Annotated in this window: 194 protein-coding genes, 3 rRNA genes and 3 pseudogenes (2 of these 200 running past the window's edge); 83 read left to right on the plus strand and 117 right to left on the minus strand. The window is 73.8% G+C overall.

What is annotated here, in order from left to right; all coding sequences use genetic code 11:
- Positions 1–1,577 carry the 3' portion of an ABC transporter ATP-binding protein gene (locus BS73_RS09385; protein ID WP_063836947.1) on the plus strand. It extends 565 nt beyond the left edge of the window, so only the last 1,577 of its 2,142 coding nucleotides appear in the window; its start codon lies beyond the left edge, outside the window; the stop codon is at positions 1,575–1,577.
- 14 nt (positions 1,578–1,591) lie between these two features.
- Here the strand turns inward: BS73_RS09385 and BS73_RS09390 are convergent, their stop codons facing one another.
- A complete protein-coding gene (locus BS73_RS09390; protein WP_037571052.1) occupies positions 1,592–2,836 on the minus strand; it encodes a sensor histidine kinase in 1,245 nt (414 codons plus the stop codon).
- Complete coding sequence (locus BS73_RS09395; RefSeq protein WP_037571054.1) at positions 2,833–3,507, minus strand: response regulator transcription factor; 675 nt, start codon at positions 3,505–3,507, stop codon at positions 2,833–2,835. The genes BS73_RS09390 and BS73_RS09395 overlap by 4 nt, the downstream gene beginning before the upstream one ends.
- 140 nt (positions 3,508–3,647) lie before the next feature.
- On the opposite strand from BS73_RS09395, the gene BS73_RS09400 reads away from it, so the two are divergent.
- Genes BS73_RS09400 through BS73_RS09415 form a run of 4 tightly spaced genes read left to right on the plus strand, consistent with a single transcriptional unit; the run spans position 3,648 to position 7,372 of the window.
- Entirely contained in the window at positions 3,648–4,181 is a 534-nt protein-coding gene (locus tag BS73_RS09400) for a hypothetical protein (RefSeq protein WP_152617560.1), read from the plus strand.
- A 4-nt stretch (positions 4,182–4,185) separates the two neighbouring features.
- Positions 4,186–5,439, plus strand: a complete 1,254-nt coding sequence (locus BS73_RS09405) for a peptidoglycan-binding protein (protein ID WP_051939744.1) — start codon at positions 4,186–4,188, stop codon at positions 5,437–5,439.
- Positions 5,436–6,170 (plus strand): ABC transporter ATP-binding protein, encoded by a 735-nt coding sequence (locus BS73_RS09410; protein WP_051939745.1) that lies wholly within the window; start codon positions 5,436–5,438, stop codon positions 6,168–6,170. The genes BS73_RS09405 and BS73_RS09410 overlap by 4 nt, the downstream gene beginning before the upstream one ends.
- Positions 6,167–7,372: an ABC transporter permease gene (locus tag BS73_RS09415; protein ID WP_037571055.1), complete on the plus strand. Its 1,206-nt coding sequence runs from the start codon at positions 6,167–6,169 to the stop codon at positions 7,370–7,372. The genes BS73_RS09410 and BS73_RS09415 overlap by 4 nt, the downstream gene beginning before the upstream one ends.
- Before the next feature lie 104 nt (positions 7,373–7,476).
- Here BS73_RS09415 and ppk2 read toward each other — a convergent pair whose 3' ends face one another.
- On the minus strand, positions 7,477–8,358 hold the full coding sequence (ppk2, locus tag BS73_RS09420) for a polyphosphate kinase 2 (protein ID WP_084703929.1): 882 nt from the start codon (positions 8,356–8,358) through the stop codon (positions 7,477–7,479).
- 87 nt (positions 8,359–8,445) lie between these two features.
- Positions 8,446–9,438, minus strand: a complete 993-nt coding sequence (locus BS73_RS09425) for an ArsR/SmtB family transcription factor (RefSeq protein WP_037571056.1) — start codon at positions 9,436–9,438, stop codon at positions 8,446–8,448.
- 156 nt (positions 9,439–9,594) lie between these two features.
- Between BS73_RS09425 and BS73_RS09430 the strand changes: the two genes are divergently transcribed.
- Positions 9,595–10,758, plus strand: a complete 1,164-nt coding sequence (locus BS73_RS09430) for an MFS transporter (RefSeq protein ID WP_037571057.1) — start codon at positions 9,595–9,597, stop codon at positions 10,756–10,758.
- 33 nt (positions 10,759–10,791) lie between these two features.
- Here BS73_RS09430 and BS73_RS09435 read toward each other — a convergent pair whose 3' ends face one another.
- Positions 10,792–13,455 carry a hypothetical protein gene (locus BS73_RS09435; protein WP_051939746.1) on the minus strand — a complete coding sequence of 888 codons (2,664 nt, stop codon included), beginning with the start codon at positions 13,453–13,455 and terminating at the stop codon, positions 10,792–10,794.
- A 205-nt stretch (positions 13,456–13,660) separates the two neighbouring features.
- Here BS73_RS09435 and BS73_RS09440 point away from each other — a divergent pair, with 205 nt between their 5' ends.
- The 3 genes from BS73_RS09440 to glnII all read left to right on the plus strand — a co-directional run bounded on the left by BS73_RS09440 (position 13,661) and on the right by glnII (position 16,364).
- A complete protein-coding gene (locus BS73_RS09440) occupies positions 13,661–14,497 on the plus strand; it encodes a DeoR/GlpR family DNA-binding transcription regulator (RefSeq protein ID WP_037571058.1) in 837 nt (278 codons plus the stop codon).
- Between the two features lie 132 nt (positions 14,498–14,629).
- Positions 14,630–15,244 (plus strand): SRPBCC family protein, encoded by a 615-nt coding sequence (locus tag BS73_RS09445; protein WP_084703930.1) that lies wholly within the window; start codon positions 14,630–14,632, stop codon positions 15,242–15,244.
- Positions 15,245–15,338: 94 nt separating this feature from the next.
- Entirely contained in the window at positions 15,339–16,364 is a 1,026-nt protein-coding gene (gene glnII / locus BS73_RS09450; RefSeq protein WP_037571059.1) for a glutamine synthetase, read from the plus strand.
- Between the two features lie 111 nt (positions 16,365–16,475).
- Here glnII and BS73_RS09455 read toward each other — a convergent pair whose 3' ends face one another.
- Complete coding sequence (locus BS73_RS09455) at positions 16,476–17,576, minus strand: PLP-dependent cysteine synthase family protein (protein ID WP_037571060.1); 1,101 nt, start codon at positions 17,574–17,576, stop codon at positions 16,476–16,478.
- A 217-nt stretch (positions 17,577–17,793) separates the two neighbouring features.
- On the opposite strand from BS73_RS09455, the gene BS73_RS34545 reads away from it, so the two are divergent.
- Positions 17,794–18,390, plus strand: coding sequence for an ATP-binding protein (locus BS73_RS34545; protein ID WP_152617561.1), 597 nt, complete (start codon positions 17,794–17,796; stop codon positions 18,388–18,390).
- A 97-nt stretch (positions 18,391–18,487) separates the two neighbouring features.
- On the opposite strand, the gene BS73_RS09465 is transcribed toward BS73_RS34545, so the two are convergent.
- The gene (locus tag BS73_RS09465) at positions 18,488–18,877 is read right to left on the minus strand and encodes an SHOCT domain-containing protein (protein ID WP_051939748.1); all 390 of its coding nucleotides are present in this window, start codon (positions 18,875–18,877) and stop codon (positions 18,488–18,490) included.
- 120 nt (positions 18,878–18,997) lie between these two features.
- Positions 18,998–19,762, minus strand: coding sequence for an SDR family oxidoreductase (locus tag BS73_RS09470; RefSeq protein ID WP_037571061.1), 765 nt, complete (start codon positions 19,760–19,762; stop codon positions 18,998–19,000).
- A gap of 101 nt (positions 19,763–19,863) precedes the next feature.
- Here BS73_RS09470 and BS73_RS09475 point away from each other — a divergent pair, with 101 nt between their 5' ends.
- Complete coding sequence (locus tag BS73_RS09475) at positions 19,864–20,715, plus strand: helix-turn-helix transcriptional regulator (RefSeq protein WP_037571062.1); 852 nt, start codon at positions 19,864–19,866, stop codon at positions 20,713–20,715.
- Between the two features lie 34 nt (positions 20,716–20,749).
- Here BS73_RS09475 and BS73_RS09480 read toward each other — a convergent pair whose 3' ends face one another.
- A complete protein-coding gene (locus tag BS73_RS09480) occupies positions 20,750–21,970 on the minus strand; it encodes an ROK family protein (protein ID WP_235215360.1) in 1,221 nt (406 codons plus the stop codon).
- A 26-nt stretch (positions 21,971–21,996) separates the two neighbouring features.
- Between BS73_RS09480 and BS73_RS09485 the strand changes: the two genes are divergently transcribed.
- Positions 21,997–23,268, plus strand: a complete 1,272-nt coding sequence (locus BS73_RS09485; RefSeq protein ID WP_084704610.1) for an MFS transporter — start codon at positions 21,997–21,999, stop codon at positions 23,266–23,268.
- A 32-nt stretch (positions 23,269–23,300) separates the two neighbouring features.
- On the opposite strand, the gene BS73_RS09490 is transcribed toward BS73_RS09485, so the two are convergent.
- A complete protein-coding gene (locus tag BS73_RS09490; protein WP_037571066.1) occupies positions 23,301–24,341 on the minus strand; it encodes a saccharopine dehydrogenase family protein in 1,041 nt (346 codons plus the stop codon).
- 108 nt (positions 24,342–24,449) lie between these two features.
- On the opposite strand from BS73_RS09490, the gene BS73_RS09495 reads away from it, so the two are divergent.
- Positions 24,450–25,505: a helix-turn-helix domain-containing protein gene (locus BS73_RS09495; protein ID WP_084703931.1), complete on the plus strand. Its 1,056-nt coding sequence runs from the start codon at positions 24,450–24,452 to the stop codon at positions 25,503–25,505.
- On the opposite strand, the gene BS73_RS09500 is transcribed toward BS73_RS09495, so the two are convergent.
- The 5 genes from BS73_RS09500 to BS73_RS09520 form a co-directional block, all read right to left on the minus strand.
- Complete coding sequence (locus tag BS73_RS09500; protein WP_037571068.1) at positions 25,417–26,190, minus strand: acyltransferase; 774 nt, start codon at positions 26,188–26,190, stop codon at positions 25,417–25,419. The two genes, BS73_RS09495 and BS73_RS09500, sit on opposite strands and share 89 nt — an antisense overlap.
- 75 nt (positions 26,191–26,265) lie before the next feature.
- On the minus strand, positions 26,266–27,024 hold the full coding sequence (locus tag BS73_RS09505) for an enoyl-CoA hydratase family protein (protein ID WP_051939749.1): 759 nt from the start codon (positions 27,022–27,024) through the stop codon (positions 26,266–26,268).
- A 50-nt stretch (positions 27,025–27,074) separates the two neighbouring features.
- Positions 27,075–28,025 carry a DUF389 domain-containing protein gene (locus BS73_RS09510; protein ID WP_037571069.1) on the minus strand — a complete coding sequence of 317 codons (951 nt, stop codon included), beginning with the start codon at positions 28,023–28,025 and terminating at the stop codon, positions 27,075–27,077.
- Positions 28,026–28,249: 224 nt separating this feature from the next.
- Positions 28,250–29,890, minus strand: a complete 1,641-nt coding sequence (locus tag BS73_RS38160) for an ABC transporter permease (RefSeq protein ID WP_037571071.1) — start codon at positions 29,888–29,890, stop codon at positions 28,250–28,252.
- Entirely contained in the window at positions 29,887–31,044 is a 1,158-nt protein-coding gene (locus BS73_RS09520; protein WP_084703932.1) for an ABC transporter ATP-binding protein, read from the minus strand. The genes BS73_RS38160 and BS73_RS09520 overlap by 4 nt, the downstream gene beginning before the upstream one ends.
- Positions 31,045–31,133: 89 nt before the next feature.
- On the opposite strand from BS73_RS09520, the gene BS73_RS09525 reads away from it, so the two are divergent.
- Complete coding sequence (locus BS73_RS09525; protein ID WP_063836949.1) at positions 31,134–31,772, plus strand: GbsR/MarR family transcriptional regulator; 639 nt, start codon at positions 31,134–31,136, stop codon at positions 31,770–31,772.
- Here the strand turns inward: BS73_RS09525 and BS73_RS09530 are convergent.
- The 7 genes from BS73_RS09530 to BS73_RS09560 form a co-directional block, all read right to left on the minus strand.
- Positions 31,750–32,415 (minus strand): response regulator transcription factor, encoded by a 666-nt coding sequence (locus BS73_RS09530; RefSeq protein WP_037578887.1) that lies wholly within the window; start codon positions 32,413–32,415, stop codon positions 31,750–31,752. The two genes, BS73_RS09525 and BS73_RS09530, sit on opposite strands and share 23 nt — an antisense overlap.
- A 30-nt stretch (positions 32,416–32,445) precedes the next feature.
- Positions 32,446–33,585, minus strand: a complete 1,140-nt coding sequence (locus BS73_RS09535) for a sensor histidine kinase (protein ID WP_084703933.1) — start codon at positions 33,583–33,585, stop codon at positions 32,446–32,448.
- Positions 33,586–33,739: 154 nt separating this feature from the next.
- On the minus strand, positions 33,740–34,915 hold the full coding sequence (locus BS73_RS09540) for a geranylgeranyl reductase family protein (RefSeq protein ID WP_037578892.1): 1,176 nt from the start codon (positions 34,913–34,915) through the stop codon (positions 33,740–33,742).
- 130 nt (positions 34,916–35,045) lie between these two features.
- Positions 35,046–35,897 carry a DUF4184 family protein gene (locus BS73_RS34550; RefSeq protein WP_051939750.1) on the minus strand — a complete coding sequence of 284 codons (852 nt, stop codon included), beginning with the start codon at positions 35,895–35,897 and terminating at the stop codon, positions 35,046–35,048.
- Between the two features lie 28 nt (positions 35,898–35,925).
- The gene (locus tag BS73_RS09550; protein ID WP_037571073.1) at positions 35,926–36,744 is read right to left on the minus strand and encodes a DUF4184 family protein; all 819 of its coding nucleotides are present in this window, start codon (positions 36,742–36,744) and stop codon (positions 35,926–35,928) included.
- Positions 36,745–36,851: 107 nt separating this feature from the next.
- Positions 36,852–37,871, minus strand: coding sequence for an NUDIX hydrolase (locus BS73_RS09555; protein ID WP_037571075.1), 1,020 nt, complete (start codon positions 37,869–37,871; stop codon positions 36,852–36,854).
- 112 nt (positions 37,872–37,983) lie between these two features.
- Positions 37,984–38,952 (minus strand): ROK family protein, encoded by a 969-nt coding sequence (locus tag BS73_RS09560; protein WP_037571076.1) that lies wholly within the window; start codon positions 38,950–38,952, stop codon positions 37,984–37,986.
- Between the two features lie 203 nt (positions 38,953–39,155).
- Here BS73_RS09560 and BS73_RS09565 point away from each other — a divergent pair, with 203 nt between their 5' ends.
- Positions 39,156–40,130, plus strand: coding sequence for a LacI family DNA-binding transcriptional regulator (locus BS73_RS09565; RefSeq protein ID WP_037571077.1), 975 nt, complete (start codon positions 39,156–39,158; stop codon positions 40,128–40,130).
- Positions 40,131–40,258: 128 nt separating this feature from the next.
- Here the strand turns inward: BS73_RS09565 and BS73_RS09570 are convergent, their stop codons facing one another.
- The 14 genes from BS73_RS09570 to BS73_RS40305 all read right to left on the minus strand — a co-directional run bounded on the left by BS73_RS09570 (position 40,259) and on the right by BS73_RS40305 (position 57,746).
- Positions 40,259–41,677, minus strand: a complete 1,419-nt coding sequence (locus BS73_RS09570) for an acyl-CoA synthetase (protein WP_037571079.1) — start codon at positions 41,675–41,677, stop codon at positions 40,259–40,261.
- Positions 41,678–41,896: 219 nt separating this feature from the next.
- A complete protein-coding gene (locus BS73_RS09575; protein ID WP_037571081.1) occupies positions 41,897–42,865 on the minus strand; it encodes an electron transfer flavoprotein subunit alpha/FixB family protein in 969 nt (322 codons plus the stop codon).
- Positions 42,866–42,901: 36 nt separating this feature from the next.
- Entirely contained in the window at positions 42,902–43,687 is a 786-nt protein-coding gene (locus BS73_RS09580; protein WP_084703936.1) for an electron transfer flavoprotein subunit beta/FixA family protein, read from the minus strand.
- A 226-nt stretch (positions 43,688–43,913) separates the two neighbouring features.
- Positions 43,914–44,243 (minus strand): TlpA family protein disulfide reductase, encoded by a 330-nt coding sequence (locus tag BS73_RS09585; protein ID WP_037571086.1) that lies wholly within the window; start codon positions 44,241–44,243, stop codon positions 43,914–43,916.
- 79 nt (positions 44,244–44,322) lie between these two features.
- On the minus strand, positions 44,323–45,666 hold the full coding sequence (locus BS73_RS09590; RefSeq protein ID WP_037571087.1) for a CoA transferase: 1,344 nt from the start codon (positions 45,664–45,666) through the stop codon (positions 44,323–44,325).
- Positions 45,667–45,739: 73 nt separating this feature from the next.
- Positions 45,740–46,603 (minus strand): helix-turn-helix domain-containing protein, encoded by an 864-nt coding sequence (locus BS73_RS09595; RefSeq protein ID WP_063836952.1) that lies wholly within the window; start codon positions 46,601–46,603, stop codon positions 45,740–45,742.
- Between the two features lie 114 nt (positions 46,604–46,717).
- Positions 46,718–46,834 (minus strand): 5S ribosomal RNA (gene rrf / locus BS73_RS09600).
- A 67-nt stretch (positions 46,835–46,901) separates the two neighbouring features.
- Positions 46,902–50,019: ribosomal RNA gene (locus tag BS73_RS09605) — 23S ribosomal RNA — on the minus strand.
- 294 nt (positions 50,020–50,313) lie between these two features.
- Positions 50,314–51,829 (minus strand): 16S ribosomal RNA (locus tag BS73_RS09610).
- The 16S, 23S and 5S rRNA genes sit together here, the layout of an rRNA operon.
- A 475-nt stretch (positions 51,830–52,304) precedes the next feature.
- Positions 52,305–53,393: a threonine aldolase family protein gene (locus BS73_RS09615; protein WP_037578903.1), complete on the minus strand. Its 1,089-nt coding sequence runs from the start codon at positions 53,391–53,393 to the stop codon at positions 52,305–52,307.
- Positions 53,390–54,178, minus strand: a complete 789-nt coding sequence (locus tag BS73_RS09620) for an SDR family NAD(P)-dependent oxidoreductase (protein ID WP_037571088.1) — start codon at positions 54,176–54,178, stop codon at positions 53,390–53,392. Before BS73_RS09620 ends, BS73_RS09615 begins: the two co-directional genes overlap by 4 nt.
- The gene (locus BS73_RS09625; RefSeq protein ID WP_037571091.1) at positions 54,175–55,584 is read right to left on the minus strand and encodes a DUF6421 family protein; all 1,410 of its coding nucleotides are present in this window, start codon (positions 55,582–55,584) and stop codon (positions 54,175–54,177) included. The genes BS73_RS09620 and BS73_RS09625 overlap by 4 nt, the downstream gene beginning before the upstream one ends.
- A 147-nt stretch (positions 55,585–55,731) precedes the next feature.
- Positions 55,732–56,466, minus strand: a complete 735-nt coding sequence (locus tag BS73_RS09630) for a polysaccharide deacetylase family protein (protein WP_037571093.1) — start codon at positions 56,464–56,466, stop codon at positions 55,732–55,734.
- Positions 56,463–57,746 carry a glycosyltransferase gene (locus BS73_RS40305; protein WP_051939752.1) on the minus strand — a complete coding sequence of 428 codons (1,284 nt, stop codon included), beginning with the start codon at positions 57,744–57,746 and terminating at the stop codon, positions 56,463–56,465. Before BS73_RS40305 ends, BS73_RS09630 begins: the two co-directional genes overlap by 4 nt.
- A 408-nt stretch (positions 57,747–58,154) precedes the next feature.
- Between BS73_RS40305 and BS73_RS09640 the strand changes: the two genes are divergently transcribed.
- From BS73_RS09640 to BS73_RS09660, 5 genes are all read left to right on the plus strand, one after another.
- The gene (locus BS73_RS09640; RefSeq protein ID WP_037571094.1) at positions 58,155–58,550 is read left to right on the plus strand and encodes a VOC family protein; all 396 of its coding nucleotides are present in this window, start codon (positions 58,155–58,157) and stop codon (positions 58,548–58,550) included.
- 162 nt (positions 58,551–58,712) lie between these two features.
- On the plus strand, positions 58,713–59,441 hold the full coding sequence (locus BS73_RS09645; RefSeq protein ID WP_051939753.1) for a DUF5134 domain-containing protein: 729 nt from the start codon (positions 58,713–58,715) through the stop codon (positions 59,439–59,441).
- Between the two features lie 56 nt (positions 59,442–59,497).
- Positions 59,498–60,490: a M56 family metallopeptidase gene (locus tag BS73_RS09650; RefSeq protein ID WP_037571095.1), complete on the plus strand. Its 993-nt coding sequence runs from the start codon at positions 59,498–59,500 to the stop codon at positions 60,488–60,490.
- A gap of 296 nt (positions 60,491–60,786) precedes the next feature.
- On the plus strand, positions 60,787–61,773 hold the full coding sequence (locus tag BS73_RS09655; RefSeq protein ID WP_084703937.1) for a DMT family transporter: 987 nt from the start codon (positions 60,787–60,789) through the stop codon (positions 61,771–61,773).
- Between the two features lie 165 nt (positions 61,774–61,938).
- Positions 61,939–62,610 carry a TetR/AcrR family transcriptional regulator gene (locus tag BS73_RS09660; protein ID WP_235215361.1) on the plus strand — a complete coding sequence of 224 codons (672 nt, stop codon included), beginning with the start codon at positions 61,939–61,941 and terminating at the stop codon, positions 62,608–62,610.
- 37 nt (positions 62,611–62,647) lie between these two features.
- Here the strand turns inward: BS73_RS09660 and BS73_RS09665 are convergent, their stop codons facing one another.
- Positions 62,648–63,514 (minus strand): helix-turn-helix domain-containing protein, encoded by an 867-nt coding sequence (locus BS73_RS09665; protein ID WP_037571096.1) that lies wholly within the window; start codon positions 63,512–63,514, stop codon positions 62,648–62,650.
- A gap of 299 nt (positions 63,515–63,813) precedes the next feature.
- Here BS73_RS09665 and BS73_RS09670 point away from each other — a divergent pair, with 299 nt between their 5' ends.
- Complete coding sequence (locus BS73_RS09670) at positions 63,814–64,281, plus strand: ATP-binding protein (protein ID WP_051939755.1); 468 nt, start codon at positions 63,814–63,816, stop codon at positions 64,279–64,281.
- Between the two features lie 234 nt (positions 64,282–64,515).
- Here BS73_RS09670 and BS73_RS09675 read toward each other — a convergent pair whose 3' ends face one another.
- Complete coding sequence (locus BS73_RS09675) at positions 64,516–64,761, minus strand: DUF397 domain-containing protein (RefSeq protein WP_037571100.1); 246 nt, start codon at positions 64,759–64,761, stop codon at positions 64,516–64,518.
- A gap of 500 nt (positions 64,762–65,261) precedes the next feature.
- On the opposite strand from BS73_RS09675, the gene BS73_RS09680 reads away from it, so the two are divergent.
- Positions 65,262–66,302, plus strand: a complete 1,041-nt coding sequence (locus BS73_RS09680) for a sirohydrochlorin chelatase (protein ID WP_037571101.1) — start codon at positions 65,262–65,264, stop codon at positions 66,300–66,302.
- Positions 66,303–66,425: 123 nt separating this feature from the next.
- On the opposite strand, the gene BS73_RS09685 is transcribed toward BS73_RS09680, so the two are convergent.
- From BS73_RS09685 to BS73_RS09705, 5 genes are all read right to left on the minus strand, one after another.
- Positions 66,426–69,353: an NHLP bacteriocin export ABC transporter permease/ATPase subunit gene (locus BS73_RS09685; RefSeq protein WP_051941368.1), complete on the minus strand. Its 2,928-nt coding sequence runs from the start codon at positions 69,351–69,353 to the stop codon at positions 66,426–66,428.
- A gap of 58 nt (positions 69,354–69,411) precedes the next feature.
- Complete coding sequence (locus BS73_RS09690; RefSeq protein ID WP_051939757.1) at positions 69,412–71,529, minus strand: NHLP family bacteriocin export ABC transporter peptidase/permease/ATPase subunit; 2,118 nt, start codon at positions 71,527–71,529, stop codon at positions 69,412–69,414.
- An 817-nt stretch (positions 71,530–72,346) separates the two neighbouring features.
- A complete protein-coding gene (locus BS73_RS09695; protein WP_037571106.1) occupies positions 72,347–73,153 on the minus strand; it encodes an HlyD family efflux transporter periplasmic adaptor subunit in 807 nt (268 codons plus the stop codon).
- A gap of 144 nt (positions 73,154–73,297) precedes the next feature.
- Positions 73,298–73,525: a hypothetical protein gene (locus BS73_RS09700; protein ID WP_037571108.1), complete on the minus strand. Its 228-nt coding sequence runs from the start codon at positions 73,523–73,525 to the stop codon at positions 73,298–73,300.
- Between the two features lie 301 nt (positions 73,526–73,826).
- Positions 73,827–74,033: a hypothetical protein gene (locus tag BS73_RS09705; RefSeq protein ID WP_037571111.1), complete on the minus strand. Its 207-nt coding sequence runs from the start codon at positions 74,031–74,033 to the stop codon at positions 73,827–73,829.
- A 386-nt stretch (positions 74,034–74,419) separates the two neighbouring features.
- On the opposite strand from BS73_RS09705, the gene BS73_RS09710 reads away from it, so the two are divergent.
- Both BS73_RS09710 and BS73_RS09715 read left to right on the plus strand, forming a co-directional pair.
- Positions 74,420–75,667, plus strand: a complete 1,248-nt coding sequence (locus tag BS73_RS09710; protein ID WP_051939758.1) for a homogentisate 1,2-dioxygenase — start codon at positions 74,420–74,422, stop codon at positions 75,665–75,667.
- Positions 75,664–76,860 carry a fumarylacetoacetate hydrolase family protein gene (locus BS73_RS09715; protein ID WP_037571112.1) on the plus strand — a complete coding sequence of 399 codons (1,197 nt, stop codon included), beginning with the start codon at positions 75,664–75,666 and terminating at the stop codon, positions 76,858–76,860. Before BS73_RS09710 ends, BS73_RS09715 begins: the two co-directional genes overlap by 4 nt.
- Before the next feature lie 65 nt (positions 76,861–76,925).
- Here BS73_RS09715 and BS73_RS09720 read toward each other — a convergent pair whose 3' ends face one another.
- Complete coding sequence (locus BS73_RS09720) at positions 76,926–77,945, minus strand: LacI family DNA-binding transcriptional regulator (RefSeq protein WP_037571114.1); 1,020 nt, start codon at positions 77,943–77,945, stop codon at positions 76,926–76,928.
- Between the two features lie 178 nt (positions 77,946–78,123).
- Between BS73_RS09720 and BS73_RS09725 the strand changes: the two genes are divergently transcribed.
- Positions 78,124–79,236 (plus strand): hypothetical protein, encoded by a 1,113-nt coding sequence (locus BS73_RS09725; protein WP_152617563.1) that lies wholly within the window; start codon positions 78,124–78,126, stop codon positions 79,234–79,236.
- Complete coding sequence (locus BS73_RS37210) at positions 79,188–79,985, plus strand: hypothetical protein (protein ID WP_152617564.1); 798 nt, start codon at positions 79,188–79,190, stop codon at positions 79,983–79,985. The genes BS73_RS09725 and BS73_RS37210 overlap by 49 nt, the downstream gene beginning before the upstream one ends.
- A 31-nt stretch (positions 79,986–80,016) precedes the next feature.
- Here BS73_RS37210 and BS73_RS09730 read toward each other — a convergent pair whose 3' ends face one another.
- The 5 genes from BS73_RS09730 to BS73_RS09750 form a co-directional block, all read right to left on the minus strand.
- Complete coding sequence (locus BS73_RS09730; protein WP_084703938.1) at positions 80,017–80,724, minus strand: GTP-binding protein; 708 nt, start codon at positions 80,722–80,724, stop codon at positions 80,017–80,019.
- Positions 80,705–81,088 carry a DUF742 domain-containing protein gene (locus BS73_RS09735; RefSeq protein WP_051941369.1) on the minus strand — a complete coding sequence of 128 codons (384 nt, stop codon included), beginning with the start codon at positions 81,086–81,088 and terminating at the stop codon, positions 80,705–80,707. Before BS73_RS09735 ends, BS73_RS09730 begins: the two co-directional genes overlap by 20 nt.
- A gap of 348 nt (positions 81,089–81,436) precedes the next feature.
- Positions 81,437–81,853 (minus strand): roadblock/LC7 domain-containing protein, encoded by a 417-nt coding sequence (locus BS73_RS09740; RefSeq protein ID WP_037571121.1) that lies wholly within the window; start codon positions 81,851–81,853, stop codon positions 81,437–81,439.
- Between the two features lie 22 nt (positions 81,854–81,875).
- Positions 81,876–85,151 (minus strand): sensor histidine kinase, encoded by a 3,276-nt coding sequence (locus BS73_RS34555; RefSeq protein ID WP_051939759.1) that lies wholly within the window; start codon positions 85,149–85,151, stop codon positions 81,876–81,878.
- A gap of 222 nt (positions 85,152–85,373) precedes the next feature.
- Entirely contained in the window at positions 85,374–86,291 is a 918-nt protein-coding gene (locus BS73_RS09750; protein WP_037571123.1) for a 1-phosphofructokinase family hexose kinase, read from the minus strand.
- Between the two features lie 329 nt (positions 86,292–86,620).
- Between BS73_RS09750 and BS73_RS09755 the strand changes: the two genes are divergently transcribed.
- Positions 86,621–88,465: an AMP-dependent synthetase/ligase gene (locus BS73_RS09755; RefSeq protein ID WP_037571126.1), complete on the plus strand. Its 1,845-nt coding sequence runs from the start codon at positions 86,621–86,623 to the stop codon at positions 88,463–88,465.
- 232 nt (positions 88,466–88,697) lie between these two features.
- On the opposite strand, the gene BS73_RS34560 is transcribed toward BS73_RS09755, so the two are convergent.
- Both BS73_RS34560 and BS73_RS09765 read right to left on the minus strand, forming a co-directional pair.
- Positions 88,698–92,051 (minus strand): arabinofuranosidase catalytic domain-containing protein, encoded by a 3,354-nt coding sequence (locus BS73_RS34560; RefSeq protein ID WP_084703940.1) that lies wholly within the window; start codon positions 92,049–92,051, stop codon positions 88,698–88,700.
- Between the two features lie 298 nt (positions 92,052–92,349).
- A complete protein-coding gene (locus BS73_RS09765) occupies positions 92,350–93,156 on the minus strand; it encodes an SGNH/GDSL hydrolase family protein (protein WP_037571129.1) in 807 nt (268 codons plus the stop codon).
- A 201-nt stretch (positions 93,157–93,357) separates the two neighbouring features.
- Between BS73_RS09765 and BS73_RS09770 the strand changes: the two genes are divergently transcribed.
- Entirely contained in the window at positions 93,358–94,578 is a 1,221-nt protein-coding gene (locus BS73_RS09770; RefSeq protein WP_063836954.1) for a PP2C family protein-serine/threonine phosphatase, read from the plus strand.
- On the opposite strand, the gene BS73_RS36005 is transcribed toward BS73_RS09770, so the two are convergent.
- The 11 genes from BS73_RS36005 to BS73_RS09825 form a co-directional block, all read right to left on the minus strand.
- Entirely contained in the window at positions 94,464–95,378 is a 915-nt protein-coding gene (locus BS73_RS36005; protein WP_084703941.1) for an alpha/beta fold hydrolase, read from the minus strand. The two genes, BS73_RS09770 and BS73_RS36005, sit on opposite strands and share 115 nt — an antisense overlap.
- 67 nt (positions 95,379–95,445) lie before the next feature.
- The gene (locus BS73_RS09780; protein ID WP_037571132.1) at positions 95,446–97,632 is read right to left on the minus strand and encodes an alpha-galactosidase; all 2,187 of its coding nucleotides are present in this window, start codon (positions 97,630–97,632) and stop codon (positions 95,446–95,448) included.
- Between the two features lie 131 nt (positions 97,633–97,763).
- Positions 97,764–99,161 carry a phosphomannomutase/phosphoglucomutase gene (locus BS73_RS09785; RefSeq protein ID WP_051939761.1) on the minus strand — a complete coding sequence of 466 codons (1,398 nt, stop codon included), beginning with the start codon at positions 99,159–99,161 and terminating at the stop codon, positions 97,764–97,766.
- Between the two features lie 17 nt (positions 99,162–99,178).
- Positions 99,179–100,756: a glycoside hydrolase family 13 protein gene (locus BS73_RS09790; protein WP_037571135.1), complete on the minus strand. Its 1,578-nt coding sequence runs from the start codon at positions 100,754–100,756 to the stop codon at positions 99,179–99,181.
- Positions 100,753–101,973: a Gfo/Idh/MocA family protein gene (locus BS73_RS09795; protein ID WP_037571137.1), complete on the minus strand. Its 1,221-nt coding sequence runs from the start codon at positions 101,971–101,973 to the stop codon at positions 100,753–100,755. Before BS73_RS09795 ends, BS73_RS09790 begins: the two co-directional genes overlap by 4 nt.
- A complete protein-coding gene (locus tag BS73_RS09800) occupies positions 101,970–103,079 on the minus strand; it encodes a glycoside hydrolase family 130 protein (RefSeq protein WP_051939762.1) in 1,110 nt (369 codons plus the stop codon). Before BS73_RS09800 ends, BS73_RS09795 begins: the two co-directional genes overlap by 4 nt.
- Positions 103,080–103,087: 8 nt before the next feature.
- Positions 103,088–104,017, minus strand: coding sequence for a carbohydrate ABC transporter permease (locus tag BS73_RS09805; protein WP_084703942.1), 930 nt, complete (start codon positions 104,015–104,017; stop codon positions 103,088–103,090).
- 1 nt (position 104,018) lies between these two features.
- Positions 104,019–104,966: a carbohydrate ABC transporter permease gene (locus BS73_RS09810; protein ID WP_037571139.1), complete on the minus strand. Its 948-nt coding sequence runs from the start codon at positions 104,964–104,966 to the stop codon at positions 104,019–104,021.
- Positions 104,966–106,261, minus strand: a complete 1,296-nt coding sequence (locus tag BS73_RS09815) for an extracellular solute-binding protein (protein WP_037571141.1) — start codon at positions 106,259–106,261, stop codon at positions 104,966–104,968. Before BS73_RS09815 ends, BS73_RS09810 begins: the two co-directional genes overlap by 1 nt.
- A 69-nt stretch (positions 106,262–106,330) precedes the next feature.
- Complete coding sequence (locus tag BS73_RS09820; protein WP_037578932.1) at positions 106,331–107,350, minus strand: LacI family DNA-binding transcriptional regulator; 1,020 nt, start codon at positions 107,348–107,350, stop codon at positions 106,331–106,333.
- A gap of 150 nt (positions 107,351–107,500) precedes the next feature.
- Positions 107,501–108,523, minus strand: a complete 1,023-nt coding sequence (locus BS73_RS09825; RefSeq protein ID WP_084703943.1) for a formylglycine-generating enzyme family protein — start codon at positions 108,521–108,523, stop codon at positions 107,501–107,503.
- A gap of 118 nt (positions 108,524–108,641) precedes the next feature.
- On the opposite strand from BS73_RS09825, the gene BS73_RS09830 reads away from it, so the two are divergent.
- The gene (locus BS73_RS09830; protein ID WP_037571143.1) at positions 108,642–109,391 is read left to right on the plus strand and encodes a class I SAM-dependent DNA methyltransferase; all 750 of its coding nucleotides are present in this window, start codon (positions 108,642–108,644) and stop codon (positions 109,389–109,391) included.
- A 396-nt stretch (positions 109,392–109,787) separates the two neighbouring features.
- On the opposite strand, the gene BS73_RS09835 is transcribed toward BS73_RS09830, so the two are convergent.
- Positions 109,788–110,210: a secondary thiamine-phosphate synthase enzyme YjbQ gene (locus tag BS73_RS09835; RefSeq protein ID WP_037578937.1), complete on the minus strand. Its 423-nt coding sequence runs from the start codon at positions 110,208–110,210 to the stop codon at positions 109,788–109,790.
- 151 nt (positions 110,211–110,361) lie between these two features.
- Between BS73_RS09835 and BS73_RS09840 the strand changes: the two genes are divergently transcribed.
- Positions 110,362–111,675, plus strand: a complete 1,314-nt coding sequence (locus tag BS73_RS09840; protein ID WP_037571145.1) for an alginate lyase family protein — start codon at positions 110,362–110,364, stop codon at positions 111,673–111,675.
- A 199-nt stretch (positions 111,676–111,874) separates the two neighbouring features.
- On the opposite strand, the gene BS73_RS09845 is transcribed toward BS73_RS09840, so the two are convergent.
- Together BS73_RS09845 and BS73_RS09850 are read right to left on the minus strand one after the other, a co-directional pair.
- Positions 111,875–112,864 carry a M56 family metallopeptidase gene (locus tag BS73_RS09845; protein WP_037571148.1) on the minus strand — a complete coding sequence of 330 codons (990 nt, stop codon included), beginning with the start codon at positions 112,862–112,864 and terminating at the stop codon, positions 111,875–111,877.
- The gene (locus BS73_RS09850) at positions 112,861–113,247 is read right to left on the minus strand and encodes a BlaI/MecI/CopY family transcriptional regulator (RefSeq protein ID WP_037571150.1); all 387 of its coding nucleotides are present in this window, start codon (positions 113,245–113,247) and stop codon (positions 112,861–112,863) included. The genes BS73_RS09845 and BS73_RS09850 overlap by 4 nt, the downstream gene beginning before the upstream one ends.
- Positions 113,248–113,429: 182 nt before the next feature.
- Here BS73_RS09850 and BS73_RS09855 point away from each other — a divergent pair.
- A pseudogene (locus BS73_RS09855) lies at positions 113,430–114,062 on the plus strand (DedA family protein); the annotation flags it as partial.
- A gap of 143 nt (positions 114,063–114,205) precedes the next feature.
- Positions 114,206–114,844, plus strand: a complete 639-nt coding sequence (locus tag BS73_RS09860; RefSeq protein WP_037571152.1) for a phosphatase PAP2 family protein — start codon at positions 114,206–114,208, stop codon at positions 114,842–114,844.
- 166 nt (positions 114,845–115,010) lie between these two features.
- Here BS73_RS09860 and BS73_RS09865 read toward each other — a convergent pair whose 3' ends face one another.
- Positions 115,011–115,655: an MBL fold metallo-hydrolase gene (locus BS73_RS09865; RefSeq protein WP_037571153.1), complete on the minus strand. Its 645-nt coding sequence runs from the start codon at positions 115,653–115,655 to the stop codon at positions 115,011–115,013.
- 30 nt (positions 115,656–115,685) lie between these two features.
- Positions 115,686–117,170, minus strand: a complete 1,485-nt coding sequence (locus BS73_RS09870; RefSeq protein WP_200886674.1) for an ammonium transporter — start codon at positions 117,168–117,170, stop codon at positions 115,686–115,688.
- Positions 117,171–117,717: 547 nt separating this feature from the next.
- Between BS73_RS09870 and BS73_RS09875 the strand changes: the two genes are divergently transcribed.
- The 6 genes from BS73_RS09875 to BS73_RS09900 all read left to right on the plus strand — a co-directional run bounded on the left by BS73_RS09875 (position 117,718) and on the right by BS73_RS09900 (position 128,186).
- On the plus strand, positions 117,718–119,928 hold the full coding sequence (locus BS73_RS09875; RefSeq protein ID WP_037571155.1) for a putative bifunctional diguanylate cyclase/phosphodiesterase: 2,211 nt from the start codon (positions 117,718–117,720) through the stop codon (positions 119,926–119,928).
- Between the two features lie 173 nt (positions 119,929–120,101).
- Entirely contained in the window at positions 120,102–121,253 is a 1,152-nt protein-coding gene (locus tag BS73_RS09880; protein WP_037571157.1) for an exonuclease SbcCD subunit D, read from the plus strand.
- Positions 121,250–124,483: an AAA family ATPase gene (locus tag BS73_RS09885; protein ID WP_037571159.1), complete on the plus strand. Its 3,234-nt coding sequence runs from the start codon at positions 121,250–121,252 to the stop codon at positions 124,481–124,483. Before BS73_RS09880 ends, BS73_RS09885 begins: the two co-directional genes overlap by 4 nt.
- A gap of 612 nt (positions 124,484–125,095) precedes the next feature.
- Positions 125,096–126,256 carry a Gfo/Idh/MocA family protein gene (locus tag BS73_RS09890; RefSeq protein ID WP_037571161.1) on the plus strand — a complete coding sequence of 387 codons (1,161 nt, stop codon included), beginning with the start codon at positions 125,096–125,098 and terminating at the stop codon, positions 126,254–126,256.
- On the plus strand, positions 126,208–127,350 hold the full coding sequence (locus BS73_RS09895; protein WP_037578942.1) for a dihydrodipicolinate synthase family protein: 1,143 nt from the start codon (positions 126,208–126,210) through the stop codon (positions 127,348–127,350). The genes BS73_RS09890 and BS73_RS09895 overlap by 49 nt, the downstream gene beginning before the upstream one ends.
- The gene (locus BS73_RS09900) at positions 127,347–128,186 is read left to right on the plus strand and encodes a sugar phosphate isomerase/epimerase family protein (RefSeq protein WP_037571163.1); all 840 of its coding nucleotides are present in this window, start codon (positions 127,347–127,349) and stop codon (positions 128,184–128,186) included. Before BS73_RS09895 ends, BS73_RS09900 begins: the two co-directional genes overlap by 4 nt.
- 227 nt (positions 128,187–128,413) lie before the next feature.
- On the opposite strand, the gene BS73_RS09905 is transcribed toward BS73_RS09900, so the two are convergent.
- On the minus strand, positions 128,414–130,879 hold the full coding sequence (locus tag BS73_RS09905; protein ID WP_051939763.1) for a Tex family protein: 2,466 nt from the start codon (positions 130,877–130,879) through the stop codon (positions 128,414–128,416).
- 134 nt (positions 130,880–131,013) lie between these two features.
- Here BS73_RS09905 and BS73_RS09910 point away from each other — a divergent pair, with 134 nt between their 5' ends.
- A complete protein-coding gene (locus tag BS73_RS09910; protein WP_084703946.1) occupies positions 131,014–131,763 on the plus strand; it encodes a TetR/AcrR family transcriptional regulator in 750 nt (249 codons plus the stop codon).
- Positions 131,741–132,373 carry an Rv1733c family protein gene (locus BS73_RS34565; RefSeq protein ID WP_051939765.1) on the plus strand — a complete coding sequence of 211 codons (633 nt, stop codon included), beginning with the start codon at positions 131,741–131,743 and terminating at the stop codon, positions 132,371–132,373. The genes BS73_RS09910 and BS73_RS34565 overlap by 23 nt, the downstream gene beginning before the upstream one ends.
- A gap of 207 nt (positions 132,374–132,580) precedes the next feature.
- Here the strand turns inward: BS73_RS34565 and BS73_RS09920 are convergent, their stop codons facing one another.
- The 5 genes from BS73_RS09920 to BS73_RS09935 all read right to left on the minus strand — a co-directional run bounded on the left by BS73_RS09920 (position 132,581) and on the right by BS73_RS09935 (position 136,481).
- The gene (locus BS73_RS09920; protein WP_037571166.1) at positions 132,581–133,543 is read right to left on the minus strand and encodes a PDR/VanB family oxidoreductase; all 963 of its coding nucleotides are present in this window, start codon (positions 133,541–133,543) and stop codon (positions 132,581–132,583) included.
- A complete protein-coding gene (locus BS73_RS38700) occupies positions 133,527–133,685 on the minus strand; it encodes a hypothetical protein (RefSeq protein ID WP_200886675.1) in 159 nt (52 codons plus the stop codon). Before BS73_RS38700 ends, BS73_RS09920 begins: the two co-directional genes overlap by 17 nt.
- Entirely contained in the window at positions 133,682–134,746 is a 1,065-nt protein-coding gene (locus tag BS73_RS09925; protein ID WP_037571170.1) for an aromatic ring-hydroxylating dioxygenase subunit alpha, read from the minus strand. Before BS73_RS09925 ends, BS73_RS38700 begins: the two co-directional genes overlap by 4 nt.
- Positions 134,747–134,831: 85 nt before the next feature.
- The gene (locus tag BS73_RS09930; protein ID WP_051939766.1) at positions 134,832–135,632 is read right to left on the minus strand and encodes an IclR family transcriptional regulator; all 801 of its coding nucleotides are present in this window, start codon (positions 135,630–135,632) and stop codon (positions 134,832–134,834) included.
- Positions 135,633–135,707: 75 nt separating this feature from the next.
- Complete coding sequence (locus BS73_RS09935; protein WP_037571172.1) at positions 135,708–136,481, minus strand: PaaX family transcriptional regulator; 774 nt, start codon at positions 136,479–136,481, stop codon at positions 135,708–135,710.
- A gap of 167 nt (positions 136,482–136,648) precedes the next feature.
- On the opposite strand from BS73_RS09935, the gene BS73_RS09940 reads away from it, so the two are divergent.
- The 4 genes from BS73_RS09940 to BS73_RS09955 all read left to right on the plus strand — a co-directional run bounded on the left by BS73_RS09940 (position 136,649) and on the right by BS73_RS09955 (position 140,471).
- The gene (locus BS73_RS09940) at positions 136,649–137,551 is read left to right on the plus strand and encodes an SDR family oxidoreductase (protein ID WP_200886677.1); all 903 of its coding nucleotides are present in this window, start codon (positions 136,649–136,651) and stop codon (positions 137,549–137,551) included.
- 13 nt (positions 137,552–137,564) lie between these two features.
- On the plus strand, positions 137,565–138,473 hold the full coding sequence (locus BS73_RS09945) for an amidohydrolase family protein (RefSeq protein WP_051939767.1): 909 nt from the start codon (positions 137,565–137,567) through the stop codon (positions 138,471–138,473).
- A gap of 66 nt (positions 138,474–138,539) precedes the next feature.
- The gene (locus tag BS73_RS09950) at positions 138,540–139,991 is read left to right on the plus strand and encodes an acyl-CoA synthetase (protein WP_037571175.1); all 1,452 of its coding nucleotides are present in this window, start codon (positions 138,540–138,542) and stop codon (positions 139,989–139,991) included.
- Between the two features lie 9 nt (positions 139,992–140,000).
- On the plus strand, positions 140,001–140,471 hold the full coding sequence (locus tag BS73_RS09955) for a MaoC family dehydratase (protein ID WP_037578952.1): 471 nt from the start codon (positions 140,001–140,003) through the stop codon (positions 140,469–140,471).
- 56 nt (positions 140,472–140,527) lie between these two features.
- Here the strand turns inward: BS73_RS09955 and BS73_RS09960 are convergent, their stop codons facing one another.
- The gene (locus tag BS73_RS09960) at positions 140,528–141,331 is read right to left on the minus strand and encodes an SDR family oxidoreductase (RefSeq protein WP_037571177.1); all 804 of its coding nucleotides are present in this window, start codon (positions 141,329–141,331) and stop codon (positions 140,528–140,530) included.
- Between the two features lie 46 nt (positions 141,332–141,377).
- Entirely contained in the window at positions 141,378–142,355 is a 978-nt protein-coding gene (locus BS73_RS09965) for an aldo/keto reductase (RefSeq protein WP_037571181.1), read from the minus strand.
- A gap of 147 nt (positions 142,356–142,502) precedes the next feature.
- Between BS73_RS09965 and BS73_RS09970 the strand changes: the two genes are divergently transcribed.
- A complete protein-coding gene (locus BS73_RS09970) occupies positions 142,503–143,414 on the plus strand; it encodes a helix-turn-helix transcriptional regulator (protein WP_037571183.1) in 912 nt (303 codons plus the stop codon).
- Here the strand turns inward: BS73_RS09970 and BS73_RS09975 are convergent.
- The 10 genes and pseudogenes from BS73_RS09975 to BS73_RS10025 all read right to left on the minus strand — a co-directional run bounded on the left by BS73_RS09975 (position 143,389) and on the right by BS73_RS10025 (position 153,563).
- Positions 143,389–144,435 carry a UbiA family prenyltransferase gene (locus tag BS73_RS09975; RefSeq protein ID WP_161789659.1) on the minus strand — a complete coding sequence of 349 codons (1,047 nt, stop codon included), beginning with the start codon at positions 144,433–144,435 and terminating at the stop codon, positions 143,389–143,391. The two genes, BS73_RS09970 and BS73_RS09975, sit on opposite strands and share 26 nt — an antisense overlap.
- Entirely contained in the window at positions 144,432–144,629 is a 198-nt protein-coding gene (locus BS73_RS38165; protein WP_037571188.1) for a hypothetical protein, read from the minus strand. Before BS73_RS38165 ends, BS73_RS09975 begins: the two co-directional genes overlap by 4 nt.
- A gap of 337 nt (positions 144,630–144,966) precedes the next feature.
- On the minus strand, positions 144,967–146,433 hold the full coding sequence (locus BS73_RS09985) for an aldehyde dehydrogenase family protein (protein WP_037571189.1): 1,467 nt from the start codon (positions 146,431–146,433) through the stop codon (positions 144,967–144,969).
- Between the two features lie 43 nt (positions 146,434–146,476).
- The gene (gene pobA / locus BS73_RS09990; protein WP_037571191.1) at positions 146,477–147,655 is read right to left on the minus strand and encodes a 4-hydroxybenzoate 3-monooxygenase; all 1,179 of its coding nucleotides are present in this window, start codon (positions 147,653–147,655) and stop codon (positions 146,477–146,479) included.
- Between the two features lie 60 nt (positions 147,656–147,715).
- Positions 147,716–148,930 (minus strand): bifunctional 3-oxoadipate enol-lactonase/4-carboxymuconolactone decarboxylase PcaDC, encoded by a 1,215-nt coding sequence (gene pcaDC, locus BS73_RS09995; RefSeq protein WP_037571193.1) that lies wholly within the window; start codon positions 148,928–148,930, stop codon positions 147,716–147,718.
- A gap of 70 nt (positions 148,931–149,000) precedes the next feature.
- Positions 149,001–150,707: pseudogene (locus BS73_RS36010) on the minus strand (lyase family protein); the annotation flags it as partial.
- Entirely contained in the window at positions 150,688–151,287 is a 600-nt protein-coding gene (gene pcaG, locus BS73_RS10010; RefSeq protein WP_037571196.1) for a protocatechuate 3,4-dioxygenase subunit alpha, read from the minus strand. The gene pcaG and the pseudogene BS73_RS36010, both read right to left, overlap by 20 nt.
- Positions 151,284–152,090 (minus strand): protocatechuate 3,4-dioxygenase subunit beta, encoded by an 807-nt coding sequence (gene pcaH / locus BS73_RS10015; protein WP_037571197.1) that lies wholly within the window; start codon positions 152,088–152,090, stop codon positions 151,284–151,286. The genes pcaG and pcaH overlap by 4 nt, the downstream gene beginning before the upstream one ends.
- A gap of 46 nt (positions 152,091–152,136) precedes the next feature.
- Positions 152,137–152,781: a 3-oxoacid CoA-transferase subunit B gene (locus BS73_RS10020; protein ID WP_037571199.1), complete on the minus strand. Its 645-nt coding sequence runs from the start codon at positions 152,779–152,781 to the stop codon at positions 152,137–152,139.
- A 2-nt stretch (positions 152,782–152,783) separates the two neighbouring features.
- Positions 152,784–153,563, minus strand: a complete 780-nt coding sequence (locus tag BS73_RS10025; protein ID WP_037571201.1) for a CoA transferase subunit A — start codon at positions 153,561–153,563, stop codon at positions 152,784–152,786.
- A gap of 142 nt (positions 153,564–153,705) precedes the next feature.
- On the opposite strand from BS73_RS10025, the gene BS73_RS10030 reads away from it, so the two are divergent.
- Together BS73_RS10030 and BS73_RS10035 are read left to right on the plus strand one after the other, a co-directional pair.
- Positions 153,706–155,544 carry an IclR family transcriptional regulator domain-containing protein gene (locus tag BS73_RS10030; RefSeq protein WP_037578953.1) on the plus strand — a complete coding sequence of 613 codons (1,839 nt, stop codon included), beginning with the start codon at positions 153,706–153,708 and terminating at the stop codon, positions 155,542–155,544.
- 419 nt (positions 155,545–155,963) lie between these two features.
- Positions 155,964–157,121, plus strand: coding sequence for a C39 family peptidase (locus BS73_RS10035; RefSeq protein ID WP_407674984.1), 1,158 nt, complete (start codon positions 155,964–155,966; stop codon positions 157,119–157,121).
- An 87-nt stretch (positions 157,122–157,208) separates the two neighbouring features.
- On the opposite strand, the gene BS73_RS10040 is transcribed toward BS73_RS10035, so the two are convergent.
- Positions 157,209–158,177 carry a YceI family protein gene (locus BS73_RS10040; protein ID WP_037571204.1) on the minus strand — a complete coding sequence of 323 codons (969 nt, stop codon included), beginning with the start codon at positions 158,175–158,177 and terminating at the stop codon, positions 157,209–157,211.
- 170 nt (positions 158,178–158,347) lie between these two features.
- On the opposite strand from BS73_RS10040, the gene BS73_RS10045 reads away from it, so the two are divergent.
- The 11 genes and pseudogenes from BS73_RS10045 (at position 158,348) to BS73_RS10090 (ending at position 171,364) form a co-directional block, all read left to right on the plus strand.
- Positions 158,348–160,231, plus strand: a complete 1,884-nt coding sequence (locus BS73_RS10045) for an ABC transporter substrate-binding protein (protein ID WP_084703949.1) — start codon at positions 158,348–158,350, stop codon at positions 160,229–160,231.
- A gap of 10 nt (positions 160,232–160,241) precedes the next feature.
- On the plus strand, positions 160,242–161,318 hold the full coding sequence (locus BS73_RS10050; RefSeq protein ID WP_084704613.1) for an ABC transporter permease: 1,077 nt from the start codon (positions 160,242–160,244) through the stop codon (positions 161,316–161,318).
- A gap of 1 nt (position 161,319) precedes the next feature.
- Positions 161,320–162,252, plus strand: coding sequence for an ABC transporter permease (locus BS73_RS10055; RefSeq protein WP_051939769.1), 933 nt, complete (start codon positions 161,320–161,322; stop codon positions 162,250–162,252).
- Between the two features lie 3 nt (positions 162,253–162,255).
- On the plus strand, positions 162,256–163,272 hold the full coding sequence (locus tag BS73_RS10060) for an ABC transporter ATP-binding protein (protein WP_037571206.1): 1,017 nt from the start codon (positions 162,256–162,258) through the stop codon (positions 163,270–163,272).
- Positions 163,273–163,349: 77 nt separating this feature from the next.
- Positions 163,350–164,401 (plus strand): annotated as a pseudogene (locus tag BS73_RS10065) (ABC transporter ATP-binding protein).
- 12 nt (positions 164,402–164,413) lie between these two features.
- Positions 164,414–165,283 (plus strand): pirin family protein, encoded by an 870-nt coding sequence (locus tag BS73_RS10070; RefSeq protein WP_235215363.1) that lies wholly within the window; start codon positions 164,414–164,416, stop codon positions 165,281–165,283.
- A gap of 190 nt (positions 165,284–165,473) precedes the next feature.
- Positions 165,474–167,978 (plus strand): beta-glucosidase H, encoded by a 2,505-nt coding sequence (locus BS73_RS10075; RefSeq protein WP_051939770.1) that lies wholly within the window; start codon positions 165,474–165,476, stop codon positions 167,976–167,978.
- A 105-nt stretch (positions 167,979–168,083) separates the two neighbouring features.
- Entirely contained in the window at positions 168,084–168,728 is a 645-nt protein-coding gene (locus tag BS73_RS10080; protein ID WP_037571208.1) for a histidine phosphatase family protein, read from the plus strand.
- A 139-nt stretch (positions 168,729–168,867) separates the two neighbouring features.
- Entirely contained in the window at positions 168,868–170,361 is a 1,494-nt protein-coding gene (locus BS73_RS10085; RefSeq protein ID WP_037571211.1) for a hypothetical protein, read from the plus strand.
- Between the two features lie 115 nt (positions 170,362–170,476).
- On the plus strand, positions 170,477–170,641 hold the full coding sequence (locus tag BS73_RS37220; RefSeq protein WP_235215364.1) for a hypothetical protein: 165 nt from the start codon (positions 170,477–170,479) through the stop codon (positions 170,639–170,641).
- Positions 170,642–170,698: 57 nt separating this feature from the next.
- Positions 170,699–171,364 (plus strand): hypothetical protein, encoded by a 666-nt coding sequence (locus BS73_RS10090; protein WP_152617566.1) that lies wholly within the window; start codon positions 170,699–170,701, stop codon positions 171,362–171,364.
- Between the two features lie 37 nt (positions 171,365–171,401).
- Here BS73_RS10090 and BS73_RS10095 read toward each other — a convergent pair whose 3' ends face one another.
- Entirely contained in the window at positions 171,402–172,097 is a 696-nt protein-coding gene (locus BS73_RS10095) for a class I SAM-dependent methyltransferase (RefSeq protein WP_037578959.1), read from the minus strand.
- A gap of 101 nt (positions 172,098–172,198) precedes the next feature.
- On the opposite strand from BS73_RS10095, the gene BS73_RS10100 reads away from it, so the two are divergent.
- Together BS73_RS10100 and BS73_RS10105 are read left to right on the plus strand one after the other, a co-directional pair.
- On the plus strand, positions 172,199–172,459 hold the full coding sequence (locus tag BS73_RS10100; RefSeq protein WP_051939771.1) for a hypothetical protein: 261 nt from the start codon (positions 172,199–172,201) through the stop codon (positions 172,457–172,459).
- A gap of 2 nt (positions 172,460–172,461) precedes the next feature.
- Entirely contained in the window at positions 172,462–173,031 is a 570-nt protein-coding gene (locus tag BS73_RS10105) for a Clp protease N-terminal domain-containing protein (RefSeq protein ID WP_037571218.1), read from the plus strand.
- Positions 173,032–173,086: 55 nt separating this feature from the next.
- Here BS73_RS10105 and BS73_RS10110 read toward each other — a convergent pair whose 3' ends face one another.
- The 3 genes from BS73_RS10110 to BS73_RS10120 form a co-directional block, all read right to left on the minus strand.
- Entirely contained in the window at positions 173,087–173,836 is a 750-nt protein-coding gene (locus tag BS73_RS10110; RefSeq protein WP_037571219.1) for an SAM-dependent methyltransferase, read from the minus strand.
- Between the two features lie 66 nt (positions 173,837–173,902).
- On the minus strand, positions 173,903–174,085 hold the full coding sequence (locus BS73_RS10115) for a hypothetical protein (protein ID WP_037571221.1): 183 nt from the start codon (positions 174,083–174,085) through the stop codon (positions 173,903–173,905).
- A 311-nt stretch (positions 174,086–174,396) separates the two neighbouring features.
- Positions 174,397–175,002 carry a GNAT family N-acetyltransferase gene (locus tag BS73_RS10120; protein ID WP_037571223.1) on the minus strand — a complete coding sequence of 202 codons (606 nt, stop codon included), beginning with the start codon at positions 175,000–175,002 and terminating at the stop codon, positions 174,397–174,399.
- 185 nt (positions 175,003–175,187) lie between these two features.
- Between BS73_RS10120 and BS73_RS10125 the strand changes: the two genes are divergently transcribed.
- Both BS73_RS10125 and BS73_RS10130 read left to right on the plus strand, forming a co-directional pair.
- Positions 175,188–175,742 carry a GNAT family N-acetyltransferase gene (locus tag BS73_RS10125; RefSeq protein WP_051939772.1) on the plus strand — a complete coding sequence of 185 codons (555 nt, stop codon included), beginning with the start codon at positions 175,188–175,190 and terminating at the stop codon, positions 175,740–175,742.
- Positions 175,739–176,590, plus strand: coding sequence for a phytanoyl-CoA dioxygenase family protein (locus BS73_RS10130; protein ID WP_037571231.1), 852 nt, complete (start codon positions 175,739–175,741; stop codon positions 176,588–176,590). The genes BS73_RS10125 and BS73_RS10130 overlap by 4 nt, the downstream gene beginning before the upstream one ends.
- A gap of 229 nt (positions 176,591–176,819) precedes the next feature.
- Here the strand turns inward: BS73_RS10130 and BS73_RS37230 are convergent, their stop codons facing one another.
- From BS73_RS37230 to BS73_RS10145, 3 genes are read right to left on the minus strand one after another with little or no spacing between them, the layout of a single operon-like run.
- On the minus strand, positions 176,820–177,476 hold the full coding sequence (locus BS73_RS37230; RefSeq protein WP_037571234.1) for a LutC/YkgG family protein: 657 nt from the start codon (positions 177,474–177,476) through the stop codon (positions 176,820–176,822).
- Entirely contained in the window at positions 177,473–178,933 is a 1,461-nt protein-coding gene (locus tag BS73_RS10140; RefSeq protein WP_037571236.1) for a lactate utilization protein B, read from the minus strand. Before BS73_RS10140 ends, BS73_RS37230 begins: the two co-directional genes overlap by 4 nt.
- Positions 178,930–179,685, minus strand: coding sequence for a (Fe-S)-binding protein (locus BS73_RS10145; RefSeq protein ID WP_037571239.1), 756 nt, complete (start codon positions 179,683–179,685; stop codon positions 178,930–178,932). Before BS73_RS10145 ends, BS73_RS10140 begins: the two co-directional genes overlap by 4 nt.
- Positions 179,686–179,874: 189 nt before the next feature.
- Between BS73_RS10145 and BS73_RS10150 the strand changes: the two genes are divergently transcribed.
- Positions 179,875–180,273 carry a hypothetical protein gene (locus BS73_RS10150; RefSeq protein ID WP_037571241.1) on the plus strand — a complete coding sequence of 133 codons (399 nt, stop codon included), beginning with the start codon at positions 179,875–179,877 and terminating at the stop codon, positions 180,271–180,273.
- Here BS73_RS10150 and BS73_RS10155 read toward each other — a convergent pair.
- From BS73_RS10155 to BS73_RS10170, 4 genes are all read right to left on the minus strand, one after another.
- Positions 180,231–181,727 (minus strand): sialate:H+ symport family MFS transporter, encoded by a 1,497-nt coding sequence (locus BS73_RS10155; RefSeq protein WP_051939773.1) that lies wholly within the window; start codon positions 181,725–181,727, stop codon positions 180,231–180,233. The genes BS73_RS10150 and BS73_RS10155 overlap by 43 nt on opposite strands.
- A 92-nt stretch (positions 181,728–181,819) precedes the next feature.
- Positions 181,820–182,545, minus strand: coding sequence for an N-acetylmannosamine-6-phosphate 2-epimerase (locus BS73_RS10160; RefSeq protein WP_037571243.1), 726 nt, complete (start codon positions 182,543–182,545; stop codon positions 181,820–181,822).
- A complete protein-coding gene (locus BS73_RS10165; RefSeq protein ID WP_037571245.1) occupies positions 182,542–183,507 on the minus strand; it encodes an ROK family protein in 966 nt (321 codons plus the stop codon). Before BS73_RS10165 ends, BS73_RS10160 begins: the two co-directional genes overlap by 4 nt.
- Entirely contained in the window at positions 183,504–184,445 is a 942-nt protein-coding gene (locus tag BS73_RS10170) for a dihydrodipicolinate synthase family protein (protein ID WP_037571247.1), read from the minus strand. The genes BS73_RS10165 and BS73_RS10170 overlap by 4 nt, the downstream gene beginning before the upstream one ends.
- Before the next feature lie 113 nt (positions 184,446–184,558).
- Here BS73_RS10170 and BS73_RS10175 point away from each other — a divergent pair, with 113 nt between their 5' ends.
- Positions 184,559–185,293, plus strand: coding sequence for a FadR/GntR family transcriptional regulator (locus BS73_RS10175; RefSeq protein WP_051939774.1), 735 nt, complete (start codon positions 184,559–184,561; stop codon positions 185,291–185,293).
- Positions 185,294–185,532: 239 nt separating this feature from the next.
- Here the strand turns inward: BS73_RS10175 and BS73_RS10180 are convergent, their stop codons facing one another.
- A complete protein-coding gene (locus BS73_RS10180; protein ID WP_407674988.1) occupies positions 185,533–185,853 on the minus strand; it encodes a DUF6158 family protein in 321 nt (106 codons plus the stop codon).
- A gap of 115 nt (positions 185,854–185,968) precedes the next feature.
- On the opposite strand from BS73_RS10180, the gene BS73_RS10185 reads away from it, so the two are divergent.
- A complete protein-coding gene (locus BS73_RS10185; RefSeq protein WP_037571249.1) occupies positions 185,969–187,129 on the plus strand; it encodes a lactate 2-monooxygenase in 1,161 nt (386 codons plus the stop codon).
- Positions 187,130–187,309: 180 nt separating this feature from the next.
- Here the strand turns inward: BS73_RS10185 and BS73_RS10190 are convergent, their stop codons facing one another.
- The 3 genes from BS73_RS10190 to BS73_RS10200 all read right to left on the minus strand — a co-directional run bounded on the left by BS73_RS10190 (position 187,310) and on the right by BS73_RS10200 (position 190,688).
- A complete protein-coding gene (locus tag BS73_RS10190; protein WP_037578969.1) occupies positions 187,310–188,878 on the minus strand; it encodes an APC family permease in 1,569 nt (522 codons plus the stop codon).
- A 104-nt stretch (positions 188,879–188,982) separates the two neighbouring features.
- Positions 188,983–189,768, minus strand: a complete 786-nt coding sequence (locus BS73_RS10195) for an SDR family oxidoreductase (RefSeq protein ID WP_037571251.1) — start codon at positions 189,766–189,768, stop codon at positions 188,983–188,985.
- Positions 189,765–190,688, minus strand: coding sequence for a LysR family transcriptional regulator (locus tag BS73_RS10200; protein ID WP_084703951.1), 924 nt, complete (start codon positions 190,686–190,688; stop codon positions 189,765–189,767). Before BS73_RS10200 ends, BS73_RS10195 begins: the two co-directional genes overlap by 4 nt.
- A 70-nt stretch (positions 190,689–190,758) precedes the next feature.
- On the opposite strand from BS73_RS10200, the gene BS73_RS10205 reads away from it, so the two are divergent.
- Positions 190,759–191,166, plus strand: a complete 408-nt coding sequence (locus BS73_RS10205; protein ID WP_051939775.1) for a YybH family protein — start codon at positions 190,759–190,761, stop codon at positions 191,164–191,166.
- Positions 191,167–191,170: 4 nt separating this feature from the next.
- Here BS73_RS10205 and BS73_RS10210 read toward each other — a convergent pair whose 3' ends face one another.
- Both BS73_RS10210 and BS73_RS10215 read right to left on the minus strand, forming a co-directional pair.
- On the minus strand, positions 191,171–192,619 hold the full coding sequence (locus BS73_RS10210; RefSeq protein WP_037578973.1) for an aromatic amino acid ammonia-lyase: 1,449 nt from the start codon (positions 192,617–192,619) through the stop codon (positions 191,171–191,173).
- Positions 192,619–193,989, minus strand: coding sequence for an MFS transporter (locus tag BS73_RS10215; protein ID WP_037571253.1), 1,371 nt, complete (start codon positions 193,987–193,989; stop codon positions 192,619–192,621). The genes BS73_RS10210 and BS73_RS10215 overlap by 1 nt, the downstream gene beginning before the upstream one ends.
- Before the next feature lie 209 nt (positions 193,990–194,198).
- Here BS73_RS10215 and BS73_RS10220 point away from each other — a divergent pair, with 209 nt between their 5' ends.
- Positions 194,199–195,923, plus strand: a complete 1,725-nt coding sequence (locus BS73_RS10220; RefSeq protein ID WP_037571255.1) for a carbohydrate binding domain-containing protein — start codon at positions 194,199–194,201, stop codon at positions 195,921–195,923.
- A gap of 7 nt (positions 195,924–195,930) precedes the next feature.
- Here the strand turns inward: BS73_RS10220 and BS73_RS10225 are convergent, their stop codons facing one another.
- Positions 195,931–199,185, minus strand: coding sequence for an acetyl-CoA carboxylase family protein (locus BS73_RS10225; protein WP_037571256.1), 3,255 nt, complete (start codon positions 199,183–199,185; stop codon positions 195,931–195,933).
- Between the two features lie 200 nt (positions 199,186–199,385).
- Here BS73_RS10225 and BS73_RS10230 point away from each other — a divergent pair, with 200 nt between their 5' ends.
- On the plus strand, positions 199,386–201,074 hold the full coding sequence (locus BS73_RS10230) for an AMP-binding protein (protein ID WP_037571257.1): 1,689 nt from the start codon (positions 199,386–199,388) through the stop codon (positions 201,072–201,074).
- An 80-nt stretch (positions 201,075–201,154) separates the two neighbouring features.
- On the plus strand, positions 201,155–202,609 hold the full coding sequence (locus tag BS73_RS10235) for an APC family permease (protein WP_037571258.1): 1,455 nt from the start codon (positions 201,155–201,157) through the stop codon (positions 202,607–202,609).
- 96 nt (positions 202,610–202,705) lie between these two features.
- Here BS73_RS10235 and BS73_RS10240 read toward each other — a convergent pair whose 3' ends face one another.
- Complete coding sequence (locus tag BS73_RS10240) at positions 202,706–203,872, minus strand: baeRF3 domain-containing protein (RefSeq protein WP_037571260.1); 1,167 nt, start codon at positions 203,870–203,872, stop codon at positions 202,706–202,708.
- A 127-nt stretch (positions 203,873–203,999) separates the two neighbouring features.
- Between BS73_RS10240 and BS73_RS10245 the strand changes: the two genes are divergently transcribed.
- A complete protein-coding gene (locus BS73_RS10245) occupies positions 204,000–204,749 on the plus strand; it encodes a dienelactone hydrolase family protein (protein WP_037571261.1) in 750 nt (249 codons plus the stop codon).
- A 20-nt stretch (positions 204,750–204,769) separates the two neighbouring features.
- Positions 204,770–205,054 (plus strand): DUF6295 family protein, encoded by a 285-nt coding sequence (locus tag BS73_RS10250; protein WP_037571262.1) that lies wholly within the window; start codon positions 204,770–204,772, stop codon positions 205,052–205,054.
- Positions 205,055–205,273: 219 nt separating this feature from the next.
- Here BS73_RS10250 and BS73_RS10255 read toward each other — a convergent pair whose 3' ends face one another.
- Positions 205,274–206,065, minus strand: coding sequence for an enoyl-CoA hydratase/isomerase family protein (locus BS73_RS10255; RefSeq protein ID WP_051939776.1), 792 nt, complete (start codon positions 206,063–206,065; stop codon positions 205,274–205,276).
- Positions 206,066–206,187: 122 nt separating this feature from the next.
- Between BS73_RS10255 and BS73_RS10260 the strand changes: the two genes are divergently transcribed.
- The 3 genes from BS73_RS10260 to BS73_RS10270 all read left to right on the plus strand — a co-directional run bounded on the left by BS73_RS10260 (position 206,188) and on the right by BS73_RS10270 (position 209,280).
- Positions 206,188–206,904 (plus strand): FadR/GntR family transcriptional regulator, encoded by a 717-nt coding sequence (locus BS73_RS10260; RefSeq protein WP_037571263.1) that lies wholly within the window; start codon positions 206,188–206,190, stop codon positions 206,902–206,904.
- A gap of 41 nt (positions 206,905–206,945) precedes the next feature.
- Positions 206,946–207,917, plus strand: coding sequence for an MsnO8 family LLM class oxidoreductase (locus BS73_RS10265; RefSeq protein ID WP_037571265.1), 972 nt, complete (start codon positions 206,946–206,948; stop codon positions 207,915–207,917).
- A 157-nt stretch (positions 207,918–208,074) separates the two neighbouring features.
- Positions 208,075–209,280, plus strand: a complete 1,206-nt coding sequence (locus tag BS73_RS10270; RefSeq protein WP_037571268.1) for a 4-hydroxybenzoate 3-monooxygenase — start codon at positions 208,075–208,077, stop codon at positions 209,278–209,280.
- An 18-nt stretch (positions 209,281–209,298) separates the two neighbouring features.
- Here BS73_RS10270 and BS73_RS10275 read toward each other — a convergent pair whose 3' ends face one another.
- The 3 genes from BS73_RS10275 to BS73_RS40925 all read right to left on the minus strand — a co-directional run bounded on the left by BS73_RS10275 (position 209,299) and on the right by BS73_RS40925 (position 210,555).
- The gene (locus BS73_RS10275; protein ID WP_037571270.1) at positions 209,299–209,682 is read right to left on the minus strand and encodes a rhodanese-like domain-containing protein; all 384 of its coding nucleotides are present in this window, start codon (positions 209,680–209,682) and stop codon (positions 209,299–209,301) included.
- A gap of 34 nt (positions 209,683–209,716) precedes the next feature.
- Positions 209,717–210,250, minus strand: coding sequence for a cysteine dioxygenase (locus tag BS73_RS10280; RefSeq protein ID WP_051939777.1), 534 nt, complete (start codon positions 210,248–210,250; stop codon positions 209,717–209,719).
- Between the two features lie 224 nt (positions 210,251–210,474).
- Positions 210,475–210,555 (minus strand): putative leader peptide, encoded by an 81-nt coding sequence (locus BS73_RS40925; RefSeq protein ID WP_407675134.1) that lies wholly within the window; start codon positions 210,553–210,555, stop codon positions 210,475–210,477.
- Between the two features lie 94 nt (positions 210,556–210,649).
- On the opposite strand from BS73_RS40925, the gene BS73_RS10285 reads away from it, so the two are divergent.
- A complete protein-coding gene (locus BS73_RS10285) occupies positions 210,650–212,224 on the plus strand; it encodes an alpha-amylase family glycosyl hydrolase (protein WP_037571272.1) in 1,575 nt (524 codons plus the stop codon).
- Between the two features lie 117 nt (positions 212,225–212,341).
- On the opposite strand, the gene BS73_RS38170 is transcribed toward BS73_RS10285, so the two are convergent.
- A complete protein-coding gene (locus BS73_RS38170) occupies positions 212,342–213,130 on the minus strand; it encodes a VC0807 family protein (protein WP_051939778.1) in 789 nt (262 codons plus the stop codon).
- 191 nt (positions 213,131–213,321) lie between these two features.
- Between BS73_RS38170 and BS73_RS10295 the strand changes: the two genes are divergently transcribed.
- Both BS73_RS10295 and BS73_RS10300 read left to right on the plus strand, forming a co-directional pair.
- Complete coding sequence (locus tag BS73_RS10295; RefSeq protein WP_084703952.1) at positions 213,322–214,884, plus strand: pyridoxal phosphate-dependent decarboxylase family protein; 1,563 nt, start codon at positions 213,322–213,324, stop codon at positions 214,882–214,884.
- Positions 214,808–215,386 carry a MarR family winged helix-turn-helix transcriptional regulator gene (locus BS73_RS10300; RefSeq protein WP_037571275.1) on the plus strand — a complete coding sequence of 193 codons (579 nt, stop codon included), beginning with the start codon at positions 214,808–214,810 and terminating at the stop codon, positions 215,384–215,386. Before BS73_RS10295 ends, BS73_RS10300 begins: the two co-directional genes overlap by 77 nt.
- A 58-nt stretch (positions 215,387–215,444) precedes the next feature.
- On the opposite strand, the gene BS73_RS10305 is transcribed toward BS73_RS10300, so the two are convergent.
- Entirely contained in the window at positions 215,445–215,888 is a 444-nt protein-coding gene (locus BS73_RS10305; RefSeq protein WP_037571277.1) for a VOC family protein, read from the minus strand.
- 74 nt (positions 215,889–215,962) lie between these two features.
- Positions 215,963–216,382, minus strand: coding sequence for a helix-turn-helix transcriptional regulator (locus BS73_RS10310; RefSeq protein WP_037571287.1), 420 nt, complete (start codon positions 216,380–216,382; stop codon positions 215,963–215,965).
- 128 nt (positions 216,383–216,510) lie between these two features.
- Between BS73_RS10310 and BS73_RS10315 the strand changes: the two genes are divergently transcribed.
- Positions 216,511–216,861, plus strand: coding sequence for a VOC family protein (locus tag BS73_RS10315; RefSeq protein WP_037571289.1), 351 nt, complete (start codon positions 216,511–216,513; stop codon positions 216,859–216,861).
- A 70-nt stretch (positions 216,862–216,931) separates the two neighbouring features.
- Here BS73_RS10315 and BS73_RS10320 read toward each other — a convergent pair whose 3' ends face one another.
- A complete protein-coding gene (locus tag BS73_RS10320; protein WP_037571292.1) occupies positions 216,932–217,720 on the minus strand; it encodes an SDR family NAD(P)-dependent oxidoreductase in 789 nt (262 codons plus the stop codon).
- Positions 217,721–217,902: 182 nt separating this feature from the next.
- Here BS73_RS10320 and BS73_RS10325 point away from each other — a divergent pair, with 182 nt between their 5' ends.
- Positions 217,903–218,907: an alpha/beta fold hydrolase gene (locus tag BS73_RS10325; RefSeq protein WP_037571294.1), complete on the plus strand. Its 1,005-nt coding sequence runs from the start codon at positions 217,903–217,905 to the stop codon at positions 218,905–218,907.
- A gap of 107 nt (positions 218,908–219,014) precedes the next feature.
- Here the strand turns inward: BS73_RS10325 and BS73_RS10330 are convergent, their stop codons facing one another.
- The 3 genes from BS73_RS10330 to BS73_RS10340 form a co-directional block, all read right to left on the minus strand.
- A complete protein-coding gene (locus tag BS73_RS10330; protein ID WP_037571298.1) occupies positions 219,015–220,550 on the minus strand; it encodes an LCP family protein in 1,536 nt (511 codons plus the stop codon).
- A gap of 643 nt (positions 220,551–221,193) precedes the next feature.
- Positions 221,194–222,117: an SDR family oxidoreductase gene (locus tag BS73_RS10335; protein WP_037571300.1), complete on the minus strand. Its 924-nt coding sequence runs from the start codon at positions 222,115–222,117 to the stop codon at positions 221,194–221,196.
- 83 nt (positions 222,118–222,200) lie between these two features.
- A complete protein-coding gene (locus BS73_RS10340; protein ID WP_235215365.1) occupies positions 222,201–222,977 on the minus strand; it encodes an SDR family oxidoreductase in 777 nt (258 codons plus the stop codon).
- Positions 222,978–223,061: 84 nt separating this feature from the next.
- Between BS73_RS10340 and BS73_RS10345 the strand changes: the two genes are divergently transcribed.
- From BS73_RS10345 to BS73_RS10360, 4 genes are read left to right on the plus strand one after another with little or no spacing between them, the layout of a single operon-like run.
- The gene (locus BS73_RS10345) at positions 223,062–223,817 is read left to right on the plus strand and encodes an enoyl-CoA hydratase family protein (protein ID WP_037571303.1); all 756 of its coding nucleotides are present in this window, start codon (positions 223,062–223,064) and stop codon (positions 223,815–223,817) included.
- Between the two features lie 2 nt (positions 223,818–223,819).
- Positions 223,820–224,704 carry a CoA transferase subunit A gene (locus BS73_RS10350; protein WP_037571305.1) on the plus strand — a complete coding sequence of 295 codons (885 nt, stop codon included), beginning with the start codon at positions 223,820–223,822 and terminating at the stop codon, positions 224,702–224,704.
- Positions 224,701–225,474 (plus strand): CoA-transferase subunit beta, encoded by a 774-nt coding sequence (locus BS73_RS10355; protein WP_037571310.1) that lies wholly within the window; start codon positions 224,701–224,703, stop codon positions 225,472–225,474. Before BS73_RS10350 ends, BS73_RS10355 begins: the two co-directional genes overlap by 4 nt.
- On the plus strand, positions 225,471–226,562 hold the full coding sequence (locus BS73_RS10360; protein ID WP_037571313.1) for an NAD(P)H-dependent flavin oxidoreductase: 1,092 nt from the start codon (positions 225,471–225,473) through the stop codon (positions 226,560–226,562). Before BS73_RS10355 ends, BS73_RS10360 begins: the two co-directional genes overlap by 4 nt.
- A gap of 202 nt (positions 226,563–226,764) precedes the next feature.
- Here BS73_RS10360 and BS73_RS10365 read toward each other — a convergent pair whose 3' ends face one another.
- Positions 226,765–227,062, minus strand: partial view of an acetyl-CoA C-acetyltransferase gene (locus tag BS73_RS10365; RefSeq protein ID WP_037571314.1) — the final stretch only. Its footprint extends 860 nt past the window's final position; the window shows 298 of its 1,158 coding nt (coding positions 861–1,158); its start codon lies off the right edge, out of view; its stop codon occupies positions 226,765–226,767.

The raw sequence follows: 227,062 nt of genomic DNA on the forward strand, positions 1-227,062 counted from the left end.
CGTTCTTCGAGGGGGCCCGCTCCTACGACCTGATCCGGCAGGCGCAGCAGGAGGCCTCCACCCGGCCGGTGACGATGATCGGCGGCGCCTTCAACCTGGTGCAGACCGGGATCACCTTCGTCGGCATGGCGGCACTGCTGCTCGGCCTCAGCCCCTGGCTGGCCCTGGTGGCGCTGCTCGCGCCGGTGCCCGCCTTCGTCTCGGACGCCCGCTACGGCATGCGCGGGTTCCTGCTGGCGCTGTGGACCTCGCCGGTGCGCCGCCGGATGGAGTACCTGTCCCGGCTGGTCACCACGGACACCTACGCCAAGGAGGTCAAGGTCTTCGGTCTGGCGCCGTATCTCACCGAGCGGTACCGGCTGCTCGGCGCCGCCTCGTACCGGCGGCTCCGCGCGACGGTGACCCGGCGCTATCTGGCCGGCGGAGCCTGGAACTCGGTGACGGTGCTGGCGGGTGCGGCGACCTACCTCTATGTGGCGATGGCCGCGGTGACCGGTCGCCTCTCGCTCGGCGACCTCACCCTCTACACCGCCGCCGCGACCTCGCTGCAGGCCGCGGTGCAGGGCATCTTCCAGGGCCTGAGCGGGATGTACGAGAACAACCTCTACCTCGACAAGCTGTACGAGCTGCTGTCCGTCCCGGTCGCCGGCGCGGACTCCGCACCGGTGCCGCTGCCCAGTCCGCTGCGCGGCCACATCGTCTTCGAGAACGTCTCCTTCCGGTATCCGGGCAGCACCGCGTACGCCCTGCGCGAGGTCTGCTTCGAGATCCTCCCGGGGCAGACCCTGGCAGTGGTCGGCCAGAACGGAGCGGGAAAGTCCACTCTGGTCAAGCTGCTCTGCCGGCTCTACGAGCCCGCGGAGGGCCGGATCCTGCTGGACGGCACCGACATCCGGGCGTACGACCCGGAGGAACTGCGGTCCGTCGTCGGAGCGCTCTTCCAGGACTTCGTCAGCTACCAGGCCACGGCCGCCGAGAACATCGGCCTCGGCCAGGTGCAGCGGCTGGCGGACTGCGACCGGCCGGAGGGGATGGCGGAGATCGAGCGCGCGGCCCGCCGGGCCGGCGCCGACGCACTGCTGGCGGGCCTGCCCGAGGGGTACCGCACGGCGCTCGGCAAGTGGTTCGCCGACGGGGTCGAGCTCTCCGGGGGTCAGTGGCAGAAGGTGGCGCTGGCGCGGGCCTTCCTGCGGGACGAGGCCGCACTGCTGGTGCTGGACGAGCCGACCTCCGCGCTGGACGCCGAGGCCGAGCACGAACTCTTCACCCGGTTGGGCGAGTTGGCCCGGGGCCGGACCACGATCTACATCTCCCACCGGTTCTCCACCGTCCGCCGGGCGGACCGGATCCTGCTGCTGGAGGACGGCCGGGCGGCCGAACAGGGCACCCATGACGAACTGATGGCCCTGGAGGGCGGGCACTACGCCCGGCTCTTCGCCCTGCAGGCCGCCGGCTACCTCTCCGGCCCGGCCGACGAGGCAGCCGGCAACGGCAGTGCGAACGGCACCGCGAACGCCGTCAAGGAGGCGAAGATCGCCGCCGCGCTCGCCGCGAAGGGCCTCTCCCGGCGGGGCTGACCGCCGGCCGCCCGTCATACCCGGATCTCGGTTCGCGTCGGGCGGGCCGGCTCCACGGCTCCGGCCGCCGGGAGGGTGGCGCGTACCGTGAGGCCGCCCAGCGGTCCCGGCTCGGCGGTCACCGTGCCGCCGTGGGCGGTGGCGATCGACCGGACGATGGACAGCCCGAGCCCCGCGGAGAACCCCAACTCGGCCGCGGGGCCGCTCGGTTCACTGCGCGGGCCGAGCCGCCGGAAGGGCTCGAAGAGTTCGGCGACCCGGTCGGCGGGGACCACGGGACCGGTGTTGGAGACGGTGAGCACCCCGCCGGAGGAGACCGAGGCGTGCACCTGCCCGCCGGGGATGTTGTAGCGGATCGCGTTGTGCAGCAGGTTGAGCGCCAACTGGGTGAGGAGCACCCGGTCCCCGTTCACCGGCGCCGGCACGGCGGTCTCCGCGCGGAGGGCGAGACCGCAGGCCGCCGCGACGGAGCGGCACTGCTCGACGGCGTCCCGCAGCACCTCGGCCAGGTCCAGCCTGCTGCGGGTGGTGAGCCCCCGGTCGCCGCCGGCCAGCATCAGCAGGCCCTCGATCAGCCGCTCGCTCCGCCGGTTGGCGTCCAGCAGTTCGCGCTGGACCTGGGGGATGTCCTCCGGCGCGGCCCGACCGAGCCGGATCTGGATCGCCGCCCGCTGCACGGCCAGCGGGGTGCGCAGTTCGTGCGAGGCGTGGGCGATGAACCGGCGCTGGCTGTCGAAGGCGGTGTGCAGCCGGTCCAGCATGTCGTCGAAGGTGTCGGCGAGGGCCCGGAGTTCGTCCTCGGGGCCGTCCAGGGCGATCCGCTCGTGGAGGTTCTCCCAGGAGAGCCGGCGGGCCGTCTCGGTGATCCGGTGCAGCGGGCGGAGCACCCGGCCGGAGATCCACCAGGCGAGCAGCACGGACAGGCCGAGGGCCACCGACAGGGCGACCGCCGAGTCCAGCAGCAGCTGGTGGAGGGTCGTGCTGCTCAACCGCAGCGCCAGATCGCGGATCTGGTCGGCGGTCAGCGAGGCGGCCGACCGGCCGGGGAACGCCGACTTCGGGACGACCGTGACGTTGACCGACCTCGCGCCGACCGTACTGCCGCCCACCGTGTCCACCACGGTCATCCTCGCGTGCTGGACGATGCTCTGCCGGCACAGCAGGTAGACGAGCGCGAGCAGCCCCGCCCCGGCGGCGAAGAACAACCCGCCGTACACCGCGGTCAGGGTCAGCCGCACCGAGCGGCGGCGCCTGCTCATGAGGCGTCCTCCGGGACGGGGATGAGGTAGCCGGCGCCCGGCACGGTCTGGATCAGCGGGGGCTCGCCCAGCTTGGCCCGCAGCTTGCTCATGGCGATCCGGACCGCGTTGGTGAAGAGGTCGGTGTTCTCGTCCCACGCCCGCTCCAGCAGTTCCTCGGCGCTGACCACCGCTCCCCGGGCGGCCATCAGCTCGCGGAGCACCGCGAACTCCTTGGGGGAGAGCCGCAGATGGCGGCCGTCCCGGGAGACCTGCCGGCGCGCCTGGTCCAGCACCAGGCCGCCGTTGACCAGCACCGGCGGCAGGGCGCGGGTCGAGCGCCGGGCCAGGGCCAGGACCCGGGCCACCAGTTCCTCGTAGTCGAAGGGCTTGCCCAGGTAGTCGTCGGCGCCCAGGGTCAGCCCCTCCACCACGTCCCCGGTCCCGGTGTACGCGGTGAGCATCAGCACCCGCGTGCGGGACCCCGAGCGGACCAGCTCGCGGCAGACGTCGTCGCCGTGGGTCCCCGGCAGGTCCCGGTCCAGCACCAGCACGTCGTAGTCGTTCACCATCAGCCGCTCGAGCGCGGTGTCGCCGTCCAGGGCCACGTCCACGGCCATGGCGCAGGCGCGCAGCCCCTCGGCCACCAGCTCGGCCAGGACCGCCTCGTCGTCGGTCACCAGTACCCGCATCCAGCCTCCCCCTTCCTTCCAAGGTCCTACCGGCTCGGGCCTTTCGCCGCCGTATCTGCAACCGGAGACGTCCCCGCAACCTGCCACCCACTACACCGGAGCTCGACACGACCTCGGCGAAGCGAAGGCAGGACCCCCACATGGTCATCTCATCAGCAAGGCCCGCTGCCGCGACAGCCCTCGGCGCCGCCGCGCTGCTCTTCGTCCTCAGCGGCTGCGGGGGCGCCTCGAAGTCCCCCGGAGTGGCCTCGGTGGGCAGCGCCAAGGCAGGGGCGACGGTCTCCGCGTCCGCGGCCGCCACCGATCGGACCGGCCAGCTCCTCCAGTTCGCCTCCTGTATGCGGCAGCACGGGGTGAACGTCGCGGACCCGCAGGCGGGCGCGCAGAACGTGCAGCTCCCGGCCGGGACCAAGGGGGACGCCAGTACCCAGCAGGCGCTGCAGACCTGCCAGCACTACCTCGGGGCGGGCAGCAAGGACGGCACCGATCCGGCGGCGCAGGCCCGCGCGGTCGCTCTGGCCCGGTGCCTCCGTCAGCACGGGGTGAACGTCGCCGACCCGCAGCCGGGTCAGCCGCTGCAGATCTCCGGCGCCGGCAACGCCAAGGCGGAGCAGGCCGCACTGGAGTGCCGGGCCGCCGCCACCGCCTCCGGCTCCCCCAGCACGGCGGGGTGAAAGGATGACGACCACTCAGGAAAGCCCTTCCGGGAGCCCGTACGAGAGCCCCTCCGAGAGCCCGTACGAGGGTCCCTCCGCGACCGGGCCGGCCGAGGAGGAGCAGGCCGCGTCGCCGCGGCGGGGCAGGCGCGCCGCCCTCGCGGCCCTCGTCCTGGTCCTGTGCGGGGCGGCCGCGGCCGGCGGGGTGCTGGCCGCCCGTCGCGGCGGCGCCGGCGGCGCCGCGCCCGCCTCCGCCCCGGTCTCCACGGCCCCGGTCACCCGCACCGACCTCCGCCAGTACCAGCAGTTCGACGGCACCCTCGGCTACGCCGACAGCTTCGACGTCCCCGCGGGCCACAGCTCCGGGACGCTCACCTGGCTGCCGTCGGTCGGCGACCGGATCTCCCAGGGGGCCCGGCTCTTCGCCGTGGACGACCGCCCGGTGACGCTGCTGTACGGAAGCGTCCCGCTGTGGCGCCCACTCCACACCGGCGTCGCCGACGGACCGGACGTCAAGGAGCTCAAGGAGGCCCTGAAGGCCCTCGGGTACGGCCCCGGCCTGGCCGACGACTCCCACTACTCGCAGGCGACGGCCGACGCCGTCCGCGACTGGCAGGGCGATCTCGGCCTTCCGCAGAACGGCACGGTCGCACCGGGAGACGCGGTCGTCGAGCCCGGACAGGTCCGGGTCACCGGGGTACGCGCGGCGGTGGGCGCACCCGCCGTGGGCACCCTCCTCTCCCTCAGTTCGACCCGTCGCCAGGTGAGCGTCCAACTCCCGGTGGACCAGCAGCAGTTGGCACACGTCGGGGACGCCGTCACGGTGGCCCTGCCGACCGGCGGCGGAACCACCGGCCATGTGCTGTCGGTCGGTACGGTGGCGACCGGCGCGGCCTCCGGCTCCGGCAGCGGCTCCGGATCCAGCGGCGCGGGTGCCGGTGCCGCGCCCGACCCCGGCAGCACCGGCGCCTCCGGCTCGGTGCAGAACGCCACGGTCCCGGTGCGGATCGGGCTGGACCACCCGTCCTCGGCGGGGAGCCTGGACGGCGCCCCGGTCACGGTCTCCTTCACCAGCCAGGTCCACCACGGTGTGCTGACCGTCCCGGTCTCCGCGCTGCTGGCCCTCGCCGGCGGCGGCTACGCGGTCGAGGAGGTGGAGCCGGGCGGGGCGACCCGCCTGCTGGCGGTCACCCTCGGGATGTTCGCCCAGGGACGGGTGGAGGTCTCCGGTGCCGGACTGGCCCCCGGCGTCCGGGTGGAGGTCCCCTCCTCATGACGGCCCCCGCAACCGCGCCGCCCGCGACGGCGGCGCCCGCGACCCCGGTGCTCGAACTCCGCCGCGCCGGCCGGCGGTACCCCGGCGGGGTCCGCGCACTCGACGACGTCTCGCTGCGGGTGGAACGCGGCGAGATGCTGGCGGTGGTCGGACGGTCCGGCTCCGGGAAGTCCACCATGCTGCAGCTGCTGGGCACCCTGGACCGCCCCAGCGAGGGCAAGGTCCTGGTCCGCGGCCACGACGTCGACGAACTGACGGACCGTCAACTCTCCGCCGTACGGGCCCGCTGGATCGGCTTCGTGTTCCAGCAGTTCTTCCTCTCCCCCGGCCTCGACGCGGTGGACAACGTCGCCCAGGGGCTGCTCTACGGCGGCGCCCCGGCCCGGCGCAGGCGGGCCGCCGCCGAGGAGGCCCTGCGCCGGGTCGGCCTCGGCCACCGGCTGCGGCACCGCCCGCACCAGCTCTCCGGGGGAGAGCGCCAGCGGGTCGCCATCGCCCGCGCCATCGCGGCCCGCCCGGCGGTGCTGCTCGCCGACGAGCCGACCGGGAACCTCGACTCGGCGGCCGGAGAGGGGATCATGTCGCTGCTGCACGGTCTGCACGCGGAGGGCTCCACCATCGTGGTGATCACCCACGACCGGTCCCTCGCGGAGCGGATGCCCGGCACGGTCGAACTGCTGGACGGCCGGGTCGTCAGGGACACCCGCGAGCGGGCGGGGGCGGCGCGGTGACCGGGCCGGTTCCGCTGCCGCGCCCCGCCCGCCTCCGACCGGCCGACGTCCTGCGGGTGGGCGTGGCCGGACTGCGCGGACGGCGGCTGCGCGCGGTGCTCTCCGCCCTGGGCATCGCCATCGGGATCGCCGCGATGGTGGCCGTCCTGGGCATCAGCGACGCGGGCAAGGCCGACCTCCTCGCCCGGATCGGGCGTCTTGGCACCAATATGCTCACCGTCTCCCCCGGCCAGGACGTCTTCGGCCGCAGCACCGAACTGCCCGCCGACGCCGAGGAGATGGTGCGCCGGATCGATCCGGTGCAGTCCGCGACGGCGACCGGCCTCGTGCAGGGCGCGACCGTCCGCCGTACCGATCTGATCGATCCGCGGGCCACCGGCGGGATCGCGGTGGCCGCGGCCCGCACCGAACTGCTCGGCACCGTCCGCGGGGCGGTGGCCTCCGGCTCCTTCCTCAACGCCGCCACCGCGCGGTATCCGGCGGTGGTGCTGGGCTCCGTCGCGGCCTCGACGCTCGGCATCGACCACCCGGGCGAGGAGGTCTGGATCGCGAACCGCTGGTTCACCGTCATCGGGCTGCTCCAGCCGGTGGCCCTGGCCCCCGAGCTGGACCGCTCCGCCCTGGTCGGCTGGCCGGAGGCGCAGCGCGAACTCGGCTTCGACGGCCGCCCGACCACCGTCTACGAGCGCTCGGCGGACGAGGAGGTGGACGCCGTCCGCGGGGTGCTCGCGGCCACCGCCGATCCCGCGCATCCGGAGGACGTCAAGGTCAGCCGTCCCTCGGACGCCCTCGCCGCGCAGCTCGCCGCGAAGTCCGCCTTCACCTCGCTCTTCCTGGGGCTGGGCGCGGTGGCGCTGCTGGTCGGCGGGGTGGGGGTGGCGAACACCATGGTGATCTCGGTACTGGAGCGCCGCCAGGAGATCGGGCTGCGGCGCGCGCTGGGCGCCGCGCGCGGACAGATCCGGCTGCAGTTCCTCACCGAGTCGGTGGCCCTCTCCGGAGGCGGCGGCCTCTGCGGCGCGGTGCTGGGCAGCGGGATCAGCGCCGGCTACGCCCTGTGGCGCCACTGGCCGGCCACCGTCCCCCCGGAGAGCCTCGCGGCCGGGGCCGGCTCCGCGCTGGTGATCGGCACCCTCGCGGGCCTCTATCCGGCCGGTCGCGCCGCCCGGCTCTCCCCGACCGAGGCGCTCAACACGGTCTGAGCCGCCGCCGCGGAACGGCCCCGCCGGGCGTACCGCCCCGGCGGGGCCGGGGGCCGACCCCGGCCGAAGCGGGCCTTCGCCAGCCGGCGTTCACCAGCCGGCCTTCATCGACCGGCGTTCACCGACCCGCCCTCATCGCCCTGCCTTCGTCGGCCTTCCTTCGCCGCCTTCCCCGATCTCCCCGGCTTCCCGGACCGCGCCACCGTCTCGGCGTGGTCGGGGACATAGGTCTGCAGATCGCGCGGCGGTCGCTGGTAGCCGTTGGCCGGCGGCCGCTCCGGGATCTTCAGCACCGGGCGCTCCACCGCCCGGTACGGGACCGTGGACAGCAGATGGGCGATCATGTTGATCCTGGCCCGCCGCTTGTCGTCGCTCTCCACCACGAACCACGGGGACTCGGGGGTGTCGGTGTAGACGAACATCTCGTCCTTGGCCCGGGAGTACTCCTCCCAGCGGGTGAGCGACTCCAGGTCCATCGGCGAGAGCTTCCAGCGGCGCATCGGGTCCTCGGCGCGCTTGCGGAAGCGCTCCTCCTGCATCGCGTCGCTCACCGAGAACCAGTACTTGCGCAGCAGGATGCCGTCCTCGATCAGCATCCGCTCGAAGACCGGGCACTGGTGGAGGAACCGCCAGTACTCCTCCTTGGTGCAGAAGCCCATGACGTGCTCGACCCCGGCCCGGTTGTACCAGCTGCGGTCGAAGAGGACGATCTCCCCGGCCGCCGGCAGATGCTCCACGTACCGCTGGAAGTACCACTGGCTCCGCTCCCGCTCGGTGGGCGCGGGGAGCGCGGCGATCCTGGCCACCCGCGGGTTCAGATACTCCGTCACCCGCTTGATGGTGGAGCCCTTGCCGGCCGCGTCCCGCCCCTCGAAGACCACCACCAGCCGGACGCCCTCGGCCTTCACCCACTCCTGCATGGTCACCAGCTCGGCCTGGAGCCGGCCCAACTCGCTCTCGTACGCCGCCCGCGGCAGCCGCCTCATCCGCGCCACCTCCTTCGCCCCCAGCAGAGCAGCACAGCGGGATGACGGCGAGCCGGCGAACGGCCCCGCTGCTCCGCCGCCCCTCCGCTACGCCTCCGCCCGCCCGCGCACCAGCGCGTCCCCCAGCGCGGTGCGCCGGTAGAGCACCGAGCGGCCGGAGCGGGCCCGGGCCAGCAGTCCCGCCCCGCGCAGCACAGCGAGATGGTCGCCCACCGCGCCCGGGGCGAGCCCGAGGCTTCGGGCGAGCTGGCTGGTACTGGCCGGGGTGGCCAGCTGGACCAGCAGCAGCGCCCGGGACCGGCCGACCACCGCGGCCAGCGCGCCGAGGGCGTCCGGGTCCGGCGCCGCCCGCTCCCACAGCACGGAGGTGCCGCGGGCCCGGTAGATCACCGCCCTCGGCCAGGGGTCTTCGTGGAAGGCGGCGATCCCCGGCGAGACCAGCACCGAGGGCACCAGCAGCAGGCCCTCCCCGGCCAGGTCCACCTCCAGGTCCGGCCCGCTCATCGGCAGGGTGAGCCGCCCGCCCCGCCAGGCGAGGGCCGGATGCAGCTCCTCCACCGCGACCTGCCAGCCGCGCGCCCCGATCACGCCGACCCGGTGCACCACGTCGCGCTCGCAGACCGCCCGCAGCTGCGGCCACTCCGGGGCGAGGAGCGCGTGCCAGGCCCGGTCCATGGCGGCCGCCACGGTCTCCACCACCTCCGCGGAGGCCAGCACCTCAGCCGCCCGGGGCTCCCGGGCCGGTGCCCGGCGGAGCAGCCCGTCGATCTCCCGCCGGGCCACGGCCGGCGGGGTGGCCCGGACCGCCGCGAGGTCCTCCTCCCAGGTCTGGGCGAGCCCCCGGGGCGGCGGGGCGATGAAGTCCGCCCCGCTGCGGGCGGTGTGGAGGGCGAGGACGGCGGCGAGGGCCGGGTCCCGGCGCAGCCGGGCGAAGACCGGGCCGAGCCGGGCCGCCCAGTCGGCCGGCAGCGCCTCGTCCCGGCCCGCCAGCCGGCGCAGCAGGCAGCCCAGCTCGAAGACCGGCGACAGCGCGAACCGGCTGCGCAGCAGGTCCTCGGCGGAGGTGGCGAAGCTGAGCACGGCACCACGATAGAGCGGCGGCGGCCGACCTTACGCCCTGGGACGAAACATTCGCGGTCCCCCGGGCGGCTCCCCCAGGCTGCTCCCCGTGACCACCGCACCCCGCCGACGGCCGCCCCGGCCGCGCCCGCCCGTCCCCGCACCGCCTACCGGGAGGTGCTGGCCGAGCCGCGCTTCCGCCTCCTCTTCCTCACCCGGGTCCTTGAGGTGACCGCCGGCTCGCTGCGGATCAGCACCTTCTCCGCGCTGGTCTACGCGGGCACGGGCTCCGCGCTGCTCAGCGCGCTCGCCTTCGGCGCCGGCTTCCTCCCGCAGGCCCTCGGCTCGCTGCTGTTCGGCGCGCTGGCCGACCGCCTCCCACCTCGGGCGCTGATCACCTGCGGCTATCTGCTGGAGGGCGCCGCCTCGGCGCTGATCGCGCTGACCCGGATGCCGGTCTGGGCGGCCCTCGGCCTGATCGCCCTGGTCGCCCTCGGCACCCCGGTGTTCAGCGGGGCCTCCGGGCGGCTGGTGGCCCGCTGGCTGACCGGCGACGCGTATGTGCTGGGGCGCTCCCTCAGCAACATGGCCGGGAGTGGCGCGCAGCTCTTCGGCCTGGCCCTCGGAGGCGCCGCCGTCGCCGCCCTCGGCCCGCGCGCCGCGCTGGCGGGGGGCGCGGCGATCCACCTCCTCTGCGCGGCCGCGATCCGGCTGCGGCTGCCGCGGATCGCGGTGGAACGCAGGGCCGCGGCGAGCGGCGGCACCCTGCGTCGCAGCCTGCGCGGGAACCGGGAGCTGCTGGGCGAGCGCCCGGTCCGCCGCCTGCTGCTCGCCCAGTGGCTGCCCAGCGCCTTCGTCGCCGGCGCGGAGGGCCTGATCACCGCGTACGCGGGCGGCCGCGGCCTCCCCGCCGGCAGCTACGCGGTGCTGATGGCCTGCCTGCCGGTCGGCATGCTCCTCGGCGACCTGCTGGTCGGCCGGTTCGTCCGCCCGGCCCGGCGGGAGCGGCTGGTGGTGCCGCTGATCGCGCTGATGGGCCTACCGCTGCTGGGGTTCGCCGCGGAGCCGGGGCGCCTCCTCGCCGCCGTCCTGCTGCTGGCGGCGGGCTTCGGCTTCGCCCACGGGCTCGGCCTGCAGCGCGAGTTCCTCGCGGCGCTGCCCGAGGAGGGGCAGGGCCAGGCCTTCGGCCTCCTCGGCTCCGGGATGATGACCCTCCAGGGCCTCGCCCCGGCCTGCGTGGGCGCCCTCGCCCCGCTCACCGGCACCGGCGGCGCGATGGCCGTGGCAGGCGTCGGCGCGCTGGGCACCGCCGGCTGGATCCTCGCCTGGCGGCGGCGCTGACGCCAGCCGGCGCCGACGCCGGCGCGGTCCGGCTCAGACCTCGCGGAGGATCCGCGCCCGCTCCTCCGCGAACCGCGGGTCCGCCTGGTAGTGGGAGTGGGCGTTGATCGGGACCGGCAGCGGGTGGCCGTCCAGGTCCCGGTCGAAGACCAGCGGGTCGACGAAGGGCTCGGCGTCCACCGGCTCCTCGCCGGCCGGCACGGCCACCCGCACGGGCCCGCCGATCGGGTCGGTGATCCGGAAGAGGTTGCGCCAGGCCGGCGCGTCCCGGTGCAGCCAGGAGAGCTGGGACGGGCCGAAGTAGGCCGGGAAGTACCGGCCGTAGAGCCGGCGCAGCGGCGACCCGTAGGTCAGCAGGGCCACCCGGCGCCGGGTCCTCGGATCCAGCTGCCAGACGGCGGAGGCCGCCAGCACCGTCCCCTGCGAATGGGCCGAGAGCACCAGCCGGCGGTCGGGGTCCTCGGCCAGCCAGGAGCTGATCCGCCAGACCAGGTCGGGGACGGCGCGCTCGGCGTAGCAGGGCGGCGCGAAGGGGTGGGCCGCACGCGGCCAGAAGGTGCCGATGTCCCACAGCACGCCGACCGTCCGCCGCACCCCCACCTTGCGGTACGCCGTCCGGCCGAGCCCGACCAGCGCCACCGCGGTGGCGGCCACCAGCCAACTGCCCAGCGCCTGGGCGGTGGTGACGGCGTAGGAGAGGAAGAGCGGGGCGTGCGCGGCGGCCTGTGAGGGGATCTGCCGGGACGCCTCGGCCCCGGCGATGGCCGCCGCCCCCAGCACGAAGGCGATCGCCGCGAGGGTGCCGAGGAGCAGCGGCCCTGCCTCGGTGAGCCGGGCACGGGCCATCGCCCCGGCGATCTCCCGGGTCCGCCGCTCCGCCTCGCCCGCCTCCACCCGGTAGGCCCGTTCCACCTGCGGGCCGAGCGCCCGCGACCGGCGGAGGGTGAGCACCACCGGGCCGAGGAGGAGCAGCGCCAGCAGCAGAAGGGCGACCGGCAGCCCGGCGTCGTTCCAGCTGAGCATGGTCGGCGGCCCGGAGATGTGGCCGCCGGGCGCGCCGGGGGTGGCTCCCCGGTCCAGCCAGTCGGCCACCCAGACCGAGACCGCGGCCGTGAAGAGCGCCCCGAGCCCCCCGCCGAGGAGCACCGTCACCGCCCCGCCGACACCGCCGAAGGCCACCCGGTCCGAGCCGCCGAACCCCTCGTCCCCGCCGGCCGCCCGCACCCCGGGACCGGGCACGACGACCGGCGCCTCCGCCGCCGCGGGGCCCGCTCCGGCCGCGTGCGTCGAGGGCGTGGCCGTCACCGCCGCGCCCGCCGAGTCGTCCGCCGGGCGCCGGCCCGCCGGAACGGCCGGGGCCGCCGGAACGGCCGGAGCCGCCGGCCGCCCCTCCGCGCCGACGCCCGCAGCGGGCCCGGCCGGCCCGGCGGACCCGCCGTGCGCGTGAGGCTCGACCGCCTCAGCTGCCTCACCGGACATAGCTGCCCCACCGGCCCCAGCTGCCTCACCGGACTCGTCGGCCGCAGCGGCCTCCGCGTCCGCCCGCGCCGGCCCCCGCCGGCAGTACGGCAGGGAGACCGCCAGCACCCCCAGCGCCAGCACCAGTTGGGCCCCGCACATGGCGACCATCGCGGCCGAGGCACCCGGCAGCGTGCCCGTGGAGACCCAGCCCGGCCGGGACCAGCCGGCGTACACCGCGGAGCCCAGCAGCGCCGCCAGCCCCGCCCACGGCAGGGCCCGCAGCAGCGGGTTCTCCCGGCCGGGGTCCAGCGCGCCCGGGCCGTCGGTCCGTCGCGACGCGACCAGGCCCGCCAGAACTCCCGCCGCCAGCAGGGCGATCACCGCCATCAGCAGCCACCCGGCGACCGCCGCCCCGCGCGAGCCGTCCGCGTCGAACCGCAGCGCGGGCAGCGCCACCTCGTACGCGACCGTCAGCAGCCCGGCCGCGACGTGCACCAGGCGCAGCCGCCGCACCACCCCGAGTCCGCACCAGAAGCCGGGTTGCTGCATCGGCCCCGCGGGCCGCCAGTCCCCGCGCCCGCCCGGCATCCGGGCCGCCTCGTACGCGGCCCAGGTGCGGTGGGAGAGGAACCACAGCAGGCCGACCACGGCCACCGGCACCGCCGCGCAGACCGCGATCCGCCGCCCCGGCTCGCTCCACCAACCGCCGTGCGCCGCCGAGAGCCAGCCCAGCCAGGACTTCCCCGAGGAGCACCACCGGCTGCCCGCGCACTGCCAGGCGGTGAGGTCGAGCGCCACCTCACCGGCCGCGCCCACCATCAGCACCGTGAGGCCGAGCCCGGCCAGCCGCGCCAGCAGTCCGTACGCCCCGGCGGCCACCCGGCCCATCCGCGCGGGCCGCATCCAGTACGCCAGATTGGCCACCATGAACGGCAGGAGCAGCAGCCAGAACGCCCGGGCGCCGCTGCCGGAGGTCAGGTTGCCCCAGGAGTAGGCCTCCTGGACCACCCGCGCCCGGGAGTCCCGCTCGTCCGCCCGCCGGTAGGTGCCGGCCACGTCGTCCCCGGTGACCCGGACCACCCGGGGGTCCTCCAGCATGTCGGCGGGGGTCGTCCCGCCGACCCCGTGCACCAGCAGCTCCAGCGCCGGATGGGCCGGGGCCCGGGCCGGTTCCGCCCCGGCCGGTCGCACCCCGGGGGCCGTCCGGGCGCCCGCCGTTGAGTCGGCCACCGTCATCGTCCGCTCCCCCGCTCCGTTCCGATCCCGCCGAGTCGTGCGACTCGTCGCAATCATCCCGGTTCCGGGGCCGCCCGGGAGGCAACATGCACGGGATCGCCCCAGGTTCCTGACAGCGTGCTGTTCCGGTCAGCGCACCCATGCGAACATTGCCCTCTCAACGCGGCAGGACGCCGCGTAGCCGAGGGAAGGCGGGGCGGCAGCGGTGGCCGAGAACAGCAACCTGCTGGCCGAGCAGCGGCGGGCGATGATCCTGGACGAGGTGCGCCGGCGCGGCGGCGTCCGCGTCAACGAGCTGACCAAGCGGCTCAACGTCTCGGACATGACGGTCCGCCGGGACCTGGACGCCCTCGCCCGGCAGGGCGTGGTGGAGAAGGTGCACGGCGGCGCCGTCCCGGTGGTCGAGGCGAGCACCCACGAGCCCGGCTTCGAGGCCAAGTCCAGCCTGGAGCTGACCGCCAAGGAGGACATCGCCCGGGCGGCCGCCCGACTGGTCCCGCCCGGCAGCGCGGTCGCCCTCTCCGGCGGCACCACCACCTTCGCCCTGGCCCACCACCTCCTCCAGGTGGACGGGCTGACCGTGGTGACCAACTCGGTACGGGTCGCGGACGTCTTCGAGCACGCCCAGCGCCAGCCCGGAGGCGCCGGCACCCGCGGCACGACGGTGGTGCTCACCGGGGGCGTGCGCACCCCCTCCGACGCGCTGGTCGGCCCGATCGCCGACCGGGCGATCCGCTCGCTCCACTTCGACCTCCTCTTCCTCGGCTGCCACGGGCTCTCCCTGGAGGCCGGGCTCTCCACCCCCAACCTCGCGGAGGCGGAGACCAACCGCTCCTTCGTCGCCTCGGCCCGCCGGGTGATCGCGGTGGCCGACCACACCAAGTGGGGCACGGTGGGCCTGTCCACCTTCGCCGCCCTGGACCAGATCGACACCCTGGTCACCGACGCCGACCTGCCCGCGGAGATCCGCGCCGCCCTCGCCGAGCAGGTCCGCGAACTGGTGATCGCCGGCGCGGAACCGGAGACCGCCGCGCAGAACTGACCCCCGGCCGACCCCCGGCCGCCCCTCCGCCGACCCCCGGCTGACGTGTACATCCCCCGGTGCGTACTGGACCGCTGACACTCCGTCACCTAAGCTGATCTCTTTCATCCCCGACGGACTGGAGGTGGCGCGATGGTACGCAGGGTTCTGCGTCCCGAACCGTTGGCCTTCGTCGAGCGAGCCCCCCTCCGGCTCATCCACACGGCCGGACTCTCCGCCCCGCCCGACGCGGTCTTCGCCGAGCTGGCCGAGCACCCGGAGGACTGGCCGCGCTGGTTCACCGCGATCCGGGAGGCCGGTTACGCCGGCAGCCCGCCCTACGGGGCCGGCACCGGCCGGGTGATCCGCCTTCGCGGCGGGGTCCGCTTCGTCGAGACGGTGATCGCCTGGGAGCCGGGCGAGCGCTATGCCTACCGGGTCGAGGAGACCAACGCCCCGGGCGTCCGCGCCCTGGTCGAGGAGTGGCGGCTGGCCCCGGGCCCGGACGGCTCCGGCACCCAGGTGACCTGGACCATGGCGGTGGACTGCGTCCCGCCCGCCGGCGCCCTCCTCGGACGGTCCCGAGGCCCGCTCCGCCGGGTCTTCGCGGAGGCCGCGGCCCGACTGGACGAGCGGGCCGGCCGCCGGGGCATCCCGGATCCCCGGACCGGCGCCGAGCCGGATTCCGAGCCGGATTCCGAGCCTGCTTCCGAGCCGGGCGCCGGCGGCGCGGCCGCCCCGGAGGAGCGGAACCAGACAGTCCGGTAACACGGTGTTCACATCAGAGCAATGATCGGGAAATCGCAGGTTGCGAGGGTGCGGGCGAAGAATCCACCCCGAGGAACCCGAGGACCCACCCACCGTGAGCTACCTGGCCGAGTACATCTGGATCGACGGCACCAAGCCGACCGCGAAGCTCCGTTCGAAGACCAAGGTCCTCGCCGACGGCGCGAAGCCCGGCACCTGGGGGTTCGACGGCTCGAGCACCAGCCAGGCCGAGGGCCACGCCTCGGACCGGGTCCTCAAGCCGGTCGCCAGCTACCCGGACCCGATCCGCGGCGGGGACAACGTCCTGGTGCTCTGCGAGGTCTTCAACATCGACGACACCCCGCACGAGTCCAACACCCGCGCCCTGCTGCGGCCGGTGGCCGAGCAGTTCGCCGGCCAGGAGCCGATCTTCGGGATCGAGCAGGAGTACACCTTCTTCCAGGGCGCCCGCCCGCTCGGCTTCCCGGAGAACGGCTTCCCGGCCCCGCAGGGCGGCTACTACTGCGGCGTCGGCGCGGACGAGATCTTCGGACGGGAGATCGTCGAGAAGCACCTGGAGAACTGCCTCAAGGCGGGCCTGAACATCTGCGGCATCAACGCCGAGGTGATGCCGGGCCAGTGGGAGTTCCAGGTCGGCCCGGTCGGCCCGCTCGAGGTCTCGGACGAGCTGTGGGTGGCCCGCTGGCTGCTCTACCGCACCGCCGAGGACTTCGGCGTCTCCGCCACCCTCGACCCCAAGCCGGCCCAGGGCGACTGGAACGGCGCCGGGGCGCACACCAACTTCTCCACCAAGGCGATGCGCGAGGAGGGCGGTTACCAGGCCATCGTCACCGCCTGCGAGGCGCTCGGCGCCGAGGGCAAGCCGGAGGAGCACATCCGCCAGTACGGCGCCGGCGTGGAGACCCGCCTCACCGGCGCCCACGAGACCGCCCCGTGGAACGAGTACAGTTACGGCGTCTCCGACCGCGGCGCATCGGTCCGCATCCCGTGGCAGGTCGAGGTGGAGAAGAAGGGCTACCTGGAGGACCGCCGCCCGAACGCCAACGTCGACCCGTACGTGGTCACCCGCCTGCTGGTGGACACCTGCTGCGCGGCCCTGGACAAGGCCGGCGAGGCCTGATCCCGGCGCGCCTGACGCACCGTCAGCACCGCGCGCCGGCAAGCGCCTCCGCATGACTCGGCCCGCCCGGGGGTCCCGTACCCGGGCGGGCCGACCGCTGCCCGGCCCCGGTCAGCCGGACCACTCGCCGGTCTTCAGGAAGTCCCGGATCACCTCCGCGTAGGGCTCGAGATCAAGGCCCTGGGCGGCGACCCACTCGTCCGAGTAGTACTTGTCCAGGTAGCGGTCGCCCGGGTCGCAGATCAGCGAGACGACGCTGCCCCGCTCGCCGCGCCGGCGCATCTCCGCGACGATCCGGAACGCGGCCCACAGCCCGGTCCCGGTGGACCCGCCCGCCTTCCGGCCCAGGGTGCCCTCAAGCGCCCGCACCGCCGCCACTGACGCGGCGTCAGGAACCTTCATCATCCGGTCGATCGCGCCCGGGACGAAGCTTGGCTCCATCCGCGGCCGGCCGATCCCCTCGATCCTGGAGCCGGTCTCGCAGCACAGTCCGGCGTCGCCGCTGCGCCAGCCGTCGAAGAACACCGAGTTCTGCGGGTCGGCCACGCAGATCCGGGTGTCGTACTGCATGTAGTGGACGTACCGGGCGATGGTGGCGGACGTGCCGCCGGTACCCGCGGTGGCCACGATCCAGGCCGGTTCTGGGAACCGCTCCAGGCGCAACTGCTGGTAGACCGACTCGGCGATGTTGTTGTTGCCCCGCCAGTCGGTGGCCCGCTCGGCATACGTGAACTGGTCCATATAGTGCCCGCCGGTCTCCGCCGCCAGCCGGGCGGACACCTCGTAGACCGTACGGGGGTCGTCGACCAGATGGCAGCGGCCGCCGTGGAACTCGATCAGGCCGACCTTCTCGCAGCTGGTGGTGCGGGGCATGACGGCGATGAACGGGACCCCGATCAGCTGGGCGAAGTGCGCCTCGGAGACGGCCGTGGAGCCGCTGGAGGCCTCGATCACCGGCCGCCCGGGCCGAATCCAGCCGTTGCACAGCCCGTAGAGGAACAGCGACCGGGCGAGCCGGTGCTTGAGGCTGCCGGTCGGATGCGTGGACTCGTCCTTGAGATACAGGTCCACCCCCCACTCCTCGGGCAGCGGAAAGCTCAGCAGATGGGTGTCGGCGGAGCGGTTGGCGTCGGCCTGCACCCTGCGCACGGCGTCCTTGAGCCAGGCCCGGTACGAGGGATCGGTCCGGTCCTCGTCGAGAGTGGATTCCATAACGAGGATAATAACCGAGTGTGACAACCGAACACTATAAGTAGCCATTTTTGGAATTGTGAAAGCCGCTTATGCCAAGACCATTTCCGTGCGACTTGCGCGGAATCGATCCTGGCTTCAGGCTGTAGCCGTCGCTATTCGTCGCGACCCAATCACTCTGCGCGTTCGGGGCACTGGGCGCGGAGTCGGCCCCACTTCGGAGGGAGTCGTGCTCGTGATGGAGGATCAGGACAGGACGTATGAACTGCGGCTCACCGCGGAACCCGCGAGGTTCGGCATGGTGCGCCGCATCGTCCAGGCCCACTTGAGGTACTGGGGACTCACCCCGCTGATCGACCAGGCCCTGCTGGGCCTCAGCGAACTGCTGAACAACGTGCACCAGCACGTGGCCGACGACCCCGAGTGCGTACTCGGTCTCAGCACCAGCGGTGGCACCCTCACCGTGTCGGTGCACGACAACGACCCCACCCTGCCGTGCCGGCTCGAGTCGGACGCCTGGGAGTCGGTCGGCCGCGGGCTGGCCGTGATCGCCGCACTCAGCAAGGAGTGGGGCGCCATCCCCGAGAGCGCCGGCAAGACCGTCTGGTTCTCCCTCGAACCGGTCACCGCCTCGCTGGTCGAACCGCCCGCGGTGCCCCGCGCCGAGCAGGGCCTGCCCGTCCAGACCAGCGGGCAGACCACCAGCCGCTGGCTGCTGGAGCATCCGGTGCTCCATCTCACCCCGCTGGCGATGCCGCAGGCGGCGCCGGACGACGCCGATCTGGGCGCCGCCGAGCCGGAGCTCAGCCGGGCCCGTCCCGAGCTGACCCGGTAACCGGGGAGCACGTCGGCGAAAGCGCGCCGGGCGCGGACCACTTCGGTCCGCGCCCGGCGCGCTTTCGCCGTGGCGGGCAGCGCCCGCCGCGGTTTCCTCACCTCTCCGTCGGCGGGTCCTGCGGGGCGTCCGCGGGCGGCGCCGCCTCGGTCCCGGTGACCGTCGGCCCCGGCGCCGCCGGGTCCTCGTCGGTCAGGACGCTCAGCCGGGCCCGGTACTCGTACTCGTCCAGCTCGCCCTCGGCGTAGCGGCGCTTCAGCACGTCCACCGGTTCCGGGACGCCGCCCCGGAAGAACTGCTGGGTGCCGGCCGCTCCGGCCGCTCCGGCCTGCCGTACGGCGGCCCACGGCGGGCCGCCCCGCCACCCCCTGGACCGGCGGACCAGCGTCACCACGCCGAACACCACGGCGGCCCAGAAGAGCGGCACCAGCAGGATCCACGGCCCGGGACCGCCGTGCCAGCCGTCGGCCAACAGGGTCTGGTACATCGCGTGCTCCTCGCTCTCAGCCGCGCCCTCCGCGGCTTCCTGACATCGAGGCTCGCGCGTTCCGGCGCCCGGGGCGTCGGCCCCCGGCAGACACTTCCGCTACCACCCGGGGAGTACGGACTACTTGCCGTGGGGGTCCGCCTGGTTGAGGGTCGCGACCACCTGGTCGTAGTCGCCGCGGGCCTCGCCGTAGCGGAGGAACTTCACCCGCTCGACCTGGATCTCGCGGGCGTCCGGCTGCGACTCGATCAGGCCGACCACCTCGGAGACGAACTCGTCCAGCGGCATCGCGAACTCGCTCTCCTCCTGCCCGGGGAGCAGCGCGGTGCGGACCGCCGGCGGCACCAGCTCCACGATCCGCACCGAGGTGTCGGCGAGCTGGAGCCGCAGGGACTCGCTCAGCATGTGGATCGCGGCCTTGGAGGCGTTGTAACTCGGCGTGACCTTGAGCGGCGCGAAGGCCAGCCCCGAGGAGACGGTCATGATCGTGGCGTCCGGCTGCGCCTGGAGGTGCTCCACGAAGGCCCCGATCAGCCGGATCGGCCCGAGGACGTTGGTCGTCACCACGGACTCGGCGGACTCCAGGAAGGACTCGGGCCGATGCCAGTCCTCGACCCGCATCACACCGGCCATGGCGACCAGGACGTTCAGGTCCGGGTGCTTGGCCAGCACCTCGTCGGCGGCGGAGGCGATGCTCGCCGGGTCGGTGGTGTCGATCTGCACGGTGTCCAGGCCCGGGTGCTCGGCCGCGATCCGGTCCAGCAGCTCGGCGCGCCGGCCGCCGACGATCACGGTGTTCCCCCGGGACTGGAGCTCCAGGGCGAGGGCGAGGCCGATGCCGCTGGTGGAACCGGGGATGAAGACGGTGTTTCCGGAGATGTTCATGACTCCACTCTGACCCCCTTCCCGGCCTTGGTGCAGAGAGCGCTTATCGGGGGATTCGCGGTCCCTGGTTCGGTTCCGGAGCGCCGCCGATAATCGACGGCATGGACCGTGCCGCACTCGCCGAATTCCTGCGCAGCCGCCGCGAGGCGCTGCAGCCCGAGGACGTCGGGCTGCCCGCGGGCGCCCGCCGCCGGACCCGCGGACTGCGGCGGGAGGAGGTGGCCTCGCTGGCGGTGATGTCCACCGACTATTACACCCGGTTGGAGCAGCAGCGCGGCCCGCAGCCGAGCGAGCAGATGCTCTCCTCGCTGGCCCGGGCGCTGCGGCTGACCAACGACGAGCGGGCGTATCTGTACCGGGTCGCGGGCCATTCGGCGCCCGAGTCGCGGTCGGCCGACCCGCATGTCGCCCCCGCGCTGCTGCGGGTGCTCGACCGGCTCTCCGACACCCCGGCGCTGATCCTCTCCGACCTGGGCGAGACGCTGGTGCAGAACGCGATGGCGGCCGCGCTGCTCGGCGACGCCTCCGGCCACACCGGCCCGGCGCGCAGCGAGGTCTACCGGTGGTTCACCGACCCCTCGGCGCGGCTGCGCTACCCCGAGGCGGACCGGGACCGGCAGAGCCGCGCCCAGGTGGCCAACCTGCGCGCCTCGTACGGGCGGCACGGTGCGCGCTCGCGGGCCGGCGAGCTGGTGCGGCTGCTGCAGAGGGCGAGCGCGGAGTTCGCCGAGCTGTGGGAGCGGCAGGAGGTCGCCCAGCGCTTCCAGGACCACAAGACGCTGATCCATCCGGAGCTGGGCGAGATCGAGGTCGACTGCCAGGTCCTGTTCACCGAGGACCAGTCCCAGGCCCTACTGGTGCTGACCGCTCCCCCGCGCACCGAGGCCGAGGAGAAGCTGCGCCTCCTCTCCGTCCTCGGCCTCGACCGCTTCGCTCCCGCGGAGCGCGGCTAGCGCCGGATCAGCCAGGGTCGGCCCGGCGCAGTGCTCACGCGCAGGTCAGAGGGTCGTCCAGGACCGGCTGCCAGGCCAGTTCCGCCGCGCCGACCAGATCCGGCTCGCCGAGTTGCGCGGCGACGATCGGGATACGGCCGGAGCGCCCCCAGTAGGCCCGCTCGGCGACCACCCGGGCCAGCCGCTCCGGCTCGGCGGCCAGCAGATCCGCGTGGAGGGCGCCCAGCACCACCCGGTCCGGGTTGAGGAGGTTCACCATCCCGGCGATGCCCAGCCCCAGCCGGTCGACCACCTCGCGCACGGCCTCCCGCACCCGCGGCTCCGTGCCGCGCTCCCGCAGCAGCGCCTCCGCCTGCTCCAGCACCGGCTGCCCGTCCACCGCGCCGACGCCGGCGGCGGCCAGCAGCGCCGGGGGATCGGCCTCCACGTCCAGGCAGCCCCGCCGGCCGCAGGCGCAGAGCCGTGCCCCGTCGTCCTGACGCACCGTCAACTGCCCTACCTCGATGGCCAGTCCGCTGCTGCCCTGATGCAGCCGGCCGTCCACCACCAGGCCGCCGCCGACCCCGCGGTCGCCGGTCATCACATAGAGGAGGTGCCGGGCGTCCCGGCCGGCCCCGTGCCGGTGCTCGGCCAGCGCGGAGAGGTTGGCGTCGTTGCCGATGAATCTCGGCAGCTCCAGGCCCACCCGCCGGACCTCGTGGTCGAAGAGCTCGCCGACCGGGGTGTTCGGCGGCCAGTCCAGGTAGATCGCGGCCAGCGCCGTCCGGTCCGGAACGGTGACCGGCGACGGGACGGAGAGCCCGAACCCCAGGCAGCGCCGGGCACTGCCGCCCACCAGCCGCGCCCCCGCCTCCGCCACCGCCCGCAGCACGGGTTCGGGTTCGGCCGGACGGGGCAGCGGCAGCCGCAGCCGCGGCTCCACGATCACCGCCCCGAGCCCGACCAGGGCGACCTCGATCCCGCCCGCGTGCACCCGCGCGGCCAGCACCACCGGACCGTCCTCGGCCGGCGCCAGCCGATGCGAGGGCCGGCCCCGGCCGCTGCTCACCAGCGGACTGGTGTCGATCGAGATCAGCCCCAACTGCCGCAGCTCCGCGGCGATCGCGCCGGCCGTGCCGCGGGTGACGCCGAGGGCTGAGGTGAGCGACGAGCGGGTCGGCGCGCGCCCGGTGTGCACCAGGGCGAGGGCGGGTCCGAGGGCGGCCCGGCCGCGATCCGCGTGCTGGCTTGCAGGGCTTGTCCTGATCTGGGTCACACCCCTATTCTCATTTTGTGCCGCAGATGAACAAAACCCAGCCGGTCACCTCCGGTCCGCAGCGAGCACTGCGGCGGCATCTCCACGCCCAGTGGCCGGCCGCGCGGACCGCGGTCACCGGGTTCTTCCTGCTGGACGGCTTCCTCTTCGCCACCTGGGTGGTGCGCATACCGCCCATCAAGGCCCAGGTGCACGCCTCACCGGGCGCCCTCGGCCTGGCCCTCCTCTGCATATCCCTCGGTGCCGTCCTCACAATGGCCTTCACCGGCCGGGCCTGCGTCCGGTTCGGCACCGCGCCGGTGACCGCGGCCACCGCCGTGCTGCTCAGCCTCGCCCTGGCGCTGCCGCCGCAGACCCACTCGGTGCTGCTGCTCGGCCTCAGCCTGTTCGTCTTCGGCATCGGCTACGGCGGTCTGAACGTCGGCATGAACAGCGCCGCGGTCGACCTCTGCGCGGCCCATCCGCGCGTCCAGATGCCGTCCTTCCACGCCGCGTTCAGCCTCGGCGGCCTGCTCGGCTCCCTGGTCGGCGGCGCCGTCGCGACCGGTCTCACCCCCGCCGTCCACCTCGCGCTGGCCGGGCTGATCGGCCTGCTGGTCACCGCCTGGGCCGGCACCGTCCTGCTGCGCAACCCGGTCGCCCCGGCGACCGCGCAGCCGCCGTCGGCCGCCGACCGCGCCCCGGACGGGCGCGACCGTACTCGGGCCCGCACCCGCGCCGTCGCCGCCGGCTCCACCCTCCTGGTCGTCCTGATCGGCCTGGTTGCCCTCTGCGACGCCTACGGCGAGGGCGCGCTGGCCGACTGGACCACCCTCCACCTCAGCAGCGACCTCCACGCCACCCCGGCCGTGGCGGCCTGGGGCTTCTCCGCCTTCTCCATCGCGATGACCGCGGGCCGGCTGGCCGGCACCCGCGCGCTGGACCGGCTCGGCCCCACCCGGCTGCTCTCCGGCGGGGCCGGCCTCGCCGCCGCCGGCATGCTGACCGCTGCGCTGAGCCCGTCGATCGTCCCGGCCATCCTCGGACTGCTGCTGGTCGGCCTGGGCCTGGCGAACATCTTCCCGGTGGCGATGGACCGGGCGGGGGCGCTGCGCGGCGCCCACGGCGTGGCCACCGCCTCCACCTTCGGCTACGGCGGGATGGTGATCGGCCCGCCGGTGATCGGCTTCCTGGCCCAACTCGCCGGCCTGCCGCTGGCGCTGGTGTCGGTCGCACTGCTGGCGGCGATCTCCGGCACCCTCGCGCTGGTCGTCGCCCGTGCGAGCCGCCCGGCGCCGCCCGCCGCCGACGCGGCCTGACCCCGCGCGCCCAGGGGAGGTGCGCCCACCTCCTAGGACCGCGGCGCCCACTCCAGGTCGAGCACCGGGGAGAGCGCCCGGAGGAAGTCGGGCGCGTCGAAGACGGCCCCGGCCGAGGCGACCCCGGTGGTCCTGGTCCGCCCGCTCAGCACGCGGTCGACCGCCTCCGCCACCAGCGGCGCGGTCACCGCGTAGATGTCCCGGCCGCTCGCCGCCGCCCGGCGCTCGCGGCCGCCCGAGCGCACCACCACGTCGACCGTGAAGGTCTGCGCCGACCGTCCGCGCTCGTCGGCCGCGACCGGCGCGGGGGTGTCCGGGTCCGACAGCTCCCGGGCCGCCTCGATCGCCATGTGGGTGCGCACCTCGGGCACGTCCAGATGGCTGGGGACGGTGACCACGTCGGCCATCGTGAACTCCCCGACGACCTCCCGCGGGCCCGTCGGCGCCGGGAACTCCCACCGCAGGTGCACCGGCCGCTCGTCATGCCGCTCCAGCCGCCCGCCGCGGAAGCGGATCCGCTGCCCGCCCCGCCGCTGGTGGGAGACCGCGCCCGAGGCGCGGGTGCCGGCGGTGGGCTGCCAGCCGCTCAGCCCGTAGGCGATCTCGATCTCGTCGGCGGCGCTCCAGTCGCCCATCGCGGCGGTGGCCAGCAGGTCGCCGAGGCCGCCGTAGAAGGCCATCGCGGGCACCACCGTCGCCCCCGCCGCCCGGGCGCGGTCCGCGAACCGGGCGAAGGTGTCGACGTTCGCCTCGATCTCGGCGGCCACGTCCAGATACGGGATGCCGGCCCGGAGGGCGGCCTCGATCAGCGGGCCGGCCGTGGCGGCGAACGGCCCGGCGCAGTTGACCACCGCCGCCGCGCCGGCCAGCGCGCTGTCCAGGGCGGCCGGATCGTCCACCGAGGCCGGTCGGGCGTCCAGCCGGCCGCCGAGCTCCTCCGCCTGCTCCTTCAGCCGGACGGCGTCGCGCCCGGAGAGGATCGGGCGGTGCCCGCGCTCCAGCAGCTCGTCGACCACGAACCGGCCGGTGTGACCGTACGATCCGAACACCGCCACCGCAGACCCTGACGCCATGTCATCTCCTGTGCTGGAACCACCCGTTGACCTCTGACCCGGTCATCCTTCCGGGCCTGCCGACCGGAGGCGAGTGTCCGTAACGACAGGACCCGTACACTTCCGGACATGGGAACGGTCGCCATCGCCGTCACCGACGGCATGCTGCAGTTCGAACTGTCCGTGGCGTACGAGATCTTCGGCAGCGCCCCGGCCGGCGTAGGGGTCCCCTGGTACGAGGTGTCCGTCTGCGGGCCGGGGGCGGTCCGGGTGGGCCGGTTCCTGATGGAGCCGGACCGCGGCCTGGAAGGGCTCCGGGACGCCGGGACGGTGATCGTTCCCGGCTGGGACGACGTCGACCGGCCGCCGTCCGCCGCGCTGGTCGAGGCGGTGCGCGCGGCCCACCGGGCGCGGGCGCGGGTGGCCTCGCTCTGCACCGGCGCCTTCGTCCTGGCGGCCGCCGGTCTGCTGGACGGCCGGCGGGCCACCACCCACTGGGCGCACACCGACGTGCTGGCCGCCCGGCATCCGCTGGTCGAGGTGGATCCGGACGTCCTCTACGTGGACAACGGCAGCGTGCTCACCTCGGCCGGCAAGGCCGCCGCCGTCGACCTGTGCCTCCATCTGGTCCGGCTGGACCACGGCTCGGCGATCGCCAACGCCGTCGCCCGCCGCCTCGTCGTACCGCCGCACCGGGAGGGCGGGCAGGCCCAGTTCGTCACCACCCCGGTGCCCGCCCCGGACCACCATCCGCTCGCCGAGCTGCTCCCCTGGGTGCTGGAGCGCCTGGACGAGCCGCTGACCGTGCAGGACCTGGCCCGCAGGGCGCGGATGAGCTCACGCCATCTCGGCCGGCACTTCCGGGCGGCGACCGGCACCACCCCGCTGCGCTGGCTGCTCTCCCAGCGGATCCGGCACGCCCAGGAGCTGCTGGAGACCACCGACGACAGCGTGGACGCCATCGCGGCCGCGACCGGGATGGGCACGGCGACGACGCTGCGCCGGCACTTCCACCGCACGGTCGGGGTGCCGCCGGACACCTACCGCAGGACCTTCCGCTCGCGGGCGCTGCCGGTGGCCACCGGCGGCGACCGGATCAGCCCACCGCGTCCGCGTCCGGGTCCGGCTCCCGAGGCGGCGGCCGCAGATCCCAGCCGAGGAGGGCGACCAGCTGCTCGTGGGTGACGCCCTCGGGGATGGGCGGCGGGGCCGGATTGCGGAAGGGCGGGTTCCACCCCGCCTCCGGCGTGAAGCTCCGCACCACCTTCGCGGGGGCGCCGGCCACCACCGAGTGGTCCGGAACGACGCCGCGCACCACGGAGTTGGCGGCCACCACCACGTTCCGGCCGAGCTTCGAGCCGGGCAGGATCACCGCCCCCGTGCCGATCCAGCTGCCGTCGCCGATCTCGACCGGGTCGTTGCGCGGCCACTGCTTGCCGATCGGCAGCTCGGGGTCGCGGTACTCGTGGTTCTGGTCGCTGAGATAGACGTACGGGCCGGTCCAGACGTTGTCGCCGAGCACGATCGACTGGTGGCCGACGAGATGGCTGCCCCGGCCGATGACGCAGCCGCCGCCGATCCGGATCACCGGGTCGGGACCGAGGTCCAGCCCGGGCACGAAACCGGCGCTGAGGGTGACCCGCTCGGCGATGATGCAGTACGGGCCGATCTCGATCCACTGCTCGTTGAAGACCGCGCCCTGCGGGAACGCGAGGCTGCTGCCGGCCCCGAGCTGACGGAACCTCGTCCGCCCGGGCCGCTCCGCGGTCACCGCCCCGTTGGCCTGCGCCCAGGCCCATCCCCGATGCACCACGCGAGTCTTCACGCGCCGCACCCCGTCCCCCAGCGCGCCCCACGCGTTCTTCGGCATGCGCCACAGGTTACTTCGCGGTACACCACCAGCGAACCCCGGGTCGCGACCCCCCGCGCCGCCGGACGGCACGCGCTACCGCGCCCACCTCGGCGCGCGGCGCTCCAGGAAGGCGCGCATGCCCTCCCGCGCCTCCTCGGAGGCGAACAGGCGGGCCGACTGCGCGGCGAAGTCCTCCGCGTCCCGCTCGAACACCTGCCGCACCCCCGCCGTGACCAGCCGCTTCGTCTCGGAGAGCCCCTGCGGCGACGCTGCCCTGAAGGCGTCGAGCAGCGGCGCCAGCGCCTCCTCCGCCCCGCCCTCGAAGGCCAGCGTCACCAGCCCGATCCGCGCCGCCTCGGCCGCGCCGAACTTCTCCCCGGTGAGGTACCACCGCCCCGCCGCCCGCGGATCGATCCGCGGCAGCAGCGGCAGCGAGATCACCGTGGGCGCGAGCCCCAGCCGCACCTCCGTGAAGGCGAAGGTGCTCTCCGGCCCGGCCAGAGCGAGATCGCAGGCGCCGAGCAGCCCCAGCCCGCCGGCCCGGACGTGACCCGTGGTCACCCCGACCACCGGCTTCGCGAGTTCGACGATCCCGCGCATCAGCCCGACCAGCCGCCGCGGCCCCGCCGCCGGGTCGCTGCCGGTCGCCTCGGAGAGGTCCATCCCGGAGCAGAACACCCGTCCCGTATGGGCCAGCACGACGGCCCGCACCTCCGGGTCCTTCCCCGCCTCCGCGAGCGCCTCCTCGAACTCGTCCATCAACTGCGCCGACAGCGCGTTGCGGTTGTTCGGAGAGTCCAGGGTCAGCGTGGCGACGGCCTCCGCCACCTCGTATCGCACCAGCGCGGTCATCGCGAGCACCCTTTCCCGGCATTCGACGGCTGTGTCGTCCGCCGCCGAGGCTACCCCCGACTCCTGCGCCGCTCGGCGAAGATCGTCAGAGCCCGCCAGCTCACCCGCTGCGCCAGCAGCGTCACCGTGCCGGCCGCCACGATCCCGCCGAGGTTGACGAAGAGCTGGGTGAAGGAGCCGAGCGCCTGGTGGAGGTCCCCGTAGTACAGCGCGATCGCCGCGTTCGCCGCCGCCGGCACGGTGGTCACCGAGATCGCCACGCCGACCAGCGCCCCGGTCTTGGACGAGGTCAGCGAGAGCATCCCGGCCACCCCCGCGAGCGCCGCGACCACCAGCGACATCAGGTTCGGCTGCCAGATGAACGCGGTCGCCGGCCGCGGCCCCTCGAACTGCGAGCGGTGGATCAGCCCGGCCGCGTCCAGCGCCGCGACGAACGCGTAGGTCAGCACCATCGCCACGACGAAGCTGACCACCAGGGTGCTCAAGGACCGCAGCGACCACCGGAGCCGCCCCTGCACCAGCGAGACGCAGAACGCGGCCAGCGGCCCGAACTCCGGCCCGACCGCCATCGCGCCCACGATGAGGATGGCGCTGTCCAGCATCACGCCGCAGGCGGCCAGCATGGTGGCGACCGCGAGGAAGGCCAGGAAGGTGAGGCTGATCACCGACTCGTCCCGGGCCGCCTCGGAGACCTGCGCCCAGATCACCGCGTCCGCGCCCTCCCCGGGCGCCTCCCGTTCGGCCTCGGCGACGTGCGGGGAGAGCACGGCGCCGCTGTCGGAGACCGCGATGGCGCCCCGCTCCTCCAGCCCGGCCGCCTTCAGCTCGTCCAGCAGCGCGTCCGCCGCCTCCCGCGCGACATCGCAGATCACCAGATCCCCGGCCGGCCGCAGGCCCGCGCCCGGGACCCGGACCACATGCGCGACCCCGGCGCACCCGGCGAGCCGCTCGCGGACCGGGTCGTGCAGTTCCGGCGGCACGATCAGGCGCAGTTGCAGCATGCGGGGGTCCCCTCCCGGGTCGGCGTCCTCGACCCGCAGAGCTTACGGAGTACCGCCCACCGCACCGGCCTCCGGCACGCGGACCACGCCTCACCGCACCTGCCGGCACCGGCAGGCGCCGCTCGGAGCCGCCGGGAGCCGGTCGGCCCAGCGCGGCCCAGGTCGGCCCAGGTCGGCGCAGGTCGGCGCAGGGCGGGCCAGGGCGGCCCAGGAGGCGGCTCGCATCAGCCCAGGTCGCGCCGCCGCAGCGTCACCAGTCCGGCGTCGGTCAGCACCGCCGCCAGCGCGGTCATCCAGACCAGCGGCGACAGGCTCAGCGCCGTCCCCGGCAGCCGGGAGACCTGCTGGAACGGCGAGAGGTCCAGCACCCAGTGGCTCAGCTGGACGGCCGGCCCCACCCAGCTGATCACGATGAACGCGGACAGCAGCGCCCAGCCGGCCGCCCGCGCCCGCGGCGCCGCCCCGTACAGGAAGACGGTCGCGCCCGCCGTGAACCAGACCGCGGGCAGCGTCGCCAGGCAGGCCCCGAGCATCCGCCAGGCCTCCCGCCCGGCGCCGTCGGTCACCGCGCCGGCCGCGGCCCCCGACACCACCCCGCCGGCCGCGAGCAGCAGCACCGGCCCGGCCAGCGCGAAGAGCAGGTGCCCGGACGCCCAGCGCAGCCGGGACACCGGCCCGGCGAGCAGCGGCTCGGCCCGCCCGCCGGCCTCCTCCCCGTGCAGCCGCTGCACCGCCTGCACCGCGTACGCGGCGGCGATCATGGCCAGCATGGAGGCCACCGTGGCCAGGTACGCGTTGACCAACTGGCGCTCCCCGCCCAGCCGTTCGAAGATCTGCTGCAACTGGCCGCTGCCCTGCGCGATCTGCTTCACCCCGCGGGTGACGCTGCCGAACACCGCACCGCCCGCGGCGAACCCGGACGTCCAGCCGAGCAGCGTCCCGCGCTGCAGCCGCACGGCCAGCGCCAGCGGCGAGGCCAGCCGCCCCGGCGCGGCCGAGGCGGGGCCGGGCCGGTCGGGCAGCAGCCCCGCGCCCAGGTCGCGCCGCGCGGCCGCGGCGTAGGCGAGCGCGGACAGCAGCACCGCGGCGACGACCGGTAGCGCCAGCACCCACCACCGGTCCTCCGCGTAGGCCCGGGTCTGCTCGGCCCAGCCGATCGGCGACAGCCAGTCCAGCCAGTTCCCGCCGGTGGATCCGGCGTCACCGGCGGCGCGCAGCACGAAGAACGCGCCGAGCACGGTGGAGGACAGGCCGTTGGCGGCCCGCGAGGTGCCGGTCGCCTGGGCGGCGAGGGCGGCCACCGCCGCCATCACGAGCCCGCAGCCCGCCAGCGACAGCCCGAGGACGACCGCCCCCGGTCCGCCCTGGCCGAGGACGCTGAGCGCGAGGACGATCAGCGCGGCCAGCGCCAGGTTGGCGGTGAGCGCGGCGGTGAGCGCGGCGGTGAGCGGCGCCCGCCGGCCGACCGGCGCCGACCCGATCAGCTCCTGCCGGCCGCTCTCCTCCTCGGCCCTGGTGTGCCGGACCACCAGCAGCAGGCTCATCAGCCCGGCCGCGAGGGAGCCGAAGCCCACCATCCGCCAGGCGGTCAACCCGCCGACCGTGGAGGCGTCGAAGACCGGCCCGTACAGCGCCCGCAGCGAGCCGTTCCTGGTCAGGGTGCCGGCCAGGGACTCGCGCTGGGCGGCGCTCGGATAGAGCTTGTGGAAGCTGTACGCGGTGGAGGCCACCGAGGCGGTCACCACATAGACCCAGACGGGCAGTTGGACCCGGTCGCGGCGGAGCGCGGTCCTGGTGAGCAGCCCGCTGCCGGCCAGCTCGCCGCGAAGCGGGCGGCCGGCGCCGGCGGAAGTCGCCGCGCTCATCGCAGGGTCTCCTGCCGCCGAGCACCCCTCGCGAGCCGCCGGGCGCCCCCGGCCTTCGCGCCCGCGCCGCCCTGCGCGCCGGAACCGCCCTGCGCGCCGGAACCGCTCTGCTCGCCGGCGCCGTCCTGGTCGCCCGACGACGCCTCGCGCCCGTCCGGGCCGCCCTCGCCGCTCAGGCCATCCGGGCCGTCCGGGCCGCCTGCGGCGTCGGCGCCGCCCTCGCCGTCCGGGCCGCCTGCGGCCTCGGCGCCGCCCTCGCCGCCCTGCTGGGGCAACCGGTAGTGCCGCAGGAACAGCTCCTCCAGCGTCGGCGGCCGGGTGGTCAGCGCCCGCACGCCGATCGCGGCCAGCTCGCCGAGCAGCCCGCTCAGCGCCTCGGACTCCACCTGGCAGCTCAGCGCGGAGCCGTCGACCACCAGGTCGTGGAGGCCCGGAAGGCGGGTCAGGTCCCCGGCCGGGCCGGCGAGTTCGGCCCGCACCGAGGTGCGGGTGAGGTGGCGCAGCTCGGAGAGCGTCCCGCTCTCCACGGTGCGCCCGGCCCGGACGATGCTGACCCGGTCGCAGAGCGCCTCCACCTCGGCCAGGATGTGGCTGGAGAGCAGCACGGTCCGCCCGCGCTCCCGCTCCTCCCGTACGCACTCCCGGAAGACCTCCTCCATCAGCGGGTCGAGCCCCGAGGTGGGCTCGTCCAGCACCAGCAGCTCGGCGTCCGAGGCGAGCGCGGCGACCAGCGCGACCTTCTGCCGGTTGCCCTTGGAGTAGGCCCGGCCGCGCTTGGCCGGGTCGAGCTCGAAGCGCTCCAGCAGCTCGGCCCGGCGGGCCGGGTCCAGACCGCCGCGGAGCCGGCCTAGGAGGTCGATCGCCTCGCCCCCGGTGAGGTTCCGCCAGAGCGTCACGTCGCCCGGTACGTAGGCGAGCCGGCGGTGCAGCTCGACGGCGTCCCGCCAGGGGTCGCGGCCGAGCACCTGGGCGCTCCCGGAGTCCGCGCGCAGCAGTCCGAGGAGCACCCGGATGGTGGTGGACTTCCCGGCGCCGTTGGGCCCGAGGAAGCCGTGCACCTCGCCCTGGCGGACCTCGAGGTCCAGTCCGTCCAGCGCACGGGTGGCCCGGCCGAAGGTCTTCACCAGGCCGGAGACGGTGATAGCGGTCGTCATGCCTGTGAAGCTACACTTGTTTCAGAAATTCGTGAAGTTAATGAAGCGTATGGATCTCGGGTTAGTCTCCGCTCGTGGCAGGAGAACGAATGACCGACCCCGCACCGACGGCCTCAGCCGCCTCCGGCGCCTCTGACGGCGAGCAGCGGCTCCGCGCGTACCTGGAGAGCTTCGCCCTGGTGATGGCCGAGTCCGGCCTGCCGCGGATGCCCGCCCGGATCTTCGCCGCGCTGCTGCTCAGCGAGGACGGCAGACTCACCGCCGGCGAGCTCGCCGACCTCCTCCAGGTCAGCCCGGCGGCGGTCTCCGGCGGCGTGCGCTACCTGACCACCATCGGGCTGGCCGCCCGCGAGCGGGACCCCGGATCCCGCCGCGACCACTACCGGATCGAGCGCGAGGACGTCTGGTACGAGTCGGCCTACCGCCGGGAGAGCGGCCTCCGCCGCTGGATGCAGAGCCTGGACGAGGGGATCGACCTGGTGGGCCCGGACTCCAGGGCGGGCCGCCGGCTGACCGAGTCCCGCGCGTTCTTCGACTTCCTCCTGGCGGAGTTGCCGACCCTGATGGACCGCTGGCGCGACCACCGGGACCGCCTCTTCGGCGAGGCCGACGGCGACGGCGGCCCCGACCGCGCCGGCAGCGACGGCGGCCCCGACCGCCCCGACGCCGACGGCCGGCCGGGTCAGGTCGGCCGGCCCGGCCGCCTCAACCCAGCCAACCGGGCCTGACCAGCCCCGACTCATAGGCCAGCACGACCAGTTGGGCCCGGTCCCTGGCCCCCAGCTTCACCATCGTCCGGGACACATGGGTCTTCGCCGTCAGCGGGCTGACCACCAGCCGCCGGGCGATCTCGTCATTGGTCAGCCCCATCCCGACCAGGGCCAGCACCTCCCGCTCCCGGTCGGTCAGCCGGGCCAGCTCGGGCGAGCGCTCGGGCTCCTTCGAGCGCGCGGCGAACTCGGAGATCAGCCGCCGGGTCACCCCGGGCGACAGCAGCCCGTCCCCCGCCCGCACCGCGTGGACCGCCCGGACCAGCTCGGCCGGCTCGGTGTCCTTCACCAGGAAGCCCGCTGCCCCGGCGCGCAGCGCCTCGAAGACGTACTCGTCCAGCTCGAAGGTGGTCAGCACGACCACCCGGACCTCGGACAGCTCCGGGTCCTCGGAGATCCGCCGGGTCGCCTCCAGGCCGTCCAGCTCGGGCATCCGGATGTCCATCAGCACCACGTCCGGACGCAGCCGGCGCACCTGTGCCAGCGCCTCCACCCCGTCGTCGGCCTCGCCCACCACCTCCACATCCGCCTGGGCGTCCAGCAGCGCCCGGAAACCCGCCCGGACCAGCACCTGGTCGTCCGCCAGCACCACCCGCGTCACCGCGTCCGCCATCCCCGCCACCTCACCCTCTCACCGGCCACTGACACTCGGCGCCGGAAGCGTCGCACCCACCCGGAAACCACCCGTTCCGGTCGGCCCGGCCTCGATCGCGCCGCCGAGCGCGGCGGCCCGCTCGCGCATCCCGGCCAGCCCGTTGCCCGATCCCCCGGCCTGCTCGCCGCCGCCCGAGGAGGACGGGCCCTCGTCCTCGACGGTGAGTTCGAGAGCGTCCGGCGCATAGGCCACCACGAGGTCGGCCCGGCGCGCCGCCGAATGCCGGATGACGTTGGTCAGCGCCTCCTGGACGATCCGGAAGGCCGCCAGCTCCACCCCCTGGGGCAGCGGCCGCTCCGTCCCCTCCCGGCGCAGCCGGACGTCCAGGCCGGCCATCCGCGCCTGCCGCAGGAGCTCGTCCAGCCGCCCGAGGCCCGGAGCGGGCGTGCGGGGAGCGGCGGCTGACGCACCGTCGGCGCCGCGCAGGGTGCCGAGCACCTGGCGCACCTCGCCCAGCGCCTCCTTGCTGGTCTGCTTGATGGTGACCAGCGCGGTGCGGGCCTGCTCCGGATGGGCGTCGATCAGCTCAAGCGCCACCCCGGCCTGCACGTTGATCAGCGAGATCGAGTGCGCCAGCACATCGTGGAGCTCGCGGGCGATCTCCAGGCGCTGCTCGTCCGCGCGCACCCGCCGGTGCTGGGCGATCTGCTCCCGCCGCACCCTGATCACCTCGGCGGCGACCCCGATCACCCCGATCCAGGCGGCCAGCCCCAGCTCCTGCTGCCAGACCACCCGCGCCGGGCCGGCCAGCGCGGCCGCCAGGTGCGCGGCGTAGAGCGCGCCCCCGCAGCCCCAGGCGGCACGCCGATGCCCGGCCAGCACCGCATGCACGAACCCGACCGCCACCGACAGGAAGACCGGCCCGTACGGAAACCCCAGCAGCAGGTACACCACGCAGACCGCGGAGGTGCCGACCAGCGCCGCCACCGGATGCCGCGCCCGCCCGAGGAGCAGCAGCGGCCCGGCGACCAGCAGCAGGATCCCCACCGCGTTGAGCGGATGCCGACCGGGCTGCGCGTGCTCGGCGAACCGCGACCCCGCGAGCTGCACCACCAGCAGCACCAGGGTGGACGGCAACGGCAACCGCGCGCGCTCGCCCCGAACAGCAACAACCATGCCAGCAAGGTACGACGCCGGCCCCGCCCGCAGCGTCACCTCCGCGCGGTGATCGCCGGTACTCCCCGGGGAGTAGCCCCGAGCGCAGCGCCCCGCCGAGGGCCGGGCGCGCGGTTCCGCGCGCCCCCGAGTCGCCGCGCGACGCGCCCGTCGCCTACTTCCCCAGGAACTCCACCATGTGGCGCGCCACCCCGTAATCCCGCGTCAGCGCGGCGAAGGAGGTCTGGCCCTGGGTGACCCGCGCGAACGCCTTCCACGCCGGCCGGAAGCGGGTGATCGCCAGATGGAAGAGCCACGGCCGCCGCTCGAAGGCGGTCAGCAGCATCCGCCCGGTCCGCATCTCCACCCCGAGACCGGCCTTCACCGCGAACGCGTAGTTCAGCGCCTGCCGCCGGACGTCCACCGCGTCCGTCGCCTCGGCGACCCGCACCGCCCACTCCCCGGCAAGCGTCCCCGAGCGCAGCGCGTACGAGATGCCCTCCCGCGTCCACGGCTCCAGCAGGCCCGCCGCGTCCCCGGCGACCAGCACCCGCCCCCGCGACAGCGGGGAGTCCTCCGAGCGGCACCGGGTCAGATGTCCGGACTCGATCGTCGGCCGGAAGCCGGCCAGGCCCAGCCGGGCGATGTAGTCCCGCAGGTACGTCCGCGTCTCGGCGCCCTTCCCGCGCGCCGCGATGACGCCGACGGTGAGGCTGTCCCCCTTCGGGAAGACCCATCCATACGAGCCCGGGATCGGCCCCCAGTCCAGGTGGATCCGCCCCCGCCAGGCCTCGGCGACCTCCGGCGGAACCGGGATCTCCGCCTCCAGGCCGAGGTCCACCTGGTCGAAGGCGACCCCGACATGCCCGCCGATCCGGCTCGCGCTGCCGTCCGCGCCGACCACCGCCCGGGCCAGCACCCGCCGGCCGTCCTGCAGCAGCAGCGCGACCATCCGCCGGTCCGGCACCTGATCGCCGTGCTGGGCCACGGAGCTGACGGTGACTCCGGTCACCAGCACCGCGCCCTCCTTGACCGCCGCCTCCACCAGCCGCTGGTCGAACTCGTCGCGGCTGACCAGGCCGAAGAGCATGGTGCGCGAGCGCCGGGTGTACTCCTGACGCCCGTTCAGGGCGAAGGTCACCGCGGACACCCGGTCCTTGAAGGGGACCGAGAACCCCTCGGGCAGAGCGTCCCGCGAGGGGCCGATGATCCCGCCGCCGCAGGTCTTGTAGCGGGGCGGCTCGGCCTTGTCGAGCAGCAGGACCCGGCGCCCGGTCCTGGCCGCCGCGTACGCCGCGGACGCACCGGCCGGTCCGGCCCCGACCACCACCACGTCCCAGACCTCGGACAGCGGGTCGTCGCCCGGGAGTTCGGCGGGCTCGACCGCGGGCCCGGACTCGGCCGAGGCCGCGGCCTCCGGTCCGCCCTCGGGGCCGGCCGCGGGGCCGGCCTCCGAGTCGGCCTCCGGGTCGGACGGGGTCTCAGGCGGCAGGTCGCTCTGGTTCTCGCTCACGGTCGGGCATCCTAACCCGCTCGTCCCCGGCCTGATGGAGCGCCGTCATCCGGGCCGCGGCCGCGTAGCCGATGGACCAGCAGACGACGGCCGCCCCGGCGTAGAAGGAGAGCACCGAGACGGGGTCCAGCGGGGTGTACCCGACCCCGCCCACCGTGCGGTAGCGATGCCACCCCGCGGCGAGTCCCATGCCCACCGCCACGACCAGCAGCACCACCGCCAGCACGCGCGGCCCCTGCCGCACCGGCCGGGCCGGCGCCGCCGACCGCGCCGCCGCCGCATCGATCCCCCGCAGCCCGCGCAGCAGCAGCCAGGCCATCAGCAGCAGGGCCAGCGCCGACGTCCCGTACTGCAGCCACCAGGCGATCCGTACGCCGTCCAGCGGCCGGTCGAGCACCGGCAGCAGCCGGGAGCCGAGCCGGTCCGGGTGGGTGAAGTCGTCCCACAGCACATGGGTGCCCGCGCCGACCATCGCGCTCCCCGCGAACCTGGCCGCCTCCACCGCCCCGGGGCGCAGCGGCCGCCGGGGGCGGGTGAGGAGGGCCAGACGCCCACCGGGCTCCGGCGGGAAGAGCGCCAGCAGCGGCATCCTGACGAACCGCCAGAGCGCGGCCAGCCCGGCGGCCATGGCCAGGTCGAGGGTGAGGACGCCGGCAAGGCGGTGGCTGAAGTCCCCCAGGACGTAGCTCCAGGGCACCAGCGCTCCGGTGAAGAACGGGACGTCCGGCGCCATCGATCCGGCGATCAGCCCGGTCGCGGACAGCCGGCGGTTCCCGAGCACCGGCAGTACGGCAGCCGGATGGGACAGTGTGAACGGCACCTCTGCCCCCTTCCGTGGACCAGCGCGCTCAGCTCCGACCGGCGGCGGCCCTCGCCCGTCGCACGACCGCCGCGTACCCGGCCGCCCCGACGGTGGTGCCCGCGCCAGCACCGAAGCATACGGACGCCACCAGCGACCCGAGCGGCATTCGGCGCCGTCCGCGTGCCGCGCCCGTCGCATCCGCCCGCCGGGCCCCACGCGTCTCGCGCGCCACCCGGTGGACGGCGCCGGCGGCGGTCGCCGCGCCGATCCCGGCCAGCGCCGCGCGGCGCTCCCGGCGGGACGGCTCGCGCCGCCGCGCGGCCGGCACCGCCTGCGCCAACTCCCGCCTGCTGTAAGCCGCGAGGAGGCCCAGGCCGACCAGCGAGGTGCCGTACTGCAGGATGTCGTGCACCGCCACCCCGGCCACCCGGCGCTCCAGCGCGGGCAGCAGGCGGACGCCGGCCCGGCCGTGGTGGGTGAAGGAGTCCCAGCCGAGGTGGGTGGCCGCGCCGGCGGCTGCGGAGGCCGCGAACCAGACCGCGTCGGCGGGCCGGAGGGAGGGCTTGCCGAGGCCGGTCAGCGCCTCGGCGCGGTCCGCCTGCTCCGGCGGCAGCAGGGAGACCAGCGGCTCCCGGACCAGCCCGTGCCAGACCCCGACGAGTCCGGCCGCGATCGCCACGTCCACCGTCGGCACGGCCCACGGCCGGTGGGCGAGCCCGCCGAAGCGGTAGCTGCCGGGCAGCAGGCTCTCCAGGAAGAACGGCACGTCCGGCGCCATCGACCCGGCGACCAGCGCCGCTCCCACCAGCGGCCCCCGCTTGACCAGGGGCAGCACCGCCGCGGCGTGACTCACAGTGAACGGCATGCGCACCATCCTCGCATCCGCCCCGAGCCGCGCATCGGAGGCGCCCGCACCACCGGCCCGGCGGCGGCAGCTCCGTCCCCCCGAACCGCAACGGCCGGCCCGTCCCCTCAACCCACCGGCAGCCCGCCCTCCGCGTACCCCGCGGCCCCCGCCGCCCGAGCGGCCAGCGCCCCGCGCAGCCGCCGCATCTTGCCCGGCGCGAGCAGCTCGGCCGCCTCCTCCACCGCCACGAACCGCCAGCCCCGCAACTCCCCTTCGGGCAACCGCAGCCGCTGCCGCAGCCCCGGGTCCAGCACTCCCCCGTCGAAGACCAGCCGCAGTCCGCCGGTACGCGGCCCGCCATGCGGCTCCCAGTCCACGAAGAGCAGCCGCAGCCGGGCAGCCGCCAGCTCGACCCCCAGCTCCTCCCTCGCCTCCCGCACCGCCGCCGCCACCGGCGGCTCGCCGGACTCGACGACCCCGCCCGGGAACTCCCACCCGGCCTTGTAGACGGGGTCGACCAGCAGCACCCGCCCCGCCTCGTCGAACAGCAGCACCGCCGCCGCCACGGTGTCCTCCCGGGGGACGGGGTCCTGCACGATCCCGCACCGTGCGGTCCCCGCCGCGACGATCTCCGCCACCCGCTCGGCTGTCTGACGCGGCGTCAACTCGTCGGTCTCCACCAGCCGCGCGTCCGCCCGCAGCCAGGAGCCCAGCGCCGCCTGGTAGCCGTCCAGGTGGTCGAGCCGCCACTCCCGGGCGCCGCGATCGGCCTCGTCGCCCTCGATCCGCTTCCGCAGGATCGTTTCGTCCGCGTGCAGCAGCACATGGTGGACGACGATCCGGCGGGCGGCCAGCGCGCCGAAGATCTCGTCCCGGTAGTCCTGGCGGAGCACGGTCATCGGCACCAGCAGCGGCCCGTCCAGCTCGGCCAGCAGGGCCGCCGCCGTCTCCGGCACCAGCCGGCGCCAGGAGACCAGCTCCTGGAAGTCCCCGACGCCCGCCATCACCTCCGGCGGGAGCAGCGCCCGCAGCCCCGCGCCGACCCATTCCGGGTCGAAGACCGAGCTGCCCGGCAGCAGCTCCCGGAGCTCCCGCACCGCGCTGGTCTTCCCCACCCCGAACGCGCCGTTGACCCAGACGATCACACCGCTCCCCTTCGCAGCCGGCAGCCTCGACCGGCGGGGGTGACAGGCGACCGGCCGGCCGGAAAGCAGGCCGGGCCATGGCCCGCACAGCGGCGCCCCCGCCGGATGAGTTCTACCCCCAGCCGTCGGCTCCCACCGCGTGGGCAGCCGCGGCGGCCGCGCCGACGATCCCGGCGTCGGTGCCCAACTCGGCCGGGCGCACCTCGATCCCGTGGACGAACGGCAGGACGGCGTAGTCGGCGAGCCGGCGGCGCAGCGGCTCGAAGAGGACCTCCCCGGCCCGCGCCACCCCGCCGCCGATCACCACCCGGTCGATCTCCACCAGCGTCGCCGTCGCGGCGATGCCGGCCGCCAGGGCCTGCCCGGCCCGCTCGAAGGAGGCGCGGGCGATCGGGTCCCCGCCCTTCGCGGCCTCGGCCACCGCGGCCGCCGTGGCGTCCCGGCCCGGCGGGACCCAGCCCTCGGCGAGCGCCCGCCGGGCGATCGCCGGCCCGCTGGCCAGCACCTCCACGCAGCCGCGCGATCCGCAGGGGCACTCGGCCCCGTCCAGGTCGACGCTGATGTGGCCGATGTGCCCGGCGTTGCCGGTGGGGCCCGAGTAGAGTGCGCCGCCGAGCACGAGCCCGCCGCCCACTCCCGTGGAGACCACCATGCAGAGGGAGTTGGCGGATCCCCGCGCGGCCCCCTGCCAGTGCTCGGCGGCGGCGATCGCCGGCCCGTCCCCCACCAGGACGATCGGCGGCACGGCGGCGCCGCCCTGCTCGCCCAGGTGCTTGTCCACCCCGGGCACCAGCGGGAAGTCCCGCCAGCCGGGGATGTTGACCGGACTCACGGTGCCGCGCGAGGCGTCCACCGGGCCCGCGCTGCCGATGCCGAGTGCGGCGACGCGCGACCACTCGGGCTCGGCGCGCAGGGCGTCCACCACCTCCAGCACGGCGGCCAGCACCGTGGCGCCGTCCTCCCTGGCCGGTGTGGGGCGCTGGGTCCTGGCCGTCAACGTGCCGTCGGGCGCCACGAGGGCTCCCGCGATCTTGGTGCCGCCGATGTCGACGGCCGCGACCAGGGGGGTCGTCCGGTGCATTCCGCTGCTCCCGCTCTCTGCCTTGTGCGTCCGACAATGGTGCGCTTGACTGACAACGTTGTCCAGCCCGTATGCTCCGGGCCTGGTCTCTAATCAGGGAATCTTCGCCGTCCGCGGAATGGGAGTCGCCAGTGCCGGGTACGTCCGCGCGTACGTCCGCGTCCACAGAACCGGGCTCCGCGCGCTACGGGAGCCGACCCACCATGAAGGACGTCGCAGCTCGGGCGGGGGTCGGCCTGAAGACGGTCTCGCGGGTGGTGAACGGCGAGCCAGGAGTGACCGCCGAGACCACCGAGCGGGTCCAGGCCGCCATCACCGAGCTGGGCTTCCGCCGCAACGACAGCGCCCGCATCCTCCGCAAGGGCCGCACCGCGTCGATCGGCCTGATCCTGGAGGACATCGGCGACCCGTTCTACTCGGCCTTCAGCCGGGCCGTGGAGGACGTCGCCCGGGACAACGCCTCGCTGCTCTTCATCGGCTCCAGCGCCGAGGCCGCCGACCGCGAGCAGGAGCTCGCCCTGGCGTTCTGCGCCCGGCGGGTGGACGGCCTGATCGTCATCCCGGCTGGCACCGACCACCGCTACCTGCTGCCGGAGACCCAGGCCGGGGTGGCCGTGGTCTTCGCCGACCGCCCCGGGCAGCGGATCGACGCCGACAACGTGCTCAGCGCGAACGCGGACGGCTCCCGGCAGGGCGTCGAGCACCTGCTGCGCCACGGCCACCGGCGGATCGGGTACATCGGCGACCTCCCGCACATCCACACCGCCGCCGAGCGCCTGCGCGGCTACCGGGAGGCGATGGCCGACGCGGGCATCGAGGTCGCCCCCGGATGGGTCGCGATGGGCCCGACCGACCCCGAGCGGGTGGCCGCGGACCTCCGGGCGATGACCGGGGAGGACGGCGTCACGGCGGTCTTCTGCGGCAACAACCGGGTCTCGGTCTCGGTCCTGCGCGCCGTCGACTCCCTGCCGTCCCGGCCGGCGCTGATCGGCTTCGACGACTTCGAGCTCGCCGACCTCGCGGGCCTCAGCGTGGTGGCCCAGGACCCGGCCGGAATGGGCCGCACCGCCGCCCGCCTCCTCTTCCACCGCCTCGCCGGCTCCGCGGGCGACTTCACCACCACTCACCTCCCCGTCCACCTCATCCCCCGAGGCTCAGCCGAACGGCCGCCCCGCTAGACCCGCCGAGCCGCGCGCGACCGCTCCCCGCCGCGTCCGCCCCCGACGGCGGCCCCACAGGGCCGCCTCGGGGGCGCGGGGAACCGCACGACCCCGCCGGCCGCGGCGCCGCGATCAGCGCCCACCTCTCACGCCGTCAGGCGCTTCTTCAGGACCTTGCCCATCGCGTTCCGCGGAAAGTCCTCCACCAGCACGATCCTTCGCGGCCGCTTGTGCACCGACAGCCGCGCGGCGACGAAGTCGATCAGCTCCCGCTCGGTCGGCGCCGCGCCCGAGGCGGGGATCACGAAGGCCACGATCGCCTGGCCGAGATCCTCGTCCGGCGCCCCGATCACCGCCGCGTCCGCCACCGCCGCGTGGTCCCGCAGCGCGGCCTCCACCTCGCCCGCGCCGATCCGGAAGCCGCCGCTCTTGATCAGGTCGACCGAGGCCCGCCCGACGATCCGGTGGAACCCGTCCGGCCCGATCACCGCCACATCCCCGGTGCGGAACCAGCCGTCGTCCGTCCACGACTCGGCGTCCGCCTCCGGCCGGCCGAGGTAGCCCTCGCACACCGTCGGCCCGTTGATCTGCAGTTCGCCCACGGTCTCGCCGTCGTGGGGAACCGGCTGCCCGTCCTCTCCGACCAGGCGCGAGCGCACCCCGCTGATCGGCATCCCGACGCTGCCCGGGCGGCGCTCCCCGTCCACCCGGGTGGTGATCGTGATCAGCGTCTCGGTCATGCCGTACCGCTCGATCGGGCGCTGCCCGGTCAGCTCGGCGAGCTTGTCGAAGACGGTGACCGGCAGCGGCGCGCTGCCGGAGACGATCAGCCGCGCGCTGCGCAGCGCCCGCGCCGACTCGGGGTCGTTGACCAGCCGGCCCCAGACCGTGGGCACCCCGAAGAAGAGGGTGCCGCCGCTCCGCGCCGCCTCGGCGTACAGCTCGGGCCTGGGCTTTCCGGTGTGCACCAGCCTGCTTCCGTGCCGCAGCGCCCCCAGCACGCCCAGGATCAGGCCGTGCACATGGAACAGCGGCAGCCCGTGGACGAGGACGTCCTCATGCGTCCAGGCCCAGGCTTCGGCGAGCCCGTCCAGCCCCGCCGCCACGGCGCGGTGGGTGATCATCACGCCCTTGGGCGCCCCGGTGGTGCCGGAGGTGTAGAGGAGGAAGGCCAGCCGCCCCGGCTCCGGGTCCTGGTACGCGGTCCCGGAGGCCGCCGCCAGGTCCACCGGCAGCACCTTCGCCCCGTACGCCTCGGCCTCCTCGTCCCCCGGCGAGACCGCGAGCAGCGGCGCGCCGGAGTCCCGGAGGATGTGCTCGCGCTCGGTCGGCCCGGCGTCCGGCGGCACCGGGACCACCGGCACGCCCGCGAGCAGTCCCGCCACCACGGCGACCACGGTCTGCGCGGTCGGCCGGGCCAGCACGGCCAGCGCCCTGGCGCCGCCGATCTGGTCGGCGAGTGCGGTCGCCGCGCCCAGCAGCCGCGCACGCGAGAGCGGGGTCCCATCGATCACCAGGGCGTCCGGGGCGTCGCCCCAGCGTCCGTCGAGCGCGGTGAGCAGCATGACTCCATCTCCTTCAGTGCGGCCGGCCGAATGGGTCCGAGTGGTCCAGTGGTTTAGCCAATCTGAGGACAGACTCTATCGGCCACCCCACCCGCCCGATCAACCCCCGAATCGGCAAAGAACCGCAGCTCGGGGAGACGCCGACGGGGCCGCGATCCCGGAGGACCGCGGCCCCGCGCCGCTCGAACCGCCCGTCGAGGGGCGTCCGCTGAGCCGGCGTCAGCCCTTGCGGGTCTTGACCTCTTCGGTGAGTTGGGGCAGGACGTCGAAGAGGTCCCCGACGACGCCGTAGTCGACGAGCTCGAAGATGGGGGCTTCGGCGTCCTTGTTGACGGCGACGATCGTCTTGGAGGTCTGCATGCCGGCCCGGTGCTGGATGGCGCCGGAGATGCCGTTGGCGACGTACAGCTGGGGGGAGACGGTCTTGCCGGTCTGCCCGACCTGGTTGGAGTGGGGGTACCAGCCGGCGTCCACGGCCGCGCGGGAGGCGCCGACGGCGGCGCCGAGGGCGTCGGCGAGCTCCTCGACGACCTTGAACCCGTCGGCGGCACCGACTCCGCGGCCGCCGGAGACCACGATGGCGGCCTCGGTCAGCTCCGGGCGGCCGGTGGAGACGCGCGGGGTGCGCTCGGTGACCTTGGTGCCGGTCGCCTGCTCGGAGAAGGTGACGGTGACGTTCTCCACCGCACCGGCGGCGGGGGCGGCCTCGGGGGAGGTGGCGTTCGGCTTGACCGTGATGACGGGGGTGCCGTGGGAGATGGTCGACTTCACGGTGAAGGAGGCCGCGAAGGCGGACTGGGTGGCCACCGGGCCGCTCTCGCCGGCCTCGACGTCGACGGCGTCCGTGATGATGCCGGAGCCCAGGCGCAGCGCGAGGCGGGCGGCGACCTCCTTGCCCTCACCGGAGGAGGTGAGGAGGATCGCGGCCGGCTGGGCGCTCTGCGCGATCTGCTGCAGGGCGTCGACCTTGGGCACGACCAGGTAGTCGGCGAACTCCGCCGCGTCCGCCGCGTACACCTTCGCCGCCCCGAACTCGCCCAGCTTCGCGGCCAGGTCGGCGGTCGCGTCGCCGCCGCCCAGCAGGACGGCGGAGGGCTCGCCCAGACGGCGGGCGAGGGTGAGCAGCTCCAGCGTGGGCTTGCGGACCGCGCCCTCGGCGTGGTCGACCAGGACCAGAATCTCACTCATGGTCAGAACTCCTATTGGTTTCGATCCGGGCCCGGCTCAGATGAACTTGTTGGTGGCCAGGAACGCGGCCAGCTGCTTGCCGCCCTCGCCCTCGTCGGTGACGATCTCGCCCTGGGTGCGGGCGGGGCGCGCCGCGACGGCCTCCACCTTGCTCCAGGCGCCCTCCAGGCCGACCTCGTCCGCCTCGATACCCAGGTCGTCCAGGTCCAGGGAGGTGACCGGCTTCTTCTTGGCCGCCATGATCCCCTTGAACGAGGGGTAGCGGGCCTCACCCGACTGGTCGGTCACGCTCACGACGGCCGGCAGCGCGGCCTCGATCAGCTCGGTGGCGGAGTCGCCGTCCCGGCGCCCGGTGACCTTCCCGTCGGCGACCGAGACCTCCGACAGCAGGGTGGCCTGGGGCAGGCCCAGGCGCTCGGCCAGCAGCGCGGGGACGATGCCCATCGTGCCGTCGGTGGAGGCCATGCCGGAGACGATCAGATCGAAACCGGTCTTCTCCAGGGCCTTCGCCAGGATCGCGGAGGTGCCGATCGCGTCCGTGCCGTGGATGTCGTCGTCGTTCACGTGCACGGCCTTGTCCGCGCCCATCGACAACGCCTTGCGCAGCGCGTCCTTCGCGTCGTCCGGACCCACCGTCAGCACGGTCACCTCCGCGTCCCCGGAGGCCTCCGCGATCCGCAGGGCCTGCTCGACCGCGTACTCGTCGAGCTCCGACAAAAGCCCGTCCACGGACTCCCGATCGGTCGTCGCGTCCTCCGCGAACCGACGATCCCCGGTCGCGTCGGGCACGTACTTCACAGTGACAACGATCCTCAAGCTCACGGCCTGTCTCCTGTACTGGATTCACGTCCGGCGGCTGTCGGCCTGCGAGGAGACCCGCACTCCGTCGACACCCGCGTCGGGCTGAGCGTATTCCCCCGCCCGTTCGGCTCTGACGGAAGTGTACTCGCGAGTAGCTTACGGGCTTACATCGCTGACTTGCCCCTCGACGGGCCGAGAAAACCGTGACCTTCAACGCATTGACGCAGCACCGCCCCGAGCTGAACGCTCAGAGCGCCTCGGCAACCGCCGCCAGCACCTCGTCCCGCCGCGGCACCCCGGTGGCCCTGCGGACCACCGCACCCCCCGCATCCAGCACGAACGTGGTCGGCGTCCGTTCGACGCCGAGCCGCCGCACCAGCTCCAGCCGCGACTCGGCGTCCACCTCGACATGCGCCACGCCGGGCACCGTCCGCGCCACCTCGGCGAGGACTCCGCGTGTCGCCCGGCACGGCTGGCAGAACGCGCTCGAGAACTGCACCAGCGTCGCCCGCTCGCCCAGCTCCACGCCCAGCTCCCTGTCCAGCTCCACGCCCAGCGCCTCCGGCAGCTGACCCATCACTCTCGACCTCCGGCACCCACCCTAGATCCCCCGGCGGCGCCGGAGCCCGTGGGCCGCCCGCCCCGCCGGGCGCGGCTCAGCGCCAGGACGGCCGGTCGCTCCCCCATGGATGCACCGGCTCCGCCCAGGTCAGCGGTCCGCCGGGGAGGCGGAACGGCGGGAGGGCGTAGCGCAGCCGCCCGGCCGCGGTGTCGGCCTCGGCGAGATAGGGCGCCGGGTCCAGCGGCCCCGCCGGTGCGGCGGAACGCTCGGCGCCCAGCAACCAGTTCGCGGTCCCGGCCAGCGTGACCGAGGCGTGCTGACTCCCGCCTTCCGCCCGGCGCCGGACGAGCCCCCGGAGCACCGCCGCCGCCAGCAGATACCCGCTGGCATGGTCCAGCGCCTGCACCGGCAGGGCGCCCGGGCGGCCCTCCTCACCGGCGCCGGTGAGCAGCGCGATCCCGGTGGCCGCCTGCACCAGGCTGTCGAACCCGCGCCGGCCCGCCCACGGCCCCGTACGCCCCCAGGCGGCCAACGTGCCGACCACCACGCCGGGATGACGGGCCGCCAGTTCCTCCGGCGAGAGGCCGAACCGGTCCAGCGCCCCCGGGCGGTAGCCGATGAGGACGACGTCCGCCCCGATCAGCAGCTCCTCGAAGACCTCCCGGTCCGAGCGGGCGGCGAGGTCGAGCAGCGTGCTCCGCTTCCCCCAGCCCGTGTCCAGATGCTGCTCGGGAATCTCGGCCAGCTGCGGCGAGTCCACCCGCAGCACGTCGGCCCCCAGGAAGGACAGCGTCCGGCCGGCCACCGGCCCGGCGATCGTCCGGGTGAGGTCCAGCACCCGGAACGAGCGCCCCGCCTCGACCGGGCGCTCGGGAGCCGCCCCGGGGACCGCCTCCAGGCTCACCAGCGGCTCCGCGGCGACGGCCCTGCCCTGCGGATGCGCCGCCCACTCCGCCTCGGTGCGGACGGCGAAGGCCAGCCCGCCGCCGTCGCAGACCATCTCCTCCACCTCGGCCGCCGGGCGGCCCGCGATGGCGGATCCCAGCCCCTCGGCATCCGTGCCGAGCGCCTTCAGCAGCCGCTGCTGGTGGTGAGGATAGTTCGCATGGGTCCGCACCCAGCCGTCCGCCGCCGGCCAGAACTTCGACAACGGGGCGAAGCCGACCACCCGCTCGCCCTCCAGCCGCAGATGTCGCTCGCTCCCGAAGGCGGTCGCCACAGCCGCCGGATCGAGCACCAACTCCGGCACCCCGAACGGGAACAGGTACTCCGCCCCGGCCAGCGCGGCGGCCGCGGCGGCGACCCCCGCGACGAATCCCAGGGGCAGCGGCGGGGAATCCAGCGGCACCGGACCGCCCACGGTCACCCGCTCGACCAACGCTGCATCACCACCGAGCCGCCGCCAGACCCCGGCCAACTCTGCGCGATCATCGTTCATGGCCCCAGCCTGCCACCCGCCACTGACAGCGCGTCAAGACTCGGACACCGTGGCCTGCCTCCCACCCGGCCGCTCAGCTCTCCCCGGCCTCCCCACCGCCCTCCCCGCCCGCTCCGGGCGACCACTGTTGCGCCCGGAACACCGTCGGCGGCACCCCGACCCGCCGGCTGAACAGCCGCGAGAAGTACGCCGCGTCGCGGTAGCCGACGGCCGAGGCGATCTCGGAGACGCTGTGCTCCGTTCCGGCCAGCAGCTCCTTGGCCCGTGCCAGCCGCAACCGGACGAGGTAGTCCGTCGGCGCCGACCCGGTCACCCGCCGCACCTGCTGCACGAAGGTGTCCCGCGACACCTGCAGTTCCTCCGCCAACTCGCCTATCCCCACCTGCCGGTAGGCGTTCCGCGCCAGCGCCGCCACCGCGCTCTGCCCACCCCGCGCCTCCTCGTCCACCGCCCCCACCGCGCATATCACCCGATGCAGCTGGGCGGCCGCCCCCAGATCTCGCAGCAACCCGTCGCCGCCCCCGCCGACGATCTCCACCAGCTCCGCCATCAGCCCCAGGACCGTCGACGGCTCCGGGAGCGGTATGGCGTTGGGCCCCCCGTCCAGCAGCCCCAGGCCCTCGTAGTGGGCCACCGCCGGCCCGTGGAAGACCACCCAGTGCTCGGTCCACGAGCCCTTGCCCGGCCCGTAGCTGTGCACCATCTCCGCAGGAAGCCACAGGAACGCGCCCGGCGCACGCACCCGCCGCGATCCGGCCCCGCCCAGCATCAGGTGCCCGGGCCCGCCGTTCACGTCGGTCACCAGCACCCCGGCGTACTCGGACCGCCGTGCGGTCCGCTCCTCCACCTGCTCGGTCACCCAGCCTGCCCCGGTCACCGCCAGACCCACCGCAGTGACCTCCGCCGTCGGCACGGCGAAACACGCTCTCGACGCCATACCGGAAGCATCGTCCCGAAGCGGGCGCCCGTGAAGCCCAGCGGCAGACGACAAAAAAGAGGGGCTTCCTCTGACGAATCTTCATTCGTCAGAGGAAGCCCCTCTTGAATATTTGTTCGGCGGCGTCCTACTCTCCCACACCCTCCCGAGTGCAGTACCATCGGCGCTGGCCAGCTTAGCTTCCGGGTTCGGAATGTAACCGGGCGTACCCTGACCGCCATGACCACCGAAACACTATGAAGAAATCTGCCTGTGGCAGGCTGTTTCTTCAGAACAACACAGTGGACGCGGAGCAACTATGGACAAGCCCTCGGCCTATTAGTACCGGTCACCTCCACCCCTCACAGGGCTTCCAGACCCGGCCTATCAACCCAGTCGTCTACTGGGAGCCTTACCCCAACACGTGGGTGGGAGTCCTCATCTCGAAGCAGGCTTCCCGCTTAGATGCCTTCAGCGGTTATCCCTCCCGAACGTAGCCAACCAGCCATGCCCTTGGCAGAACAACTGGCACACCAGAGGTTCGTCCGTCCCGGTCCTCTCGTACTAGGGACAGCCCTTCTCAAGACTCCAACGCGCACAGCGGATAGGGACCGAACTGTCTCACGACGTTCTAAACCCAGCTCGCGTACCGCTTTAATGGGCGAACAGCCCAACCCTTGGGACCTACTCCAGCCCCAGGATGCGACGAGCCGACATCGAGGTGCCAAACCATCCCGTCGATATGGACTCTTGGGGAAGATCAGCCTGTTATCCCCGGGGTACCTTTTATCCGTTGAGCGACGGCGCTTCCACAAGCCACCGCCGGATCACTAGTCCCTACTTTCGTACCTGCTCGACCCGTCAGTCTCACAGTCAAGCTCCCTTGTGCACTTACACTCACCACCTGATTGCCAACCAGGCTGAGGGAACCTTTGGGCGCCTCCGTTACCCTTTAGGAGGCAACCGCCCCAGTTAAACTACCCACCAGACACTGTCCCTGATCCGGATCACGGACCCAGGTTAGACATCCAGCACGACCAGACTGGTATTTCAAGATTGACTCCACCACCACTGGCGTGGCGACTTCACCGTCTCCCAGCTATCCTACACAAGCCGAACCGAACACCAATATCAAGCTATAGTAAAGGTCCCGGGGTCTTTCCGTCCTGCTGCGCGAAACGAGCATCTTTACTCGTAGTGCAATTTCACCGGGCCTGTGGTCGAGACAGTCAGGAAGTCGTTACGCCATTCGTGCAGGTCGGAACTTACCCGACAAGGAATTTCGCTACCTTAGGATGGTTATAGTTACCACCGCCGTTTACTGGCGCTTAAGTTCTCAGCCTCGCCCAGACGAATCCAGGCTAACCGGTCCCCTTAACGTTCCAGCACCGGGCAGGCGTCAGTCCGTATACCTCGCCTTACGGCTTCGCACGGACCTGTGTTTTTAGTAAACAGTCGCTTCCCGCTGGTCTCTGCGGCCACCACCAGCTCAGGGAGCACGTCCCCTCACCAGCAATGGCCCCCCTTCTCCCGAAGTTACGGGGGCATTTTGCCGAGTTCCTTAACCACAGTTCACCCGAACGCCTCGGTATTCTCTACCAGACCACCTGAGTCGGTTTAGGGTACGGGCCGCAACAGCACTCGCTAGAGGCTTTTCTCGACAGCATAGGATCATCCACTTCACCACAACGGCTCGGCATCAGGTCTCAGACTATTGCCAGGCGGATTTGCCTACCTGACGTCCTACACCCTTACCCCGGGACAACCACCGCCCGGGCTGGACTACCTTCCTGCGTCACCCCATCGCTCACCTACTACAGACTTGGTCCGCCGGCTCCACCACTCCCTTTGGTCCGAAGACCTCCGGGCGGCTTCACGGGCTTAGCATCACCTGGTTCAGCGCTGGCGCACTGCCACGGGTACCGGAATATCAACCGGTTGTCCATCGACTACGCCTGTCGGCCTCGCCTTAGGTCCCGACTTACCCTGGGCAGATCAGCTTGACCCAGGAACCCTTGGTCAATCGGCGCAGGAGTTTCCCACTCCTGAATCGCTACTCATGCCTGCATTCTCACTCGTGAACCGTCCACCCCTCGCTTCCGCGGAGGCTTCACCCGGCACACGACGCTCCCCTACCCATCCAGACAGGCGTTGGCCCTAATGTCTGAACGACACGACTTCGGCGGTGCGCTTGAGCCCCGCTACATTGTCGGCGCGGAATCACTTGACCAGTGAGCTATTACGCACTCTTTCAAGGGTGGCTGCTTCTAAGCCAACCTCCTGGTTGTCTCTGCGACTCCACATCCTTTCCCACTTAGCACACGCTTAGGGGCCTTAGTCGATGCTCTGGGCTGTTTCCCTCTCGACCATGGAGCTTATCCCCCACAGTCTCACTGCCGCGCTTCACTTACCGGCATTCGGAGTTTGGCTAAGGTCAGTAACCCGGTCAGGCCCATCGCCTATCCAGTGCTCTACCTCCGGCAAGAAACACACGACGCTGCACCTAAATGCATTTCGGGGAGAACCAGCTATCACGGAGTTTGATTGGCCTTTCACCCCTAACCACAGGTCATCCCCCAGGTTTTCAACCCTGGTGGGTTCGGGCCTCCACACGGTCTTACCCGCGCTTCACCCTGCCCATGGCTAGATCACTCCGCTTCGGGTCTTGAGCGTGCTACTGAAAACGCCCTCTTCGGACTCGCTTTCGCTACGGCTACCCCACCCGGGTTAACCTCGCAACACACCGCAAACTCGCAGGCTCATTCTTCAAAAGGCACGCAGTCACGACGCCGGACCGAAGTCCGACGCGACGCTCCCACGGCTTGTAGGCACACGGTTTCAGGTACTATTTCACTCCGCTCCCGCGGTACTTTTCACCATTCCCTCACGGTACTATCCGCTATCGGTCACCAGGGAATATTTAGGCTTAGCGGGTGGTCCCGCCAGATTCACACCAGATTCCTCGAGCCCGGTGCTACTTGGGAAACAAGCAAGCAAGTCGCTGACGTTTCAGCTACGGGGGTCTTACCCTCTACGCCGGGCCTTTCACATGCCCTTCGCCTACACCAACGATTTCTGACTCACCGACCGGCCGGCAGACCGATCAAGCTCGCTCCCACAACCCCGCCTGCGCAACCCCTGCCGGGTCTCACACACAAACGGTTTAGCCTCATCCGGTTTCGCTCGCCACTACTCCCGGAATCACGGTTGTTTTCTCTTCCTGCGGGTACTGAGATGTTTCACTTCCCCGCGTTCCCTCCACACTGCCTATGCGTTCAGCAGCGGGTGACGACCCATGACGATCGCCGGGTTTCCCCATTCGGACACCCCCGGATCAAAGCTCGGTTGACAGCTCCCCGGGGCCTATCGCGGCCTCCCACGTCCTTCATCGGTTCCTGGTGCCAAGGCATCCACCGTGCGCCCTTAAATACTTGGCCACAGATGCTCGCGTCCACTGTGCAGTTCTCAAGCAACAACCAACCACCCACCTAGCCCAAGCATGGGGTCGGCACTGAGAACGAACGACCAACGGCCGTGCCCTCAGGACCCAACAGCGCGCCCAACACCCCAGACCAGAGACCCTTCACGTTCCACGCCCCGAAGAGCAGTACTAGCGAGGTCCCCATCCCTGAGGCACTGAATAGTCAACGTTCCACCCATGAGCTGACCACCGCCGGACATTCGCCGGCGTCGTGGCTCTGGACCGCCGTAGCGGCCAAGATGCTCCTTAGAAAGGAGGTGATCCAGCCGCACCTTCCGGTACGGCTACCTTGTTACGACTTCGTCCCAATCGCTGGTCCCACCTTCGACGGCTCCCCCCACAAGGGTTGGGCCACCGGCTTCGGGTGTTACCGACTTTCGTGACGTGACGGGCGGTGTGTACAAGGCCCGGGAACGTATTCACCGCAGCATGCTGATCTGCGATTACTAGCGACTCCGACTTCATGGGGTCGAGTTGCAGACCCCAATCCGAACTGAGGCCGGTTTTTTGAGATTCGCTCCACCTTGCGGTATCGCAGCTCATTGTGCCGGCCATTGTAGCACGTGTGCAGCCCAAGACATAAGGGGCATGATGATTTGACGTCGTCCCCACCTTCCTCCGAGTTGACCCCGGCAGTCTCCCGTGAGTCCCCGGCATAACCCGCTGGCAACACAGGACAAGGGTTGCGCTCGTTGCGGGACTTAACCCAACATCTCACGACACGAGCTGACGACAACCATGCACCACCTGTACACCGACCACAAGGGGGCGCCCATCTCTGGACGTTTCCGGTGTATGTCAAGCCTTGGTAAGGTTCTTCGCGTTGCGTCGAATTAAGCCACATGCTCCGCCGCTTGTGCGGGCCCCCGTCAATTCCTTTGAGTTTTAGCCTTGCGGCCGTACTCCCCAGGCGGGGAACTTAATGCGTTAGCTGCGGCACCGACGACGTGGAATGTCGCCAACACCTAGTTCCCAACGTTTACGGCGTGGACTACCAGGGTATCTAATCCTGTTCGCTCCCCACGCTTTCGCTCCTCAGCGTCAGTAATGGCCCAGAGATCCGCCTTCGCCACCGGTGTTCCTCCTGATATCTGCGCATTTCACCGCTACACCAGGAATTCCGATCTCCCCTACCACACTCCAGCCTGCCCGTATCGAATGCAGACCCGGGGTTAAGCCCCGGGCTTTCACATCCGACGCGACAGGCCGCCTACGAGCTCTTTACGCCCAATAATTCCGGACAACGCTCGCACCCTACGTATTACCGCGGCTGCTGGCACGTAGTTAGCCGGTGCTTCTTCTGCAGGTACCGTCACTTGCGCTTCTTCCCTGCTGAAAGAGGTTTACAACCCGAAGGCCGTCATCCCCCACGCGGCGTCGCTGCATCAGGCTTGCGCCCATTGTGCAATATTCCCCACTGCTGCCTCCCGTAGGAGTCTGGGCCGTGTCTCAGTCCCAGTGTGGCCGGTCGCCCTCTCAGGCCGGCTACCCGTCGTCGCCTTGGTAGGCCATCACCCCACCAACAAGCTGATAGGCCGCGGGCTCATCCTGGATCGCCGGAGCTTTCCACCCCCCACCATGCGGAGGAGGGTCATATCCGGTATTAGCACCGGTTTCCCGGTGTTATCCCAGAATCCAGGGCAGATTGCCCACGTGTTACTCACCCGTTCGCCACTGATCCACCCCGAAGGGCTTCACCGTTCGACTTGCATGTGTTAAGCACGCCGCCAGCGTTCGTCCTGAGCCAGGATCAAACTCTCCGTGAATGCTTTAAAAAAGAGCATCACGCAGAGGATGTGAATCCTCGCTGTGATTCTTCAAAGGAACCTCGCCCTGCCGAGACCGGCAGAGACGGGGTGTTTTATAGTCTGGCGTTGACTTTTGGCACGCTGTTGAGTTCTCAAGGAACGGACGCTTCCTTCGGGCCGGTATCCCTCCGGCGCCTCCGGGCGCTTCGTTCGTTTTTCCCGTTTCCGGTTGATCCGAGCCTATCAGATCGTCCGCCGGGCTTCCCCGGGGTCTGTCGGGTCTTTCCGGGGGCCTTTCGGCCCTCGTTCCGACCCGTGAAACTCTAGCGGATTTCGACTTGCGAGTGAAATCCGAGTCGGAGTTTCTGGAATTCGCCTCCCGAGCCGTGTACGCGCACAGGCGTACCGGGTCTCCGGGGTGGGCGAGTCCCCGACAATACGCGGTCGCCGGCCCGGGAGGCAAATCGCCTTGACAGGCGGGTGCCGGTGCCGGCTAGCGGCGGGACATCTCCTCGGCGATGGCCGAGGCGAAGGCGTCGATGTCCGCCTCGGTGGTGTCGAAGGCGGCCATCCAGCGCACCTCGCCGGTCCGCTCGTCCCAGAAGTAGAAGCGGAAACGCTTCTGCAAGCGCTCGGTCACGTCCTTGGGCAGCACCGCGAAGACCGCGTTGGCCTGCACGGGACGGACGATCTCGACGCCGTCGATCTCGCGGACGGCCGTCTCCAGGCGCTTGGCCATGGCGTTGGCATGGGTGGCGCTGCGCAGCCAGAGGTCTCCGCCGAGGAGGGCCTCGAACTGCACGGAGATGAAGCGCATCTTCGACGCCAGCTGCATGGAGAGCTTGCGCAGGTAGCCGAGCGACTGCGCGGAGACCGCGTCCGGGTCGAGCACCACCACTGCTTCGCCGAGCAGCAGTCCGTTCTTCGTTCCGCCGAAGGAGAGGATGTCCACCCCGGCGTCCGTCGTGTACTCGCGCATCGGGACGCCCAGCGTGGCCGCCGCGTTGGCCAGGCGGGAGCCGTCCACGTGCACCAGCATTCCGCGCTCGTGGGCGTGGTCGCAGATGGCGCGGATCTCCTCGGCGGTGTAGCAGGTGCCGAGTTCGGTGGACTGCGCGAGGGAGACGGCGAGCGGCTGCGAGCGGTGCTCGTCGCCCCAGCCCCAGGCCTGGCGGTCGATCAGCTCGGGGGTGAGCTTGCCGTCCGGGGTGGGGACGGTGAGCAGCTTGAGGCCGGCCGTCTTCTCCGGGGCTCCGCCCTCGTCCACGTTGATGTGGGCGGACTCGGCGCAGACCACCGCGCCCCAGCGCGGCAGCAGCGCCTGGAGGGAGACCACGTTGGCGCCGGTGCCGTTGAAGACCGGGAAGGCCAGGGCGCGCTCGCCGAAGTGGCGGCGGAAGACGTCCTGGAGGTGCGCCGTGTAGTCGTCGCCGCCGTAGGCCACCTGGTGGCCGCCGTTGGCGAGCGCTATCGCGGCCAGTACCTCCGGGTGGACGCCGGCGTAGTTGTCACTGGCGAAACCGCGGACCTCCGGGTCGTGGCGCTGGACCGCGTCGGTCGGGGTGTGGAACGGGTCGTTCATCGCGGCGTGAGCCACAGGTGCTGTCCATTCAGTTCGGCGGCGGGACGGTTCCAGAGGCCGGCGAAGGCTTCCGCCAGTTCGTCGACCGGGGTGAAACCGGCGAACTTCGCGTTCGGCTTGGCCGCTCGCATCTCCGGTGTGAGCAGGGCCTTGACCACCAGGATCGCAGCCGCCGCGGTCGGCTCGGGCTCCGGGTCGCCGCTCTCGGGGCCGGCGGCCGCCCGCGCCGCCTTGGCGAAGGAGTCGGCGAGCGCCCCGGTCCAGGCCTCGGCTGCGGCCTTGGCGGCGGCGTACGCGGCGTTCCCGGCGGTGGGCTTGGCCGCACCGGCGGCGCTGACGATGGCGTAGCGGCCTGCGGGGCTGCGCAGCAGCGGGTCGTGGAAGGCCAGCGAGGTGTGCTGGACGGTGCGGACCAGCAGGTCCTGGAGGAAGTCCCAGTCGGAGAGGTGGGTGTCGTCGAAGGACTTGCCACCGCGCCAGCCGCCCACCAGGTGGATCAGCCCGTCCACGTGGCCGTGCTCGGCCTCGATGTGGTCCGCCCAGTCGCGGGCGGCCTGCGGGTCGAGGAGGTCGACGGCCTGGCCGGAGACTCGGGCGCCGGGGACGGCGGCCCGGGTGGCCTCCAGGACGGCGTCGAGCCGCTCGGCGTCGTTGTCCGCGGCGGAGACGACGGCCCCGGCGGCGGCGAGTCGGCGGAGGGCGGCGCGGCCGGAGGCGCCGCTGGCCCCGGCCACGGCGACGACCTTCCCGGTGAGGTCGACGGTCGACTGGGTGGCGGTGGTCATGCGGCTACTCCCTCGGGGGCGGATCCGGTGATGCCCTTGGTGCCGGCGATGACGTCGCGCAGCTTCTTGGACAGGGCCTCGTAGAACATGCTGAGCGGGAACTCGTCGGGCAGCACGGCGTCGCAGAGCGCCTTGTTGAGCGAGCGGGCGTCCGGCTGGCCCTCGAAGGGGAGGGCCTGCGGGCCCTGCGCCCAGGTGGAGGCCGGGTGCGGGGTGAGGTAGGTGGAGACCAGCTGGTAGGCGGCCAGCCAGTGGGCGGTCTTGGGCCGGTCGATGCCGTCCCGGTAGAGGTCGGCGATCTCCGTCCAGAGCTGCTTGGTGGTCTCGACCGCGCGCTGCCAGTCGATGGTGAGCCGGTTGTCGGTCCACCGCAGGGCGTCGTGCTTGTGGAGGTAGGCGAAGAGCAGCTGGCCGCCGAGGCCGTCGTAGTTGCGGACCCGGTTGCCGGTGACCGGGAAGCGGAAGAGCCGGTCGAAGAGGATCGCGTACTGGACGTTGCGGCCGTGCCGGGCGAGCTCGGCGTCGCCGTCCCGGCGTCCCTCGGCCTCCAGCTGAACGGCCTCGCGGAAGGCGGTGAGGTCGCAGCGGAGCTCTTCCAGGCCGTACATCCAGAAGGGGCTGCGCTGCTTGATCATGAAGGGGTCGAAGGGCAGGTCGCCGTGGCTGTGGGTGCGGTCGTGGATCAGGTCCCAGAGGACGAAGGTCTGCTGGGCGGTCTGCTGGTCCTCGACCAGGTCGCGGGCGTCCGCCGGGAGTTCGAGGCCGAGGATGTCCACGGCCGAGGAGGTGACGGCGCGGAAGCGGGCGGCCTCGCGGTCGCAGAAGATGGCACCCCAGGAGAAACGTTCCGGCACCTCGCGGACCGCGACCGTCTCCGGGAAGAGCACCGCCGAGTTGGTGTCGTATCCGGAGGTGAAGCCGGTGAAGGTGATCGGCACGAACATCGGGTTGTCGAACCGCTCGGCCTCCAGGCCGGCCAGCCAGTCCGGCCAGACCACGCTGAAGAGCACCGCCTCCAGGTTCCGGTCCGGGTTCCCGTTCTGGGTGTACATCGGGAAGACGACCAGATGCTCCCGGCCGTCGACGCGCTGCCCGGCCGGGTCGAAGGCCAGCAGGGAGTCCAGGAAGTCCGGCACGCCGTAGCCGTCGGCCCCCCATCGCTCCAGGTCGGCGACGCAGGCCTGGAGGTACGCCTCGTCGTGCGGCAGGAGCGGGGCGAGCTCGGTGACGGCATCAGTGATCTGACGGAGCAGCGCGTCCACAGCGGAGCGCGCGGGAGCGCCCTCGGCGGCGAAGTCGATGGATCCGTCCTTGGACTGGGCCGGACGCAGCGCCTCCACCGCCGCGGTGAGGCGATGCCAAGCAGGGTGTGCGGCTACGGTCGTCGCCGACGAGAGATTCTTCATCGATAGCCCGCCTTCGCAATAGGAACTGTGGTGTGACCACCATAAGTGCGAAAGGTTCTGTGGCTCAAGGTGGCCCAGAACGCAGAAAGAGCGGTGCGGGGCTCCGTAGGGAGCTCCGCACCGCTCTTCTTGCCGCTCGGGGGCCTGCTACGCGGGGCGCAGACCGTGCTCGGCGATCGGGCCGAGGCGCCAGCCGCGGTCCCTGCAGTGTTCGACCAGCCGGGGCAGGGCGCCCAGGGCGGACCGCCAGGCGGCCGGGGCCGAGGTGCAGTCGCAGTCGTGCAGCAGGATCGTGCCGCCGCCGCGCAGATTGCCGGTGACGGTGTCGAAGACGCTGTCCGGGGTGGCGGCCGCGCGCCAGTCCTGGCCCCAGCTGGTCCACAGCACCGGGCGCATGCCGAGGTCGCGGGCGGCGCACAGGGCGGACGCCGTGGCGATCCCGTACGGCGGGCGGTAGTGCCTGGGCAGCCGGCCGGTGGTGCCGGCGATCAGGTCGCGGGCCCTGGTCAGGTCGTCCCTGGTGGTCAGCGGGCCGCGGAGGAGCATCGGCCGGTGGAGCCAGCCGTGGACGCCGACCTCGTGGCCGCGGGCGACGATCTCCCGCGCCAGGCCCGGGTCCTTCTCCAGCATGAAGCCGAGGAGGAAGAAGGTGGCCTTGACGCCGGCCTTGTCCAGGGCGTCCAGGAAGCGCGGGGTGGAGAAGGCGTCCGGGCCGTCGTCGAAGGTCAGGGCGACGTGGTCGGAGTCGCCGACCCCGGCCAGCCGGGGCAGCAGCCGGGTGCGCAGCGGTTCGAGGGGCTGGATCGAGGTGAGCGCGGGGACGGCGTTGAGCGCCGCCAGACCGCCGGCCGCGGCGGCCGCGGCGCGGGCGAACGCCCTCACCGGGCCTGCTCCGCGACGGCGGCCAGGGCGGAGGTGCCCGCGACGGAGGAGGCTGTGGTGCTGCTCGGGCCGGGCATGGTGCTGGTGTTCCTCTCGTCCGCGACGACCGGCACGCGTCCCCGGGCGCCGACGCCGGCGGCCTCCAGTACGGCCGCGACCGGGTCCGCACCGGGGAGCGTGACGACGGAGCGTACCCCCGTCTGGTGAGGGGAACGGTATGACTCGTGGGTGAGGAACGCCTCTTCGAGGGCCTCGCCGAGGCCGTCCGGGCTGCGCACCCAGCGGGCCACGCCCGCCTCGTCCAGGGCGGCCGAGTTGGTGAGGCCGTGGCCCGGTATCGAACGGTAGGTGATCACCGGCAGCCCGGAATTCACCGCTTCGAGTACCGAGATCCCGCCCGCGTTCTGCACCAGGACGTCGGCGGCGTGCATCAGCGAGGGCATGTCCTCCACCCAGCCGTGGACGTGCCGGAGGCCGGAGGCGAGGAGGCGCTCGCGCAGCTCCTCGTTGCGGCCGCAGACCACCACGCAGGTGGTGCCGGTGCGGGTGGCCTCGATGTCGGCGACCGTGCGCTCGATCTCGCCGGCCCCCCAGGAGCCGCCGACCAGCAGGGCCAGGCGGGCGTCCTGGGGCAGGCCCCAGCGGACGCGGGCGGCGGCCCGCAGCGCGGGGGTGCCGGGGGTGAAGCGGCGGTCGACGACGGGGGCGACCACGGTGACCCCGGCCGCGCCGGCCTCCTGCGCCTGCGCGCCGGGCACCTGGTGCACCGCGAGGTTGCGGTCCACGCCCTCGGCGACCCAGACCCGGTGGACCGAGAAGTCCGTGAGGTAGGTGACCGCCGGGACGTCCAGGCTGCCCTGCGCCCGCATCCGGCCGAGGGCCTGCGCGGCCAGCGGGTAGGTGGCGACGGCGACCGTGGGGCGGCGCACCTGGCCGGCGGCGGCAGCGGCCCCGGAGAACCCCGCGGCCCTGGTTCCCCCGGACGCCTTGGAGGTGCCCGCGACCCGGCGGCGCATGGCGCGGCCGGCCAGCATGGTGACCAGGCGGGCCTGCAGCCGCACCGCGGGGCCGTTGTCGATCGCGCGGTAGAGCGCGGTCCACGACCACGGGGCGCTGGACAGCATCCGCTGGTAGGAGTTGAGCACCATGCGGCCCACCGGGCCGGGCAGGGTGTCCAGGAAGTCGCAGCGCTCGACCTCTACTCCGGCCTCGCCGAGGCGGGCGGCCAGCTCGGCGGCGACCGCGTCGTGTCCCGCGCCGACCCGGGCGGAGAAGATCACCGCGCGGGGGGACGGGGCGGGGCGGCCGGCTCCGGCCGGAGTCGCCCCCTGCGCGGCGGCCCGCAGGCGCCGGCCACGACGCGTGCCGCGGCGCTGTGCAGGGAGTGAGATCAGCTCGCCCAAGGTTCTTCCGCCGTTCTTCCGTTCGGTCACCGGTGGGAGATCACCGGCCGGTGGGGACCACCGGTCGTTACGGGGGCGGATCCAAGCTAACGAGGGGATTCGCCCAGGAAGAGCGACCGGGGAATGATTCACGGCAGCCGGTCGGGTAGTCCCGCTGACGCACGATCGAGCGCGTGTACTCCTCTGGGAGTACGGGAGACGGTGGGGTCATCCCCAGGGGGAACCCTGCGGCCATCCGGAAGGCGCTGTCTCGCGCCGCCGGGGGGCCCGCCCTAGCGTGGGGCGATGGTTCACGTACTGAGCAGTCGGATCCTGCTGCGCCCGACCGACCTGGAGCGCAGTCGTGCCTTCTACCGGGACGTCCTGGGGCTGGAGATCTACCGGGAGTTCGGGCCGTGGGAGGAGCGCGGCACGGTCTTCTTCCTGGGCGGGGGCTACCTGGAGGTGTCCGGGCGAACCGAACCGCCGGAGTCGCCCGCCGGGCCGGGGATGCGGCTGTGGCTCCAGGTCCCGGACATCGAGGAGGCCCGGCGGCAGATCACCGAGGCCGGCGCGGACATCCTCCGCGAGCCGCGCAGGGAGCCGTGGGGGCTGCTGGAGATGTGGCTCGCGGATCCGGACGGGGTGCGGATCTGCGTCGTGGAGGTCCCGGCGGACCATCCCATGCGGTACCGCCCCTAGCGACCGCCCCTAGCGCCGGGGACTCGGGCGGGGTCGTCGGCCGGGGTCGTCGGCCGGGGTCGTCGGCCGGGCTGCTTCCGTGCGCCCCCTTCTGCGCCCCTGCTGGAGGGGAACCTGCTCGTCGAGGGTTGATCGTGAGGTCCCGCGAGCACGGAGGAGCCGATGCACGAACCCGCGGCGGTGGGCTGGCTGCTGGTCGCGCTCTGCGGAGCGATCGGGACGTACTGCGTGGCACGGCTCTGCTCGCGGGCGCCGAGGGAGGCGGCGGAGCGGCACGCCGACGCGGCCGAGGGGCTGATGGCCGCCGGGATGGTGGTGATGGCGGTCCCGGGCGGGCTGGGGATGCGGGTACCGGTGGCGATCTGGGCGGGGGTGTTCGGGGCGGCGCTGCTGTGGGTCCTGGTGGCCGGGGCGGTAGCGGCGCTGGAGGCGTCTCCGGGGCGCGTGCGGCTGCCGCGCGCGGGCTGCGGGCGCCGCCCGCACCGGGCGCACCACCTCTACCACGTGGTGGGGATGGCGGCGATGGTCTACATGGCGGTGGCGGCGGCCCGGGCGCTGGACGGGACACACGGGACGGACGGCATGGCGGGCATGGCCGGGATGGCCGGGATGCCGGCCCAGGCCGCCGGGGTGCCCGCGGTGACCGGGGCGCTGCTCCTCTTCTTCGGCGGGTACGCGGTGTGGCAGGGCTGCCGGCTGGTCTCCGCGGGCGCCGCCGTCCGGGATCCGGGGGGTCCGCCCGGGGCGCTGTTCGGCGGGGTCGCGGGCCGGAGGTGTGCCGGATGGCGATGGGGCTGTCGATGCTGTCCATGCTGCTGGCGCTCTGAGCGCGGCGTGGCGTCGATCACGCCTGCGGGGAAAGCGGTACCGCCTGCGGCGGGCGGCGCCTAGGTTGGGCGGTGCGCGCGGTGCTGCGCGCCCCTGGTACGGCTCCGTGGAGGTCCGCGATGAGCGTGCTGCCGTTTCTTCTGGTGGCGTGCGTCGTGCTGGCCTGGAGCGGTCCGGTGGTGCTCACCGGCGCCCGCTGGACGGACCGGGAGCCCGTGCTCGGCCTGCTGCTGTGGCAGGCGCTGGTCGGCGCGGTGCTGCTGAGCTGCGCCCTCTCCCTCGCGCTGAGCCTGGCCGCGGCCTGGCCTGCCGCCCACGCGATCCTCTTCACCGGGGCCCCGCGCAGCGTGGCCGCCGCGTACGGGATCGTCTGGGCGCGGCAGTGGGTGGCGGCCGGGGCCGTGCTCCTCGCGTTCGGCGGCGTCCGCACCCTTCTCGCGCTGAACTCCGAGTTCCGCGGGCAGCGGGCTTGGCGGCGGCGCCGGGCAAGCGAGTTGACGGAGCGTGCGCCGAGGCTGCCACGGGCTCTGGAGACGGACGGCGCTCCCGGAGGCGGGCGCCGCGGCCGCGGGCCGCGTGAGCGAGAGCGGCTGGTGGTGCTGGAGAACTCCGCCGCGGAGGCCTGGTCGCTGCCCGGTCCCGCCGCGCACCTGGTGGTCACCACGGGGGCGCTGCGGCGGCTCTCCGACCGCGAGTTGGCCGCCGTCCTCGCCCATGAGCGCGGCCACGTGCGGGCGCGCCACCACTGGCTGCTGCAGAGCGCGCAGGCGCTGGCCTCGGCCTTTCCCGGGGCGCGGATCTTCACCGACTTCCTTGACGAGACCGGCCGGCTGGTGGAGCTGGCCGCCGATGACGCGGCGTCACGTCGGCACGGGCGGCTGGCGACCGCGCTGGCGCTGGTGGAGCTGAACGAGGCGCGCGGGGTCTTCGGCGGCTGCTACCCGCGTCATCTCTCCGAGCTGCCGCACCGGGTGGACCGGCTGCTGGCCGGGGAGCGGCGGCTGTCGCTGGCCCGGCGGCTGCGGCTGACGGCCGCCGCGGTGGCGGCCCCGGCCGTGCCGATCGTCCTGGCGCTGGCGCCGGGGCTGCGTGCGCTGCTGTTCCGCGGCTAGCCATCGCCGGGCCCCCGGAAGGGCTGAACCACGGAGTGCCGGGCAGGCGTCATCACCAGGGGGGACCTTTCGGGGGGATGAGAATCGGGTGAGGGTGATGGGGCCTCAGAACGTCGCGGTGTACGGGTGTTGGGCCTCGTCAGGCCGTGGGGCGGGGGTGGCGTGGGGTCCTCCGGCTGACGCAAGCAGGAGTCCGATCGCGAACTCCCGCGCTACTCTTCTGAGGAACTGTCCGTGGCCGAGTACCCGGTGCCGTCGGCTGGCCGGGGCGTGGTACGTAGTCGGGTGATTCGAGCGTGACGGTCTTCTTGCTGGGAGTGGGCGCGGCCCTCTTCCTGGGCCTGGGTTTCGTGCTCCAGCAGCACGCGGCGCAGCGCGCTCCGCGGGCCGACATCCTGTCCTTCCGGCTGCTCCTCGACCTGATGCGGGTGCCGGAATGGCTGCTCGGCATCCTCTTCATGGTGATCGGCCAGGTGCTCAGCGCGATGGCGCTGGCGCAGGGCCGGATCTCGCTGGTGGAACCGCTGTTGGCGACGAACCTGCTGTTCGCCATGGGCTCCGCCCGGCTGCTCACCAGACAGACCCTGGGCCGGGCCGGCTGGGGCGGCGTGCTCCTGCTGGCCGGCGGCGTGACCACGTTCATCATGGCCGGCCAGCCGCAGGGCGGCGGCGTGGAGGCGGACGCGCTGCGGCACTGGCTGGTCTTCGGGGTGGTGGCCGGCCTCGGCCTGCTGCTGGTCTCGATCGCCAAGCGGCTGCCGGTCTTCGAGGAGGCCACGCTGCTCGCCCTGGCCGCCGGGCTGCTCTACGGCCTGCAGGACGCGCTGACCCGGCTGACCAGCATCCGCTTCGACCACGGCGGCCTGGCCCTGACCGTCACCAGCTGGCAGCCGTACGCCGTGGTGGGGATCGGCGTGGTCGGGCTGGTCCTGGTGCAGAGCGCCTTCGAGTCCGCGCCGCTGAAGATGTCGCTGCCCGCGCTGACCGCGGCCCAGCCGCTGGCCGGGATCGCCTGCGGGGTCGGCTTCCTGGGCGACCGGCTGCGGGTCACCCCGGGGGCGATGGCCTGGGAGGCGATCGGGCTGCTCTGCATCGTCCTCGGCGTGGTGGTGATCGGGCGCCATCCCGCCCTGCCGGACGCCTGCGTGCTGGAGGCGGCGAAGACCGTCGAGGGGGCGCCCTCGGCCGGCCGGGCCGTCGCCGGCGGCATCCGCCGCCCCAGCGGGGCGGTGGCCTCGCGGGCCGCGCGCCGGGAGCCGGCGCGGGCGGCCGGACGCCGCTGACCGCTCACTCCCCCGCCTTCGCTCGGGGAAACCGAAGAAGGCGGCGCTGATCCCCCGTGTCAGCGCCGCCGTACTCCGGCCGAGTGGCTTGCACAGTATATTGGCTGGCAGCCAATCAGCGTACGGAGAACGATGTCACCAAGGCGCGCAGCAGTCAACGAGGCGATGCGAACACGTTCTCGCCAGAGCATCATGCAGGCGACCGTGGAGCTGGTCGGAGAGCGGGGATACGGCGAGACCACCCTCGGCGACATCGCCAAGCGCGCCGGCGTGGCCCGCGGGCTGGTCTCGTACTACTTCCCCAGCAAGCGGTATCTGCTGCAGAACGCCGTCCACCGGCTGATGCATCTGACCCTCGGGGCCGCGCTGGACGATCTCCCCGCGGACGCCGGGCCGGAGGAGCGGATGTCCCGCACCATCGACGCGATCCTCGGGATCGCGGTGGTGCGGCCGCTGCTGATGCGCACCCACCTGGCGTTCATCCTCGCCCCGGACGCGGACGGCTTCGTCGAGGACCCGGAGCAGCAGCAGCTCGGCCGGCTGCTGCAGGGGGTGCTGGCGGGGCGGACCGGCTCGCGCGATCCGGTGGCGGAGCACGCCGTGCTGCGCAGCGCCCTGATGGGCGGCTGCATGGGGCTGCTGCTGCCGAACGCGGAGACCCCGCTGCTGCCGATCCGGGCGGATCTGTACGCGCGCTACGGGCTGGACCCGCTGGTCGGGCGGAAGCCCTATCTTCCGCCGGCGGAGCTGCCGTGGGCTGCGGCGGAGACGGTGGAGGTCGGGCCGGTGGAGGTCGGGCCGGTGGACGCGGCGGCGCCCGGCGGGCGGGTGGAGTAGAGCCCGGCCGGGCGGCGCCGCGGGGCGGCCGCCCGGCTCAGAAGTCCTTGCGGATGTCCGCGAGGAGGTCGGGCGTGGTGTCCGGGGGCTGGCTGTCCACCGAGAGGCGCTCCATCACCTGGATGTACTGGTCCACGTCGTCCCGCTTGTCCAGGTAGAGCGCGCTGGTCAGCTGCTCGATGTAGACGACGTCGGAGACGTCCTCGTCGGGGAAGCGGAGGATGGTGAACGCCCCGCTCTCGGCCGCGTGGCCGCCGAACCGGAAGGGCATCACCTGCACCACCACGTTGGGCAGCTCGGAGGCGTCGATCAGCTTCTGGATCTGCCCCTTCATCACCTTCGGGCCACCGACCGGGCGGCGCAGCGCGGCCTCGTCGATGATCGCCCAGAGCCGCGGGCCCGAGCCGTCCTCGAGGAGCTTCTGCCGGCGCATCCGGAGGTTGATCCGGCGGGCGACCTCCTCCTCGGCGAGCCCGGGGCGGTTGAGGTTCATGATGGCCCGCGCGTACTCCTCGGTCTGCAGCAGACCGGGGATGAACTGCACCTCGTAGGTGCGGACCAGGGACGCGGCCTCCTCCAGTCCGACGAAGGTCTGGAACCAGTTGGGCATGGCGTCGCTGAAGCTGTGCCACCAGCCCGACTTGTTCGCCTCGCGGACCAGCCCGAGGAGGGCCTCGCGCTCGTCGACATCGTCGATCCCGTAAAGACTGAGGAGGTCCGCCACGTCACGCTCCTTGAAGCTGACCCGTCCCAGTTCCATGCGGCTGATCTTCGACTCGGAAGCCCTGATCGCGTATCCCGCGTCCTCGCGGGTGATCCCCTTCGCCTCCCGGAGCCGGCGCAGCTGTGAGCCGAGGAGAATGCGGCGCACCATCGAGCCGCTCCCCGACTGAACCGTCGTCATCCGTCGAACCTCCACCCGAAGAAATCAGCGCACAGTCTGCCACTTTCCGGCTGCGAAGGGTGCCGGTCCGCGGATCTTCGCTGCTAGAGAGGACGGTACCGCGTGCACGTGCATCCGCGCGCGCAGATGCACTAACCCCACATGCACGTGAATCGGCTCTTGCATCTGATGTGTGCAGAGAGGACCATGGTGCACGTGCACATGCACGCCCACTGGAAGCCTGGTGGCAGCTCGGAGGTGTCCCCCGGATGAGCCCCGCGGGTCCAGCGGTGTCAGCGCCCTTATGGGAGGAGCTCTTCATGGGCGCGAGCCCGGCGGTGGCGGCCGACCCGGACGTGGTCAGCTGCACTCTCACCCCTCGCCACGACTCGGTCCGGCATGCGCGTGAGTTCACCCGGAGCACCTTGCGGCGCTGGGGACTTGACGCCCTGTTCGACGACGTCGCCCTGGTGGCCTCCGAACTGGTCACCAACGCCCTGCGCCATGGAGTCGGACTGCAGATGCCCGGCTCCGCCCCCCCGACCCCCGGAACCCTGCCGATAAGACTCAGCCTGGTCCGCCGCGAACCGCAGGTGGTCTGCGCGGTGAGCGACCCGAGCAGCGCGGGGCCGGTCGCCCGCAAGCCGGGATGCCTGGACTTCGAGTCGGAGTCCGGACGCGGCCTGCAGCTGGTGGCCTCGTTCAGCCAGTCCTGGGGATGGCACCCCGTGGCGGCCGGCAAGGTCGTCTGGGCCCTCTTCATGGACCCTTCGCACGCCGGCGGCTGAACCGCACCGGATCTCCCGCCCTGCCCGACCGCGACCGAGGAGCGCGGTCGGGCAGGGCGGGCTTCGCCGCCGCTTCTCCTTGTTCTTGTGTCCCCGAAATCCCGGTGTCCCCGATGCGCCACTCCGGCGCCCGCGGACGCCGCAGACGCGAACGGGGCCGCCTGCGGCGGGTGGTACCGCCGGCGGCCCCGTCGGAGAGCGGGTTCTCGTGCTGCGATCGCTGGGGGTCCTGGATCAGTCGGCCACTCCGACCAGGTGGTCGAACTCTCCGTCCTTGGCCCCGAGAAGAAGGGCGACGATCTCGGCACGGGTGTAGACGAGTGCCGGGCCCTCGGGGAAACGGGAGTTGCGGACGGCGACGTCGCCGCCGGGAAGCCGGGCGAGCTCGACGCACTGCCCCTGCGAGTTGCTGTGCCGGCTCTTCTGCCAGGTCACGCCGGATATTTCGGCCGCTGACATGCCGTTGTACGGCTGGCGCATCACTACTCTCCCTCGGGACTGGGTACCCGCCTCACAGCACGTGATGATAGCGCTTGTGCAACTGCACGTGCATGCGCTTGTGCTTGTGCACGTGCTTGTACCCAGGGTGACAACTTCCATGCGGAGCTTGGTTGTTGACGGTTCGTAAGTGGGCAAATCGGGTCGGACCGGCGACGCTCTGTGGTGGCCCTCGGGCGAGATCACGAAGGGCCGATGCGATTCGGTCGCAAATGATCACCGGAAACGGTGGAAACGGTGACGTAGCGTCAACAGCGAAAGGCGGACGGAGCGGTGGCGGCGAGGCGAAATCGGCGGTGTGAGGCGCACCACTCCGCCGTTCGGATGTGCGCGTTCCATGATCGACACATGGGCACGGCATGGGCACCGCATGGGCACGGCATGGTCGGCACAGCGGTTCCCGAGGTGCGGAGCGATGTCGAGGGCGCGGACCTGCCGACCGCGCGGCGGCGGACCGTGCGTATGACCTACCATCGTCCGTCATGAGCTCTGCCGCCAATCCGGGCACGCCGTTGCCCGTCCGCACGCCCGGCTCCCGAGCGCGGGGGCGCCACCGCCGTCCGGAACGGCCCGAGATACCCGCGGGCGCGCCGTCACTCCTGCTCGCCATCCCGGCGCCGGCGGGACCCGAGGTCCGGGCGGTCGTCGAGGAGATCGTCTCCGTGGTCCGCGGAGAGCAGTTCGGGATCGACATCCGGGCCGGGTATCTGAGCCGGCCGGCCGCCGCGGATGGTGGCGCCGGCACCGGTGGGGGCGATCCAGTCGAGGGGGGCTCCGAGTCGGATTCTGGGGTTTCGGTCGACGGTGAGCCGACCGCGTCGGCCGAACCGGCCGCGCCAGTCGAGGGGGCACCGGCGGTCGAGGAGTCCGCCGGGGCCGCCGAACTCGACCCGCGGGACTACCCGCTGATCACCGAGCTGCTCGCGCAGGCGCGGGACGCCGAGCTGCCGCCGCCGATCGTGGTGCCGCTGCTGGCGGGGCCCGCGGGGGACGTCCACAACGCCGTGGAGGCCGCGCTGGCGGGCTCCGGGGCGCAGCTGGTCGACGTCCTGGGCCCGCATCCGCTGCTCGCCGAGGCCGTCCATGTGCGGCTCTCCGAGGCGGGGCTGGCCCGGGCGGACCGGGCGCGGCTCTTCACCATCAACACCGCCGCGGACGGGGTCGTGCTGGCCACCGTCGGCGGCCACGAAGGCATGCAGCAGGCCCAGTCGGTGACCGGGGTGCTGCTGGCCGCGCGGCTGGCCGTGCCGGTGCTGGCGGCCGCGCTGGACGTGCCGGGGTCGGTCGCGGCCGCGGTCGAGCAGCTGCGGGCGGCGGGGTGTGCGCGGCCGGCGCTGGCGCCGTTCCTGATCGGCCCGGAGGCTCGGCCGGGGGCACTTGAGGCCGCGGCCGAGGAGGCCGGGTGCCCGCTGGCTGCGCCGCTGGGGGCGTACCCCGGGGTCGCCCGGCTGGTGCTTGGCGCCTACCTGGGTGCCATCGGGGTGGAGATGGAGCAGCCGGCGCAGCCGGCGCCGATGGGGTAGGTCGGGTCCTCGCTTTCGCGCTGAGCGCGGGGCGGGGCTCGGGGCGTGCTGGTTCTCCGCCCCGAGCCCCGCCCCTTTTGCGTGCGAGAACGGGCCCGCGGGGCTCCCGGGCGGCAGCCCCGGCTAGGCGAGTTGGCGGCGGGTCAGGGCGTGGAAGGGGCCGGTGGGGTCGGCGAGGAGGGTGGCCGGGGGGCCTTGCTGGACCACCCGGCCGGCGTCCAGGACCAGGACGCGGTCGGCGTCGAGGATGGTGGAGAGGCGGTGGGCGATGACGATACGGGTGGTCTTCATCGCGCGGGTGGAGTTGATGATGATGCGCTGGGTCGCGTTGTCCAGGGCGCTGGTCGCCTCGTCCAGATAGAGGATCCGGGGGCGGCGGATCAGGGCCTGGGCGATCATCAGGCGCTGCCGCTGGCCGCCGGAGACCGAGCCGCCGCCGTCCGAGAGGACGGTGTGCATCCCCATCGGCATGGCGCGGATGTCGTCGGCCAGGCCGGCCATCTCCGCGGCCTGCCAGGCCTCTTCGAGGGTGAACTGCTCGGTGCCGCAGATACAGTCCAGGATGGAGCCGGTCAGCGGCTGGGCGTTCTGCAGGACGACTCCGCACTGCCGGCGGACCATCGACTGGTCGAGGGCGGAGAGGTCCTGGCCGTCGTAGAGGACCGCGCCCGAGGTCGGCGCGTCGAAGCCGATCAGAAGGCGGAGGAGGGTGGACTTCCCGGAGCCGCTGGCGCCGACGACGGCGACGAACTCGCCCGGCTGGACGGAGAAGGTGACGTCGTCCAGGACCAGGGGCGCGTCCGCCGAGTAGCGGTAGGTGAGGGAGCGGGCCTCGACGGCGCCGGTGAGCTCGCCGGGGGCGACCGCGCCGGCCGGGACCTCGGGGGCGGCCCGGAGGATCGGCTTCACCTGCTCGTACATCGGCAGCACGGAGACCGCCGAGATCAGCGCGTTGGTGACCTGGGTGACCGAGGTCAGCAGCATGGTGACGGCGCTGTTGAAGGTCAGGAAGGCGCTGGCGGAGAGGCTGCCCCGGGCCGGTCCCGCCAGCACCATGAACATGATCAAGGTGGCCAGCGGGAGGTAGACCGCGTTGGTGATCGAGATGATGTTCTTCATCCGGCCGACCCGCTGCTGGAGTTCCCGGCTCTTGGCGAACTCCTCGGCCCAGGCGGCGTAGGCGAAGCTCTCGGCGGCGGCCACCCGTAGCTTGGGCAGGCCGCGGAGGGTCTGGAAGGCGCGGTTGTTGAGCTTGTTGTTGAGCACCACCAGCTTGCGCTGCCACCAGAGTTGGCGCAGCCCGAGGGAGAGGAAGACGGCCGCGATCACGGCCAGCATGGCCAGCGTCAGAAGGGTCAGCGGCACGCTGAACCAGAGCAGCATGACCAGGTTGACCATGCCGATGGTGCCGGCCTGCACGGTGACCGAGCTGATCCCGGAGAGCACCCGGCGCATGCTGCTGATGCCCATGGCGGCGCTGGCCAGTTCGCCGGTCGAGCGGCCGGCGAAGAAGCGGGTGGGCAGCCGCAGCACGCGGTCCCAGATCGCCGACTGCAGGGTCGCCTCGATCCGTCCCTCGATGCGGAGGACGGCGACGTTCTCCAGGAGGGAGAAGAAGGCGGAGACGACGGTGGCTGCGATCACGGCCACGGCGGTCAGGACGATCGGGTTCTTCTCGGCGTGGGGGACGTACTCGCCGAGCACCCGGCCCGTCGCGAGCGGGACCAGGGTGCCGAGGAGGACCGCGACCAGGCCGCCGATCACGAGGTTGCGGAGGTCCGAGCGGTTGCCGTGGAAGGCGAACCCGGCCAGCCGGAGGGGGCTCAACGGGCGGGTGGGCAGCGGGCGGTAGAACATCACCGCGCGGGAGGCGTAGCGGCGGGCGGCGTCCGCGCCGAGGCGGGTGCGGGTGCCGGCGGCCGGGTCCACGGCCTCGTAGCGGCCCCGGCGCCAGAGGAGGGCGACCGGCCGGCCGGACTCCGTCTCCTCGCCCTCGGGGGCGGACCGGGAGTCGGTGCGGCGGAGGCCGAGGAGGGGGCCCGCGTTCTCCTTCCACCAGTTGCCGGCGAGCTTGACCTCGCGGATCCGGCAGCCGGAGGCGAGGGCGATCCGCTCCACGGGGTCGATCCGGCCGCCCCCTCCCCCGGCGGCCCCGGAGGCCGGCGCCTCGACGGTGATCCCCGCGGCCTCGCCGACCAGGCGGGCGGCGGCGAGCACGGCACCCTCGTCCGCCGCGGCCCGGCCGCCGCGGCGGCCCGCGCTCTGGCCCGCCGTGCGGCTGCCCCGGCGGATGGCCGCGATCAGGTTCTCGTCGGCGTCGGCGCGGGCGTCCCGGCCTGCCGCCAGACCTGCCGCGGCGCGGTCCTCGTGGGCCCGCTCCAGGCGCTCGATCCAGCGGTCCAGGGCGTGCCGGAGGCGGGACTGCTGGTCGACCATCCGCTCCCAGAGGCCGCCGTCGATCAGCAGGTCCTGGGCGCAGTCCGCGCTGTACGCGGAGCCGTACTGAAGGCTGCCGGGGTGGACCGGAAGCCATTCGATGCCGTCGTCGGCGGTGGCGAGAGCGCCCGGGCCGCCCCCGGCCGGGTCGGCCAGGCCGTCCACCGAGGGGTCGAAGAGGACGCGGAGGCTGCGGGCCAGTCCGTGCTCGCAGGCCTGGTCCAGCAGGGTGGCCACCGGCTCGCCGAACTCCGTGTACTGCAGCGGCGGTTGGTAGCCGGGGTAGAGCTCGCGGAGCTGGATCCGGCGGACCGCGCCCTCCTGGGTGGGGCGGGCGATCAGGGTGTGCCGGGGGCCGTCGACCGGTCCGAGGAGCAGCGCCCCGGCCTCCAGCCGGCCGAGGTAGTGCCAGCGGCCCTGGGCCTCGGCGTCCACCGCGAAGAGGTCCAGGGCTCCTGCGGTGACTAGCCAGAGGACCTGGGGGCCTTCCAGCGGAAGGGTGCGGACGCCGGTCAGGTCGACCGGGCCGCCCATGCCGTCCAGGGCCTGGAGCACCGGGTCTTGGAGCACCGGGTCCTGGAGTGCCTGGTCCTGGAGTGCCGGGTCCTGGACCATCGGGTCCTGGGCGGGCGGCGCCTGGTGGCCGGTGATCTGCGGGATCTCTGAGGTCATGTCAGCGCTCCCGGACCAGCTGGGCGTACGGGCCGCCGGCGGCGACGAGTTCGTCGTGCCGGCCGCGTTCGACGACGGTGCCGCGGTCCAGGACGACGATCTCGTCGCTGTCCCGGACGGTGGAGAGGCGGTGGGCGATGATCACGCAGGCGCAGCCGCGGCGGCGGAGGTTGTCCATGATGGCGAGTTCGGTCTCGGCGTCCAGGGCGCTGGTGACCTCGTCCAGGACCAGGACGCTGGGTCGGCGGACGAGGGCACGGGCGATCTCCAGGCGCTGCCGCTGACCGCCGGAGAAGTTGCGGCCGTCCTGTTCGACCGCGGCGTGGATGCCGCCGGGCCGGCGGGCCACCACGTCGTCCAGGGCGGCGTCGCGGAGGGCGGCGATCACGGCCTCGTCGGAGATGGACGGGTCCCACAGGGCGACGTTGTCCCGGATGGTGCCCTCGAAGAGGAAGACGTCCTGGTCCACGAAGGAGACGGAGGCGGCCAGGGAGCCGCGCGGAATGTCCGAGATCCGGCGGCCGTCGATCCGGATCACCCCCTCCCACGGCTGGTAGAGGCCGGAGATCAGGCGGGAGACGGTGGACTTGCCGCTGCCCGAGCCGCCGACCAGGGCGACCTGGCGGCCGGGGCCGACCTGCAGCGAGAACTCCTTGAGCAGCGGCGGGTCCAGCGGGCTGTAGCCGAAGGTGATCGCGTCCAGCTCGACGTGGCCGTCGAGGCGGGTCACGGAGGCGTCGCCGGGGCCGCTGCCGGTGCCCGGTTCGGCCGGGAAGGACTCGACGTCCTTGAGGCGGGCCACGTCGGCGGCGAAGTCCTGGATCCGGCCGGCGACCCCGTTGAGCCGGTTGACCGGGGCGGTGAACGAGGTGACCAGGGACTGGAAGGCCACCAGCAGGCCGATGGAGATGTGCCCCTCGACCGCGCGCAGGCCGCCGATCAGCAGGATCAGCGCGGAGTTGAGCGAGGCCAGCAGCGGGGCGACCACACTGAGGACGGCGCTGGGCACACCGAGCCGCTGCTGGTTCTCCAGGGTGAGCGCGTGCTGACCGGCCCAGCGGCGGAAGTAACCGGACTCGCCGCCGGTGGCCTTCATGGTCTCGATCAGCTGGAGGCCGCTGTAGGCGGTGTTGGTCAGCCGGGCGGTGTCGGCGCGGAGCTTGTGGACGCCGGTGGCCCGGATCCGGACCACGATCCGCAGCGCGAGGACGTTGAAGAGGGCCACCCCGATGCCGAGCAGGGTGAGTTGGGGGTCGTAGGTCCACAGCAGGATCGCGTAGAGGACGACGATCACCGCGTCCACTCCGGCCGAGGCGAGGTCACGGGCGAGGGTCTCGGCGACCGAGTCGTTGGACTGCAGGCGCTGTACCAGGTCGGCCGGGTTGCGCTGGGCGAAGAAGGTCACCGGCAGCCGGAGGAGGTGCCCCAGGAAGCGGGCGCTGGTGAGGGTGGAGGAGATGATCCGGCCGCGTAGCAGGTTCATCTGCTGGAGCGCGGTCAGCACCACGGTCAGCAGGAGGGTGGCCGCCATTCCCGCGAAGAGGACGGGCAGCAGCGAGGTCTGGCCGCCGATCAGGAAGGAGTCGATGTAGGTGCGGCTGAGCGCCGGGCTGGCGGCGCCGACCAGGACCAGCAGGAAGCTGGCCGCGACCGCGGCGAGCATGGTCCCGGAGGTGCCGCGGAGCCGGGTCGGCATGGCGCCGGCGATGCCCGGACGGCGGCCGCCGGGACGGAAGTCGGGGCCCGGCTCGAAGGTGAGGACGATGCCGGTGAAGCTGGTGTCGAACTCCTCCGGGGTGACGAAGCGCCGGCCGCGGGCGGGGTCGTTGAGCCGGACGCCGCGGCGGCCGAGGCGCCGGCCGAAGCCCTCGAAGACGACGAAGTGGTTGAACTCCCAGAAGAGGATGGCCGGGGCGCGGACCTCGGCGAGCGCCGACAGGTCCATCTGCATGCCCTTGGCGGTGAGGCCGTAGCCGCGGGCCGCCTTGAGGATGTTGCTGGCCCGGGAACCGTCCCGGGACACCCCGCAGGCGATCCGGAGCTCTTCCAGGGGGACGTGCCGGCGGTAGTGGCCGAGGACCATGCCGAGCGCGGCGGCGCCGCATTCGACGGCCTCCATCTGAAGGATGCTCGTGGTGCGCCCGCGCCGGGCGGAGCGACCGCGCGGGGCGCGGGGGACGGCGCCTGCCTGCGGCGGCGGTCGGCGCGCGGCTGGGGCGCCGGGGGCGCGGCGGAGCCGCCGGGGCGGTGGCGGGCGGCTCCGGGGGCGGGCGGAAGGTCGGCGCGGGGAGCTGAGGAGGCGGCGGGGGCGGGGCCGGCGCGGCCGCTCCCCGGCCTGCGGGGCGGGGGCGGGGCCGGCGCGGCGCCGGACGGGGCGGCGGGGCGCGGGGCGACGGGGGCCGTGGGGGCCGCAGGGCTCTCGGGGCTCTCGGGGGTGCTGCGGGCGGGCGCCGGGCGATGGCTGCGGCCGGGGCCGGATATGGGGCCGAGAGGGGCGTCGGGGCCGGGTGCGGGCGCGGGTGCGGGGTACGCCTCGCCGCGGCCGGGCGAGGCCGGGCTTTCCTGGGGCTGGGGGTAGTCCTGCGGCTGCGTGTAGACCTGCGGCTGCTGCGGATACGCGGGCGGCTGCGCGTAGGCCTGCGGCTGCGACTGCGCGTACTCCTGCGGCTGCGTGTACTCCTGCTCCTGCGGCCGCGCGTACTCCTGCGGCTGCGGGTAGCCCGTGGGCTGCGTCCCGTAGCCGGACGGTGCCGGGGTGCCGTAGCCCTCCGGGGCCGGGGGCTGGGCGGGGACCCGGGGGGTGGGGCCCGTGGCGGGGCCGGAGAGTTCGGCGGGGTCCGCGGTGTCGTACGCCGCCGCGTAGGCGGAGTAGTCGCCGTAGCCGGCGGGCTCCTCGGAGGGCGCGGGGCGGTCCGGGTTGCGGCGGTCGGGGGCCGTCACGGGAGGAGCCAATCGATCGGGTGCTGGGAGCTGAGCTGGATCGACGCGGACACCTGGGTCGTGCTGTCGATCGGGTACGGCGGGCCGGGCTCGCGGGACCAGCGGTAGCCGGACCTGCTGCCCGGGTCGCGGTCCAGCTCCACCACCACCGCGAGCGGCTGCCCGTCCTGGGTGTACTGCCCGGCCAGCGCCGGGTCGCCGAGGAAGTCGGTGATCTGCTGCCTGGTCTGCGGTGCGCGGGCCACCGCGAGCACCTTGCCGCGCAGTACGCCGTACTGCTGGGTGGGCACGGTCTGCACGGTGAGGTCGACGGACTGGCCCGCGCTGATCCCGGAGGCCTTGGCCGCCGGGGCGTACACCATGGCGATCAGCGGCTCGCCCGCCCTGGCGATCCGCTGGACGGTGGCGAGGTCGGCGCCGGTGGCGACCACCGAGCCGGGCTGCGCGCTGACCGCGGTGACCTGGCCGGCCGAGACCGCGCGCACGGTGCGCACCGCGTCGCCGACCCGGATCTGCGCGACCGGCTGGTCCGCCCTGACCGTCTGGCCGCTGTTCACCAGCACCTGGGTGACCTGGCCGGCGTACGGGCTCTGCAGGAGGTAGCTGCCCTCCGGGTGGCTGAGGACGCCCGGGGCGGAGAGATGGGTGGTGACGGTTCCGGTGACGGCCCAGAACGCCGCCGCGGCGACGGCGAGCACGGTGACCGCGAGCACCAGCGCGCCCTGCGGCCGGGCGAACCGGACGGGGATGTCCAGTTCCTCCGGCGACTGGAGCTTGGCCAGCGCCTTCTGCCGGAACTCCATAGGGGTTTTCTCTTTCCTTCGGCGGGCAGCGCGCGGGCAACGCACAGCCCCCGGAACGCGAACTACGAGCGTTCCGAGGGCCGTTGGCGTGGTCGGCTCAGACAGATCCGAGCCGCCGACCACCGATCATGCAGATCAGGCGGTTCAGATCAGGTTCGCCGGCAGAACGCCCGCGGGAACGATGCCCGCGACGTTACCAGCGGCGGTCGAGAGGGCCTGGCCCAGCTGGGCGAAGCCGGCCTGCTCCAGGTCCTGCACGCTGCCGACGTGGACGTTGACGCCCGGCAGGTTCACGTTGGCGGTGGCGGCGCCACCGGCAACGGCGTCCAGCTCGGCGTCGTTCAGCTCGGCGGTCTCGATGTGGTCACGCATGAGTGCGTTTCCCTTCTCAGTGTTTCCGGGGGTTAGCGGACGGTTATGCAAAAGCACGGCCGAATCCGGTTGCGAGATCAAACCACGCACGGACTACGGCCGTCCAGTTGCAGGTCACGGGCAACGGAGAATACCCCTGGCCAACCGGAGGCGGAATTCTTGCTTTCTTACCGCAAGCGCCTCGGGTCGGCGTGGCGTTCACCTTTTTCCCGACGTCTCTTCACCGCCCTCGGCCGGTCCGCGCCGGCCGCGGCGGCTCCTCGTCAGGTGCCCGCGGGGAGCTCCGGGGGAAGGAGCTGGATCAGAGGCCGACGATGTCGGTGACCGGGGCGGCCGCACCGAGCACGGTGCCGGTGACGGTGCCCACCAGGCCGGAGAGCGGCTGCGGCAGGGCGCCCTCAGCGGTGTTGGCGAGAGTGGCGACAGTGGAGGTCACCGGGCCGAGCCCGCCGGCAACGGCGTCCAGGTCGGCGTCGGAGATCTCGCGGGTCTCGATCTGGTCACGCATGCGCTGCGTATCCCTTCATAGCTCTGGGTATTACAGGAACGAGAAGATGTTCCCGCAGGATCCAAGCATTTCGCCGATGATCGAGTCCACCTGAACCGGACGCTTCGAGGTGAAGGTTCAATTCGGGCACGTCGACCTTTTGTGACGGTTCTTCACATGATCATCTTAAGGGTGCCTTAAGGAAGATCCGCAACCCTTTTCCGGCAACGGCTCGCGGTTTTTTGTGGAAGTTTCGCCACACCATGGTCAAGCTGTGGAGAACTCGCGTCGATAATCTCGGGACAGGGCGATCGGGAACGCAGCGTAGCAGTTTATGTATTCAGCGTTACGGTGACCCCGAGGGCGCGTTGCTTGACTTGGCGCGGGGGCCTGGCTGTCATGGCGGAGTGGCGTACTACCGGATCACCGGATCGGTGCCGCACAAGCGGCACACCCAGCATCGGGACGAGCAGGGGCGGCTCTACTACGAGGAGTTGATGGGCGAGGAGGGCTTCGCCTCGGACTCCTCGCTCCTCTACCACCGCTCCCTGCCCTCGGCGATGACGGACAGCCGCGTCTGGCCGCTGCCGTCCGCCGCGGCCAAGACCGAGCCCAACCATCCCCTGAAGCCGTACCACCTGCGGCTGCACCAGCTCTTCCGCGGCGAGGCCTGGCGGCAGGCGGACGCCGTCCGGGATCGGCGGACGGTCCTCGGCAACGCCGACGTGCGGCTGGGCTACGCCGCTGCCGGGCTGCCCTCACCGCTCTACCGCAACGCCCTGGGCGACGAGTTGGCGTATGTGGAGTCCGGAGCCGGGCTGCTGGAGACCGTCTTCGGGACGATCGAGGCCGGCCCGGGCGACTACCTGCTGCTGCCGCGGGCCACCACCCACCGCTGGGTGCCGCGGGGCGGCGAGCCGCTGCGGCTCTTCTTCGTCGAGGCCAACAGCCATATCTCGCCGGCCCGGCGGTACCTCTCGCGGTTCGGGCAGTTCCTGGAGCACGCGCCGTACTGCGAGCGGGATCTGCGCGGGCCGGAGGGGCCGCTGCTGCGGTCGTCCGAGGAGGGCGACGTCGAGGTGTACGTGAAGCACAGGGTCGCGGGCGGGGTCGGGGGTTCGGTGCTGAGCGTGCCCCACCACCCCTTCGACGTGGTGGGGTGGGACGGCTGCCTCTACCCGTACGCGCTGAACATCTCCGACTTCGAGCCGCTGACCGGGCGGGTGCACCAACCGCCGCCGCAGCACCAGGTCTTCGAGGCCCAGGGACTGGTGGTCTGCAACTTCGTGCCGCGGAAGGTCGACTACCACCCCGACTCCATCCCGGTCCCCTACTACCACTCCAACGTGGACAGCGACGAGGTGCTCTTCTACTGCGGCGGGGACTACTCGGCGCGGAAGGGGTCGGGGATCGGGCAGGGGTCCGTCTCGCTGCATCCGGGCGGGCACACCCACGGGCCGCAGCCAGGGGCCTACGAACGCTCCGTCGGGGTGCACTTCTTCGACGAGCTGGCCGTGATGGTGGACACCTTCCGCCCACTGGAGCTGGGCGAGGCGGCCGGCGAGTGCGACGACGGGCGGTACGCCTGGAGCTGGAGCGGACGCGGGCCGCAGGGTCCGATCGGGCCCGCGGCGGGCGGCGGTGGGGCCGAGTGACCTGGGTGCCGGTCGAGGAGGGATCCGGGTTCGGGCTGGAGAACCTGCCGCTGGGGGTGTTCACCCCGCCCGGGGAGGACGACCGGCCGCGGGTCGGTACGCGGATCGGGGACTTCGTGCTGGACGTGGCGGCGCTGTGGGCCGGGCTGCCGCTGGGCGCGGACCTCGCCCACGGCTCGCTGAACCGGTTCCTGCGCCGGGGGCCGGGTGAATGGGCGTACCTGCGGCGGGAGTTGGTGCGGGTGCTGAGCACCGACGAGCGCCGGGCGCACGCGGAGCGGAACCTCTACCCGGTGGACCGGGTGCGGATGCTGCTGCCGATCGAGGTCGCCGACTTCGCGGACTTCTACGCCTGCCGGGAGCACGCCGAGAACGCCGGACGGATCCTCCGTCCCGGCGAGCCGCCGCTGCTGCCGAACTGGCGGCGGATGCCGGTGGCGTACCACGGGCGGGCCGGGACGGTGGTGGTCTCCGGGACCGAGGTGCGGCGCCCGCGCGGGCAGTTGGGGCCGGGGGTGGTCGGGCCCACCGAGCGGCTGGACTTCGAGGCGGAGGTCGGCTTCGTGGTCGGGGCGCCGTCCCGGCCTGGGGTGCCGGTGGGGACGGGCGCGTTCGCGGAGCACGTGTTCGGGGTGGTGCTGCTCAACGACTGGAGCGCGCGGGACATCCAGGCGTGGGAGTACCGGCCGCTGGGTCCGTTCCTGGGGAAGTCCTTCGCCACCTCCATCTCGCCGTGGGTGGTGCCGATGGCCGCGCTGGAGGAGGCGCGGGTGGCGGGGCCGCGGCAGGAGCCGGAGCCGGTCGACTATCTGAAGGAGGAGCAGCCGGCGGGGCTGGACGTGGAGCTCGAGGTGCGACTGAACGGGGAGCTGCTCTCCCGGCCCCGGTACGGGGGGATGTACTGGTCCGCCGCGCAGATGCTGGCGCATCTCACCGTGGGCGGGGCGGCGGTGCGGACCGGGGATCTCTTCGGGTCGGGGACGGTCTCCGGGGAGGGGCCGGAGCGGCAGGGGTGCCTGCTGGAGATGACCCGGAACGGGGAGGTGCCGGTGCGGACGGGGGCCGGCCGGGAGCGATGGGGGTATCTGGCCGACGGGGACGTCATCACGCTGGGTGGGAGTGCGCGGGGGCCCGGGGGCGCGCGGCTGTCCCTGGGCGAGGTGAGCGGGCGGGTGCGGGCGGCGGAGGGCTGACGCCCGGTCGGTCATTCCGCCCCTGCCCTCGCCCCTGCCCTGCCCCGGGCCCGCGAGCCGGAAGGTCACAGGAGGGGCGGAGCCACCGAGTCGCGGGGCACAAGGCGGGGGCGGAGGAGGATCTCGCCGGACGGCGGGCGGGGGTCTCGCGCGGTGGCCAGGCGGCCGGCCCGGGTGCCGGCTTCGGTCAGCGGGACGTAGACGGTGGTGAGGGCGGGGTAGGCGTCGGCCGCGAAGGGGATGTCGTCGTAGCCGGCGACGGACAGGTCCTGCGGGACCCGGACACCGGACTCGCGGGCGGCGGCGAGGACACCCAGCGCCGCCAGGTCGTTGGCGGCGACGATCGCGGTGGGGCGCTCCCCGGCCGGCTCCGCGAGGAGTGCGCGGGCGGCGCGGTAGCCGGACTCGCGGTCGAAGCCGCCGGGGAGCACCCGCGTCGCCAGTCCGCCCATCGCCTCCCGGTAGCCGGCCAGCCGCGCCGCCGCCGTGGAGTTGCGCTCGGGGCCCTCGATGCAGGCCACCCGGCGGTGGCCGGCGTCGAGGAGATGGCGGGTCAACTCGGCCACCCCGTACCGGTCGTCGAACTGCAGGGCCACGGCGTGGGTGCCGGGGAGGGGCGGGCGGCCGCAGAGGACGACGTCGGTGTCCCCGTCCGCGGCCTGCCGGAGGAGGGCGGTCAGCTCCGCGAGGTAGCCGGGGTCCTCGCGGCGGCCGCCGGTCAGCACGATGGAGCGGACGCGCTGGCGCAGCAGGAGCCGGACGTACCGCAGCTCCTCCTCCGGCGAGCCGGCCGTGGAGCAGATCAGGGCCAGCAGGTCCGCGGCGGCGGCCTCGCCCTGGACGGCGTCCGCCATCGTGCCGAAGTAGGGGTCGGAGATGTCGTTCACCACGACGCCGATGACGTCGGAGCGGCTCGCCGCGAGCGCCCGCGCATGGGCGTTCACCACGTAGTGAAGCTCGGTCACCGCCGCGAGCACCCGCTCCCGGGTGCGCTCCGCCACCGGATAGTTGCCGTTCAGGACTCGCGACACGGTCGCCGAGGAGACCCCCGCACGCGCCGCCACATCCGCCAAGGTCGCCGCCACGCCGGGATCCTACCGGCTGGTCGCCCGGTCGTCCGGGGCCGTAAGCGGACGCGTGCCGTCCGACCGCGCGGCGCCGGGAGTTCACCGAAGGGAAGGGGTAGCTTCCGGGAGGAAAGGGGCGCAGGCCACCGAAAGGCCCGAGAATCGTCGCCGCAGGAGCAGGAGGAGGGGGCGCAGGATGCCGCCGTTGTCGAGCGCTGCCGCACGCTTACTCGGATCGTCGTCGCCCGCCGCCGACCGCGCGGCGGCTGCCGGCCGGCCGCCGGAGACCTGGCATCGAGGGCTCTCGCTGCTGGCGATCGTCAGCCTCTTCCTGGCACTCGGGCCGCTGCAGGCCGAGTCGGCGGTGGCCGCACCGGGCCGCGGCGCCCTGCTGACCGGGGTGTACGGGGTGCTGCTGGCGCTCGCGGCCGCGGTCTTCGCGGTGCGCGGGCGGCGGGCACTGGCGGTGGTGGACCTGCTGGTGCTGGTCCTCGGCGCGCTGCGGGCCTGCGTGGGATTCGCGGTCGCGATCGGATCGGGCGGGCTGCCGTACGGCACGGACGAGGGGGTGCTGATCCATCAGGCGGCGGTGCTCCTCGCCCACGGCGGCGACATCTACTCCCCCTCCGCCCACTGGCCGCTGCCGGCCACCGCGCCGGGCGTCGGCGCGACCCCGCTGATGGGCGGGGGCTACGCCGACTCGTACGGGTACCCTCCGCTGCCCGCCCTGCTGACGGCGGCGGCGCTGCCGTTCACCCACGGGCTGCCGACCGCGGCGGTGGTCGCGTTCGGCTGCCAACTGCTGGCCGCTGCCGCCATGTTCGTGCTGCTGCCGGTGGGCTGGCGGCCGACCGCGGCACTGCTCTGCTTCGGCCTGGACTTCCTGGGGTCCTACGCCCGGCAGGGGTACGCGGTGGTGATGGCGCTGCCGTTCCTGGTGGTCGCGGTGGCCTGGTGGACCCGGACCGGGGCGCCGGCCGGCGGGCGGCCGGGCGGCGGGCTCGGGCGGCGGGCCGTGCTCCGCGCCATCTGTCTGGGGCTGGCCGCCTCGACCCAGCAACTGGCCTGGTTTCTGGCGCCGTTCCTGGTGCTGGGGCTGTGGCTGGTGCGGCGGGGGGACGTCTCGGCGCCGGGGGCGACGGCGGGGCCGGGGCCCGGGCGGGGCGGACGACCCTCCGCTGGACGGCGGTGGCCGCCGGGACCTGGCTGGTGGTGGAGGCCCCGTTCCTGGTGCGGGATCCCGCCGGGTGGTGGCACGGGGTGCTCGGTCCGCTCACCCAGGACGCGGTGCCGAAGGGCGTCGGGCTGATCGACCTGGCCTTCTACCTGCGGGGCGGCAGCGGGGCGCTGGACTGGTTCGGCTATGCGGCCGCCCTGCTGCTGGTGGCGCTCCTCGCGGCGCTGGCGGTGGCTCCGCGCCGGCTGGGCGCGGCGGCGGTGCTGCTGCCCTGGCTGCCCTTCTACCTGGCCACGCGGTCCACGGACAACTACTTCACGCTGCCGGCGCCGCTGTGGGTGGTCGGGCTGGCGACGGCGGGGCCGACGGCGTTCGTCCGGGCCCGGGGGCTGCTCCGGCCGTCGGGGGGAGGGCGGGCCGGTGGACGCGGTGGGGCGGTGGGCGCGGTGGGGCGGTGGGCGCGGTGGGGGCGGTGGGCGCGGTGGACGCCTGCGGTGCCCGCGGCGCTCGCGCTGGGGGCGGCGGTGGGCGTGGCGGTGGCGGTGCTCAGTCCGGCGCCGCTCGGTCTGCGGGCGGCGCCGCTCGGTCTGCGGGCCGGCCGGGTCGAGGGCGCCTCGGTGCCGGGGCGCTTGGTGGTGGTGGCGGAGAACCGCTCCTCGCACGCGGTCTCCCCGCACTTCGGGGTGACCAGGACCGCCGTGCTGGGGGCGTACTGGCGGGTGCTGTCCGGCCCGGCGACCCTCCGGCCGGGGGCCCGGGCGCGGTACGTGCTGCAACGGCCGGCCTCCCGGGCGGGGCTGTCGGGGAGCGGGCCGCTGTGGCTGCGGGCGGTGTCGGCGCGGCCGATGACCGTCAGCAGCGTCCGGCTGACGACGGGGTGAGGACCGGTCAGCCGGGCGGCCGCCGGCCCGGTCAGCCGCGGCCGGTGGCCATGGCGTGCTCGACCACGGCGACCAGGACCTGCTTCACGGACTCCCGGGAACGGGCGTCGCAGAGGAGCACCGGGACCTCCGGGTCCAGGTCGAGCGCCTCCCGCACCTGGCGGTGGGGGTAGATCCTGGCGCCGTCGAAGCAGTTGACGGCGACCACGAACGGGATGCCGCGCTGCTCGAAGTAGTCCACCGCGGCGAAGCAGTCCGTCAGCCGCCGGGTGTCGGTGAGGACCACGGCGCCGAGCGCGCCGACCGCCAACTCGTCCCAGGCGAACCAGAACCGCTCCTGGCCGGGGGTCCCGAAGAGGTAGAGGGAGAGGCCCGGCCGGATGTCGATCCGGCCGAAGTCCATCGCGACGGTGGTGGTGCCCTTGCGCTCGACCCCGCTGATGTCGTCGAGCGGCTCGCCGGCCGCGCTCAGCCGCTCCTCGGTGCGCAGCGGACGGATCTCGCTGACCGAGCCGACCAGGGTGGTCTTCCCCACCCCGAAGCCGCCGGCCACCAGCACCTTGAGCGAGACCTGCGCGGACGGCGCGGACGGCGCGGACGGCGCGGATGGCGGAGGCGACGTCGGCGACGGGGCCCGCACGGCCGAGGCGGCGGGCCCCGCGCTCGCGGCGGGCCCCGCGCTCGCGGTGGGGGCCGTGCGAAGCGGGCGGAGGCGGCGTTCAGAGCGCGCGGAGTCCATTGATCACTTCCCTCAGGAGGCGCTCGTCGGGCATGCGATCCCGGCCCACCGGCCGGTCCACCCGGACCAGTTCGGCGGCCAGCAGGTCGCCGAGGAGGATCCGTACGACTCCGACGGGCAGGTCGCATTCGGCCGCCAGCTCGGCGACCGAGAGCGGCTGGCGGCGCACCAGGTCGAGCAGGCGCTCGTGCTCGGGGGTGTGCGCCGGGCCGGTGTCGGCGGACTGGCCGGACTCGGCCAGGTCCGCCGGGTCGACCAGGGCGAGAGCGCGCTCGGTCGCGGTGATCTGCGCGATCAGGTCCAGGTCCGGGAGCTCCGCGCGGGCGCGGGTGCGTCCGCCGGTGAGGGTGTAGAGCCGAACCAGGCGGCCGGCACCGAAGTTCTCCCCCTCCCCCTCGTGTTCACGGCCGACGCTCCAGGCGCTCGGGAGCCCCTGGGGGCCGGGCGCGGCGGCGCGCGGTGCGGCGGGAGCCGCGGGGTCCGCGGGCGGGGACTCGGCGCGCGGGTCCTCCCCCTCGTCCGGCGATCCGTCGGCGGGCACGGTGGTTCCCGGCCCCCCCGAGGCCTCGGACGCGCCCTCCGCGCGGGCCGTCCACAGGCCGCGGGCGCCCCAGGCCTCCCAGCCGTCACGGATCGGAAGGCCGCCCCCGCGCTCCTCCGAGCCGGCTCGGCCCCCCTCGCCTTCGGATCCGGATCCGGTCATGTCGCCTCGTCACTCCCCATGTGCGAGTCCAGCCCTGGCTTCGGTCCCGAGATGCTCACCGACCCGCTTGACCAGCAGCGCCATCTCGTAGGCGACCTGGCCGACATCGGACTCGGCGGCGCTGAGCACGGCGAGGCAGCTGCCGTCACCGGCCGCGGTGACGAAGAGGAAGCCCTCGTCGAGCTCGATCATCGTCTGTCGTACGTTGCCGACACCGAAGTGCCGGCCCGCCCCCTTGGCCAGGCTGTGGAAACCGGACGCGATGGCGGCCAGGTGCTCGGAGTCCTCCCGGCTGAGCCCGGCGGAGACGCCGGTCGCCAGCCCGTCGCTGGAGAGCACCACCGCGTGCCGGATCTCAGGGACCCTCCGCACCAGGTCGTCGAGCAGCCAGTTGAGGTCGCCCGGCTGCTGGGTGGCTGAGGTCATGGATGCAGTCCCTTTCTGGCCGTCACTCTTCATCCCGCCCGGGCTGCTGGTCGTCGGACGCTCGGCGTCCGCGGGCGAGGCCACGCTGGAACGAGCCGAAGGTGGCCCGTACCTCCTCCGGCGAGCGCTCGCGCGCGGCCGGGGAAGTCTCGTCGGCGGTGCGGACGCGCTCGGCGTCCTCCGCCGCTGTCCCGCCGTTCGCGCTCACGTCCGCGGCGGCGGGGAGGGCCGCGCCCTGGTCCGCCGAGGGGGCGGCGGAGCGGTCCCGCAGCTGCGGCGCGAGGCTGGCCTGCCGGACCCGGCGGGGCAGCGCGGGGGCGTCCTCGCCCACCCGGTGGCGGCCGGCGGCGGAGGCGCGGTTCGGCGACTCGGGGCGGGTGGGCTCCACGCCTCGGCGCGAGCGGCGGCGCGGAAGGGTGCCGGCGTCCGCGGCGGGGTCCATGTCGGCGGCGTCCGCGTCGGCGGGGCCGGCGTCGGCGGGATCGGCCGCCGGGACGGGCGGCTGCGCCGGGACGGGCGGCTCCGCGGCGGTCGCAGGAGGGGCTGACGGACCGTCAAGAAGCTTGTCCGGAAGGGCGGTCGGCGGCTCGGCCGCGGGAGGGGCGCCATCGGCGCCGGGACGGCCGGCCCGCCAGGAGGGCGGGGTGGCGTCGAGGAGGGCGGGGCCGGGGTCGGCCGCCGGCGCGGACCCGGTCTGGGCCCCGGTACCGGCTGCCGTCTGGGCGCCGGTGCCGGCTCCGGTCGTGCCGAATCCGGCGGCCGGACCGGGTGCGGGAGCCGGCGGCTGGCCGGGCGTGGGAGCGCCCTCCGGTGCGAGCGGCGCCGAGGTCGCCGGGGGTGCCTGCGGTGCCAGCGGGGACGGCGGGTAGCGGTCGAGCGAATCTGCCGTCCGCGCGTCGATGTCCGCGGGCGTCGGCGCGGTCGGCGGGACCGCGGCCGGACGGGTGCGGGGGCGGCGGCGCGGAAGGTCGGAGAGCTCGCTGCGGGTCGGCGGTGCGGCGGCCACCGGGCCGCTGGGGGCCTCCTCGATCAGGCCGTAGTCGGCCGCGGGACGGTGCTCGCCGGAGCCGGCGGCGGGGGTGGCGGCGGCGGGGGTCTGGCCCGGGGCTCCGCCAGGGGGCGGGGCCTGTGTCCGGGTTGGGGTCTGTGTCCGGGTCGGCGCCTGGGCCTGGGCCGGCGCCTGGGCCGGTGCCGAAGACTGGGCCGATGCCGGTGCCGATGCCGGGGCCGGTGCCGCGGGCGTCGCGGCCGGCCCGGGGTCCGCCGCGCGGCGGCCGGCGATCGCGGCGGACGCCGTGCTCGGCCTCGGCTCCTGGAGGAGCTCGGCGGCCCGCTCCCGGCTCAGCCGCGAGCGGGCGGCGGCAGCGGCCGCGTCGGCCTCCGGCTCGGGACCGGCCTCCAGCGGCGAGGCCTCCAGCGGGGCGCCCGTCTCCGGATCGGCGAGGACCGTCAGCGGCAGCAGCACCACCGCCGTCGTACCGCCGTAGGCGTTGCCGGACAGGGAGACGCGGACGCCGTGCCGCTGGGCGAGCCGGCTGACCACGAAGAGGCCGAGCCGGTCGCTGTCCGCGAGGTCGAAGTCGCCGCCCGCGGTGAGCCGGTCGTTGGCCTCCAGCAGCGCTTCCTCGCCGACGCCCAGCCCGCGGTCGTCGATCTCCAGCACGAAGCCGTTGGCCACCCGCTCCCCGCGCAGCCGCACCCTGGTGTGCGGGGGCGAGTAGCTGGTGGCGTTCTCCACCAGCTCGGCCAGCAGGTGGACGATGTCCGAGACGGCCGAGCCCAGCACCGCGGTGTTCGGCAGCCGGGGCACGGCGACCCGGGTGTAGTCCTCGACCTCGCCGACGGCCGCCCGCACCACGTCGGTGACCGGCACCGGGCGGCGGCTGCCGCGTCCCGGCGCCGAGCCGGAGAGGATCAGCAGTCCGTCCGCGTGCCGGCGCATACGGGTGGTCAGATGGTCGAGCTTGAAGAGGTCCTCCAGGTCCTCGGGGTCGGCGACCCGGCGCTCCATCTCGTCCAGCAGGGTGAGCTGCCGGTTGAGCAGCGCCTGGCTGCGCCGGGCGAGGTTGACGAAGACCGAGGAGACCCCGCGGCGCAGCTCGGCCTGGTCCACGGCGGCGCTGACGGCGGCCCGGTGGACGGCGTTGAAGGCACGTCCCACCTGGGCGATCTCGTCGTGGTCGCCGTGCTCCCCGGAGTTGATCCCGATCGGCGGCGCCTCGACGGCGACGTTCACCCGCTCGCCGTCCCGCAGCCGGCGCATCACCTCCGGCAGCCGGACGTTGGCCAGGTCGAAGGCGGCGTTGCGGAGCGAGATCAGCTCGCGCACCAGCCGGCGGCCGGCCCGGATCGACAGCATCAGGGAGATGATCAGCGCGGCCAGCCCCAGCACGCCCACCAGCGCGTCCCGTTCGAAGACGGCGACCGCCGTGTCCCGGCCGCGCGCGGTGGCCTTGGCGGTGGCCTTGCCGTCGATGTCGGCCAGCGAGGCGAGGACGGAGTCCGCCGCGGCGTCCCAGCGGGCCGCCGGCACCGCGCGCCCGACGCCGTCCTGGCCCGCGTCGGAGACCGCCCCCTCCAGGTCGCTGAGCTGGGCGTAGCCCTCGCTCGCGGTGTAGTCCGCGTACAACTTCTGCTCGTACGAGGGGAGTTCGGGGATGTGGACGGAGAAGAGGAGATGCTGTGCGGAGATCGAGGTGAGGAGGCTCTGGTACTGCCCGAGGGCGAGCCGGCCGCTCTCCCGGGCTCCGTCGACGAGGGCCTGCTCGCGGGATATGTACTCGCGGGCGCGGCTGAGCTCGATCAGGTTGCCGGCCTCCCGGGAGAGCTCGCCGGCCTGGTCCGAGGTGAGGTCCAGGCGGAGCTGGAAGAAGGGGTCCTGGAGGGCCGAGTACTGGTCGCCGGCGGAGGCCCAGCCGGCGTTGTGCTGGACCACGTCGTAGCGGAGGCCGTCGAGGGCCCCGCCCAGGGCGGTGACCTGCCTGAGGTCCGCGCGGGCGGAGCCGTTGATGCCGCTCAGCTCGGAGCCGTCGGCGGCGTGGGCGCGCACCGTGGCCAGAGCGCCGTCGGTGGCGGACTGCGCCTTCTTGTACGCCGCCAGCGGGCCGGCGGCCGCCGAGGGTGGGGCGGCGGCGAAGCGGACGGCGGCGAGCCGCTCGGACTGCAGATCGCGGGAGAGGGCGTCGGACGGGGTGCCGATCCACTTGTACAGGTCGCCGACCTGGATCAGGCCGTAGACGCTGTGGGCGTTGACGGCCGTGGTGTAGATCCACAGCCCTGCCAGCGACAGCAGGGGCAAGAGAAGCAGCGCGGTGATCCTTGCCCGGATTGAGCGGGTTCGCAGTCTCATCGCGCGTTTCCCCCGGGGCGGTTGAGGTCAATCGCGCTGGAGCTTACTACTTCGCCGACCGACAGTTCGAGGCCCGCGTGAGCGCGCAGCGCCGTCGGCGGCGCGCTGCGGGCGCGCGTGGGGGGCGCGCGGAACTGCGGCGCGACCGCTTCCCGCGCGCCCATCTCGGGCTCACAGCGGGTCCACCCGGACCCGGGGGCGCAACTCCTCGTAGACGCCCGCGTCGTACCCGCCGGCCACCGGGCTGGCGACCGCGGCGGCGCTGAGGGCGACCGCGTCGCGAACCCGGTCCTGCCAGGGGAGACCGCGGGCGACCCCGCGGGAGAGGGCCGCGACGGCCGCGTCCCCCGCCCCGGTCGCGTTGCCGTGGACGACGCGCGGCGGCGCCGCCCGCCACGCCCCCTCCGGGGTGACGGCCAGCATCCCCTCCGCGCCGAGCGAGACCACCACCGCCCGGGCCCCGAGCGCCAACAACCGCTCGGCACCGGCGAGTTCGCCGTCGCCGTCGCCCGCGACCCGGCGCAGCTCCGCCGCGTTCGGCTTGACCAGGTCCGGTCCGGCCGCGAGACCCGCCGCCAGGGCCTCCCCGTCCGCGTCCAGCAGCCACGGCACGCCCGCCGCCCGGGCGTCCGCGCCCAGTTGGGCGTACGCGTCGCCCGGGGCCCCCGGGGGCAGCGAACCGCAGAGCGCCACCGCCCTCGTCCGCGCCAGCAGTTCGCGGTAGGCGGCCCGGAAGCGCGTCCACTCCCCCGCGGCCACCTCGGCGCCCGGCTCCCACAGGCCGGTGGCCTCGCCGCGCTCGGTGGCGACGACCGCCACCGTCCGCCGGGACTCCGCGGTCACCTCGGTCAGCGCCTCGGGAACTCCGGAGGCGGCCAGTTCGTCCCGTATGCGGCGGCCGGTGAGCCCGCCGGCGAGGCCGGCCGCCAGCACCGGCTCACCGAGGGCGTGGAGGACGCGGGCGACGTTGACGCCCTTCCCGCCGGCCCGCTCGCGGACCGAGCGGACCCGGTTCTCCTCCCCCGGCCGGAGTTCGGGAAGGTGGTAGCTGACGTCGAGGGCGGCGTTGGGGGTCACGGTGAGGATCACGGCACCCAGCGGATCATCGCGCCAGTCTGTCCGGCAAGCCCTCGGAGCAAACGTCCCCGGGTGGACATCGCGTGGAAATTCGCCGCCGCCGCAGTGCGTACCGCGTGTGTGACATGCGTTGAACAAGGTGCACAAAGGGGGCAGTTGCCCGAAAAGAGAAGTCTACTTGTGTCGCCCCGACCACAGTAGCCGCTCTACCCCCCCACACCCTCCACGAACGTGACTGTCCGTACAACTGCCCATGGAGTAACTTTCGATTCCCCGTGTTGTCGACGGTGCCGTCTCAGTCGATAGCCGACCCCACCCACCGTGTCCCGAGGAGCAAGAGGTTGCGCGAGTACTCCGTACCGCCCCTGGCGGACCCGCTGCGCACGGGCGGCCTTGCCGACTCGGTCTTCGAGGTCGCCCAGACAAGTCCGGACTTCGTCCAGCTCTCCCGCCGGGTCGGCGAGGGGGACGACGCCGTCTGGCAGGACGTCACCGCCCGTGAGTTCCGCGACCAGGTGGTGGCCGTCGCCAAGGGTCTCCTCTACCAGGGCATCGGATTCGGCGACCGGGTCGCCATCATGTCCCGCACCCGGTACGAGTGGACGCTCTTCGACTACGCGCTGTGGACGATCGGCGCCCAGGGCATCCCGGTCTACCCGACCTCCTCCTCCGAGCAGGTGCGGTGGATCCTCGCCGACTCCGGCGTGGTGGCCTGCCTGGTCGAGCACGAGGACCACGCGATGACCGTCGGCGCCGTCGTCGAGGCGGTGAACCTCCGCCAGATCTGGCAGCTGGACGCCGGCGCAATCGAACAGCTGATGGCGGACGGCCGGGCCGTACCGGACTCGGTCATCGAGCAGTACCGGCGGGCGGTCACCCCCGACCACGTGGCGACCATCATCTACACCTCGGGCACCACCGGCCGCCCCAAGGGCTGCGTGATCACCCACGGGAACTTCGCGGCGGAGTGCGACAACATCGTCGCCCGCTACCACATGGTCTTCAGCAAGAAGGCGTCCGAGCCGCCGGCCACCCTCCTCTTCCTGCCACTGGCGCACGTCTTCGGGCGCATGATCGAGATCGCCTGCTTCCGCGGCGGCGTCAAGCTCGGGCACGAGCCCAGCCTCTCCGCGACCACGCTGATCCCCTCGATCGCGTCCTTCCGGCCGACGTTCATCCTGGCCGTTCCGCACATCTTCGAGAAGCTGCTGACCAAGGCGCGGCAGGCGGCCGAGGAGTCCGGCAAGGCCGGCGCGTTCGACCGGGCCACGGCGACGGCGCAGAAGTACAGCGAGGCGCTGGAGCGGCAGGCGTTCGGCGAGGGCTCCGGGCCGGGCGCGGCCCTGCGGCTGCAGCACCAGCTGTGGGACAAGCTCGTCTACAACAAGATGCGCACGGTGCTGGGCGGCAAGGTCCGGTACGCGATGTCCGGCGGCTCCTCGATGAGCCGGGATCTCGGCCTCTTCTTCCGGGGCGCGGGGATCACCGTGATCGAGGGCTACGGGCTGACCGAGACCTCCGCGGCGGCCTGCGCCAACCCGCCGGACAAGATGCGCTGCGGTACCGTCGGCATCCCGATTCCCGGCACGGAGATCCGGATCGCGGACGACGGGGAGATCTGGGTCCGCGGCGGGCAGGTCTTCGCCGGCTACCTCAACCAGCCCGAGGCGACCTCCCGCACGCTGCACGGCGGCTGGCTGGCGACCGGGGACCTCGGGACGCTGGACGAGCACGGCTATCTGGAGATCACCGGCCGCAAGAAGGAGATCATCGTCACCAGCGGCGGGAAGTCCGTCTCGCCGTCGGTGCTGGAGGAGCGGGTGCGGGCGCATCCGCTCATCTCCCACTGCCTGGTGGTCGGGGACGACCGGCCGTTCATCGGGGCGCTGGTGACGCTGGACCAGGAGGCGCTGGCGCATTGGCAGCGCACCCGCGGAAAGCCGATGCTGGGCCCGCTGGAGGCGCGGAACGACCCGGACCTGCAGGCGGAGATCCAGCGCGTGGTCGTGACGGCGAACACCGCGGTGTCGCGGGCGGAGTCGATCCGGGCGTTCCGGATCCTGCCCACGGAGTTCACCGAGGACCAGGGGCTGTTGACGCCCTCGCTGAAGCTGCGGCGGGCGGCGATCCTGCGGCTGTACGCCGCGGACATCGAGGCGCTGTACACCCAGCCGGCGCTGAGCTAGCCGCCGGCTGGCCCGCGGGCGACCGCACCCGGCGCGTCAGCCACTCCACCGCGGACGACCGGCGCTGCGCGTCGGCCCGGCGTCACCCTCGGCGGCACCGCCGGAGCGGTCCGGGGCGGACGGGGCGCTGGGTGCCCACTGCCGTGCGGTGGACACCCAGCCGGTCACCCGCTCGCGGGCGTGCCGTCAACGGGCGTGCGCCCGCGGTGCGAGGGCCGCTCCGCCCGATTCGTCACCCCGGCTGGTTCGTCGCACCGGGACTCGGGGCGGACGAGGTCACGAAGTCGGTGCAGTTGCTGTCGGTGTCGGCGCCGTCCGGGGAGCGGACCGTACTCTGGCCGGTGGGCGGTGTGGGGGCCGTGCAACTGGTCTGACCGGAGGCGGTCCTCCCCTGGAAGCCCTCGGCGAGCCACGGGTCGACGAGGCTCCCGTAGTCGAGGCTGTCCGCGACCAGACCACGGGCGTCGCGCAGCACCATGGCGCCCCCGCCGGTGGAGAGCGCCGGACCGCCGAACCACTGGTCCGGCGCCGGCGTGCCCTGGTAACCCGCGGCCGTCACGGCGCCGTCGACGACCGGCGTGTCCACCGGATGGGCGGCGGCGAGGGGGCGGTCGAGGGTGATCCCGCTGCCGAACGGCTGCACGGGCTCGTTGCTGGAGTGGGCGAACCGGGTGGCCGGGGTGAAGCTGACGCCCGTGCCCCGGTCGCTGAACGGCAGGTTCGAGGAGTGGGCGAACTTCAGCGGAGAGGCCAGGGTCAGCCCGGTCCCGTCCGCGCCGGCGGTGCCCACGGAGGTGACGGTGACGTTCTCGGTCCGCGCCCCGATGTCCAGGCGGATCCGGTCTCCGGCGCTGATGCCGCCGGTGGAGCCGACCTTGAGGTCGGTCGCGCCCGCCGGTGCGGCCGCCGCGAGCGAGTCCTGCCTGCCCGGCGTGCCGACGGCGGTCACCGTGGCGGTCTCCGCGTGGTCGCCGTACCCGATGGTCAGCTTCTGCCCGACGGTGAACCCGGTCGTGCTGGTGACGGGCACGTTGGTCGAGCCCGCGGGCACGGTGAGGGGACCGTCGGGCAGGGGCTGCCAGAGCGGAGTGGTGGCGTTCGCCCTCGTCGGGTCGGTGAGCACGGTCGCGTTCCGGCCGTTGCCCGAGGAGTCCACGACGGTCGGGCCGGAGTCCTCGTCGAACTTGTAGGAGGCCACGTTGCCGGCACCGGCCTGCCCGCCGGCCAGCGCGGCGATGTCGGCCGCCGAGAGCGCGTGGTCGTAGATCTGGAAGTCGTCGACCGTGGCGCTGAGGTACGGGTCGGCGTACTGCGAGCGGCCGATCCGGTTCTGGTCGGTGACGCCCAGGCTGGACGGGCTCAGGGTCATGTCCGGGTTGGTCGCCACCAGGTTGCCGTTGAGGTAGAGGCGGCCGGTGGTGCCCGAGAGCGTCACGGCGACGTGCGACCAGGTGTTCAACGGCAGTTGGCCGCCGCCGACGAGCCGCTGCTCGTTGGAGTTGCCGCTCTGGGTGATGGCGAACCAGAGCCCCTGTCCGCCGCCGTCCACGGAGAGGTACATGTTCACCGTGGTGCCGGTGCCGAAGTCGAAGACGCGCGACCAGGTGCTGTCCGCCGAGGGGTTGACCCAGGTGGAGATCGTGTAGTCGTGGAGACCGCTGACGATGCCGTTCGGCAGCGCCACGTAGTCGCCGTTCCCGGAGAGCCGGAGCGCCTTGCCGATCCGGCCGGCGACGCGCGGACCGGTCGCGCCCGTGTCGGTGACGGCGGTGATGGTGCGGGTCTCGGCGCTGGGTCCGGTGCCGATCTGGACCTTGTCGCCCACGCTGAGCCCGGTGACGCTTCGCAGGTAGACGTCGCGGTCGCCGACGGCGGCCGGCGCGGCCAGCCCGGAGGGGGAGAGGCCGAGGAGGTAGTGCCCGTGGGCGGCGAGCCTCGTTCCGGCCGGGACGGTGATCGTCGAGGAGACCGCCTGCTGGGTGGGGTGCTCGGTCAGCGTCCAGCGGGACAGGTCGACAGGCCTGTCACCGGCGTTGTAGAGCTCGATGAACGAGTCGGTCTGGTCGGTGCCGGTGCCGATCCGGAACTCGTTGATCTTGACGGGGCTGGTGTCGCGCACCCGCTCGGTCGTCCTGTCGCTCTGCCGCCCGCCTCCGGTGGGCTCGGTCCAGGCGGCCCTGCCGACGAGATCGCCGTTGAAGGCGGTCAGACCGGAGGTGACCTTGAAGGTGGCACTCACCTCCGCTCCGGGCGCGACCGAGTCGAAGGTCTTCGAGGCGTCCTCGGTTCCGTCGACGACAGCGCTCCAGCCGGCGGGCGCGGACAGACCGAGCCGCACTCCGACAGCGGGCGTGCCGGCGGTGTTCGTGAAGGTCTCAGTGACCTGCCGGCTCTCGCCGGGCGCGAACGTCTGGACGCCGGGTGGCGTGCCGGTGGCGCCCGCCGGGACGAGGGCCAGCCGCTGGGCGCCGTACCGCGCCTTCACGATGTCGGCCTGGACGGCCTGGTCGGTGGCGTCGCTGGGGTAGCCGGTGGTCAGCACCCCCTCGTAGAAGGTGCCGGCCGAGCCGTTGCTGTTGTCACCGCCGTTGCCCAGCACGATGGCGCCCTGCTTGCGCATCGGGTCGTAGCTGGAGTCGACCCGCTGGCCGTCGTACATCGTGGTCAGGCCGCCCTGCTGGGAGTCCCCGCCGAGACTGGCCCAGTGGTGCGGCTCCCCCTTGGCGACCGCGGTCACGAACCGCGAGGTCATGTTGGGCAGGTCGGAGCAGAGCTTCGAGGTGCTGCCCGGGTTGACGCAGCCCACCAGGTTGTTCTCCTGGTCGGTCATGACCCATGGCCCCGGGGCGTTGCCGTGGTACCAGGCATTCGCGTTGCCGAAGTAGGAGGTCTCCATGGTGCCGTTGCCGTCGTCGTGGCTGTCGATCTCGGCGTTGCCGTAGTCGAAGCAGCAACCCGAGTTGTAATGACGGCCGTTGACCACCCAGTACATCCCCTCGGGCTGGTCGTCCACGGCGATGCCCCGGGTGTCGTCGTCGCGCAGGCCCATGCCGGGCTCGATCAGGACGCCGTAGACCTTGTGCCCGGAGACGGTGACCGGAGCCATGTCGGCGACCGGCAGGTTGTCGGCCCCTCCCATCGCCGGTCCGCTGAACGCCCCGCGCGGGGCCTGGGTGAGGTCGTTGTGGTGGGGCGACTGGTCGTAGATCTTCGTGATGAGGCAGGTGGTGTCGGCGCAGAACGCGTCCTGGGCGGCCGCGTCGGCGTATCCGCCGGCGTCCCGCACCGGCGTCGCGCTCGGCGGGACGACACCGATGTTCTTGACCCTGCCGTCCGACAGTCGCCGCACCTGGTAGAGCGGCCCGTTGTAGTGGGCGTAGAGCGCCCGGGTCGTGCTGTGGGCGGCCGCGCACGGGGTGCCGCCGGCCGCGTAGATGTCGCACGGCCCCGCGGGCCGGGCGGGGGCCGTCGGGCTGGCGACGGCCGGGGAGGTCAGGGTGAGCGAGAAGCTCACCAGGGCGAGTACGGCGGCCGCGAGCACGGCGAGTGCTCTGCGCCGAATCCAGGTGGTACCGGGTCTGAACATGATCGAGATCAACTCCCGCGTCGTTCGGTCGACTGACGAAGGGTGAACCACGGCTGTTCCCAGCCCGCCCCGCTCGGCGGGGGCGAGCCTTCCGCGCTGTCCCGGAGGGCACGACGGCATGGCAGCGGCGAGGACCGCCATGGGCGGCCCCACACGATTGTTAGCGCTAACATTCCGTCATCGATCATTCACGCTACGGAGGCGCGCAGGGAGCGTCAAGGTTTCTCACATGATGTGTGAGGGACGCGGTGGCGCCAGCGCGTCGCGCGTGACGGGACGGCCGAGCGGGGCGGCGGGTTCAGGCCCCGGCGGCTGCCGCGAAGACGGGGAGGTAGCCGAGGGACTGGCCGGTGCGGGTGGGGTGGTAGGAGGTCTCCAGGGGATAGGCCACGGAGTGGAGCCAGGGCTGGGAGGAGCAGACCTCGTGGCCGGTGAAGGCCCGGCGGACGTCGGCGTAACGGAAGCCGGCATGGGCGGCGGCTGCGGCGATGACCGCGTCCAGGCGGTCCGCGGCCGTGTTGAGGGCCGCCCGGGAGGCGTCCGCGATGCCGAACGGGCAGTCGCCCGGCCGCTGGTAGAGGTGCGGGTAGCCGAGGACCACGACCCGCGCGGCCGGCGCGGCGGCACGGATCCGGCGGTACAACTCGGCCAGCCGGCCCGGCAGCTGACGGTCGATCAGGCCGTCCGCAGCGGTGACCGCCTTCCCGCAGGCGGCGTCCCCGTGGAGGACGCAGCTCTCCAGGGTGTCGGCGAAGCCCGCGTCGTTGCCGCCGGCGGTGAGGCTGATCAGCGCGGTGCTCGGACGCAGGGCGCTCAGCTGGGCGGTCTCCACGGAGCGGGTGGTGGCACCGAGGCAGGCCACCGAGACGAACGGCGTCCCCGGATGGGAGGCCGCCCACAGCTCGGGGAAGGCGCTCGTACTGCGCTTGCACGCCCCGCTCGCCGGGTCGTACGCCCCGGCGCCGACCCCCGCCGAGTAGGAGTCCCCCAGCGCCACGTACCCGGTCGGCGCCGCGGCCGCCGAGGCGTTCGGCGCCTGGGCCGGGCCGAGGAGCGACAGCGCGGTCGCCGCGGCGACCGCCATGAGCAGGGCCCGGACCCGCATGGAACCTCCCGAGTGGTGACGACCGGTCGTCGACCACCTCACCCGGTTCCGGGGCCCACGATCCACTGGATCCGCCCGCATTCCGGCCTTCGGGTGAACCCACTCACCCGAACACGGGACATTCGCCCCTAACGGGAGGGTATGGGGGTCTCCCTACCCTTGGCGTGTTTTGTTCTGCGACCGCCGCCCCGGAGGCAACCGATGTCCCCACCCCCCGAGAAGGGCCGCCTCGATCCCCAGCTGGCGGTCCCCTGGGCGGTGATGGGGCTGCTCGCCCTCGCCGACCTGTATCCGGTCACCGAGGGCGGACTGCTGCCGGTCTTCGCCGCCGGGCCCGCGCTCGCGGCCGCCTCCGGCGGTCCCCGGCGGGTGTTCGGCGCCGGCGTCACCGCGGGCGCGCTCTGCCTGTGGATGGCCGCGGTCGGCGGCCTCCTCGGGCACACCCGGGTGTACCTCGCGCTCGCCGCGATCCTCGCCGTGACCCTGGCCGGCGCCTACGCCGCGACCGTGCGCCGGCGGACCGAGGCGGAGCTGTGCCAGGCCCGCACCCTGGCCGCCACCCTCGAACAGGTCCTGCTGAACCCGCCCCCGGCCCGGCTGGCCGGGCTGACCCTGGCCGCCGGCTACGACTCGGCGGCCCGCGCGGCCCGGATCGGCGGGGACCTCTACGAGGTCGTCCCCGGGCCGGCCGGGACCCGGATCATCGTGGCCGACGTCCAGGGCAAGGGCCTGGACGCGGTACGGGGGGCCGCGGTCGTCCTGGCCGCGTTCCGCGAGGCGGCCCCCTACCTGGACCGGCTGGACGAGGTGGCCCGGCGGATCGAGCTCGCGCTGGAGCGGCACACCGACGGCGAGCGCTTCGTGACGGCGGTGCTGGCCGAGGTCGGTCCGGACGGCAGGGTGCTGCTGCACAACCACGGCCATCCGGAGCCGCTGGTCCTGCGCGCGGATGGGCGGCTGGAGCCGGCCGCGCCCGCGCTGCCGGGCCTTCCGCTCGGCCTGGGCAACCTCATCGCGAACCCCGGGCGGGAGCCGGAACCGAGCCCGGCGCCGCCCGGAGCGGTCGTCCCCGGCGAGACCATCCTCCGGCTCGGCCCCGGTGAGCGGCTGCTCTTCTACACCGACGGCCTCTCCGAGGCGCGGGACAGCGACGGGCGGTTCTACCCGCTGCTGGAGCGGGCGGAGGCGCCCCTCTCCGTCGCCGATCCCGAGCAGGCCCTCTGGGAGCTCCGCGCCGACGTCTGGAAGCACACCCGCTCCAGGCCGACGGACGACTCGGCGCTGCTGCTGGTCGAGTTCGGGGCGGCTCAGCCGGCGTCCTCGTCCGCACCCTCACCCTCGCCGGCGCCGGCGTCCGCTCCCGCGCCGGCGCCCGCACCCGAGTCCGCACCGGCGTCCGAGTCCGCGCCGGCGTCCGCGTAGAAACCGGTGAGCGCCGGCGCCACCGCGTCCGGCTTGAGGAGGTGGGTCTGGCCGGGCAGGGTGCGGTGCCGCGCGGTGGGGATGGCGGCGGCCACCGCGGCCGTCGCCGAGCGCATCCAGTGCGGGCTCTTCCCGCCGTCCATCACCAGCACCGGGATCCGGATGGCGGGCCACGGCGCCTCCCCCAGCGGCCGGCCGGTGGAGTGCGGCGCCACGACGGCGAGGTCGTACGGCAGGGTCGGCGCGACGGCGGTGAGCTTCCGCCAGACCGGGAGCAGCCGCATGACCGCCACGGCAGGCGCGGGCGTGCCGACCCGGCGCAGGAAGAGCCGGACGGCGTCGCCCCGGCGGCCGGTGTCCACGGCCGTCCGGACCCGGGAGAGGAAGTCGGCGTCGAGCGGCTGCCCCGAGCCGTCCACCACGAACGGGGCCTCGTAGACGGCGAGGCGGGTGATCCCGGGCAGCCGACCGGCCGCCTCCAGGGCGAGGGCCGCCCCGGAGGAGATCCCGTAGACCAGGGCCTCCCCGCCGGCCTCCTCGATCAGGGCGGCGAGGTCCTCGATCTCGCGCTCGACCGCGTACGGCCGGGTGTCCCCGCTCTCGCCGCGCCCCCGGCGGTCGTAGGTGTAGACCGTGTACCTGGCGGCCATCCGCTGGGCCAGGTCGGCGCCGGGGCCGAAGGCCCGGTGGCAGAGGGCGCCGTCGACCAGCAGCAGCGGCGGCCCGCTGCCCTGCCGCGAGTACGCGATGCGGGTGCCGTCCTTGGAGACCACCTGTCCCCTGCCGGTGCCTTCGCTCATGCCGCCGCGCCTCCGTCCCTCGGGCCGGTCCCCCGCCGAATGGGGAGACGCTACGCCGGCGCCGGAGTCATCGCCCCGGACTGGAATCCTCCGCTTCCTCCCGGACGAGGTGCACCAGGCAGCCGGCGTAGTCGTCGGCGGGCAGCGTCAGCGGCAGTCCGCGGCTGAGGAGGACGGCCCCGTGGTGGACCCGGCCGGAGTCGGCGTCGCGGTAGCGGGCGTCCGGTTCCAGGCCCCGCAGCGGCAGCGGCGGTTCGGGATGGGCGTAGTGCCGCGCGCGGCGGTAGGCGAGGACGGCGGTGCCGGCGCCGTCCGGGGCGAGGAACTGCACGGCGCCGAGCTCCTCGCCGGGCGGGCGCAGCCGGTACCGCAGGCCGTGCTGGACCAGCGGGCGGATCCGCTTGTACGCCGCCACCAGCTCGGCCGCCCGCGCCAGCTCCCGTTCGCTCCAGCGGGTGAGGTCGCCGCCGATGCCGAGGACGCCGGCCATCGCGACGTGGAAGCGGAAGTCCAGCGGGAGTCGGCGGCCGGTCAGCGGGGTGGGGCTGTCGGTGACCCAGGCGGCCATCGCCCGGGCCGGGTAGAGCCGGGCGAAGCCGTCCTGGATGTGCAGCCGGTCGGCGGCGTCGGTGTTGTCCGAGGTCCACACCTGGTCGGTACGGGAGAGGATGCCCGGGTCGACGCGGCCGCCGCCGCTGCAGGACTCTATCCGCAGGCCGGGGTGGTCGGCGCGGAGCCGGTCGAGGACGGCGTAGAGGTGCTCGACGTACTCGTGCCACAGCCGGTCGGCGCCCTCGGGGCCCGCCTCGGGCCAGCCGGCCTCGCTGAACGGGCGGTTCATGTCCCATTTGAGGAAGGAGATCCGGTGGCGGGTCAGCAGTCCGTCCAGCTGCCGGTGCACCCAGTCGGCGACGTCCTGCCGGGCGAGGTTGAGGACCAGTTGGTTGCGGTGCTCGCTGCGGCGGCGGTGCGGCTGGTGGAGCACCCAGTCGGGGTGGGCGCGGTAGAGCTCGCTCTCCCGGTTGACCATCTCCGGCTCGACCCAGAGGCCGAAGTCCATGCCCAGCGCGCGGACCCCGTCGATCAGCGGGTCGAGACCGTCCGGGAAGCGGTCCGGGTTGGGGTGCCAGTCGCCGAGGCCCGCGTGGTCGCCGGTGCGGGCGCTGCGGCCGGTGCCGAACCAGCCGTCGTCCATCACGAAGAGCTCGACGCCGAGCGCGGCCGCCTTGCCGGCCAGGGCGAGCTGTCCGTCCAGGGAGAGGTCGAAGCCGGTGGCCTCCCAGGAGTTGTAGAGCACCGGGCGGAGCTCGTCGGGGTGCGGCAGGGCGTGCCGGAGGAGGTGCCGGTGCCAGGCGCGGGATGCGGCGCCGAAGCCGCCGTCGGTCCAACTCCCCGCGCTGACCGGGGTGGTGAGGACCTCGCCGGGGGCGAGCCGCCGGCTGACCGGGTCGTGGCCGGAGCCCGCGCAGAGCACCGCCCGGTCGGCGGGGGTGCGTTCGGCGGTGAGCCGCCAGGTGCCGCTCCAGGCCAGGGCGCAGCCCCAGACCTGGCCGTGCTCCTCCCCCGCGGTGCCGTCGTCCAGCATCGCCCAGGGGTTGGCGTGGTGGCCGGTGATGCCCCGGCGGCTGGTCAGCACGGTCTCGCCGTACGGCAGGACGGCCGTGTGGAGGCGGGTCTCGGCGGCCCACCGGCCGTGCGCCTGGGTGAGCCGGTAGTCCCGCTGCCGGGGCGGGACCCAGCTCGCCGAGTCGGCGCGGACCACGGTGATCGGCTCCTCGCCGCCGGCCGCGGCGCCGGTGTGCCGCAGCACCAGGTGACGCTCGATCAACTCGCTGTCGTGGTAGAGGCGGTAGTGGCTCTCGACGGTCAGCGGGTAGTGGCGGTCGGCGAAGCGGAGGACCAGCTCGACGCCGTCCGCGTGGTCCGCCGTCTCGGCGCCGAGATGGCGCAGCTCCAAGTCCCTGGTGCCGTCCGGGAAGCGGACCTGGAGCTGGGCGTGGCCGAAGCGGAAGGCGGCGGCCGGGGCGAGGTCGAGCGGCGCCTCGGTGTCGTCCTCGAAGGCGCGGCCCGGCGGCAGAGGGTCGTCGAGGAGGGAGAGCGCCTGCTCGTCCGTCAGCCGCGGTCCCCAGTGGAGGTTGTGCAGCCGGCCCTGGTCGTCCAGGTGGAGGACGTAGCCGGTCCGGGCGGTGGCCAGGTTCCAGAGGCGGTGGGCGGGACGGGCGGTGACGGAGGCGCGCCGGGGGGAGGACGGCATGGGGCCCTTTCGCGTGTCGCGTGCCACAGGGAGGACCGGCTGATCGGCGGAACGGCTGATCGGCCCATCGACCGACCGGCGCCCATCGTAGGCGGCCGCCGGGCGCCCGGCGGCCGCCTCGATCGATCTCCTCAGCCCCTGACCAGCGCGAGCACCTCGTCCCGCAGCGCGGCCATCGCCGGCCGGTCGCGGGCCTCGACGTTGAGGCGGAGCAGCGGTTCGGTGTTGGACGGGCGGAGGTTGAACCACCAGTCCCGGCCGGCGACGGTCAGCCCGTCCAGCTCGTCCAGGGTCACGCCGGGGCGGCCGCTCCAGGCCGCGCGGACCGCCGCGATCCGCTCCGCCTGGTCGGCCACCGTGGAGTTGATCTCGCCGGAGGCGGCGTAGCGCTCGTAACGGGCCGTCAGCTCGGAGAGCGGGCGCGGCTGTTCGCCGAGGGCGGCGAGGACGTGGAGGGCGGCCAGCATCCCGGTGTCCGCGTTCCAGAAGTCCCGGAAGTAGTAGTGGGCGGAGTGCTCGCCGCCGAAGACCGCGCCGGCCCGGGCCATCTCGGCCTTGATGAAGGAGTGGCCCACGCGGGTGCGGACGGGGATCCCGCCGGCCTCGCGGACCACCTCGGGGACGGTGCGGGAGGTGATCAGGTTGTGGATCACGGCTGCCCCGGGGTGCTCGGCCAGTTCGCGCGCGGCGACCAGCGCGGTGACCGCCGAGGGCGAGACCGGTTCGCCGCGCTCGTCGACCACGAAGCAGCGGTCCGCGTCCCCGTCGAAGGCCAGGCCGAGGTCGGCGCCCTCGGCTCGGACCCGGGCCCGCAGGTCCACGATGTTCGCCGGATCCAGCGGATTGGCCTCGTGGTGCGGGAAGGTGCCGTCCAGCTCGAAGTACATCGGGACCACGGTCAGCGGCAGCCCGGCCAGCACGGTGGGGACGGTGTGCCCGCCCATCCCGTTGCCGGCGTCGACCACCACCTTGAGCGGGCGGATCGCGCCGAGGTCCACCAGGGAGCGGAGGTGGGCGGCGTAGTCGGCCAGGGTCTCCCGGGAGGTGGTCCGGCCCCGGGGCCCGGCGGCCGGCTCGGGGCCGCGGCCGGCGTCGAGCCACTCCTCGACCAGGGCCCGGATCGCGGCCAGTCCGGTGTCCTGGCCGACCGGCTCGGCACCGGCCCGGCAGAGCTTGATCCCGTTGTACCGGGCCGGGTTGTGCGAGGCGGTGAACATCGCGCCGGCCAGGCCGAGCGAGCCGGAGGCGAAGTAGAGCTGGTCGGTGGAGCAGAGGCCGATCTCGGTGACGTCCGCGCCCTGGGCGGTGGCGCCCCGGGCGAAGGCGGCGGCCAGGCCCGGCGAGGACGGCCGCATGTCGTGGCCGGTGACGATCGCCCCGGCGCCGGTGACCCGGACGAAGGCGGCGCCGAAGAGCTCCGCGGTGGCCTCGTCCCAGTCGTCGGGGACCACCCCGCGAATGTCGTAGGCCTTCACCAGGCCGGAGAGGTCCGCTACGGGGGCGGTGTCGCGGTCAGTGGCGGCGGTCATCGCCGTCTCCTTCTCGTTCAGGCTCGGACGAGCCACAGCGCGGTGTCGGCGGGGAGGGCGTCCCCGTCCAGGGGGCCGCTGCTCAGCACCAGGTGACCGGTCAGGCCGAGCCCGGCGAGCCGCAGCGGCTCCGGGCCGAGGTTGACCACGCAGGTCAACTCCCCCCGGTGGAAGGCGAGATGAGCGTCGCCGGGGGCCGAGAGCCAGGTCGGCGGGGCGGCCGGGTCCGGCGCCGGGTGCGCTCGCCGCAGCCGCAGGGCCTCGCGGTACAGCGCCAGCGTCGAGTCCGGGTCGTGCAGTTGGGCCGCCACGCTCAGCCCGGCCCAGTCGGCCGGCTGCGGCAGCCAGGCGGCCTCGGCCGGCGCCGTGCTGAAGCCGTACGGCGGCTCTCCGCCGGACCAGGGCAGCGGAACCCGGGCCCCGTCCCGGCCGCGCTCGGTGTGTCCGGAGCGCTCCCACAGCGGGTCGCGGATCCGCTCCACCGCCACCTCGGCCTGCGGAAGCCCCAGCTCCTCGCCCTGGTAGAGGTACGCGGAGCCGGGCAGCGCCAGCATCAGCAGCGCGGCGGCCCGGGCGCGGGCGAGCGAGCCGAGGCGGGTCGGCGGGCGGACCGCGTCGTGGCTGGAGAGCAGCCAGGTGACGGGGCTGCCGGGGACGGCGAAGGACTCCTCGATCACCCGCCGGAGCTCGCCGGCCCGCCAGGGCGCCTCCAGGAAGGCGAAGTTGAAGGCCTGGTGCATCTCGTCCGGCCGGATGTAGCGGCTGAGCCTGCCGGGGTCGAAGACCGCCGACTCGGCGACCATCACCCTGTCCTTCGGCTCCACCGCGCCCGGCGGCGCGGGGTGGGTGTCCAGCAGGGCGCGCCACTCGCGGTAGAGCGGGTGGAGCTCCTCCTGGTCGTAGTACGGCATCAGGTGGTTGCGCAGCGGGTCGGCGTGCTGGTCCGGCCCGGCGTCCGGCAGGCCCTCCGCCTTGAAGAGGGCGTGCGCCACGTCCACCCGGAAGCCGTCCACCCCGCGGTCCAGCCAGTGGCGCAGCACGCCGTCGAAGGCCTCCCGGACGCGCGGGTCGCGCCAGTTGAGGTCGGGCTGCTCGGGGGCGTGGAGGTGGCAGTACCACTCGCCGTCCGCATCGACCCGGGTCCAGGCGGGGCCGCCGAAGGCCGATCGCCAGTCGTTGGGCGGGAGTTCGCCGTCCCGGCCGCGGCCGGGGCGGAAGAGGTAGCGCTCGCGTTCGGCGGAGCCGGGGCCCGCCGCCAACGCGGCCTGGAACCAGGGGTGCTGGTCCGAGGTGTGGTTGGGCACCAGGTCGATGATCAGCTTGAGGCCGAGCCGGTGCGCCCGGGCGGTCAGCCGGTCGACGTCCGCCGCCGTGCCCAGATCCGGGGCGACGCCGGTGTAGTCGGCGATGTCGTAGCCGCCGTCGGCGAGCGGGGACGGGTAGAACGGGGTGACCCACACGGCGTCCGCGCCCAGGTCGCCGAGGTGCTCCAGGCGGGCGGTGAGGCCGGGGAGGTCGCCGACGCCGTCGCCGTCCGAGTCGGCGAAGGCGCGCGGGTGGACCTCGTAGCACACCATCGACTGCCACCAGCTCATGCGCCCGTCCTCCCCCTCGGCACGGCCTGCTCGGTGCCGGTGTCGGCGGCGATCGTCGCCGCCTCGGCGACCGCGACCGCGCTCAGGCCGGCGGCCGCGGCGGCGACCGGACGGGTGCCCTCGCGGGCGGACCGCACCAGGTCGGCCAGCGCGGCGCGGACGCTCTGCGCGTACACATACGGCTTGCGTGGCTCGCCGCCGAGGTCGAGGACGGCCCGGACCTGGTGCGGGACGGTCCGCTCCTCACCGCGCCCGCGGGCGGGTGCGGCCGACCCGGCGTTCCGCTCGACGCGGACCGCGATCCGCTCGCCGCCGTGCGGGGTGAAGCCGTCGACGGCGAGCAACTCGGTGGCCCGGGCGGGCAGTCGCTCCCAGAGCTCGGCCCCGGAATCGTCCACCCAGGCGGAGATCTCCCCGTGCACCGGAATCCACCCGGTGATCCGGGTCTCCGCGAAACCGTGGTCCAGCCGCATCAACTGCCGCTCGGCGCGGTGGGCGTGGGTGAAGGAGTGGAGGTGGGAGGCGAGGACGCCGCCGGGGTGGAGGACGTCCGCGCTGACCATGTCGACCGGGCCGCCGCCGGGGCGGGACGCGGCCGTGGCCCGCACGCTCAGCGGGTCGGAGCCGATCAGCGCCCGGGCGGCGTCGAAGAAGTGCACTCCGTGCTCGACGAAGATCCCGCCGGAGTGCGCCCGGTCCCAGAACCAGTGGTCCGGGCCCAGGTCCTGGTCGGCCGCGTCGTTCTCGAAGAGGAAGCGGCGCGGGGGCGCCAGCAGGCCCTCCTCGGTGAGCCGGGCCACCGCCCGCAGCAGCGGGTTGTAGCGCAGGACGTGGTCCACGACCAGAGCGCGGCCGGCCCGGCGGGCCTCCTCGGCGACGGCGGCCGCGTCCGCCGTCGTGGTGGCGAGGGGCTTCTCGCAGAAGACATGGCGCCCCGCGCGCAGTGCGGCGACGGCCATCGCGGCATGGGTCGCGGGCGGCGTGGCGATCAGCACGGCCGCCACGTCCTCCCGTCCCAGCAGCTCGTCGAGGGAGCCGAGGGCGGGGACGCCGTGGCTGCCGCCCAGCCGCTCGGCGCGTTCCCGCGAGGGGTCGGCGACGGCCGCCAGGCGCAGGCCCGGCAGGCCGGCCGCGGCGTCCAGGACGAACTCCGCGAATCCGCCGCAGCCGACCAGGCCGATGCCCAGCGGCTCGGGCGCGGGGGCGCCGCCGGTCATGCCGTGCGCTCCAGCAGGGCGACGCCGATGTGGGCGTCGGCCATGCCGTAGAAGACGTACAGCTGCCCGTCGATCTCCTCGATGGCGGTCGGGAAGACCACGTTGGGGACGGTGCCGGAGCGCTCCTCCTCGGTCTCCGGCGCCATCAGCGGCACGTCGGAGCGGCTGAGGACCCGGGACGGGTCGGCCGGGTCGAGGATCATCGCACCGGCGGCGTAGGAGACCTTCTGGTTCTGCGCCCAGGGGTCCTCGATGGAGCCGGAGACGCCGTGGTGGATCAGCAGCCAGCCCTCGGGGACCCGGATCGGGGCCGGGCCGCCGCCGATCTTCAGCGACTCCCAGGGGAACTCGGAGAGGGCCAGCAGCCGGTGCTGCCGCGGCCGGGCCAGCGCGCGGATGTCCGCCTCGACCTCGGCCGCCGGGACGTAGGAGATCCAGATGCCGGGCCGCTCGTCGGTGACGCCGGCCGGCAGGTGGACGCCCTCGCCCGGACGGAACCAGCCCAGGTCCCACATCGGCCGGTGGAGCATGGCGTACGCCGGCTCGCCGTCCGGGCCGGGGACCGGCTCCGGGAAGTGGACGACGTCCTTGTTGGGGAAGAGGTTGAGGTCGGTGTCCAGATCGGGCTGGTAGGCGAACTGGATCGGGCCGAGCCGGGTCCAGTCGGTGAGGTTCTCCGAGACGGCCAGCGCCGGCTTGGGGCCGAGCGGGCCGTAGGCCACGTACGACATCACGTGCTTGCCGAGGGACGGGACCCAGGTCACCCGGGGGTCCTCGACGCCGGCGTTGTTCTTGCCGCGCTCCCAGCCCTCGTCGGGGGCCAGGACCACGCCGCGGCGCCGGACGCCGTTCGGGACGCCGTCCCCGTCGAAGACGACCTCGGCCAGGCCGACCCGGGACACGTTGCCCTCGGCGACCAGCCGGGGCAGCAGGTGGAGCCGGCCGTCGGGGGTGCGTCCGGAGGCGGGGTTGAGGACGCCCTCGACCTCGTTCGCCTCCCCGGCGAGCGGGGACATCACCACGCCCTTGCGCACCAGGCGGTAGGGGATGCGGACGGCGCCGTCGGTGGTGCCGGCGGCGGGGGTGTTCTCAGCGGTGGTGCTCATTCGGGGATTCAGCCCTTTACTCCGGAGTCGATGTCGGTCGAGGTGAAGTGGCGCTGGAACAGCACGAACAGGGCCACGGCGGGGACGGCCAGCACGCAGGCGCCGGCCAGCAGGGCGCCGGCCGGATTCGACACGGTCCCCTGCAGGTTGGAGAGGAAGCTCGCCAGCGAGACCGCCAGCGGCTCCATGGTCGACTTCTTGGTGACCAGGAACGGCCAGAGGAACTCGTTCCACGGGCCGATGAAGGTGAGGAGCAGCGCGGTGAGGACGGCCGGGCGGGCCATCGGCAGCGCGATCCGGAAGAGGATTCGCAGCTCGCTTGCGCCGTCGATGCGGGCCGCCTCGAAGAGCGACTGGGGCATCGTCAGGAAGAACTGCCGGAAGAGGAAGACCGCGGTCGAGTTGATCGCGAACGGCAGCATCATCCCGAGGTAGTTGTCGCCCAGCCCGTAGTCCCGGACCACCAGGACGTACAGCGGCAGGGTGAGCAGCTGGAACGGGACCATCTGGACCAGCAGCAGCACCGCGAAGACGGTGCCGCGCCCGCGGAAGCGGAGCTGGGCCAGGGCGTAGCCGGCGAGGAGGCCGAAGACCAGGGTGCAGACCAGCACCCCGATCGTCATGATCCCCGAGTTGAGGAGCGAGCGGCCGAGCGAGATGGCGCCGTTGATCGCCGAGTAGTTGCCGCCGGTCAGCCCGGTGGGGACGGCCGAGGAGAGGTCGCCGGCGGTCGTCCCGCGGAACGAGCCGACCAGCATGTAGTAGAAGGGGAAGAGGAAGACCAGCGCGCCCAGCGAGAGAAGGACGTACTGGGCGATCCGGCCCGGGCGGACCCGCCGGCGCGGGCGCGGGGCCGGCGCCTGGGGCTGCGACTGCGGCGACTGCGGCGGCGACTGAGGCTGCAACTGCGGCTGCGGCGGCTTTGCGGAGGCGGTCATGTCAGTTGCCCCTCTCGGTGAACTTGCGGGCGGCCAGCGAGACGACCAGGACGAAGGCCACCAGCACCACGCCCAGCGCGGCCGCGAAGTCGGGGTGGGCCTGCTCGATGCCCTTCTGGTACATCAGCAGCACCGGCGAGACCGAGGAGTTGTCCGGTCCGCCGCCGCCGGTCAGCAGGTAGGGCTCGCTGAAGAGGTTGGCGCCGGTGATGATCGCGTAGATGGCGACCAGGGTGGTGGCCGGGCGCACCCCGGGCACGGTCACGGTGAAGAACTGCCGGATCCGCCCGGCGCCGTCCACCGAGGCCGCCTCGTACAGCTCGTTGCCGATGTTCTGCAGCGCGGCCAGGTAGAGCATCACGAAGAAGCCGAGCTGCTTCCAGGTGACGAAGACGGCGATCATCGGCATCGCCAGATGCGAGTTGACCAGCCAGGAGGGGTTCGGCGCGAGCGGGCCGAGGAGGTGGTTGACGAAGCCGTCGCTGCCGAAGAGGAACTGCCAGACCGCGACCAGCGCCACGCTCGCCGTCACGTACGGCACGTAGTAGGCGGCGCGGAAGAAGGACCGGAAGCGGATCTTCGCGTTCAGCGCGGTGGCCAGCACCAGCGAGAGCCCCACCGTCAGCGGGACGTTGATCACCAGGAAGACCAGGATGTTGAGGAAGGCCTGGCCGACCACCGGATCGGTGAAGACGTCGCGGTAGTTGGAGAGCCCCACCCAGGGCGAGTCGACGTGGGTGCCCGGGGCGGTGAAGTAGAAGCGGTGGAAGGAGATCCACACCGTGTAGACCAGCGGCACGGCGAAGACGAAGACCACGAACAGCGCGTACGGGGTGACGAAGAGGGCGCCGGCGCGGGAGCCGAAGCGGCGCCGCCCGGCGGAGGCGGCCGCGCGGGCCGGCGTACCGCTGCCCCGGACGGCCGGGGCGGACTCGAGGTTGACTGTCATCACTGGCCCTCGTACTCGTTGAGCAGCTTGTCGATCTGGGACGAGGCGTCGCTCAGGGCGGCGTCGGTGGACTCCCGGCCGAAGATCACCGACTTCGTCCAGTCGTCCCTGAAGGCCTGCCAGATGTCCACCGAGCCGGGCACGTTGGGCACCTCGATGACGTGCCTGGCCTGCTCGGCGAAGGCCTTGTAGGTGGGGTTGGCCTTGAAGTAGGAGGCGTAGCGGGTGGTCAGGTCCTCCCGCATCGGCATCTGCCCGGTGGTCTGCAGGAACCGGCCGTCCTCGGCGGAGGAGGTGGCGAACTTCAGCAGGTCCCAGGCGGTGGCCCGGTTCCGGCAGGCGCTGAACATCGCGGCCGACTTCTCGTCGCTGAAGGTCGGTTCGGTGGCACTGCTGCCCTTCGCCGTCGGCACCGGGACCACACCGAGGTCCACGCTGTCTTTGTAGGCGGCGATCGCCCAGGGACCGACGGTCGCCATAGCCGCCTTGCCGTCCGCCAGCGAGTCGCCGGGGTAGGCCTCCTGGGGAGCCAGCTTCTCGGCGTAGAGCTCCCGCCAGAAGGCGGCGACCTGGCGCCCGGCCGGGTCGTCGAAGTCCGCCCTGCCGTTCTCCACCAGTTGCCTCCCCCCGCTGGCGGCGGCGAAGGCCGGGTAGAAGTCGTACCAGGGCTGGAAGAAGTCGCTGCTCGGCGAGGGCCAGATGGCGGCCTGCGCGGCACCGCTGCGGACCAGCTTGCGAGAGGTCCGCAGGAACTGCGAATAGGTCGACAGCTGAGGGTGGTTCGGGTCCAGCCCGGCCTTCCCGAAGAGCTTCTTGTTGTAGAGGATCATCACCGGATTGCTCTTCCACGGGAGTTGGTAGAACTTCCCGTCGGTGGACCGGTACTGGTCCGCGAGCGCGCCGGAGCGCCGGGCTATGTAGGCGTCGCCGTCCGGGAAGTCGCTGAGCGGAACCAGGCCGTTCTGCTTCTGGAAGGTCGGCACCGCGGCCGGCGAGGTGTTGAAGACCAGGCAGGCGCTGGTGCCCGCGATGATCGAGGCGCTGATCGCCTCCTCAGAGGTCTTCCCCGCGGGGATCTGCTGCGCGGTCACATGCTGGTCCGGATGGGCCTTGTTCCAGGCCGCGACCATCGCGTCCCCCCACTGCACCTCCTGCGCGTTGTTCGACAGCCAGATCGTGATCGGTCCGCGCGCCCGGTCCGCGGTGGCCGCGTCCGGGCTGGTCCGCGCGCAGGCGGTGGCGGTGCCCGCGAGCGTCGCCAGCACGAGCAGCGCGTACGCCGTTCTCCTCAGCATCACTGTTCTCCAACTGTGCACGCCCGGCCTCGTCGCCGGACGGGAATCCCCCGCTCGCACCGGACCGCCTCACCCGCGAGGGGCGGGGCCGATCGAGGCGCGGGGGACGAACTCGGCGGGCGGCAGCTCCACATGCACCGCCTCGCCTCCCTCGATCGTCGCGTCCAGCGCACGGGCCGCCGCCTCCCCCCAACCCCGGGCGTCCGCCCGGGCGGTGGCGATCGGCGGATGGCTGTACCTGGTCAGCGGGGCGTCGTCGTAGCCGACCACGGAGAGCTCCTCCGGCACCCGCACGCCCAGCTCCTGGGCGACCGAGAGGCCGGCCATCGCGGCCAGGTCGTTGCCGTAGACCACGGCGGTCGGCGGCTCGGCCAGGGCGAGCAGCTCGCGGGTGGCCCGCGCCCCGCCCTCCGGGGTGAAGCCGCCGGGGAGCAACGGGCCGAGGGGGAGCCCGAGTTCACCGAGGGTCTTCTCCCAGGCGGTCCGGCGCCGGTGGGCGTGCCGGAACTCCTGCGGTCCCTCGACGTGGGCGATCCGGCGGTGGCCGAGCTCGGCGAGGCGGCGGATGGCGGCGGCGTAGGCCGGTTCGTCGTCCAGGCTCACCGTCGGCAGCCCGTCGCCCCACTCGCGCTGGCCGACCACCACGGCGGGCAGACCGAGCCGGCGGACCAGCGGGGGCCGCGGGTCGGCGTGCCGGAGGTCGGTCAGCAGCACACCGTCCACCTGCCGCTCGGCGGCCAGCCGGGCGTAGACCTCGTGCTCCTGCTCGGGCGTGGTCATATGGACCATCAGCCCGTCGCCGCGGCGGCCTATCACCGCCTCGACCCCGGCGATGAAGGCAGGGAAGAACGGGTCCGCGCCGACCTGCTCCGGCTCCCGGGCCAGCACCAGGCCGAACGCCCCGGCCTTGCCGAGGGAGAGCGCCCGGCCCTGGCGGCTGGGCGTCCAGCCAAGCTCGCCGGCGGCGGCCAGCACCCGGGCCTTGGTCTCCTCGGCGATCCCCGGGCGGTCGTTGAGGGCGAACGACACCGTGGCCCGCGAGACGCCCGCCCGCTGGGCGACGTCTGCGATGGTGGGCTTCCTCGCCATGGCGTCCGACACTCTTCCCTGAGTACCCAAACCGGTTTGAACCGCTGAACGAGGCCTAACCAAACCGGTTTAAACGCGGGGCGTCAAGACTTCCGGCACTGTGACTCGCGCCACTGTCCCTGGATCGCGGCCCTGGTCGGCCCGCTCGGCTCAGACCGGGTAGGCCAGCCGGAAGCCGAGGTTGCCGGTCGAGCTGTCGGCGGAGTTGGCGGTGCGGGCGGCCACCCGGTAGCGGTTGCAGTAGGACTCGTGGCAGAGGTAGGAGCCGCCGCGCATGACGCGGGTGTCCGGGTCGGACGGGTCCCAGCGGTCGGCGCACCACTCCCAGACGTTGCCGGAGACGTTGTACAGACCATGGCCGTTGGGGCGGAAGGCGTGGACGGGGGCCGTGCCGCGGTAGCCGTCCTCGGCCGTGTTCCTGGTCGGGAAGCGGCCCTGCCAGATGTTGCAGCGGTGCTCGCCGCCCGGGGTGAGCTCGTCTCCCCACGGGTAGCGGGCCTGGTCCAGGCCGCCGCGGGCGGCGTACTCCCACTCGGCCTCGGTGGGCAGCCGGCCGCCCGCCCAGGCGGCGAAGGCGCGGGCGTCGGACCAGCCGACATGGGTGACCGGGTGGTCCCAGCGGTCCTGGAGGGAGCTGCCCGGTCCCTCCGGGGCGCGCCAGGTCGCGCCCTCGACGCCGCACCACCACGGGGTGGCGTCCGGCCGCCGGGAGACCCGGCGCAGCTCACCGGGGAGGAAGCCGGCGAAGACGAAGCTCCAGCCGAACCGCTCGGCCTCGGTGACGTGCCCGGTCGCCTCGACGAAGGCGGCGAAGCGGGCGTTGGTGACGGCGTAGGCGTCGATCGCGAAGGCGTCCACCGCGACCTCGCGGACCGGGCCCTCCCGGTCGCCGGGGTTGGCGTCGGCGTCCTCACTGCCCATCCGGAAGGCGGCGGCGGGGAGGCTGACCCGGGTGTCGTACGCGGAGGCGTCGGCAGAGGGGTCGGGGGTGGGCGACGAGGGGAGGCCGCTCCCTGCCGCCGGTCCGGCGCCTCGCGCCGGGGCGCCTCGCGCCGGGGCGCAGCAGGAGGGCCGGGGCTCCCCCGGAGCCCCCGCATCCCTCGCGCGCCCAGCGTCCCCCGCGTCCCCGCCCGGGGCGCAGCCGCTCGTCGGCGGCTTCCTGACCTCTGCCATACGGGCGATCGTGCCCTCTCGCCAGAATTTTCGTCAACACCTCGAACATAAATCACGGCGCTCGCCGCCAGGAAAACCTGTCGACAGCGAGGACGGCCACCCGGCAGAGTGGCGGACCATGACCAGCAGCGACCTCTGGCCCCGTGAGACCGCCGAGCGCTACGACACCGAGGAGAGCGCCAACTCCACGCCCGAGGCCCTCGGCCCGGTCCTCGACCTGCTGGCCGAACTGGCGGACGGGGGGCGGGCGCTGGAGTTCGCCATCGGCACCGGCCGGGTCGGCGTGCCACTCCTCACCGATCGCGGGGTGCCGGTCGCCGGCATCGAGTACTCCGAACACATGGCGGCAGTGCTGCGCCGCAAGATCGACGAGGCCCGACTGCCGGTCGTGCTGGGCGACATGGCCACCGCCACCGCACCGGACGCCGGCCGGTACTCCCTCGTCTACCTCGTCTACAACACCATCTCCAACCTCCTCACCCAGGAGGAGCAGGTGGCCTGCTTCCGCAACGCGGCCCGCCACCTCGCCCCCGGCGGCCGCTTCCTGATCGAACTCGGCGTCCCCCCACTGCGACTGCTGCCCCCCACCCAGACCGCGGTCCCCTTCGACGTCTCCGAGCACCACCTCGGCCTCGACACCGTCGACCCGGCGGCCCAGCTGCTGACCTCCCACCACCTCACCCGCGACGAGCGGACCGGCGCCTACCGCCGCACCGCCTCCCATCACCGCTACGCCTGGCCCGCCGAACTCGACCTGATGGCCCAACTCGCCGGCCTCACCCTGGAGTCCCGCCACGCCGACTGGGACCGCACCCCGTTCACCGGCGACTCCCCCAAGCACCTCTCCATCTGGCGCAAGCCCGCCTGACCGCCGGCGCCGGCACGGTCGGCGTCCGCCGGGCCAGTCCCTCAGCGGATCGCGGAACAGCGGAGCCTCCCGCTCCCGCCAACGCCCGTGGACGAGCGTGCGGCCCAGCCTCTGGGTCCAGAGGCCCCCGTCCCCGGCCGGGTAGGAACCTCAGGCCTCACCGCGCAGGTTGCGCACCCGGCACTTGATGCCGGGCGCCGCCGCGATCTTCGCGTCCAGGGTCAGCAATTGGGCCTTGAGCACCTCGGCCAGAGCGACATAGGAGGCGTCGTAGGGCGGAGCAGGGGGGTGTGCTCGTAACGCAGCATCGGGATGCGTGCGAGCAGATCCAGCGCCCGCCTGGCCTCGTCGGCCGGCAGTGTCATCCCTCCTCCGCCGGGGGGCGGGCGGTGCGCGTCAGCCCAGGAAGGAGAGGCGGACGGTGCGGCGGGGGTTGTCGGTGTTGGTGTCGATCAGGACGACGGACTGCCAGGTGCCGAGGGCCAGTTCGCCGTTGAGGACGGGGAGGGTGGCGTGCGGGGGGACCAAGGCGGGGAGGACGTGGTCGCGGCCGTGGCCGGGGCTGCCGTGGCGGTGGCGCCAGCGGTCGTCGGCGGGGAGGAGGTCGCGGAGGGCGGACAGCAGGTCGTCGTCGCTGCCGGCGCCGGTCTCGATGATCGCGATGCCGGCCGTGGCGTGTGGGACGAAGACGTTGAGCAGTCCGTCCCCGCCTCCGGCGGCGTCGCGGAGGAACCCGGTGCAGCGGTCGGTGATGTCGACGGCCGCCTCACGGCTGCCGGTGGTGAGTTCGAAGGTCTCGGTGCGCAGGGCGTTGCTCATGGCGCCCATCATCGGCCATCGACTCGGCGGGTGCACAACGGGATTCCTCGGAGGTATTGCACCTCCTGAGGGACCGTCATAATCTCGGCTCGGTCCGGATTCTGAACATCGTTCATGTATCTGTCCACCGTTGTTCCGAGGGGAGTCCCCCATGCTCCGCCGTCCCGCCCTACAGGCGATGGCCGGTGTGGTCGCCGCCGCGCTGGCGCTGGCCCTGGGCGCGCTGGCGCCCAGCGCCTCGGCCGCGCAGACCTCCGATGCCGCCGCTGCCGTCGCCGCCAATCCGTCGCTCGTGCCCAGAACCGTGGTGCTGGACGGCAAGCGGCTGGCCGTCACCAGGACCCTGGTCCGGGCCGGCGTCCCCGCCCTGCGCGCACCGCTGTCCGAGCTGCTCGGCCAGGCCGACTCCTACCTCACGGCCGGCCCCTGGTCGGTGACGGACAAGCCGCAGACGCCGCCCTCCGGCGACAAGCACGACTACCTGAGCGAGGCCCCGTACTGGTGGCCCACCCAGCCGGCCACCGCTGACAACCCGTGGGGCTGCCCGTACGTCCAGAAGGACGGCGTGCGGAATCCGGCGATCGACACCGTCACCGACCACGCCGAGCGCGGCGAGATGTTCAACGCGGTCTACGACCTCACCCTCGCCTGGTGGTACACCGGCAAGGCCGAGTACGCCCAGCGGGCCGCGCTGGACCTGCGCACCTGGTTCATCGACCCAGCGACCCGGATGAACCCGAACCTGGACTACACCCAGTTCATCCCGTGCAAGACGGACGGGCGCGGGATCGGGATCATCGACTTCTCGCAGCAGTACACCGACGTGCTGGACGCGCTGGCGATGCTGAACACCGGCGCGCCCGGCTGGAGTCGGGACGACGAGTCCTCGATGACGGACTGGAACGCGCGGTTCCTGAGCTGGCTGCGGACCAGCCAGAACGGGCAGGACGAGGCCGCGGCGACCAACAACCACGGCTCGTTCTTCGACATGCAGGAGGCGGCGCTGGCGCTGTCCACCGGGCAGAGCGCGCTGGCCCGGCAGATCGTCGTGGCGGCGGAGCGGAAGCGGATCGACGACCAGGTCGCCGGGGACGGCAGCCTGCCGCAGGAGCTGTCGCGGACGCGGAGCTTCCACTACTCCACCTTCGACCTGGTGGCGCTGACCCGGCTGGCGATGATCGGGCAGCGGGTGGGGGTGGACCTCTGGCACTACACCGACCCGGCCGGCGGAAACCTCTTCAAGGCGGTCGACCTCCTGATCCCGGCGGCGACGGGGAAGGCCGCCTGGACGTACCCGGAGCTGGAGTTCCAGGCGTTCGCGGCGACGGACGTGATCCACGCGGCGGCGGACGCGGGCGATCCGGCCGCGCGGGCGGCCGTCCCCGAGCTGCCGGCTCCGCCGGGCGGCGACATCTGGCCGCTGCGGCCGGCGGCCGAGCAGCTCGACCCGATCAGCGGCTCGTAGTCCACGGGCGGCCGGGCGCCACGTCACGAGCGCGGGAGCGCCACGTCACGAGCGCGGGAGCGCCACGTCACGAGCGCGGGAGCGCCACGTCACGAGCGCGGGAGCGCCACGTCACGAGCGCGGGAGCGCCACGTCACGAGCGCGGGAGCGCCACGTCACGAGCGCGGGAGCGCCCCGTCACGAGCGCGGGAGCGCCCCGTCAGGAGCGCGGGAGGTGGGACTCCGCCTGGGCCACCTCCACCTGGTGGTGGAGGTCGTGGGCGGCGTCGAGGGTGGCGCCCAGGGAGGTCGTCAGGACGGCGGCCAGCAGCATGGCGATCAGCGCGCCCCGACGGCGCGGCGCGACCCCCGCCGCCCGCGCGGCGTCGCCGCCGAGGAGGGCGCCCACCCGGCGCGGAACGGAGCCGGAAGCGGCGGCCGGGACCACCGCCGGACGCCCCCTGCGCCCCGCCCGCGCCGGCGCGCGGGACCCGGCCAGCGCCGCGCGGCCGATCGCGCGCGCCGTCAGCCGACGGTCGCGGACCGCCGCCGCGGCGCACTCGTCGGCCCAGCGTTCGACCGAGTAGCGCACGGCGTCGCGCAGCGGCCGCAGCAGCGGATGGACGGCGGCGGCGAGTTCGGCCAGGGACAGGAAGAGGTGGTGCCGGCAGGCGAGATGCGCCCGCTCGTGGGCGAGCAGCACCTCCCGCTCGGCGGGCGCCAGCGCGCGCAGCATCCCGTCCGAGATCACCACCCGCCCGGGCGCGCCCGGCAGGGCGTACGCGTCGGGGGCGGAGTCCGGGAGGACCACCAGGTCGCCGTGGCTGCCGTGACGTTCCGCCAGCCGGCGCGCGGCGGCCAGCTCGCGCAGCTGGCGGCGGAGGGTGCGCAGCCCGGAGGCCAGCACCCCGGCGAGGAGCAGCCCGGCCGCCGCGCCGATCGGCACCACGGCCTCCGGCGCCATCGCGTCCACCAGCGGCAGCGAGATGTGGCCGAGGGCGGCGATCCACGGCAGGTGGAGCAGCGCGGAGCCGGCCAGCAGTCCCAGCGCCGCGCAGCCGGCCGCGGCCAGGCCGACCGCGGTGGCGGTCAGCGCCCAGACGGCGGCCCGGGGGTGCAGCCGGTCCGGGAGGGCGCGCACCGCGCCGATCGCCGCCAGCGGTACGACGAGCAGGGGAAGCAGCAGCGGCAGCCAGACGGAGAGGATCATTCCGGCCCCGCTCCCTCACCGAGGAGGGCGCGCAGCAGCTGCTCGTCGTCCTCGCTCAGGCCGTCCACGAAGCGGGCCAGCACGGTGTCCCGGTCGGGGGCGTTCTCCAGCTCGCTGCGCATCCGCCGGGCCGCGAGCCCGGGCGCGTCCCGGGCCTCCTGCGCCGGGCTGTACGCGAACGCGCGGCCGACACGGTGGCGGAGCAGCACACCTTTCTCGTGCAGCCGGGAGAGGATGGTGTTCACCGTGGTGCGGGCCAGCTCGCCGCCCAGCTCCTGCTGGACGTCGCCGGGGGTGAGAGGGGTGCCGGCCGCCCAGAGGACCGCCAGCACCCCGGACTCCAGCTCCCCCGGGGAGCGGCGTCGGGAACCGCCGATCGGCATGCAGGCCTCCTTATCACTGCGTCGATTCCGTTCTTCCGGTCGCCATCGTCTACAGTGGGGCCGAACGAACGACTACAACTGTGTAGACAGTACCGAGTGGCGGGGCCTCCCCGCCGGACCGGCGCCGGGCCGGACCTCGAACCAGTGTCCATCTTGCAGCACGCGCAGGAGAGTGAAGCCCGATGAACCTCGCGGTGAACCTGCTCGACGCCAACTCCCTGTTGGCGTCCTTCGGCGCGGTCGGCGTCGGCGTGATCCTCTTCGCCGAGACCGGGCTGCTGATCGGCTTCTTCCTGCCCGGCGACTCGCTGCTCTTCACCGCCGGCCTCCTCTGCAGCACCAGCAAGAACGGCGTCCACCTCAACCTGGCCGCCGTTCTGGTCTCGGCCGCGCTGGGCGCCCTGATCGGCGCCCAGGTCGGCTTCTGGATCGGGCGGCGCGGCGGCCGGGCCATCCTCAACCGCAGCAGGAACCGGCACCTCCAGGCGGGCGCGGTACGGGCGGAGGAGATCCTCGCCCAGTACGGCCACGCCAAGGCCGTGGTGCTGGGCCGGTTCATCCCGGTGGTCCGGACCGTGCTCAACCCGGTGGCGGGGGCGCTCGAGGTGCCGGCGCGCACCTTCACCATCTGGCAGGTCGTCGGCGGACTGGTCTGGTCCCTGGGCGTCACCCTCGCCGGGTACGCGCTGGGCTCCAGCATTCCGAACGTCGACACCTACCTCCTCCCGATCATCGGCCTCATCGTGGTCGTCTCGCTGATCCCGATCGCGCTCGAACTCCTCAGGGCCCGGCGCGGAGGCGGCGGCTCCAACGGCTCCGGCACCGGGACCCCGGCGAGCGGCGGCCGGCACGCGGCCCGCGCGACCGACGGCGACGCCACCACCCATCGCACCGGCCAGCGCCGCGACCGCGACCGCACCGATCCGGCCCCCTTCACCAGCAGCACGGAGCTCGGCAAGTGACCCCTCTCACCACGCTCGCGGCCAGCCTCGACGGCCGCTCGATCGACGGCTCCCTCTACACCTGGTTCCAGGACCAGGTGGCCAAGGCGCCGACCTGGCTGAACGACTTCCTGTCCTTCTGGGCCACCTACGGCCTGGTGCTGTTCGCGGTGCTCTTCGTCATCGGCTGGTGGCAGGCACGCCGGGAGGGCCCGGCCAAGGTCGCGCAGTCCTTCGGGGTAGCCCTCGCGGTGCTGCTCGGCTATGTCGTCAACGACATCGTCAAGAGCGTCTTCGACGAGGTCAGGCCCTGCCAGGCGATCCCCGGCACGCACACCCTGCAGCCCTGCCCCGGGGTCGGCGACTGGTCCTTCCCCAGCAACCACTCCTCGATCGGGATGGCGGCGGCGGTCGCGCTGCTGATGCTGGACCGCAAGCTGGGCAGCATCGCCCTGCTGGGCGCCCTGGTGCTGGGCCTCGGCCGGGTCTGGATCGGCGCCCACTACCCGCACGACGTGCTGGTCGGCTGGGCCGTCGGGGCGATCGTCGGCGCGCTCTGCGGCTGGCTGAGCCCGAAGGCCGCGCCGCTGGTCGTGAGACTCTCCAGGACGCCGCTGCGGCCGCTGCTCACCGCGGGGGCCACGGCGGCCCACTGACACCGGCCGGCGCCGGGGCCGACCTGGCGCCGCAGGCCACCTGGCGCCGCAGGCCACCTGGCGCCGCAGCGCGCCGCGCCACCCCACAGACCGCCGCACGGTCCGGGCACCCTCTCCCCCCTCGCCCCGGACCGTGCGGCTTTCCCCTTCCCCCGCTCGTCGTCCGTCAGGCGAGCGACAGCTCGTCCCCGGGCTTGGTCGCGGTGTACGGGGTGTCCTTGACCAGCTGGCCGAGGAAGTTGACGTTGACGCCCTGGCCCAGCTCGCTGAGCAGGGCGTCGTGGATACCGTAGGCGCGCTTGGCGCCGACCTCGCGCATGTAGTCGACCAGCTCGCCGAGCTTGGACCAGGGGGCGTGGGCGGGCAGCAGCAGGGTGTCCACCGGGTGCTCCGGGACGGTGAGGGCGTCACCGGGGTGGAAGACCTGGCCGTCGATCAGGAACCCGGTGTTCTTCACCAGCGGGACGTCCTGGTGGATCACGGCGTGCCACTCGCCGTGCGCCTCGACCTCGAAACCGGCCGCGGTGAAGGCGTCGCCGTGACCGACCACGCTGATCCGGGAGCCGGGGATGCCCGCCTGCTCCAGCTGATCGGCGGTCCCGTCGTTGGTCCAGACGCGCAGCCCCGGACGGCCGTCCAGGGCCTTCTTCAGGCGCTCCGGCTCCCAGTGGTCGAAGTGCTCGTGGGTGATCAGAACCGCGTCGGCGCCGTCCAGCGCCTCGGGCTCGGAGAAGGCACCCGGGTCGAGCACCAGCACCTGGCCGTCCTTCTCCAGTCGGACGCAGGCATGTCCGTACTTGATCGCGCGCACGTGGTTCTCCTCATGATGTCGGTGGCTGACCTAACCTCCACCATCCTCCCCCGAGGCCCCGGCGGGCGACGAATCGGGCGCCCCGGTGGCGCCGGTCGCGCCGGTCGCGCCGGCGCCGTCCCGGGAGCCGGCCGGCGGACCGGACGGCGCGGGCTCGTGGGGAGCCGCCGTCGCGACCGCGGCCTCGCTGGGCGTGGCCTCCTCGTCGTGCAGCGCCAGGTCGCCGACGGCGAGCGCCTCCTCGGGGGCGCGCAGCTTGATGAAGAGACCGATCGCCTTGAGGATCAGGAAGGTCATCAGCGCGTCCCAGACGATGATCGTCCCCGCCGCCCCGGCCTGGATCGCCAGCTCCTTGGGGTGCCCGTGGAAGAGACCGGAGAAGGAGACCGCGGTGGAGCCGTCCTTGTTGAGGTAGACCGCCATCGCCGGATCGGCGAAGAGGCCGACCATCAGCCCGCCGAGCAGCCCGGCCACCCCGTGGGTGTGCACCACCCCGAGGGCGTCGTCCACCCGCCGCATGAAGCGCAGCCTGGCCAGCTTGTTCCAGGAGAGCCAGACCACCGCCGAGGCGATCAGGCCGATCAGGATCGCCCCGGTGCCGGTGACGAAGCCGGCCGCCGGGGTGATCGAGACCAGCCCGACGATCATGCCGTTGACCGCGCCCAGGAAGGTCGGCTTGCGGCGCGGGCTCGCGAAGAGGTCCAGCAGCAGCCAGGTGAGGAGGGCGACGGCGGTGCAGAGGTTGGTGTTGAGCACGGCCGCGGCGGCGTTCGCGCCGCCGAAGTACATGTCACCGCCGTTGAAGCCGTTCCAGCCGAGCCAGAGGAGGCCGGCGCCGCAGGCCACCATCGGCAGGTTGCTGGGCACCGCCCGTTCGCGGTCCCGTCTCGGGCGGGGCCCCACGACCGCGGCGGCCACGAAGCCGGAGACCCCGGCCGCCAGGTGGATGACGTACCCGCCGGAGTAGTCCAGCGCCCCGGACTGCGCCCACCAGCCCCCGCCCCAGAGCAGGAAGGCGTTGACCGAGTAGACCAGTCCGGACCAGAGCGGCACGAAGAGCAGCCAGGCCCTGAAGTTGATCCGGCCGACCACGCTGCCCATCAGCAGCAGCGGGGTGATCGCGGCGAAGGCGAACTGGAAGTAGGCCAGGGTGGACTGCGGGAAGCGGAAGGCCGGCATTCCGCCCGTGCCGCTGACCAGCGGGATGGACGCCCGGCCCTGCTCGCTGTGCGCGGAGAGGACGGTGCCCGGCCGGCCGACGGCGGCCCGCAGGATGCCGGGGCCGAGATGGAGCGGCTCGCCGAAGCCCATCTTGAACTCGTAGAGCACCCACGCGACCAGCACCAGGGAGAACCCGCTGAACGCCATCAGCAGGGTGTTGACGATCCACTTCCGCGGCACCAGGCCGCCGTAGAGGATGGCCAGGCCCGGCAGGCTCATCAGCCCCACCAGGGTCGCGGCCACCAACTGCCAGGTGTTGTCACCGGAGTTGAGCCAGCTGGGATAGGGAATCACCGGGACCGCCCTCCCGTCGCGGAAACGCCGCGTACGCCGTCGTCGCAGTCGCGCGTCTACCGGAAGGTGGCCGTGGTGTGTTGCCCGGGCTTTTCGGCGGCGTTTCCGTTCCGCCAACACTTCCTCACGCTCCGTGCGGATCCTGAGCCGCGCGGGCGGGGGCGGGCGAGCCGAGGGTGAGCGACGCCACCCAGGCAATCCGCAGGCAAAATCCGGACAGCCGCGGCGGGCCCCGACCCTGGTGACATCCATCGATATCACGACCAGTGATCAATCCACCAGGACACGGTGAGCAAGAAAAGACCTCGTCAGGGGAGTAAAGCCGCGAATTGCGCCCGCTTGTGCGCTTCCCGCCCACACGGACTCGGCCGCCGAACGCACATTTCGCGCCACCAGAGCACACAATTCGAGGCTCATCTTCCGTATCCTCATGGATTCTGACGCGCCATCATGGCGCTGATCTGTAGGCTGACGCCGCTGCGACCGGAGTTCTCTCATCACCCAGATGCCGCCCCGCTTGCCCGCCCCGACTGGAGAATGAAGACGTATGGCGCCCACCCCGGACCCGGCGGCAGCCCTGCAGAGCTTCGCCGCGATATGGGGCCGGGCCGTGCACCCGGTCAGCCAGGCCCGTCTGGAGCCGGCTGAACTGCAGGAGCTGCTGACCGAGTTGACGAACCGGTTGCGCACCGCCCTGCACGCGCAGCCCTTCGACCCGGCCCCGGGCCGGGCGGTGGGCACCGCCCTGGTCGCCGCCGGGTACGCGGAGCCGGAGGCGCTCAACCAAAGCCTGGGCGTCCTCCACGCGTACCTCACCCTGTACTTCCCGCCGCCCCCGGTACGGCTGAGCCCGGGCCCGAACGCCGAGGAGCTCGCCGCCCGGGCGGCCCGGCTCCAGCACGCCGTCGCGGCCGGCTTCGCGCAGGGCGTCGCCGAGCGGGCCGCCGCCGACCGGGCCGCCGCGGACGCCGCCGCCGACACCGCCCGGCAGCAGGCCGAGGAGGCCAGGCACGCCGCCGAGGCCCGGTTCCGGGCGCTCTTCGCGGAGGCCGCCGTCGGCATCTGCGTGATCAGCCTGGACGGCCTGATCACCGAGGTCAACCCGGCCCTGGCGGGGATGTTCGGGGCGACCGTCGACCAGTTGAACGGCAGCCAGGTCACCGACCACGAGCACCCGCTGGACGGGCCGGAGGTCTGGACCCTCTACGCCGACCTGGTCCGCGGCAAGCGCGAGCACTACCGGGTGGAGAAACCGTACTTCCGGGTCGACGGCTCGGTCTTCTGGGCCGACCAGACGGTCACCCTGATCCGCGGGGCGGACGGCTCGCCGCTCTGCCAGCTGGCCATCCTCCAGGACATCACCGAGCGCCGGATGCTCCACAAGCTCCTCCGCCACCAGGCCACCCACGACCCGCTGACCGGGCTGCCCAACCGATCCCTCTTCCTGGAGCGGCTGGAGAACGCCCTGGACCGGGACGGCGGCGCCGAGCGGGTCGCCCTGTGCTACCTCGACCTGGACGCCTTCAAGACCGTCAACGACAGCCTCGGGCACGACATCGGCGACCGGGTGCTGGTCGCGGTCGCCGACCGGTTCCGCCGCTGCCTCTCCGGCCCGCACCAGCTGGTGGCCCGGATGGGCGGGGACGAGTTCACCGCGCTGATCGTCGACCCGGCGGACGAGGAGGAGGCGGTCGCCCTCGCCCAGCGCTTCCTGGACGCGCTGGACGAGCCGGTGGTGATCGACGGCCAGGACCTGAAGATCACCGTGAGCGTGGGGGTGCTGGAGGGACCGGTCGCCGCCCTGGACCCGGCCAAGGCCGTGCAGGGGGCGGACCTGACCCTCTACCGGGCGAAGGCGGCCGGCGGCAACCGGTGGGCGGTCAACGACCCGGAGGCCAACGAGGTGGAGATCCGCCGGCACACCCTGGCCACCAACCTGCCGGGGGCGCTGGAGCGCGGCGAGTTCTTCGTCGAGTACCAGCCGCTGGTCTCGCTGCCGGACGGGCGGATCCGGGCCGCCGAGGCGCTGGTCCGCTGGCGCCACCCGGAGCACGGGGTGCTGGGGCCGGACCGCTTCGTGCCGATCGCGGAGAGCACCGGGCTGATCGTCCCGCTCGGGCGGTGGGTGCTGGAGCAGGCCTGCAAGCAGGTCAAGTCCTGGCAGCTGACGCTGGACGACCCCGGGCTGCGGGTGAACGTCAACCTCTCGCCGCGGCAGACCCGCAGCCCCACCCTGCTGAAGGACGTCGTCCACGCGCTCGACGAGTCCGGTCTCGAGGCCTCCTCGCTCTGCCTGGAGGTCACCGAGAGCGCGCTGATCGGCGCGGACGGGCAGTCCCTCGCCGCGCTGCGGGACCTCGCGGCGCTCGGCATCACCCTCGCGCTGGACGACTTCGGCACCGGATACGCCAACTTCTCGCATCTGCGCGCGATGCCGGTGCACTGCCTGAAGATCGACCGGTCCTTCGTGGACGGTCTGGCCGTCACCATCGAGCCGGACGCCGACGGCGGGGTGGACCGGCTGGACCCGGCCGACCGGATCAAGGGCGCGGGGGTGGACGCGGCGCTGGTCGCCGGCATGGTCTCGCTGGCGCGGTCGCTGGACCTGGCGGTCACCGCCGAGGGCATCGAGACCGAGGAGCAGGCCCGCCGCCTCCAGGAGCTCGGCTGCGACACCGCCCAGGGCTGGTTCTACGCGAGGCCGGGCTCCCCTGAGCAGTTCGTCCAACTGAGCCGGGAGCGCGCGCTGGCGTCGTAGCGCGGGGCTCGCGCGCCCCTCGACCCACCGTGCTGGGTTCGCGCCCCCCTCGGCCCACCCCCCTTCGGGCTTCGTCCCGGCGCCGCGAGCAGGGCGGAGAACAGGACGGGGAGCGGCGCGGGACACGCCCGTGGCGCACGCGCTGTCAGTGGCGGGGGTTAACGTCTTCAGCTATGCGGCTGCTCCACACCTCCGACTGGCATCTGGGGAGGTCCTTCCACCGGGAGGATCTCCTCCACGCTCAGCGCGCCTTCCTCGACCACCTGGTCGCCGCCGCCGAGGCGCACGCCGTGGACGCCGTCCTCGTCGCCGGGGACGTCTTCGACCGCGCCATCCCCTCCCTCGGCGCGGTCGAGCTGTACGACCGGGTGCTCCGGCGGCTCTCCGAGCGCTCCATTCCGACCGTGCTGATCAGCGGGAACCACGACTCCGCGGGCCGCCTCGGGATGGCCGGCAGCCTCCTCCGCCAGGCGGGGATCCACCTCCGCACCGCCGTCCGCGAGCTCGCCGAGCCCGTCCTGCTGGCCGGCGGCGCGGTCGCCCTCTACGGCGTTCCGTACCTCGAACCGGCCCTGGTCCGCGAGGAGTTGGGGGCCGATTCGGCCTCGCACACGGCGGTGCTCGGCGCCGCCCTGGACCGCGTCCGCGCCGATCTGGCCGCCCGCGGCCCCGGCGTCCGCTCGGTCGTCCTCGCGCACGCCTTCGTCACCGGCGGCGAGATCGGGGACAGCGAGCGGGACATCTCGGTCGGCGGCGTGCCCACCGCCCCCGCCTCCGTCTTCGACGGGATCGACTACGCGGCCCTCGGCCATCTCCACTCGCCGCAGGAGCTGGCCGGCGGGCGCATCCGGTACAGCGGCTCACCGCTCGCCTACTCGTTCTCCGAGGCCGGAAAGGAGAAGTCGGTCACCCTGGTCGACCTCGACGAGGCCGGCGGCGCGGTCGTCACCCGTCCGCTCCCCTGCCCGGTCCCGCGCGCCGTCGCCCGCCTCCGCGGCCGCCTGGAGGAGCTGCTGGACGCCCCGGAGCACGATCCCCGTACCGACGACTGGCTGCAGATCACCCTCACCGACCCGGTCCGCCCCCGTCGCGCGATGGAGCGGTTGCGCGCCCGCTTCCCGCACACCCTCCAGCTGCTCTTCGAGCCGGACGCGGCGCCCGGCGCCGCCCTGGCGGTCGGGCGCGACTACGCCTCCCGGGTGCGCGGCCGCAGCGACGCGGAGATCGCCGAGGGCTTCGTCCAGCATGTCCGGGGCGACCAGCCCACCGCCTTCGAGCGCGAGCTGCTCGCCTCCGCGGTCGACGAGGGGAGGCTCGGCGGGTGAGGCTCCACCGGCTGTCCGTCCAGGCCTTCGGCCCGTTCGCGGGGCGGGAGTCCGTCGACTTCGACGCGCTCTCCGCCGGCGGGCTCTTCCTCCTCCACGGCCCGACCGGCGCGGGTAAGACCAGCGTGCTGGACGCGGTCTGCTTCGCCCTCTACGGGACGGTCCCCGGCCGCCGTCCGAAGGACAGACTGCGCAGCGACCACGCCGAGCCCGGCGTCCACACCGAGGTCGAGCTGGACCTCACCGTGGGCGGGCGGCGGCTGCGGCTGATCCGCTCCCCCGAGTACGAGCGGCCGAAGCTGCGCGGCGAGGGCACCACCCTCCAGCGGGCCCGCTCCTTCCTCTCCGAATGGGACGCGGAGGCGAGCAAGTGGCGTGCCCGCAGCACCTCGCACCAGGAGATCGCCGAGGAGGTCGAGGGCCTGCTCGGGATGCGGGTCGACCAGTTCTGCCAGGTCGTGCTGCTGCCGCAGGGCGACTTCGCCCGCTTCCTGCAGTCCGGCGCCCAGGAGCGGGAGAAGCTGCTCGGGCGGCTCTTCGGCACCGGCCGCTTCGGTCGCGCGGAGGACTGGCTGGACGACCGGCGGCGGGCGGCGGACCGCGCCTGCGCCGAGGTCGGGGCGCGGATCGACGCGGTGGTCCAGCGGCTGGCGGAGGCGTCCGGGGCGCGGGCGCCGGAGGGCGGCGAGGACGCCCCCGAGCCCCTGGTCTGGTCGGCGTGGCTGCGCGAGGCGGCGCGCGAGGCGCAGGCCTGCGCCGTCTCCGCGGAGAAGCTGTCGGCGGGCCGGCGGACGGCCGCGCGGGCCGCGCTGGACGCCGCCGAGCGGCTGGCCGAGCAGCAGCAGACGTACCGCCAGGCGCTGGAGCGGCGCGAGCGGCTGGCCGCCGCCGAGCCGCGCCGTGCCGAGATCGCCGACCGCCTGGCGGCGGCCGCCCGCGCCGACTCGGTGGCCCCCCTCCTCCAGGCGGCGGACCGCGCGGCCGCCGAGGCCGAACGGGCACGCTCCGGGTACGCCGCGCTGCGACCCCGGCGGGTGGGGGCGGCGGCGGGTGCGGCGGGGGTCACGGCCTCTGCGGCCTCGCCGTCCGGTGGCGGCGGCCCGGCAGCGCCGTTCGCCGAAGGAGGGGGCGCGGCCGACGGCTCGCGCGCGGGCGGAGCCGACCGGCGGGCAGGGGCCGCGGGCGGGCTCGTCCCCGCGCAGCCCGAGGGCCCACGGAACGACGCGGGACGGGGGCCGGGCCCGCTGGGACCTGACTTGGTGCCCGACTTGGTGCCCGACTTGACGCCCGACTTGGCGCCCGACTTGGCGCCCGAGATCGACGCGCTGCGCTCCGCCGAACGCGAGGCGCGGGAGGAGCTCGGGCGGGTTCGCGGTCTGCTCGGCGAGGAGCAGCGGCTGCTGCGGCTCGGCGCCGAGCGGGAGAAGCTGACCGCCGAGGCGGCCGAGGCCGAGGCGCTGCGGGCGGACGCCCACGCCTGGCTGGAGACGGCCCCGGAGCAGCGCTCCCTGCTGCTCGCCCGGGAGGCCGCGGCGCGGCAGGCGTCCGGCCACGCCGAGCGCCTCGCCGAGCAGCTGACCGCCGCCCAGGGCCGGCTCGCCGCCGCGCACGAGCGCGACGCTCTGAATGCCCGCCTGGCGCCCGCCGAGGAGCGGCTGCGCACCCTGCGGGACGCCGAACTCCGCGCCCGTGAGCGGTGGTTGGACCTGCGCGAGCGGCGGCTCGCGGGGATGGCGGCCGAGTTGGCCCAGCAGCTGGCGGACGGCCGCCCCTGCCCGGTCTGCGGCTCCCCCGCGCACCCGGCACCGGCCGAGACCGGCCCCTCCCCCGTCACCAAGGCCGACGAGGAGGCCGCCCAGGACGCCCAGCGGGCGGCCGAGGCCGCCGTCGCCCAGGCGGAGTCCGCCCTCCGCGCGACCCGGGAGGCGGCCGCCGCGGCGCGGGCCAGGGCCGGAGACGAGTCGGCCGATCACCTGGCCGGGCGGGTCCGGGAGTTGACGCGGGAGCGGGCGGAGTCCGCGCGCGCCGCCGCGGACGCGGTGGCCGCCGCCGAGGCGCTGGACCGGCACGACCGCGAGCAGCGCGAGTTCACCGCCACCCGGGAGGACGCCGCCGCGCGGACCGCCGCCTGCCTCGCCCGGCTGGAGTCGCTGGCCGAGGAGGAGGCCGCGCTCGCCGACCGCCTCGCCGGGGCGCGCGGCGGGGCGCCGTCGGTGGCGGTGCGGGCCGAGCGGCTCGCCGTGGAGGCGGCGGCGCTGGCCCGCGCGCTGGAGGCGGCGCAGTCCGCCCGCACGGCCGCCGCCGAGGCGGCGCGCTCGGCGCGGGCGGCCGAGGCGGAGGCGGCGGCCCAGGGCTTCGCCGACGCCGACGAGGCCGCGCGGACGATCCTCCCGCGCGGCGAACGGGAGGCGCTGGCGGAGGAGCTGGCGGAGCATCGGTCCCGCACGGCGGCCACCGCGGAACTGCTGGCCGACCCCGGGCTGCGGGCCGCGGCGGACGCCCCGGCCGCCGAGCCCGAGGCCGCACGGCGAGCCCTGGCCCGCGCCGAGGAGGCCGCCCGGCGGGCGTATGCGGCGGCCGAGGCGGCGCGCGGGCGGGTACGCGCGCTGGACCGGCTGCACCACGAGCTGTCCGCCCTGGCCCGGGAGTTCGCCCCGCTGGACGAGCGGCGGCAGGTGGTGCGCGGGCTGGCGGAGCTGGCGCGCGGCACGGCCGCCGAGAACCGGCTGAAGATGCCGCTGGAGACGTACGTCCTGGCGGCGCGGCTGGAGCAGGTGGCCGCCGCGGCCGGTGCGCGCCTGGAGCGGATGTCCGGCGGGCGGTACACCCTGGCCTACTCCGACCGGCGGGCGAAGGGGGGCGGGCGGTCCGGGCTGGGGCTGGTGGTGCTGGACGCCTGGACCGGCCTGGAACGGGACACCGCGACGCTCTCCGGCGGCGAGGGGTTCTTCGCCTCGCTGGCGCTGGCGCTCGGGCTGGCCGACGTCGTGACGGACGAGGCCGGCGGGCGGCCGCTGGACACCCTCTTCGTCGACGAGGGCTTCGGCACGCTGGACGAGGAGACGCTGGAGGACGTCCTCGACGTGCTGGACTCGCTCCGCGAGCGGGACCGGGCGGTGGGCGTCATCAGCCACGTCGCGGAGCTGCGACGACGCGTCCCGGTCCGCCTGTCCGTCCGCAAGGGCCGGGAGGGCTCCCGCCTCACCCTCCACGCGGGCCGAGACAGCTGACGGTCCCCGCGCCTAAGGGGCGCGCAGCGCCCGGCAGGCGCGCCTAGGGGGCGCGGGCACGGAACGCGCGACCCCGGGCGCAGCGCCGCAGGCGCGCCTGAGGGGCGCGGGCACGGAACGCGCGACCCCGGGCGCAGCGCCGCAGGCGCGCCTGAGGGGCGCGGGCACGGAACGCGCGACCCCGGGCGCAGCGCCGCAGGCGCGCCTGAGGGGCGCGGGGAACTGCGCGCCCAGGCGGCTACGTCGCCGCGCTCGGCAGCGGGCACCAGTTGCAACCCGAACTCCGTTGCCGGCTGCGGCCAAGCGCGGCGCCGGCCGCGCAGTTCCCCGCGCCCCTCAGGCGCGCCTGCGGCGCGAACCCCAGGCGGCTACGTCGCCGCGCCGGCAACGGGCACCAGTTGCAACCCGAATTCCGTTGCCGGCTGCGGCCAAGCGCGGCGCCGGCCGCGCAGTTCCCCGCGCCCCTCAAGCGCGCCTGCGGCGTGACCTACGGGGCAGGCGCCCCCGGAAACGGAAAGCGCGCCGCCCGCGCCGGGGGGTTGACCCCCCAACCGCGTCAGCCTTAGCGTGCCGCAGGCAGTAAGCGCTTTCCATCGGGATGAGAAGGACGACATGACTCGGCGCACTCTCGGCATCGTGATGAACGGTGTCACCGGCCGCATGGGCTACAACCAGCACCTGGTCCGCTCCATCCTCGCGATCCGCGAGCAAGGCGGTGTCCAGCTCCCCGGCGGCGACACCCTCCTCCCCGTCCCGGTGCTGGTCGGCCGCAACCCCGACAAGCTGAAGGCGATCGCCGACCGCCACGGCCTGGACACCTGGACCACCGACCTGGACGCCGCCCTCGCCGACCCGGCCAACGAGGTCTACTTCGACGCCCAGCTCACCCACGTCCGGGTCGACGCCGTGCGGAGGGCGATCGCCGCAGGCAAGCACGTCTACGTCGAGAAGCCCACCGCGGAGACCGTCGAGCAGGCCCTCGAACTGGCCCGCCTGGCCACCGCCGCCGGCGTCCGCAACGGCGTCGTCCAGGACAAGATCTTCCTGCCCGGCCTCCGCAAGCTGCGCCGCCTCGTCGAGGGCGGTTTCTTCGGCCGGATCCTCTCCGTCCGCGGCGAGTTCGGCTACTGGGTCTTCGAGGGCGACTGGCAGTCCCCGCAGCGTCCCTCCTGGAACTACCGCGCCGAGGACGGCGGCGGGATCATCCTGGACATGTTCCCGCACTGGCAGTACGTGCTGGAGCAGACCCTCGGCAGCCGCGTCACCTCGGTCTACGCCCACAAGGCCACCCACATCCCGGAGCGGGTCGGCGAGGACGGCTCGCCCTACCCCGCCACCGCCGACGACGCCGCCTACGGCGTCTTCGAGCTGGCCGGCGGCATCGTCGCCCAGATCAACTCCTCCTGGGCGGTCCGGGTGGACCGGGACGAGCTGGTCGAGTTCCAGGTCGACGGCACCGAGGGCTCGGCCGTCGCCGGACTGCGCAACTGCCGCGTCCAGCACCGGGCGGCGACGCCCAGGCCGGTCTGGAACCCGGACCTGCCGGCCGCCTACCGCTTCCGCGAGCAGTGGCAGGAGGTCCCCGACAACGCCGAGTTCGACAACGGCTTCAAGGCCCAGTGGGAGCGCTTCCTCCAGCACGTCGCCACCGACGGCGCCGTCCCCTTCGGCAACGACCTGCTGGCCGGCGCCCGCGGGGTCCAACTCGCCGAGCTGGGACTGCGATCGGCCGCCGAGGGCCGCCGGATCGACGTCCCGGAGCTGTCCCTGTGAGCGCCCGCACCTTCTTCGCCGCCGCGCACGTGGTCGCCGATCCCCAAGCGGGAAACGGCCCGGGGCGCCCCGCCGCCGTCGACTGGGCGGCCACCCTCGCCTTCCGTGAGCACCTGTGGTCGTTGGGCCTCGGAGTCGCCGAGGCGATGGACACCGCCCAGCGCGGAATGGGCCTGGACTGGCCCGCCGCACGGGAGTTGATCCGCCGCACGGGCGAGGCCGCCCGCGCCCGGGCGCGCACCACCGGCGTCCGCCCGCTCCTCGCCTGCGGCGCCGGCACCGACCAGCTGCCGGACGGCGAGCCGAGCACCCTGGACGCCGTCACCGCCGCCTACCAGGAGCAGATCGAGGTGGTCGAGGAGGCCGGCGCCCAGGTGATCCTGATGGCCTCGCGCGCCCTCGCCGCCACCGCGAAGTCCCCCGAGGACTACGCCGAGGTGTACGGGAGGCTGCTCGCCCAGGTCCGCGAACCGGTGATCCTCCACTGGCTGGGCACCCCCTTCGACCCGGCGCTGGAGGGCTACTGGGGCTCCGCCGACCTGGACGCCGCCGCCGACTCGGTCCTCCGGATCATCCGCGACCGCCCGGAGAAGGTGGACGGCATCAAGGTCTCCCTGCTGGAGGCCGACCGCGAGATCGCCCTGCGCCGCCGGCTGCCGGACGGCGTCCGGATGTACACCGGGGACGACTTCAACTACCCCACCCTGATCGAGGGCGACGAGGAGGGCTTCAGTCACGCCCTGCTGGGCGTCTTCGACCCGCTCGCCGCCCCGGCGGCGCGCGCCCTGGAGGCACTGGACCGCGGGGAGCCCGGCGGCGCCGCGGAGTTCCGCCGGATCCTGGACCCCACCGTGCCGCTGGCCCGGCACATCTTCCAGGCGCCCACCCGGCACTACAAGACCGGCGTGGTCTTCCTCGCCCACCTCAACGGCCACCAGGACCACTTCACCATGGTCGGCGGGGAGGAGCGCGGCCGGGACGCCGCCCACCTCACCGAGCTCCACCGGCTGGCCGCCGAGGCCGGCGCGCTCACCGACCCGGCCCTGGCCGAGCAGCGCCTCGCCGCCTACCTCAAGGGAGTCGACGCCTCATGAAGGCCGGCGAAGGCCTCGAACGGCTCTCCCTCAACACCGCGACCACCAAGAACTGGACGCTGGAGCAGGCGGTGGCCGGCTGCGTGGAGGCCGGGATCCCGGGCATCGGCCCCTGGCGGGACCGGGTGGAGGAGATCGGCGTGGACAAGGCGGCCCGCCTGATCCGCAACGCCGGACTGACCGTCACCAGCCTCTGCCGGGGCGGTTTCCTCACCGCCCGCGCCCCCGAGGCGCGCCGGGCCGCCCTGGCGGACAACCGCCTGGCCATCGACGAGGCGGCCACCCTCGGCTGCTCGGTGCTGGTGCTGGTGGTCGGCGGGCTGCCGGAGGGCAGCCGGGATCTCCGCGGCGCCCGCCGGGCCGTCCAGGACGGCATCGCCGAGCTGGCGCCGTACGCGGCCGAGCGCGGGGTGACGCTGGCCATCGAGCCGCTGCACCCGATGTTCTGCGCGGACCGCGCGGTGGTGGCCACCCTCCGCCAGGCCCTGGACATGTGCGACGCGATCGGCGCCCCCAACGTCGGCGTCTGCTGGGACAGCTACCACGTGTGGTGGGACCCGGAGGTCTATGAGCAGACCGCGCGGGCGGGCAGCCGGATCGCGGCCTTCCAGGTCTGCGACTGGGTGCTGCCGCTGGCCGAGGACGCCCTGCTGAGCCGGGGCCATGTCGGCGACGGCTGCGTGGAGTTCGAGCCGCTGGCCCGGGCCGTGCGGGCGGCGGGCTGGGACGGCTTCACCGAGGTGGAGATCTTCAACCGGCGGGTCTGGGACACGCCCGGCGCGGAGACCCTGCGGCTGCTGGCCGAGCGGCACCGGTCGGTCGACTGGCCCTGGTGACGGCGCCGGCGGCGGACGGAACGCCGGGACCGGCCTCCGGCCTCTGCCGGCCGGCCGGCCGGAGAAGGGAAAAGGAGGAGGCCCCTTCCGCACGGGGGAACGGCTGGGGCCTCCTTTGATCATCCTAGAGGCGGCGGGGCGGCCACGTCGCCCTCCGCCTGAACAGGAATCAATGTGCCATCACCTGCTGGCAGTTGCACGGGGCAAGTGCCAGCAGGCCAGGCCGGCTACTTCGTCAGGCCGGCCCGGCGGAGGGCGTCCGCCATCGCGCTGTTCGCGGGCGGCGGCGGCCCCTGCCGCTGCTGCTGGCGGCCGCCGCCCTGGCGACCGCCGCCGGCGCCACCGGAGCGAGCGCCGCCGCTCCCCCCGTTCCCGCCGCGCTGCCGCGGAGCCCGCTCCCCGCGCTGCCCCCGCTGCCCGCGCTCGCCGCCGGACCCCCCGGCGCCGCCCGCGCCGCCCGGGGCCGCTTCCTCGTCCAGCCGCATGGTGAGCGAGATCCGCTTCCGCTGGATGTCCACGTCCAGCACCTTCACCCGGACGATGTCCCCGGACTTGGCCACCTCGCGCGGGTCCTTGACGAAGTTCCGGGACATCGCCGAGACATGCACCAGGCCGTCCTGGTGGACGCCGACGTCCACGAAGGCGCCGAAGGCGGCCACGTTGGTCACCGTGCCCTCCAGCAGCATCCCCGGCCGCAGGTCGCCGAGGGTCTCCACGCCCTCCTTGAACTCCGCCGTGCGGAAGGCCGGACGCGGGTCCCGGCCGGGCTTCTCCAGCTCGCGCAGGATGTCGGTGACGGTGGGCAGGCCGATGCCCGCCGACTCGTCGACGAAGTCCTGCGGCTTCAGCGCGCGCAGCGCCTTGTCGTTGCCCATCAGGGACTTGAGCCCACCGGCCTCGGCGGCGCCGGCCGCGTTCTGGATCCGCCGCACCACCGCGTAGGACTCCGGGTGGACGCCGGAGGCGTCCAGCGGGTCGTCGCCGTTGGGGATCCGGAGGAAGCCCGCGCACTGCTCGAAGGCCTTCGGCCCGAGCCGGGCCACGTCCTTGAGCTGCTTGCGGTTGCGGAACGGCCCGTTGGCGTCCCGGTGGGCGACGATGTTGTCGGCCAGCCCGGCGCCGATTCCGGAGACCCTGGTGAGGAGCGGCGCCGAGGCGGTGTTGAGGTCCACCCCGACCGCGTTGACGCAGTCCTCGACCACCGCGTCCAGCGAGCGGGACAGCTTCAGCTCGGAGACGTCGTGCTGGTACTGGCCGACCCCGATCGACTTGGGGTCGATCTTCACCAGCTCGGCCAGCGGATCCTGGAGCCGGCGGGCGATGGAGACCGCCCCGCGCAGCGAGACGTCCAGGCCGGGCAGCTCCTGGGAGGCGTAGGCGCTGGCCGAGTAGACCGAGGCGCCGGCCTCCGAGACCACCGCCTTGATGACCTTCAACTCGGGGTTCTTCTTGATCAGTTCGCCCGCCAGCCGGTCGGTCTCCCGGGAGGCCGTGCCGTTGCCGATGGCGATCAGCTCGACGTCGTGCGCCTTGCACAGCCGGGCCAGGGTGGCCAGCGAGTCGTCCCACTTACGCCGCGGCTCGTGGGGATAGATGGTGTCGGTGGCGACCACTTTGCCGGTGGCGTCGACCACGGCGACCTTGACGCCGGTGCGCAGCCCCGGGTCCAGCCCCATGGTGGCCCGGGTGCCGGCCGGGGCGGCCAGCAGCAGGTCGCGGAGGTTGGCCGCGAAGACCCGGACCGCCTCGTCCTCGGCCTCGGTGCGCAGCCGGCCGCGCAGGTCGAGCCCGAGGTGGACCAGGATGCGGGTGCGCCAGGCCCAGCGGACGGTGTCCAGCAGCCACTTGTCGCCCGGGCGCCCGCGGTCGGCGATCTCGTAGCGCTTGGCGATCACCCGCTCCGGGCCGCTGCGGCCGGTCTCGGCTGCGGTGGCGTCGTCGGCGGGCTCGGGCTCCAGGACGAGCTCCAGCACCTCCTCCTTCTCCCCACGGAGCATGGCCAGCACCCGGTGCGAGGGCAGCGAGGTGAAGTCCTCGGCGAAGTCGAAGTAGTCGGCGAACTTCGCGCCCTGCTCCTCCTTGCCCTCCCGCACCTTGGAGACCAGCCGGCCGCGGTTCCACATCCGCTCGCGCAGCTCGCCGATCAGATCGGCGTCCTCGCCGAACCGCTCGACCAGGATGGCCCGGGCGCCCTCCAGCGCGGCGGCCTCGTCGGCGACGTTCTCGCCGGTGTAGCCGGCCGCCTCGGCCCTCGGGTCCAGCCCCGGGTCGGCGAGCAGCGCCTCGGCGAGCGGCTCCAGGCCGTTCTCCCGGGCGATCTGCGCCTTGGTGCGCCGCTTGGGCTTGTAGGGCAGGTAGATGTCCTCCAGGCGGGCCTTGGAGTCGGCGGCCGTGATCTGGGCGCGCAGTTCGTCCGTGAGCTTGCCCTGCGACTCGATCGACTCGAGGATCGCCGCCCTCCGCTCCTCCATCTCCCGCAGATAGCGGAGCCGCTCCTCGAGGGAGCGCAGCTGGGCGTCGTCGAGCCCGCCGGTCACCTCCTTGCGGTAGCGGGCGATGAAGGGAACTGTCGAGCCGCCGTCCAGCAGGCCGACGGCGGCCTCCACCTGTCCGGCACGCACGTCGAGTTCCTGGGCGATGCGCTGCTCTACGGTCGGGGTAACGCGGGTAGTCACTGGAGTCACGACAGGCATTCTGCACGGCCGCCCGGCCGATGTCGCATGGCATCGCCGCGAAGCACGGCCTCGGGGCCGACCGGCGGGCCCGTACTCCGCTCGGCCCAGCCCCAGTGGCCCAATGGGACACCACCCGGAGGTAGAGTTCGAATATGAGCGGGGAAATGCCCGCCGAGGGCCTTGACGCCCGACGGCGGCGTGTGCTGCAGACCCGGGAGACACTGGCCCGGGCCGCCTTCGAGCTGCTCCTGAAGCACGGCTGGTCGTCGTTGACCATCGAGGCGATCAGCGATCACGCCGAGATGTCCCGCCGGACCTTCTCCCGGCACTTCACCGGCAAGGAGGACGCCCTCGCCGAGGTGCTCGGCGCCGACCTCCGGATGATCAACGAGGCGCTGGAGCAGCGGCCGGCCGAGGAGCCGCCGCTCGTCGCCTACCGGCGGGCGGTCGCCGACTGGCTCCGCCGTGAGCGGCGGGCCTGGCACCGCTCCCCGCACGGCGCGGACCTCCTCCGGCTGATCGAGGACCGGCCGGAGCTGCGGGCGGCCTTTCTGCGGGTCCGCCAGGACGCCGAGGCCCGCACCGCCGAGCTGATGGCCCCGCGCATCCCCGTCCGTCCGCCGGCCTCCGCCTCGTGCGGGCCCCACGCCCAGCACCCGTCCGACGTCCGGCTGCGGGCGGCACTGGCCGCCGCCGTCGCCACCTCCGCCTTCGGCACCGCGGTACGGCTGTGGGTGGCCGGGCCGGCCGAGTGCGACCTGGCCGGGCTGGTGCAGAGCGCCTTCGACGAACTCGGCTGCCTGGTCGACGAGTCCGAGCGGCCCGCGGCCGTGCCGACCGCGGTCGCCGACCGCATCCCCGGAGCGAGGGAGGCGGACCATGCGTCCCCTGCGCGGTGCTGACCGCACGCTGGCCCGGTTGCGCGCCCATGCGCGCCGGGCGGCCGGGCGGGATCCCAACCCGCTGATCCGCCGGGCCGACCGGGTGCGCAGCGGCCTGGTGCTGATCGGCGTCCTGACCGTCGTCGCGCTGCTGGCGCTGTGCTGGCTGCCGGGACTGCTGGTACGCGACTTCGAGAACGCCGAGACCGCCCAGCAGGCCCCGCACCGGCACCGGATCAGCGCGGTGGCGGTGGCCGACTCCGCGCCCTCGGACGCGCCGCAGCCGTTCTCCGGCACCGCCGGCTACGAGACCGAGCTCGGCTGGACGTATCCGGCCGGCACCCCCCACCGGCTGCTGGTGGAGACCTCGGACGCGCAGCGGGCCGGGACCCGCACCCAGCTCTGGGTGGACGACTCGGGCAGGCCGGTCCCGCCGCCCCGCACCCAGAGCGACATCACCGTGGACGCCCTGTGGACCTCGGGGTCGACGCTGCTGGCCGAGGCGATGCTCGGGGTGGCCGCGGTGACGGTCGGCCGAGCCGTCCTCCACCGCCGCGCGCAGCGCGCCTGGGAGCGCGAGTGGGCCCAGGTCGAACCCCGCTGGACCGGCCGGGCCGGCCGCTCGGCCTAGCCGCTTCGCGGCGCCCGGCGCAGCGCCGCACGCGCAAGTAGGGGGCGCGGGGAACTGCGCGCCCAGGCGACTACGGCGCCGCACCCGGCAACGGCCCCCGGGTTGCAACCCGAACTCCGCTGCCGAGTGCGGACCGTAAGCGGCGGGCCACGCAGTTCCCCGCGCCCCTGTCTTGCACCTGCGGCGCTGCGCCGGGGCGCCCCCGGCTCAGAGGTCGAGCACCAGCCGGCTGCCGCGGCAGCGGGAGACGCAGACGAACATGGTGTCGCCGGCGGCCTGCTCGGCGGGGGTGAGGAGGGAGTCCCGGTGGTCCGGGACGCCGTCGAGCACACCCGTCTCGCAGGTTCCGCAGGTGCCCTCGCGGCAGCTGGAGAGGATGTCCACGCCGGCCTCCTCCAGGGTCTCCAGCACCGAGCGGTCGGCGGGCACGGTGAGGCTGCGGCCGGAGGCGGAGAGGACCACCTCGAAGGCGGTGTCGGCGCCGCCGCCGACCGGCTCCTTCGGACTGAACCGCTCGACGCGGAGGGCGCCCTCGGGCACCGTCCGCTCGGCGGCGGCCAGCAGCGGCTCCGGGCCGCAGCAGTAGACCAGCGCGTCCGCGGAGTCCTCGCCCAGGAAGGCAGGCAGGTCGAGCAGCCCGTACTCGTCCTGCGGGCGGACCGCCACCTTGTCGCCGTAGCGGGCGAGTTCGTCCAGGAAGGCCATCGAGGCACGGCGGCGGCCGCCGTACAGCAGCCGCCAGTCGGCGCCGGCCGCCTCGGCGGCGGCGAGCATCGGCAGCAGCGGGGTGATGCCGATGCCGCCGGCGACGAAGCGGTAGCGCGGGGCCGGCTCCAGCGGGAAGTTGTTCCGCGGGCCGCGCGAGTCGACCACCGTGCCGGGGGTCAGCTTCTCGTGGACGTAGGCGGATCCGCCGCGGCTCTCCGGCTCGCGGAGGACCGCGATCCGCCAGCCGTCGGAGGCGGCGCCGGCGCCCGGGTCGCCGCAGAGCGAGTACTGCCTGACCAGCCCGTCGGCGAGCAGCAGGTCCAGATGCGCCCCCGGGGTCCAGGGCGGCAGCGGGGCGGCGCCGTCGGCGGGGCGCAGGGTGAGGACGGCGACGCCCTCGGCCGGTTCCTGACGATCCGTCACCACCAGGGCGGTGGCGGCCTCGTCAGCGGTCTTGCTCATCGAGAGAGTGTCCCTCCGGGTGGGCGTGCAGCCAGTTCCACAGTTCGACGGGGTCCTCGGCGGTATGCCGGGCGCCGCAGTGGCAGAAGCCCAGCAGGCGGTCCGTGCCGGGGACCCATTCCACCCGCAGCCGCCTGCTCACGGCGCGGTCTCCAGCGGCTTCTCGCCCTGTTCGACCAGCCGCTTCAGCAGGCGCCGGGCGGCCAGCCCGCCGGTGTCGATGTTGATGCTCAACTCCTGGACGCCCTCGGGCTCTTCGGCGATCACCCGCTCCAGCTTGTCCAGCGCGACCACGTCCTGGAGGACGACCTCGCGGTTGAACTGGTGGACGAACTCCGAGATCTTCGCGTCGTCGACGCAGAAGTCGCGGGAGACCGCCCAGAAGTCGTGGGTGCTGGTCTCGGTCTCCGGGGTGATCGCGTAGAAGATCTCCATGTGGAAGCCCTCGGGGTCGCTGCCGTCGGCGGCGGGCACCGAGCCGACCGGGGCGATCCTGCTGTGCAGCTGGTAGAGGCAGGGGGCGAAGTACTCGATGTCCTGCCAGCGGCTGATCCGGTCCTTGAGGCCGGTGGACTCGGCGTAGAAGGGCGGGCAGGCGGCGTCGGCCATCCGGCGGGAGACCCGGACCATCCCGGCCTCCTCGTCCACCTCGGTGGTGATCGGGGTCTCGGCGACCTCGGGGGTGCCGATGTAGCCGCCGTGGAGGTAGGTCTCGTGGGAGAGGTCGAGGAGGTTGTCGACCAGCAGCGAGTAGCGGGCGGCCAGCGGCTCCATCCCGCGGACGGTGGTCCAGCCCTCGCGGTCCAGCCAGGGGGCGCGCGGGACGGCGGCGGCGTCGGCGAGCGCCGGGTCGCCGATCCAGATCCAGACCAGCGAGTCCTGCTCGACCACCGGGTAGGCGGCGACCCGGGCGGTGCGCGGGATGCGCTGCTGGCCGGGGACGTAGACGCAGCCGCCGGTGCGGTCGTAGGTGAAGCCGTGGTAGCCGCAGACCACCCGGTCGCCGTCGAGGCGGCTCTCGGAGAGCGGGAAACGGCGGTGGACGCAGCGGTCGGCGAGCGCGGTGACCTCTCCGGACTCCTCGGTCCGGTAGAAGACGATCGGCTCGGAGCAGATGGTCCGGGCGAAGAGCTCGTGCCCGATCTCCGAGGTGTAGGCGGCGACGTACCACTGGTTGCGGGGGAAGGGCGTCGGTGTCGGCATGCGGGTACCGTCGCGCCGGAGTGGCGCCCGCCACAACGGCGGCTTCCACGCAGTGGAAGACCTGCCCGCCGAGCCCTTCGACCGGTCAGTTGCCGGGCCAGCCCAGGGCGCGGGAGATGCCGCGGGCGGCCACCCGCAGGGTCGGGGCGAGCTCCGGGACCCGCCCCTCCCCCGCCCGCACCACCAGGCCGACCGCGGCCACCACCGTGCCGTCCGCGGACCGGATCGGGGCCGCCGCGGAGAGGGCGTCGTCGGTGATCTGGCGGTCGCTCACGGCCAGCCCGGTCCGCCGGACCTCGGCCAGCATCGCCCGGATCCGGGCCGGATCGGTGATCGTGTACGGGGTGAAGGCCCGGGGCGGATGGGCGCAGACGGCGGACTGCACCGCCGGGGCGGCGTGCGCGGCCAGCACCAGGCCGACGCCGGTGACGCTGAGCGGCCAGCGGGCCCCCACCCGGCTGAGGACCCCGACGGCCTCGCGCCCGGAGAGCCGTTCGATGTAGACCGTCTCCACGCCGTCGGCCACCGCGAGATGGACGTTCTCGTGGGTGGCCTCGTAGAGGTCCTCCAGATATGGCAGCGCGGCCTCGCGCAGGCCGAGGCCGCGCGGGGCGAGGGCGGCCACCTCCCACAACCGCAGGCCGATGGTGTAGCTGCCGTCCTCAGCCCGTTCCAGGGCGCCCCAGCAGGTCAGCCGGGCGACCATGCGGTGGGTGGTGGCCAGCGGGAGCCCGGTGCGGCGGGCGAGCTCGCTGAGGGTGAGGCGGCGGTGGGTCTGGTCGAAGGCGTCCAGGACCCCGAGCAGCCGGTCGGCGACGGTGCGCGCGGGACGCCCGCCGTCCTGGCCGGCGGGGGCCGGGACGGCGCTGTCCTCGGCTACGGGCATGGGAGCGGTCACTCTCCGCACGCTAAGAGATCGGCGGGCTTCGCGGAACCCCTCGCAGCCCACCACTGTGCCGCGTCAGTCCAGCTCGATGGCGTCGACGACCTGCTCGGCGAGCCGGGCGGCGGGCTTCTCGCAGCGGCGGGCGTGGCTGCGGAAGACCTCCTCGGCGCGGACCGCGGGCCAGTCCGCCGGCAGGTGCTCGGCCGGCAGATGGGGGTCCCGGCGGACCAGGTCCAGCCAGTCGGTGTGCACCAGGAGCTGGCGGGCCAGCGGATCCTCGACGGGGGTCCGGCCGTCCTCCCAGCGGTCCAGGAAGGCCCGGTAGCCGGCCGCGATCCCGGGCATGTCGAAGGCCTGGGCGAGCACCTGGCCGGCGTCCGAGGGGGCGATCAACTCGCCCCGGAACACCCGGAGTTGGGCGTCCAGTCCGAGCCCGGCCAGCAGTCCGGGTACGTCCGCCTCGGAGGGGGCCACCCACAGGCCGTTCTGCAGCGGGCCGAAGCCGCCCCAGATCAGCCGGGAGCGCAGGTCGTGCCGCTCGCTGCGCCAGGCCTCCGGAAGGGAGAAGCCGACCAGGGTCCAGCGGCCGTTCCAGTCCCGGTTGACGGCGCCGGCCCGCCAGACCCGGTCGTGGCCGTCGCGCAGCACCCCGACGGCGCGGGCGGTGAGGCCGAAGTACATCTTGCGGCCGCGGCGGTGGCGCTCCAGCAGCTCGCGGTTGACCATCCGGGTCAGCGTGGAGCGGACCGCCTCCTCGGTGATGCCGGCCCGGCCGAAGACGTCGATCACACTGCCGGAGGAGACCGCGCGGGGCCGGCCCAGGACGTGGATGCCGAAGAAGCTGAGCATCAGCGACTGCGGACGGGGGGTACCGCCGGCGGCCCCGGGTGCGGCAGCCTCTGCGGTCGGAGCCTCTGCGGTCGGAACGTCATCGGTCGTGGTCACGGGGTCAGCGTAGCCGGAAAACATTCGGCAGACCATTGACGGCCGACACGACTGTGCCTAATTTGAGGGCCATGGACCTGAACAGCAAGACCGCCGTCGTCACCGGCGCCGGCCGCGGCCTCGGCCGCGCCTACGCCACCGCCCTGGCCGCCGCGGGAGCGGCCGTCGTCGTCAACGACGTGGACGCCGAGGCCGCCGAGGCCGTCGCCAAGGAGATCACCCGGGCCGGCGGCCGGGCCGTCGCCCAGCCGGGCCCGGTCGGCCCGGCCGCCACCGCGGACGCCCTGGTCGCCCGGGCGGTCGAGGAGTTCGGGCGGCTGGACGTGATGGTCACCAACGCCGGCGTGCTCCGCGACCGGGTGCTGTGGAAGATGTCCGACGAGGACTTCGACACGGTGGTCGACGTCCATCTGCGGGGCACCTTCACCTGCGTGCGGTCGGCGGTGCTGCGGATGCGCGAGCAGGGCGGGGGCGGGCGGATCATCGTCGCCGGCTCCCCGGCCGGGCAGCGCGGCAACTTCGGGCAGACCAACTACTCGGCGGTCAAGGCCGGCATCGTGGCGATGGTCCGCACCTGGGCGATGGAGCTGGCCAAGGCCGGCATCACGGCGAACGCGGTGGTGCCCAACGCGGCCACCGAGATGACCCGTACGATGCCGGTCTTCGCCCCGCACATCGAGGCCTACGAGGCGGACGGCACGCCGTTCCCGGACGCGCTGCGGAAGGGCGTCGCCTTCGGCACCCCCGAGGACTGCGCGGGCGCGGTGGTCTGGCTGGCCTCGGACGCGAGCGAGGGGGTCACCGGGCAGGCGATCGGGATCGGCGGGGACAAGCTCTCCCTCTGGTCGCACCCGGAGGAGGTCTCCGCCGCGTACACCGACGGCGGCTGGTCCGCCGAGGAGATCGCCGCCGCCTGGCCGGTCTCGGTCGGCGCGCGGCCGGCCACGTACGGCATCCCCGCCCCCAAGCTCTAGGGAGTCCGCCCAGATGGCAGCTCAGACGGCGACGACGCCGCGGAAGTTCGACCTGGACGCGATCAGCGCGATCGACGTCCATGTGCACGCCGAGGTCTCGAGCAAGGGGGGGACCTCCCTGGACTCCTCCCTCGACCAGGCCGCCGACAAGTACTTCAAGCGGGAGGAGGAGCACCGGCACCCCACCCTGGAGCAGATCGCCGCCACCTACCGCGAGCGGAACATGGCCTGCGTGGTCTTCACCGTGGACGCGGAGACCGCGACCGGGACCGAGCCGGTGCCGAACGAGGAGATCGCGGAGGCGGCCGCGGCCAACCCGGACGTGATCATCCCCTTCGCCGGCCTCGACCCGCACAAGGGCAAGGCGGCGATCCGCCAGGCCCGGCGGCTGGTGGAGGAGTACGGGGTGCGCGGCTTCAAGTTCCACCCCAGCGTGCAGGCCTTCCGGCCGAACGACCGGATGGCGTACCCGCTCTACGAGACCATCCAGGAGCTGGGCGCGATCGCGGTCTTCCACACCGGGCAGACCGGGATCGGGGCCGGGGTGCCGGGCGGCGGCGGGATCCGCCTCAAGTACTCGCATCCGATGGACATCGACGACGTGGCGGTGGACTTCCCGCACCTGCCGATCATCATGGCGCACCCCTCCTTCCCCTGGCAGGACGAGGCGCTGGCGGTGGCCACCCACAAGCCGACCGTGTACATCGACCTGTCGGGCTGGTCGCCGAAGTACTTCCCGCCGCAGCTGGTGCAGTACGCCAACTCGCTGCTCAAGGACAAGGTGCTGTTCGGCTCGGACTACCCGATGCTCACCCCGGACCGCTGGCTGGCGGACTTCGAGAAGCTGCCGATCAAGGACGAGGTCCGGCCGAAGATCCTCAAGGAGAACGCCGCGCGACTCCTCGGCCTCTCGAAGGACTGAACCGGCCGCACGCACCACGCACCGATCCGCACCCACCTCCGACGAAGGACGAAGGAGTCACCCGTCGTGAAGAACCAGGGCATCGGCTCCTGGACGGCGCGCCGAGCGCGGCGCACGCCAGGGCGGACGGCCGTGATCCATCCGGCCACCGGGACGACCTTGACATACCGTCAACTGCACGAGCGGGTCTGTCGGCTGGCGGCGGGGCTGCGCGGTCTCGGGGTGCGGCGCGGGGACCGGGTGGCCTACCTCGGGCCGAACCACCCCTCCTTCCTGGAGACCCTCTTCGCCGCCGGGCTGCTCGGCGCGGCGCTGGTCCCGCTCAACACCCGGCTGACCGACGCCGAACTCTCCTACCAGCTCGGCGACTCGGGGACGGGGGTGCTGATCCACGGCCAGCCGACGGCGGCGGACGCGCCGGCGCTCCACCACCGGATCCCGCTGGAGACGGAGTACGAGGCGCTGCTGGCGGACGCGGGCGACTCCGGCGAGGGGCCGGACGAACCGGTCACCGGCGAGGACCTCGCCATGATCATGTACACCTCGGGGACCACCGGCCGTCCCAAGGGCGCCGAACTCACCCACGCCAACCTGACCTGGAACTCGCTCAACGTCCTGGTCGACCACGATCTGGCGGCGGACGAGGTCACCCTGCTCACCGCCCCGCTCTTCCACACCGCCGCCCTCAACATGAACTGCCTGCCGACGCTGCTGAAGGGCGGGACCGTCGTCATCGAGCCGGGGTTCGACCCCGGCCGCGTCCTCGACCTGATCGAGCGCCACCGGGTCACCCTCCTCTTCGGCGTGCCGACGATGTACGACGCGCTGGCCGCCCATCCCGCCTACGGGACGGCCGACCTGAGCTCGGTGCGCTCCCTGATGTGCGGGGGCGCACCGGTGCCGGAGGCGACCGCGCGGGCCTGGCAGAAGCTCGGGCTCAGCTTCGTCGAGGGCTACGGGATGACCGAGGCCTCGCCGGGCGTCCTCCTCTCCGGCATCCCGCACTTCTTCACCGACGTACGGCTGGACTCCCCCGCCCCCGGCGAGCCGGGCGAGATCACCGTCCACGGACCGAACGTCGTGCGGGGTTACTGGGGCCTGCCGGAGGCGACCGCCTCCGCCTTCGGCGACGGCTGGTTCCGTACCGGCGACATCGGCCAGGAGGACGCCGAGGGCCGGGTCCGGATCGTCGGCCGGGCGAAGGACATGTTCATCTCCGGCGGGGAGAACGTCTATCCGGCGGAGGTGGAGAGCGCTCTCCGCGAGAACCCGGCGATCGCCGACTGCGCGGTGATCGGCGTCCCCGACGCCAAGTGGGGCGAGGTCGGCCGGGCCTTCGTCGTCCTCACCCAGGAGGCGCGCGGCGGAGTCGCGGAGGAGGAAATCCTCGCGCCCCTCACCACCCGCCTCGCCAAGTACAAGATCCCCAAATCCGTCGTCCTGCTGGACGCCCTCCCCCGGAACGCCTCCGGAAAGCTCGTCAAGTCCCGACTCCCCCGCACCGACCAGAAGGACTGAGTGCCCATCATGACCACCATCGCCCGCGGCCTCGACGGAATCCGCGCCCAGCAGGGTGCCGACCTCGGCCACACCGACTGGATGGAGATCACCCAGGACCGGGTGAACACCTTCGCCGACGCCACCGGCGACCACCAGTGGATCCACGTCGACCCCGAACGCGCCAAGTCCGGCCCGTTCGGCGGCCCGATCGCCCACGGCTACCTGACCCTCTCCCTCCTCATCCCGCTGTGGAGCGAGCTCCTCCAGGTCGAGGAGGTCGACATGGCGATCAACTACGGGCTGAACAAGGTCCGCTTCCCGCACCCCGTTCCCGTCGGCTCGAAGATCCGCGCCACCGGCCGGATCGCCGAGGTCAAGGACATCAAGGGCGGCGTGGAGGTCACCGTCGACCTCGCGGTCGAGATCGAGGGCGTCGCCAAGCCGGCCTGCGCGGCCCAGGGCATCTACCGCTTCCTGGCCGGCGCCGCCCAGGCCTGACCGATCCGGTGCGGCCGGGAGCGTGCCGGCGGCACCGTGCCGGCGGCACCGTGCGGTCAGGTGCCCGACGCGGTCGTGGCGATGCCACCGTCGACCGGGATGACAGTGCCGGTGAGATAGGAGCCGGCTCGGCTGGCGAGGAACACGGCGATACCCGCCATGTCGTCGTCGCGGCCGAGCCGGCGCAGCGGGGCCTTCGCCGCGATCCTGTCGCCGACGGCCTCGAGGGTGGCCGCCATCATCCGCGACGGGAACGGTCCCGGGGCCACCGCGTTCACCGTGATGTGCTGCGGGCCCAGTTCCCTGGCGAGGACGCGGGTGAGTTGGTGGAGGGCCGCCTTGCTGCCCGCGTACGAGTAGTTGGGCGACTCGGCGACGTGGATGGCGGCGATACTGCCGATGTTGACGATCCGCGCGGGATCATCGGCGGTGGCCGCCCGGCGAAGCGCCGGGAGCAGCGCCTGCACCAGCCGGAACGGCGCCTTGAGGTTGAGGTCGAGCACGGTGTCCCAGGCCTCGTCCGGGAAGGTCTCCAGCGGCTCGCGCCACATCGCGCCCGCGTTGTTGACCAGGACGTCCAGGCGTCCCGAGTCGGCCTCGACGAGATCGGCGAGGCGCCGGCACTCCTCGTGCCGGGAGAGATCGGCGGGGATCGCATGGACGTCGCCGAAGCCGGACAGCAGGCGCTGCGCCTCCGCGCACGCGTCCGGCTTGCGCGAGCTGACGACGACGCGGGCGCCCGCCTGCAGCAGGCCGCGGGCGATCATCAGCCCGATGCCCCCGGTGCCGCCGGTGACGAGTGCGTGCTTTCCCTTCAGGTCGAAGAGGTCCGTGTGACTGGTGAGGCGGTCGTCCGCCATGGGTTCTCCTGCCTTTAGCTGCTGAGTGCGAGTGCCGTTGCCGGGCTCACCGTTCGAGCCACCGCGCGTGGGCCTCGGTGTGGGTGTCACCGGCGGCCGGCGGCAGGGCGGCGAGCCTGTCCAGCTGCTCGTCGGTCAGGGAGACGGCGTCGGCGGCGGTGTTCTCCTCGACGCGGGCCACCCGCTTGGTGCCGGGGATCGGGGCGATGTCCTCGCCCTGGGCCAGCAGCCAGGCCAGTGCCACCTGCGCGGGGGTGCAGCCGACCTCGGCGGCCAGGGCCCGCACCTGGTCGGCGAGGGCGAGGTTGTGCCGGAAGTTCTCGCCGGTGAAGCGCGGGTTCTCGCGCCGGGAGTCGGCGGCGTCGAACTCCTCGGTGGAGCGGACGGTGCCGGTCAGGAAGCCGCGTCCGAGCGGGGAGAACGGCACCAGGCCGATGTTCAGCTCCCGCAGGACCGGCAGGATCCTCTGCTCGATGCCGCGGGTCCACAGCGAGTACTCGGACTGCACGGCGGTGACGGGCTGGACGGCGTGGGCGCGGCGGATGGTGTCCGGGCCGGCCTCGGAGAGCCCGAAGGCGCGTACCTTGCCCTCCGCGATCAGCTCGGCGACGGCGCCGGCGGTCTCCTCGATCGGCGTGTCCGGGTCGACCCGGTGCTGGTAGTACAGGTCGATGTGGTCGGTGCCCAGCCGCTTCAGCGAATCCTCGACGGCCGTGCGGATGTTGGCCGGGCTGGAGTCCAGGTTCCAGGCGCCCGCGCCGCCGTGCGAGACCAGGCCGAACTTGGTGGCGAGCACCACCTGGTCCCGGCGGCCCTTCAGGGCGCGGCCGAGCAGCTCCTCGTTGGTGTAGGGGCCGTAGATCTCGGCGGTGTCGATGAGGGTGACGCCCAGCTCCAGCGCCCGGTGGACGGTCCTGATCGACTCCGCGTCGTCGCTGCCTGCTCCGGAGTAGCCGTGGGACATCCCCATCGCGCCCAGCCCGATCCGGGAGACCTCAAGGTCACGCAGCTTGATGTAGCGCATCTCGCCCTCTTCTTCGTGTCGTGGTGTGTTCGGCAACCTCACCCTCGCCCGGATCGCCGGGGCGTGGCAGGGCGGGCTCTTCGGGGGTAATGACAGGGCCCCCTTGCACGCCTGCGTGCGGGATGCCCGGCGGGAGAGACTGGGGCCATGGCTTCCGAGAGCGCGCACAGCGAGGGCGCGGAGCTGGGCCGCTACCTGCGCGCCCGCCGCACCCAGACCACCCCCGCCCAGGCCGGCCTCACCGTGGGCACCGGCATCCGCCGCACCCCCGGTCTGCGCCGCGAGGAGCTGGCCACCCTGGCCGGCATCAGCATCGACTACTACGTGCGCCTGGAACGCGGCAGGGAGACCCGCCCCAGCCCGGCCGTCCTCGACGCCCTGGCCCGCGCCCTGCGGATGGACGACCAGGAGCAGCAGCACCTGCGCCGGCTCGCGACCCGCGCCGCCCGCTACACCCCCGAACCGCCGCCCGCGCCCAGCCGCACCGTGCGCCCCCACCTCAAACTGCTGCTGGAGGCGCTGCGCCCCCACCCGGCCTATGTCGTCAGCCGCAGCCTGGACCTCCTCGCCTGGAACCCAGGCGGCCTGGCCCTGTACGCGGGGGTGGACGACTGGCCCGTCAAACAGCGCAACATCGCCCGCTACCTCTTCCTCCACCCCGCCGCCCGCGACCTGTTCGCCGGCAACTGGGAGAAGCAGATCACCGGCTGCGTCGCCCGCCTCCGCGCCCTCGCCGGAACCGCGCCCGACGCCCCCGACCTGGCCGGCCTCGTCGGCGAACTCCTGCTGAAGAGCCCGGACTTCGCCGGTCTGTGGGAGCGCTACGAGGTGACCAGCCGCAAGCCCGCGCAGAAGACCTTCCACCATCCGCAGGTCGGCACGGTCACCCTCACCGCGCAGTCCCTCCAGGCGGAGGGCACCCCGGGGCAGCGGATCGGCGTCTACACCGCGGAACCGGGCACCCCGGACCACGACGCCCTGGTCCTCCTCGACCTGACCGCACCGCGGCCTAAGGAGCACCCGGCGCCCGCTCCTAAAGCCCCCGGCGATCAGCCTTGAGGGGGCCGGCCGCATCCCGGTAGCGGGTCGGCACGTGGCGGCGGACGGCCGGGCCGTGGCGGAGGATCGCGTGGGTCTGGCCCAGCGTCAGGACCAGCAGGGCCAGGGTGATCGCGTCCTCCGGCGGTCGGCCGTGGTAGCGGAGGTGGGGGGCCGCGAGGTGGGCCAGGAGCAGCAGGAGCAGGCCGCGGCCGAGGATCGCGACGGCGGAGATCAGGCGCTCCTCGCGATGCGGGTGGGTCTCCCGGGCCAGGCGGAGGAGCAGCCACAGGACGGCGGCGCAGTCGAGCAGCGAGGCGAGGACGAACTCGGGGGTGGCGGGGGGCAGTCCGGCCAGCAGCAGGCCGGTGCCGAGCGTCCAGCAGACCGCCGAGAGCGCACAGGTGGCGACGCGGCCGTGCCGGACCAGGAAGGTGCGCTTGCCGAAGAGGGCGTCGCCGCGCAGGTCGCGGAAGTCCTTGAGGAGGATGCGGCCGATGAAGCCGACGTAGAGCCCGGCCAGGAAGAGGAGTTCGCGACCGCCGACGCGGGGGGCGGTGGCCAGCCGGCCGACGAGGTACGGGGTCGCGACGTAGCAGGCGGGCAGCGCGAGGGAGGCGAGGGCGCCGCGGTCGGCCAGGCGGACGGGGTGCAGCGAGTAGCCGGCGCTGACGGCGAGGCCCAGGGCGAGCACCACCCCCGGCCCGACGCCCAGCAGGAAGCCGCCGCCGAGGGCGACCGGCGCGCCGACCGCCGCCGCGGTGATCATCTCCCGGCGCAGGGCTCCCCCGCCGACCACCAGCGGCCGGCGCGGGTCGCCGGCCAGGTTGACCCGGTCGATCCGCTCGTCGGCCAGGTCGTTGCAGGCGACCGAGAACAGCAGGAAGGCGGTGACCGGCAGCAGTATCCGGGCCAGGAGGAGGGGGTCCTCCGCGCGACCGCCACCACTCGCGCCGAGGGCCGCGTACAGCGCGAACAGCACCAGCACCGGCGGCCGGACCAGGGCGACGAAGAGGCGCAGGCGACTCGTCACAAGGCTCACTTGTTGCTCCCCCACTGGCTCAGGCCGACTATGAGGAGAACGTAGAACGCCACCAGTGCCAGCCCCGCGAGCACCAGCAGCACCGCGACCACGACTCCGAACACCGCCCAGCCGCTGCGCGGTCGCCGCGGGGCGGGTGGGACGCCGCCGCCGGATCTTCCCTGCGAGGCGGGCGGCAGGGGCGAGTCGGACATCGGGGGCCTCCCCGGCTCGGGCTGACGCGTAGACCGTGCCCCGCAGTGTGACGCGAACCCCGCCACTCCGCATGAGTACGCGTACTCAACTTCGCCCCGGGTACTCCGCCGACGGCTACTTCCGCCTCGGGCGCCGCCGACCTCGCCGGTACTCGATGAGCTCGGCCAACTGCCGGTCGTACCTTGAGCAGTCGGGCTCATCGGACCCCCCGCCGGAAGTCCCCGGCTTCGAGCGTACGCGGAGGCCGATGCTGTCCGCGGAATCGGGACAGCATCGGCCTCCGGGCGGCTGGGGCCGCGGGGGTGACGGTGGGCCAGGCCGGTAAGACCGGTAAGGTCAGAACGGGTACTGCGGGAGGTCCGCGCGGATGGTCGTCCAGCGGGTTTCCGTGAAGGACTCCAGGTTGGCTCGGGTGCCGCCGTGGCGGCCGCCGGTGCCGGAGTCGAGGACGCCGCCGAAGGGGGCGACGGCCTCGTCCTGGACGGTCTGGTCGTTGATGTGGACCAGGCCGGACGGGATCCGCTCGGCGACCGCGTAGGCCGCCGCCGGGTCCGGCCCGAGGACGGAGAGGGAGAGGCCGTACTCGGAGGAGCGGGCCAGCTCGACGGCCTCGTCCACGGTGTCGAAGACGGTGACCGGGGCCACCGGGCCGAAGATCTCCTCGCGGAAGGCGCGGGAGTCGGCGGGGACCGAGCCGAGGACGGTGGGGCGGTAGAAGAGCCGGTCGTAGGTGCCGCCCGCGCGCAGCTCGGCGCCGGCCGCGAGGGTCTCGGTGACGATGGCGTGGATGTTGTCGCGCTGCCGCTCGTCGATGATCGGGCCGAGGGCGACGTCGCCGGAGGCCGGGTCGCCGACGGTCAGCTTGTCGGCGCGGGCGGCCAGGTTGGCGGTGTACTCCTCGGCCAGGGAGGAGTGCACCAGGTGTCGGCCGGCCACCATGCAGATCTGGCCCTGGTGGTTGAAGGAGCCGAAGGCGCCGACGGAGGAAGCCGCGGACGGGTCCGTGCCTGGGAGGACCACGATCGCCGAGTTGCCGCCCAGTTCGAGGTGGACGCGCTTGAGGTGGCGGCCCGCCAGCTCGCCGATGGCGCGGCCGGCGCGGGTGGAGCCGGTGAAGGCGATGACCCGGACGGCCGGGTCCTCGATCACGGCCGAGCCGGTCTCGGCGCCGCCGGGGAGTACGGACAGCAGTCCGGCCGGCAGCCCGGCCTCCTCCAGGATCCGGGCGAAGACCACGCCACCGGAGACGGAGGTGCGGGGGTCCGGCTTGAGGAGGACCGCGTTGCCGAGGGCGAGGGCGGGCGCGACCGCGCGGATCGCCAGGATGGTGGGGACGTTGAAGGGCGCGATGACGCCGACGACCCCGACCGGGACCTGCCGGGAGAAGCTGGTGCGGCCGGGGACGGCGGTCCGCAGCACCTCGCCGTACGGAGCCGAGGCGAGCGCCGCCGCCTCGTAGAACTCCTGGGCGGTGGTGCCGATCTGGAAGCCGGCCATGCCGGGGGCGGCGCCGGTCTCGGTGCGCAGCCACTGCTCGATCTCGGCGGCGTGCTGCTGGTAGAGGTCGCCGGCCCGGCGGAGGACGGCCGCCCGCTCGGTGTAGGGCAGGCCTGCCCAGTCGCGCTGCGCCGCAGAGGCGGCCTCCGCCGCGCGGCGGACGTCGGCGGCGGAGGCGTGGCCGATGCGGCCCAGCTCCTCGCCGGTGGACGGGGAGACCACCGGGTGGACGCCGGCGCCGCCGTCCGTCCAGGCGTCGCCGACCCGGATCTTGCCTTCCCAGTCGCGGGGTTCCAGAAGTGCCATGTCGGGCCTGACTTCCTTGCTGCTGAGGGTGGGTGATGGAACGTCAGACCGTGGGGAGGCCGACGTAGTTCTCGGCGAGGGAGGCGCGGGCGGCCTCCGAGGTCGCGGTGTAGCGGAGGTTGGAGAGCTGGAGGCGGTAGTCGAACTCCGGCTGGTGGGGGTCCCGGTGGAGCATGGTGGTCATGAAGAAGGAGAAGTGCTCGGCCCGCCAGACCCTCCGCAGGGCGGTCTCCGAGTAGCCGTCGAGCAGCGACTCGTCGCCGCCCGCCTGCCATTTGGCGATGGCCTGGGCGAGGAGGGTGACGTCGGCGACGGCCAGGTTGAGGCCCTTGGCGCCGGTCGGCGGGACGATGTGGGCGGCGTCGCCGGCCAGGAAGAGCCGGCCGTGCCGCATCGGCTCGGCGACGAAGCTGCGCATCGGGGTGATCGACTTCTCGGTGATCGGCCCGCGGGCCAGCTTCCAGTCGCCCTCGATCTCGAAGCGGGCGGCCAGTTCGTCCCAGATCCGGTCGTCGGACCAGTTGTCCACGCTGTCGTCCGGGTCGACCTGGAGGTAGAGCCGGCTGACGGTCTCCGAGCGCATCGAGTGGAGGGCGAAGCCGCGCGGGTGGTGGGCGTAGATCAACTCCTCGCAGGAGGGCGGGACGTCGGCGAGGATGCCGAGCCAGGCGAAGGGGTAGACCCGCTCGAAGGTCCGCTGGAGCTCGGCCGGTATGTGGGCGCGGCCGATGCCGTGGAAGCCGTCGCAGGCGACCACCGCGTCGCAGTCCAGGACCTCGTCCCGGCCGTTCTGGCTGAACCGGATCCGGGGGTGGTCGGTCTCGATGTCCTCGATGGCGGTGGCGTGCGCCTCGAAGAGGATGGTGTCCCCGCCGTCCGCCAGGCGGAGCTCGATCAGGTCCTTGACCACCTCGGTCTGCGCGTAGACCATCACCGACCGGCCGCCGGTCGCGGAGGGGAAGTCCACCCGGTGGGACTGCCGGTCGAAGCGCAGCTCGATGCCGTCGTGCCGGATGCCCTCGGCGTCCATCCGGGCGCCGGCGCCGGAGGCGCGCAGCACGTCGACCGTGGCCTGCTCCAGGATGCCGGCGCGCTGGCGGCGCTCGACGTACGCGCGGTCGCGGTTCTCCAGGACCACGCTGGCGATTCCCTGCTTGTGCAGCAGGTGGGAGAGCAGGAGTCCGGCCGGTCCGGCCCCGATGATGCCCACGGTGGTACGCATGGGGCACCTCCTCGTCGTTGAGAGAGCTGTGGGTGGTGGTGGGTGGGGTGGGGTGGGTCGTCAGTTCTCGGCGTCGATCTCAGCGAGTACGCGCTGGGCGACGCCGAAGGCGGAGTTCGCGGAGGGGACACCGCAGTAGATCGCCGACTGCAGCACCACCTCCTTGATCTCCTCCCGGGTCAGGCCGTTGTTGATGGCGGCCCTGATGTGCATCCCCAGCTCGTCGAGGTGCCCGTGGGCGATGAGTGCGGTGATGGTGATGCAACTGCGGGTCCTGCGGTCCAGGCCGGGGCGGGTCCAGATCTCGCCCCAGGCGTAGCGGGTGATGAAGTCCTGGAACTCGGCGGTGAGTTCGGTGATGCGGGAGGTCGCGCGGTCGACATGGGCGTCGCCGAGTACCTGGCGGCGGACGCGGATGCCGGCGGCGTACCGGGCGGAGTCGTCGGACGCGGGGCGGGCGGGGGCGTCGCCGACGGCGGCCAGGTGGGCGAGGAGGGCGGCGGTGACCGCCTCCGGGGCATCCACGGGGGCGAGGTGGCCGGCCCGCGGGATCTCGGTGAGCGCCGCGTCCGGGACCAGGTCGGCGAGCTCGCGGAGGTGCTCGGGCGGGGTGGCCAGGTCCTGGCGGCCGGCGACGGCGAGGGTCGGGACGGTGGTGACCTTCGGCAGCTCGGGGCGGCTGTCGAAGTTGCCGAGGGCGTCGCAGCAGGCGGCGTAGCCGATCGGGTCGACGGCCGTACGGAGGTCCGCGAGGAGGGACTGGGCGCGCGGGTCGGAGTGGAAGGACTCCGGGAACCAGCGCGGGAGTTGGGCGTCGGCGACGGCGCCGAGGCCGTCCTTCCGGACGGTCGCCGAGCGGGCGGACCAGTTGGCGGGGTCGCCGAAGTGCGAGGAGGTGCAGATCGCGGTGAGGGAGAGCAGCCGCTCGGGGTGGGTGATCGCGAGCTGCTGGCCGATCGCGCCGCCGATGGAGTCGCCCGCGTAGTGGAAGCGGTCGAGGCCGAGGTGGTCGGCGAGGGCGAGGACCAGCTCGGCGAGGTCGGCCATGGTGGTCGCGTCGGGGGTCTCGGCGGTGGGGAGGACGGAGACCGGGGTCCCGCCGTGGCCGGGGAGGTCGAAGCGGATCACCCGATGGGTGCGGGCGAGGGCCGGGACCAGGGCCGCCCAGAGCTCGCCTGCTACGCCGGCGGTGCCGATGGAGGAGCCCAGGATGATGGGGGGCGCGTCGTCCCGGCCGTCTATCCGGTGGTTGACCACGGGGGCGGCGGCGGTCATCGGGGGCCTCCTGGGTGCGGGTGTCGGGGTGGGTGTCGGGGTGGGTGCCGGTGTGGTAGGGGCGGGGCGCGCGCCCGAGGGCGCGGTCGAGGAGGGCGGGGGCGGAGCCCAAGTACTCGGCGGGGTCGAGCAGTTCGTCGAGGTCGCCGAGGGCGGCCAGGGCGGCGGGCTCGGCCAGCTCGCCGAGTGCGGTGCGGAGGTCGGTGTCCTCGGCGGCGGCCCTGCGGGTGGCGCGGGTCAGGAGGTCCTTCGCCTCAGGGCGGCCGAGGCGGTCGCCGAGGACGGCGGAGAGCCGCTCGGAGACGATCGCGCCTCGGGTGCTGCGCAGGTTGCGGGCCATCGCCTCCGGCTTGACGCGGAGCCCGGCCGCGAGCTCGGCGGCGTCCCGGGCCGCGCCTGCTGCTTGGCGCAGGGCCTCGCGGAGGGGCTGCCACTCGGCGTGCCAGGCGCCTGGGGGGCGTTCGTCGGCTGCCGCGAGGGACTGGGTCAGGATGCTTGCCAGGGGCGGGAGTTGGCGTGCGGCGGCGGCGATCAGCGTGCTGCGTACGGGGTTGCTCTTGTGCGGCATGGCGGAGGAGCCGCCGCCGCTGCCCTCCGCCACCTCGGCGATCTCGGTGCGCGACAGCACCAGGACGTCCTCGGCGAGTTTGCCGAGTGCGGCGGCGGTGAAGGCGAGGGCGTTGCCGAGGTCCGCGATCGGTGTGCGGAGGGTGTGCCAGGGGAGTTCCGGGGCTTGCAGCCCCAACTCGCTTGCGTAGGCGCGCTGGAGAGCGATGCCGAGGTCCTCGCCGTCGCAGGGTGCGGCCGGGTGGTCGGCTGGGCGCGCAGTTCCCCGCGCGGCTTCGCCGCCGGTGGGGGAAGAGCTCGGCGCCGGGGTGGTGGCTGCGGGTCCGCTGTGCGTGGCGGCGCCGTCGGTGGCTGGGCGCGCAGTTCCCCGCGCCCCGGGGGTGGCCTCCGGCGCGTTCTCGGCTTCCCCGTCGGTGGGGGAAGAGCTCCGCGCCGGGGTGGTGGCCGAGGGTCCGCTGTCCGTGGCGGCGCCGACGGTGGCTGGGCGCGCAGTTCCCCGCGCCCCTGGGGTGGCCTCCGGCGCGTTCTCGGCTTCACCGTCGGTGGCGGAGGAGCTTCGCGTCAGCATGGTGTGGAAGGCGGCCAGGGTTCCTGCGGCGCCGCCGAGTTCGGCGGGGAGGGTGGCTGCGGCGGCGGCTACGCGGTCGTGGGCGTCGAGGACGAGGCTGCGCCAGCCGGCGGCCTTGAGGCCGAAGGTGGTGGGGACCGCCTGCTGGGTGAGGGTGCGGCCGGGCATGGGGGTGGTGCGGTGGGCGCGGGCCAGGGCCGCCAGGGAGTCCGCGGCGGCGGCGAGGTCGGCCAGCATGGGGGCCAGCGCGCGCTTGGCCATCAGCATGAAGGCCGTGTCGACGATGTCCTGGCTGGTGGCGCCCCTGTGCACCCAGGCCGCCGCCTCCGGCGCGGAGGCCCGGACGCGGGCGGTGAGGTCGGCGACCAGCGGGATGACCGGGTTGCCGCCCGCGCGCGCCCGCAGCGCGAGGTCGCGGACGTCGTAGTGGGACGCGTCGGCCGCCGCCGTAACGGCCTCCCCCGCCTCCTTCGGCGCGCGGCCAAGCGCCGCCTGCGCGCGGGTCAGCGCCGCCTCGGCGTCCAGCATGGCCTGGAGGAAGGCGGTGTCGCCGGTGGCCGCCTCGGCGGCGGAGCCGGCCCGGACCGGGGCCAGGAGCCCCAGGTCCGCGGCCGGGCCGCCGTCAGTGCTGTGCGAAGTCAAGGAAGACCGTCTCCTCAGCGCCGTCCTCCCCCTGCTGGAGGCGGATGTCGAACCGGTAGACCCCCGGCCGCTCCGGCTTCGCCAGCAGCGTCTCGGCGCGTGCCGGCTCCAGCGAGCTCAGCAGCGGGTCGGCCGCCGCCTCGACCTGGTCGGCGAGGTACACCCGGGTGTGGAGGTGGTGCAGCAGGCCGCGGGCGAAGACGACCACCGCCAGGTACGGCTGCCGCCCCTCCCCCACCGCGCCCGGCGGCAGGGTGCGGACGACCCAGTGGCCGTCCGGGTCGGTGGCGATCCGGCCGAAGCCGGTCCAGGTGAGGCCGTCGCGGCCGTTGAGCCGGCCGGTGGTGGGCTCGCGGCGCAGCGACCCGGGGGCACCGGCGGCGTCGCCCTCGGGGTCGGCCTGGAAGACCTCGATCAGCGCGTCCGGGACCGGCTGCCCGGCGCCGTCGTAGACGTAGCCGTGGACGGCGACGGCGCGCGGGTCCCCCTCGGGGGCGATGTCGCCGCCCTTGGGCAGCGGCAGGGCGTAGCCGTAGAAGGGGCCGACGGTCTGCGAGGGGGTGGGGGCGAGGCTGGTCACTTGTTCTGCTCCTCGTCGTCTGCGTCTTCCGCTTCGAAGGGCGTGGCGCCGGGGCCGTCGAGCACGATGTCCCACCGGTAGCCGAGGGAGAACTCGGGCACCGAGTCGTCGTGGTGGTAGGTGGCGATCAGCCGGCCCTTGGCGGAGGGGTCGATGACGGACTGGAATATCGGGTCGTAGGCGAAGAGCGGGTCGTTGGGGAAGTACATCTGCGTCACCAGGCGCTGGGTGAACGCGTCGCCGAAGAGCGAGAAGTGGATGTGCGCCGGCCGCCAGGCGTTGAGGTGGTTCCGCCAGGGGTAGGCCCCGGGCTTGATGGTGGTGAACTTGTAGCCGCCCTGATCATCCGTCAGGACGCGGCCCACTCCGGAGAAGTTGGGGTCCAGCGGCGCGTCGTGGTCGTCCCGCTGGTGGGCGTACCGGCCGGAGGCGTTCGCCTGCCAGATCTCTATCAGCTGGCCGCGGATCGGCCGGCCGTGCCGGTCCAGCAGCCGCCCGGAGACGGTGATCCGCTCGCCGAGCGGTTCGCCGAGGTGCTGCCTGGTGAGGTCGGCGTCGAACGGGCTGACGTCGGTCTCGCCGAAGACGGGGGTGTGGAGCTCGATCAGCTCGGGGTCGCCCTTCACGGCGACCAGCGGCCTCTTCGGGTGCCGCAGCACGCTGGAGCGGTAGGGGGCGTAGCCGCGGTCGGGGTGGTGGGCGACGGGCTCGCCGTCCGCGATCCGCTTGGCGTAGGCGGCGCTCTCCTCCGCGATCTCGCGGTCGATGTCGGCCTGGGTGAGCGGCCTCGGTTGCTGGGTCACTTGGGTTCTCTCCTCTTCTTCGAGGTGGCCGAACGGATCGGGGAGGTCAGGCGGCGGCGACGGCCACCCGCACCGGCGCGCCGGTGCGCTCGACGACCTCCTCCGGGGTGACGCCCGGCGCCGTCTCGACCAGGACCAGGCCGCTTTCGGTGACGTCCAGCACGCCGAGGTCGGTGATGACGCGGTCCACGCAGCCCTTGCCGGTGAGCGGCAGGGAGCACTCCTCGACGATCTTCGGGCTCCCGTCCTTGGCGTTGTGGGTGGTGAGGACGATGACCTGGCGGGCGCCGTGCACCAGGTCCATGGCGCCGCCCATGCCCTTGATCATCTTGCCGGGGATGGCCCAGTTGGCCAGGTCGCCGCGCGCGGAGACCTCCATCGCGCCGAGCACGGCGGCGTCGATGTGGCCGCCGCGGATCATGCCGAAGGAGAGCGAGGAGTCGAAGAAGGAGGAGCCGGGCAGGACCGTGACGGTCTCCTTGCCGGCGTTGATCAGGTCCGGATCGACCTCGTCCTCGGTCGGGTACGGGCCGACGCCGAGGAGGCCGTTCTCGGACTCGAGGATCACCTCGACGCCCTCCGGCAGGTAGTTCGGGATGAGGGTCGGCAGGCCGATGCCGAGGTTGACGTAGGCGCCGTCGGGGAGCTCGCGGGCGGCCCGGGCGGCCATCTCTTCACGTGTCCAGGCCATGGTTACCGCGCCTCCCGCGCCGGGTCCGCCGCACGCAGGGTGCGCTTCTCGATCTGCTTGTCCGCCGCCTGCTCGGGGGTGAGGGCGACCACCCGCTGGACGAAGATCCCGGGCAGGTGCACCGCGTCCGGGTCGATCTCGCCGGGCTCGACGAGCTCCTCGACCTCGGCGACGGTGATCCGCCCGGCCATCCCGGCGAGCGGGTTGAAGTTCCGGGAGGACTTGTTGAAGACCAGGTTGCCGTGCCGGTCGCCCTTGGCCGCGTGGATCAGCGCGAAGTCGGTGCGGATGCCCTCCTCCAGCACGTACTCCTTGCCGCCGAACTCCCGCACCTCCTTCTTCGGGGAGGCGACGGCGACCGAGCCGTCCGGGTGGTAGCGCCAGGGCAGTCCGCCGTCGGCGACCTGGCTGCCGACGCCCGCCGGGGTGAAGAAGGCGGGGATGCCGGAGCCGCCGGCCCGCATCCGCTCGGCGAGGGTGCCCTGCGGGATCAGCTCGACCTCCAGTTCGCCGCCGAGGTACTGGCGGGCGAACTCCTTGTTCTCACCGACGTAGGAGCCGGTGACGCGGGCGATCCGGCCGTCGGCGAGGAGGATGCCGAGGCCGCCGCCGTCTACTCCGCAGTTGTTGGAGACCACGCCGAGACCGGCGGCTCCGGTGCGGTGGACCGCCTCGATCAGCACGTTGGGAACGCCGCTGAGTCCGAATCCGCCGACCGCGAGGGTGGCTCCGTTCCCGACGTCTGCCACCGCCTCGTCGGCCGAGGCGACCACCTTGTCCATGGATACCGCTCCGTATCTCTGACGCTGTGCTTTTGTGCCGCATTGGCGCTTGTTCGCCGAGTGAACTTCTGTTCATAATCGACTGGTACGCAGTCTGCGCCGATCGCCGACGCGGTGTCAACGGGAGAGAGCTGTGACGGAGATGATCGATCAGCCCAGGTCCGAGGAGACCGTCGGCCCTCTGGAGCGCGGGCTCCGGGTGCTGCGGATCATCGCCGGGCGGGAGGGCGCGACCCGCCCGGCCGAGCTGGCGAAGGAGACCGGGCTGGCCCGCTCCACGATCGACCGGGTGGCCACGACGCTGACCCGGCTCGGGTACCTCCGCACCGAGGACCGCGACCTCCAGCCGGCCCCGCGGCTGCTGGACCTCGGCGACGCGTACCTCACCGCCTCCGGCATCGCCGACCCGCTGGCGCCGCACGCCCGTCGGCTGGCCGAGCGGCTGGACGAGTCGGTCTCGCTGGCCGTCCCGGACGGCGACGGCGTCCGCTTCATCAGCCAGACCACCCGCCGCCGGGCGATGTCGCTGTCCTTCCGGATCGGCGACCTCCTCCCCGCCGAGCGCTGCGCCCCCGGCGCGCTGTTCGCCGCCGACTGGGACGAGCGGGACTGGGCGGTCTGGCGCCGCCGGCTGGCCGCGGACCCGCGCCACACCGGCTTCCCCGCGGTCCCGGACCTGCCGGCCGGGCCGGGGGCCGCGCCGGAGGCCCTGTCGCAGACCGGGCCGGAGACCCCAGCGGGCGGTGGCGCGGCGGCCCGGGACGGCTCCCCGGCGGCTCAGGACGGCGGCCTCGCAGCGGGCGGCTTCGCGGAGCGGGTCGCCGCCGCCCGGACGGCCGGGTACGCGGTGGACGACCAGCTGATCGAGCCCGGGCTGGTCGCGGTCGCCGTGCCGGTGACGGATCCGGCCGGCCGGCCGGTGGCGGCGCTCAGCGTGGTGTCGCACACCAGCCGGCACACCGCGGCCGACCTGCTGGACAGCACCCTCGGCGAGCTCCGGGCGGCCGCCGCCCGGATGACCGGGGCACTGGCCGAGGCGGCGGGTGGCGGCGGGACGACCGGCGGGGCGGCCGGCAAGACGGCCGACGTGGCGGCCCACGGCACCCCCGCCGCGGCCGGCCGCCCCGGCGCCGTCCGCGAGCCGGCGGCCCCGGCCGGCTACGGCTACTCCCCCGCGGACAAGGCCGACCTCGGGCCGGAGTTCCTGCAGTCGCTGGCCCGCGGCCTGGCCGTACTGACCGCGCTGGGCCGGCGTCCCGGCGGGCTGACGCTGAGCGCCGCCGCCGAGGCGACCGGGCTGCCCCGGGCCACCGCCCGGAGATCACTGCTGACGCTGCGTCAACTCGGCTATGTGGAGTACCTGGAGGCGGACGGCCGGCGGTTCCGCCCGCTCCCCCGGGTGCTCGAGCTCGGCTACGCCCGGATGGCCGGTCTCGGCTTCCCGGAGATCGCCGGGCCGCATCTGGCCGAACTCTCCGCCCGGCTGGGCGAGTCCACCTCGGTGGCGGTGCTGGACGGGGACGACATCAGGTACGTGGCCAGGGTGCCGACCCGCCGGATCATGAGCGTCAACATCACCATCGGCACCCGCTTCCCCGCGCACGCCACCAGCATGGGCCGGGTGCTGCTGGCCGGACTGCCGGCGGCCGAGCGGGCGGAGTACTTCCGGCGGGTGGAGCCGCGGGCGCTGACCCGCCGCACCGTCACCGACCCGGACCGGCTGCGGGAGCTGGTCGACCGCGCCGGGGCGGACGGCTCCGCCGTGGTGGACCAGGAGCTGGAGGACGGGCTGCGTTCGGTGGCGGTGCCGCTGCGCGACCGGACCGGGCGGGTCACCGCCGCGCTCAACGTCTCGCTGCACGCCGGCCGTCCGGACTCCGATCCGGAGGAGGACCGCCGCCAGATGCTCCCTGAGCTGCTCACCGCCGCGGCGCTGATCGAGGCCGACGCGGCCCGGGTCACCCGGCGGGCGGCCGACTGAACGGCGGCCGAATCCCGGTGGGAATTCCGCCCGTTGGCGGTGCGGGAAGGCCACTTGCAGGCATATGCCAGATTATGGAGAAGGTGGCGGGCCCGCACTCCGCGAGAGTACTGCGCAGACCCGCCACCACCCGCCGATGCCGCTGATCGGCGGGTTTTCCTCCCCCTGTCCAGCCAGTGGCGTGCGGGGACAGGACGCTCCGCTGGTCAGGTGAGAGGAGCTTTTCATATGCCCGCCCGGAATACGGGGGCACCGGGAAGCCGGATCGAAAGGACTCCCGCGGGGCCGTTCACCGCTGGGCTGTGGGGCATATGCGGCCGGGGGCTCGGGCTGCTCCTTCAGACTAGAGCGGGCGACGCGTTGTGGCCAGCCCCGCACGGGGCCTATCTCCGGCCATTTCGCCCGGTACGGTACGACCCGTGAACGTCGAATACCGCGCTTGGAACCAGGAGTTGACGATCCGCCGGCCGGACGGCACGGCCAAGGCCGAGGGCGGCGAGTGGGAGTACCAGCGATACACCCTGCCGCATCACCGCCCGCCGCTGGCCGCCACCCAGCTCATCGCCTCCTGGAACGCGGACACCCCCACGGGCACCTGGATCGAGGTGCGGCTGCGCGCCGACTACCCGTCCGGCGGCCGCTCGCCCTGGTACACCATGGGTCGCTGGGCCCGCACCGACGCCGACATCCGGCGCACCTCGGTGACCGGCCAGGGGGACGGCCGCAGCCGGGTCTCCACCGACGTGCTGGAGCTCGCCGCCCCCTCCGGGCACGAGCGGTTGACCGGATACCAGCTCCAGCTCGTCCTCTACCGCCGCCCGGGGCTTGCGGTCTCCCCCCGGGTCCGCCGCGCCGCCGTCTGCGCCTCCGCCGTCCCGGACCGCTTCGAGGTTCCGGCCGGCGCCCCCGGGCTGGGCGGGCGCGCGGTCGAGCTCGCGCTCCCCCGCTACTCGCAGGAGCTGCACCGCGGCGAGTACCCGGAGTACGACGGCGGCGGCGAGGCCTGGTGCTCACCGTCCTCCACCGAGATGGCGGTGGAGTACTGGGGCTGCCGGCCGACTCCCGCCGAGCTGGCCTGGGTGCGTCCCGACTACGCCGACCCGCAGGTGGACCACGCCGCCCGGTCCGTCTACGACGCCGCCTACCGGGGCTGCGGCAACTGGCCTTTCAACGCCGCCTACGCGGCCTCGTACGGGCTCAACGCGGCGGTCACCCGGCTCCACTCGCTGAACGACGTGGAGCGGCTGGTGGACGCAGGCATCCCGGTGATCACCTCGCAGTCCTTCCGGGCCGCCGAGCTGGACGGCTCCGGATACGACACCGCCGGCCACCTGATGGCGGTGGCCGGCTTCACCGCGGACGGCGACGTGGTGGCGCACGACCCGGCGGCCCCGGACGACCCCGCCGTCCGCCGGGTCTACCGGCGCCGCCAGTTCGAGACGGTGTGGCTGCGCACCCTGCGGCACCGGGCGGACGGCAGCCTCGGCACCGGCTCCGGCGGGGTCGTCTACCTGACCTGGCCGGCCGAGCCGACCCGGCGTCAGGCCGCCGCGCTGGCCTCGGTCGGCGTGGCCTGAACCGGGCCCCCGCCGGGACGGCCGGGGCGGCCGGGGTCTGCTTCAGCCCGTCCGGGTCCGCCCCGGTCCGCCCCGGTCCGTTCCGCCCTACTCCGGCGGGGTGGGGGTCTCCGGGGACTGGTACATCGCCTGGATGTCCAGCTCCAGCTTGATCCGGGGGCCGACGATGGCGATGCCCCGGGCCAGCATCTCCCGGTAGGGCAGGGTGTAGTCGTCCCGGTGGAGCTCCGCGGTGGCGCGGGCGGCGCAGCGCAGCTCCTCGCCGTAGCCGCCGGTGACCGTGCCCAGGTACTCGGTGTCCAGCTCGACGTTGCGGGTGACGCCGTGGAGGGTGAACGAGCCGGCCACGGTCCACTTGGTGCCGCCCCGGAAGATGAACCGGTCGCTGGCGAAGTGGAGGTACGGGAACCTGTCCACGTCCAGGAAGTCCGCGGAGCGCAGGTGGTTGTCCCGGGTCTTGTTGCCGGTGGTCAGCGAGGCCGCCTTGATGGAGATCTCCACCTGGGAGTCCTCCATCCGGTCGGCGACCAGGATGCCGCCCTGGAACTCGGTGAACCGGCCGTGGACGTTGGCCATCCCGACGTGCCGGGCGACGAACCGGATCGCGGTGTGCGGCGGGTCGAACATCCAGGTGCCGGGCGGCGGAAGCTCCTTGAGCGCGGCGGTCTGCAGCGCGATCCGGCCGAGGTCGGCGACCCGCCCCGGCACGGACTCCAGGTTCGCCCGGTGCGGCTGCAGACCCTCCGAGCTGATCAGCACGGAGTAGGTGCCGGGCGGGAGGCTGGCGAAGAACATGCCGTAGGGGTCGGTGACACCGCTGACCGCCTTGCGGCGGGTGGCGGTCTCGGTGACCGAGACCTCGGCGCCGGCCAGGGTCTGGCCGAAGGGGTCGAGAACGGTGAGGTTCACCCCGCCCGCACCGGGCGCCAGCGACGCGCCGGCGACACGCCCCGCGGAGGACGAGGCCGCGGACGCGGACGCGCCGGCACCCCCTCCGCTCATCGATCCGGCGCTTGCGGCGCCTGAGTTCCGTCGTCGGAGCCGCCCCAGGACCATGCTCCTCCTCACCTCTCCTCGTGAATCTGCTCTAGGGCGCACATAGTTCCATATGCCGAGCGGACAATCACATTCACTCCCTCGGCTATGGCGTTCCGGGGTTCCGCACCGCTCGTCCTGTACTGGTGGGAGCAGCCCAAGGCCACCTCGAAGGAGAGGGGCGCAGTCACATGACGCCGCCCGCCGCCCGCCGCCCGCGCACCGCGCCCGCCGTCGCCCTGGTCACGGCCCTGGTCACGGCGTTGGTCACGGCGTTGGTCACGGCGCTGACCGGGGCGGTGGCCGGCGCGGCGGCCCCGGCGGCGCCAAGTCACCCCGCGCACAGGAGGGTTCTGACCGTCGCCGTCGCCCAGACGGTGGACTCGCTCAGCCCGTTCACCGCGCAGCGGGTGATCAGCACGAGCATCCACCGAATGATCTATGAATATCTGACGAACTATTCGGCTAAGGACGCCTCGGTCATCCCCGGCCTCGCCACCTCCTGGCAGGCCTCCCCTTCCGGGCTCACCTGGCGCTACACCATCCGCTCCGGGGAGAGGTGGTCCGACGGCGTCCCGGTCACCGCCCACGACGCCGCCTTCACCTTCAGCAAGATGATCAGCGACCCGGCGGCGGCCACCGCCAACGGCAACTTCACCGCGAACTTCGCCTCGGCCACCGCCCCAGACGACCGCACCCTGCTGATCAGACTGAAGCGACCGCAGGCCACCATGCTCGCGCTGGACGTGCCGATCGTCCCCGAGCACATCTGGAAGAACGTCCGGGACTACGCCTCCTTCAACAACGACCAATCCTTCCCGATCGTCGGCGACGGCCCCTTCGTCCTCACCCGCTACCAGCCGGACCAGTACATCCGGCTGGACGCCGCCCGGCACTACTGGCGCGGCTCGCCCCGGTTCGACGAGGTCCTCTTCAGGTACTACAAGGACCAGGACGCGGCGGTCGAGGCGCTGCGCAAGGGCGAGGTCTCCTTCGTCTCCGGGCTCACCCCGGCCCAGTACGACTCGCTCCGGCACACCCCCGGCATCACCGCCGACCTCGCCTCCGCCAAGCGGTTCTTCGCCCTCGCCATGAACCCAGGCGCGAGCGCCCTCGACGGGCAGCGCTTCGGCGACGGCAACCCGGCCCTGCGCGACCCGAGGGTCCGCCGGGCCGTCCAGTACGCCATCGACCGCGAGCGGCTGGTGGAGAAGGCCACCCAGGGCTACGCCGTGCCCGGCGCCGGCTACCTCCCGCCCCGCTACCGGACCTACCACTGGGCGCCCGACCCCGCCCACGCGATGGGCTACGACCCGGCCCGGGCCGAGGCGCTCCTCGACTCCGCCGGCTACCGGCGCGGCCCGGACGGGATCCGCCGCACCCCGCGCGGCGGCCCGCTGACCCTCCGGCTGCTCGGCCACAACACCGACCCGCAGGACCAGCGGGCCGGCGAGTACATCGCCGGCTGGCTGCGGAAGGCCGGCATCCAGGTCGACCAGTCCTACGTCGACCCCAGCACCCTCGCCGCCCGGGAGCAGGCCGGCGACTACGACCTGGCCTTCGACGGCTGGGCGGTCAACCCGGACCCGGACTACGTCCTCTCCATCCAGACCTGCGCCGCCCGGCCGCAGACCCCCCGATCGGCGGGCGCCACCGACGACTTCCTCTGCGACCCCGCCTACGACCGGCTCTACCGGCAGCAGTCCGAGGAGTACGACCCGGCCAGGCGGGCGGCGCTCGTCCAGCGGATGCAGCAGCGCCTCTACGAGGACGGCTATCTGGACGTCCTCTACTACCCGGCGGTGCTGGAGGCCTACCGCAGCGACCAGATCGCCTCGATCCAGCGCCAGCCGCTGAACGGCGGCAACATCTATCCGCAGGACGGCTACTGGTCCTGGTGGTCCGCCGTCCCCGGCAGCGGAGCGGCGGACGGGGCCGCGGGCCCGTGGGCGGGGCTGACGGGGAAGCTCGGCACCGGCGGAGGGCTCGGCCTGGTGTTCGCCGCCGTCATCCTCCTCGGCGGACTCGCGGCCCGCACCGTGCGCCGCCGCCGCACCCGCGACGAACGCGAGTAGGTTGCGGACCATGGCCGCCACCTCCGCCACCACCGACACCGTCGCCGCCGCAGCGGCCGGCGGCGGCCCGGCGGGGCCGTCCGCCCGGCGGCGCTGGACCGGGGCACTGGACGGCGCCCTCACCGTCGGCCGCCGGCTGGCCGGTGCGGCGGTGTCACTGCTCGCGGTGAGCGTGACCGGCTTCTTCCTCTTCCGGGTGATCCCCGGCGACCCGGTCCGCACCATGACCCGCGGGCAGGCCACCAGTGCGGCCCAGATCGCCCAGCTCACCAAGGAGTTCGGGCTGGGCGAGCCACTGCCGCGGCAGTTCCTCCGCTATCTGGGCGGACTGCTCCACGGCGACCTCGGGCTCTCCTACCAGTACCGGACGCCGGTGTCGGAGCTGATCGCCCGTCATATCGGGCCCACCGTACTGCTGGTGGGCACCGCACTGGCGATCGCGGTGGCGCTCGGTCTCGGGCTCGGCACCCGGGCGGGCTGGCGGCCCGGCGGCGCCGGCGACCGGATCGGCACCGGGATCGCGCTCACCCTGTGGTCGGTGCCCACCTTCTGGCTCGGCCTGCTGCTGATCGTCGGACTGGCGGTGGGGGTGCGCGGTCTGCCCGGGCTCTTCCCCACCGGCGGACTGGACTCCGGCGACGGGGCCACCGGTTGGGCGCACGCCGGCGATGTGGCCTACCACATGGTGCTGCCGGTGACCACCCTGGTCGCGGTGACCTACGCCCAGTTCCTGCTGGTCATGCGCTCCTCACTGCTGGACGAGCGGGGCGCCGACTACCTCACCACCGCCCGGGCCAAGGGACTCCGCGACGACCTGGTGCGGCGGCGGCACGCGGTGCCCAACGCGATACTGCCCACGGTCACACTGATCTTCGTCAACCTCGGCGAGGTGGTCGCCGGCCAGATCCTGGTCGAGACCGTCTTCTCCTGGCCGGGGCTCGGCTCGCTCTTCTACGAGGCCCTCCGCGTCCCCGACCTGCCGCTGCTGCAGGGCCTGTTCCTCTTCTTCGCGGCCGCGGTGATCCTCGCCAACCTCGCCGCCGACCTCGTCTACCCGCTGCTCGACCCGAGGGTGAGGGCCGGCTGAGATGACCGATGCCGCGCACCGGACCGTACCCGCAGGCCCCGCGCCGGGCGGCTCCCTAGCCTGGGCCCGCCGGCGGGCCGCCACCGCCCGCTTCTGGCAGGCCTACCGGGCCGACCGGGCCGGACTCGCCGGGCTGGCACTGCTCCTCCTCTTCGTCGGGGCGGCCGTACTGGCGCCGGTGCTGACCGGCGGCCCGCAGGCGGTCAGCATCATCGACGCCCCCGGCACCCCGTTGCAGCCGCCCGGCGCCGGCTACCCGCTCGGCACCGACGGGTACGGGCGCTCGGAGCTGGCGCTGCTGCTCTGGGGCGCACGGATCTCGCTCACCGTCGGGTTCCTCGCCACCTTCCTCTCGATGGCCATCGGCGCCGTGCTCGGCATCCTCGCCGGGCACTTCGGCGGGTGGCCCGCCACCGTGCTGATGCGGATCACCGACTGGTTCCTGGTGCTGCCCACCCTGGTGCTCGCGGTGGCGCTGGCCTCGGTGCTCAGCCCGGGGACGGCGACGATCGTGCTGGCCATCGGCGTCACCACCTGGCCGCGTACCGCCCGGCTGGTGCGGGCGCAGACGCTGGCCGTCGAGGGCCGGCCGTACATCGAGCGCTCGCGGGCGCTGGGCGGCGGGCACCGGCATGTGATGGCCCGTCATGTGCTTCCCAACGTCATGCCACTGGTGCTCGCCCAGACCACGCTGACCGTGGCCAACGCGATCCTCACCGAGTCGACGCTGGCCTTCCTGGGGCTCGGCGACCCCGGCACCGTCTCCTGGGGCGGACTGCTCCAGGACGCCCGGCAGGCGGGGGCGGTCAGCGCCGGCGACTGGTGGACGCTGCTGCCGCCGGGACTGGCGATCGCCGCGGTGGCGCTCTCCTTCACCCTGTGCGGCCGGGCGATGGAGTCGGCGCTCAACCCCCGGCTCCGAGGGGGACGTTGAGCGATGGACGAGATCCTGCTGCGGGTCCGGGACCTGCGGGTGGCCTACCCCGGCGGGGTGCCCGCCGTCCGCGGGGTGGACCTGGAGCTGGCCGCCGGGCAGCGGCTGGGCCTGGCCGGGGAGTCCGGCTCGGGGAAGTCCACCCTGGCGCTGGCGCTGCTGCGGCTGCTGCCGCCGGGGACCCTGGTCACCGGGCGGGCCGAACTCCACGGGCAGGACCTCCTCGGCCTCCCGTGGGGGCGGCTGCGGGCGGTCCGCTGGGCCGGGGCCTCGGTGGTCTTCCAGGGTGCGATGCACGCCCTCAACCCGGTCCACCGGATCGGCGAGCAGCTCGCCGAGCCGATCCTCCTCCACGAGCGGGGCGTGCGGCGGCCGGCCGCCCGGCGGCGGGCCGGGGAGCTCCTCGAACAGGTCGGCCTGCCGGCGGCGCGGGCCCGGGCGTACCCCCACGAGCTCTCCGGCGGGCAGCGGCAGCGGGTGATGATCGCCATGGCGCTGGCCTGCTCGCCCGACCTGGTCATCGCCGACGAGCCGACCACCGCCCTGGACGTCATGGTGCAGGCGCAGATCCTGGAGCTGCTCGGCCGGCTGGTCGGGGAGCGCGGGATCGGGCTGCTGATGATCAGCCACGACCTGGCCGTCCTCGCCGAGACCTGCGACCGGATCGCGGTGATGTACTCCGGCCGGATCGTCGAGGAGGGCCCGGCGGGCTCGCTCTTCACCGACGCCGCCCACCCGTACAGCGCCGCGCTGGGCTCCGCCTTCCCCCGGATCGGCGACCCGGCGGCCCGGATGCGCCCTCGCGGCCTCCCCGGCGACCCGCCCGACCCTCTGGCGCCCCCACCGGGCTGCGCCTTCCATCCGCGCTGCCCGAGCGCCCGCCCGGAATGCGCCCGCTCCGACCCGGCGCTGACGGCGGCGGGCCCGGGCCGCCGTGCGGCCTGCCTGCTGGTCGGCGCGGGTCCGGCCGGGCCGCACGTGCCGCGCGGACTCGAAGAAGAGGAAGGGAGTCCGGCGTGACGGCCTCGGTCGGTACCAGCGGTGGCGGCGCGGGGACGGGGACCGCGGGCCCCGCGCTGGCCGCCGACGCGTTGCGGGTGGACTTCCGCGCGCGGGGGCGGGGTGTCGCGCGGGCCGTGGACGGGGTGGATCTGGACGTCGGCGCGGGCGAGATCGTGGCGCTGGTCGGGGAGTCCGGCTGCGGGAAGTCCACGCTGGCCCGGGCGCTGCTCGGGCTGGTGCGGCCGACGGCCGGCGAGGTCCGCTGGCGGGGCCGCCCGCTGACGTACCGGTCGGCGGCGCTGAAGGCCTACCGGCGGCAGGTGCAGCTGGTGCTCCAGGACCCCTCCGGGGCGCTCAACCCCCGGCACACGGTGTACGAGGCGGTCGCGGAGGGGCTCCGCATCCATGGCCGCTACGGGGCCGAGGAGGGGGGCGGGGCCGAGGAGGGGGCGGGGCTGAGGACAGGGGCGGGGCGGACGGCGGGAACGGCGGGAAGGGGTCGCATCGCGACGAGCGCGCCCTGGTCGCCGAGGCGCTGGCCCGTGCCGGGCTGCGTCCCCCCGAGCGGTTCTTCCTCCGCTACCCGCACGAGCTCTCCGGCGGCCAGCGGCAGCGGGTGGTGATCGCAGGCGCGCTGGTGCTGCGCCCGGCGCTGCTGGTCGCCGACGAGCCGGTGGCCTCGCTGGACGCCTCCGTGCGCGGGGAGATCCTGGCCCTGCTGCTGCGCCTGCGTACCGAGTTGGGCCTGTCCGCCCTGGTCGTCACCCACGACCTCGGCCTGGCCTGGAACATCGCCGACCGGGTGGCGGTGATGTACCTGGGCCGGATCGTGGAGACCGGAACCGTGGAGGAGGTGCTGACGAACCCTCAGCACCCCTACACCCAGGCGCTGCTGTCCGTCCTTCCGGAGAACCGCCCGGCGGCCGGCGGCCCGGCCGTCCTCGCCGGCGAGCCGCCCGATCCCACCCGCGTGCCGACCGGCTGCCGGTTCCGGCCACGTTGCCCGGTGCTCGCCGACGGCCGCGCCGAGGCCGCAGGGGTCGCGGAGCTCTGCCGGACCGCCGATCTCCCGGTGCTGGCGGGCGGCACGCCCGGCGTCGCCTGCCACTGGGCCTCGGCCGCGCGGCGGCCGACCGAGGGGGATTGAGATGATGGCCCGGTGACGCCCCACTCCTCCCCCGCGACCGGCAACCCCGGCGAGGCCGGCAGGTCCGGCACGCCCGGCAGGTCCGGCACGCCCGGCAGGTCCGGCACGCCCGGCATCGACGTCCGGCGCGCCGGCGCCCGCTTCCGGACCCTGGAGGAGGGGCGGCTGGACTCCCGGCACTCGTTCTCCTTCTCCCAGCACTTCGACCCGGAGAACACCCACTTCGGTCTGCTGCTGGCATGCAACGAGGAGGTGCTCGCGCCCGGCGCCGGCTTCGACACCCATCCCCACCGCGAGACCGAGATCGTCACCTGGGTGCTGGCGGGCGCCCTCGCCCACGAGGACTCCGCGGGCCACCGGGGCGAGCTGCGGCCCGGCCAGGTGCAGCGGATGAGCGCGGGCAGCGGCGTCCGGCACAGCGAGCGCAACGCCTCCGCCGCCGAGCCGGTGCACTACGTGCAGATGTGGCTGGCGCCGGACGTCCACGGCGGCGAGCCCGGCTACGAGCAGCGGGAGGTCGGCGGCCGCCTGGAGTCCGGCGGCTGGACGGTGCTCGCCTCCGGGCGGCCCCGGGACGAGGGCACCGGCGCGATCGGCCTCCGGCAGCGCGGCGCCGCGCTCCACGCCGCCCGGCTCGGCCCGGGCGGATCACTGCCGCTGCCCGCCGGGGCCGCGTACCTCCATCTCCTCGTCGTGAGCGGCGAGGTGACCCTCGACGGCGACGGCGACGGCGGCGGCAGCGGCGCCGTGCCACTGGCCGCCGGCGACGCGGTGCGGATCCGCCGCTCCCCCGAGGGGCTCGGCGTCACGGCCGCGGCCAGCGGCGGCGCCGAACTCCTCGCCTGGGAGATGGACTTGGACCTCAGGGACCTGCTGGGCTGAGCTTTCACGCTTTCTGTCTTGACCACGTCATAACCCGGCGGGACCATCCCTCCTGCACCCCGAGCACAGCCCAGCCGGCCCAGCCAGCCCAGCCAGCCCAGCCAGCCCAGGACCACAGTCCACCCGCACCACAGCCGAGTGGGTGCGTCTCCCCAGGCCGGATTCGGACGATCCCCACCCAGGAGGAACGTTGTCCGCAAGTTCGCGTTCGCGCAGGCTCCGCCTCGCGACGGCCGCCGGCGCGGCGGTCGCGCTGTGCGCCGGGGCCGGGCTCCCGTCCGCCGCCGCCTCTCCGCCGACCGGCGCCTCCCCGGCCGCGTCCACCGCGTCTGCGTCCACCGCGTCCACCGCGTCCTGCCCGTGGGTCGGCCAGTCGGCGTCCCCCGGCACCCGCGCCGGCGAGGTCCTCGCCCGGATGACCCTGGACGAGAAGATCCAGATGGTGCACGGAATCGGCATGTCGACATACGTCGGCATCGTCCCGGCGATCAGCCGGCTCTGCGTCCCCGCGCTCACCCTGGAGGACGGCCCCGCCGGGGTCGCCGACGGGATGACCGGGGTCACCCAGCTCCCGGCCCCCGTCTCCCTCGCGTCCACCTGGGACACCGGACTGGCCGGCCGGTACGGCGCGGTGGTCGGCGCCGAGGAGCGCGGCAAGGGCGCCGACGTCGACCTCGGTCCGACCATCAACATCGTCCGCGACCCGCGCTGGGGCCGGGCCTTCGAGACCTACAGCGAGGACCCCTACCTCACCGCGCAGCTGGGCGACGCCGACATCGAGGGGGTGCAGAGCCAGGGCGTGCTGGCCGTGGCCAAGCACTTCGCGGTCTACAACCAGGAGGCGAACCGCAACAGCCCGGCCGACGACGCCGTCGTCGACCAGCGCACCCTCCACGAGATCTACCTGCCGCAGTTCGAGAGCGCCGTCAAGCAGGCCGGCGCCGCCTCGGTGATGTGCTCCTACAGCTACATCAACGGCTCCGACGCCTGCTCCGACGACCAGACGCTCCGTCAGATCCTCAAGGACGACTGGAAGTTCACCGGTCCGGTGATGTCCGACTGGTGGGGCACCCACTCCACCGCCGACTCCGCGAACGTCGGCCTCGACCTGGAGATGCCGGGCGGCGCCACCGACCCGTACTTCGACGCCGCGCTCAAGGCCGCGGTGGCGGCCGGGCAGGTGCCGCTCTCCCGGGTGAACGACATGGTGACCCGGGTGCTCACCGAGGAGTTCCGCTTCGGCCTCTTCGACCGGCCCGCCACCGGCTCGCCCTCCGCGACGGTGACCAGCGCCCAGCACACGGCGGTCGCCCGCGGCGTCGCCGAGGACGGCACGGTGCTGCTGAAGGACTCCGCCGGGCTGCTGCCGCTGAGCGGCGCCCACGCCCGCTCGATCGCCGTGATCGGCGACGACGCCGGGCCGGACGCGGTCAGCGGCGGAGGCGGCAGCGCGCATGTGACCGCCCCGCGGCTGACCACCCCGTACCAGGGGATCAGTTCCCGGGCGGGCTCCTCGGCCGACGTCCGGTACGCCCAGGGCATCGCCCCGCTCAGCGAGTTCACCCCCGTTCCGGCCCAGGACCTGAGCGTGCCGTACCTGCCGGGGGCGCGCTACTCGGCCACCCTGACCGTGCCGACGACCGGCGACTACGTCCTGTCCGCCGCCAACTCGGCCAGCACCTACACCCCGACCACCCTCTCCGTCGAGGGCAGGCCGCTCTTCACCATCGGCGCCACCCCCGGCGACCACGCCGCCTCCGAGCTGGTGCACCTGACCGCGGGTCAGCACTACCCGCTGGCCATCGACGGCCCCAGCACCTCCCTCACCTGGTCGGACGCGGCCACCACCGCGCGGACCATCGGCGCGGCGGCGGCCGAGGCGAAGCGGTCCGCGGTGGCGGTGGTCTTCGCCGGCACGCCGGAGTCCGAGGCCATGGACCGCCCGACGCTGGGCCTCGGCGGCGGACAGGACGCGCTGATCTCGGCGGTGGCCAAGGCCAACCCGAACACCGTGGTCGTCCTCAACACCGGCTCCGCCGTCGCCATGCCGTGGCTGAAGCAGGTCCGCGGGGTCTTCGAGGCCTGGTACCCGGGGCAGGAGGACGGCTCGGCGATCGCCGCCCTCCTCTTCGGCGACGCCGACCCGTCCGGCAAGCTCCCGGTCACCTTCCCGGCGAGCCTCTCCGACGTGCCGGCGTCGACCGCCGCGCAGTGGCCGGGCACGGACGGGCAGGTGCGGTACTCCGAGGGCCTGGGCGTGGGCTACCGGTGGTACAGCGGGCAGCACATCGCCCCGCTCTTCGCCTTCGGCTACGGCCTCTCCTACACCCACTTCCGCCTCAGCGACCTCCGGGTGGCCTCCACCGGAGGGAGGCGGGGGGCGGTGACCCTGCGAGCCGACATCACCGACACCGGTCCGCGCGCCGGATCCGACGTCGTCCAGGCCTACGTGGGCGATCCGGGCTCCACGGGCGAGCCGCCGGAGCAGCTGAAGGCCTTTCAGAAGGTCTCCCTCTCCCCCGGCCAGACCCGCACCGTCACCCTCACCCTGGACCCGCGCGCCTTCGCCACCTGGTCCACGACGGCCAACGCCTGGACCGTCGCCCCGGGGACGTACCGGCTGATGCTGGGCGACTCCTCCACCGACCTCCCGCTCCGGGCGGCGCTCACCCGCGCCGGGGGCCTCGTCCCGTGATCTTGCCCACCCCTCGCCCCGATCCGGAATGACCGGATGCCCCGCCCCGTTACACCGGCTCGCCACGACAACGGAAAACCGGCGAGCGAAGGCGGCGACACGACGATGGGCGAACTCGTCCTGATCCGGCACGGCGAGACCGAATGGAGCCGGAGCGGACAGCACACCGGCTGGACCGACCTCCCGCTCACCGCCCACGGCGAGCAGCAGGCCCGCGCCCTCCGCCCGCTGCTGGCCGGCCGCCGGATCGCCCGCGTCCTGGCCAGCCCGCTCGGCCGCGCCCAGCGCACGGCCGAGCTGGCCGGGCTCACCCCCGACCGGGTGAAGTTCGAGACCACGCCCGACCTCCACGAATGGGACTACGGCGGCTACGAGGGCGTCAGCACCGACGAGATCCACCGCACCCGGCCCGACTGGTACCTGTGGACCGACGGCGTGGCCCCGGGCCCGCCGGACCACCCGGGCGAGACGGTCGAGGAGGTCGGGGCGCGTGTCGACCGCGTGCTGGCCTACGTCGGCGACGCCCTCGCCGACGACCGGGGCGGGGACCGGGGAGACGACTGGGGCGACGACCGGGGCGGGGACGTGGTGCTGGTCGCCCACTCCCACGTCCTCCGCGTCCTCACCGCCCGCCGCCTCGGCCTCCCGGCCTCCGCCGGCGCCCTCTTCCGCCTGGACACCGCGGCCCTCAGCACCCTCGGCCTGGAACACGGCCGCCCGGTCGTCACCGGCTGGAACATCCACCCCTGACCCCACCCCACCGTCAACCACCCGGTCAGCCCCCGCCCACGCCACCAACCTTCCGGGTGCTTCCCCCGCCGTCGCCCCTGCTCCGACCCCCTCCCCCAGTACGTTGGGCTCCCCCTTCCCCACCAGAAGGACACCCCAGATGCCCTGGCAGGACGGCTACGACATCCTCGGCGACGCGGGCGGCGCCGGCGCCGGCGGCGCGGACCCGCTGGGCGTCCTCGGCTCCCCCGGCCCTCAGATCGGCGACGTCCTCGCCGCCGCCGGCGCCGTGACGACCATGGCCGAGGCCGTCACCGTGTCGCCGACCTACTCCGGCACGGCCGGAGCGCCCCGCTTCGCCGCGGTGGGACGCCTGCCGGCCCCCGGCAGCAGATACCCGGCCCTGGGCTTCGACCCCGCCGCCGGGGACCTGTCCGAAGTGGCCCGCCTGGTCTCGGCGTTGGCCGACGCGGGGCACCGGCTCGGCCATGCGCACGCCCTGGTCCAGCGGATGCAGGCGGACCGGGACTCCTGGCAGGGCGAGGCCGCCGAGGCCTTCCACCGGAAGCTGAGCGACGTCCTGCCGAAGTACCTGGAGGAGGGGCAGCAGTCGCTGGGCAAGGCGTCCAGCGACCTCCGCGGCTGGCAGGCCCGCCTGGAGGGCTACCAGGCGAAGGCCCGCGGCTACGAGGCCGACGCCCAGTCCGCGCGAACGGCGTTCGGCCGCGCCTGGGCCGACGCGGTGTCAACAGCCGCCGACCACAAGGGATCCCTCGCCCTCCAGGACCGGCACTTCGGCAGCGACGCGAAGCTGCGGCAGGCCGAAGCCGGCATCAAGGCCGCGCTGTCCGCCGTCGAGGACGCCACCAAGCGGGCGTCCTCCGCGTACTCCTCCCTCCAGCAGGTGATCTCCGAGGCCAAGTCCCTCGCCGACGCCTACTCCGAGGACGCCTCCGCCGTGGCCAGAACCCTCCACGCGGACGCGAAGGACTCGGCCCCACACCGACCCGGCTTCTGGCAGCAGGCCGGCGACTGGCTCAAGGACCACAGCGGCGACATCCTCTCGGCAGCGGCGGCGGTGTGCGGAGTAGTCGCACTGTTCTGCCCGATCTTCGCCCTCCCGGCGGTTCTGCTGAGCGCAGGCGCGTTCGAGGAGCACCTTCGACAGGACTTCCATGAGGAGGGCGCCTTCTCCAAGCCCGGCACCTGGATCGCGCTTGCAGGAGACGCACTCGGCGCCCTGCCCGGGGTCGGGATGGCCGCGAAGGGCATCAGCCTTGCCCGGGGTTCCTCCGAGATCGCCGGTCTTGCGGCGGACGCCGGAAAAGCCGAGTCGCTTTGGCGCGGAGCGCAGGAGGTGGGGAAGGAGGCCGGCGGCGAGAACGCGGTCGGCGAAACCCTCCAGCGCGTCGTCAACAAGGTGCACACCGGAGACTGGAATCAGATGAGCGATGCTTCCGAGCTGGCCGCAAGGCGGTTCCAACTCGGCCTCAATGTCGCCGGCGCTTCGCTGGCCACCGAGGGACTGGTGCCGGAGGTGGGTGACAACGAGCACTTCAAAGCCGCGAACGACTCCTATGGCACGACGACCGCGGTCCCTGCGGCGATCGACTCGTACAAAATGCTCAGGGGCCTCCTGCACCATGCCGGCTAACCGGCGGAGACCTGACGGCAGCACGGCGGGCCACTTGACTATCGGAGGTACGGAGATCTTTCGCTTCCTGAAGAAGAACGCGACTCCAGGGGACCACGAGGGCAACGTCCGGAAGGTGTTCGACCGCGCCCGCGGCAGCGGGACAAAGGTGGGCCTCGACCCTGCGGCCAGCAAGGTCTCGGTCGAGCGGATCGACGAGATCGCCTCCGAGTACGGGTTCCGGTTCACCGGCTTCAAGACCTTCAAGGGCGGAAACAGTTGGCGGATGTACTCCGAGTAGCGAATCTGATGAGAACCGCAGCGCCCGCCGGAAACTCGAACACCGATGAGGTTGCCCGTGAAGCCGTCGATCGACCTGGGCTACACCATCCCGCAGGGGTTTTTCGGTCTCCCCGCGCTGGACGATCCCGAAGTCCTGGCCGATGAGCTCCAGCCGAGAATCGCCCAGATCTCCACGGCTGCCGGAGTCGAAGCCCAGAAGCTGCGGGACCTGTACGGCACCGTCTTCGGATCCTTGATTGCGGCTGGAGCCGTGTACATCGGCTTCGGCTACTTCCGCGCGGACGACGGCAGCGTGTCCACGGCCACCCTCAACGTGTTCGTCAAGGGCAGTCCCGAGACGAAGGCGCATATCGCTGCGGCCCAGATCTTGGCGGCCCACTCCGAAGGCGGATCCGCTCACACCCCGGGCATGTCGGCGACCGCGGTCGAACTCCCATGCGGGCCGGCGGTCTTCGTCATGCGGATGACGCTCCCGCCGAGCGACGTGGGCGAGGCACCGCCTGCGGCATGGCAGGCGCAGGCCGTCATCCCGATGCCCGGGGCCCAGCGCGTGGTCGTCATCGACCTCAGCACCGCCTCGGTCACGGATGCCGCGTACTACGCAGGCGTTCTGGACGGAATCGCCCGCACCGTCACCTTCGGCACGCCCACTCCACCTCGGCAGCAGACGAGCGAAGGCTCGTCACCCGTTCTCTCGAACATCACCCGCGTCCTCGGCTGATCCGCCCGCTCCTCGGGAGCTCACCTCGTTGTCACGATCAGCCGATCTCCCCCACCCGCCGGCATAGAACCCAAGTGCCGTCACCCGTCAGGTACTTGTCCACCGTGAGGCCCGCCTCGGAGAGGAGGGACTCGAATTCGGGGGTGGTGAGGAGTTTGCAGAGGAAGGTCTGGGTCCAGCCGGCGTCCGGGAAGTCGTACTCCGCGTGGACCGAGTGGACGCCGTCGTCGCCGACCGGGGTGGAGGAGACGATCCGGGCCGTGTAGCCCGCCGGGTCGACCCGCTCGCGCGGGAGGTTGTCGTGCCAGCCCTCGCCCTCGCGCTGGATCAGCACGCAGCCGCCCTCGGCGACATGCTTCGCGCAGGTACGGAGCAGCCCCCGCCGCACCTCCGGGTCCCCCGCGTGCACCAGGAACGACGCCAGCATCACCACGTCGAACCGCTGGTCGAGGTCGAGGCTCTCGATCGGGCTCTGGATCTTGCGCGCGGCGCCGCGTACCCGCGCGAGCATCTCCGCCGACTCGTCCACCGCCGTGACGGTGAAGCCCCGTTCGAGCAGGGCGTGGGTCACCCGCCCCACCCCGCAACCGAGTTCGAGGATGTGCGCGCCGGCCGGCACCGCCCCCGCGATGATGTCCGGCTCGTCCCGTACCGGCAGCCGCGCGTACAGCTCGACGGCGCAGCCGTCCGGGGTGATCGCCCCGGGGCCGGTGCCCTGGTATCCCGTTCGCATCGTGATCCCCATACCGGTCGAACGGCCCGCGCGGCACTCTGGTTCCGCGCATCTGTCAGGCTTCCTTGACACACGCCGCCGTGTCAGGGAATCCTGACGGCATGAGTGGTGAAGGCGAAGAGGAAGACGAAGGCGGCGCCGCCGCACTTGCGGGCAAGGTCACCAGCAAGGACCCCGCCGTCGGGCTCCGGGCGGTCGCCGCACTGCGGAGGCTGCTGGAGGAACTGGAACGGCTGCACGTCGACAACGCCCGCGCGCAGGGCTGGACGTGGCAGAGCATCGCGACGGAACTGCGGGTCAGCAGGCAGTCGGTGCACGAGAAGCATGCGAGCAGGCGCAAGGCCATGGGCAAGGAGGACTGAAGGTGTTCGACCGTTTCACGGAGCTCGCCAAGCGAGCGGTGGTGGCCTCACAGGACGTGGCCATCGCACTGGGCCACGACTTCATCGGCACCGAGCACATCCTCATCGGCCTGGCACAGACCGCCGGCACCGCGAGCGAGGTACTGCGCGCCCACGGTGTGGAGCTGGAACGGGTGCGCGACGAGACGGTGCGGCTGCTCACCGAGGCGGGCGTCCCCGCCACCGGCGGCCAGCCTGCCAAGGAGGCCCTGGCCTCGCTCGGCATCGATGTGGCCGAGATCCAGCGCCGGGCCGACGACGAGTTCGGGCCGGGCCAGTTCCAGTTCCCCCGCCCCGCCTACACCCCGCACGCCAAGAAGGCGCTGGAGATGACGGTGCACGAGGCCGCCGCGCTGGGGCATCCGATGCGGATCGACACCGAAGACATGCTGCTCGGCCTGCTGGCGGCGGGTGAGGGTGTCGGCATCCAGGTGCTGGAGGCGCTGGAGGTCGACACCGCCGCCCTGCGGCGCTCGGTCCTCGACCGCGCCACCGGGGAGGCCGGGGACACTGGGGGCACCGAGGCCGGATAGCCGGCGACAGCGGGCGTAGGGCGGCTCCGGTCGGCGCCGCCCTACGCCGATCCCGTCAACTCCGTTGCAGCACCAGGCAGACGAAGCCGAAGCAGTCACGGTAGTCGCGCAGCCACTCCGCCCGGTGCTCGGCGGCGAGCGAGAGCGCCTGCTCGCGGTCCTCGGCCGGGAATCCCGGCTCCAGCGCCGCGGCGGTCAGCGCGCCGGTCCAGCACCACTCGTACTCGTCGAGCTCCTCGCGGGTGCTGATGTGCCCGTAGACCGGGGCCCAGCCCGCCTGGACGGCGAGTCCGACGGTGCCCGCCAGGTCGGGGAACTCGCCGAAGATCTCCTCGGCCTCCGGCGTCGGCTTGCCCTCCCAGAAACCGTCGCCGACGAGCAGTCGCCCGCCGGGCGCGACGTGTCGGCCGGCCGCCTCGATCGTCCCACGCAGTCCGCCGAAGGCGTGCGCCGCGCCCACGCAGGCGACCAGGTCGTAACCGCCCTCCCCGGCGGCCTCGTTGGCGTCCCCGGTGCGCAGTTCCAGGCGGTCCTCGACGCCGCGCCGCCGCGCCGACTCCCGGGCCTCCGCCAGCGCGCCGGCGGAGAGGTCGACGCCGACGGCCCGCAGCCCGGGCCGCCGCTCCAGCGCCCGGACCAGCCATTCGCCGCGACCGCAGCCGAGGTCGAGCATCCGGCTCCCGGCGTACTCGTCGGTGCCCGCGGGCAGCGCCCGCTCCAGCAGGCGGGCGACCGCCTCGTCGGTCAACGGGGCCGCCACGGGGTGCCACGCGTGCGCGAGTCTCGATAGTTCGTCTCGTTCCACCCGGGTACCCTCACATCGCGCAGGGCACGGCCGCACCCGGTTTCCGAAATCCCGCTCGGCCGCTGCTCAGACCAGAAGTGCCGGCGCGGCGGCCGAGGCGAGCGGCGCCGCCGACTCGTCCGGTCCCCACTCGAACGCGTTCCCGGCGACCCAGGCCTCCTGGATCCGGTTGCCGTAGAGGTCCAGCACCAGGTGACCGCCGCCGCTGTGCTGCGCGGAGTGGACCGGGCCGCCACCCGCGGGCTGCAAGGCGGAGGGAGCGGAGGGAGCGGAGGGAGCGGAGGGAGCGGAGGGAGCAGAGCAAGAAGGCCCGGGCGCCGAGGCCGGCGACGCTGCCGAGGCCGGCGACGCTGCCGACGCCGCCGACGCCGCGGCCGCCCCGCCGGCCAGCACCGCGGCGGTGAGACCGGATACCGCGATCATCCTGCTCCTGAGCTTCATCTGCTGACTTTCCTCGCCGTGGTCGCCTGCCGGGATACGTGGATACCGCACCTGACTACCCTGAACCGGCCGGGCAGCCCGCCGCCAGCGACCTCGGTCCCGGCCCTCGGGGACCTCCGTCAGCCCGAGTGGCCCGAGTCACCCGACCGAGCCGTCCCGTCCGCCCGCCCCGCCCGCCCGGCGCGCCACTCCGGCGCCAGCACCGACCAGACCTCCAGATCCTGCCGCACCCCTCGGTGGAGGTTGGCTCCCCGCAGCACACCGTCCCTGGACATCCCCAGCCGCTCCGCCACCGCGATGCTCGGCCGGTTCTCGGAGCAGACGACCCACTCCACCCGGTGGATCCCCCGCTCCTCCACGGCCCAGTCGATGATCACCCGAGCGGCCCTGGTGACCAGCCCCCGGCCGACGCCGGCCGGCTCCAGCCAGCAGCCCGCCTCGGCGGTGCCGCGCGCGAGGTCCATGGTGCGGAAGAGGACGCCGCCGACCAGCGTGCCCTCGGCCGTCCGGATCCCGTAGATCCGCCCGGTGTCGGCCGCCGCCTTCTCCGCGTAGGACCGGAGGAAGGCGCGGCTGGAGGCGAGATCGGTGACGGCGTCCGCCAGGCCGATGTACCGGCCGATGGACTCCCGCCCGCGGTCGATGTCGGCCAGCAGCTCATCGGCGTGCCGCGGCTCCAGCGGGAACAACCGGGCGCCGTCCTGGCCGAGGGATACCGCGAACATCCGAGCCTGCTTTCGTACTGTCGGTTTCGTGCTGTCCGGTTTCGTACTGTCCGGTATCTGGGAGAACTGGACCTTCGGGACCGAAAACCCGAGGATCCTCTCACGTCCCACGCCGAGAGGACTCGCGTGTCACCCGACCTCGGAGACCGTCCGGCGATCACAGAACCGGTTGCCAGGGAGGCGACATGACGGACCATCAGCGGCCCGCCGGGCCGGCGGCGCGGATCCAGGCGGTCGGCGAGCAGGACTGGGAGTTGTGGCGCGGACTGCGGCTGGCCGCCCTCGCCCAGGCTCCGCAGGCGTTCAAGTCCCGTCTGGCGGACTGGGAGCGCGGCGGCGAGGCGCGCTGGCGCGAGCGGCTGGCGGATCCGCGGGCACTGAACCTGGTCGCCCGCTCGGCGGGCGAGCCGGTCGGGCTGGCCAGCGGCGTCCCCTCGGGCCACGATCCCGCCGAGGCCTGCGAGCTGCGCTCGCTCTGGGTGGCGCCGCAGGCCCGCGGGCGCGGCGTGGCGGACCTGCTGATCGGCGAGGTCGAGGCCTGGGCCCGGCGGCGCGGGGCACGCACCCTCCGGCTCGCGGTGATCCCGGGCAACGCGCCGGCGACGGCCGCCTACCGCAGGCACGGCTTCCAGGACTCCGCGGTCCTCGGCGACCTCCTCCCGGACGGGACGACCCGTGAGCTGGTGCTGGAGAAATCGCTGGACGCGCGGCCCGCGGGTTCCCGAGAATCGCCCTCGTGACCGAGAAGCCCCTCTCACCGGACGAGGTCGAGGCCTTCGTACGGGACGGTTTCGTCCGGTTGGCCGGCGCCTTCCCGACCGAGGTCGCCGACGACTGCCGGGCGTTCCTGGCGAAGGCGGTGGCCGAGGAGACCGGGATCGACGCCGACGACCCGTCGACCTGGACGCGGCCGGTCGTCCGCCTGATGGGCTTCGGCGCGGAGCCCTTCCGGCGGGCGGCCCGCACCGCCCGCCTCCACTCCGCCTTCGACCAGCTGGTCGGCCCGGGCCGCTGGATGCCCAGGGACGGCATCGGCACGTTCCCGATCCGCTTTCCGCACCCGGACGACCCCGGCGACGCCGGCTGGCACATGGACGGCAGCTACACCCCCGAGGGCGAGCGGACCTACTGGCTCAACCTCCGCTCCCGCGGGCGCGCGCTGCTGATGCTGTTCCTCTTCTCCGACACCGGACCCGAGGACGCGCCCACCCGCATCAAGGTCGGCTCGCATCTGGACGTCCCGCCGTTCCTCGTCCCCTACGGCGAGCGCGGGGTGGACGGCCTGGAGCTCTGCCACCGGATGGACGCGGCAGGCGCGCTGGACTCGCCCGCGCGCCCGACCGTGACGGCCACCGGCCGGGCCGGGGACGTGTACCTCTGCCATCCGTTCCTGATCCACGCGGCCCAGCGGAACCGCGGGCGGCGCCCGAAGTTCATGGCCCAGCCGCCCCTGATGCCCACCGGGCTGCTCGACCTCGGCCCCGAGCCGGCGGAGGCCCCGGCTCCCGGCGGCCCGGCCGCCGACCACTCCCCCGTGGAGCGGGCCGTGCTGCAGGCCCTCGGCCGCCAGCGAGCCCTGGGCGGCTAGCGGGCCCCCGGTCGCTAGCGGGCCCTGGCCGCTAGCGGGCCCTGGCCGCCAGCGGGCCCTGGCCGCCAGCGGGCCCTGGCCGCTAGCAGGCCCTGGGCCGCCAGCGGGCCCCCCGCCCGCCAGGAGACTCTCGGCCGCCAGCAAGCCCCCGCCCACCAAGAGACCCTCAGCCGCCAGCGAGCCCCGCCCACCAGCCGGCCCCCGCCCGCCGGCCGCCCGCCGGCCCCGCTCAGTCGTCGATCAGCACGACCTCCAGCGTGCGCGGCCCATGGACCCCCTCCACCCGGTCGAGCTCGATGTCGCTGGTCGCGGACGGTCCGGAGATCCAGGTCTGCGGCCGGCGCGGGTCCAGCCGGGGCAGCGCCTGCGGCACCGAGGCAACGATCTGCCCTGGCCGGATCACGCAGATGTGGTGGTCCGGGACGAGGGTGAGCCGGCGCCGGCCCTGCCCCTCGGCCGCGTCCAGCACGATCGTGCCGGTCTCGGCGATCGCCACCGCGCAGCCGGTGACCACGCTGTCCACCGAGTCCAGCCGGCGGGCCGTCAACTCCGGCCCCTCCGCCAGCCGTTCGGTCCCGGCGGCCACCTCGGCCAGCCAGTCCGCCGGCAGCCCGTCCGGTACCGCCACCGTCTTCGAGCCGCGCTCCGCGAGCAGCCGGCCGACCGCGCCCGCCACCTCCGACTCGTCGCCGACGCGATGGACGATCGCCCGGTAGTCGGCCAGGTTCTCCGCCAGCAGCTCGCGGATCGCCGCCGGGTCCTCCCCGGTGTGGGTGGTGCGGTATCCGCGCGGGACCGCCGCCGGGTCCGGCGCGGCCTCCGACTCCCGGGGCACGTCCGCCAGCGCGGTGCGGATCCGGGCCAGCACCTGCTCCCTGCTGCTCACTCGCCGCTCCCTCGCTGCTCGCGCTTCTTCCACCAGTCGCGAAATGACTCCTCGGGCAGCTCCGGCAGGTCCCGGCTGTCGTTCCAGGCCTTCGCGGGCCCGGGCAGCGGCAGCTTCTCCGGCAGCCGCCGCGGTACCAGTCCGCGCATCGCGCCCGCCGCGCGCTCCACCGCGCCGAGCGCGGCCGGATGGTCGAAGAGCCAGGTGGTAGCCCGCATCACGGCGCCCTCGACCCGATGGCCGTCCCGGTGCCCGCCGCCCTCGGCCACCCGCTCCCGCAGGTGCACCAGCACCTCGGGGATGTCGATGGCCACCGGGCACACCTCGTAGCAGGCCCCGCAGAGCGAGGAGGCGTACGGCAGGGAGGCGTCCAACTCGCTCTCCACCCCGCGCAGTTGCGGCGTGAGGATGGCACCGATCGGCCCCGGGTAGGCTGAGCCGTAGGCGTGGCCGCCGGCCCGCTCGTAGACCGGGCAGACGTTGAGGCAGGCCGAGCAGCGGATGCAGCGCAGCGCCTGCCGCCCGACCGTGTCGGCCAGGGTGTCGGTCCGCCCGTTGTCCACCAGCACGAGGTGGAACCGCTGCGGCCCGTCGCCGTCCGAGGTCCCGGTCCAGGTCGAGGTGTACGGGTTCATCCGCTCCGCCGTGGACGAGCGCGGCAGCAGCTGCAGGAACACCTCCAGGTCCTGCCATCGGGGCAGCACCTTCTCGATGCCGACCACCGAGATCAGGGTCTCCGGCAGGGTGAGGCACATCCGCCCGTTGCCCTCGGACTCCAGCACCACCAGGGTCCCGGTCTCCGCGATCATGAAGTTGGCACCGGAGATGCCGACCTTCGCCCGCAGGAACTTCTCCCGCAGGTGCAGCCGCGCGGCCTCGGCCAGCTCCGCCGGGCGGTCCGTCAGCCCCTCGGGCGCGGGGCGTCCCCAACGGCCCATCGCGTCCTGGAAGATGTCCCGGATCTCGCTGCGGTTCTTGTGGATCGCCGGCACCAGGATGTGCGAGGGGAGGTCGTCCCCGAGCTGGACGATCAGCTCCGCCAGGTCGGTCTCGTAGGCGCTGATCCCGGCCTTGGCCAGGGCCTCGTTGAGCTCGATCTCCTGGGTGGCCATCGACTTGACCTTGACCACCTCGGTCTCGCCGGTCGCCCGCACCAGCTCCGTGACGATCCGGTTCGCCTCGGCGGCGTCCGCCGCCCAGTGCACCTGGCCGCCGGCCGCGGTGACCGACGCCTCCAACTGCTCCAGATAGTGGTCGAGATGGCGGAGGGTGTGGTCCTTGATCCGCTTGCCCGCCTCGCGCAGCTCCGCCCAGTCGTCCAGCTCGGCGACGGCCTTCGCCCGCTTGTCCCGGATGGTGTGGGTGGCGTGGGTGAGGTTGGCCCGCAGCTGCCCGTCCTTGGTGGACGACCTGGCCGCGGTCGGGAAGGGCGGCATCCCGACGAACGTCCGGCTCATGCGTAGACCTCCTGCTCGGTGCTGGCCAGGATCTCGGCGAGGTGGACCGTCCGCATCGGCGCGTCGGCCCGCCGCAGGGTGCCCCCGATGTGCAGCAGGCAGGAGTTGTCCGCGCCGCAGAGCGCCTCGGCGCCGGTGGAGAGCGCGTTGCGGGCCTTGTCCGCGCCCATGGCCGCCGAGACGTCGGGGTTCTTGACGGAGAAGGTCCCGCCGAAGCCGCAGCACTCCTCGGCGCCCGGCAGCTCCCGCAGGTCGATGCCCTTGACGCGGCGCAGCAGCCGCAGCGGCCGGTCGCCGAGCCGCAGCATCCGCAGGCCGTGGCAGCTGGGGTGGTAGGTGACGCTGTGCGGGTAGTACGCGCCGACGTCCTCCACGCCCAGCACGTCGACCAGGAACTCGGTCAACTCCAGTACCCGGGGCACCAGTCGGCCGGCCGCGTCGGCCAGCGCCGAGCCGCGGCCCTCGGCCATCGCCTTCGCGCCGATCCGCGGGTAGTTGTCCCGGACCATGGCCGCGCAGGAGCCGGAGGGGCTGACCACGTACTCGTAGTCCCGGAAGACCTCGTCCATCCGCCGCACCAGCGGCTCGGTGGCGCGGCGGTAGCCGGTGTTGAACTGCGGCTGGCCGCAGCAGGTCTGGCCGGCCGGGAAGTCGACCTCGACCCCCAACCGCTCGAGCAGGGCGACCACCGCCCGGCCGGTCCGCGGGTGCACCGCGTCGTTGACGCAGGTGAGGAAGAGGGCGACACGCATCGGGGCGGCTCCTTGGCTCCTTGACCGTCGACATCGCGCTGCGATCTGCGCTGGGGAAGATCCGCCGACCAACCTAGCGCGCCGACCACCCCGTCAGGGAAGGATGGCCCGCTCCGGCCGCGGCGCCACCCGCGACGGAGGAGGGAGCCTTCCACTACCTCCAGTGATCGCTCTGCTACTTTCTGCGCCATGCGCAAGAAGAGCCCCCACGGCCCCCGCGTCGTCCTCGGCCTGGTCTCCGCCGCCGTCGCCACCGTCGCCCTCACCGCCGGTCCCGCCTCCGCGAACGCGGGCGGGACCAACGGGTCGGTCTGGATCGGGGTGGCCGGCAACCGCGACTACGTGTCCGAGGTGGACGCGGCGATCCTGAACCGCGGCTTCGACGGCCACTTCCACATCTACGCCGGCGACTACTCCTTCAACACCGGCGACCAGCACTGGAACGCCGGCGGTTTCAACGCCCCCGACGTCGTGGTGCACCCGAACCGGAACTTCTTCTCCGGCACTCTGGTCTGCGCCGAGGCCTGGGAGCGCACCCCGGGCGGCTACAACCTGCTCGGCCGCCCCTGCGAGACCGTCGAGGGCTGACCGCCGTCCGCGTCGTCCGCCGGCTCCGCGGCCGCCGGCGCCAGGTGGTCGCGGACCGCGTCCGGGTTGAGCCTCCGGTGCAGCCGGCCCGGCACGTCGAAGCCGACCAGCGCCGCGGTGACCAGTGTTCCCGCGAAGGTCAGCACCGCCAGTGACTGCCCGAGCGGCATCCCGCTCGCCAGCCGGGCGCCCAGCACCGGTGCCACCGCCCCGCCCAGCGCACCCACGTTGTAGGTGAAGCCGAGGCCGGCCGCCCGGCTCTCGGTCGGGAAGTGCCCGCCGATGTACCGGGGCAGCAGCCCGGAGATGCCGAAGCTCAGCGCCTGGAGGACGAACAGCAGCAGGCCCAGCACCAGCAGGTTGCCGTGGACGGCGAAGACCGGGAAGACGAAGGCCAGCGAGACCACCAGGGTGATCGAGTACGCCTTGGTCGTCCCGATCCAGTCCCCCACGAACCCGGCCAGCCAGCAGCCTGCCATGGTGCCGAACCCGGCCCAGAAGAGGACGTCGGTGACCTGCCCGGGGCCGTAGTGCAGCTGCTCCTTCAGATAGGTCGGCAGCAGCGCCTGGATCGGCCAGCTGTACATGAAGGCCACGAAGACCGTCACCATCAGCGAGGCGTACAGCAGCCAGCCGCGCCGGCCGCCCAGCTGCACCGCGAAGGCCAGCAGGCAGAGTCCGGCGAGCACCGACAGCGGCAGCACCGCCCCGCCCGCGACCGAGGTGAAGACGGAGAAGAGTGCGGCCGCGGCAGCCGCCGCCAGCAGCACGTTGAGGGCGGCCAGCCGCGGGGTGGCGAAGAGCGGCCGGAACGGGTTGGGCCTGCGCCCCCGGTCGGCCACCGTCTCCTGCCACTCCTCGGCCTCCGGCAGCGCCCGGCGCACCCACAGCGCGACCACGATCGGGATCAGGCCGAGGTAGAACATCCAGCGCCAGCCCAGGCTGGGCACGACCACCTTGTAGACCTCGGCGGCGATCACCGTGCCGACCGAGTAGCCGGAGATCAGGAAGCCCGAGGCGCGGTTGCGCAGCCGCCCTGGCCAGCTTTCCAGGACGTAGGTGGCGCTGGACCCGTACTCGCCGGCCATGCCCATGCCGATGGCCAGCCTGGCCACGAAGAGGCTGGTGTAGTTCCAGGCGAAACCGCAGGCCAGGGTGCCCAGCGAATACAGCAGGATGCTGAGCACCATGGCGGACTTGCGCCCGTAGCGGTCGCCCAGCGAGCCGAGGACCGCCCCGCCCAGCCAGCGGGTGATGAAGGCCGCCGAGACCAGGCTGGCGCCCTCCACGGTGCTCAGATGGAAGGTGGCGCTCACCTCGGTGAGCACAAGGGTGATCAGTACGAAGTCGAAACCGTCCAGCACATAGCCGAGCCAGGCCGCGAAGAACGACCGCCAGCGGGTCGCCCCGACCTCGCGGTACCAGGGTCTGGCTGGTGCGGTGGTGGTGGTCATACTGCCTCCAGGATGCCCGACGGGCTCCTCGTTGAGCCTCGTCCCAAGTGCGGCGGCGGATTCGCGGTGGATCCGCGGCGGGTCCGCGGCGATCAGCCGCGCGCTGCCGCCGCCGCGAGACCGGCGGCGAACCGCCGGGTGATCGCTGTGGGTGCGGTGATGGCGGTGCCCACCACCACGCAGTGGGCCCCGGCGGCGAGCGCCGCCGCGGCCTCCTCCGGGGTGCCGATCCGGCCCTCGGCGACCACCGGCACGTCGATCCGCCCGGCCAGCCGGGCCACCAGCTCCAGGTCGGGACCCTCCGTACGGGGCCGCCGCCCGGGGCCGGGGACGTAGCCGGCCAGGGTGGTGCCGACCAGGTCGGCGCCGGCCGCCGCGGCCGCGACGCCCTCCGCCTCGGTCGAGACGTCGGCCATCACCAGCCCGCCGGTGGCGTGCACCGCCTCGACCAGCTCGGCGAAGCGGCTGCCGTCCGGCCGCGGCCGGTCGGTGGCGTCGGCGGCCACGATCCCGGCGCCTGCCTCGCGCACGGCGAGGGCGTGCCGGACGGTCGGGGTGATGTAGACCCCCTCGTCGCCGTCCTTCCACAGTCCGATCAGCGGCAGCCCGACGCTCCCGGCGATGGCCCGGACGTCCTCCAGGCCGTTGGCGCGGAGGCCGACCGCACCGCCTGCGGAGGCCGATTGGGCCATCCGCACCATGGCGGAGGTGTCCCGCATGGGGTCGCCGGGCGGGGCCTGGCAGGAGACCACGAGACCGCCGCGCAGGGCGGCGCGGAGCCCGGCCGCCGTGACGTTCCCGTGCTGACGGGTGCTCATCCGAGGACTCCCTCCGGATCGGCCCGGTGCAGCGGCAGCCGGGCGGTGAGCAGCGCCGCGCCGAGCAGCGGCGCGTCGGCGCCGTGGGCGGGCGGCTGCGGGACCAGATCGGCCAGCGGGGGCAGCAGTTCGGCGGCGAAGCCGGCCCGCAGCGCGGACCAGTAGCGCTTGCCGATACCGGGCACTCCCCCGCCGACGACCACCCGGTCCGGGCCGATCGCGTTGGCCAGCCCGCCGAGGGCGCGTCCGGCGGCGCGGGCGCCCAGCTCGACGGCGCCGGCCGCGGCCCGGTCTCCGCCCTCGGCCCGGCGGACGACCTCCTCCAGCGCGGGCGGCCTGCCACCCGCCCCGGCCGACCGGGCGTAGGCCGCCGCCATCCCCGGGCCCGAGGCGACCGCCTCCAGATGGCCGACGGCGCCGCAGGAGCAGAGCAGCCCGGCCGCCTCCGGGCTCGGCAGGTGGCCGAGGTGCCCGGCGACGCCCTGACGACCCGTCAGCAGCCGTCCCCGGTAGGCGATCGCGCCGCCGATCCCGGTGCCGACGGACAGCTGGAGGAGAGTGCTCCCGGACGGACCGGCCTCGAGTTCGGCGCATGCGGCGGCGCGCACGTCGTTGTCGCAGGCGACCGGAAGCCCTGCGCGGCGGGCGAGTTCGGCGGCCACCGCCGTGCCCGCCCAGCCGGCGATGATCGCGGTGGCCGAGCGGACCACCCCCGCCTCGGGGTCGATCAGCCCGGCGGCGGCGACGCCGATCGCCCGCGGAGCGGGGACCACGCCGGCGGCCAGCGCCCGCGCGCTGTCCGCCAGCGCGTCGAGGACGGCCCGCGGCCCGGCGTCCGCCGGGGTCGGCCGCCGGTCCCGGGCGAGCACCCGGCCGCCCGGGGCGACCAGCGCCCCGGCGATCTTCGTCCCGCCGAGGTCCAGCCCGATCACCGGCCCCGCCTCCAGGACCCCGGAGTTCATCGCACCGGCTCCAGCCCCGCGGCCCGCAGTCGCTCCGCGACCGCGGCGAACTCCGGCTCGCCGAGCGGCACCTGGGGGAAGGCGGTGTCCGGGCAGTCGATGACGCCGAGCAGCCACAGCGCGGCCTTGAACGAGCCGAGCGCCGAGGAGCTGCGCCCCATCGCCGCCTCCGGGCCGACGTCCACCATCGCGAAGAGCCGTACCAGGCGCTCCTGTTCGGCCCTGGCCGCCGGCCAGTCCCCGCGCCGCGCCGCCTCGTAGAGCCGTACATAGCCGGCGGGGTCCACATTGCCGATGCCCGGCACCACTCCGTCGGCGCCGGCCAGCAGGGCGGCGTCCACGGTGAGTTCGGAGCCGGTCAGCACCGCGAAGCCGGCCGGCCGCCGGCCGTCCAGGTCGACCAGCAGCCGCCGCAGCGCGCCGTCGTCCCCGCTGCTGTCCTTGAGCCCGGCGAGGGTGCCGTCCTCCGCCAGCTCCCGGACCAGGGCCGCCGGGAGCTTGCTGTGCACGGAGACCGGGATGTCGTACGCGAAGAGCGGCAGCGGGACCTCGGCGCGGATCCGCCGGAAGTGCCGGGCGATCTCCACCGGATGGGTGCGGGTGTAGAACGGCGCGGTGGCGACCAGGGCCCGGGCGCCCAACTCGGCCGCGTCGCGGGCCTGGTCGAGCACCCGGGCGGTGGTCGCCTCGATCACCCCGGCCAGCACCGGCACCCGGCCGTCGGCGGCCTTGACCACCGTCTCCAGGGCGATCCGGCGCCGGGCGTCGTCCAGGTAGGCGGCCTCGCTGGTGGAGCCGAGCGCGAAGAGGCCGTGCACCCCGCCCCGGATCAGATGCTCGACCAGGGCGGACAGGGAGGCGGTGTCCACGTCCCCCTGGCGGTCGAGGGGGGTGCAGACCGGGGGGACGACTCCGCGCAGCGGCTCGCTCAGCGACATGAGGTGCTCCATCGAACTCAGGACATCCGACATAGGACATTGGACGTCCTACGTTGTGGGCTACGATAAACCCGGACCGAAGGCCGCCGTCAAGAGAGTCAGGGAGCCGCCCGATGGCGAGGCGCAGTATGTCCGAGGACGTCCAGGAGCGGATCAAGCAGCTGATCCTGGACCGCCGGCTGGCCCCCGGGGACCCGCTGCCCACCGAGGCCGAGCTGGTGGAGATCCTCGACATCAGCCGGAACTCGGTGCGCGAGGCCCTCAAGGCGCTCCAGGCGATGCGGATCGTCGACATCAGGCACGGCTTCGGCACCTACGTCGGCAGCCTCTCGCTGGAGCCGCTGGTGGACGGGATCGCCTTCCGCGCCGCCGTCCACCACCACCAGGGCGCGCCCGCGCTGGCCGAGCTGATGGAGGTCCGCGAGGCCCTGGAGTCCGGCCTGATCGGCACCGTCGCGGCGTCGCTTCCCGCCGAGGACCTGGCGGTGCTCAAGGGCCTGGTCGACACCATGGAGCGGGAGGCGGAGAAGCTGTCCGAGATCCGGCCCGAGACCGACCGCGCCTTCCACCTCGCGCTCTACCGCGCCCTCGGCAACCACCTGCTCAGCGAGGTGCTGGACGCCTTCTGGGCCGCCCTCCACCAGGTCAGGGCCGAGCTGGACCCGGCGCACTCCGACCCCCGAGGGACCTGGCGGCAGCACCGCGAGCTGGTCCAGGCGCTGGAGGACAAGGACGGGGCGCGGGCCGTCGAGTGGATGCACCGCCACTTCGACGACATCCGCGCCCGCCTGGGCCGCTCGGCCGCTGAGCCGCTGGGCCGCTGGGCCGCTGGGCCGAAGGCCGACTGAACCGAAGGCCCGCTGAACCGCCGGCCCGCTGGGCCGAAGGCCCGCTGAACCGCCGGCCCGCTTGACCGAGAGCCCGCTGGGCCGAAGGCCCGCTGAACCGCCGGCCCGCTTGACCGAGAGCCCGCTGGGCCGAAGGCCCGCTGAACCGCCGGCCCCCTTGACCGAAGGCCCGCTGAACCGCCGGCCCGCTTGGCCGAAGGCTCCCGTCGCCGAAGGCCCGGTGAACCGAAGGGCCGCCGCTAGACGGCGCCCGCCCGGGCCCGCGCCCCGGCCCGGGTGCGGCCCGAGGCCACGTGCCGGCGTGGATGCCGGCGCAGGTACTCCTGCTCCAGCTCATGCGTCCGCAGCGTGTGCCGGTCCAGCGCGCCGACCGACCCGTACAGGAAGGTGTCGTGCCGGGTCCGGTGCAACTGGCCGAGCTCGCGCAGCAGTTGCGCGTCGGTCAGCCGCCTGGCCGCCACCCCGGAGTGGATGCCGGGCTCGGGGCCGGCGGACTCGCCCAGATCGGGCACGGGCGGCGCGGCGGCCGGAGTCTCGGGCAGGTCGTGGATATCGGGCATGGCGGCCACCTCCAGGGTGGGAACGGCGCGTGCTCCTGCCGTCCAGCGTGTCCCCCGTTCAGGCGGTCGGCAATCGGGATCACCGAACCGGCGGCGGTCGGCTACGCTGCGCGCCATGACCGATTGGGCCGCCTTCCAGTACGAGATCTACCTGAACGGGCTGCTGGGCAAGGTCCCCCGACTGCCCACTGACCTCTCCCGGCTCGCCGAGATCGCCGAGGCGCGGCTGCCCGCCGGGCCGTACGGCTACGTCGCGGGGAACGCGGGCGGCGGAAAGACCGAGGCCGCCAACCGCGAGGCGCTGGACCGCTGGCGGATCGTGCCGCGGATGCTGCGGGACGTCGGCACCCGGGACCTCTCCGTCGAGGTACTCGGCCGCAGGCTGCCGGCCCCGGTGGCGCTGGCCCCGGTCGGCGTATTGTCGATCATGCACCCGGACGCCGAGACGGCCGCCGCGCGGGCCGCCGCCGAGGTCGGCGTGCCGTTCACCCTCTCCTCGGCGTCCAGCACCTCGATGGAGGACGTGGCGGAGGCCAGCGGCGAGGGCGAGCGCTGGTTCCAGCTGTACTGGCCCAAGGACCGCGAGGTCACCAAGAGCTTCCTCCGCCGGGCCAAGGAGAGCGGCTACTCGGCGCTGCTGGTCACCCTGGACACCTGGCTGCTGTCCTGGCGGCCCCGCGACCTCGACCAGGCCTACCTGCCCTTCCTCCACGGCATCGGCACCGAGAACTACTTCACCGACCCGGCGTTCCTGGCCGGCCTGGCCAAGCCGCCGGTCGAGGACCTCCAGGCGGCGGTGATGCACTTCGTGGGGATGTTCAACGACCCCACCAAGACCTGGGACGACCTGGACTTCATCCGGGAGAACTGGGACGGCCCGATCGTCCTGAAGGGCGTCCTCCACCCCGACGACGCGCGGCGGGCGGCGGACGCCGGCATGGACGGGATCGTGGTCTCCAACCACGGCGGCCGCCAGGTCGCCGGCGCGATCGGCGCGGCGGACGCGCTTCCCGCGATCGCGGAGGCGGTCGGCGACCGCCTGGACGTCCTCTTCGACAGCGGGATCCGCGGCGGCGAGGACACCGCGAAGGCGCTGGCGCTGGGGGCGAAGACGGTGCTGCTGGGGCGGCCGTGGGTGTACGCGCTGGGGCTGGACGGGCAGGCGGGGGTCGAGCATGTGCTGCGCGCGCATCTGGCGGAACTCGACCTGACGCTGGCGCTGTCCGGCCACGCGACGGCGACCAGCATCACCCGCGACGACGTGACCCGCTCCTAGCTCTCGCCCCGGGACGAAGCCCGAAGGGCGATTCCAGGGGCGCGGGGAACTGCGCGCCCAGCCAGCTGCGGTCCGCACTCGGCAACGGCTATTGAGTTGCCACCCTGACCCCGCTGCCGGGTGCGGACCGCAGACGCCTGGGCGCGCAGTTCCCCGCGCCCCCGGAATCGCCCCTCGGGCTCAGCCGGGCCCGCGGCCTCGGCCGGAGGCCACCGCCCAGGCGAAGATCGCGAGGGAGAGGAACGCCACCGCGATGGAGTCCCACGGGGCGGCGATGCGGCCGGAGCCCTTGAAGGAGCCCAGCCAGGAGAACGCGGTGAGCAGCAGCAGATAGACCACCATCCAGGCGCCCCGCGCGAACTCCGCGCCCAACCGCCGCGCCCCCTCCCCCGCCGGCCGCAGGAAGAAGAACAGCAGCAGCCCCACCAGCACCAGCGGCAGCGCGAACCGCAGATCGTGCCAGCCGGACCAGTAGATGAACTCGCTCGCCACGACGAAGCTCAGCGGCGCGATCCAGGAGAGCCCCGGCACCCATCCCCGCAGCCCCCCGTCCGGCCGCCCCCGGAACACCGCGACGGCCACCGCCGCCCCCGCGTAGATCAGCAGGTACATGTCGCCCATCACGCTGACGATCTGCTGCCAGCCGCCGAACGGCAGCAGGAAGACCAGGATCACCGCGAGGTTCAGCAGCAGCGCCCGCTGCGGGATCCCGCTCCGGCCGCTGACCTTCATGAAGTACCGCGGCAGCGTGCCGTTCTTGGCCAGCGCGTAGGTGTGCCGGGCGTCGATGGCCACGCCCACGTACGCCGAGCCGCCGGGCGAGACCACCGCGTCGACGTACAGCAGGCTGGAGACCCACTGGAGGTTGAGGATCAGCGCCAGCTGCCCGAACGGGGAGTCGAAGTTCACCCCGCTCCAGCCGTGCCCGGCGATCAGCAGGTGCTCGGGGACGGTGTAGAGGAAGGCGAACTGCAGCGCCAGGTACATCGCCAGGGCCAGGCCGATGCCGGCCAGCACCGAACCCGCCATCGTCCGGCGGGGGTTGCGCGCCTCGCCGGAGAAGTCCAGCGGCGCCTGGAACCCGTTGAGCGAGTAGACGATGCCGCCGCCGGCCAGCGCGCTGAGCACCGCCGGGTACCCGTACGGCGCGAAGCCGCCGTGGGCGCCCTCGGTGAGGCGGCCGGAGTGGAAGCCGGAGGCGAAGAGGGCGATCACGGTGAGGATCGGCACCGCGACCTTGAACAGGGCGATCAGGTTGTTGAAACGGGCGAAGATCCGGACGGCGAACCAGTTGAGGGCGGTCAGCAGGAGGCTCAGCCCCACGGCCACGCCGACCCCGGCGGCGGTGAGACCGCCGTTCCGGTAGACCCCCGGCAGGTAGTGGCCGGCGTACTGCATGATGGCGCTGATCTCGGCCGCGGTGCCGCCCACCGACAGCAGCGTGGACCAGCCGATCAGGGTGCCGACCAGCCGTCCGCTGGCGAACAGCGGCCAGCGGACGGTGCCGCCGCCCTCCGGGCGGGAGACGCCGAGTTCGACCATCACCAGGGCGACCAGCGCGCAGAGCACCCCGGCGCCGATCCAGGCCAGGATCGCCGCGGGCCCGGCGGTCTGCGCCGCGTACATCGCGGCGAAGAGCCAGCCGGAGCCGACGATGTTGGAGAAGCCGATCGCGGTCAGCCCCCAGAACCCCAGGTCGTGCCTGAGGCGGCGCTCCTCCTCGGCCACCTCGGCGGTCGCGGTGACCACCGGCTGCTGCTGGCTCTCCGACACCCGTCCCTCTTCCTTCTCCTCGGCCCCGCCTGGATCCTCTCAAGGCGCACCGGAAGAGCCCCAGCACCACGCCCGGTGTTTCACCTGCGGAAGCCGCCCTCGGAGCTGATCACCTGCCCGGTGATCCAGCGGGCGTCGTCGGTGGCCAGCCAGGCGATCAGCCGGGCCGGGTCGTCGGGCTCCCCCCAGCGGCCGGCCGGGAAGCGCCGGCGGACCAGCTCGTGGGCCTCCGGAGAGGCGTACCCGGTGTCCACGGGGCCGGGGTTGACGCAGTTGACGGTGATCCCGCGGTCGGCGAGGTGGTCGGCCAGGGTGGGGGTGACGGCGGCCAGGGCGCCCTTGGCGGTGGCGTAGGCGAGCTCCTCGGGCATCGGGCCGAGGAGCTGACCGGAGGTCAGCAGGAGGACGCGGCCGGCGCCGGGGCGCGGACCGTCCTCGTACTGGGCGGCGAAGGCCTGCGCCAGCAGCAGGCTGGAGCGGGTGTCGACGGCCCAGTGGAGGTCCAGGTCGGCGGCGCTGATCCGGTCCAGCGTGCCGTCGTGGCCGGACTGGGCGTGGTTGCAGACCAGGATGTCGACCTGGCCGCCGGGGGCGCCCTCCCGGGCGGCGGCCATCAGCCGGGCGGGGGCCTCGGGGTCGGCGAGGTCGAGGCCGAGGTGCCGATGGCCGTCGACCGGCGGGCCCTGCGGGTCGGCGCCGTAGGGCTGCTCGGCGTCGTGCGGGGCGTAGTGGTGGAGGAAGACCTCGGCGCCCAGCCCCGCCAGCCGGCGGACGACGGCGAGGCCGATCCCAGCGCGCCGGCTGACGCCGGTGACGAGGGCGGTGCGGCCGGAGAGCGGCAGGCGGTCGTTGTCGTGGTTGCTCATGGTCGGCGAGTCTGGCCATCCGCGGCGGCCGCGCGCGAGCGGTTTCCCTCCGCCCCGGCCGGCAGCCGGGCGACCAGCGCGCGGACGGCCGGCGGCGGGGCCGGCCGCCACACCAGGACGAGGAGACCGGGGACGGTGGCGTCGGTGATCGGGAGGGCGGTGAGGCGGTCGCGGTAGCGGGGGGCCATCGACTCGCTGAGGAGGCCGACGCCGAGGCCGCGGGCGGAGAGGTCGGCGATCGCGTCGGCGGCGCTGGCCTCCAGGGCGACGGCGGGCTGGACGCCGGCGGCGGCGCAGCAGCGGTCGAAGACCGACCGCAGGCCGCTGCCCTCGGGCATGGAGATGAGTTGACGGCCCGTCAGATCGCGGAGGCGGAGCCGCTTGCGGCCGGCCAGCGGGTGCCCGGGGGCGACCACGGCCACCAGCGGCTCGCTGACCAGGACGCGGGAGTCGAGGCCGGCGGGCGGCTCGCCCGCGGTACCGACCAGCGCGACGTCGACGGCGCCCGAGCGGACCTCCTCGACCAGGCGGTCCGAGCGGCCCTCGAGGAGGGAGACGGCGACCCCCGGATGGGCGCCGTGGAAGGCGGCGAGCGCGTCGAAGAACGGGGTGACGGTGCAGCCGACCACCATCCCGACCGTCACCCGGCCCCGGATCAACTCGCTGACCTCGCCGACCGCCTGGCCCACCGCCTCGGCCGCGGCCAGCGCCGCGCGGGCGTGCCCCAGGGCGGCGGCTCCGGCGGCGGTGAGGGTGGCGGTGCGGGCGGAGCGGTCGAACAGCTCGGCGCCCAGCTCCCGCTCCAGCTGCCTGATCTGCGCGCTGACCCCGGACTGGCTGATGTGCACCCGCTCCGCGGCCCGGGTGAAGTTCCGCTCCTCGGCGACCGCGACGAAGTACTCCAGCTGCCTCAGGTCCATGAGTGTGGATTCTAGTACCCAGAAGAACCATCTGTTGGACTTCTGGTCGAGGGCGGCCGACGATGGACTCATGAACGACGACGAGAACCCCGAGACGATCGACTACGAGGCCTACCCCAAGGCGATGCGGCCGGAGGACATCACCCGGCTCTTCGTCGAGCGCTCCAACCAGGGGGACGCCGCCGGAGTCGCGGCCCTCTACGCCGAGGACGCCGTCCTCGCCTACCCGCCCGGCTCGCGGACGGTCGGCCGGGAGGCCATCCGCGAGCTCTGGGCGAAGGTGCTGGCGAACCGGCCGCGCTTCCGGCCGGAGACCCCGCTGCCCACCCTCCTCAGCGCGGACGGCGACCTCGCGCTGACCTCGACCCCGCCCGGCGACGGGGCCGGCGCCCGCGCGCAGGTGGTCCGCCGCCGGCCGGACGGGAGCTGGGTACGGGTGCTGGACCAGCCGGAGTTCGTCCACCCGGACGCCGGCTGACCGGTCAGGCCGGCGCGGGAGCCGAGAGGAGGGCCGCCGCGGCCTCGACGTCGCCGGTGAGGTTGCGGTCCTCGACCGACGAGGGAAGCCGCTCGGCCGCCCGGTCGTAGAAGGCGGCCAACTCGCCGCCGCCCGGCGGACGGAGACCGCGCATCCGGAGGGCGCGGACGGCCGCCACCAGCTCGCAGGCGAGGACCAGCCGGAAGTGGTCCACCGACTCGCGCAGCCGGCGGGCGCCGGTGGAGGCGAAGCTGGCGTGCTCCTCCACCCCGCGCGAGATCACCGCATGACCGAGGGTCACCGGCTGGGCGGCGCCGCGCAGTTCGGCGAGCGCGGACTGCGCCGCATACTCGACGATCATCACCCCGCTGCTGCCGTCGGCCGCCGTGGCGAGGAACGGCGGCTGGCCGGTGAAGGCCGGTTCGACCAGGACGCCCAGCCGGCTGGTGGACAGCTCGGCGGTGCCGAGGAGGCCCAGCCGGTACTGGTCCAGGGCCAGCCCGAGCCGGGCCAGATGGAAGCCGCCGTGGTGGTGGTAGGTCGCGGCGGCGGCCTCCAGCAGCGGGTTCTCCGCGGCCGCGTTGAGCTCCACGGCCAGCACCTCGTCCAGCGAGGCCCGGGCGTCCAGCGCCGCCCCGTGGACCTGCGGCAGGCAGCGGAACCCGAACGGGTCCTGCACCAGGGCCGGCTGCCAGTCGGCGTCGGCCAGCAGCTCCCGCATCCAGGCGGAGAAGGCGGCCGCCCCGGCGTGCGGCCGGCGTTCGTGGACGTAGGCCGCGTAGGGCTGACCGGAGCCGCGGACCGCGGTCAGGGTGAGCGCCGCCACCAGCGGCAGCCGGTCCAGCAGCAGGCCCAGATCGGTGGCGGCCAGCGCGGTCTGACCGATCGTCAGGGCGCTGCTGGAGATCAGCGGCAGGGCGTCCCAGCGGGTGAGCCGCAGCGGCTCCGGCGGCTCGCCCGTGCCGCCGTGCCAGGGCCGCTCCCCGGCCAGCGTCAGGCCGAGCTCGGCCAGGGCGGAGAGGTCGCCGGTGCCGATCGCGCCGAGCGCGTGGACGGTCGGCAGATGGCCGCCGGCCAGCGCCTCGGCCAGCCGGTCCACGACACCGACCTGCACCGCGCAGCCGCCGGCCAGCAGCTGGTTGAGGCGGACCGCGAGCATCGCCCGGGCCTCCTCGTCCGGCACGACCGGGCCGATGCCGCCGCTGTGGCTGCGCAGCAGCCGCATGCCGAAGAGCTCGGCGGACTCCGCGCTGACGGTGGCGGTGCGGTTGGCGCCGACCCCCGTGCTGTGCCCGTAGACCGGTCGGTGGGCGGTGGCCTCGGCGGCCAGCTTGCGGTTCTCGTCGAGGGCGCGGCGGGCGTCGGCGTCCACGGCGGGCAGCGCCTCCCGCCGGGCCAGGGCGGTGACCTGATCGGCCGTCAGCGACCTGCCGTCCAGGGCTGTGCCGGGCATCAGTGCACCCACACTTCGGTGGTGGACGAGTCCCGGGTCTCCGGCGCCCAGAGGACGCTGACGACCGTGCCGAGCAGCAGCACCAGCGCCATCCAGGCCATCGACCAGCCGATGCCGAGCGAGTCCAGGCTGATCGGCAGCAGGAAGGTGCCGACGGCGGAGGCGATCCGGCTGGTGCCGTTGAGGAAGCCCACGCCGGAGCCGCGGAGCGGGGTCGGGAACAGCTCCGGCGGGTAGACCTGGGTGATGTTGGACGCGCCGGCCATCACGAAGGTGTAGACGATGAACGGCACCATCAGCAGCAGGCCGGAGGTGCCGCTCAGGGCGGCCATCAGCGCCAGGCAGACGGTGAGGACGACGAAGGTGCCGATGGTGAAAGGACGCCGGCCCATCCGCTGCACCGGCCACAGCCCGATCACGCCGCCGAGCAGCAGCGCCAGGTTGAGGACCAGGTTCTGGGTGTCGGCGTCGGAGATGTGGAGGGTGCCGAGGATCTGCGCCATGAAGGTGTAGATGGCGAAGTAGGGCAGTACCTGGGCGCTGTAGAAGACGACGCCGAACCAGGTGTTCCGGGCCTGGCCGCGGGCGAAGAGCTCGCGGTACCCCGCGGCCGGGAGCGCCTCGGTGGCCTGCGCGGACTCGGTCTCGGCGGTGGCCTCCTGGCGGAGGAAGTCCCGGCGGATCCGGGCCGCCTCCTCGAACCGGCCGCGGGAGGCCAGCCAGCTCGGCGACTCCGGGATGCCGATCCGCAGCAGCAGCACCAGCAGCGCGGGCAGCGCGCCACTGGCCAGCAGCCAGTGCGCGGCGGTGTCGGTCATCGGCAGGTAGGTGCCGAGGACGTTGGCCAGGACATAGCCGACCGTCCACAGCACGGTGAGCGAGCCGAGGAGGACCCCGCGCAGCCGGCGCGGGGCGAACTCGGAGAGGAGGGTGGGGCCGACGGCGTAGTCGGCGCCCAGACCGAAGCCGATCACCAGCCGGAGGATGAAGAGCAGCGGCGCGCTGTGCGCCCAGAACTGGGCCGCCGAGGCGATGGTGATCAGGATGAAGTTGTAGAGGTACAGCTTCTGCCGGCCGATGGCGTCCGCCACCCGGCCGAGGAGGATGCTGCCGACCAGCAGGCCGATCAGGGCGGAGGCGCCGAGGAGGCCCTGCCACACCCCGGAGAGGCGCATGCTCGTGTTCAGCACCGGGAGGACCGCCCCGATGATGCCGAGCGCGTAGCCGTCGGAGAAGTTGGCCCCGAAGGTCGTCGCGGTCACCCGGAGATGGAAGCCGGTGAGCGGCTCGCGTGCGGCCGCGTCGTCCGGCGCGCCGGCCCCGGCCGTTCTGGTGCCGGTCGTGTCCCCAGCCGTCCCTGCTACTGCCATGTGCCTGCCTCCGAGGTCTGTGGGCAGCCCACAGCATGCTTGTAATTTGCCAGTCACACAATAGTCAGACTGAAAAAACTCATTCAGTCGGGCGGCCGACGGGGACGGCCAGGCGGTTGGTCTAGTCCTATTGACAGGAACCTGCCGTGGGAGTTCAGTTGCGGGGCCACGAGTTCCCGACCGTTCCCGAGCCCCACAGGGAGGCCCAAGTGTTAGGCAGCAGAGGCAGGTTGGCGGCGGTCGCCGGGACACTGACGTTCCTGGCGTCCGCCGCCCTCGGCGTGCTCGGCGCGAGCCCCAGCGCGGCCGCGACCAGCGTGTACTCGGTGGCCCCGTACACCGACATGTCCAACGGGCAGGAGCCGCTGCTCGACACCGCCATCACCCAGCACGGGCTGAAGGCCTTCACCGCGGCCTTCGTCATCGGCACCGGCTGCAGCCAGGAGTGGGGGGACACCCTGCCGGTCGGCGGTGACTCCTACACCGACCCGGAGATCGCCAAGGCGGTGTCCGAGGGGGCCTCGGTGATCGTCTCCTCGGGCGGGGCCGACGGCGAGCCGCTCGCCTGGACCTGCACCGACCAGAGCAGCATCGAGGCCGGCTACCAGGCGATCATCAACGACTACGGCGTCCAGCAGCTGGACTTCGACGTCGAGGGCGCGGCCATCGCCGACACCGCCGCCGCGGCCCGGCAGATGCAGGCGATGAAGGACCTCAAGGCGGCCGACCCCGCGCTGCGGTTCTCGATGACCCTGCCGGTGCTGCCGAGCGGGCTCACCTCGGACGGCGTCGGCATCCTGCAGGCGGCGAAGAACGCGGGCATCCGGATCGACGTCGTCAACCTCATGGCGATGGACTACTACCAGGGCACCTCGGCCGACATGGGCGCGGACGCGATCGCGGCGGCGAAGGCCACACTGGCCCAGATGCAGTCCGTCGACCCCGGCTACACCTATGCCGACCTCGGCCTCACCCCGATGATCGGCAAGAACGACGACGGCTCCACCTTCACCCTGGCCGACGCCCAGAGCGTGGAGTCCTTCGCGGCGCAGAACGGCCTGGGCCGGCTCTCCTTCTGGGCCGTCACCCGCGATCAGCCCTGCGGCGGAACCGCCAACTCCCTCTCCACCTGCAGCGAGATCGGCCAGAGCCCCCTCGCCTTCACCGACGCCTTCGTGCCGTACGAGGGGTCCTCCGGGGGCGGGGGCGGCGGCGGGACCACCGGCAGCGACTTCTCGCTCTCCGTGTCGCCGGGCTCCGGCAGTGCGGCTCCCGGCGGTTCGGCCACCGCCGAGGTGGCGACGGGGGTCGCCGCCGGCTCCGCCGAGCCGGTCGCCCTCTCCGCGAGCGGGGCCCCGAGCGGGGTGAGCGTCTCGTTCAGCCCGTCCTCGGTCACCTCGGGCGGCTCCAGCACCCTCACCGCCGCGGTCGCCGGCGGGGTGGCGGCGGGCAGTTACCCGATCACGGTGACCGGCACGGCCGCCTCCGGCAGCCACAGCGCGACCTACACCCTGACCGTCTCCGGCGGCGGCAGCGGCAGCGGCGGCGGCTCCGGGGCGCTCGCCAACGGCGGCTTCGAGACCGGCGGCCTCAGCCCGTGGACCTGCCAGAGCGGCGACGCGGTGGTCGGCGGCCCGGTCCACTCCGGGAGCCACGCCGTAGAGATCTCCCCGACCGGCAGCCAGACCGGCGAGTGCGACCAGACGGTCACCCTGAAGCCGAACACCTCCTACACCCTCTCCGGCTGGGTCCAGGGCGACTACGCCTACCTCGGCGTGAACGGCGGCGCGAGCGCCGATACCTGGTCCTCGTCCGGGAGCTGGAACCAGCTGAAGGTCCCGTTCACCACCGGTTCCAGCGGCACCGTGACGGTCTACGTCCACGGCTGGTACGGCCAGGGCGCGGTGTACGCCGACGACCTGTCACTGGGCTGACGATCCGTCACCAGGTGTCCACGAACGGCCGGCGCTCCCGGCCCTCCGGCCGCGCGGCCGGGGTGCCGGGCGCGGGCAGCGCCGCCAGGATGCGGGCCCTCGTATCCGCCGGGTCGATGACGTCGTCGATCTCGAGGGCGGCGGCCGTGTTGACCGCCTTGCCGCGCTCGTACATCGCGTCGACCAGGCGCCGGTACTCGGCCTCGCGGGCCACCGGGTCCTCGACGGCCTCCAGTTCGCGGCGGTAGCCGAGCCGGACGGCGCCCTCCAGGCCCATCCCGCCGAACTCCCCGCTGGGCCAGGCGAGAGTGGCCGCGGGTGCGTGGGTGGAGCCGCCGAGCATCGCCATCGCGCCCAGCCCGTACGCCTTCCGCAGCACCACGGCGACCAGCGGCACGGTGAGGTTGGCGCCGCCGACGAACATCCGGCTGAAGTGCCGTACGGTGGCGGTCCGTTCGGACTCCGGGCCGACCATGAAGCCGGGGGTGTCGCAGAGCGAGACGATCGGCAGGCCGAAGGCCTCGCAGAGCTGGAGGAAGCGGGCGGCCTTGTCGGCGGCGTCGGCGTCGATGGCCCCGCCCAGGTGCAGCGGGTTGCTGGCGATCACCCCGACCGGGCGGCCGGCCAGCCGGGCCAGGCAGGTCCTGATGCCGACGCCGAAGGCCTCGCGGAGCTCGAGCACCGAGTCGGTGTCGAAGATCCCGGTGGCGGCGGCGTGGACGTCGTAGGCCCGGCGGCGGTTCTCCGGGACGACGTGCCGCAGCAGGCGCTGGTCGGGGGCGGTCCACTCGGACTCGGGGGCGGCCCGGCCGGCGATCGCGTCCTGGAAGTAGGAGAGGTACCGGCGGGCCAGCCGGACCGCGTCGGCGTCGTCCGCGGCGACCAGGTCGACCACGCCGTTGGCGGTCTGCACCTCGATCGGGCCGATGTCCTCGGGGCGGTGGACGCCGAGGCCGCCGCCCTCGATCATCGCCGGGCCGCCCATCCCGATGTTGGCGTCCGGGGTGGCGATCACCACGTCGCAGCAGCCCAGCAGGGCCGCGTTGCCGGCGAAGCAGCGGCCGGAGGCGATCCCGACCAGCGGCACCCGGCCGCTCAGCCGGGCCAGTTGGCGGAAGGTGGGGACGTCCAGGCCGGCCACCTTGGTGGTGTCGGTGTCGCCGGGGCGTCCGCCGCCGCCCTCGGCGAAGAGCACCACCGGCAGCCGGCCGCGCCCGGCGAGCTCCAGCATCCGGTCGGTCTTGCGGTGGTTGACGAACCCCTGGGTGCCGGCCAGCACGGTGTAGTCGTAGGACATGGCGACGCAGCGCTCGCCGTTGACGGTCGCAGTGCCGGTGACCATGCCGTCGGCCGGGGTGTTGGCGATCAGGTCGTCCAGCGGACGGCGCTGCCGCTGGGCGGCGATGGCCAGGGCGCCGTGCTCGGCGAAGGAGGCCGGGTCGTCGCAGAGGTCGGCGATGTTCTCGCGGGCGGTGCGCCGGCCGACACGGTGCCGCCTGGCGACCGCCTCCGGTCGTCCGGCGTCCAGGCCCACGGCGTGCCGGGCGAGGGATTCGGCCAGGTCGGGGCGGATCCGGTCGGGGTCCTGGGCCTCCTCGGCGACGGCGGGGCCGGCCCCGGAATCCGAGGGGGCGAGGAGGGCGAGGAGGACGCCCTCGTCCACCGTCTCGCCGACGGCGGCGGGCAGGCGGAGGACGCTTCCCGCGGCCGGGGCGCGGACCACGTGCTCCATCTTCATCGCCTCCAGCACCATCAACCGCTGGCCCCGGCCGACCTGTTCGGCGACGGCGACGTCCAGGGAGAGCACGGTGCCGGCGAGCGGCGCGCGCACGGCGGCGGTGTCCTCGCCCTCGCCCTCGTCCTCGCCCAGGGGTTCCTCCGGCGGCTCGTCACCGGCCGCACCGGCCACTCCCCCGGCGGCCACCAGTTCGGCCACCCGCCCGGTGTGGACGCGGCCGGCCGGCAGCTCGGGCAGCGCCAGCACCGCTTCCAGCAGCGCCGCACCCGTGCGGACCCCGTCCACCCGCAGCTCGGCCAGCGCCCGGCGGGCCCGCTCCACGGCGGCGGACGGACTCCCGCCCCGGACCACGATCTTGGCCAGCAGCGGGTCGTAGCGGACGCCGACCGCGTCCCCCGGCCGGCAGGCGGTGTCCACCCGCACGCCGGGGCCGGTCGGCAGGTCGAAGCGGCGGAGGGTGCCCGCGGACGGGCGGGCCTCCCCGTCCGGGCCCAACCGCTCGGCGTAGAGCCGGAGTTGGACGGCGCTTCCGCGCGGGGCGGGCGGCGGTCCGGCCAGCCCGAGGGCGTCCAGAGTCTCGCCGACGGCTATCCGCAGCTGCGCGGCGACCAGGTCGACTCCGGTCACCTCCTCGGTGACGGTGTGCTCGACCTGGAGCCGGGGGTTGGCCTCCAGGAACCAGAACCCGCCGTCCTGGACCAGGAATTCGAAGGTGCCCAGCCCGCGGTAGGCCACCTCGCCGGCGAGCCGCAGCGCGGCCCCGATCAACCTGTCCCGGAGCGCGGGGTCCAGCCCCGGTGCCGGGGCCAGCTCGATCAGCTTCTGGTTGCGGCGCTGCGCACTGCAGTCCCGCTCCCACAGGTGGGACACCGCGCCGGTGCCGTCCCCGAGGACCTGCACCTCGATGTGGCGGGCCCCGGTGAGCAGCCGCTCGGCGTAGACCTCGGCCCGGCCGAAGGCCGTACCGGCCTCGGAGGCGCACCGCTGCCAGGCCTCGGCCAGCCCCTCCGGGTCGCGGACGGCGCGCAGCCCGCGCCCGCCGCCCCCGCCGACCGCCTTCACCATCAGCGATCCGTGCTCGGCCAGCAGCCGGCGGGCCGCCCCGATGCCCTCCCCCGGCTCCGTGCCCGGCAGCACCGGCACCCCGAGGGACTTCGCGAGCGCCCTGGCCCGCGCCTTGTCCCCGAGCAGCTCCAGCACCTCAGGCGCGGGCCCCACGAAGCCGACCCCGCGCTCGGCGCAGGCCCGGGCGAAGCCGGCGTCCTCGCTGAGGAACCCGTAGCCGGGGTGGAGGAGCTCGCAGCCCGCCTCGGCCGCGACGGCGGCGATCCCGGGTCCGTCGAGATAGGCGGCCGGGCCGCTCCCGGGCAGCGGGACGGCCTCGTCGGCGAGCCGGGCGTGCGCCGCCTCCGGCTCGTCCTCGGCGTACCCGGCGACCGAGCGCAGCCCGGCCTCCGCCGCGGCCCGCACGATCCGGACCGCGATCTCCCCCCGATTCGCGACGAGCACCGCCGGTACGCCCACGAGCGTCCTCCTTGACCTTCCGTGGTGCCTGGCAACCTTCTCCCGGCGCCTACTCCCGGTGCCGCCATGATCATCGCGTCCCCGGCGCCCGTCAACGCCCCCGACGCCGGGTGCCGCCCGGCCGGCGGCCCCGTTGACGGCCCCCGCCGTGCGGGTACACCCTCGCAGCGGTTCGGGTCCGGGAGAGAGCGAGGCCGCAGGTGGGCAGGGAGCAGTCGCAGGGGGACGTCGTCGCGGAGTACCTCGCCGATCTCGGGCGGCGGCAGGCGCGGGCCCGGAGCGCGGCAGGGCAGCCGGGCGCACTGCGGCCGAGGAGCGGCGCCCGGACGCTGCCCGCGGCCGTGGCGCACTGGGCCCGGACGGCGCCCGAGCGGACGGCGCTGGTCTTCGCCGGACGGGAGTGGAGCTACGCCCGGCTCGACGAGGCCGTGGACCGGCTGGCCGGCTGGATGGCGGCGGAGGCCGGGGTGCGGCCGGGCGACCGGGTCGCCGTCTTCCTCGGCAACCGGCCCGAGTTCGTCATCGCGATGCTGGCCGCACTGCGGATCGGCGCCGTCCACGTCCCGGTGAACCCGATGTTCCGGGCCGCCGAGCTGCGGCACGAGCTGACGGACGCCGAGCCGGTGCTGGCGGTGACCGATCCCGTGCTGCGCGAACTGCTGGAGGAGGTGCGGCCGGAGGCGCCGAGCGTCCGCCGGGTGCTGGACGCGGACGGGGAGGAGTGGGCGCGTGCCGTGAGCGGGCACGCCCGGCACGGCGCCTGCGCCGACGACCCCGACGCCCTGGCCGCGCTGAACTACACCGGCGGCACCACCGGCCTCCCCAAGGGCTGCGAGCACACCGGCGGCGACATGATGTACACCGCCGCCGCCATCGACCTGGGGATCACCGGCGGCACCGGCGAACCCGCCGTCTACGTCTGCTTCCTGCCGGTCTTCTGGATCGCCGGCGAGAACCTGGGCATCCTGGCCCCGCTCGCCTCCGGCGGCACCTGCGTACTGCTGCCCCGCTGGGACGCCCGCGCGGTGCTGAACGCGATCTCGGCGCACCGGGTGCGGGTGCTCACCGGGACCGTGGAGAACTACCTCGAACTGCTGGAGCGGGTCACCGAGGAGGACGACCTCTCCTCGCTCACCCATCCCGCCACCGTCTCCTTCGTCCGCAAGCTCACCCCGGAGATCCGCCGCCGCTGGCGGGACGCGGCCGGCCCGCACAGCGTGCTGCGCGAGGCCTCGTACGGCATGACCGAGACCCACACCAGCGACACCGCCACCACGGGCTTCCAGGACGGCGACCGGGACCTCACCACCGATCCGGTCTTCTGCGGACTCCCGGTCCCCGGCACGGAGTTGATGGTCGCGGACTTCGCGACCGACCGGCCGCTGCCGCTCGGCGAGCGCGGCCAGATCCTGATCCGCACCCCGTCCCTGCTGCACGGCTACTGGCGCCGCCCGGAGGCGACGGCCGCCGCCGTCACCGCCGAGGGCTGGCTGCGCACCGGCGACATCGGCCTGCTGGACGAGGACGGCTGCCTCCACTACCTGGGCCGCGACAAGGACATGATCAAGGTCAAGGGGATGTCGGTCTTCCCCACCGAGGTGGAGACGCTCCTCGCGGCGCACCCCGAGGTGCTCGCCGCGGCCGTCGTCCCGGTCGAGGACGCCGAGCGCGGCCAGCGCCCGTACGCCTTCGTCAGGACCGTTCCGGGCTCGGAGCTGACGGCGGAGCAACTCACCTCCTGGGCACGGGAGTCGATGGCCGGCTACAAGGTCCCGCAGATCGAGCTGACCGCCGGGCTGCCGCTCACCGCGACCGGCAAGATCCGCAAGACGGTGCTGGTCGAGCGAGCGGCGAAGGCCGTCGCGGGGGGCGCCGCCCGGAAGGTGTAAGGCCGCCCGGGCAGGGGAACTGACGCCACATCATCCGACGCGCCCCGCACGTCCGGACGCCTTCCCGCAGGGAGTCGCGCATGTCCTCCGCCCCGCAAGCCCCGGCAGGACCGCCCGCACTGGAGGAACCGCAACGGCTGCGCCGCGGCAGCCTGCGCCTGGTGGACATCGCCGCCGCCACCATGGCCAACATCGGCCCCGCCATGAGCTTCTACTTCGGCTTCGCGTTCCTCGCCGAGACGGCCGGGGTGGCGTCCCCGCTCACCCTGATTGCGGCCGGCATCGCGATCGCGCTGCTGGGCAACACCCTCTCCCAGTTCTCCCGGGCGCACCCCTCGGCCGGCGGGTTCATCACCTTCGTCGGCAAGTCCTTCGGCCCGACCGCGGCCGTCACCACGGCCATCCTGGCCGGGCTCGGCTACATCATCGCCATGGGCTCGGTGATCGCCATCTCCGGTGGGTTCCTGGAGACCACTCTCGACTACTACTTCCACCTCGACGTCCCGTGGATCGTCTGGACCGCCTGCTTCACCGCGCTCGCGGTGGCGATGATGATCCGGGGGATCTCCGTCTCCACCAAGCTCGCCGGGTTCTTCTTCGGGGTGGAGATGCTGGTGCTGGTGGTCGTCTCGGTGGTGGCGATCGCCCGGCACGGCGGGCACCTCTCCGCCGCCCCCTTCGAGCCGAGCCATCTCAGCGGCGGGTTCACCGGGCTCTTCCAGGGCTTCCCGCTCGCCATCTACCTCTTCATCGGGTGGGAGAACTCGGCGGCGCTGGCCGAGGAGACCGAGAACCCGCGGCGGAACGTCGGCCGGGCGGTCTTCCTCTCCATCGCCATGATGGTGCTCGGCTACCTCCTCTTCGCCTACGCGACCGTCACCGGCTTCGGCTACGACGTCAAGTCCCTGGCCGCGGCGCCGATCCCGTTCATCTCGGTGGCCCACGGCAGCCTCGGGGTGCTGGTCTTCTTCGCCTATCTGGCCGGGCTGACCTCCACCGTCGGCGCCCTGATCGCGGGCACCAACTCGCAGGCGCGGCTGGTCTTCAACGCCGGCCGGGAGGGCCTGCTGCCCTCGATCGTCGGGCGGGTGGACCCCAAGCGGCAGACGCCGGTCTGGGCGCTCTGCACCTTCGTCGGGGTCTCGCTGCTGATCATGGGCGGCTGGGCGCTGGGCCATCTCCTGGGCCACGGCAGGATGGACGCGGAGGTGTTCTTCTCCGAGTCCTCCACCATGGGCACCATCCTGGTGCTCCTCGTCTACCTGGCCTCCAACCTGGCGCTGCCGGTGTTCTACCGGCGGTACCGGCCGGAGGAGTTCCGCTGGCTGAAGCACGGGGTGCTGCCGGTGCTGGGCGCGGCGGCGATCGTGGTGCCGCTGTACTACCTGGCCAAGCCGGGGCAGCCGACCCCGTTCGACTGGTTCCCCTGGGCCGCGCTGGCCGTCCTGGCGGGGGCGCTGGTGTACGCGCTGGTCCTGACGCGGCGCGACCCCACCCTTGGGGACCGGGTGGGGTCGCTGGTCGCGGACGAGTGATCCGCGGGCGGTCGGTGACCGCGCGCGGTCAGTGGCCGCGGGCGGTCAGTGGCCGCGGGCGGTCAGTGGCCGCGGGCGGTCAGTGGCCGCGGGCGGTCAGTACCTCAGCCGGGCGGCGATCCGCCCGTAGTCGGCGATCCGGTCGTCCGGGACGAAGGAGACCCGGGCGTCGGTGTCCAGCGCGGCCTCGATGATCTCGTCGACGAAGTCGTCGTGGAGCTCCGGGTCCTCGTGCACCTGGTCGGCGGTGACCTCGTCGGCCTGGAGGACCTCCAGGACCTCGCCGGCCGAGCCCGGGGTGGAGCCTGAGCCGCGCTTCAGCCGGACCAGCACCTCGTAGTGCTCCTCGACGACCAGCTCGTCCAGCCGGCCCTCCAGCACCGCCCGGTACACCTCGTCCACGCCGGCCGCCAGGCGCTTGGCGCCCTGGGCCTCGCCCAGCCGGTCCAGAGCCTCGGCGGTCTGGCGCTCCGCGTACTCGGCGCGCGGGACGGCGATCTCCGCGGCCAGCTCGGGGCCGGTGAGATCGGCGTAGCTGGTCTTGGCGCCCTTGGCCAGCCGGCCGCTCCACTGGTCGGAGGTGTCGCCGACCTCCTCCAGCACGCCCAGGGTCTGCGGCAGGCCGGCCAGGAAGAGCGGGCGGGGGGCCTCGGCGAGCAGCCTGGCCAGCGCCGCGTCCACGTCACGCAGATAGGCCCGGACGTCCTCGTTCGAGTACAGGTTGCGGGCCTGGCCCTTGCGCTGCATCCGCTGGCTGTCGTTGGGGATCTCCTCGGGGCGGACCGGGAAGCCGGCCGCGTCCCGGGGGCGCAGCGCCTCCCCGGCGCCGGACCACAGCCGGGCCTCGTCCGCGTCCACCGCCACCACCCAGTACGGGCGCTCCTGGGCCGCGGCGGCGACCAGGTTGCGGCTGAGATAGGTCTCGCTGAGCACCACCCGGTCCTGAACCGAACGGGGGATCCGCCACACCTGGTGCTCGTCGGCGGAGGCCAGCAGGACCAGGCCGTCCCCGGCGTGCGCCAGGTCGACCTCGGCCACCGCCCGGTCCAGCTGCTCGCCGACCCTCTTACGGGCCTCGTGGGAGACCTCCGGGTCGGCGTGCAGCCGTTTGTGCGCCTCCGAGACCAGATTGCGCAGCCGCAGCGCGTCGCCGGCGTTGTCCGGCTCCCGGCGGTAGGTGCGGGCGGTCAGCGAAAGCGCCGGATACGGCCGGGGCGCGCGGAGCTCGCGGAGAACGGCGGGGGTCAAGTCACTGGTGTACATCGAAGCTCCCTCTCCAGGTGCTCTTCCGGTGCAGCTTCGCAAGCGTCCGGCCGGAACGCATCCCGAGGGCCCCGGCGCAGGGGCCCTGGGGAAGATCGTCGAGAGGCTTCGGGGCTATGGTGCGGCCATGCCCACTTATGACGCACTCCTCGCGGAGACCATCACCATCGCCGGCGCGAACGGGGACGAGATCGAGGCCTACTCGGCGCGGCCGATGGCCTCCGAGCCGGTCGGCGGGGTGGTGGTCATCCACCACATGCCCGGTTACGACATCCAGACCAAGGAGATCACCCGGCGTTTCGCCGCCGAGGGTTACAACGCCGTCTGCCCGAACCTGTACTCGCGTGAGGCGCCGGGCGCGTCCCCGGACGACGCGGCCGCCGCGGCCCGCGCCAACGGCGGGGTGCCGGACCCGCGGTTCCTCGGCGACGCCGAGGGCGCGGCCCGCTACCTGCGGGCGCTGACCAACTCCAACGGCAAGGTCGGCGTGATCGGCTACTGCTCGGGCGGGCGGCAGTCGTTCCTCGCCGGATGCAGCATCGACGTGCAGGCGGCGGTGGACTGCTACGGGGCGTTCGTCACCGGCACCCCGCCGGAGGGCTTCCCGCTGCAGGTCGAGCCGATCGGCCACCTCGCCAAGGAGCTGCGCTGCCCGCTGCTCGGCCTGTTCGGCAACGAGGACCAGTACCCCTCCCCCGAGGCGGTGAACGAGCTGGAGGACCGGCTCAAGGAGCACGGCAAGTCCTACGAGTTCCACCGCTACGACAACGCCGGCCACGCCTTCTTCTCGGTCAACCGCCCGTCGTACCGGCCGGAGGCGGCCAACGACGGCTGGAGCCGCATCCTCGACTTCTACGGCCGCCACCTGGCGTCCTGACCCGCCCTCAGGAGACTCGCATGTGCACCTATCTGACCGAGAAGGTCGAGATCAACGGCAGCGGCAAGGGCAGGGACGGCTACTTCCCGCTCACCCACGCGATGGTCTACGTCGACCACCCGCAGCACGCCCCCTACGAGCACACCGTCAACATCGACTTCCTCAACCCCTCCCAGGGCGCCGGCGCGCGCATCCCCCTGGAACTCACGGAGGAGGCCGCGCTGGCCCTGGTGGCCGCCATCCAGAACACCCTGGCGACGGCGCCCCCCGGACTGGCCTCCGAGAAGGCGGCCGCGGGCCACTGAGGCGCGGGACCCGCTCGGGGCCCCGAGCGCAGCGCGGCAGGCGCAACTATGGGGCGCGGGGAGGGAACTGCGCGACCAGCCCACTACGGCGCCGCACCCGCAACGGCCACCGGGTTGCAGCCCTTCCTCCGCCGCCGAGTGCGGCAGAGGACGGCGCCGGCCGCGCAGTTCCCCGCGCCCCTTGATTCGCCGCACGGATTCGCAGGGCTCCGCAGCGGCTCAGCCCGTGGCGGTGATCGTGCGGGACAGGAAGGTGGAGAGGCCCTTCTGGAGGGCGGCGTAGTCGGCGGCGGGGCCCACCGGGAGGCCTCGGAGGTGGTCGCGCGCGGGGGCGAGGAGGGCGTCGATGGAGCGCTTCGCGGCTCGGACCGCCGCCGTCGGCTGGGCCGTGATCCGGGCCACGATCGCGTCCGTCTCGGCCTCCAGGCGGTCGTCGGGGACGGCGGCGGTGGCGAGGCCGATCCTGGCCGCCTCCTCGCCGGTGACCAGCCGGCCGGTGAGGAGGAGGTCGCGGGCCGCCGCGGGGCCGGTGAGGAGGGCCACCCGGGCCGCGAACGGCGGGGGGACGAGGATGCCCCAGCGGGCGATCGGCATCCCCATCTGGGCGTCGTCGGCGATGACCCGGAGGTCGCAGGCGCAGGCGAGTTGGCAGCCGGCGCCGGCGGCCGTGCCGCGGACCTGGGCGACCACCGGGACCGGCAGCTGCTCGATGGCGGTGAGGGCGTCCTCCATGGCCGCGAAGGAGGCGTCGATGTCCGCCGGCTCGGCCGCCAGCCACTCGCGCATGTCGGAGCCGGCGCTGAAGGAGGTGGCGCCGCGCCCGGCGACGATCACCGCGGCCAGCGACTCGTCGGCCGCGAGGTCGCGGAAGAGCGCGCCGAGCGCCTCCCAGTCGCGCCTGCCCAGCGCGTTCGCGCGGTGCCCGGTGCCCAGGCGGACCCGGGCCAGCGCGCCCTCGCGGACGAGGCCGACGGCTCCGGATCCGGTGTGTCCGCTCGACTTGGATGTCATCCTGCGGCTCCTCTGCCTTGCCCGTCGCTCGTGGCCTGCGCTTGACTGGTTGGACCACTGGACCAGTCTCTCGCTGAGCTAGAGTGCCAGAGCCGTCTGAACTCCTGTCAAGAGGTGGACCCGTGTCCGAGGCCCTGCGCCCGCTCTCCCGCCCCCGGCTGTACGAGCAGGTCGTGGCCAGCCTGCGGCAGTTCGTCCAGGATCACGGCATGCGGGCGGGCGACCGGCTGCCGCCGGAGCGGGATCTCGCCGAGAAGCTCGGAGTCAGCCGGACCTCCGTCCGGCAGGCGATCGTCGCCCTGGAGGTGCAGGGCCTGGTGGAGGTGCGGCACGGCGGCGGCACCTACCTCCTCCGGGACCGGCTGGACGCGGAGCCGCTGGAGGCGATGGCCGCCCGGCGCGAGCTGCTGCCGGACGTGCTGGACGCCCGGGACGCGCTGGAGACCAAGATCGCCGCGCTGGCCGCCGTCCGCCGTACCGAGGAGGACCTGGCCGCGATCGAGGCCGCGCTGGCCGCGATGGCCGAGGCGGTCGACCGCGGCGAGCTGGGCAAGGCCGAGGACGCCCGCTTCCACGCGGCCGTCACCGCGGCCGCCCACAGCGCGCTGCTGGCCAGGTTCATGACGGAGATCTCCGGCTCGATCGCGGAGTCCCGTGGCGAATCGCTGCGCCAGCCGGGGCGGCCGGCCCAGTCGCTGGGACAGCACCGGGCGGTCGCCGAGGCGGTCCGGGCCGGCGACCCGGAGGCCGCGGCGGCGGCGATGCACCACCATGTGGAGGCCGTCGGGCAGGTGAAGCTGCTGGAGTGGCAGGCGGCGGCGGAGGCCGAGCAGGAGTAGCAGCCGGGGCGGCGGCTCCGAGGCGTGGCAGGCTGGACGGCATGATCGCGCTCTCCATGCTGGACCGGTCGAGGATCCGCACCGGCGAGGACGCCCCGGCGGCGCTGCGGGCCACGGTCCGGCTGGCGCAGCGGGCGGAGGCGCTGGGGCTGCACCGCTTCTGGGTCTCCGAGCACCATGGGGTGCCGGGGGTGGCCGGCTCGGCGCCGGCCGTCCTCGCGGCGGCGGTCGCCGCGGCCACCTCCCGGATCCGGGTGGGCACCGGCGGGGTGATGCTGCCGAACCACCGGCCGCTGGTGGTCGCCGAGCAGTTCGGGGTGCTGGAGTCGCTCTTCCCCGGCCGGATCGATCTCGGCGTGGGCCGCTCGCTGGGCTTCACCCCGGCCGTCCGGGCGGCCCTCGGCGTCGCGGAGCGGGGCGACCTCCGTAGCCAACTCGACGAGCTGATGGGCTACTTCACCCCGGAGGGGGTGCGCGGGGTGCGGGCCAGACCGTCCCTGGAGGTGTCCGTCCCGCTCTTCGTGCTGGCCACCGGGCCCGGGGCCGCGGTGGAGACGGCGGCCGAGCTGGGGCTGCCGCTGGTGCTGGCCGCGGCCCGCGGGGAGGAGCAGCTCTACGCGGCGGCGGACCGGTACCACGCCGCTGCCCCCGGCGGCCGGGGCCGGCTGCTCCTCGCGCTGGACGTGGCGGTCGCCGACACCGCGGCGGAGGCGCGGGCGTTGCTGCTGCCGGAGGCCTGGTCCGGGGCGTACGCGCGGAGCCGCGGGGACTACCCGGCGCTGCCCGGCGTCGCCGAGGCGCTGGCCGCGCCGCTGAGCGGGCGCGAGCGCGAGGACGTCGAACGGTCGCTGGGGGCCGCGGTGTTCGGGCCGGAGGCGGTGGTCGGCGAGCGGCTTGCCGATCTGGTCGAGCGCACCCGGGCGGCGGAGCTGCTGGCCACCACCAGCACGCCGGACCGGGACGAACTCCTGGCCTCGCACCGCCGGTTGGCGCGCCTGCTGGAGTCCCTGTGATCGGCGGCGGGGCCCGCGGCCCGCTGGGCGGCCTGCTGGGCGGCCCGGTCTGCGGTCCGGTCTGCGGTCCGGTCTGCGGCTGAGCTTGACGGGTACTCGGCGACTGCGATCCAATCCCCACGCACCCACGCATCTCAGTTCGAACGGGGAGTGGAAGATGGCGGCGATCAGCGCCGAGGTCGTCGTGGTCGGCGCCGGTCCGGCGGGGCTCACCCTGGCCAACCGGCTGCGCCAGGAGGGCATCGACTGCCTGGTGCTCGAACAGGCCTCCCGCGAGGCGGTGGTCAGCACGCCCCGGGCGGGCTTCCTGGAGGAGTGGGCGGTGCGCGCCCTGGAGGCCTGCGGCCTCGCCTCCAAGGCGCTCAGCGCCGAGGCTCCGCGGCACGGCAGCGTGGAGTTCCGGTTCGAGGGCGAGCGGAGGGTCCTGGACTACGCCCGCCTGACGGGCCATCACCACGTGGTCTATCCGCAGCAGTCGCTCGTCCGCGACCTGCTGGAGCGGTTCGAGTCGGACGGCGGCGAGGTCCGGTTCGGCGTGCGGGGGCTGCGCCTCCACGGTGCGACCGAGGGGCCGCGGCCGACCGTCGCCTGGACCGAGCCGGAGAGCGGCCATCCGGAGGCGGCGCACACCGCCGAGTGCGCCTTCGTGGCCGGCTGCGACGGCGCCCGGGGGGTGAGCCGGGACGCGCTGGTCGCCGCGGGCGCCTCGCTCGTCCGGCACCAGTACGGGGTGGACTGGCTGGCGATGCTGGCCAGGACCCCGCCCACCGCGGACACCGTGATCATGGGCATCCACCCGCGCGGCTTCGCGGCGCACATGCCGCGAGGCCCCGAGGTGACCCGCTTCTACCTCCAGGTGCCGCGCGGAACCTCGGCCGAGGAGTGGACGGACGAGCACGCCTGGATCGAGCTCCAGGCCCGGCTGGCCGTGCCGGAGCCGGGCCATCGGCTGGCGAGCGGGCCGCTGCTGGAGAAGCGGGTGCTGGAGCTGCACGACTACCTGGTCCGGCCGATGTCCGTCGGGCGGCTCCAACTCGCGGGCGACTCGGCGCACCTGGTGGCGCCGATCGGCGCCAAGGGGATGAACCTGGCGATCCTCGACGCCCTGCGGCTGGCCCGCGGATACGCGGCCGTGCTGCGCGGCGGCGACGAGGCACCGCTCGCCGGGTACTCCGACCGGTCCCTCCAACAGGCCTGGGACTACCTGGAGTTCTCCGAGTGGCTGGCCGAGGTCTACCACGGCTCCGCAGCCGGCGGCTTCCGCGCCGGCGCGGCGACGGCCCGACTGCGGCGGATCTTCGCCTCGGACACCGCGGCCCGCGCCTTCGCGGAGATGTACCTGGGCGTCCGCACCACGGTGTGAGGCCCGGGAGAACGGGCCTCAGCCGGCCGGTGCCGTCGGCAGCCCCTGGGCCGCCCAGGCGGCGAAGCCGCCGTCGAGGTCGGTGGCCCGGTGGAGGCCGAGCTCGCGCAGGGAGGCCGCGGCCAGGCTGGAGGCGTAGCCCTCGGAGCAGAAGACGATCACCTCGACGTCGTGGTCCCGGGCCTCCGGCAGGTGGTGGGAGCCCTCCGGGTCCAGCCGCCACTCCAGGACGTTGCGCTCGATCACCAGCGCGCCCGGGATCGCGCCCTCCCGCCTCCGCTGCTCCTGCGGACGGATGTCCACCAGCAGCGCACCGGCCTCGGCGGCCCGCCGGGCCTCCGCGGGCCCGGGGCGGTGCACCCCGGAGCGGGCCAGGGCCACCAGTCGATCCACACCGCTCATCCGTCCTCCTTCGTCGGTCCTCGGCAGGCTCCGCTCACCAGTCACGACCGGACACCTCCGTCGCAGTGTGCAGCAGACGGCCGCCGTCCAGCCGGTAGCGGCGCATCAGCGGCAGGTCGCGAGCGTAGGCGTGGAGTGAATAGGCGTTTGCGGAACCGGTGTTGAGGACGTCATGGACGTGCTCGGGGCCGAACGGCCGGACCTGGCCGGTCCGCAGCGCGCGCGAGCGCGGACCGCCCGGGGGCAGCGCCAGGTCGAGCGCGGGCCCGGTCCGCGCCGCCCGCCTGGCGTACCGCTCGGTCAGCGTTCCGGAGAGGACGGCGAAGGCACCCGCCGAGGGGCCGTGGTCGTGCCAGCCGGTGCTGCTGCCGGGGGCCCAGGCGATCAGCCACACCGCCCAGTCGGAGCCGGCGAGCCCGGCGGGCGGGGCGGGGTCCAGCCGGGTCCAGCACCGCTCCCCCGGAGCGGGGTCCAGGGCGGCAAGCTGCTGGGGGGTGACGCGGTGGCCGCGGACGAAGTCCGCCAGCCGGGCGAGAGGGAGCGGGCGGACGGAAAGGCTGCGGGGCATGCGGGGCCTCCGGGTGTGCGGCAGCGCGGCCGGGCGGCGGCAGCGCGCGGCAGCGGTTGCGGCGCGCGGCGGCCCGGCCGGGGACGGCGAGGTCGGCGGAGAAACGGGCTCGGGGCGCGGGCATGCCGAGAAGGCAGCCGCCGGCGCCAGGGAACCGGGAAGGGACACTCACTGCTCAGGAGGGGCCGGCGGCCAGGCGGCGGCTCAGCGCTCCTGAGTCCTCGTCAGTAGGCCGTACACGCAGCGGTGCTGACACGCTGAAGGTCGACGTGGAGCCGCCTGATCAACCTCGTTCGCGTGGCCATGGTCCGGCCACCCTAGCATCGCCGCAGCCCCCGGACGGGAGGCGCGCCCCGAGGGGGGTTGCGGGAGCGGGGGCAGGGCCGCGATCGTTGTGGCGTGCTGAAGTGGCTGCGGGATGCTGTCGTCTACCAGATCTATCCGGCGTCCTTCGCCGACTCCGACGGGGACGGGATCGGCGATCTGCCGGGGATCACCGCCCGGTTGGACTATCTGCGATGGCTGGGGATCGACGTCGTCTGGATCAGTCCCTGCTTCGTCTCCGAGTTCGGGGACGGCGGCTACGACGTCGCCGACTACCTCCGGGTGGCCCCGCGCTACGGCAGCAACGCCGATCTGGAGGAGCTGGTCGCGCAGGCGCGCGAGCGCGGCATCCGGGTGATGCTGGACCTCGTCCCCGGCCACACCTCGCACCTCCACCCCTGGTTCCGGGAGTCCGCGGAGACCCCAGGGGACGACCGCTACATCTGGTCCGACCGGCTGGCGGCGCCGATCGAGAAGTGGGTGCCCAACCTGGGCAGGCGCGGCGGCTACTATCTGGCCAACTTCTATCCGATCCAGCCCGCGCTCAACTACGGCTACGGGCGCCCCGATCCGGCCGAGCCGTGGCGGCAGCCGGTGGACGCGCCCGGCCCGCGGGCCAACCGGGCCGCGCTGCGCGAGATCATGGCCTACTGGTTCCGGCTCGGCGTCGCCGGTTTCCGGGTCGACATGGCGTACTCGCTGGTCAAGGACGACCCGGGCTGGGTGGAGACCGGCCGGCTCTGGCGGGAGATGCGGAACTGGCTGGACGCCGAGTGGCCGGACCGGGCGCTGCTCTCCGAGTGGGGCGACCCGGCGCGAGCGATCCCGGCCGGTCTGCACGCCGACTTCTTCCTCCACTTCCGGGGCCGGGCGCTGCGCTCGCTCTGGGACAACGGCACGGGCAGCCAAGGGAGTTGGGCCGACGGCCTGCCCTGCTACTTCGATCCGGACGGGCTCGGCTCCCCCGGCGACTTCCTGGCCGCCTGGGAGGAGGCGCAGGCCGCCATGAACGGCGAGGGCTTCGCCGCCCTGCCGACCGCCAACCACGACTTCTCCCGGCTGGTCTGCGGCCCGCGCACCCGCGAGATGGTGCCCCCGGCCTTCGCCTTCGCGCTGACCTGGCCGACCGTCCCGGTCGTCTACTACGGCGACGAGATCGGCATGCGCTTCATCCCCGGCCTCCCGGAGAAGGAGGGCAGCCGGCTCGGCACCGAGCAGCGGCAGGGTTCGCGGACGCCGATGCAGTGGGCGGAGGGCGAGCCCAACGCCGGTTTCTCCACGGCCCCCGGGGACCAGATCTACCTGCCCGTCGACGGCGCCATCGACCGCCCCACGGTGGCCGGCGAGCTGCCCGACCCGGACTCCCTCCTCAACCAGGTACGGCGGCTGATCGGGCTGCGCCGCTCGGAGCCGGAGCTGACCGCGGGCGCCCCGGTCGAGGTGCTCAACTCCGGCTATCCGCTGGTCTACCGACGCGGCCGGCTGCTGGTCGCGATCAACCCGCGCCGGGCCCCCGCCGAGCTCGACGACGTGCTGAAGCCGGGCGCCGCGGCCGGCGCCGAGCCCCTGCTGACCCGGGGGGTGACCCTGGACGACGAGGTGCTGCGGACCGAGGGCTTCTCCTACGGCGTCTTCCGCCTCCGCGAGTGACCCCCGCCGGCCGCTCGGCCCTGCGCCGGGCGGCCCTGCGCCGGGCCGCCGACGGACGCGGTCGGCCCCGGTCGGGAGGGCTTGACCCGACCGGGGCCGACCGCGGCTGCCGGAAGCTCAGCCGGCCGAGGACTGCTGCCGGGCCTCGGCCTTCAGCAGGGCCGCCATCCGGTTGGTGATCGGGTGGCCGAGGGCGAAGCCGAGGAGGAGGGCGGCGGCCAGGAAGACGGTGTGCAGCCAGACCATGGTGGAGACCGGGAGGGTGTAGGCGCCGATCACCCGGGCCGCGCACTCGGCGAGGAGGCAGAGGCCCCACAGCGTGCTGAAGGCGGCCTCGGCGCGGCGGAAGGCCGGCGAGCCGGCGGAGAGCCGGTCCCAGAGCGCCCCGGCGCCCTCGAACCGCCGGACGAACGCGGCCCGTACCACGGTCGACATCAGCGGGCGGCCGAGGGCCACCGAGGCCAGCAGGACCAGGCCGATCACGCTGCTGACGAGGCCGTCCTTGGCGATCATCAGCCGCGGGTCGCCGGTGATGACGGAGGCGGCGATCCCGGCCACGTTCACCGTGAGGATCAGCGCGGCGAGACCGTTCAGCCTGCGCTGCCGGAGCGCCGCGAAGGCCACGCTCAGCGCGGGCGGCACGGCGGCGAGGGCCAGCGAGGGAACGGTGGCCAGGCCGACGGCCGCGTGCAGCAGGTAGTAGGCGCCGATCGGCAGCGCCACGTCGACCAGGAGGGGGCGGAGGGTGGCGGCGATCTCGGCGCGGCGCTGCTCCGGGCTCATCGCACCGGCGGTGGCGCTCGCGGGCGTCTCGGCGGTCTCGGCGGCGGTCGCGGCGGCGGCGGTCTCGGGAGCGGCAGCGGTCTCGGGAGCGGTGGTGGTCTCGGGAGCGGTGGTGGTGGTCATCGTCGGCCTGCCTCTGCGTCAGCTCGGTTCCCCGTAGCGGGAGTCGACTCTCAGAGAATGGCCCGAGAGGGCCGCCCGGGAGCAGTGTGCGGCGTCGCCGGTCCGGCATGACGGTTGTCATGGCGGACGGATGACGCCACGTCAGGACCGCCTGCTCGGTGCGAGCGGGCGTACCGGAGGGGAGCTTTCCGATGGACCTGCGAGCCTGGCTCGTCCGAGCCGTGGACGCCCACGAACGCTGGGCCGCGGCCTTCGGGCCGATGCCCGCGCACCCGTCGCTCGAAGTGCCGGAGAGCCGGTTCGCCGACGCCTTCGACGAGTTGACGGAGCGTCTGCACGCACCGGGCGGCAACTACCCCTTCCAGCACCCCCGTTACGCCGGGCAGATGCTCAAGCCGCCGCATCCGGCGGCGATCGCCGGGGCGGTGGCCGCCATGCAGATCAACCCCAACAACCACGCCCTGGACGGCGGTCCGGCCACCGCCGCGCTTGAGCGGGAGGCGGTCGCGCAGCTGGCCGCCATGTTCGGCTACGGCGACTCCGGCGACACCGGTGACTTCGGAGGCGACTTCCTCGGCCATCTCACCACCTCCGGCACCATCGCCAACCTGGAGGCGCTGTACGTCGCCCGCGAGTCGCACCCCGCCCTCGGCGTCGCCTACGGCGCCGAGGCGCACTACACCCACGGCCGGATGTGCGCCCTCCTCGGCGTCGAGAGCCACTCCGTACCGGCCGACGCCCGGGGCCGGATGGACCTGGACGCGCTGGCGGAGCTGCTCCGCGGCGGCCGGATCGGCACCGTCGTGGTCACCGCCGGGACCACCGGCCTCGGCGCGGTGGACCCGGTCGACGAGGCCGTGGAGCTGTGCGCGCGGTACGGCGCGCGGGTGCATGTGGACGCCGCCTACGGCGGGTTCTTCACCCTCCTCGCCGGGGACCTGGGGATACCCGAGGGGCCCTGGCGGGCTCTCGCCCGCGCGGACTCGATCGTCGTCGACCCGCACAAGCACGGCCTCCAGCCGTACGGCTGCGGGGCGGTGCTCTTCCGGGACCCGGCGGTCGGCCGCTTCTACCTCCACGACTCGCCCTACACCTACTTCACCTCGGACGAGCTGCATCTCGGGGAGATCAGCCTGGAGTGCTCGCGGGCCGGGGCGGCCGCGGCGGCGCTCTGGCTCACCTTCCGGCTGCTGCCGCCCACCCGGGAGGGGCTCGGCGAGGTGCTGGCCGCCGGGCGGCGGGCGGCGCTGCGCTGGGCCGAACTGATCGGCGGGTCTGAGCTGCTGACCCTCTATCAGCAGCCGGAGCTGGACATCCTCGGCTACTTCCCGAGCCCGCCCGCCGCCGGCGGCGGCGGCAGCCTGGACGCGATCGACGCCGCCAGCGCCGCCGTCCTCGCCGCCGGGATGGCGCCGGGCTCCGCCGACCCGGTCTTCCTCTCCACCCTGCGGGTCACCGCGGCGGCGATGGCCGCGCGACACCCGGCCCTCGTACCGGGAGCGGGCGCCGGGGGCGCGCGTATCCTGCGGAGCGTTCTGATGAAGCCGGAATCGGAGGGGTACGTCGAGCGCCTGCATTCACGTGTGGAGCACCTCGCCCGTACAATTCGACCCCGAACGAACCCGACGAACCCGACGAACCCGAACGACCTTCCCGAGCAGCCGAGGAGAGTCCATCGTGCCGGGCGACCGCTCCCTCACCGAGACCGAGAAGAAGGTCCGGGCCCGGCTCGACGGCGCCCCGCTCCACCATGAGCAGATGGCCGTGGTCTCCAACATCTACCGGGCCGCGGCCGCCGTCCGCCAGCACATGGAGAACTCGGTTCTGCGCGAGGCCGACCTCACCTGGACCGCGTTCGTGGTGCTGTGGGTGCTGTGGATCTGGGGCGAGCTGGAGAGCCGGTACGTGGCCGAGGAGGTCGGCATCTCCAAGGGGACGCTGACCGGGGTCGCCCGGACGCTGGAGGGGCGCGCCCTGGTCCGCCGCTCCGGGCATCCGACGGATCGGCGGCGGGTGCTGCTCGCCCTCTCTGGCGGCGGCGAGGAGCTGATGCAGCGGCTCTTCCCGGCGTTCAACGCCGAGGAGGCCTTCGTCACCTCCGAGCTGAGCGGCGAGGAGTGCCACGACACGGCGGACGCGCTGCGGCGCATCGTCGCCTTCGTCGAGGCCCACGGCGGGGACCGCAGGTCGCGCCTCCTCGACGGCGCCGACCCGCGCCCGCGGCGATCGGGACGCCGGCGGGCCCGCGGCGGCTAGCTCCCGGAGCTCGGACCGGGGCCCCGGGGGGCCGGACGCGCCGACGAACCGCGAGCCGTCAGTCCCGGTTGCGCTGGACGAAGCGGAGGAGGTTGCCGGCCGGGTCGCGGAAGGCGCAGTCGCGGACCCCGTAGGGCATGTCCGTGGGCTCCTGGATGACGTCCCCGCCGGCCTCCTTGATCCGGTCGAAGGTGGCGTCGCAGTCCGGGGTGGCGAAGATGACCCCGCGCAGCAGCCCCTTGGCCAGCAGCTCAAGCGCGGCCTGCCGGTCGGCCGGGGAGGCGGCCGGGTCGGCGGCCGGCGGCTCGAGCACGATCGAGACGTCCGGCTGCGCGGGCGAGCCGACGGTCACCCAGCGCATCCCCTCGAAGCCCACGTCGTTCTGCACCTCGAGGCCCAGCGCGCCGCAGTAGAAGGCGATCGCCTTGTCGTGGTCGTCGACGGCGATGAAGCAGCTCTGCACGGTGAGCTGAGGGCCGGCCGAGGCGGACTCAGTAGTCATGCCCGCAGGCTACCGCCGCACGGCGGGCGGCCGGTGGCGCAGCACCGAAGGCGCGAGTCAGGACGCGGGCGGGCTCATCGCGGTGGCGGGGTCCACGGGTCGGGGCGGGCCGGCGGGCGGGTGTAGACCATGGCGACGCACGGCGGGACGGACTCGCTCGCGGAGTGGTCGCGCTCGCGGTACGCGCTCGGCGTCTCGCCCACCAGCCGGGTGAACCGCGAGCTGAACGAGCCCAGCGAGGTGCAGCCGACCGCGAAGCACACCTCGGTGACGCTCAGGTCCCCGCGCCGCAGCAGCGCCTTCGCCCGCTCGACCCGACGGGTCATCAGATAGCCGTACGGGGTCTCCCCGTACGCCTTGCGGAAGCTGCGGGAGAAGTGGCCGGGCGACATCAGCGCCTCCCGGGCCAGCTCCGGCAGCGCCAGCGGCTCCATGTAGTCGCGGTCCATGCGGTCCCGCGCGCGGCGCAGCCGCACCAGGTCATCCAGCTCCACCCGGACAGCATCGCAGGCCGCCCCCGACCGGCCCAACCGGTCAGGATCGGAGAAGCCTCCGGAGGCGCCCGCCGCCTAGTTTTGAACCGCGACACCGACCGTGTGTCGGACGACCAAGGAGCCACGACATGTCCGCATCATCCTCCGGCCTGGCGCACGTCCTCTACCCCGTGCGGGACGCCGAGAAGGCCAAGGCCGTCTTCACCGACCTCCTCGGCGCGGAGCCGACCATCGACGAGCCCTACTACATCCACTACCAGGTCGGCTCGGCGGCCGTCGGCCTGGTGCCGAACGGCCACGAGCAGCAGAACATGAGCGGCCCGGTGCCCTACTTCACCGTCCCGGACGTGAAGGCCGCGGTGGAGTCGCTGAAGGCGGCGGGCGCCGAGACGCTGGTGGAGCCGCGGGACGTCGGCGGCGGCAAGCTGGTCGCCACGGTGAAGGATTCGGACGGCAACCCGATCGGCCTCACCTCCTGACCCGCCGCGGCAAGGGCGCCGGGCGGCGGGCCCCCTCCCGGAGGGCCCGCCGCCCGGCGCCCCGCGCCGCTCAGTGCACCGAGAGGCCGCCGTCGACGAAGATCGACTGCCCGGTGACGTACGCCGCGGAGTCGCTGGCCAGGAAGACCGCCGCCCCGGCGAAGTCCTCGGCCAGGCCGTTCCGGCCGACCATGGTGCGCGCCGCCAGCGCGGCCGCCCGTTCCGGGTCGGCGGCGATGCGCGCGTTCAGCGGCGTCAGGACGACCCCCGGCACCAGCGTGTTCGCCGTCACCCCGTGCGCCGACCAGGCCTCGGCCTGGGAGCGGGCCAGCGACTCAAGACCGCCCTTGGAGACCCCGTAGGCGCCGCTCTGCACGAAGGCCCGGTGCGCCTGCTGCGAGCTGACGTGGATGATCCGGCCGTGGCCGCGCTCGGCCATGCCGGGGCCGAAGCGCTGGCCCAGCAGGTAGGGCGCCTCCAGGTTGACCGCCATGGTGGCGTCCCAGACCTCCTCGCCGAGCTCCCCCATCGGCGGGCGGAGGTTGATCCCGGCGCTGTTGACCAGGATGTCCGGCTCCCCGAACGGCTCCACCGCGCGCTCGGCCGCGCCGCGGACGCCCGCCCGGCTGCCGAGGTCCGCGGCCACCCAGGCCGCACTGGCGCCGACGGCCGCCAACTCCTCGACGGTGGCCGCGAGTTCGGCCTCCCGCCGGGCGATGACCACCACCCTCGCGCCGGCCCGGGCGAGAGCCTCCGCGATGGCCCGGCCGATGCCGGAGCTCCCGCCGGTCACCACGGCGGTCCGGCCGTCCAGCGTGAAGAGTCGCGCGAGATAGCCCTGCGATTTCTGATCGATCATCCACGCACCCTAACCGGCGCGCCCCCAGGGTGTCCGGCCGTTCGCGCGGGGCCGCCATCGCCCCGTTCTTGCCGTTCCGGCAACTCGCCTCCCTCCGGAAGCCGGGGCTGACGCATCATCGGGACCGCCGCGGCGCCACGGCTCTCCCCCGCCCCGCCCCGACCCGAGCCCCGGAGGACCCCATGACCGATCCCCGACACCGGCTGCTGGACGGCCCCGCCGGTCCGATCCACGTCGCGGAGCAGGGCAGCGGACCACTCGTGCTGCTGGTGCACGGCTTCCCGGAGACCTGGTACTCCTGGCGCCGCCAGCTGCCCGCGCTGGCCGCGGCCGGCTATCGCGCGGCGGCGATCGACGTCCGCGGCTACGGGCGCTCCGCCCGGCCGGAGGCGGTCGAGGCCTACCGGATGACGGAGCTGGTCGCGGACAACGCCGCCGTGCTGGAGGGCCTGGGCGCGGAGTCCGCGGTGCTGGTCGGCCACGACTGGGGCGCGACGATCGCCGCGAGCTCGGCGCTGCTGCGCCCGGAGCTGTTCCGCGCGGTCGCCCTGCTCAGCGTGCCGTACTCGCCGCCGGGCGGGCCGCGCCCGACCGAGGCCTTCGCCGCGATGGCGGCGGCGAGCGGCGGGGCGGAGGAGTTCTACGTCTCCTACTTCCAGGAGCCCGGCCGCGCGGAGCGCGAGATCGACCCCGACGTCCGCGGCTGGCTGGCCGGCTTCTACGCGGCGCTCTCCGCCGACACGATGCCGGGGCCGGACGCGCCAGACCCGCACTTCGTCTCCCGCGGCGGTCGGCTCCGCGACCGCTTCCCGGCCGCGGGCGACAAGCTGCCCTCCTGGCTCTCCCCCGCCGAACTCGACGTCTACGCCGCCGAGTTCGCCCGCACCGGGCTCACCGGCGGGCTCAACCGCTACCGCACCATGGACCGCGACTGGGCGGACCTCGCCGCGTACGAGGGAGCTCCGATCCGCCAGCCCTCGCTCTTCATCGGCGGCGCGCTGGACGCCTCCACCACCTGGCTCGCGGACGCCATCGCCGCCTACCCCAGCACTCTCCCCGCCCTCTCCGCCTCCCATCTCCTCCCCGCCACCGGCCACTTCCTCCAGCAGGAGCGCCCGGAGGAGGTCAACCGCCTCCTTCTGGACTGGCTCAGGGAACTGGACGGCCCGCAGAGCGCGGAGCGATAGGAGCGATAGGAGTGATAGCAGGGAGTGTCCACCAGCGACCGCCGCCGATCGGCCGCCGCTGACGACCCGTCACCTCACCCGACCCCTCGGGGACTCGGGGCCTCGGGTCACTTGTCGGAGTCGGGGATGTGCTTCTCCTCGGCCCTGGCGTAGGCCTCCTCCACGCTGAGTCCGTTCCAGGAGGCGAGGTCCGGCGGGAGCCCGCCGAGCGGGTAGGTGTTGGCCTTGGCGCAGCCCGTGCCGTTCGCGGCGTTCTCGGTGTGCGCGCCGGCCGTCGCCGCCTTGATGTCCACCGAGGGCTTGGCGCTCGGCGAACCGCCGCCGGCCCCGGAGAGCGAGCGGGCGTCCGGGCCGAGCAGCAGGTAGAGCGAGTGGTGGGTGCCGGTCGGATCGAGGGCGGAGGAGGGCAGGCCCAGGGCCGCGGCGACCTGCTGGGCCTCCTGCTTGTAGCGCGGGTTCGCGGTGGAGTACTGGATTCTCGTCGAAGCGACGGACGAGGTGTCGCCCTTGACGGTGTCGTTGTACCCCGCGTCGGCGAGCTTCTGCTGGACCTCGCCGGCCAGCCCCGGCACCGCCGCCCCGTTGACGTAGGCCCCGTTGAGGACGTGGATCGGCACGGAGGCCGGGGAGATGGCGGGCCCGGCGGTCGCCGAGGCCGACGCCCCCTGCCCGGACTTCCCGGCGGAGGACGACTTGGCCGGGCTCAGCGACTGGTCGTCGGCTATCGCCTGGAAGAGCTGTGTGGCCCCCGGCCCCGGAACCACCCAGGCGGTCGGATTGTACGGGTCCTGGGCCACCGGCATGGTGACGAAGTCGATGTGCCCGGTCGGCACCTGGCCCAGCGTGTTCGCCAGGCTCACCAGCTTGGTCGCGCCGTCCAGCCCGTCGTCCACCGAGAAGGCCCGGGAGGCGGCCTCGGCGAGACCGAAGACGTCGCTCGGATTGGTCAGCGTGCTGGCGCTCTTCAGCTTGCGGATCATCGCGCTGAGGAAGACGTGCTGGGCCACCGTGCGCCCGACGTCGCCGCCGTCGCCGAAGCCGTGCCTGGTGCGCAGGAACTCCAGCGCGGCCTGCCCCTTGAGGACGTGGCTGCCCCGGGAGAGCTTGAGGTGGGAGGCCGGGTCGTAGACGTTGTGGTCCACGCAGACGCTGACCCCGCCGACCGCGTCCGACATGTTCACCACGCCGCTGAAGTCGACCACCATGTAGTGGGTGATCTGCACCTTGGTCAGCGAGTTCACCGCGGCCACCGTGCAACCCGCGCCGTGGTTCAGGCTGTTGGTGATCTGGGCGTGCTCCGCCCCGGGAAAGGTGCGGCCGTGCTGGGTGCAGGAGGGCATGGCGATGTCGGTGTCGCGCGGGATGCTGAGCACGGTCGCGTTCTTGTGGTCCGCCGAGACGTGCACCAGCATCTCGACGTCGGCGTGCGGCAGCGAGTCGTCCGAGCCGCCGAGCTTGGTGTCCAGCGCGCTGTTCCGCGTGTCCGAGCCGATGACCAGGATGTTCAGCACGCCGGGGATGGTCTTCCCCTTCTGCGGGGTGGTCCCGGCGTCCAGCACGCCGTGCTGGATGTTGGCGTCCAGGTGGTGGACGTAGACGTATCCGCCGCCGGCTATCACCAGGATGAAGGCGGCCAGGCCCATCAGGATGCGGCCGCCCCGGCGCTTGCGGGGACGCCCGCGGCGCGAGCGCCTGCCCCGGCCGCCGCCGTGGCCGCCGTGGCCGCCGTGTCTGCCGGGGGGTGGCGGCGCGGACCGGCCGTGCCCCGCCCGGCGTGCGGCGGCGCGACCGCCGGGAGCCCCCGGGTAGCCGGTCGCCCCCGAGGCAGGTGTGTCCTGTACGGCCACGAGAAGCCCCCATCCGTAGGCAGAAGACGAGCTGTTGCTGCTGCGCTTCCGCTCGCCCGGCGATGGGTCTCGTGAAGCGATGGCGACCGACTCGTGGAGACGGTCGCGCTGATTATAAGAGGATTCTCGGACGCGTTTGGTTTCATCAACCGTCAATTTTTGTCACACAGTTCGCACACTTATGTCCCGAGTAGATGCCTTTCGGTCACCTTGCGGGGGCCCGCGCGCGACCGGGGCTTCACCGAGCCGGAGGCGGCGGGCGGGCGGCAGCCGGACGGGCCGGTCCGACCAGGGCCCGGGAGAGATGAGGCCGCGCGACGGCGGGGGCTTGCCGGGGCCCCGGCGCCGCCGCGCGGGAGGGATATGACACGGCCGAACCCTCAACGACCGTGCGGTACCCGAACACAGTCTTGCACCAAAGCCGGCTCCGCGGGGACTCTCAGGAGCTTGCGCCGTAGACCGGTTGCGGACGCTCCGCCCGCGCGAGGAGCTCGCGGGCCGTCTCACCGGCCTCGGCGGGGGTCCAGCGGGCGCCCTTGTCCGCGGTCGGACCGGGGCGCCAGCCCTCCATCACGGTGATCCGCCCGCCCTCCGCCTCGAAGACCCGGCCAGTGACCCCGGCGGAGGCCGCCGAGCCGAGCCAGACCACCAGGGGGGAGACGTTCTCCGGGGCGGCGGCGTCGAAGGCGCCGGGGCGGTCGGGGGCGGCCATGTCCTCGGCGAAGACCCGCTCGGTCATCCGGGTGCGGGCGGAGGGCGCGATGGCGTTCACCGCCACCCCGTAGCGGGCGAGTTCGGCGGAGGCGACCAGGGTGAGGCCGAGGATGCCGGCCTTCGCCGCGCTGTAGTTGCCCTGGCCGACGCTGCCGAGGAGGCCGGCGCCCGAGCTGGTGTTGACGACCCGGGCGTCCGGGGCGCGGCCGGCCTTGGCCTCGGCGCGCCAGTACCCGGCGGCGTGGCGGAGGGTGAGGAAGTGGCCCTTCAGATGGACCCGCAGCACGGCGTCCCAGTCGTCGCCGTCCAGGTTCACCAGCATCCGGTCGCGGAGGAAGCCGGCGTTGTTGACCAGGGTGTCGAGGCGGCCGTAGGCGTCCAGGGCGAGCCGGACCAGGGAGGCGGCGCCCTCCTCGGTGGTGATGTCGCCGCCGTGGGCGACGGCCTGGCCGCCGGCCTCGACGATCTCGTCGACGACCCGCTGGGCGGGCCCTTCCTCGGCGGGGCGGCCGTCGAGTCCCACGCCCAGGTCGTTGACGACCACCTTCGCCCCTTCGGCGGCGAAGGCGAGCGCGTGGGCGCGACCGAGGCCGCGGCCGGCGCCGGTGAGGGCGACGACACGGCCGTCGCAGAGGGGATTTCCTGACATTGCTCAGCGCTCCTTGTGGTGTGGTGGCCTCGCCCCCGCCCCGCAGCGGAGGCCGGGCCCGGGAGGGAGCCGAGGGCCGGGGATCAGTCGGCTCGGTTCACCGTCGCGGCCGCCAGGAACGCCGGCCGCTCGCCCCCGCCGTGGAGGAGGAGGTCCGCCCCCGTCGCATAGGAGGCCGCATCGGACGCGAGGAACACACACGCGCTCCCCGCCTCCTCCGGCGTCGCCAGACGCTCCATCGGGACGGTCGCCGCGACGGCCGCGACCCCCTCCTCGTCGCCGTAGTGGAGATGGGCCTGCTCGGTCCGCACCATCCCCAGCGTGACGGTGTTCACCCGCACCTCCGGTGCCCACTCCACGGCCATGCTGCGGGCCAGATGCGCGAGCCCCGCCTTCGCCGCCCCGTACGCCGCGCTCCCCGGCGACGGCCGCTGCCCGCTGACGCTGCCGATCATCACCACCGACCCCCGCGCCGCCCGCAGATGCGGGTAGGCGGCGATCGACGCGGTCACCGCGGTCGTCAGGTTGAGCTCGATCACCCGGGCCGCCCGTACCGGGTCCGAGCCCGCCAGCATCCGGAACGGCGTCCCGCCGGCGTTGTTGACCAGCACGTCCAGCCGGCCGTGGCGGGCGGCGACGCCGGCCATGAAGGCCGCCACGGAGGCCGGGTCGCGCAGGTCCACCGCAGCGAACCCGGCCGTCCGGCCGTCCGCTCCGACGGGCGACGCGGGCGGGCGGCGGGCGCCGACCACCACCTCCGCCCCCGCCGACAGGAACGCGCGGGCGATCCCCGCGCCCACGCCCCTTGTTCCGCCGGTGACCACCGCCACCCGTCCGCCGAGGTCCAGCCGCAGAGCCAAGTCGCCGCCTCCGTTCCGTTGCCCGGCAGTCGCTGCTACCGTCACACCTAACAAACGTTTGGTGGAAAGGTAGCTGAAGAACCGATGGGTGTCTCCACCTCCCGCCCGGAAAAGGGCGTCGCTCTGGTCACGGTCGACTTCCCACCGGTCAACGCGCCCCCGGTGGCCGGCTGGTACGAGCTGGCCGGCGCCCTCACCGCGGCCGGCCGCGACCAGGACGTCCGCTGCGTCGTCCTGGCCGCCGAGGGGCGCGGCTTCAACGCCGGCGTGGACATCAAGGAGATCCAGCGGGACAGCGCCGACGGCGGGCACGACGCCATCCTCGGCGCCAACCGCGGCTGCGCCGCCGCCTTCGCCGCGGTCTACGACTGCCAGGTGCCGGTGGTGGCCGCCGTGCAGGGCTTCTGCGTGGGCGGCGGAATCGGCTTGGTCGGCAACGCGGACGCGATCGTGGCCGCCGAGGACGCCGTCTTCGGGCTGCCGGAGCTGGACCGGGGCGCCCTCGGCGCGGCCACCCACCTCTCCCGGCTGGTCCCGCAGCATCTGATGCGGACCCTCTTCTACACCTCGAAGACGGTCGGCGCGGAGGAGCTCCACCGGCACGGCTCGGTCTGGCAGGTCGTCCCGCGCGAGCGACTCCGCGAGGCGGCGATGGAGCTGGCCCGGGACATCGCGGCCAAGGACGGCGAGCTGCTGCGGCTGGCCAAGCAGGCGCTGAACGGGATCGACCCGGTGGACGTCCACCGCAGCTACCGCTACGAGCAGGGCTTCACCTTCGAGGCGAACCTCAGCGGCGTGGCCGACCGGGTGCGGGACTCCTTCGGAAGGGACGGGCGATAGCCATGGCCGCCGACAAGACGATGACCCCCGACCAGGTGGTCTCGCGGCTGCGCAGCGGGATGACCCTGGGCATCGGCGGCTGGGGGTCGCGGCGCAAGCCGATGGCCCTGGTCCGGGCGATCCTGCGGAGCGACCTCGGCGATCTGACGGTGGTCTCGTACGGCGGGCCGGACGTGGGGCTGCTGGCGGAGGCCGGAAAGGTGCGGAAGCTGGTCGCGGCCTTCGTCACGATGGACTCCATCCCACTGGAACCGCTCTACCGGCGGGCCCGGGAGCGGGCCGCCATCGAGCTGACCGAGCTGGACGAGGCGATGTTCATGTGGGGCCTGACCGCCGGCGCCCAGCGGCTGCCCTTCCTGCCCACCCGCGGCGGCCTCGGCTCCGACGTCCTGCGCGTCAACCCGCGGCTGCGGACGGTCCGTTCACCGTACGAGGACGGCGAGGAGCTGGTCGCCGTGCCGGGGCTGCGGATGGACGCGGCCCTGGTCCACCTCAACCGCGCCGACCGGGCCGGCAACGGCCAGTACCTCGGCCCGGACCCGTACTTCGACGACCTGTTCTGCGACGCCGCAGACGAGGCGTACCTCTCCTGCGAACGCCTCGTCGACAGCGCGGAGTTCGCCAAGGCCGGGCCCCCGCAGACGCTGCTGGTGAAGCGGGCCTCGGTGACCGGTGTGGTGGAGGCCCCGAACGGCGCCCACTTCACCTCCTGCGCCCCCGACTACGACCGGGACGAGGCGTTTCAGCGGCACTACGCCGAGAGCGCGGGCGATCCGGAGGCCTGGGCGGCCTTCAGGGCCCGCTTCCTGACCGGTCCGCGCAGCGAGGAGGAGTACCAGCGGGCGGTCGACGACTGGCACAAGGAGCGGAAGGAGGAGGCGAAGTGACGGCCACTCAGCTCACCGCCCAGGCCACCCGCGCCGACTACTGCGTCCTCGCCTGCGCCGAGGCCTGGCGCGGCGACGGCGAGGTACTGGCCAGCCCGATGGGGCTGGTCCCGCAGGCCGGTGCGCGCCTGGCCCGGCTCACCTTCTCCCCCGACCTGCTGCTCACCGACGGCGAGGCGCTGCTGATGGCGGACGTCCCGCCGGTCGGCGGCGCTCCGGAGGCGGTGGAGGGCTGGCTGCCGTACCGCCAGCACCTCTCCTTCCTGGCCACCGGCCGCCGGCACGTGATGATGGGCGCCAGCCAGATCGACCGGTACGGCAACCAGAACATCTCCTGCATCGGCGACTGGGCGCGGCCCTCGCGCCAGCTGCTCGGGGTGCGCGGGGCGGCGGCCAACACCGCCAACAACCCGACCAGTTACTGGGTGCCGAGGCATTCGGCACGGGTCTTCGTGCCGGCGGTGGACATGGTCTGCGGGATCGGTTACGACCGGGCCGCCGCGGCGGGCCCCTCGGCCACCCGCTTCCACCGGATCCCGCGCGTGGTCAGCAACCTCGGCGTGTTCGACTTCGAGACGCCGGACCGGCGGATGCGGCTGGCCTCCGTCCACCCCGGGGTGACGGTCGAGGAGGTCGCCGAGGCCACCGGCTTCGCGCTCGCCGTCACCGGGGACGTCCCGGCCACCCGCGAGCCCACCGCCGAGGAGCTGCGGCTGATCCGCGAGGTCGTCGACCCCCGCGGGCTCCGCTTCCGCGAGGTCCCGGCATGACCGCCGGGGCGCTCTCCACGCCGCTGACCGAGCTGGTCGGCGTCCGCCACCCCATCGTCCAGACCGGGATGGGGTGGGTGGCGGGCCCGAGGCTGGTCTCCGCGACCGCCAACGCCGGGGCGCTCGGCATCCTCGCCTCCGCGACCATGACGGTCCCTCAACTCCGGGACGCCGTAAGGGAGGTGAAGGGCAGGACGGAGGCGCCCTTCGGCGTCAACCTGCGCGCGGACGCGGGGGACGCGGCCGAGCGGGTCCGGATCATCATCGAGGAGGGGGTGCGGGTCGCCTCCTTCGCGCTGGCCCCCTCCCAGGAGCTGATCGCCCGCCTCAAGGACGCCGGGGTCGTGGTCATCCCCTCCATCGGCGCCCGCCGGCACGCCGAGAAGGTGGCCGCCTGGGGCGCGGACGCGGTGGTGGTGCAGGGCGGTGAGGGCGGCGGGCACACGGGCGAGGTGGCGACCACCGTCCTCCTCCCCCAGGTCGTCGACGCGGTCGACATCCCGGTGATCGCCGCAGGCGGCTTCCACGACGGTCGCGGGCTGGTCGCGGCGCTGGCGTACGGGGCGGCGGGGGTGGCGATGGGCACCCGTTTCCTCCTCACCTCGGACTCCACCGTGCCGGACGCCGTGAAGGCGAAGTACCTGGCGGCGACGGTCAAGGACGTCACCGTCACCACGGCGGTGGACGGCCTCCCGCACCGGATGCTGCGCACCGAGATGGTGGCCGCCCTGGAGAACGCCGGCCGGGTCCGCGCCCTCACCCAGGCGGTCCGCCGGGCGGCCGGTTTCCGCAGGCTCTCCGGCCTCTCCTGGCCCGCGATGATCCGCGAGGGCCTGGCCATGCGGCACGGCAAGTCCCTCACCTGGAGCCAGGTCCTGCTGGCCGCCAACACCCCGATGCTCCTCAAGTCCGCGATGGTCGACGGCCGCACCGACCTCGGCGTACTGGCCTCCGGCCAGGTGGCCGGCCTGATCGAGGACCTGCCGAGCTGCCGGCAGCTGATCGACCGCATCATGACGGAGGCGCAGCAGGTCCTCACCGGCCTGACCGCCCTCCCCGCCGAAGCCCCGTCCCCGGCCACGCCGTAACCACCCAGCACCGCCTGCCCGGGGTGTCCCGACCCCCGCGCCGCTCTGGGGACGGCTCAACGTGCCCGGCCCGGCGCCCGTGGTGGTCGGCCTGCCGGCCGCGACCGCGAGGGTTCACGACCTCACCCCGGCGACCCGCGGCACCACGGACGTCGCCCGCACCGGCGTGGCCCTGTGCGACCTCTTCGGCCACTCCGCGGGGTCAGAGCCGTTCGATGACGGTGACGTTGGCCTGGCCGCCGCCCTCGCACATGGTCTGGAGGCCGTAGCGGCCGCCGGTGCGCTCCAGTTCGTTGAGGAGGGTGGTCATCAGGCGGACGCCGGTCGCGCCGAGGGGGTGGCCGAGGGCGATCGCGCCGCCGTTGGGGTTCACCCGGGCCGGGTCCGCGCCGGTCTCCTTGAGCCAGGCGAGGACGACCGGGGCGAAGGCCTCGTTGATCTCGACCAGGTCGATGTCCTCGATGGAGAGTCCGGTCTTCTTGAGGGCGTACGCGGTCGCC

This window comes from Phaeacidiphilus oryzae TH49 (genome assembly GCF_000744815.1).
Taxonomy (GTDB): Bacteria; Actinomycetota; Actinomycetes; order Streptomycetales; family Streptomycetaceae; genus Phaeacidiphilus; species Phaeacidiphilus oryzae.

Excerpts from the sequence above, each read along its gene's own strand:
- BS73_RS09390 (WP_037571052.1), bottom strand. The coding sequence starts at position 2,836 with ATGAGCAGGCGCCGCCGCTCGGTGCGGCTGACCCTGACCGCGGTGTAC.
- BS73_RS09395 (WP_037571054.1), bottom strand. The coding sequence starts at position 3,507 with ATGCGGGTACTGGTGACCGACGACGAGGCGGTCCTGGCCGAGCTGGTG.
- BS73_RS09400 (WP_152617560.1), top strand. The coding sequence starts at position 3,648 with ATGGTCATCTCATCAGCAAGGCCCGCTGCCGCGACAGCCCTCGGCGCC.
- BS73_RS09405 (WP_051939744.1), top strand. The coding sequence starts at position 4,186 with ATGACGACCACTCAGGAAAGCCCTTCCGGGAGCCCGTACGAGAGCCCC.
- BS73_RS09410 (WP_051939745.1), top strand. The coding sequence starts at position 5,436 with ATGACGGCCCCCGCAACCGCGCCGCCCGCGACGGCGGCGCCCGCGACC.
- ppk2 (WP_084703929.1), bottom strand. The coding sequence starts at position 8,358 with ATGAGGCGGCTGCCGCGGGCGGCGTACGAGAGCGAGTTGGGCCGGCTC.
- BS73_RS09435 (WP_051939746.1), bottom strand. The coding sequence starts at position 13,455 with ATGACGGTGGCCGACTCAACGGCGGGCGCCCGGACGGCCCCCGGGGTG.
- BS73_RS09445 (WP_084703930.1), top strand. The coding sequence starts at position 14,630 with ATGGTACGCAGGGTTCTGCGTCCCGAACCGTTGGCCTTCGTCGAGCGA.
- BS73_RS09455 (WP_037571060.1), bottom strand. The coding sequence starts at position 17,576 with ATGGAATCCACTCTCGACGAGGACCGGACCGATCCCTCGTACCGGGCC.
- BS73_RS34545 (WP_152617561.1), top strand. The coding sequence starts at position 17,794 with ATGGAGGATCAGGACAGGACGTATGAACTGCGGCTCACCGCGGAACCC.
- BS73_RS09465 (WP_051939748.1), bottom strand. The coding sequence starts at position 18,877 with ATGTACCAGACCCTGTTGGCCGACGGCTGGCACGGCGGTCCCGGGCCG.
- BS73_RS09470 (WP_037571061.1), bottom strand. The coding sequence starts at position 19,762 with ATGAACATCTCCGGAAACACCGTCTTCATCCCCGGTTCCACCAGCGGC.
- BS73_RS09475 (WP_037571062.1), top strand. The coding sequence starts at position 19,864 with ATGGACCGTGCCGCACTCGCCGAATTCCTGCGCAGCCGCCGCGAGGCG.
- BS73_RS09485 (WP_084704610.1), top strand. The coding sequence starts at position 21,997 with ATGAACAAAACCCAGCCGGTCACCTCCGGTCCGCAGCGAGCACTGCGG.
- BS73_RS09490 (WP_037571066.1), bottom strand. The coding sequence starts at position 24,341 with ATGGCGTCAGGGTCTGCGGTGGCGGTGTTCGGATCGTACGGTCACACC.
- BS73_RS09495 (WP_084703931.1), top strand. The coding sequence starts at position 24,450 with ATGGGAACGGTCGCCATCGCCGTCACCGACGGCATGCTGCAGTTCGAA.
- BS73_RS09500 (WP_037571068.1), bottom strand. The coding sequence starts at position 26,190 with ATGCCGAAGAACGCGTGGGGCGCGCTGGGGGACGGGGTGCGGCGCGTG.
- BS73_RS09505 (WP_051939749.1), bottom strand. The coding sequence starts at position 27,024 with ATGACCGCGCTGGTGCGATACGAGGTGGCGGAGGCCGTCGCCACGCTG.
- BS73_RS09510 (WP_037571069.1), bottom strand. The coding sequence starts at position 28,025 with ATGCTGCAACTGCGCCTGATCGTGCCGCCGGAACTGCACGACCCGGTC.
- BS73_RS38160 (WP_037571071.1), bottom strand. The coding sequence starts at position 29,890 with ATGAGCGCGGCGACTTCCGCCGGCGCCGGCCGCCCGCTTCGCGGCGAG.
- BS73_RS09520 (WP_084703932.1), bottom strand. The coding sequence starts at position 31,044 with ATGACGACCGCTATCACCGTCTCCGGCCTGGTGAAGACCTTCGGCCGG.
- BS73_RS09525 (WP_063836949.1), top strand. The coding sequence starts at position 31,134 with ATGACCGACCCCGCACCGACGGCCTCAGCCGCCTCCGGCGCCTCTGAC.
- BS73_RS09535 (WP_084703933.1), bottom strand. The coding sequence starts at position 33,585 with ATGGTTGTTGCTGTTCGGGGCGAGCGCGCGCGGTTGCCGTTGCCGTCC.
- BS73_RS09550 (WP_037571073.1), bottom strand. The coding sequence starts at position 36,744 with ATGCCGTTCACTGTGAGTCACGCCGCGGCGGTGCTGCCCCTGGTCAAG.
- BS73_RS09560 (WP_037571076.1), bottom strand. The coding sequence starts at position 38,952 with ATGCACCGGACGACCCCCCTGGTCGCGGCCGTCGACATCGGCGGCACC.
- BS73_RS09565 (WP_037571077.1), top strand. The coding sequence starts at position 39,156 with ATGAAGGACGTCGCAGCTCGGGCGGGGGTCGGCCTGAAGACGGTCTCG.
- BS73_RS09570 (WP_037571079.1), bottom strand. The coding sequence starts at position 41,677 with ATGCTGCTCACCGCGCTCGACGGACGCTGGGGCGACGCCCCGGACGCC.
- BS73_RS09575 (WP_037571081.1), bottom strand. The coding sequence starts at position 42,865 with ATGAGTGAGATTCTGGTCCTGGTCGACCACGCCGAGGGCGCGGTCCGC.
- BS73_RS09585 (WP_037571086.1), bottom strand. The coding sequence starts at position 44,243 with ATGGGTCAGCTGCCGGAGGCGCTGGGCGTGGAGCTGGACAGGGAGCTG.
- BS73_RS09590 (WP_037571087.1), bottom strand. The coding sequence starts at position 45,666 with ATGAACGATGATCGCGCAGAGTTGGCCGGGGTCTGGCGGCGGCTCGGT.
- BS73_RS09595 (WP_063836952.1), bottom strand. The coding sequence starts at position 46,603 with ATGGCGTCGAGAGCGTGTTTCGCCGTGCCGACGGCGGAGGTCACTGCG.
- BS73_RS09615 (WP_037578903.1), bottom strand. The coding sequence starts at position 53,393 with ATGAACGACCCGTTCCACACCCCGACCGACGCGGTCCAGCGCCACGAC.
- BS73_RS09620 (WP_037571088.1), bottom strand. The coding sequence starts at position 54,178 with ATGACCACCGCCACCCAGTCGACCGTCGACCTCACCGGGAAGGTCGTC.
- BS73_RS09625 (WP_037571091.1), bottom strand. The coding sequence starts at position 55,584 with ATGAAGAATCTCTCGTCGGCGACGACCGTAGCCGCACACCCTGCTTGG.
- BS73_RS09640 (WP_037571094.1), top strand. The coding sequence starts at position 58,155 with ATGGTTCACGTACTGAGCAGTCGGATCCTGCTGCGCCCGACCGACCTG.
- BS73_RS09645 (WP_051939753.1), top strand. The coding sequence starts at position 58,713 with ATGCACGAACCCGCGGCGGTGGGCTGGCTGCTGGTCGCGCTCTGCGGA.
- BS73_RS09650 (WP_037571095.1), top strand. The coding sequence starts at position 59,498 with ATGAGCGTGCTGCCGTTTCTTCTGGTGGCGTGCGTCGTGCTGGCCTGG.
- BS73_RS09660 (WP_235215361.1), top strand. The coding sequence starts at position 61,939 with ATGCGAACACGTTCTCGCCAGAGCATCATGCAGGCGACCGTGGAGCTG.
- BS73_RS09665 (WP_037571096.1), bottom strand. The coding sequence starts at position 63,514 with ATGACGACGGTTCAGTCGGGGAGCGGCTCGATGGTGCGCCGCATTCTC.
- BS73_RS09670 (WP_051939755.1), top strand. The coding sequence starts at position 63,814 with ATGGGCGCGAGCCCGGCGGTGGCGGCCGACCCGGACGTGGTCAGCTGC.
- BS73_RS09675 (WP_037571100.1), bottom strand. The coding sequence starts at position 64,761 with ATGCGCCAGCCGTACAACGGCATGTCAGCGGCCGAAATATCCGGCGTG.
- BS73_RS09680 (WP_037571101.1), top strand. The coding sequence starts at position 65,262 with ATGAGCTCTGCCGCCAATCCGGGCACGCCGTTGCCCGTCCGCACGCCC.
- BS73_RS09685 (WP_051941368.1), bottom strand. The coding sequence starts at position 69,353 with ATGGTCCAGGACCCGGCACTCCAGGACCAGGCACTCCAGGACCCGGTG.
- BS73_RS09690 (WP_051939757.1), bottom strand. The coding sequence starts at position 71,529 with ATGGAGGCCGTCGAATGCGGCGCCGCCGCGCTCGGCATGGTCCTCGGC.
- BS73_RS09695 (WP_037571106.1), bottom strand. The coding sequence starts at position 73,153 with ATGGAGTTCCGGCAGAAGGCGCTGGCCAAGCTCCAGTCGCCGGAGGAA.
- BS73_RS09700 (WP_037571108.1), bottom strand. The coding sequence starts at position 73,525 with ATGCGTGACCACATCGAGACCGCCGAGCTGAACGACGCCGAGCTGGAC.
- BS73_RS09705 (WP_037571111.1), bottom strand. The coding sequence starts at position 74,033 with ATGCGTGACCAGATCGAGACCCGCGAGATCTCCGACGCCGACCTGGAC.
- BS73_RS09725 (WP_152617563.1), top strand. The coding sequence starts at position 78,124 with ATGCCGCCGTTGTCGAGCGCTGCCGCACGCTTACTCGGATCGTCGTCG.
- BS73_RS09730 (WP_084703938.1), bottom strand. The coding sequence starts at position 80,724 with ATGGACTCCGCGCGCTCTGAACGCCGCCTCCGCCCGCTTCGCACGGCC.
- BS73_RS09740 (WP_037571121.1), bottom strand. The coding sequence starts at position 81,853 with ATGACCTCAGCCACCCAGCAGCCGGGCGACCTCAACTGGCTGCTCGAC.
- BS73_RS34560 (WP_084703940.1), bottom strand. The coding sequence starts at position 92,051 with ATGTTCAGACCCGGTACCACCTGGATTCGGCGCAGAGCACTCGCCGTG.
- BS73_RS09765 (WP_037571129.1), bottom strand. The coding sequence starts at position 93,156 with ATGCGGGTCCGGGCCCTGCTCATGGCGGTCGCCGCGGCGACCGCGCTG.
- BS73_RS09770 (WP_063836954.1), top strand. The coding sequence starts at position 93,358 with ATGTCCCCACCCCCCGAGAAGGGCCGCCTCGATCCCCAGCTGGCGGTC.
- BS73_RS36005 (WP_084703941.1), bottom strand. The coding sequence starts at position 95,378 with ATGAGCGAAGGCACCGGCAGGGGACAGGTGGTCTCCAAGGACGGCACC.
- BS73_RS09780 (WP_037571132.1), bottom strand. The coding sequence starts at position 97,632 with ATGCCGTCCTCCCCCCGGCGCGCCTCCGTCACCGCCCGTCCCGCCCAC.
- BS73_RS09785 (WP_051939761.1), bottom strand. The coding sequence starts at position 99,161 with ATGACCGCCGCCACTGACCGCGACACCGCCCCCGTAGCGGACCTCTCC.
- BS73_RS09790 (WP_037571135.1), bottom strand. The coding sequence starts at position 100,756 with ATGAGCTGGTGGCAGTCGATGGTGTGCTACGAGGTCCACCCGCGCGCC.
- BS73_RS09795 (WP_037571137.1), bottom strand. The coding sequence starts at position 101,973 with ATGACCGGCGGCGCCCCCGCGCCCGAGCCGCTGGGCATCGGCCTGGTC.
- BS73_RS09800 (WP_051939762.1), bottom strand. The coding sequence starts at position 103,079 with ATGAGCACCACCGCTGAGAACACCCCCGCCGCCGGCACCACCGACGGC.
- BS73_RS09805 (WP_084703942.1), bottom strand. The coding sequence starts at position 104,017 with ATGACCGCCTCCGCAAAGCCGCCGCAGCCGCAGTTGCAGCCTCAGTCG.
- BS73_RS09810 (WP_037571139.1), bottom strand. The coding sequence starts at position 104,966 with ATGACAGTCAACCTCGAGTCCGCCCCGGCCGTCCGGGGCAGCGGTACG.
- BS73_RS09815 (WP_037571141.1), bottom strand. The coding sequence starts at position 106,261 with ATGCTGAGGAGAACGGCGTACGCGCTGCTCGTGCTGGCGACGCTCGCG.
- BS73_RS09820 (WP_037578932.1), bottom strand. The coding sequence starts at position 107,350 with ATGGCGAGGAAGCCCACCATCGCAGACGTCGCCCAGCGGGCGGGCGTC.
- BS73_RS09825 (WP_084703943.1), bottom strand. The coding sequence starts at position 108,523 with ATGGCAGAGGTCAGGAAGCCGCCGACGAGCGGCTGCGCCCCGGGCGGG.
- BS73_RS09830 (WP_037571143.1), top strand. The coding sequence starts at position 108,642 with ATGACCAGCAGCGACCTCTGGCCCCGTGAGACCGCCGAGCGCTACGAC.
- BS73_RS09835 (WP_037578937.1), bottom strand. The coding sequence starts at position 110,210 with ATGAGCAACGCCCTGCGCACCGAGACCTTCGAACTCACCACCGGCAGC.
- BS73_RS09840 (WP_037571145.1), top strand. The coding sequence starts at position 110,362 with ATGCTCCGCCGTCCCGCCCTACAGGCGATGGCCGGTGTGGTCGCCGCC.
- BS73_RS09845 (WP_037571148.1), bottom strand. The coding sequence starts at position 112,864 with ATGATCCTCTCCGTCTGGCTGCCGCTGCTGCTTCCCCTGCTCGTCGTA.
- BS73_RS09850 (WP_037571150.1), bottom strand. The coding sequence starts at position 113,247 with ATGCCGATCGGCGGTTCCCGACGCCGCTCCCCGGGGGAGCTGGAGTCC.
- BS73_RS09875 (WP_037571155.1), top strand. The coding sequence starts at position 117,718 with ATGGCGCCCACCCCGGACCCGGCGGCAGCCCTGCAGAGCTTCGCCGCG.
- BS73_RS09880 (WP_037571157.1), top strand. The coding sequence starts at position 120,102 with ATGCGGCTGCTCCACACCTCCGACTGGCATCTGGGGAGGTCCTTCCAC.
- BS73_RS09890 (WP_037571161.1), top strand. The coding sequence starts at position 125,096 with ATGACTCGGCGCACTCTCGGCATCGTGATGAACGGTGTCACCGGCCGC.
- BS73_RS09900 (WP_037571163.1), top strand. The coding sequence starts at position 127,347 with ATGAAGGCCGGCGAAGGCCTCGAACGGCTCTCCCTCAACACCGCGACC.
- BS73_RS09905 (WP_051939763.1), bottom strand. The coding sequence starts at position 130,879 with ATGCCTGTCGTGACTCCAGTGACTACCCGCGTTACCCCGACCGTAGAG.
- BS73_RS09910 (WP_084703946.1), top strand. The coding sequence starts at position 131,014 with ATGAGCGGGGAAATGCCCGCCGAGGGCCTTGACGCCCGACGGCGGCGT.
- BS73_RS34565 (WP_051939765.1), top strand. The coding sequence starts at position 131,741 with ATGCGTCCCCTGCGCGGTGCTGACCGCACGCTGGCCCGGTTGCGCGCC.
- BS73_RS09920 (WP_037571166.1), bottom strand. The coding sequence starts at position 133,543 with ATGAGCAAGACCGCTGACGAGGCCGCCACCGCCCTGGTGGTGACGGAT.
- BS73_RS09925 (WP_037571170.1), bottom strand. The coding sequence starts at position 134,746 with ATGCCGACACCGACGCCCTTCCCCCGCAACCAGTGGTACGTCGCCGCC.
- BS73_RS09930 (WP_051939766.1), bottom strand. The coding sequence starts at position 135,632 with ATGCCCGTAGCCGAGGACAGCGCCGTCCCGGCCCCCGCCGGCCAGGAC.
- BS73_RS09935 (WP_037571172.1), bottom strand. The coding sequence starts at position 136,481 with ATGCTCAGCTTCTTCGGCATCCACGTCCTGGGCCGGCCCCGCGCGGTC.
- BS73_RS09940 (WP_200886677.1), top strand. The coding sequence starts at position 136,649 with ATGGACCTGAACAGCAAGACCGCCGTCGTCACCGGCGCCGGCCGCGGC.
- BS73_RS09945 (WP_051939767.1), top strand. The coding sequence starts at position 137,565 with ATGGCAGCTCAGACGGCGACGACGCCGCGGAAGTTCGACCTGGACGCG.
- BS73_RS09955 (WP_037578952.1), top strand. The coding sequence starts at position 140,001 with ATGACCACCATCGCCCGCGGCCTCGACGGAATCCGCGCCCAGCAGGGT.
- BS73_RS09960 (WP_037571177.1), bottom strand. The coding sequence starts at position 141,331 with ATGGCGGACGACCGCCTCACCAGTCACACGGACCTCTTCGACCTGAAG.
- BS73_RS09965 (WP_037571181.1), bottom strand. The coding sequence starts at position 142,355 with ATGCGCTACATCAAGCTGCGTGACCTTGAGGTCTCCCGGATCGGGCTG.
- BS73_RS09970 (WP_037571183.1), top strand. The coding sequence starts at position 142,503 with ATGGCTTCCGAGAGCGCGCACAGCGAGGGCGCGGAGCTGGGCCGCTAC.
- BS73_RS38165 (WP_037571188.1), bottom strand. The coding sequence starts at position 144,629 with ATGTCCGACTCGCCCCTGCCGCCCGCCTCGCAGGGAAGATCCGGCGGC.
- BS73_RS09985 (WP_037571189.1), bottom strand. The coding sequence starts at position 146,433 with ATGGCACTTCTGGAACCCCGCGACTGGGAAGGCAAGATCCGGGTCGGC.
- pobA (WP_037571191.1), bottom strand. The coding sequence starts at position 147,655 with ATGCGTACCACCGTGGGCATCATCGGGGCCGGACCGGCCGGACTCCTG.
- pcaDC (WP_037571193.1), bottom strand. The coding sequence starts at position 148,930 with ATGACCGCCGCCGCCCCCGTGGTCAACCACCGGATAGACGGCCGGGAC.
- BS73_RS10020 (WP_037571199.1), bottom strand. The coding sequence starts at position 152,781 with ATGGCCTGGACACGTGAAGAGATGGCCGCCCGGGCCGCCCGCGAGCTC.
- BS73_RS10025 (WP_037571201.1), bottom strand. The coding sequence starts at position 153,563 with ATGGACAAGGTGGTCGCCTCGGCCGACGAGGCGGTGGCAGACGTCGGG.
- BS73_RS10030 (WP_037578953.1), top strand. The coding sequence starts at position 153,706 with ATGATCGATCAGCCCAGGTCCGAGGAGACCGTCGGCCCTCTGGAGCGC.
- BS73_RS10040 (WP_037571204.1), bottom strand. The coding sequence starts at position 158,177 with ATGGTCCTGGGGCGGCTCCGACGACGGAACTCAGGCGCCGCAAGCGCC.
- BS73_RS10045 (WP_084703949.1), top strand. The coding sequence starts at position 158,348 with ATGACGCCGCCCGCCGCCCGCCGCCCGCGCACCGCGCCCGCCGTCGCC.
- BS73_RS10050 (WP_084704613.1), top strand. The coding sequence starts at position 160,242 with ATGGCCGCCACCTCCGCCACCACCGACACCGTCGCCGCCGCAGCGGCC.
- BS73_RS10055 (WP_051939769.1), top strand. The coding sequence starts at position 161,320 with ATGACCGATGCCGCGCACCGGACCGTACCCGCAGGCCCCGCGCCGGGC.
- BS73_RS10060 (WP_037571206.1), top strand. The coding sequence starts at position 162,256 with ATGGACGAGATCCTGCTGCGGGTCCGGGACCTGCGGGTGGCCTACCCC.
- BS73_RS10080 (WP_037571208.1), top strand. The coding sequence starts at position 168,084 with ATGGGCGAACTCGTCCTGATCCGGCACGGCGAGACCGAATGGAGCCGG.
- BS73_RS10085 (WP_037571211.1), top strand. The coding sequence starts at position 168,868 with ATGCCCTGGCAGGACGGCTACGACATCCTCGGCGACGCGGGCGGCGCC.
- BS73_RS10095 (WP_037578959.1), bottom strand. The coding sequence starts at position 172,097 with ATGCGAACGGGATACCAGGGCACCGGCCCCGGGGCGATCACCCCGGAC.
- BS73_RS10100 (WP_051939771.1), top strand. The coding sequence starts at position 172,199 with ATGAGTGGTGAAGGCGAAGAGGAAGACGAAGGCGGCGCCGCCGCACTT.
- BS73_RS10120 (WP_037571223.1), bottom strand. The coding sequence starts at position 175,002 with ATGTTCGCGGTATCCCTCGGCCAGGACGGCGCCCGGTTGTTCCCGCTG.
- BS73_RS10125 (WP_051939772.1), top strand. The coding sequence starts at position 175,188 with ATGACGGACCATCAGCGGCCCGCCGGGCCGGCGGCGCGGATCCAGGCG.
- BS73_RS10140 (WP_037571236.1), bottom strand. The coding sequence starts at position 178,933 with ATGAGCCGGACGTTCGTCGGGATGCCGCCCTTCCCGACCGCGGCCAGG.
- BS73_RS10145 (WP_037571239.1), bottom strand. The coding sequence starts at position 179,685 with ATGCGTGTCGCCCTCTTCCTCACCTGCGTCAACGACGCGGTGCACCCG.
- BS73_RS10150 (WP_037571241.1), top strand. The coding sequence starts at position 179,875 with ATGCGCAAGAAGAGCCCCCACGGCCCCCGCGTCGTCCTCGGCCTGGTC.
- BS73_RS10155 (WP_051939773.1), bottom strand. The coding sequence starts at position 181,727 with ATGACCACCACCACCGCACCAGCCAGACCCTGGTACCGCGAGGTCGGG.
- BS73_RS10160 (WP_037571243.1), bottom strand. The coding sequence starts at position 182,545 with ATGAGCACCCGTCAGCACGGGAACGTCACGGCGGCCGGGCTCCGCGCC.
- BS73_RS10165 (WP_037571245.1), bottom strand. The coding sequence starts at position 183,507 with ATGAACTCCGGGGTCCTGGAGGCGGGGCCGGTGATCGGGCTGGACCTC.
- BS73_RS10170 (WP_037571247.1), bottom strand. The coding sequence starts at position 184,445 with ATGTCGCTGAGCGAGCCGCTGCGCGGAGTCGTCCCCCCGGTCTGCACC.
- BS73_RS10175 (WP_051939774.1), top strand. The coding sequence starts at position 184,559 with ATGGCGAGGCGCAGTATGTCCGAGGACGTCCAGGAGCGGATCAAGCAG.
- BS73_RS10180 (WP_407674988.1), bottom strand. The coding sequence starts at position 185,853 with ATGCCCGATATCCACGACCTGCCCGAGACTCCGGCCGCCGCGCCGCCC.
- BS73_RS10185 (WP_037571249.1), top strand. The coding sequence starts at position 185,969 with ATGACCGATTGGGCCGCCTTCCAGTACGAGATCTACCTGAACGGGCTG.
- BS73_RS10195 (WP_037571251.1), bottom strand. The coding sequence starts at position 189,768 with ATGAGCAACCACGACAACGACCGCCTGCCGCTCTCCGGCCGCACCGCC.
- BS73_RS10200 (WP_084703951.1), bottom strand. The coding sequence starts at position 190,688 with ATGGACCTGAGGCAGCTGGAGTACTTCGTCGCGGTCGCCGAGGAGCGG.
- BS73_RS10205 (WP_051939775.1), top strand. The coding sequence starts at position 190,759 with ATGAACGACGACGAGAACCCCGAGACGATCGACTACGAGGCCTACCCC.
- BS73_RS10210 (WP_037578973.1), bottom strand. The coding sequence starts at position 192,619 with ATGCCCGGCACAGCCCTGGACGGCAGGTCGCTGACGGCCGATCAGGTC.
- BS73_RS10215 (WP_037571253.1), bottom strand. The coding sequence starts at position 193,989 with ATGGCAGTAGCAGGGACGGCTGGGGACACGACCGGCACCAGAACGGCC.
- BS73_RS10235 (WP_037571258.1), top strand. The coding sequence starts at position 201,155 with ATGTCCTCCGCCCCGCAAGCCCCGGCAGGACCGCCCGCACTGGAGGAA.
- BS73_RS10240 (WP_037571260.1), bottom strand. The coding sequence starts at position 203,872 with ATGTACACCAGTGACTTGACCCCCGCCGTTCTCCGCGAGCTCCGCGCG.
- BS73_RS10245 (WP_037571261.1), top strand. The coding sequence starts at position 204,000 with ATGCCCACTTATGACGCACTCCTCGCGGAGACCATCACCATCGCCGGC.
- BS73_RS10250 (WP_037571262.1), top strand. The coding sequence starts at position 204,770 with ATGTGCACCTATCTGACCGAGAAGGTCGAGATCAACGGCAGCGGCAAG.
- BS73_RS10255 (WP_051939776.1), bottom strand. The coding sequence starts at position 206,065 with ATGACATCCAAGTCGAGCGGACACACCGGATCCGGAGCCGTCGGCCTC.
- BS73_RS10265 (WP_037571265.1), top strand. The coding sequence starts at position 206,946 with ATGATCGCGCTCTCCATGCTGGACCGGTCGAGGATCCGCACCGGCGAG.
- BS73_RS10270 (WP_037571268.1), top strand. The coding sequence starts at position 208,075 with ATGGCGGCGATCAGCGCCGAGGTCGTCGTGGTCGGCGCCGGTCCGGCG.
- BS73_RS10275 (WP_037571270.1), bottom strand. The coding sequence starts at position 209,682 with ATGAGCGGTGTGGATCGACTGGTGGCCCTGGCCCGCTCCGGGGTGCAC.
- BS73_RS10280 (WP_051939777.1), bottom strand. The coding sequence starts at position 210,250 with ATGCCCCGCAGCCTTTCCGTCCGCCCGCTCCCTCTCGCCCGGCTGGCG.
- BS73_RS40925 (WP_407675134.1), bottom strand. The coding sequence starts at position 210,555 with ATGGCCACGCGAACGAGGTTGATCAGGCGGCTCCACGTCGACCTTCAG.
- BS73_RS38170 (WP_051939778.1), bottom strand. The coding sequence starts at position 213,130 with ATGACCACCACCACCGCTCCCGAGACCACCACCGCTCCCGAGACCGCT.
- BS73_RS10295 (WP_084703952.1), top strand. The coding sequence starts at position 213,322 with ATGGACCTGCGAGCCTGGCTCGTCCGAGCCGTGGACGCCCACGAACGC.
- BS73_RS10305 (WP_037571277.1), bottom strand. The coding sequence starts at position 215,888 with ATGACTACTGAGTCCGCCTCGGCCGGCCCTCAGCTCACCGTGCAGAGC.
- BS73_RS10315 (WP_037571289.1), top strand. The coding sequence starts at position 216,511 with ATGTCCGCATCATCCTCCGGCCTGGCGCACGTCCTCTACCCCGTGCGG.
- BS73_RS10320 (WP_037571292.1), bottom strand. The coding sequence starts at position 217,720 with ATGATCGATCAGAAATCGCAGGGCTATCTCGCGCGACTCTTCACGCTG.
- BS73_RS10325 (WP_037571294.1), top strand. The coding sequence starts at position 217,903 with ATGACCGATCCCCGACACCGGCTGCTGGACGGCCCCGCCGGTCCGATC.
- BS73_RS10330 (WP_037571298.1), bottom strand. The coding sequence starts at position 220,550 with ATGGGCCTGGCCGCCTTCATCCTGGTGATAGCCGGCGGCGGATACGTC.
- BS73_RS10335 (WP_037571300.1), bottom strand. The coding sequence starts at position 222,117 with ATGTCAGGAAATCCCCTCTGCGACGGCCGTGTCGTCGCCCTCACCGGC.
- BS73_RS10345 (WP_037571303.1), top strand. The coding sequence starts at position 223,062 with ATGGGTGTCTCCACCTCCCGCCCGGAAAAGGGCGTCGCTCTGGTCACG.
- BS73_RS10350 (WP_037571305.1), top strand. The coding sequence starts at position 223,820 with ATGGCCGCCGACAAGACGATGACCCCCGACCAGGTGGTCTCGCGGCTG.
- BS73_RS10360 (WP_037571313.1), top strand. The coding sequence starts at position 225,471 with ATGACCGCCGGGGCGCTCTCCACGCCGCTGACCGAGCTGGTCGGCGTC.